Source organism: Congregibacter litoralis KT71 (assembly GCF_000153125.2).
Classification (GTDB): domain Bacteria; phylum Pseudomonadota; class Gammaproteobacteria; order Pseudomonadales; family Halieaceae; genus Congregibacter; species Congregibacter litoralis.
This window is the reverse complement of sequence record NZ_CM002299.1, coordinates 180,032-410,717: the sequence shown is the minus strand read 5'-3', so window position 1 is coordinate 410,717 and position 230,686 is coordinate 180,032. Positions and strand designations below refer to the sequence as shown.

At 57.8% G+C, this 230,686-nt stretch carries 217 protein-coding genes, 1 tRNA gene and 1 pseudogene (2 of these 219 cut by a window edge); 113 read left to right on the top strand and 106 right to left on the bottom strand.

Annotated elements, in window-relative coordinates; translation table 11 throughout:
* From argS to KT71_RS01930, 5 genes are all read left to right on the top strand, one after another.
* On the top strand, positions 1-1,177 hold the 3' portion of the coding sequence (argS, locus tag KT71_RS01950) for an arginine--tRNA ligase (protein WP_008293180.1). Its footprint begins 506 nt before the window's first position; 1,177 of the gene's 1,683 nt are visible here — the last part of the coding sequence; its start codon lies beyond the left edge, outside the window; the stop codon is at positions 1,175-1,177.
* 6 nt (positions 1,178-1,183) lie between these two features.
* A complete protein-coding gene (locus tag KT71_RS01945; RefSeq protein WP_023659809.1) occupies positions 1,184-1,720 on the top strand; it encodes an SPOR domain-containing protein in 537 nt (178 codons plus the stop codon).
* 105 nt (positions 1,721-1,825) lie between these two features.
* On the top strand, positions 1,826-2,365 hold the full coding sequence (hslV, locus tag KT71_RS01940) for an ATP-dependent protease subunit HslV (RefSeq protein WP_008293182.1): 540 nt from the start codon (positions 1,826-1,828) through the stop codon (positions 2,363-2,365).
* Positions 2,366-2,403: 38 nt separating this feature from the next.
* On the top strand, positions 2,404-3,732 hold the full coding sequence (hslU, locus tag KT71_RS01935; protein ID WP_008293184.1) for an ATP-dependent protease ATPase subunit HslU: 1,329 nt from the start codon (positions 2,404-2,406) through the stop codon (positions 3,730-3,732).
* Positions 3,733-3,742: 10 nt separating this feature from the next.
* Positions 3,743-4,129, top strand: coding sequence for a gamma-butyrobetaine hydroxylase family protein (locus KT71_RS01930; RefSeq protein ID WP_008293185.1), 387 nt, complete (start codon positions 3,743-3,745; stop codon positions 4,127-4,129).
* Positions 4,130-4,372: 243 nt separating this feature from the next.
* Here KT71_RS01930 and KT71_RS01925 read toward each other — a convergent pair whose 3' ends face one another.
* Both KT71_RS01925 and KT71_RS01920 read right to left on the bottom strand, forming a co-directional pair.
* Complete coding sequence (locus tag KT71_RS01925) at positions 4,373-4,858, bottom strand: GNAT family N-acetyltransferase (protein ID WP_008293186.1); 486 nt, start codon at positions 4,856-4,858, stop codon at positions 4,373-4,375.
* Positions 4,859-5,193: 335 nt separating this feature from the next.
* Complete coding sequence (locus tag KT71_RS01920; protein WP_008293187.1) at positions 5,194-6,000, bottom strand: SDR family oxidoreductase; 807 nt, start codon at positions 5,998-6,000, stop codon at positions 5,194-5,196.
* Between the two features lie 185 nt (positions 6,001-6,185).
* Here KT71_RS01920 and KT71_RS01915 point away from each other — a divergent pair, with 185 nt between their 5' ends.
* Positions 6,186-6,608 carry a hypothetical protein gene (locus KT71_RS01915; RefSeq protein ID WP_008293188.1) on the top strand — a complete coding sequence of 141 codons (423 nt, stop codon included), beginning with the start codon at positions 6,186-6,188 and terminating at the stop codon, positions 6,606-6,608.
* 238 nt (positions 6,609-6,846) lie between these two features.
* Here the strand turns inward: KT71_RS01915 and KT71_RS20820 are convergent, their stop codons facing one another.
* Positions 6,847-7,791, bottom strand: coding sequence for a hypothetical protein (locus KT71_RS20820; RefSeq protein ID WP_008293189.1), 945 nt, complete (start codon positions 7,789-7,791; stop codon positions 6,847-6,849).
* A gap of 188 nt (positions 7,792-7,979) precedes the next feature.
* On the opposite strand from KT71_RS20820, the gene KT71_RS01900 reads away from it, so the two are divergent.
* Positions 7,980-9,140, top strand: coding sequence for an IS30 family transposase (locus tag KT71_RS01900; protein ID WP_008293190.1), 1,161 nt, complete (start codon positions 7,980-7,982; stop codon positions 9,138-9,140).
* A gap of 204 nt (positions 9,141-9,344) precedes the next feature.
* Here KT71_RS01900 and KT71_RS01895 read toward each other — a convergent pair whose 3' ends face one another.
* The gene (locus tag KT71_RS01895; RefSeq protein ID WP_023659807.1) at positions 9,345-9,995 is read right to left on the bottom strand and encodes a sulfotransferase family protein; all 651 of its coding nucleotides are present in this window, start codon (positions 9,993-9,995) and stop codon (positions 9,345-9,347) included.
* Positions 9,996-10,130: 135 nt separating this feature from the next.
* Here KT71_RS01895 and ubiE point away from each other — a divergent pair, with 135 nt between their 5' ends.
* The 10 genes from ubiE to KT71_RS01845 all read left to right on the top strand — a co-directional run bounded on the left by ubiE (position 10,131) and on the right by KT71_RS01845 (position 19,146).
* On the top strand, positions 10,131-10,880 hold the full coding sequence (gene ubiE, locus KT71_RS01890) for a bifunctional demethylmenaquinone methyltransferase/2-methoxy-6-polyprenyl-1,4-benzoquinol methylase UbiE (protein ID WP_023659806.1): 750 nt from the start codon (positions 10,131-10,133) through the stop codon (positions 10,878-10,880).
* 2 nt (positions 10,881-10,882) lie between these two features.
* Positions 10,883-11,530, top strand: coding sequence for a ubiquinone biosynthesis accessory factor UbiJ (locus tag KT71_RS01885; protein WP_008293193.1), 648 nt, complete (start codon positions 10,883-10,885; stop codon positions 11,528-11,530).
* Positions 11,530-13,164, top strand: a complete 1,635-nt coding sequence (gene ubiB / locus KT71_RS01880; RefSeq protein WP_008293194.1) for a ubiquinone biosynthesis regulatory protein kinase UbiB — start codon at positions 11,530-11,532, stop codon at positions 13,162-13,164. Before KT71_RS01885 ends, ubiB begins: the two co-directional genes overlap by 1 nt.
* Positions 13,165-13,205: 41 nt before the next feature.
* A complete protein-coding gene (gene hisI, locus KT71_RS01875) occupies positions 13,206-13,613 on the top strand; it encodes a phosphoribosyl-AMP cyclohydrolase (RefSeq protein WP_008293195.1) in 408 nt (135 codons plus the stop codon).
* Entirely contained in the window at positions 13,597-13,938 is a 342-nt protein-coding gene (locus KT71_RS01870; RefSeq protein WP_008293196.1) for a phosphoribosyl-ATP diphosphatase, read from the top strand. Before hisI ends, KT71_RS01870 begins: the two co-directional genes overlap by 17 nt.
* Positions 13,939-14,024: 86 nt before the next feature.
* Complete coding sequence (gene tatA, locus KT71_RS01865) at positions 14,025-14,252, top strand: twin-arginine translocase TatA/TatE family subunit (RefSeq protein ID WP_008293197.1); 228 nt, start codon at positions 14,025-14,027, stop codon at positions 14,250-14,252.
* Between the two features lie 45 nt (positions 14,253-14,297).
* Positions 14,298-14,738: a Sec-independent protein translocase protein TatB gene (gene tatB, locus KT71_RS19965; protein WP_008293198.1), complete on the top strand. Its 441-nt coding sequence runs from the start codon at positions 14,298-14,300 to the stop codon at positions 14,736-14,738.
* On the top strand, positions 14,731-15,465 hold the full coding sequence (gene tatC, locus KT71_RS01855; protein WP_008293199.1) for a twin-arginine translocase subunit TatC: 735 nt from the start codon (positions 14,731-14,733) through the stop codon (positions 15,463-15,465). The genes tatB and tatC overlap by 8 nt, the downstream gene beginning before the upstream one ends.
* Positions 15,466-15,538: 73 nt before the next feature.
* Complete coding sequence (locus KT71_RS01850) at positions 15,539-17,383, top strand: mechanosensitive ion channel family protein (protein WP_023659805.1); 1,845 nt, start codon at positions 15,539-15,541, stop codon at positions 17,381-17,383.
* A 38-nt stretch (positions 17,384-17,421) separates the two neighbouring features.
* Entirely contained in the window at positions 17,422-19,146 is a 1,725-nt protein-coding gene (locus KT71_RS01845) for an ABC transporter transmembrane domain-containing protein (protein ID WP_084566942.1), read from the top strand.
* 10 nt (positions 19,147-19,156) lie between these two features.
* Here the strand turns inward: KT71_RS01845 and KT71_RS01840 are convergent, their stop codons facing one another.
* A complete protein-coding gene (locus KT71_RS01840; RefSeq protein ID WP_008293202.1) occupies positions 19,157-21,154 on the bottom strand; it encodes a BCCT family transporter in 1,998 nt (665 codons plus the stop codon).
* A gap of 225 nt (positions 21,155-21,379) precedes the next feature.
* On the opposite strand from KT71_RS01840, the gene KT71_RS01835 reads away from it, so the two are divergent.
* Genes KT71_RS01835 through KT71_RS01825 form a run of 3 tightly spaced genes read left to right on the top strand, consistent with a single transcriptional unit; the run spans position 21,380 to position 26,511 of the window.
* The gene (locus tag KT71_RS01835; protein ID WP_008293203.1) at positions 21,380-23,986 is read left to right on the top strand and encodes a TonB-dependent receptor; all 2,607 of its coding nucleotides are present in this window, start codon (positions 21,380-21,382) and stop codon (positions 23,984-23,986) included.
* Positions 23,979-26,000 carry a tetratricopeptide repeat-containing sulfotransferase family protein gene (locus KT71_RS01830; RefSeq protein ID WP_040362109.1) on the top strand — a complete coding sequence of 674 codons (2,022 nt, stop codon included), beginning with the start codon at positions 23,979-23,981 and terminating at the stop codon, positions 25,998-26,000. Before KT71_RS01835 ends, KT71_RS01830 begins: the two co-directional genes overlap by 8 nt.
* A 37-nt stretch (positions 26,001-26,037) precedes the next feature.
* Positions 26,038-26,511, top strand: a complete 474-nt coding sequence (locus KT71_RS01825; protein WP_008293205.1) for a MarR family winged helix-turn-helix transcriptional regulator — start codon at positions 26,038-26,040, stop codon at positions 26,509-26,511.
* Positions 26,512-26,539: 28 nt separating this feature from the next.
* Here KT71_RS01825 and KT71_RS01820 read toward each other — a convergent pair whose 3' ends face one another.
* From KT71_RS01820 to KT71_RS01795, 6 genes are all read right to left on the bottom strand, one after another.
* The gene (locus KT71_RS01820) at positions 26,540-27,526 is read right to left on the bottom strand and encodes a hemerythrin domain-containing protein (RefSeq protein WP_238549450.1); all 987 of its coding nucleotides are present in this window, start codon (positions 27,524-27,526) and stop codon (positions 26,540-26,542) included.
* A gap of 144 nt (positions 27,527-27,670) precedes the next feature.
* Positions 27,671-29,044, bottom strand: a complete 1,374-nt coding sequence (locus tag KT71_RS01815; protein ID WP_008293207.1) for an NAD(P)(+) transhydrogenase (Re/Si-specific) subunit beta — start codon at positions 29,042-29,044, stop codon at positions 27,671-27,673.
* Positions 29,041-29,322, bottom strand: a complete 282-nt coding sequence (locus tag KT71_RS01810) for an NAD(P) transhydrogenase subunit alpha part 2 (RefSeq protein ID WP_008293208.1) — start codon at positions 29,320-29,322, stop codon at positions 29,041-29,043. The genes KT71_RS01815 and KT71_RS01810 overlap by 4 nt, the downstream gene beginning before the upstream one ends.
* Positions 29,323-29,324: 2 nt before the next feature.
* Positions 29,325-30,467 carry a Re/Si-specific NAD(P)(+) transhydrogenase subunit alpha gene (locus KT71_RS01805; RefSeq protein ID WP_023659803.1) on the bottom strand — a complete coding sequence of 381 codons (1,143 nt, stop codon included), beginning with the start codon at positions 30,465-30,467 and terminating at the stop codon, positions 29,325-29,327.
* A gap of 211 nt (positions 30,468-30,678) precedes the next feature.
* Complete coding sequence (locus KT71_RS01800) at positions 30,679-31,335, bottom strand: ChrR family anti-sigma-E factor (protein WP_040362623.1); 657 nt, start codon at positions 31,333-31,335, stop codon at positions 30,679-30,681.
* A 33-nt stretch (positions 31,336-31,368) separates the two neighbouring features.
* Entirely contained in the window at positions 31,369-32,067 is a 699-nt protein-coding gene (locus KT71_RS01795) for a sigma-70 family RNA polymerase sigma factor (RefSeq protein ID WP_008293212.1), read from the bottom strand.
* A gap of 144 nt (positions 32,068-32,211) precedes the next feature.
* Between KT71_RS01795 and KT71_RS01790 the strand changes: the two genes are divergently transcribed.
* Genes KT71_RS01790 through KT71_RS01780 form a run of 3 tightly spaced genes read left to right on the top strand, consistent with a single transcriptional unit; the run spans position 32,212 to position 35,488 of the window.
* Positions 32,212-33,471, top strand: a complete 1,260-nt coding sequence (locus tag KT71_RS01790; protein WP_023659801.1) for an NAD(P)/FAD-dependent oxidoreductase — start codon at positions 32,212-32,214, stop codon at positions 33,469-33,471.
* Complete coding sequence (locus KT71_RS01785; protein ID WP_023659800.1) at positions 33,468-34,229, top strand: DUF1365 domain-containing protein; 762 nt, start codon at positions 33,468-33,470, stop codon at positions 34,227-34,229. Before KT71_RS01790 ends, KT71_RS01785 begins: the two co-directional genes overlap by 4 nt.
* Entirely contained in the window at positions 34,229-35,488 is a 1,260-nt protein-coding gene (locus KT71_RS01780; protein ID WP_008293215.1) for an SAM-dependent methyltransferase, read from the top strand. Before KT71_RS01785 ends, KT71_RS01780 begins: the two co-directional genes overlap by 1 nt.
* Before the next feature lie 18 nt (positions 35,489-35,506).
* On the opposite strand, the gene KT71_RS01775 is transcribed toward KT71_RS01780, so the two are convergent.
* Complete coding sequence (locus KT71_RS01775; RefSeq protein WP_008293216.1) at positions 35,507-36,397, bottom strand: DMT family transporter; 891 nt, start codon at positions 36,395-36,397, stop codon at positions 35,507-35,509.
* Between the two features lie 142 nt (positions 36,398-36,539).
* Between KT71_RS01775 and nhaC the strand changes: the two genes are divergently transcribed.
* Together nhaC and KT71_RS01765 are read left to right on the top strand one after the other, a co-directional pair.
* On the top strand, positions 36,540-38,018 hold the full coding sequence (gene nhaC / locus KT71_RS01770; RefSeq protein ID WP_008293217.1) for a Na+/H+ antiporter NhaC: 1,479 nt from the start codon (positions 36,540-36,542) through the stop codon (positions 38,016-38,018).
* A gap of 11 nt (positions 38,019-38,029) precedes the next feature.
* Positions 38,030-38,467: an acyl-CoA thioesterase gene (locus KT71_RS01765; protein ID WP_008293218.1), complete on the top strand. Its 438-nt coding sequence runs from the start codon at positions 38,030-38,032 to the stop codon at positions 38,465-38,467.
* Between the two features lie 4 nt (positions 38,468-38,471).
* Here the strand turns inward: KT71_RS01765 and epmA are convergent, their stop codons facing one another.
* Both epmA and efp read right to left on the bottom strand, forming a co-directional pair.
* Complete coding sequence (gene epmA, locus KT71_RS01760; RefSeq protein ID WP_008293219.1) at positions 38,472-39,428, bottom strand: EF-P lysine aminoacylase EpmA; 957 nt, start codon at positions 39,426-39,428, stop codon at positions 38,472-38,474.
* Between the two features lies 1 nt (position 39,429).
* A complete protein-coding gene (efp, locus tag KT71_RS01755) occupies positions 39,430-40,002 on the bottom strand; it encodes an elongation factor P (RefSeq protein ID WP_008293220.1) in 573 nt (190 codons plus the stop codon).
* A gap of 137 nt (positions 40,003-40,139) precedes the next feature.
* Here efp and KT71_RS01750 point away from each other — a divergent pair, with 137 nt between their 5' ends.
* The gene (locus tag KT71_RS01750; protein ID WP_008293221.1) at positions 40,140-41,975 is read left to right on the top strand and encodes a cyclic-di-GMP receptor FimW-related protein; all 1,836 of its coding nucleotides are present in this window, start codon (positions 40,140-40,142) and stop codon (positions 41,973-41,975) included.
* Positions 41,976-41,997: 22 nt separating this feature from the next.
* Here the strand turns inward: KT71_RS01750 and serB are convergent, their stop codons facing one another.
* Positions 41,998-43,140, bottom strand: coding sequence for a phosphoserine phosphatase SerB (gene serB / locus KT71_RS01745; protein ID WP_008293222.1), 1,143 nt, complete (start codon positions 43,138-43,140; stop codon positions 41,998-42,000).
* A 116-nt stretch (positions 43,141-43,256) separates the two neighbouring features.
* Between serB and KT71_RS01740 the strand changes: the two genes are divergently transcribed.
* Positions 43,257-44,522, top strand: coding sequence for a hypothetical protein (locus KT71_RS01740; protein WP_008293224.1), 1,266 nt, complete (start codon positions 43,257-43,259; stop codon positions 44,520-44,522).
* Between the two features lie 28 nt (positions 44,523-44,550).
* On the opposite strand, the gene parC is transcribed toward KT71_RS01740, so the two are convergent.
* Positions 44,551-46,800, bottom strand: a complete 2,250-nt coding sequence (gene parC, locus KT71_RS01735; RefSeq protein ID WP_008293225.1) for a DNA topoisomerase IV subunit A — start codon at positions 46,798-46,800, stop codon at positions 44,551-44,553.
* A gap of 110 nt (positions 46,801-46,910) precedes the next feature.
* Positions 46,911-47,792 (bottom strand): Crp/Fnr family transcriptional regulator, encoded by an 882-nt coding sequence (locus KT71_RS01730; RefSeq protein ID WP_008293226.1) that lies wholly within the window; start codon positions 47,790-47,792, stop codon positions 46,911-46,913.
* 213 nt (positions 47,793-48,005) lie between these two features.
* Between KT71_RS01730 and KT71_RS01725 the strand changes: the two genes are divergently transcribed.
* The 4 genes from KT71_RS01725 (at position 48,006) to KT71_RS01710 (ending at position 50,877) form a co-directional block, all read left to right on the top strand.
* Positions 48,006-48,404: a GNAT family N-acetyltransferase gene (locus tag KT71_RS01725; RefSeq protein ID WP_008293227.1), complete on the top strand. Its 399-nt coding sequence runs from the start codon at positions 48,006-48,008 to the stop codon at positions 48,402-48,404.
* A gap of 5 nt (positions 48,405-48,409) precedes the next feature.
* Complete coding sequence (locus KT71_RS01720; RefSeq protein ID WP_008293228.1) at positions 48,410-49,159, top strand: SGNH/GDSL hydrolase family protein; 750 nt, start codon at positions 48,410-48,412, stop codon at positions 49,157-49,159.
* Positions 49,160-49,255: 96 nt separating this feature from the next.
* On the top strand, positions 49,256-50,230 hold the full coding sequence (locus tag KT71_RS01715) for an amidoligase family protein (protein ID WP_008293229.1): 975 nt from the start codon (positions 49,256-49,258) through the stop codon (positions 50,228-50,230).
* Positions 50,203-50,877 carry a gamma-glutamyl-gamma-aminobutyrate hydrolase family protein gene (locus KT71_RS01710; RefSeq protein WP_008293230.1) on the top strand — a complete coding sequence of 225 codons (675 nt, stop codon included), beginning with the start codon at positions 50,203-50,205 and terminating at the stop codon, positions 50,875-50,877. The genes KT71_RS01715 and KT71_RS01710 overlap by 28 nt, the downstream gene beginning before the upstream one ends.
* Before the next feature lie 17 nt (positions 50,878-50,894).
* Here KT71_RS01710 and dtd read toward each other — a convergent pair whose 3' ends face one another.
* Together dtd and typA are read right to left on the bottom strand one after the other, a co-directional pair.
* Entirely contained in the window at positions 50,895-51,332 is a 438-nt protein-coding gene (gene dtd / locus KT71_RS01705; protein ID WP_008293231.1) for a D-aminoacyl-tRNA deacylase, read from the bottom strand.
* 5 nt (positions 51,333-51,337) lie between these two features.
* The gene (gene typA, locus KT71_RS01700) at positions 51,338-53,149 is read right to left on the bottom strand and encodes a translational GTPase TypA (RefSeq protein ID WP_008293232.1); all 1,812 of its coding nucleotides are present in this window, start codon (positions 53,147-53,149) and stop codon (positions 51,338-51,340) included.
* A gap of 377 nt (positions 53,150-53,526) precedes the next feature.
* Between typA and glnA the strand changes: the two genes are divergently transcribed.
* Positions 53,527-54,933, top strand: coding sequence for a glutamate--ammonia ligase (gene glnA, locus KT71_RS01695; protein WP_008293233.1), 1,407 nt, complete (start codon positions 53,527-53,529; stop codon positions 54,931-54,933).
* Between the two features lie 53 nt (positions 54,934-54,986).
* Here glnA and KT71_RS01690 read toward each other — a convergent pair whose 3' ends face one another.
* Positions 54,987-56,192 carry an ISL3 family transposase gene (locus KT71_RS01690; RefSeq protein ID WP_023659797.1) on the bottom strand — a complete coding sequence of 402 codons (1,206 nt, stop codon included), beginning with the start codon at positions 56,190-56,192 and terminating at the stop codon, positions 54,987-54,989.
* A 176-nt stretch (positions 56,193-56,368) separates the two neighbouring features.
* Between KT71_RS01690 and KT71_RS01685 the strand changes: the two genes are divergently transcribed.
* The 4 genes from KT71_RS01685 to trmL all read left to right on the top strand — a co-directional run bounded on the left by KT71_RS01685 (position 56,369) and on the right by trmL (position 60,126).
* Positions 56,369-56,965: an Ig-like domain-containing protein gene (locus tag KT71_RS01685; protein ID WP_008293235.1), complete on the top strand. Its 597-nt coding sequence runs from the start codon at positions 56,369-56,371 to the stop codon at positions 56,963-56,965.
* A 229-nt stretch (positions 56,966-57,194) separates the two neighbouring features.
* Positions 57,195-58,241, top strand: a complete 1,047-nt coding sequence (glnL, locus tag KT71_RS01680) for a nitrogen regulation protein NR(II) (protein WP_008293236.1) — start codon at positions 57,195-57,197, stop codon at positions 58,239-58,241.
* Position 58,242: 1 nt separating this feature from the next.
* Positions 58,243-59,661, top strand: a complete 1,419-nt coding sequence (ntrC, locus tag KT71_RS01675; protein ID WP_008293237.1) for a nitrogen regulation protein NR(I) — start codon at positions 58,243-58,245, stop codon at positions 59,659-59,661.
* The gene (gene trmL / locus KT71_RS01670) at positions 59,662-60,126 is read left to right on the top strand and encodes a tRNA (uridine(34)/cytosine(34)/5-carboxymethylaminomethyluridine(34)-2'-O)-methyltransferase TrmL (protein ID WP_008293238.1); all 465 of its coding nucleotides are present in this window, start codon (positions 59,662-59,664) and stop codon (positions 60,124-60,126) included.
* Between the two features lie 151 nt (positions 60,127-60,277).
* On the opposite strand, the gene secB is transcribed toward trmL, so the two are convergent.
* The 3 genes from secB to KT71_RS01655 form a co-directional block, all read right to left on the bottom strand.
* Complete coding sequence (secB, locus tag KT71_RS01665; protein ID WP_008293239.1) at positions 60,278-60,772, bottom strand: protein-export chaperone SecB; 495 nt, start codon at positions 60,770-60,772, stop codon at positions 60,278-60,280.
* Positions 60,773-60,835: 63 nt separating this feature from the next.
* A complete protein-coding gene (grxC, locus tag KT71_RS01660; RefSeq protein WP_008293240.1) occupies positions 60,836-61,087 on the bottom strand; it encodes a glutaredoxin 3 in 252 nt (83 codons plus the stop codon).
* 38 nt (positions 61,088-61,125) lie between these two features.
* Positions 61,126-61,542 carry a rhodanese-like domain-containing protein gene (locus KT71_RS01655; RefSeq protein ID WP_008293241.1) on the bottom strand — a complete coding sequence of 139 codons (417 nt, stop codon included), beginning with the start codon at positions 61,540-61,542 and terminating at the stop codon, positions 61,126-61,128.
* Between the two features lie 193 nt (positions 61,543-61,735).
* Here KT71_RS01655 and gpmI point away from each other — a divergent pair, with 193 nt between their 5' ends.
* From gpmI to KT71_RS01635, 4 genes are all read left to right on the top strand, one after another.
* A complete protein-coding gene (gene gpmI, locus KT71_RS01650; RefSeq protein ID WP_008293242.1) occupies positions 61,736-63,289 on the top strand; it encodes a 2,3-bisphosphoglycerate-independent phosphoglycerate mutase in 1,554 nt (517 codons plus the stop codon).
* A 60-nt stretch (positions 63,290-63,349) separates the two neighbouring features.
* On the top strand, positions 63,350-64,498 hold the full coding sequence (locus KT71_RS01645) for a murein hydrolase activator EnvC family protein (RefSeq protein WP_008293243.1): 1,149 nt from the start codon (positions 63,350-63,352) through the stop codon (positions 64,496-64,498).
* A gap of 92 nt (positions 64,499-64,590) precedes the next feature.
* On the top strand, positions 64,591-65,928 hold the full coding sequence (locus KT71_RS01640) for a S41 family peptidase (protein ID WP_008293244.1): 1,338 nt from the start codon (positions 64,591-64,593) through the stop codon (positions 65,926-65,928).
* A gap of 47 nt (positions 65,929-65,975) precedes the next feature.
* Positions 65,976-66,950 carry an alpha/beta hydrolase gene (locus KT71_RS01635; RefSeq protein WP_023659794.1) on the top strand — a complete coding sequence of 325 codons (975 nt, stop codon included), beginning with the start codon at positions 65,976-65,978 and terminating at the stop codon, positions 66,948-66,950.
* Positions 66,951-66,971: 21 nt separating this feature from the next.
* Here KT71_RS01635 and hisF read toward each other — a convergent pair whose 3' ends face one another.
* The 4 genes from hisF to hisB are packed head-to-tail and all read right to left on the bottom strand — an operon-like array spanning position 66,972 to position 69,751.
* Positions 66,972-67,745: an imidazole glycerol phosphate synthase subunit HisF gene (hisF, locus tag KT71_RS01630; RefSeq protein ID WP_008293246.1), complete on the bottom strand. Its 774-nt coding sequence runs from the start codon at positions 67,743-67,745 to the stop codon at positions 66,972-66,974.
* Complete coding sequence (hisA, locus tag KT71_RS01625; RefSeq protein ID WP_008293247.1) at positions 67,745-68,482, bottom strand: 1-(5-phosphoribosyl)-5-[(5-phosphoribosylamino)methylideneamino]imidazole-4-carboxamide isomerase; 738 nt, start codon at positions 68,480-68,482, stop codon at positions 67,745-67,747. Before hisA ends, hisF begins: the two co-directional genes overlap by 1 nt.
* Positions 68,476-69,141, bottom strand: a complete 666-nt coding sequence (hisH, locus tag KT71_RS01620; protein ID WP_008293248.1) for an imidazole glycerol phosphate synthase subunit HisH — start codon at positions 69,139-69,141, stop codon at positions 68,476-68,478. The genes hisA and hisH overlap by 7 nt, the downstream gene beginning before the upstream one ends.
* Before the next feature lie 16 nt (positions 69,142-69,157).
* Positions 69,158-69,751 (bottom strand): imidazoleglycerol-phosphate dehydratase HisB, encoded by a 594-nt coding sequence (hisB, locus tag KT71_RS01615; RefSeq protein ID WP_008293249.1) that lies wholly within the window; start codon positions 69,749-69,751, stop codon positions 69,158-69,160.
* Between the two features lie 193 nt (positions 69,752-69,944).
* Between hisB and mutY the strand changes: the two genes are divergently transcribed.
* Positions 69,945-71,021, top strand: a complete 1,077-nt coding sequence (mutY, locus tag KT71_RS01610) for an A/G-specific adenine glycosylase (protein WP_008293250.1) — start codon at positions 69,945-69,947, stop codon at positions 71,019-71,021.
* Positions 71,018-71,290 carry an oxidative damage protection protein gene (locus KT71_RS01605; RefSeq protein WP_008293251.1) on the top strand — a complete coding sequence of 91 codons (273 nt, stop codon included), beginning with the start codon at positions 71,018-71,020 and terminating at the stop codon, positions 71,288-71,290. Before mutY ends, KT71_RS01605 begins: the two co-directional genes overlap by 4 nt.
* Positions 71,291-71,325: 35 nt before the next feature.
* On the opposite strand, the gene KT71_RS01600 is transcribed toward KT71_RS01605, so the two are convergent.
* On the bottom strand, positions 71,326-72,192 hold the full coding sequence (locus tag KT71_RS01600) for an SDR family oxidoreductase (protein ID WP_008293252.1): 867 nt from the start codon (positions 72,190-72,192) through the stop codon (positions 71,326-71,328).
* A 136-nt stretch (positions 72,193-72,328) separates the two neighbouring features.
* Here KT71_RS01600 and KT71_RS01595 point away from each other — a divergent pair, with 136 nt between their 5' ends.
* The 3 genes from KT71_RS01595 to KT71_RS01585 all read left to right on the top strand — a co-directional run bounded on the left by KT71_RS01595 (position 72,329) and on the right by KT71_RS01585 (position 73,832).
* Positions 72,329-73,165, top strand: a complete 837-nt coding sequence (locus KT71_RS01595; RefSeq protein ID WP_008293254.1) for a DUF4198 domain-containing protein — start codon at positions 72,329-72,331, stop codon at positions 73,163-73,165.
* Positions 73,162-73,665, top strand: coding sequence for an LEA/WHy family protein (locus KT71_RS01590; protein WP_202962378.1), 504 nt, complete (start codon positions 73,162-73,164; stop codon positions 73,663-73,665). The genes KT71_RS01595 and KT71_RS01590 overlap by 4 nt, the downstream gene beginning before the upstream one ends.
* 91 nt (positions 73,666-73,756) lie before the next feature.
* Positions 73,757-73,832, top strand: a tRNA-Phe gene (locus KT71_RS01585).
* 71 nt (positions 73,833-73,903) lie between these two features.
* Here the strand turns inward: KT71_RS01585 and KT71_RS19570 are convergent.
* The 6 genes from KT71_RS19570 to speB form a co-directional block, all read right to left on the bottom strand.
* Complete coding sequence (locus tag KT71_RS19570) at positions 73,904-75,142, bottom strand: GGDEF domain-containing protein (RefSeq protein ID WP_023659793.1); 1,239 nt, start codon at positions 75,140-75,142, stop codon at positions 73,904-73,906.
* On the bottom strand, positions 75,120-75,584 hold the full coding sequence (locus tag KT71_RS01575) for a hypothetical protein (protein WP_023659792.1): 465 nt from the start codon (positions 75,582-75,584) through the stop codon (positions 75,120-75,122). Before KT71_RS01575 ends, KT71_RS19570 begins: the two co-directional genes overlap by 23 nt.
* Before the next feature lie 21 nt (positions 75,585-75,605).
* Positions 75,606-76,157, bottom strand: a complete 552-nt coding sequence (locus KT71_RS01570) for an NUDIX hydrolase (protein WP_008293258.1) — start codon at positions 76,155-76,157, stop codon at positions 75,606-75,608.
* Positions 76,158-76,296: 139 nt separating this feature from the next.
* Positions 76,297-76,608, bottom strand: a complete 312-nt coding sequence (locus KT71_RS01565; protein WP_008293259.1) for a TIGR03643 family protein — start codon at positions 76,606-76,608, stop codon at positions 76,297-76,299.
* Entirely contained in the window at positions 76,608-77,003 is a 396-nt protein-coding gene (locus KT71_RS01560; RefSeq protein ID WP_008293260.1) for a SpoIIAA family protein, read from the bottom strand. The genes KT71_RS01565 and KT71_RS01560 overlap by 1 nt, the downstream gene beginning before the upstream one ends.
* Complete coding sequence (speB, locus tag KT71_RS01555; RefSeq protein WP_008293261.1) at positions 77,003-77,947, bottom strand: agmatinase; 945 nt, start codon at positions 77,945-77,947, stop codon at positions 77,003-77,005. The genes KT71_RS01560 and speB overlap by 1 nt, the downstream gene beginning before the upstream one ends.
* 152 nt (positions 77,948-78,099) lie before the next feature.
* Between speB and KT71_RS01550 the strand changes: the two genes are divergently transcribed.
* Complete coding sequence (locus tag KT71_RS01550; RefSeq protein WP_008293262.1) at positions 78,100-78,525, top strand: ion channel; 426 nt, start codon at positions 78,100-78,102, stop codon at positions 78,523-78,525.
* A gap of 18 nt (positions 78,526-78,543) precedes the next feature.
* Positions 78,544-79,041: a GNAT family N-acetyltransferase gene (locus tag KT71_RS01545; RefSeq protein WP_008293263.1), complete on the top strand. Its 498-nt coding sequence runs from the start codon at positions 78,544-78,546 to the stop codon at positions 79,039-79,041.
* On the opposite strand, the gene KT71_RS01540 is transcribed toward KT71_RS01545, so the two are convergent.
* Together KT71_RS01540 and KT71_RS01535 are read right to left on the bottom strand one after the other, a co-directional pair.
* On the bottom strand, positions 79,038-79,277 hold the full coding sequence (locus KT71_RS01540) for a DUF1653 domain-containing protein (RefSeq protein ID WP_023659791.1): 240 nt from the start codon (positions 79,275-79,277) through the stop codon (positions 79,038-79,040). The genes KT71_RS01545 and KT71_RS01540 overlap by 4 nt on opposite strands.
* Entirely contained in the window at positions 79,277-79,498 is a 222-nt protein-coding gene (locus tag KT71_RS01535) for a hypervirulence associated TUDOR domain-containing protein (RefSeq protein ID WP_008293265.1), read from the bottom strand. Before KT71_RS01535 ends, KT71_RS01540 begins: the two co-directional genes overlap by 1 nt.
* A gap of 174 nt (positions 79,499-79,672) precedes the next feature.
* On the opposite strand from KT71_RS01535, the gene KT71_RS01530 reads away from it, so the two are divergent.
* The 4 genes from KT71_RS01530 to KT71_RS01515 all read left to right on the top strand — a co-directional run bounded on the left by KT71_RS01530 (position 79,673) and on the right by KT71_RS01515 (position 82,761).
* Complete coding sequence (locus KT71_RS01530; protein ID WP_152025157.1) at positions 79,673-79,960, top strand: hypothetical protein; 288 nt, start codon at positions 79,673-79,675, stop codon at positions 79,958-79,960.
* Positions 79,930-80,553 (top strand): DNA starvation/stationary phase protection protein Dps, encoded by a 624-nt coding sequence (gene dps, locus KT71_RS01525; RefSeq protein ID WP_333782700.1) that lies wholly within the window; start codon positions 79,930-79,932, stop codon positions 80,551-80,553. The genes KT71_RS01530 and dps overlap by 31 nt, the downstream gene beginning before the upstream one ends.
* 228 nt (positions 80,554-80,781) lie before the next feature.
* On the top strand, positions 80,782-81,870 hold the full coding sequence (locus KT71_RS01520; RefSeq protein WP_040362609.1) for a sensor histidine kinase: 1,089 nt from the start codon (positions 80,782-80,784) through the stop codon (positions 81,868-81,870).
* Between the two features lie 66 nt (positions 81,871-81,936).
* Entirely contained in the window at positions 81,937-82,761 is an 825-nt protein-coding gene (locus tag KT71_RS01515) for a LytR/AlgR family response regulator transcription factor (RefSeq protein ID WP_008293269.1), read from the top strand.
* On the opposite strand, the gene selD is transcribed toward KT71_RS01515, so the two are convergent.
* The 3 genes from selD to rdgC are packed head-to-tail and all read right to left on the bottom strand — an operon-like array spanning position 82,754 to position 86,982.
* On the bottom strand, positions 82,754-84,985 hold the full coding sequence (gene selD / locus KT71_RS01510) for a selenide, water dikinase SelD (RefSeq protein ID WP_008293270.1): 2,232 nt from the start codon (positions 84,983-84,985) through the stop codon (positions 82,754-82,756). The genes KT71_RS01515 and selD overlap by 8 nt on opposite strands.
* Positions 84,979-86,070 (bottom strand): tRNA 2-selenouridine(34) synthase MnmH, encoded by a 1,092-nt coding sequence (mnmH, locus tag KT71_RS01505; protein WP_008293271.1) that lies wholly within the window; start codon positions 86,068-86,070, stop codon positions 84,979-84,981. The genes selD and mnmH overlap by 7 nt, the downstream gene beginning before the upstream one ends.
* Positions 86,071-86,073: 3 nt before the next feature.
* Entirely contained in the window at positions 86,074-86,982 is a 909-nt protein-coding gene (rdgC, locus tag KT71_RS01500; RefSeq protein ID WP_008293272.1) for a recombination-associated protein RdgC, read from the bottom strand.
* A 167-nt stretch (positions 86,983-87,149) separates the two neighbouring features.
* Here rdgC and KT71_RS01495 point away from each other — a divergent pair, with 167 nt between their 5' ends.
* Genes KT71_RS01495 through KT71_RS01485 form a run of 3 tightly spaced genes read left to right on the top strand, consistent with a single transcriptional unit; the run spans position 87,150 to position 90,361 of the window.
* Positions 87,150-87,590, top strand: a complete 441-nt coding sequence (locus KT71_RS01495; protein ID WP_008293273.1) for a VOC family protein — start codon at positions 87,150-87,152, stop codon at positions 87,588-87,590.
* An 8-nt stretch (positions 87,591-87,598) separates the two neighbouring features.
* Positions 87,599-89,974, top strand: a complete 2,376-nt coding sequence (locus KT71_RS01490; protein WP_023659789.1) for a SpoIIE family protein phosphatase — start codon at positions 87,599-87,601, stop codon at positions 89,972-89,974.
* Between the two features lie 3 nt (positions 89,975-89,977).
* Complete coding sequence (locus tag KT71_RS01485) at positions 89,978-90,361, top strand: STAS domain-containing protein (RefSeq protein ID WP_008293275.1); 384 nt, start codon at positions 89,978-89,980, stop codon at positions 90,359-90,361.
* A 23-nt stretch (positions 90,362-90,384) separates the two neighbouring features.
* Here KT71_RS01485 and KT71_RS01480 read toward each other — a convergent pair whose 3' ends face one another.
* Complete coding sequence (locus tag KT71_RS01480; RefSeq protein WP_008293276.1) at positions 90,385-91,086, bottom strand: GMP synthase; 702 nt, start codon at positions 91,084-91,086, stop codon at positions 90,385-90,387.
* 244 nt (positions 91,087-91,330) lie between these two features.
* Between KT71_RS01480 and KT71_RS01475 the strand changes: the two genes are divergently transcribed.
* Positions 91,331-93,592, top strand: a complete 2,262-nt coding sequence (locus tag KT71_RS01475) for a tetratricopeptide repeat protein (RefSeq protein WP_040362098.1) — start codon at positions 91,331-91,333, stop codon at positions 93,590-93,592.
* Here KT71_RS01475 and KT71_RS01470 read toward each other — a convergent pair whose 3' ends face one another.
* Together KT71_RS01470 and rbsK are read right to left on the bottom strand one after the other, a co-directional pair.
* On the bottom strand, positions 93,593-94,192 hold the full coding sequence (locus KT71_RS01470; protein WP_008293278.1) for a YceI family protein: 600 nt from the start codon (positions 94,190-94,192) through the stop codon (positions 93,593-93,595). It lies immediately after the preceding gene.
* Positions 94,193-94,365: 173 nt separating this feature from the next.
* Entirely contained in the window at positions 94,366-95,286 is a 921-nt protein-coding gene (gene rbsK / locus KT71_RS01465; protein ID WP_008293279.1) for a ribokinase, read from the bottom strand.
* A 79-nt stretch (positions 95,287-95,365) separates the two neighbouring features.
* On the opposite strand from rbsK, the gene deoC reads away from it, so the two are divergent.
* Positions 95,366-96,046 carry a deoxyribose-phosphate aldolase gene (gene deoC / locus KT71_RS01460; protein WP_008293280.1) on the top strand — a complete coding sequence of 227 codons (681 nt, stop codon included), beginning with the start codon at positions 95,366-95,368 and terminating at the stop codon, positions 96,044-96,046.
* Positions 96,047-96,289: 243 nt separating this feature from the next.
* Here the strand turns inward: deoC and KT71_RS01455 are convergent, their stop codons facing one another.
* Positions 96,290-97,288 carry a multidrug DMT transporter permease gene (locus KT71_RS01455; RefSeq protein WP_008293281.1) on the bottom strand — a complete coding sequence of 333 codons (999 nt, stop codon included), beginning with the start codon at positions 97,286-97,288 and terminating at the stop codon, positions 96,290-96,292.
* Between the two features lie 59 nt (positions 97,289-97,347).
* Positions 97,348-97,773 (bottom strand): HIT family protein, encoded by a 426-nt coding sequence (locus KT71_RS01450; protein WP_023659786.1) that lies wholly within the window; start codon positions 97,771-97,773, stop codon positions 97,348-97,350.
* A gap of 228 nt (positions 97,774-98,001) precedes the next feature.
* Between KT71_RS01450 and KT71_RS01445 the strand changes: the two genes are divergently transcribed.
* On the top strand, positions 98,002-98,673 hold the full coding sequence (locus KT71_RS01445) for an MYXO-CTERM sorting domain-containing protein (RefSeq protein ID WP_023659785.1): 672 nt from the start codon (positions 98,002-98,004) through the stop codon (positions 98,671-98,673).
* Positions 98,674-98,698: 25 nt separating this feature from the next.
* On the opposite strand, the gene KT71_RS01440 is transcribed toward KT71_RS01445, so the two are convergent.
* On the bottom strand, positions 98,699-100,123 hold the full coding sequence (locus tag KT71_RS01440; protein ID WP_023659784.1) for a M20/M25/M40 family metallo-hydrolase: 1,425 nt from the start codon (positions 100,121-100,123) through the stop codon (positions 98,699-98,701).
* 135 nt (positions 100,124-100,258) lie between these two features.
* Positions 100,259-100,600 carry a hypothetical protein gene (locus KT71_RS01435; protein WP_008293285.1) on the bottom strand — a complete coding sequence of 114 codons (342 nt, stop codon included), beginning with the start codon at positions 100,598-100,600 and terminating at the stop codon, positions 100,259-100,261.
* Positions 100,601-100,700: 100 nt separating this feature from the next.
* On the opposite strand from KT71_RS01435, the gene KT71_RS01430 reads away from it, so the two are divergent.
* Positions 100,701-101,873 carry a DUF3047 domain-containing protein gene (locus KT71_RS01430; protein ID WP_008293286.1) on the top strand — a complete coding sequence of 391 codons (1,173 nt, stop codon included), beginning with the start codon at positions 100,701-100,703 and terminating at the stop codon, positions 101,871-101,873.
* Between the two features lie 304 nt (positions 101,874-102,177).
* Here KT71_RS01430 and KT71_RS01425 read toward each other — a convergent pair whose 3' ends face one another.
* The 5 genes from KT71_RS01425 to KT71_RS01405 all read right to left on the bottom strand — a co-directional run bounded on the left by KT71_RS01425 (position 102,178) and on the right by KT71_RS01405 (position 108,356).
* Positions 102,178-103,287 (bottom strand): Fic family protein, encoded by a 1,110-nt coding sequence (locus tag KT71_RS01425; protein WP_008293287.1) that lies wholly within the window; start codon positions 103,285-103,287, stop codon positions 102,178-102,180.
* 457 nt (positions 103,288-103,744) lie between these two features.
* Positions 103,745-105,631 carry a DNA topoisomerase IV subunit B gene (parE, locus tag KT71_RS01420; protein ID WP_008293288.1) on the bottom strand — a complete coding sequence of 629 codons (1,887 nt, stop codon included), beginning with the start codon at positions 105,629-105,631 and terminating at the stop codon, positions 103,745-103,747.
* 115 nt (positions 105,632-105,746) lie between these two features.
* Positions 105,747-106,844, bottom strand: a complete 1,098-nt coding sequence (locus tag KT71_RS01415) for a purine-nucleoside phosphorylase (protein WP_008293289.1) — start codon at positions 106,842-106,844, stop codon at positions 105,747-105,749.
* Positions 106,845-106,921: 77 nt separating this feature from the next.
* Complete coding sequence (cpdA, locus tag KT71_RS01410) at positions 106,922-107,758, bottom strand: 3',5'-cyclic-AMP phosphodiesterase (RefSeq protein ID WP_008293290.1); 837 nt, start codon at positions 107,756-107,758, stop codon at positions 106,922-106,924.
* A 13-nt stretch (positions 107,759-107,771) separates the two neighbouring features.
* The gene (locus KT71_RS01405; RefSeq protein ID WP_023659783.1) at positions 107,772-108,356 is read right to left on the bottom strand and encodes a DUF1249 domain-containing protein; all 585 of its coding nucleotides are present in this window, start codon (positions 108,354-108,356) and stop codon (positions 107,772-107,774) included.
* A 296-nt stretch (positions 108,357-108,652) separates the two neighbouring features.
* Between KT71_RS01405 and KT71_RS01400 the strand changes: the two genes are divergently transcribed.
* The gene (locus tag KT71_RS01400) at positions 108,653-110,089 is read left to right on the top strand and encodes a TolC family outer membrane protein (RefSeq protein WP_008293292.1); all 1,437 of its coding nucleotides are present in this window, start codon (positions 108,653-108,655) and stop codon (positions 110,087-110,089) included.
* Here the strand turns inward: KT71_RS01400 and waaA are convergent.
* Positions 110,069-111,349, bottom strand: a complete 1,281-nt coding sequence (gene waaA, locus KT71_RS01395; protein WP_008293293.1) for a lipid IV(A) 3-deoxy-D-manno-octulosonic acid transferase — start codon at positions 111,347-111,349, stop codon at positions 110,069-110,071. The genes KT71_RS01400 and waaA overlap by 21 nt on opposite strands.
* A 122-nt stretch (positions 111,350-111,471) precedes the next feature.
* Here waaA and KT71_RS01390 point away from each other — a divergent pair, with 122 nt between their 5' ends.
* A complete protein-coding gene (locus tag KT71_RS01390; RefSeq protein ID WP_008293294.1) occupies positions 111,472-112,098 on the top strand; it encodes a class I SAM-dependent methyltransferase in 627 nt (208 codons plus the stop codon).
* Positions 112,099-112,153: 55 nt separating this feature from the next.
* On the opposite strand, the gene KT71_RS01385 is transcribed toward KT71_RS01390, so the two are convergent.
* The 3 genes from KT71_RS01385 to KT71_RS01375 are packed head-to-tail and all read right to left on the bottom strand — an operon-like array spanning position 112,154 to position 115,174.
* Positions 112,154-113,224 carry a prenyltransferase/squalene oxidase repeat-containing protein gene (locus KT71_RS01385; RefSeq protein WP_008293295.1) on the bottom strand — a complete coding sequence of 357 codons (1,071 nt, stop codon included), beginning with the start codon at positions 113,222-113,224 and terminating at the stop codon, positions 112,154-112,156.
* On the bottom strand, positions 113,221-113,949 hold the full coding sequence (locus KT71_RS01380) for a class I SAM-dependent methyltransferase (RefSeq protein WP_008293296.1): 729 nt from the start codon (positions 113,947-113,949) through the stop codon (positions 113,221-113,223). The genes KT71_RS01385 and KT71_RS01380 overlap by 4 nt, the downstream gene beginning before the upstream one ends.
* A complete protein-coding gene (locus tag KT71_RS01375; protein ID WP_008293297.1) occupies positions 113,936-115,174 on the bottom strand; it encodes a glycosyltransferase family 4 protein in 1,239 nt (412 codons plus the stop codon). Before KT71_RS01375 ends, KT71_RS01380 begins: the two co-directional genes overlap by 14 nt.
* A gap of 177 nt (positions 115,175-115,351) precedes the next feature.
* Between KT71_RS01375 and rfbA the strand changes: the two genes are divergently transcribed.
* Both rfbA and rfbC read left to right on the top strand, forming a co-directional pair.
* Positions 115,352-116,257, top strand: a complete 906-nt coding sequence (gene rfbA / locus KT71_RS01370; protein ID WP_008293298.1) for a glucose-1-phosphate thymidylyltransferase RfbA — start codon at positions 115,352-115,354, stop codon at positions 116,255-116,257.
* Positions 116,247-116,795, top strand: coding sequence for a dTDP-4-dehydrorhamnose 3,5-epimerase (gene rfbC, locus KT71_RS01365; RefSeq protein ID WP_008293299.1), 549 nt, complete (start codon positions 116,247-116,249; stop codon positions 116,793-116,795). The genes rfbA and rfbC overlap by 11 nt, the downstream gene beginning before the upstream one ends.
* An 83-nt stretch (positions 116,796-116,878) precedes the next feature.
* Here the strand turns inward: rfbC and KT71_RS01360 are convergent, their stop codons facing one another.
* The 7 genes from KT71_RS01360 to tfpB all read right to left on the bottom strand — a co-directional run bounded on the left by KT71_RS01360 (position 116,879) and on the right by tfpB (position 126,372).
* Positions 116,879-117,793, bottom strand: coding sequence for an aldose 1-epimerase (locus KT71_RS01360; protein ID WP_008293300.1), 915 nt, complete (start codon positions 117,791-117,793; stop codon positions 116,879-116,881).
* Entirely contained in the window at positions 117,769-118,833 is a 1,065-nt protein-coding gene (gene rfbB, locus KT71_RS01355; RefSeq protein WP_008293301.1) for a dTDP-glucose 4,6-dehydratase, read from the bottom strand. The genes KT71_RS01360 and rfbB overlap by 25 nt, the downstream gene beginning before the upstream one ends.
* Complete coding sequence (rfbD, locus tag KT71_RS01350; RefSeq protein WP_008293302.1) at positions 118,826-119,719, bottom strand: dTDP-4-dehydrorhamnose reductase; 894 nt, start codon at positions 119,717-119,719, stop codon at positions 118,826-118,828. The genes rfbB and rfbD overlap by 8 nt, the downstream gene beginning before the upstream one ends.
* A gap of 34 nt (positions 119,720-119,753) precedes the next feature.
* Positions 119,754-120,608, bottom strand: a complete 855-nt coding sequence (locus KT71_RS01345) for an alpha/beta hydrolase (protein ID WP_008293303.1) — start codon at positions 120,606-120,608, stop codon at positions 119,754-119,756.
* Between the two features lie 80 nt (positions 120,609-120,688).
* Positions 120,689-121,615, bottom strand: a complete 927-nt coding sequence (locus tag KT71_RS01340; RefSeq protein WP_008293304.1) for a branched-chain amino acid transaminase — start codon at positions 121,613-121,615, stop codon at positions 120,689-120,691.
* 13 nt (positions 121,616-121,628) lie between these two features.
* The gene (gene glnE / locus KT71_RS01335) at positions 121,629-124,592 is read right to left on the bottom strand and encodes a bifunctional [glutamate--ammonia ligase]-adenylyl-L-tyrosine phosphorylase/[glutamate--ammonia-ligase] adenylyltransferase (protein WP_008293305.1); all 2,964 of its coding nucleotides are present in this window, start codon (positions 124,590-124,592) and stop codon (positions 121,629-121,631) included.
* 4 nt (positions 124,593-124,596) lie between these two features.
* Positions 124,597-126,372 carry a type IV pilus assembly ATPase TfpB gene (gene tfpB / locus KT71_RS01330; protein WP_008293306.1) on the bottom strand — a complete coding sequence of 592 codons (1,776 nt, stop codon included), beginning with the start codon at positions 126,370-126,372 and terminating at the stop codon, positions 124,597-124,599.
* A gap of 188 nt (positions 126,373-126,560) precedes the next feature.
* On the opposite strand from tfpB, the gene KT71_RS01325 reads away from it, so the two are divergent.
* The 3 genes from KT71_RS01325 to argA are packed head-to-tail and all read left to right on the top strand — an operon-like array spanning position 126,561 to position 129,924.
* Entirely contained in the window at positions 126,561-127,235 is a 675-nt protein-coding gene (locus KT71_RS01325) for a DUF47 family protein (protein ID WP_202962377.1), read from the top strand.
* Positions 127,236-127,263: 28 nt separating this feature from the next.
* Positions 127,264-128,541: an inorganic phosphate transporter gene (locus tag KT71_RS01320; protein WP_008293308.1), complete on the top strand. Its 1,278-nt coding sequence runs from the start codon at positions 127,264-127,266 to the stop codon at positions 128,539-128,541.
* A gap of 48 nt (positions 128,542-128,589) precedes the next feature.
* On the top strand, positions 128,590-129,924 hold the full coding sequence (argA, locus tag KT71_RS01315; protein WP_008293309.1) for an amino-acid N-acetyltransferase: 1,335 nt from the start codon (positions 128,590-128,592) through the stop codon (positions 129,922-129,924).
* 162 nt (positions 129,925-130,086) lie between these two features.
* On the opposite strand, the gene KT71_RS19565 is transcribed toward argA, so the two are convergent.
* Positions 130,087-133,137: an ExeM/NucH family extracellular endonuclease gene (locus tag KT71_RS19565; RefSeq protein WP_023659779.1), complete on the bottom strand. Its 3,051-nt coding sequence runs from the start codon at positions 133,135-133,137 to the stop codon at positions 130,087-130,089.
* Between the two features lie 559 nt (positions 133,138-133,696).
* Here KT71_RS19565 and KT71_RS01305 point away from each other — a divergent pair.
* Entirely contained in the window at positions 133,697-135,130 is a 1,434-nt protein-coding gene (locus KT71_RS01305; RefSeq protein ID WP_008295794.1) for an IS1182 family transposase, read from the top strand.
* Between the two features lie 406 nt (positions 135,131-135,536).
* Here KT71_RS01305 and KT71_RS01300 read toward each other — a convergent pair whose 3' ends face one another.
* The 3 genes from KT71_RS01300 to KT71_RS01290 form a co-directional block, all read right to left on the bottom strand.
* Positions 135,537-136,151, bottom strand: a complete 615-nt coding sequence (locus KT71_RS01300) for a DUF4082 domain-containing protein (RefSeq protein ID WP_008293314.1) — start codon at positions 136,149-136,151, stop codon at positions 135,537-135,539.
* 282 nt (positions 136,152-136,433) lie between these two features.
* On the bottom strand, positions 136,434-137,465 hold the full coding sequence (locus tag KT71_RS01295; protein WP_023659777.1) for a DUF6279 family lipoprotein: 1,032 nt from the start codon (positions 137,463-137,465) through the stop codon (positions 136,434-136,436).
* Positions 137,452-137,892 (bottom strand): VOC family protein, encoded by a 441-nt coding sequence (locus KT71_RS01290; protein ID WP_008293316.1) that lies wholly within the window; start codon positions 137,890-137,892, stop codon positions 137,452-137,454. The genes KT71_RS01295 and KT71_RS01290 overlap by 14 nt, the downstream gene beginning before the upstream one ends.
* A gap of 133 nt (positions 137,893-138,025) precedes the next feature.
* Here KT71_RS01290 and KT71_RS01285 point away from each other — a divergent pair, with 133 nt between their 5' ends.
* Positions 138,026-139,372: an alanine/glycine:cation symporter family protein gene (locus tag KT71_RS01285; RefSeq protein WP_008293317.1), complete on the top strand. Its 1,347-nt coding sequence runs from the start codon at positions 138,026-138,028 to the stop codon at positions 139,370-139,372.
* Between the two features lie 51 nt (positions 139,373-139,423).
* Here KT71_RS01285 and leuA read toward each other — a convergent pair whose 3' ends face one another.
* Positions 139,424-141,109, bottom strand: a complete 1,686-nt coding sequence (gene leuA, locus KT71_RS01280) for a 2-isopropylmalate synthase (protein WP_023659776.1) — start codon at positions 141,107-141,109, stop codon at positions 139,424-139,426.
* Positions 141,110-141,486: 377 nt separating this feature from the next.
* Between leuA and KT71_RS01275 the strand changes: the two genes are divergently transcribed.
* Complete coding sequence (locus KT71_RS01275; protein ID WP_008293320.1) at positions 141,487-141,978, top strand: Lrp/AsnC family transcriptional regulator; 492 nt, start codon at positions 141,487-141,489, stop codon at positions 141,976-141,978.
* Between the two features lie 35 nt (positions 141,979-142,013).
* Here KT71_RS01275 and KT71_RS01270 read toward each other — a convergent pair whose 3' ends face one another.
* Both KT71_RS01270 and KT71_RS19960 read right to left on the bottom strand, forming a co-directional pair.
* The gene (locus KT71_RS01270; RefSeq protein WP_008293321.1) at positions 142,014-142,196 is read right to left on the bottom strand and encodes a PLDc N-terminal domain-containing protein; all 183 of its coding nucleotides are present in this window, start codon (positions 142,194-142,196) and stop codon (positions 142,014-142,016) included.
* A gap of 179 nt (positions 142,197-142,375) precedes the next feature.
* The gene (locus KT71_RS19960; protein ID WP_023659775.1) at positions 142,376-142,762 is read right to left on the bottom strand and encodes a cupin domain-containing protein; all 387 of its coding nucleotides are present in this window, start codon (positions 142,760-142,762) and stop codon (positions 142,376-142,378) included.
* Positions 142,763-142,893: 131 nt separating this feature from the next.
* On the opposite strand from KT71_RS19960, the gene KT71_RS01260 reads away from it, so the two are divergent.
* From KT71_RS01260 to KT71_RS01250, 3 genes are read left to right on the top strand one after another with little or no spacing between them, the layout of a single operon-like run.
* Positions 142,894-143,931 (top strand): LLM class flavin-dependent oxidoreductase, encoded by a 1,038-nt coding sequence (locus KT71_RS01260; protein WP_008293324.1) that lies wholly within the window; start codon positions 142,894-142,896, stop codon positions 143,929-143,931.
* Positions 143,928-144,650: a hypothetical protein gene (locus KT71_RS01255; protein WP_008293325.1), complete on the top strand. Its 723-nt coding sequence runs from the start codon at positions 143,928-143,930 to the stop codon at positions 144,648-144,650. The genes KT71_RS01260 and KT71_RS01255 overlap by 4 nt, the downstream gene beginning before the upstream one ends.
* 14 nt (positions 144,651-144,664) lie before the next feature.
* Entirely contained in the window at positions 144,665-145,030 is a 366-nt protein-coding gene (locus tag KT71_RS01250) for a DUF1428 domain-containing protein (protein WP_008293326.1), read from the top strand.
* Between the two features lie 72 nt (positions 145,031-145,102).
* Here KT71_RS01250 and KT71_RS01245 read toward each other — a convergent pair whose 3' ends face one another.
* Entirely contained in the window at positions 145,103-146,926 is a 1,824-nt protein-coding gene (locus tag KT71_RS01245; protein ID WP_008293327.1) for a carboxylesterase/lipase family protein, read from the bottom strand.
* A gap of 64 nt (positions 146,927-146,990) precedes the next feature.
* On the opposite strand from KT71_RS01245, the gene KT71_RS01240 reads away from it, so the two are divergent.
* On the top strand, positions 146,991-148,289 hold the full coding sequence (locus KT71_RS01240; RefSeq protein ID WP_008293328.1) for a multidrug effflux MFS transporter: 1,299 nt from the start codon (positions 146,991-146,993) through the stop codon (positions 148,287-148,289).
* A complete protein-coding gene (locus tag KT71_RS01235) occupies positions 148,286-148,906 on the top strand; it encodes an NADPH-dependent FMN reductase (RefSeq protein ID WP_008293329.1) in 621 nt (206 codons plus the stop codon). The genes KT71_RS01240 and KT71_RS01235 overlap by 4 nt, the downstream gene beginning before the upstream one ends.
* A gap of 70 nt (positions 148,907-148,976) precedes the next feature.
* Here KT71_RS01235 and KT71_RS01230 read toward each other — a convergent pair whose 3' ends face one another.
* The 3 genes from KT71_RS01230 to KT71_RS01220 form a co-directional block, all read right to left on the bottom strand.
* The gene (locus tag KT71_RS01230; protein WP_040362094.1) at positions 148,977-149,633 is read right to left on the bottom strand and encodes a thiol:disulfide interchange protein DsbA/DsbL; all 657 of its coding nucleotides are present in this window, start codon (positions 149,631-149,633) and stop codon (positions 148,977-148,979) included.
* 168 nt (positions 149,634-149,801) lie between these two features.
* Positions 149,802-150,443: a c-type cytochrome gene (locus KT71_RS01225; protein ID WP_008293331.1), complete on the bottom strand. Its 642-nt coding sequence runs from the start codon at positions 150,441-150,443 to the stop codon at positions 149,802-149,804.
* A 34-nt stretch (positions 150,444-150,477) separates the two neighbouring features.
* Positions 150,478-150,774 (bottom strand): c-type cytochrome, encoded by a 297-nt coding sequence (locus KT71_RS01220; protein ID WP_008293332.1) that lies wholly within the window; start codon positions 150,772-150,774, stop codon positions 150,478-150,480.
* Between the two features lie 136 nt (positions 150,775-150,910).
* On the opposite strand from KT71_RS01220, the gene yihA reads away from it, so the two are divergent.
* Complete coding sequence (yihA, locus tag KT71_RS01215) at positions 150,911-151,603, top strand: ribosome biogenesis GTP-binding protein YihA/YsxC (RefSeq protein WP_008293333.1); 693 nt, start codon at positions 150,911-150,913, stop codon at positions 151,601-151,603.
* A gap of 550 nt (positions 151,604-152,153) precedes the next feature.
* On the opposite strand, the gene polA is transcribed toward yihA, so the two are convergent.
* From polA to KT71_RS01190, 5 genes are read right to left on the bottom strand one after another with little or no spacing between them, the layout of a single operon-like run.
* Positions 152,154-154,883: a DNA polymerase I gene (gene polA, locus KT71_RS01210; RefSeq protein WP_008293334.1), complete on the bottom strand. Its 2,730-nt coding sequence runs from the start codon at positions 154,881-154,883 to the stop codon at positions 152,154-152,156.
* Between the two features lie 42 nt (positions 154,884-154,925).
* A complete protein-coding gene (locus KT71_RS01205) occupies positions 154,926-155,588 on the bottom strand; it encodes an SCO family protein (protein ID WP_008293335.1) in 663 nt (220 codons plus the stop codon).
* Positions 155,585-156,508 (bottom strand): heme o synthase, encoded by a 924-nt coding sequence (gene cyoE, locus KT71_RS01200; RefSeq protein ID WP_008293336.1) that lies wholly within the window; start codon positions 156,506-156,508, stop codon positions 155,585-155,587. Before cyoE ends, KT71_RS01205 begins: the two co-directional genes overlap by 4 nt.
* The gene (locus tag KT71_RS01195; protein WP_008293337.1) at positions 156,501-157,184 is read right to left on the bottom strand and encodes a redox-active disulfide-containing membrane protein; all 684 of its coding nucleotides are present in this window, start codon (positions 157,182-157,184) and stop codon (positions 156,501-156,503) included. The genes cyoE and KT71_RS01195 overlap by 8 nt, the downstream gene beginning before the upstream one ends.
* Before the next feature lie 7 nt (positions 157,185-157,191).
* Positions 157,192-157,995: an SURF1 family protein gene (locus tag KT71_RS01190; RefSeq protein ID WP_023659773.1), complete on the bottom strand. Its 804-nt coding sequence runs from the start codon at positions 157,993-157,995 to the stop codon at positions 157,192-157,194.
* A gap of 75 nt (positions 157,996-158,070) precedes the next feature.
* Here KT71_RS01190 and KT71_RS01185 point away from each other — a divergent pair, with 75 nt between their 5' ends.
* Positions 158,071-158,343 (top strand): DUF2909 domain-containing protein, encoded by a 273-nt coding sequence (locus KT71_RS01185; protein WP_008293339.1) that lies wholly within the window; start codon positions 158,071-158,073, stop codon positions 158,341-158,343.
* A 5-nt stretch (positions 158,344-158,348) separates the two neighbouring features.
* Here KT71_RS01185 and KT71_RS01180 read toward each other — a convergent pair whose 3' ends face one another.
* From KT71_RS01180 to coxB, 4 genes are read right to left on the bottom strand one after another with little or no spacing between them, the layout of a single operon-like run.
* Positions 158,349-159,317: a cytochrome c oxidase subunit 3 gene (locus KT71_RS01180; RefSeq protein WP_008293340.1), complete on the bottom strand. Its 969-nt coding sequence runs from the start codon at positions 159,315-159,317 to the stop codon at positions 158,349-158,351.
* Between the two features lie 47 nt (positions 159,318-159,364).
* Positions 159,365-159,925, bottom strand: coding sequence for a cytochrome c oxidase assembly protein (locus tag KT71_RS01175; RefSeq protein ID WP_008293341.1), 561 nt, complete (start codon positions 159,923-159,925; stop codon positions 159,365-159,367).
* A 44-nt stretch (positions 159,926-159,969) separates the two neighbouring features.
* Positions 159,970-161,541 (bottom strand): cytochrome c oxidase subunit I, encoded by a 1,572-nt coding sequence (ctaD, locus tag KT71_RS01170; RefSeq protein ID WP_008293342.1) that lies wholly within the window; start codon positions 161,539-161,541, stop codon positions 159,970-159,972.
* Positions 161,542-161,555: 14 nt separating this feature from the next.
* Complete coding sequence (gene coxB, locus KT71_RS01165) at positions 161,556-162,746, bottom strand: cytochrome c oxidase subunit II (RefSeq protein ID WP_008293343.1); 1,191 nt, start codon at positions 162,744-162,746, stop codon at positions 161,556-161,558.
* A gap of 394 nt (positions 162,747-163,140) precedes the next feature.
* Here coxB and KT71_RS01160 point away from each other — a divergent pair, with 394 nt between their 5' ends.
* Positions 163,141-164,523 carry an MATE family efflux transporter gene (locus KT71_RS01160; RefSeq protein WP_008293344.1) on the top strand — a complete coding sequence of 461 codons (1,383 nt, stop codon included), beginning with the start codon at positions 163,141-163,143 and terminating at the stop codon, positions 164,521-164,523.
* Here KT71_RS01160 and KT71_RS01155 read toward each other — a convergent pair.
* Entirely contained in the window at positions 164,474-164,740 is a 267-nt protein-coding gene (locus KT71_RS01155) for a YheV family putative zinc ribbon protein (RefSeq protein ID WP_023659772.1), read from the bottom strand. The two genes, KT71_RS01160 and KT71_RS01155, sit on opposite strands and share 50 nt — an antisense overlap.
* A gap of 139 nt (positions 164,741-164,879) precedes the next feature.
* Here KT71_RS01155 and KT71_RS01150 point away from each other — a divergent pair, with 139 nt between their 5' ends.
* The gene (locus tag KT71_RS01150) at positions 164,880-165,458 is read left to right on the top strand and encodes a gamma carbonic anhydrase family protein (protein WP_008293346.1); all 579 of its coding nucleotides are present in this window, start codon (positions 164,880-164,882) and stop codon (positions 165,456-165,458) included.
* A 1-nt stretch (position 165,459) separates the two neighbouring features.
* On the opposite strand, the gene aroE is transcribed toward KT71_RS01150, so the two are convergent.
* From aroE to KT71_RS01125, 5 genes are read right to left on the bottom strand one after another with little or no spacing between them, the layout of a single operon-like run.
* The gene (aroE, locus tag KT71_RS01145) at positions 165,460-166,299 is read right to left on the bottom strand and encodes a shikimate dehydrogenase (RefSeq protein ID WP_008293347.1); all 840 of its coding nucleotides are present in this window, start codon (positions 166,297-166,299) and stop codon (positions 165,460-165,462) included.
* The gene (gene hemF / locus KT71_RS01140) at positions 166,296-167,228 is read right to left on the bottom strand and encodes an oxygen-dependent coproporphyrinogen oxidase (protein WP_008293348.1); all 933 of its coding nucleotides are present in this window, start codon (positions 167,226-167,228) and stop codon (positions 166,296-166,298) included. The genes aroE and hemF overlap by 4 nt, the downstream gene beginning before the upstream one ends.
* A 57-nt stretch (positions 167,229-167,285) precedes the next feature.
* Positions 167,286-167,849 (bottom strand): L-threonylcarbamoyladenylate synthase type 1 TsaC, encoded by a 564-nt coding sequence (gene tsaC / locus KT71_RS01135; RefSeq protein WP_040362092.1) that lies wholly within the window; start codon positions 167,847-167,849, stop codon positions 167,286-167,288.
* 36 nt (positions 167,850-167,885) lie between these two features.
* Positions 167,886-169,013, bottom strand: a complete 1,128-nt coding sequence (gene dprA, locus KT71_RS01130) for a DNA-processing protein DprA (RefSeq protein ID WP_008293350.1) — start codon at positions 169,011-169,013, stop codon at positions 167,886-167,888.
* A 15-nt stretch (positions 169,014-169,028) separates the two neighbouring features.
* A complete protein-coding gene (locus tag KT71_RS01125; protein WP_008293351.1) occupies positions 169,029-170,114 on the bottom strand; it encodes a LysM peptidoglycan-binding domain-containing protein in 1,086 nt (361 codons plus the stop codon).
* Between the two features lie 89 nt (positions 170,115-170,203).
* On the opposite strand from KT71_RS01125, the gene def reads away from it, so the two are divergent.
* The 5 genes from def (at position 170,204) to KT71_RS01100 (ending at position 175,918) form a co-directional block, all read left to right on the top strand.
* Positions 170,204-170,710 carry a peptide deformylase gene (def, locus tag KT71_RS01120; RefSeq protein ID WP_008293352.1) on the top strand — a complete coding sequence of 169 codons (507 nt, stop codon included), beginning with the start codon at positions 170,204-170,206 and terminating at the stop codon, positions 170,708-170,710.
* Positions 170,711-170,717: 7 nt separating this feature from the next.
* Positions 170,718-171,677 carry a methionyl-tRNA formyltransferase gene (gene fmt, locus KT71_RS01115; RefSeq protein WP_008293353.1) on the top strand — a complete coding sequence of 320 codons (960 nt, stop codon included), beginning with the start codon at positions 170,718-170,720 and terminating at the stop codon, positions 171,675-171,677.
* Complete coding sequence (rsmB, locus tag KT71_RS01110) at positions 171,674-172,978, top strand: 16S rRNA (cytosine(967)-C(5))-methyltransferase RsmB (protein WP_008293354.1); 1,305 nt, start codon at positions 171,674-171,676, stop codon at positions 172,976-172,978. The genes fmt and rsmB overlap by 4 nt, the downstream gene beginning before the upstream one ends.
* A 106-nt stretch (positions 172,979-173,084) precedes the next feature.
* Positions 173,085-174,461 carry a Trk system potassium transporter TrkA gene (trkA, locus tag KT71_RS01105; protein WP_008293355.1) on the top strand — a complete coding sequence of 459 codons (1,377 nt, stop codon included), beginning with the start codon at positions 173,085-173,087 and terminating at the stop codon, positions 174,459-174,461.
* Between the two features lie 8 nt (positions 174,462-174,469).
* Positions 174,470-175,918 carry a TrkH family potassium uptake protein gene (locus KT71_RS01100; protein ID WP_008293356.1) on the top strand — a complete coding sequence of 483 codons (1,449 nt, stop codon included), beginning with the start codon at positions 174,470-174,472 and terminating at the stop codon, positions 175,916-175,918.
* A 23-nt stretch (positions 175,919-175,941) separates the two neighbouring features.
* Here KT71_RS01100 and djlA read toward each other — a convergent pair whose 3' ends face one another.
* Positions 175,942-176,733 carry a co-chaperone DjlA gene (gene djlA / locus KT71_RS01095; RefSeq protein WP_008293357.1) on the bottom strand — a complete coding sequence of 264 codons (792 nt, stop codon included), beginning with the start codon at positions 176,731-176,733 and terminating at the stop codon, positions 175,942-175,944.
* Positions 176,734-176,770: 37 nt separating this feature from the next.
* Positions 176,771-177,673, bottom strand: a complete 903-nt coding sequence (locus tag KT71_RS01090) for a lysophospholipid acyltransferase family protein (protein ID WP_023659771.1) — start codon at positions 177,671-177,673, stop codon at positions 176,771-176,773.
* A 168-nt stretch (positions 177,674-177,841) separates the two neighbouring features.
* Between KT71_RS01090 and glyQ the strand changes: the two genes are divergently transcribed.
* The 4 genes from glyQ to KT71_RS01070 are packed head-to-tail and all read left to right on the top strand — an operon-like array spanning position 177,842 to position 183,302.
* On the top strand, positions 177,842-178,801 hold the full coding sequence (glyQ, locus tag KT71_RS01085; protein ID WP_008293359.1) for a glycine--tRNA ligase subunit alpha: 960 nt from the start codon (positions 177,842-177,844) through the stop codon (positions 178,799-178,801).
* Positions 178,798-180,879: a glycine--tRNA ligase subunit beta gene (gene glyS / locus KT71_RS01080; RefSeq protein WP_008293360.1), complete on the top strand. Its 2,082-nt coding sequence runs from the start codon at positions 178,798-178,800 to the stop codon at positions 180,877-180,879. The genes glyQ and glyS overlap by 4 nt, the downstream gene beginning before the upstream one ends.
* A 34-nt stretch (positions 180,880-180,913) precedes the next feature.
* Positions 180,914-182,347, top strand: coding sequence for a DNA recombination protein RmuC (locus tag KT71_RS01075; RefSeq protein ID WP_008293361.1), 1,434 nt, complete (start codon positions 180,914-180,916; stop codon positions 182,345-182,347).
* A 19-nt stretch (positions 182,348-182,366) separates the two neighbouring features.
* Positions 182,367-183,302 (top strand): hydrogen peroxide-inducible genes activator, encoded by a 936-nt coding sequence (locus KT71_RS01070; RefSeq protein ID WP_008293362.1) that lies wholly within the window; start codon positions 182,367-182,369, stop codon positions 183,300-183,302.
* A 36-nt stretch (positions 183,303-183,338) separates the two neighbouring features.
* Here the strand turns inward: KT71_RS01070 and KT71_RS01065 are convergent, their stop codons facing one another.
* Positions 183,339-183,761, bottom strand: a complete 423-nt coding sequence (locus KT71_RS01065) for a retropepsin-like aspartic protease (protein WP_008293363.1) — start codon at positions 183,759-183,761, stop codon at positions 183,339-183,341.
* A 498-nt stretch (positions 183,762-184,259) separates the two neighbouring features.
* Between KT71_RS01065 and KT71_RS01060 the strand changes: the two genes are divergently transcribed.
* The 3 genes from KT71_RS01060 (at position 184,260) to KT71_RS01050 (ending at position 187,120) form a co-directional block, all read left to right on the top strand.
* Positions 184,260-184,661 (top strand): hypothetical protein, encoded by a 402-nt coding sequence (locus KT71_RS01060; protein ID WP_008293364.1) that lies wholly within the window; start codon positions 184,260-184,262, stop codon positions 184,659-184,661.
* A 231-nt stretch (positions 184,662-184,892) separates the two neighbouring features.
* Positions 184,893-186,329 carry a DUF2867 domain-containing protein gene (locus KT71_RS01055; protein WP_008293365.1) on the top strand — a complete coding sequence of 479 codons (1,437 nt, stop codon included), beginning with the start codon at positions 184,893-184,895 and terminating at the stop codon, positions 186,327-186,329.
* A complete protein-coding gene (locus KT71_RS01050) occupies positions 186,329-187,120 on the top strand; it encodes a hypothetical protein (protein ID WP_008293366.1) in 792 nt (263 codons plus the stop codon). The genes KT71_RS01055 and KT71_RS01050 overlap by 1 nt, the downstream gene beginning before the upstream one ends.
* A 168-nt stretch (positions 187,121-187,288) precedes the next feature.
* Here the strand turns inward: KT71_RS01050 and KT71_RS01045 are convergent, their stop codons facing one another.
* Complete coding sequence (locus KT71_RS01045) at positions 187,289-189,634, bottom strand: arylsulfatase (RefSeq protein ID WP_008293368.1); 2,346 nt, start codon at positions 189,632-189,634, stop codon at positions 187,289-187,291.
* Between the two features lie 46 nt (positions 189,635-189,680).
* On the opposite strand from KT71_RS01045, the gene KT71_RS01040 reads away from it, so the two are divergent.
* The gene (locus KT71_RS01040; RefSeq protein ID WP_169729134.1) at positions 189,681-190,676 is read left to right on the top strand and encodes a LysR family transcriptional regulator; all 996 of its coding nucleotides are present in this window, start codon (positions 189,681-189,683) and stop codon (positions 190,674-190,676) included.
* Positions 190,677-191,115: 439 nt separating this feature from the next.
* On the opposite strand, the gene KT71_RS01035 is transcribed toward KT71_RS01040, so the two are convergent.
* From KT71_RS01035 to dnaA, 6 genes are all read right to left on the bottom strand, one after another.
* Entirely contained in the window at positions 191,116-191,946 is an 831-nt protein-coding gene (locus KT71_RS01035; protein ID WP_008293370.1) for a hypothetical protein, read from the bottom strand.
* On the bottom strand, positions 191,946-192,644 hold the full coding sequence (locus KT71_RS01030; protein WP_008293371.1) for a hypothetical protein: 699 nt from the start codon (positions 192,642-192,644) through the stop codon (positions 191,946-191,948). Before KT71_RS01030 ends, KT71_RS01035 begins: the two co-directional genes overlap by 1 nt.
* 678 nt (positions 192,645-193,322) lie before the next feature.
* Entirely contained in the window at positions 193,323-195,737 is a 2,415-nt protein-coding gene (gyrB, locus tag KT71_RS01025) for a DNA topoisomerase (ATP-hydrolyzing) subunit B (protein ID WP_008293372.1), read from the bottom strand.
* 27 nt (positions 195,738-195,764) lie between these two features.
* Positions 195,765-196,883: a DNA replication/repair protein RecF gene (gene recF / locus KT71_RS01020; RefSeq protein ID WP_040362088.1), complete on the bottom strand. Its 1,119-nt coding sequence runs from the start codon at positions 196,881-196,883 to the stop codon at positions 195,765-195,767.
* A 25-nt stretch (positions 196,884-196,908) separates the two neighbouring features.
* Positions 196,909-198,012, bottom strand: coding sequence for a DNA polymerase III subunit beta (gene dnaN / locus KT71_RS01015; RefSeq protein ID WP_008293374.1), 1,104 nt, complete (start codon positions 198,010-198,012; stop codon positions 196,909-196,911).
* 133 nt (positions 198,013-198,145) lie between these two features.
* Positions 198,146-199,702, bottom strand: a complete 1,557-nt coding sequence (gene dnaA, locus KT71_RS01010; protein WP_040362087.1) for a chromosomal replication initiator protein DnaA — start codon at positions 199,700-199,702, stop codon at positions 198,146-198,148.
* Positions 199,703-200,586: 884 nt separating this feature from the next.
* Between dnaA and rpmH the strand changes: the two genes are divergently transcribed.
* The 18 genes from rpmH to KT71_RS00920 all read left to right on the top strand — a co-directional run bounded on the left by rpmH (position 200,587) and on the right by KT71_RS00920 (position 216,728).
* Positions 200,587-200,721 (top strand): 50S ribosomal protein L34, encoded by a 135-nt coding sequence (gene rpmH / locus KT71_RS19955; protein WP_084566938.1) that lies wholly within the window; start codon positions 200,587-200,589, stop codon positions 200,719-200,721.
* Between the two features lie 50 nt (positions 200,722-200,771).
* Positions 200,772-201,122: a ribonuclease P protein component gene (gene rnpA, locus KT71_RS01000; protein WP_040362086.1), complete on the top strand. Its 351-nt coding sequence runs from the start codon at positions 200,772-200,774 to the stop codon at positions 201,120-201,122.
* Entirely contained in the window at positions 201,119-201,361 is a 243-nt protein-coding gene (gene yidD, locus KT71_RS19950; RefSeq protein WP_008293378.1) for a membrane protein insertion efficiency factor YidD, read from the top strand. Before rnpA ends, yidD begins: the two co-directional genes overlap by 4 nt.
* Positions 201,362-201,367: 6 nt before the next feature.
* Positions 201,368-203,110 carry a membrane protein insertase YidC gene (yidC, locus tag KT71_RS00990; protein WP_008293379.1) on the top strand — a complete coding sequence of 581 codons (1,743 nt, stop codon included), beginning with the start codon at positions 201,368-201,370 and terminating at the stop codon, positions 203,108-203,110.
* Positions 203,111-203,120: 10 nt separating this feature from the next.
* Positions 203,121-204,494 carry a tRNA uridine-5-carboxymethylaminomethyl(34) synthesis GTPase MnmE gene (gene mnmE / locus KT71_RS00985; RefSeq protein WP_008293380.1) on the top strand — a complete coding sequence of 458 codons (1,374 nt, stop codon included), beginning with the start codon at positions 203,121-203,123 and terminating at the stop codon, positions 204,492-204,494.
* Between the two features lie 529 nt (positions 204,495-205,023).
* A complete protein-coding gene (gene mnmG / locus KT71_RS00980) occupies positions 205,024-206,961 on the top strand; it encodes a tRNA uridine-5-carboxymethylaminomethyl(34) synthesis enzyme MnmG (protein ID WP_023659768.1) in 1,938 nt (645 codons plus the stop codon).
* A gap of 3 nt (positions 206,962-206,964) precedes the next feature.
* Positions 206,965-207,600, top strand: coding sequence for a 16S rRNA (guanine(527)-N(7))-methyltransferase RsmG (gene rsmG, locus KT71_RS00975; protein WP_008293382.1), 636 nt, complete (start codon positions 206,965-206,967; stop codon positions 207,598-207,600).
* Positions 207,601-207,613: 13 nt separating this feature from the next.
* Positions 207,614-208,411: a ParA family protein gene (locus KT71_RS00970; protein ID WP_008293383.1), complete on the top strand. Its 798-nt coding sequence runs from the start codon at positions 207,614-207,616 to the stop codon at positions 208,409-208,411.
* Between the two features lie 2 nt (positions 208,412-208,413).
* Positions 208,414-209,292, top strand: coding sequence for a ParB/RepB/Spo0J family partition protein (locus KT71_RS00965; protein ID WP_008293384.1), 879 nt, complete (start codon positions 208,414-208,416; stop codon positions 209,290-209,292).
* Between the two features lie 136 nt (positions 209,293-209,428).
* Positions 209,429-209,908 (top strand): ATP synthase subunit I, encoded by a 480-nt coding sequence (locus tag KT71_RS00960; RefSeq protein ID WP_008293385.1) that lies wholly within the window; start codon positions 209,429-209,431, stop codon positions 209,906-209,908.
* 189 nt (positions 209,909-210,097) lie between these two features.
* Entirely contained in the window at positions 210,098-210,976 is an 879-nt protein-coding gene (gene atpB, locus KT71_RS00955; protein WP_008293386.1) for a F0F1 ATP synthase subunit A, read from the top strand.
* Positions 210,977-211,059: 83 nt separating this feature from the next.
* Positions 211,060-211,299: a F0F1 ATP synthase subunit C gene (atpE, locus tag KT71_RS00950; protein WP_008293388.1), complete on the top strand. Its 240-nt coding sequence runs from the start codon at positions 211,060-211,062 to the stop codon at positions 211,297-211,299.
* Positions 211,300-211,362: 63 nt separating this feature from the next.
* Complete coding sequence (locus KT71_RS00945) at positions 211,363-211,833, top strand: F0F1 ATP synthase subunit B (protein ID WP_008293390.1); 471 nt, start codon at positions 211,363-211,365, stop codon at positions 211,831-211,833.
* Between the two features lie 9 nt (positions 211,834-211,842).
* Complete coding sequence (locus tag KT71_RS00940; RefSeq protein WP_008293391.1) at positions 211,843-212,379, top strand: F0F1 ATP synthase subunit delta; 537 nt, start codon at positions 211,843-211,845, stop codon at positions 212,377-212,379.
* Positions 212,380-212,396: 17 nt separating this feature from the next.
* The gene (gene atpA / locus KT71_RS00935) at positions 212,397-213,941 is read left to right on the top strand and encodes a F0F1 ATP synthase subunit alpha (RefSeq protein WP_008293392.1); all 1,545 of its coding nucleotides are present in this window, start codon (positions 212,397-212,399) and stop codon (positions 213,939-213,941) included.
* A gap of 16 nt (positions 213,942-213,957) precedes the next feature.
* Positions 213,958-214,821 carry a F0F1 ATP synthase subunit gamma gene (gene atpG, locus KT71_RS00930; protein ID WP_008293393.1) on the top strand — a complete coding sequence of 288 codons (864 nt, stop codon included), beginning with the start codon at positions 213,958-213,960 and terminating at the stop codon, positions 214,819-214,821.
* Between the two features lie 17 nt (positions 214,822-214,838).
* Positions 214,839-216,236, top strand: coding sequence for a F0F1 ATP synthase subunit beta (gene atpD, locus KT71_RS00925; protein ID WP_008293394.1), 1,398 nt, complete (start codon positions 214,839-214,841; stop codon positions 216,234-216,236).
* Positions 216,237-216,302: 66 nt separating this feature from the next.
* Positions 216,303-216,728, top strand: a complete 426-nt coding sequence (locus KT71_RS00920; protein ID WP_008293395.1) for a F0F1 ATP synthase subunit epsilon — start codon at positions 216,303-216,305, stop codon at positions 216,726-216,728.
* 74 nt (positions 216,729-216,802) lie between these two features.
* On the opposite strand, the gene rimK is transcribed toward KT71_RS00920, so the two are convergent.
* Entirely contained in the window at positions 216,803-218,191 is a 1,389-nt protein-coding gene (gene rimK / locus KT71_RS21465; RefSeq protein ID WP_008293396.1) for a 30S ribosomal protein S6--L-glutamate ligase, read from the bottom strand.
* 173 nt (positions 218,192-218,364) lie between these two features.
* Between rimK and glmU the strand changes: the two genes are divergently transcribed.
* Positions 218,365-219,744: a bifunctional UDP-N-acetylglucosamine diphosphorylase/glucosamine-1-phosphate N-acetyltransferase GlmU gene (glmU, locus tag KT71_RS00910; protein ID WP_008293397.1), complete on the top strand. Its 1,380-nt coding sequence runs from the start codon at positions 218,365-218,367 to the stop codon at positions 219,742-219,744.
* Positions 219,745-219,747: 3 nt separating this feature from the next.
* Positions 219,748-221,577, top strand: coding sequence for a glutamine--fructose-6-phosphate transaminase (isomerizing) (gene glmS, locus KT71_RS00905; RefSeq protein WP_023659766.1), 1,830 nt, complete (start codon positions 219,748-219,750; stop codon positions 221,575-221,577).
* 7 nt (positions 221,578-221,584) lie between these two features.
* Here the strand turns inward: glmS and KT71_RS00900 are convergent, their stop codons facing one another.
* The 5 genes and pseudogenes from KT71_RS00900 to KT71_RS21295 form a co-directional block, all read right to left on the bottom strand.
* Entirely contained in the window at positions 221,585-223,675 is a 2,091-nt protein-coding gene (locus KT71_RS00900; protein WP_008293399.1) for a TonB-dependent receptor, read from the bottom strand.
* Positions 223,676-223,818: 143 nt separating this feature from the next.
* Complete coding sequence (locus tag KT71_RS00895; protein WP_152025155.1) at positions 223,819-224,040, bottom strand: hypothetical protein; 222 nt, start codon at positions 224,038-224,040, stop codon at positions 223,819-223,821.
* Positions 224,041-224,294: 254 nt separating this feature from the next.
* Positions 224,295-225,020 carry an SIR2 family NAD-dependent protein deacylase gene (locus KT71_RS00890; protein ID WP_008293401.1) on the bottom strand — a complete coding sequence of 242 codons (726 nt, stop codon included), beginning with the start codon at positions 225,018-225,020 and terminating at the stop codon, positions 224,295-224,297.
* Positions 225,021-225,072: 52 nt separating this feature from the next.
* The gene (locus KT71_RS20985; protein WP_008293402.1) at positions 225,073-225,522 is read right to left on the bottom strand and encodes an MmyB family transcriptional regulator; all 450 of its coding nucleotides are present in this window, start codon (positions 225,520-225,522) and stop codon (positions 225,073-225,075) included.
* A 5-nt stretch (positions 225,523-225,527) separates the two neighbouring features.
* Positions 225,528-225,851 (bottom strand): annotated as a pseudogene (locus tag KT71_RS21295) (helix-turn-helix domain-containing protein); the annotation flags it as partial.
* Positions 225,852-226,048: 197 nt separating this feature from the next.
* Between KT71_RS21295 and KT71_RS00880 the strand changes: the two are divergent.
* Both KT71_RS00880 and KT71_RS00875 read left to right on the top strand, forming a co-directional pair.
* Positions 226,049-226,378 carry a hypothetical protein gene (locus tag KT71_RS00880; RefSeq protein WP_023659764.1) on the top strand — a complete coding sequence of 110 codons (330 nt, stop codon included), beginning with the start codon at positions 226,049-226,051 and terminating at the stop codon, positions 226,376-226,378.
* Between the two features lie 175 nt (positions 226,379-226,553).
* Positions 226,554-226,898, top strand: a complete 345-nt coding sequence (locus tag KT71_RS00875) for a DUF6874 family protein (RefSeq protein ID WP_008293405.1) — start codon at positions 226,554-226,556, stop codon at positions 226,896-226,898.
* A gap of 12 nt (positions 226,899-226,910) precedes the next feature.
* Here KT71_RS00875 and KT71_RS00870 read toward each other — a convergent pair whose 3' ends face one another.
* Together KT71_RS00870 and KT71_RS00865 are read right to left on the bottom strand one after the other, a co-directional pair.
* Entirely contained in the window at positions 226,911-227,330 is a 420-nt protein-coding gene (locus tag KT71_RS00870) for a hypothetical protein (RefSeq protein ID WP_023659763.1), read from the bottom strand.
* A gap of 42 nt (positions 227,331-227,372) precedes the next feature.
* Positions 227,373-229,094, bottom strand: coding sequence for an SPOR domain-containing protein (locus tag KT71_RS00865; RefSeq protein WP_008293407.1), 1,722 nt, complete (start codon positions 229,092-229,094; stop codon positions 227,373-227,375).
* Between the two features lie 112 nt (positions 229,095-229,206).
* Between KT71_RS00865 and uvrD the strand changes: the two genes are divergently transcribed.
* On the top strand, positions 229,207-230,686 hold the 5' portion of the coding sequence (gene uvrD / locus KT71_RS00860; protein ID WP_008293408.1) for a DNA helicase II. Its footprint extends 674 nt past the window's final position; only the first 1,480 of its 2,154 coding nucleotides appear in the window; the start codon lies at positions 229,207-229,209; its stop codon lies off the right edge, out of view.

The following is a 230,686-nucleotide window of genomic DNA, read 5'->3' as shown; positions in this document are numbered from 1 at the left end:
GCAGATTAACAACCTCGCTTTGTCTGTGCAGGCGCGCTGCAAGGGTCTGACTCCACAGGACGCGACCTGGCCCGAAGACAGCTATCGCGGCGACTACATTGCCGAGCTTGCGCAGGCTTACCTGGCGGGAGAGAGCGTAGAAGCCACTGACAAGTCTGTCACAGCGACCGGTGATGCGGAGGACCTCGACGCCATTCGTGAATTCGCGGTTGCCTGGCTTCGCAGGGAGCAGGACCTTGATCTGCAAAGCTTTGGCGTGGCTTTTGATGTGTTCTTCCTCGAGTCATCGCTCTACGAGTCGGGCGAGGTGGCCACCACCGTCGATCGTTTGGTGGAGAGTGGCAACACCTACAGCAACGACGACGCCCTGTGGCTGCGCACCACAGATTTCGGGGATGACAAAGATCGCGTCATGCGTAAAAAGGATGGCGGTTACACCTACTTCCTGCCGGACGTGGCCTATCACCTGAACAAATGGCGCCGGGGTTTTGAGCGCGTGATCAACGAGCAAGGCGCTGATCATCACAGCACTGTGACCCGGGTGCGCGCGGGGCTGCAGGCCTTGAAAGAAGGAATTCCTGAGGGCTGGCCCGAGTACGTACTCCACCAGATGGTCACGGTGATGCGTGACGGGCAGGAGGTCAAACTCTCCAAGCGCGCCGGCAGCTACCTCACCCTTCGCGACCTCATTAACGAAGTCGGCCGGGATGCCACCCGTTACTTCCTGGTGGCGCGCTCGCCCAACTCCCAACTGACCTTCGATATTGACCTGGCGTTGTCCCAGTCCAACGATAACCCGGTTTTTTATATCCAGTATGCCCACGCCCGGGTGTGCAGCGTCCGTCGCAAGTTTGTGGAAGCCGAGCTGTCCCTGGAACTGAACCCTGAAACCTTGTCTCTGGAGCGCCTTATTGAGCCGCAGGAAGTAGAGGTGCTCAAGCAGCTTGCCCGTTTTCCCGAAATTGTGACCCGGGCCGGAACCAGTGCCGAACCTCAACAGATCGCCAATTATCTTCGCGATCTGGCCGGGGAGTTCCACGCTTACTACAACGCCCATAAGGTACTCATCGACGACGCAGAGCTTCGAACTGCCCGCCTTGCGCTGACCACTGCCGTGGGGCAGGTTATTGCCAACGGTCTGGACCTGTTGGGCGTCTCAGCCCCCGAGAGCATGTAAGCACTCATGGCAAAAACCCCGAATAGAAGAAGCAGTCGCGGAGCGAGTCGTCACAACCAAACCACCGAGAATCACGGTGGTTTGCGCTGGTATGGGGCCGGCGTGGCGACCGGCCTGTTTCTCGCCTTTTTGCTGTATCTCGTTACTCTGCCACCGGAGGGCGGGGCCGAGCCCGAGCTTGCCGCCACTGCTCGGGCGAGCAATCCTGAGCCGGAGTACGAGTTTTTTGAGGTCCTTCCCAACCAGGAAATCACCGTCGACGTGGATCCGGCGGACCTCCCCAAGCCGCGAAGCGCGAGCACCGGGAAGCAATTTTTGCTCCAGGCCGGTTCCTTCCGCCAGGCTGCTGATGCCGACCGCCGTCGTGGTGAGCTGTTACTTTTGGGCCTCAATCCCAGGGTAGAAGATACCCAGGGCGATACCGGCCGCTGGTTTCGCGTGGTTCTGGGGCCCTTTGAAAGCCGCTCTGCCATGGCCAAAGCACGAAGTCTCACCGCCCAGCAGGATATCGATACCCTGCTTATCCAACGGGATCGAGGTTAAAAGAGACGCCTCCCCCTGGCTTTCTCCCCACGTACCCGCTGCCAGAGCGCTTGAACTTCCGGACCGCGCCCCCATAACGGTAGTTCGTAAGCGAAGGAAAACACCGTGGAACAATTCAGAGGTACCACCATCCTGTGTGTACGCCGGGGCAACAGCGTTGTGGTCGGCGGCGACGGCCAGGTCTCCATGGGCAACACCATTATGAAAGGCAACGCACGCAAAGTACGTCGTCTTTACAAGGATCAGGTGCTTGCGGGTTTTGCAGGGGGCACCGCCGACGCCTTTACCCTGTTTGAACTCTTTGAAGCACAACTTGAAAAACACAGCGGCCAGCTGGTCCGTGCGGCGGTAGAGCTTGCAAAAGCCTGGCGCACGGAACGCTCATTGAGGCAGCTTGAAGCCCTTTTGGCTGTCGCCGACAAAGAGACCTCCCTCGTTATCTCCGGAAACGGCGATGTTATTGAGCCCGAGAACAATCTCATTGCCATCGGGTCCGGAGGCTCTTTCGCCCAGGCAGCTGCCATGGCGCTGCTGGATAACACCGAACTCAGCGCCCGCGAAGTCGTGGAGAAAGGTCTCGGCATTGCTGCCGATATCTGTATCTACACCAACCAGCAGCGCACCATCGAACAGCTCGACTTCTGATCGTCGACTTATCATCGCATTCAAGCCGGACCCAAAACATGTCGAATATGACTCCCCGAGAGATTGTCCACGAGCTGGACAAGCACATCATTGGTCAGCAGGACGCCAAGCGCGCCGTCGCTAACGCCCTACGCAGCCGCTGGCGCCGCATGCAGGTGGAAGAGACCCTGCGCGCGGAAATTACCCCCAAGAACATATTGATGATCGGACCTACCGGCGTTGGTAAAACGGAAATCGCCCGGCGTCTGGCCAAGCTGGCCAACGCGCCCTTTGTCAAAGTGGAAGCGACCAAGTTTACCGAAGTAGGCTATGTTGGCCGCGATGTTGAATCCATCATCCGTGACCTTGTGGAGATGGCGGTGAAGATGCTCCGCGAGCAGGCCATGGAAAAAATGCGCTTTCGGGCTGAAGAGGCCGCCGAAGAGCGCATTCTGGATATCCTGCTCCCCGGTGCCCGCGATGCGAAGGGCGACGCCGCCAGCCAGGGTGACGGTACGCGCCAGCTGCTGCGCAAAAAGCTCCGCGAGGGCGACCTCGACGAAAAAGAGATCGATTTGGAAATCAGCACCCCCAGTAACGTGGAGATCAGCGCGCCGCCGGGCATGGAAGAGATGACCAACCAGCTTCAAAGCATGTTTTCGAACATGTCCCGTTCCCAACCCAAAAGCCGTCGCATGCCTATCAAGGCCGCCTTTGCCGCGCTCTGCGACGAAGAGGCCGCCAAGCTGGTCAACGAAGACGAGATCAAACAGCAGGCGGTGCAGGCGGCGGAACAAAACGGCATCGTCTTTATCGATGAACTGGACAAGGTCGCCAAGCGGGGCGAAACCGCGGGTGCCGATGTATCCCGGGAAGGGGTGCAGCGGGATCTTCTGCCGCTTATCGAAGGATGCACCGTGAGCACCAAGTACGGCATGCTCAAAACGGATCACATTCTGTTTATTGCCTCCGGCGCCTTTCACCTATCCAAGCCTTCGGACCTCATCCCCGAACTCCAGGGTCGCCTGCCAATCCGCGTGGAGCTTGCGGCGCTGTCCCCCGAAGACTTCAGACGCATACTCGTAGAGCCCGATGCGGCGCTCACCCGGCAATACAGTGCACTGTTGGGCACCGAGGGCATGTCTTTGGAGTTTACCGAAGACGGTATTGAGCGCATCGCAGAGCTGGCCTGGCAGCTTAACGAGAGTACCGAAAACATCGGTGCCCGACGTCTGCACACGGTCATGGAACGCTTGCTGGAAGACGCCTCCTTCAAGGCCGCCGACGATGGTCTCAGCGGTAGCGTGCTGGCCGTAGATGCTGCCTATGTAGATGCGCAGCTGTCCGATCTGGCGATGGATGAAGATCTGTCCAAGTTCATCCTGTAATCGAGAACCTATGAGCGACGCCCCCCGCCCCACGAACCTGCGCCTGCGAAAAAAATCGCGGGTGTTGGAGCTTGAGTACGCCGAAAAGCGCTACAGCCTGAGTTGGGAGTATCTGCGAGTCTACTCGCCTTCGGCAGAGGTGCGGGGGCATCACCCTTCCCAGGCTGTTCTGCAAACAGGCAAGCGTGACGTCGCGATCAATGACCTTAAGCCTGTAGGGCATTACGCCCTGCAGCTGATATTTGACGATGGCCACGACAGCGGCCTGTATACCTGGGATTATCTCTATCGCCTGTGCACCCAGGAATCAGCGCTTTGGCAGGCCTATCTTGATGATCTTACGGAGGCAGGCGCGTCCCGGGATCCGGATACTCAGGTCCTGCATTTCGAGCCCTGAAGGATATTGGTTCTCAGGCTATTTCGAAGAGTCTCACCACCTCTGAACCGGGCAACGGCTATTTCCAGATAGAGCGCCTCCATCAGCAGACAGTGCTATTCGAGAAACTACCGCTCGCATCTGCGAAAGCGATTCCTGCCGATATCACAGACCACCTCAAGGCGGACGGTCGAGAAGAGCAAAATCAGATCGTTTGTAGGGCCGCTATGAGCCAAGAGCTGACTTCAACCCACTCCTGAATAGCTACAGCTCGGCCATCTGGTACGAAACAACCTTGGCGGCCCCGGTCTCACTGCTGCGCCCGACTTCCCTGAAACCGAAGCGGGCATGGAATGCATGCGATGCGGGATTGGGCGGCGACACATTGATTTCACAACACAGAACGACGTCGCCTCGCCTCTTTGCGAAGTCGATGAGGTCACCGTAAAGCGCACTTCCAACGCCGCTTCCCGCGTGGGCCGGGTCGATCACGATACGATCTACGTAAAGGAAATTACTGTGCCGATCTACAAACCACCGAAAGTTGGCGCCGTCGTAATCTGACGCATCGCTCATCACAAGCAGGAACCCAATGACTTGATCTCCCACGACGGCAACTCTGTGATATTCAGACCAGGAATGCAGTTGGGTGATCCTCGCTATATCAATCCGGCTGGTCTTGTCTTCCTCGCTCGCGTTGATTCTCAGGATGCATTGAAAATCATTGATCTTTGCTTCTCGAATTAACAATTTGACGCGCCCGTGCCTGTGAAAAACTTGAAGTTTGCTCTACTAACTCCTGGTGAGCAAAGCACGAGACGGTTCGTTTTTGATCGAAAACGGCCGGTTTAGCACCCTGAGCGCAAATGACTGTTTTTGGGAGGTCTAAAAAGTCCTGACGCTTCGCTGTTGCTGACAGTCTCAGATGTCGAAAACGCTCATTCGCCCAAGAAGCTGTAAACCACCTAAATCAGGCGGAAGCGACCCTCCCTGCTACTTCCTTTAACATCTCAAAAGCGACGATGTTTGGTGGCGACGGGGACTGCCATTGAGGCCCGCTTTGAGGCCGCCGCTGCCGCTGAGGATCACTGACTGGGAGCCGCAGTAGCTCCGGCCAGTATCCCGCCATCAACGGTCAGTTCAATACCTGTCAGGTATTTTGCTTCATCACTGGCAAGGTATAACGCGGCGTATGCCACATCCATAACATCGCCCATTTTCTTCATAGGTATATCTGCTTCGACAGCTCGGATCGCCACCGCTCTTGCTTCGCCTTCACCCAGCATGGCATCCCACATGGGAGTCATAATTGCCGCTGGATGAATTGAATTACACCGGATGTTGTAAGCCTGTGAGGCGCAGTATAGAGCTACTGTCTTTGTATGGTTTCTTACCGCCGCTTTACTTGATGCGTATGCAGCCGCACCGGGGATACCAACAATTCCAGAACGAGAAGAAATGTTGACGATACTGGCCGCTCTGGATTTTTTGGCCATTTTTATCGCATATTTACACCCCAGTGCTACACCGTCGAGATTGGTGGCGTGCACCGTGTGCCAGCTTGCGAGGTCTAAATTCTCTGGGTCGTGTGGACCCACAGCTTCAAGGAACCCTGTAATGCCTGCGTTGTTCACGACAATGTCTACCTTACCGAACTTATCAAGCAATTCCTGCGCTATATGCGCCCACTGCTGTTCATCCGAGACATCGAGGTGACGATATAGACTGTCTCCTCCTAACTGCGACGTTTCCTTTTCACCCAATTCATCGTTGATATCGGACAGAATGACTGTGGCGCCTTCTTTAGCAAACAACTGCGCTACGGCCAGCCCAATACCTCGCGCAGCACCCGTTACAAGCGCCACCTTATCGGGAAGTCTTTTCACAATCATGAATCCTATGTTGGTTAGCGCAATGTACGCATGGGCGAACGGAAGCGGACGTTCGACATATTATCCCACGGGTCCCAAAGTAGGCGGGAGCGGTCTTTAGCAGAAGAATCCGACTTGACGCAGGGTCCAAAGTTGCACAGTCTCCCAAAACTTTAACTAAAGATGCTGTGGAGCGACGAAGGTTCATGACCGAGGGTTTGCAGGCCAACTACATGGTAGCGGTTGCGGAGCAGATATCCTTTGTTTCAGCGTTTCTTGGTGGCGTATCGGCCACTATTCTCTTCAGTGTGATCATTTTCACTTCGGACAAACGCGTAGTTGCATTTCTAATTGCAATTTCCGCATTTTCAGCATGCAGCCTCTTGGTTTCCGTAATTTCCGCCTGGAGACTGACAATTGGTCTGCACCCCGATCTTCCGTTTACCCCGGACCCCAAAAAAATCGAAGTGCTTTGGAGTTTCTTGATCGCTGGCTATGGACTGGGTGTTAACAGCCTGATCCTTGGTATTGGACTTTCTGGATGGGTCCGCTCGTATCGAACTGGAGCGATCACGTCAGCCATTGCAGGGCTGTCGATTCTGTTCTTTGCCACTACCAGCATTTACTAACGACCAAACGTAAACCCTAAGAACACGTTCCAATGACTATTACTAGATTCCCGAACGATGGCTCGCCGCCCAGCCTGAAGCGTTAACGGCCGGTAAGGGGACGGTCTTTAGCAATGGTCCAATACACCTCAAGGCGGCCGGTCGGCGAAGGTCAAATCACGTGGTTTTTAGTACTTCTTTCTGCCAGAAGCGTCGATGCGGACGCTTGAGTGTGTACAGAAATGAGAATGCTACATACTTACCTTAAGCGCACCACAGCTACTGGTTTGCCTATGCCTTCTACCAGCATCCTATGAGTGCCGGACGAGAAAAAGATAGTGACCTCAGCCATGTAAGAGTAGTGGTAGTGGTAAAGATACTCGGTCTGTTGCCACACCTGGCCATTGGAAAGCTTAACGATGGTGTCACCTTCAAACCCCTCGAACTCGCCGTCTATCGTACTTCTGATAATTGAGCTTGCTGAGCTTTCTTCGTTTATAGCTTCGCTTCCTTCAATAAATGCAGAGATACATCCTTCTATGAACGACTCTGATTTACCCCCGCACTGAGATGCAGATGAAAGTTTGTTTTTTAACGCCCACGTATAACCAGCTATGTGTCCGCTGCAGTCATCGGTGCATATGTATCCTCTGAAGAAATTAGTCTTACGGGAATCAGAAAGCGCTGATTTAGGAGGCGAGATACCGGACGCTATCAGTGCCAGTTGACCTTGGTCAGTAAGCGCCAAAACCGTTTCGCCACTCATATCTGCAACTGTGCCCGCAAAATCACCGCTTTCACTTAAAAATACAGCACTGCTTCCTGCTGGGGAGAAATACAGCCTTTCACCCTCGACAGAGAAAAAGTTCAGTACACCTGCATCTGAGAAAACATAATATCCGGCAAAGTAATTGACCTCACCGCGGGAAACGAGGAGTCGTTGGCTCCCGCTTTTTCCGTTGTCGTAATTGTTCTTGGAGTTGTCGTAGTTGTTCGGCGAATTGTCGTAGTTGCTGACGGAGTTGTCATAATTACTCACAGAGTTGTCATAGTTGCTAGGTGAGTTGTCGTAGTTTCTGGGGCTTAACTCGTATGGGAGTGAGGACTCTTCGACGAAATGGATACCCAAGTCTGCATTTGCGTTTGCCACCATCATCAGCCAGCTGACTAACAGTGTCCTAACTATCGCGATGATGTAATTCATGAGGATAGTCTGTTCCAGCCTAAGTTTTGCCGTGGATGACTTATGAAGTATACATAGTGCATGCAATGGCCGTTCTGGGTCGGAAGCAGTCAACGCGTTGGTCTGGACCTAACGTCTCAAAATAGGTGCGAATTCAATTGATCAGTGCAACACCCTGTTATTTTCACTAAAACTGGGAGTGTTGCGATATGCCTCGAAGGATCAATCGAAAGTACACCGATGAAGAGCGATCCAAAATCTGGGATCGATACAAAGTGGGTGATTCGGTTAAGTCGATTGCCCGGTCACATCATCGAACCTCATCGTCTATCCACGGATACCTTTCGCGTACTGGCGGAATTCGTCCACCGGTAAGAAAGCGACCTGATCAATCCCTGTCGCTGGGTGAACGGGAGGAAATCTCCAGAGGTATCGTTGCCGGCCTCCCCATTAGAACGATCGCCAAAGATCTAGGACGCGCCCCTTCAACAATTAGCCGAGAGATCAACAGGAATGGGGGCGCAGACGCGTATCGAGCCACTCTCGCCGACAAGAATGCGTGGGCTCGAGCGCTACGCCCCAAAGTCTGTAGACTGGTTTTGAACCGGCCGCTTTGTCAGCAAGTTGAGACCAAGCTTCGGATCAAGTGGTCACCTCAGCAGATAGCGGGATGGTTGAAGCGAGAGTATCCAGGAGACGAATGGAATCAGGTGTCGCACGAAACGATTTATCGCAGTCTCTTCATACAAGCCCGTGGAGCACTTAAAAAGGAGCTTCAGGAGTACCTTCGATCGAAGCGCCATATCCGTCGCGCACGAACCTCCACCCTCAAAGATGATGGCCTTGGCGGCATTGCAGGTGCTATCTCCATCAGCGAGAGGCCGGCCGCGGTGGAGGACCGCGCTGTCCCCGGACATTGGGAAGGCGATCTGATTGAGGGTTCAAACAAGACGTGTGTGGCTACGCTTGTTGAACGTCATACTCGCTATGTGATGTTGGCAAAGATCGATAAAAAGGATAGCGAGACCGTTGTTAATGCGCTGATTAAGCAATCAAGACAGCTACCGAGTGAGCTTTATCAGTCGTTGACGTGGGATCGCGGAACAGAAATGAGCAAGCATCACCGATTCACGCTGGAGACGGACATCAAGGTCTACTTCTGTGATCCCAAGAGTCCGTGGCAACGAGGATCAAACGAAAACACCAATCGTTTGCTGCGCGAATACCTGCCCAAATACACCGACCTATCGATTTACTCACAGTCTGAGTTGGACTGGGTAGCGAGGCAGCTAAACGAACGCCCAAGAAAAACGTTGGAGTATGAAACGCCGGCAGCTAGATTTAATGCGTGTGTTGCATCGACCGGTTGAATTCGCAGGCGAAAGCGGTCGTTATGACAGGATGGGGAAAGCATCGACAGACTTAATGATCGGCCTTAAGTCTTCGTTCGGTGCGATTCCGATACAGCACGGGTTTCTGTCGCCAAAACTTAAGAAAGCACGTTTTGACGCGACCACGGTGAGAACCTGATGTTGCGCGCTAAAGACTATTCATCTCGGGCTACTGGTTCCGGCCTACTCTTCCCAGCCAAAGGTTTTGGCAAAGCCGTCGTCCATCAGGGTCTGGATAATTTCTTTCGTTGCCTCGGCATCATTTATCCGTGGAAACGGCTCCCCGGGAACATCAACCTCGAGAAATGCGCACAGCGGCTCCCAGCCCTGAACAACCTCAAAGCACAGTAAACGCTCCTCAGGAATCAGGGCTTTTACGGCTTCCACATGCTCGTGATAACGGCGCAGAAGATGCTCTCTGTCATGCATGCGCCCATCAAAGTAATCATTGATGGTGGCCTTCATATAGCCCCCGGCCTCAGAAGCTGGCAACCAGTCTATCCAGGGTTTGGAGAAAATCGTCTCCTGGGTGGAATCGAACCAGCGATCCGGGTCGCGCATGTTCAAAAGAACCTTGGCGTCGGGAAAATGCCCGGCAATCGCTGCAAACTGCGTACAGGCAGGGAAATCCACCGTCGCCGCAAAGCCGTCAAAAATACGATCCCAGTCAGCATTACCGGCGGCGGCCTGTTCCCACAGGGACCAGTGTTCCGGCCCCCTGGGGAAGCACTCCACCATGTGATAGCAGGGGCCAAAACCCAGCATCTCCAAAGCTGCCTTTGTGGACATAGTACCCGTGCGGCCAAAGCCAGCGCCTATTACCTGTAGTGACATCTGTGGACCTCATTCTGACTCAGGAGATTTAATGCCGGAAGAGGCCCCTTCAGCTTCTGCCGACCACCGACGAACAAGCACTGCTTATCGCCACACTACAAGCTACAATGCGCCCTCGCAATTGGGATGCAGAGCATGAGCGAAGAAGACACAACACACTTTGGCTACCGGGACGTCAAGACCGAAGAGAAAGCGGGCTTGGTCCGCGGCGTCTTTGATTCCGTGGCCAGCCGCTACGACGTGATGAACGACCTCATGTCCGCCGGCGTTCACCGGATATGGAAACGCTTCACCATCGAACTCTCCGGCGTTCGCCGGGGTAATCGCGTGCTGGATATCGCAGGCGGCACAGGAGACCTGGCCGCCAAATTTGCGCCCATGGTGGGCGACGAGGGCGAGGTGGTGCTGGCCGATATCAACGCGAGCATGTTACGGGTGGGCCGTGACCGGCTGATTGATAACGGTATTCGCGGCAACCTTCACTACGTGCAGGCGGACGCCCAGTATCTGCCCTTCCCCGACAATCATTTCGACTGCATCACCATCGCCTTCGGTCTTCGCAACGTCACCGACAAAGACAAGGCCCTACGCTCCATGCTGCGAATTCTTAAACCCGGCGGTCGCCTGCTGGTGCTGGAGTTCTCCAAGCCCCGCAACCCGCTGCTTAGCCGCGCCTACGATGCCTACTCTTTTAGTGTTCTGCCCTTTATGGGCAAGCTGGTAGCCGGGGATTCCGAGAGCTATCAATACCTCGCCGAATCTATTCGCATGCACCCGGACCAGGAAACGCTCCGGCAGATGATGGAAGACGCAGGCTTTGCCCGCTGCGATTACCACGACATGACCGGCGGCGTGGTCGCCGTGCACCGCGGCGTTAAAGACTGACCATGAACGACATCCGCATGCCCACGATCCATACCGCTGGACTGGCCGCTACCGAAGCGGCCGCCAATGCGGCATTGCGTTTGTCACCCCACAGTGTCGAGGCACTTAAACCGATTGCCGGCCGCGTGCTGGCCCTGGAATGCACCAAGCCATCCATAACGCTCTACCTGCACAGCGAAAGCAACGGAGAGCTGCGCTTCCGGGGCGTACACGATGGCCCCGTGACCACCCGCGTTACAGGAACGGCCCAGGATTTTATCGCCCTGGCCCAGGCCGACGATCCCGCCGCCGCGCTCATCAACGGCGGCATACAGCTGGAGGGCAACAGCAGCACGCTCATCGACATGCAGCGTGTATTTAACGACCTGGATATCGACTGGGAAGCTCCCCTGGTAGCGGGGCTGGGAGATGTCGCCGGCCATCAACTGGCGAGCATGCTTAGCGCGGCGTTCCACTGGTCCCGGCAGTCCGGCGAGAACCTGAGACGCCAGCTAGAGGAGTTCGCCCTGGAGGAAGCGGGTATTGCCCCGCCAAAACTCGCCCTTGAGCATTTCTACGAGGATGTTCAGCAACTTCGGGAACGGAGCGAGCGCCTGGAGCAACGGGTTGAGCGCCTGCGATTGCGTTTAGAGCGGTTACGCCCCGCCTGATGTCCAGTCTCCTGCGCAGTATTGAAATTATCCGGGTAGTCGGTCGCTATCGGCTGGATGAACTGCTCCCGGAGCAGGCACGACACCCCGTACTCACGCCACTCCTCAGACTGAATCCCTGGCGCCTTCAGGGCAACACGGCAAAACGGGGCGAGCGCCTGCGTCGCGCCCTGGAAGATCTCGGCCCCGTATTTATCAAATTCGGACAAATGCTCTCGACGCGAAGGGATTTGCTCCCAGAGGACATTGCCGACGAGCTGGCGCTTCTTCAGGATCAGGTAAGCCCCTTTGATGCAGACATCGCCAGGAACATCATAGAGACCGCCCTTGGCGGCAGCGTAGACACCCTTTTTGAACGCTTCGATCGCGAACCTCTGGCATCTGCCTCCGTGGCTCAGGTGCACAGTGCGCGTACCCGGGAAGGACGGGAGGTGGTGGTTAAGGTCATCCGTCCGGACATTGAGCCCGTTATTCGCAAAGATATGGCTCTCCTGGCGCGTATTGCGCGATTCGTAGAGCGCTGGCTGAAAGAGGGCCGGCGCCTGCGTCCGGTAGATGTGGTCCGGGATTATCGGCAGACGATCCTCGACGAGCTGGATCTCGGTCGCGAGGCCGCCAATGCCTCACAGCTTCGGCGTAACTTCTCTGATGGCAGTCTTGTGTATGTGCCGGAAGTTTTCTGGGATTACACCCGGCGCAACGTCATGGTCATGGAGCGTATTTACGGCATCCCGGTCACCGATCTGGACACGCTCCGCGCAAAAAACGTGGATCTGAAAGTCCTCGGGGAGCGCGGCGTCGAGATTTTCTTTACCCAGGTGTTTCGCGACAGCTTTTTCCATGCGGATATGCATCCGGGCAATATTTTTGTCGACGCCTCCGATCCTGGGGATCCCCGCTACATCGCCATCGATTGCGCCATTATCGGCTCCCTCAGCGAAGACGATCAGTACTATCTTGCGCGCAATCTCCTGGCGATTTTCCGCCGGGACTATCACGAAGTTGCACAGCTCCACGTGGAATGCGGCTGGGTGCCTCCGAGTACACGGGTCCAGGACTTTGAATCCGCCATGCGCGCGGTCTGCGAGCCGGTGTTTGAACGTCCCATCGCAGAGATTTCCTTCGGGCAGCTGCTGGTCTACCTGTTTCAGACTGCCGCGCGCTTCGACATGGAGGTGCAGCCGTCCCTGGTGCTCCTGCAAAAGACCCTTCTCAATATCGAAGGGCTGGGAAGACAGCTGTATCCCCAGCTGAATCTCTGGGACACGGCCATGCCGTTCCTGGAAAAGTGGGTGGCGGAGCGCTACTCGCCCCAAAGCATGATCAAACGCCTGCAGCAGCACGCTCCCGGCTGGCTCGAGCAGCTTCCGCAGCTACCCGAGGCCGTCATGGAAGGCCTTCAGGGGCAGCGCGATACCCAGCGGCGGGCCGAGCAGCTCATCGCCGCGGAGCGCGAGCTTCGGCGAAAGGAGGATGCCCGGGCGCGTCGGCGCTACCTCGCGGCCATGGTCTGCATCATCGCCGCGGGCGCCGCACTTCCTCCCGTTCGCAGCATGCTGGAGCAGGCACCCCCCGTCAGCTGGGTGTTGCTCGCCGTGGCCGCCGGCCTCGCCTGGCCGGGCCAAAGCGTCTAAAACGCGGCAGAGAATCCCGGTTGTGCGATAATCTGCGCCCTATGGATCAGACAACAACAAGGCACTATCTGGAGGAGGTTCGCTGGAACGCGGATGGCCTCGTGCCCGCCATCGCCAGAGACTGGAACACGGGCAAGGTACTGATGATGGCGTGGATGAACGCCGATTCTCTTCGCTGTACCGTAGACGAGGGCCGCGCCGTGTACTGGTCCCGATCTCGCCAGGCCCTGTGGCGCAAAGGGGAAAGTTCCGGAAACACGCAGCAGGTCAAAAGCCTGCGCCTGGACTGCGATGGCGACACCCTGTTATTGGAGGTCGAACAAGTAGGCGGCATGGCCTGCCACACGGGCCGGGAGCACTGTTTTTATCGCGAGCTCATCGACGGCAAGTGGCAGACCGTAGAGGCGGTTCTCAAAGATCCTGAAGAAATTTATGCAACAAAACGCTGATACGGACGTATTACAAGCGCTGGATGCCGTTCTTCAGGCGCGCAAGGAAGCCACGGGAGACAGTTCCTACGTGGCCAGCCTTTATGAAAAGGGTCTGAACAAGATTCTTGAGAAAGTCGGAGAGGAAGCATCGGAAGTCATTATTGCAGCCAAAGACTGTGATGGTGAGCAGGGACAGGAAGCCCTCCTCGGCGAAATCGCCGACCTCTGGTTTCACAGCATGGTCCTGCTCGCCCAACAGGGGCTTTCATCGGGGCAGGTACTGGCAATTTTACAGGAGCGTTTTGGCCTCTCGGGTCACGAAGAGAAGGCTTCACGCAGTTAAACAGGCATTTCGCAGTCATGCAGACTGCGCAACACCGGAAACACAATCGCAGACGGCGGCAGCCGCAGCGATAAAAGGAGAGAGTCATGGGATTGGGTGGAATCAGCATTTGGCAGTTACTCATCATTCTGGCCATTGTGGTCATGCTGTTTGGTACCAAGCGTTTACGCAGCCTGGGATCAGATCTCGGCAGTGCGGTAAAAGGTTTCCGCAGCAGCATGCAGGACGAGGGCGAGAATGAGGGCGACAAGAAAACCGACGAAAGGGACGAGCCCGAGGTCAGTGATGCCGCCAAAAACAAGAGCGACGTCTAGGCACCGCACACCGCTCTCCCGCGCTTGCTAAAGCAGTAAACAGCTATGTTCGATATCGGTTTTGCCGAATTACTCATCATCGGCGTCGTCGCGCTCATCGTTGTGGGCCCGGAGCGGCTCCCCGATGCCGTGCGCACTGCAAGCGCCTGGCTCAATCGCCTGCGCCGGGGCTTTAACGACATCAAGCAGGAGGTCCAACAGGAGCTTCACAACGATGCGGTCATGAAAGACCTCAAGGCCCTGAAGGACAGCAGCGAAGAGCTGCGCCGGGAGACGCAGAGCCTCGGTTCAGACTTCAAGAGCAGCTTTAGCGCCTCAAAGAATGACAGCAGCGACCCGACGATCGCGGCACCTGCTGATACCAGCGGCGACAGCGGAAACACCCGGAACAAGCAAAGCAGCGCAGCCGAAGAAAGCGGTGCACCCGAATCAAGCGAAGGGGACGACCAAGCCTCTCCCATAATGGATCGCAAAGCCGGTGACTGATACGGATACACCCCTGCCGCTTATTGCCCATCTCACGGAGCTCAGGGACAGGCTGCTGCGCGCCATCCTCGCGGTGCTGCTGGTCTTCATTGTGCTCTTCCCCTTCGCCAATGAAATCTACGCCTTTGTGTCCCAGCCCCTGCGGGAGCTGTTGCCGGAAAACGCCAGCATGATCGCCACGGACGTGGCCTCACCGTTCCTCACCCCCTTCAAGCTGACGCTGTTCACTGCCCTGTTTATCGCCATTCCCTACGTGCTGTTTCAGATCTGGTCGTTTATTGCGCCGGGAATGTACAGCCAGGAGAAGCGCTTTGCTCTGCCCGTGCTCGCCAGTTCCGTGTTGCTGTTTTACTGCGGCGCGGCTTTTGCGTATTTCGTGGTCTTCCCGCTGATTTTTGCTTTCTTCACCAGCGTTGGACCCACAGATGTCGCCATCATGACGGACATCAACCGCTATTTGGATTTTGTTCTGAAGCTGTTCTTTGCCTTCGGTCTGGCCTTTGAGATACCCATCGCGGCACTCATCGCCATCTGGGCGGGGATCACCACACCGGAAGATCTGGGCCGTAAACGCCCCTACATCATTGTGGGCTGCTTCGTCTTCGGCATGCTCCTCACGCCCCCGGATGTGATCTCCCAGGCCCTCCTCGCGATCCCTATGTGGCTCCTCTTCGAAGCCGGCGTCATCGCAGGCCGTCTGCTCATCAAGCGCAAAGCTGAGTCCTGAGTACCCCCGCATCCCTTGAGAAGGCCCGCAGGGGCGATACACTGTCTCCGCTCTTAACTTTCGGATGATGACCATGCCCCGATATCTCCTGGCGCTGATCGCCTGTTGCTTTCTGTCCCTCTCCGTATCGAACCCCCTCTTTGCGCAGGACGACAGCGCTGAGAGCGAAGAGAGTAAAGCGGTGGTAGAGACCCCGGCGGAAGAGCCGGCGCCGGAAGCCGAGGCCGATGCGGGAACCATGCGGGAGATTCTGGAATCGGAAAAAAGGGCCGAAGAAGTCATCCGCGAGAAGGTGGCTGAGCTGGAGGGGAACGAGGAGCTGCCGCGCACTCCGCTTCAGCTGATTGTGCTCATGGCCGATGCCTCGGGGCGCAAAGACTGGGAGCAGGCAGCCAGCTATCTGGACATGCGCTACCTACCGGAGGACATGGCAGACTGGACCGCCCTGGATCTTATGGACGCTCTGCGGGTTTTATGGAACCAGCAGAACATCATCGACATCACCAGCATGAGCGATGAGCCCGAGGGCAAGCTCGATGATGGCCTCCCCCCCTATCGCGACCTCGTGGGCATGATCCGCAGGGATAATGGTGAAGAAGTGCCCATTTACCTGCAGCGTATCCCTGATGGTGCGGGGGGCAAAATCTGGAAAATCTCCAATGCCAGCGTCGCGGAGATTCCGTCCCTGTGGCAGGACCTTGGCTACGGCCCTGTCGCCGTGTGGCTGGAACGGCACCTGCCGGATTATCGCTTTGCAGGACTGGAAAGCTGGCAGCTGATCACGGGGATCGTCTTCCTGGTAGCAGCCTGGTACATCGCCATGCTCGCCAGCTACCTCCTGATGCGCATCGCGCTCCTGGTCCCCAACCGATTTCCCCTGGGCATTGAGAGCTTTTTTCAGGGCTCCCTGCGTTTCTTCCTGTTCCTGGTTATTTTCCGTCTTCTTATGGATCAACTGGCGCTGTCCCTGGCGGCGCGGGTCTATCTCAACTCCTCCGGTGTGGGTTACATCGCCTTTACGATTTTGCTCCTCGGGGTGATCTCCCTCATCCGGGATTACAACATCCGGCGCCTGGAGCGCGCGGGAAATCGCCAGTATGTGGCGCTGCTCAAACCCTTCACCACCATCGTCAAGATCGTTGCGATGCTCATCGTCGCCCTGGTGTGGGCAGAAAGGGCCGGCTACAACATGTCCACCATCATCGCGGGTCTCGGCGTAGGGTCCCTGGCCGTGGCCCTGGCGGCACAGAAGACCCTGGAAAACGTGATCGGAGCCATCACGCTTTACTCGGCGCGCCCTGTGAATCCCGGAGATCTCTGTCGCTTTGGCAACATCGTGGGTGTTGTAGAGGAAATCGGCCTTCGCTCCACCATGATTCGCACCCTGAACCGCACCATGCTGGCGGTGCCCAACGCGGTGTTTTCATCGGTAGAAGTTGAAAACTTCAGCCATCGGGATCGCATCCGCTACTACCAGCATATTGAGTTACAGATGACTACGGCGGATCAGCTCCGGGTAATTCTCGGTCGCCTCCGGGAGCTTTTCCTATCCCATGCTGATGCCATGCAGGAGACCGTCAGTGTGCGCCTGGAGAAAGTCGCCGCGGCGACGGCGGTGATCCGTATCGACGTCGGTATTCGAACAACAGACTATCAGCGCTTTTTAGCAGTCGCGGAGGATCTGAATCTGCGCATGATTGAACTGGTGCACGACGCGGGTGCCATTTTCAGTGGCCCGGGACAGGTCCTCCAGCTGCGGGATTTTTATCGCGCCTCGGACGACACGCTGGCAGACGTAAAGTCCCAACTTGAAAACTGGAAAGGGGAAGAAAAGCTTCCCTTCCCCGACTACACCGCCGCCGAGAAAGCGGCCCTGCAAGGCGCCATCGAGCTGCCAAACCGTGAGGACAAATCCTGAACACCGAAGGTTCCAAACCCAGGAACAGCCTCGACGCCCTGGGAGCCCTGGGCCGCCAGCTTGCGCCCTACCGTTGGCGTCTCATCGCTGCGGCCATCGCGCTGATCTTTACCGCCGGGGCTACCCTCACCCTGGGCAAGGGTCTGCAGGTGCTCATCGATCGTGGCTTTGCCGGCGATGACCCGGGGGCTCTGGGCGACGCGGTACGCATAGTCATGCTGATTACGACGGCCATCGCCGTGGGTACTTTTTTTCGCTTTTACCTCGTGTCCTGGCTGGGAGAGCGCATCAGTGCGGATCTTCGCAGCGCTGTCTTTCGCAATATTGTGAGGCTCCACCCAGGTTTTTTTGAGGAAAACCGCTCGGGAGAAATCATGTCCCGGCTCACGGCGGATACCACGGTGCTGCAGACGATCATCGGCTCCTCAATGAGTATGGCTCTGCGCAGCACCCTGACCCTCAGCGGCGCCGTGATCATGATGCTCGTCACCAACTTCAAGCTGACCCTGTTTATCGTCGCCACCGTTCCCCTGGTACTACTGCCCGTAATGATTTTTGGTCGCCGGGTGCGAAAACTCTCCAGCAGCAGTCAGGACAGCGTTGCGAGCGTGGGTTCCTACGCCGGCGAAATCATTCAGAATATCCGCACGGTGCAGGGCTTTAATCGCGAGGCAGCAGAATCCGAAGCCTTTGATGCCGAGGTCGAAAAGGCCTTTGTCATTGCCCGGTCCAGGGTCCGGCAGCGGGCTTTGCTCATCGCGTTTGCGATCATCATTCTTTCCGGTGGCATGATCGCCATGATGTATTCCGGCGGTCGGGATGTGATCAGTGGAGCCATGACCGGCGGAGAACTCGCCGCCTTCATGTTTTATGCCGTGATGGTGGGGACGGGCTTCGCCACCCTGTCCGAAGTCTGGGGGGACGTGCAACGCGCCGCAGGCGCCACGGAGCGCCTCCTGGAACTGGTGGAAACCGACAGCGCCCTGCCCGATACCGGCGACCGGGAATCCATCTCCCAGAATCCCAACCTGGAGCTTCGCAATGTCTCCTTCAGCTACCCATCGCGTCCCGATACCCTCGCCCTGAACAACATCAGCCTGCATATTGAGGCGGGTAAAAGTCTCGCCCTCGTGGGACCTTCCGGCGCGGGCAAAACCACCCTCTTCGAGCTGCTCCAGCGGTTCTACGATCCCCAATCCGGCGCTTTACTCCTGGATGGGATCGATCTTCGGGAAATGTCACTGGAGCAATTACGGACACATCTAGCCATCGTGCCGCAGCAGCCCACGCTTTTCAGCGCCGATGTCCGCTACAACATCGCCTACGGCAATCCCGATGCGAGTGACGCCGAGATACAAGCCGCGGCGCAACGGGCTCACGCCCATGAGTTTATCGAGGCTCTACCCGAGGGTTACAGCAGCTTTCTGGGGGAGCAGGGTGTACGACTGTCCGGCGGCCAGCGCCAACGCATCGCCCTGGCCCGGGCTATGCTCACGGATCCCAAGGTCCTGTTACTCGACGAAGCCACCAGCGCCCTGGATGCGGAGAGCGAATATCAGGTGCAGCAGGCCATCAGCGAGTTGATGCACGAACGCACCACGGTGATTATCGCCCACCGCCTGGCAACGATCCGTGATGCGGACTGCATCGCAGTGCTCGATGAGGGCAAAGTTGTCGCTACGGGGACCCACGATGAACTCCTGGGGAGCTCGGAGCTCTACGCCAGGCTGGCCAAGCTGCAGTTTCGCAACGAAGCCGCCTGAGCCGCCACAATCAGCGCATGGTGGTGAGAAAATGCAGGTGGTTTTCGTACTGGCTCAGCACATCATGGGCGATTTGCTCCCGCGTCCAACCCATAATGCAGTAATCCTGGCCGCCCTGGGCCAGATGCACCTCGGCGCGATAGTAGCGATCGCCCTCGGCCATAGATGAGATCGCCTCACCCGCCAGACGCTCATCGGGCATGGCATGGGCGCGGCTGCGCACCTCGTACACAAAGTCAATTTCACCGCCGTTGAGCACTTCCATGCGCACACAGGGTTTATCACGCAATTCCTCCGTGACCCGCGCGTCTACCTCGTGACTCTTAAGCTCCTCGGAGAATTCCCGGAGCGTCGGCGCGACGGATTCCTTCAGAAATTTGCGTACGCTGCGGTCCTCAGGAAACTCCAGAAGGTTCGACAGTCGGCTCCGCCAATCGCCATCAGCACCCGACGCCGGCGAAACACTTTGCGCACTGCGCTGGCTGGCGTCCAGGGACAGGGCCTTGGAGAACCCCCAGATAGCGCCAAGGAGAGCCAGGGAAAAAGGCAGGGCGCTGGCAATCGCCGCTGTCTGGAGCGATGACAGCCCCCCCGCAATCAACAGTACCGAGGCAATGGCAGCGATGACGGCGGCCCAGAACACCCTCTGGAGCACCGGCGTATCGTCGCGACCGTTGGCCGACAGCATATTCAATACCAGGGCGCCGCTGTCTGCCGAAGTCACAAAGAACACCACGATCATTGCCAGACTCACCGCGGATAAAAAGGTCGAGAAAGGCAGATACTCAAGAAAGCGAAACAGCGCCACGGCCTGATTGGCTGCAACGGCCTCACCGAGCTCTTTCGCCCCTTCATTGAGAATCAGGTCGATGGCGCTGTTGCCAAAGACGCCCATCCACAACAGGGTGAATCCGCAGGGCACCAGCATGGCACCGAGGGTAAATTCCCGAATCGTCCGTCCCCGGGAAATTCTCGCGATAAACAAACCGACGAAGGGTGACCAGCTCAACCACCAGCCCCAGTAAAAGATGGTCCAGCCGCCAAGCCAGTCCGTGGGGTCGTAGGCGTACAGGGTAAAGGTCTTGCTGATCAGTTCGCTGACGTAAATGCCCAGGCTTTCCAGGGTAGCCCCGAGGATGAGAATCGTCGGACCGGCGATGAGCACGCCAATAAGGAGCAGGATAGACAGGGCGATGTTGAGCTCCGACAGGCGCTTGATACCCGCATTAAGACCCATGGCGACGGAAATACTGGCCAGGATCATGGTCCCCACGATGAGCATGACCTGTACTCCGGGACTCACGGGAATGTCGAAGAGGTAAGCGAGGCCCGCATTGATCTGCAGAACGCCAAAACCGAGGCTTGTGGCAATACCGCAGGCCGTGCAGACAATGGCGAAGACGTCGATTGCAGCCCCCGCGGGACCGTAGATGCGCTCACCGATCAATGGATAGAAGGCCGACCGCACCGTGAGGGGCAATCCGTGACGATAGGAGAAGTAAGCCAGAAGCAGAGCGACGATGGCGTAAATCGCCCAGGCGTGGAGACCCCAGTGAAAATAGGTCAGGGTCATGGCATGGCCCGCGGCCTCGACGCTGCTGCCCTCACCATGGGGTGGCTGGAGAAAGTGCATTACCGGCTCGGCGACGCCAAAAAACATCAAACCGATGCCCATGCCCGCGGCAAATAGCATGGCAAACCAGCTTATGGCGCCATAATCAGGCTCCGAGTGGTCCGGACCCAGTTTGATGTCGCCAAAGCGGGAGAAGCTGAAAATCAGAATACTGAGGAGCACGACCGCGACGACGAGCACGTAGTACCAGCTGGCATAGGTCACGATGCCCGCCTGAACCTTCTGCAGCAGGGCGTTGCTCGCGTCGGGCGCGATGGCGGCGCCAAGCACCATCAACAGCAGTATCGCTGTAGATGGCAGAAACACGCCTCGATCGATACTGAAACCCAGGGCGCCCTCGCTCCCGGGCCCTTTCTCGTCCGTCGACCCTTTCATCAACACCTCTGTTCCTTTAAATAGAGGCGGAAGGGTACTCAGATTATGCTACGTCAGCAAAACATAAATACATCGTGTACGAATCTTTCTTTTCAGGCCTAAATGTAAAAAGTACCGGAAAATCAACAATTAGCGGCATTTGCCGGTATAATCTGCGCCCGTTTTACTTTCAGCACTAACTATCAGCACTTTTTTGTGCCCTATATTTTTTGTCAGGGAGACACCATGCTATCCAGAAACAAGTTGAACCTCGCGACCCGCGCGGCGGTACTTGCCAGTGTTGCCGGCGGCAGCCTGACCAGCGCCAGCGCCTACGCCCAGCTCGAAGAAGTGATCGTCACGGCCACCAAGCGCTCCGCGAGCACCCAGGACATCCCCGTCTCCGTACAGGCGCTGGGAGAGAACACCCTCAACGACATGGGTGTGACCAACTTCGAGGACTACCTCGTCCAGCTACCGGGGGTCACAGCGGGGGGTAGCGGTCCCGGACAGAACACCATTTACATCCGCGGTGTCGCGTCCACCACGCCCAACCTGACCACCGCCGGCGTTGCGGGCCTGTCGCCCAACGTCGCCCTGTATCTTGATGAGCAGCCCCTGGCACAACCCGGACGAAACCTCGACGTCTACGCAGCGGATATGAACCGCATCGAGGTGCTGGCGGGCCCCCAGGGCACGCTGTTCGGGGCAAGCTCCCAGGCGGGCACCGTGCGCTTGATCACCAACAAGCCTGACTTCAGCGGGACCTACGGAAAAATGAAGCTAGGCACGGCCTTCACCAAGGGCGGTGAAATGAGCAACAGCGTGGAAGGTATGCTCAACATGCCCGTCACGGAGAAGCTCGCATTGCGCGGCGTCGTCTACGTCGACCGCATGGGTGGCTATATCGACAACGTTGCCGGCACCCTCAACGCAAGAGAAAGCGCCCGCTTCCGCCCCGAAGGCACCATGCGGGCCAACGGTGTGCCCGTGAGCGCCCAGCGCGAGGGCTTCCAGGCCGGCGCAGACCTCTCGGATGTGACCTTCATCGACGCAGACAACAGCACCAAAACCGAAGACGACTTTAACGACACCACCTACTCCGGCTTCCGTCTTTCGGGTCTTTACACCATCAATGCCGACTGGGACCTCCAGGTGTCGCACATGCAGCAGCAGCTGGATTCTGACGGGGTTTTCTTCTCGGACCCGGAACTGGGCGATTACAACGTAACGCGCTTTCAGCCTGACAGCATCGATGACGAATTCAGCAATACCGCCTGGACTCTCACGGGACGCATTGGTGAGCTGGAAGTACTCTACTCCGGCGCCTTCACCGACCGTCAAACGGACCAACTCGTTGACTATGCGGACTATCTGTTCGTGGGACAGTATCTGCCCTACTACATCTGTGACAGCTCCGTCTCCTACCCCGGTGACGCGGCCCCCAGCGGCACCTGCCAGGCGCCGGACCTCTTTGTCGGCAGTACCACCAAGACCGAGGTGAGCACCCATGAGATTCGGCTGAACACGGCCGAAGACCGTCGCATTCGCGCCACCGTGGGTGCCTTTTACAGCGACCTGGAACTGAAGGAACGCAACGACTTTACCTATCCGGGCTCCACACAAATCGATGGCTACGGTGTACAGACCGGCTTCTCTCCCAACTTCCCGTTCACCACCGGGTATCGCTCCGATGAGGGTCCCTTCCCCGACGGCGTGATCTTCCGTAACGATGTGCGCCGCACCGACGAGCAGATGGGTGTGTTTGGTGAAGTCACCATGGACATCACCGACGACCTGGCCCTCACCCTGGGAGCCCGCTGGTACGATATCGAAGTAGGCCTCGAAGGCAGCGCCAACGCCTCCTTCTGTAACCTCTTCCAGCCGGATTCAAACTCCTTTGGTACGGACATCTCGGACCTGTATAACGGTGACGGACAGATCACCTTCCGGGGCACCTGTGATCCCGATGCTCAGATCACCTACACCCTCGACAACATCGAGGACGCTCCGGATCAGGTGGCTGCTGCTTTGCGCGAGGCTCCCACGTCGGCGCAAACCGACGGTGTTATCGGCAAGATAAGCCTGTCCTACACGCCTACCCAGGACCAGCTGTGGTTTGTCACGCTGTCCGAGGGTTTCCGTCCGGGACTCCTCAACCGACCCGGAGGCGCAGCAGGTCCTAACGGGTACCAGGTGCCCTTTGCCCTGGATACGGACGATGTAACGAACTATGAACTGGGCTGGAAGCTCGATCTCCTGGATCAGTCTCTGCGCTTTAACGGTTCCTTGTTCTTCGTGGACATTGAGCGTCTGCAAACCACGATTTTCGATCCCAGCATCACGAATCTGTTCTTCTCGGATAACGCGGCAAACGCCGAGGTTATGGGCCTTGAAGGCTCCCTGGACTGGGCGCCTGCGTCACTGCCAGGGCTGGTGGTTACGGGCTCTTTCTCCATGCTGGACACGGAGATCACCGAGGTCCTCACGCCGACGAACGATGTGCGCAAGGGCGATTCCCTGGCCTTTGCACCGGAGTTTCAGGCCACGGTGCGGGCGCGTTACAACTGGGATCTCAACAATGGTCTGCGCGCTCACGTCATGCCCCACCTGGCGTATTCCGATGAGTCTTTCAGCGACATTATTGCCATCAACCGTCAAACGGTGGACTCCTGGCTGATGCTGGGCTTTACTGCGGGTGTTTCCAACACGCAGTGGACCGCCGAAGTGTACGTGGACAACCTCACCAATGAAGCTGCGGAGCTGTCCAACAACTTCGTGAATGACCGAGACCGCGTCACGCTGGCACGCCCCATGACGGGCGGCGTGCGCTTCACCTGGAACTTTGAGTGAGGCTGAGCGCCCGGCATCCCCGGGCGCGACTCTTTCCCCAACGACAGCGGCAGGCTCCCTGAGCGCCGATGTTCAAGCGCTGATGCGCAAAGGCAATATTGCCGATGCGCTGGCGCTGCTCCAATCCCGATTACAGGATGCTCCGGAAGACGGAGAGGCGCTGTATTTTGCCGCCGTCTGCGCACGCATGAGTCAGTCCTTTGGGGCAGCACAGGGCTATCTCGACACCCTGCTGCACCTCGAGCCCGGTAATGGCCGGGGCCTGCAGGAACAGGCGCATCTTTATCGTGATACCCGGCAGTTCGATCGGGCCATCGACGCCTACGGTGAGGCCCTGAGGGCCAACCCGGCGCTACTGGCGAGCTATCGGCAACGCCTTGCACTCCTTCGCGACGCGGGTCGCGAGCAGGAAGCAAACGTCACCGCGGCACAGCTTCAGAAAGTCGAAGCTCTCCCCAAACCGCTGCTCGCAGTCACGGATCTCATTGCCCAGGGCCGGATTCTCAAAGCCGAGCAACTGTGCCGGCAATTTCTCATGCAGGCACCGAGTCACACCGAGGGAATGCGCCTGCTGGCCGATATCGGTTCCCGCCTTGGCGCCCTTGAGGAGGCAAATTTTCTGCTCGAAACTGCCTGTGAGCTGGACCCGGACAATGTTGCTCTGCGCATCGATTTTATTCGCGTCCTGAGCAAGCGCCAGCGCTTCGAGGCATCCCTGGAGCAGGCGGAGCGTCTTCTTCGCACAGCACCTCAGAATCTGCAGTTTCAATCCCTCAGAGCCATTGAGCTCTTGCAGCTGGGCCGGTACGAGGAGGCTATCGCGGGCTTCAACGGTATCCTGGAGCAACTGCCCGGGGACGCCATCACTCTGACCTCCAAAGGACATGCTCTGAAAACCCTGGGCGACAGCGGATCGGCTATCGGCGCCTATGAGACCGCAAGCAAGGCGAGCCTTGGCGGCGGTGAGGCCTGGTATGCCCTCGCCAATCTCAAAACCTATCAGTTCGATGACGGCCAGCTGGAGAACATGCAGGCTCAGCTCGCCGCCAATCCTCCCCTGGGGGACCGCATTTATCTCGCTTTTGCTCTGGGCAAGGCCTTTGAGGACCGCAGTAATTTTGAGCGCTCCTTTGAGAACTATGCCCTGGGCAACGATCTCAAGCGCGCGAGCCTCAACTACCAGAGCGCAGGGTTTGAGCGCGAGGTGGACGCGCAATGCGAGGGCTTTACGCGGGCACTGGCTGAGCGGCAGGGCAACCGGGGCTGCGAGGCGCCGGATCCCATTTTCATTGTAGGCATGCCCCGGGCGGGAAGTACCTTACTGGAGCAGATTCTGGCTACCCACAGTCAGATTGACGGCACACGGGAGCTCCCCAACATCCTGTCCCTCGCCCAGCGCCTCCGCCGACAGCGCAACAGCGCCGATGAGACACCAGGCTACCCCGGTATTCTCGCGGATATGCCCGCCGATGAACTGCAAAAGCTGGGGCAGGAGTTCATCGAGGAAACGCGCATACACCGCGGCGACGCCCCGTTTTTTATCGACAAAATGCCCAACAATTTTCGGCACATCGGTCTGATTAAGCTCATACTTCCCCGCGCCAGGATTATCGATGCCCGTCGCGAGCCCATGGCCTGCTGCTTCAGCAACTTCAAGCAGCTGTTTGCCGAGGGACAGGAGTTCAGCTACGACCTGGCTGATCTGGGACATTATTACCGGCAGTACGAGCGCCTGATGTCGCACTGGGATACGGTGCTGCCGGGGAGCGTACACCGCTTGCAGCACGAGGCTTTACTGGATGATTTTGAGGGAGAGCTCCGCCGTCTTCTTGATTTTCTGGAACTCCCCTTTGAGGAGCGTTGCCTGCGTTTTTATGAGACCGATCGTCCCGTGCGCACGCCCTCATCAGAACAGGTTCGCCAGCCGCTGTTTCGCGATGCCGTGGAGCAATGGCAGAATTATTCACCATGGTTAACGCCGCTCCGTGCCGCCCTGGAGGCCACCGGGGAATGAGCGTTCGGTCTTGGCAACACATTCGGGAACACCGCTGATGGCTGATTTACTTGATGATGTACTCGTATCCCTTCGCCGCATTCTGCGCGCGACGAGTATTCACTCGCGGAAGCTGGGCAAATCCGTGGGAATCACGGCGCCCCAACTCATGGTACTGCGGGCTGTGAACGCCAATGACGGGCTCACAGCCACGGAAGTCGCAAATGCCGTCAGCCTGAGTCAGGCGACAATAACCGCCATCGTCTCGAAGCTAGAAGCGCGGGAACTTCTCCACCGGGAGAGAAGCAGTGTGGACAAGCGCCGGGTCCATGTATCCCTCACCGAGGCCGGTCGCGAGGTATTGGTGGAGGCGCCCAAGCCGCTGCAGGAGAGCTTCTCGCGACGCTTCGAAGCGCTGCCCCGCTGGGAGCAGCACCAGCTGGTGTCGTCTCTGGAGCGCATTGCGCTGATGATGGATGCCGAGGATCTCGACGCGGCACCGCTGCTGACGGATCATCCCGAGATGCACTAGCGTAGGTAGGTGGGGGTATAGGCTAAGCCTAGCCCGGTCTGCCGGCTCTGCGCAGCAAGCGCATGCGATCCTTGCGCTCGCGGTTTACTCTCAGAAGGTCTGTCATCGCATCACGATAAACCCCCTGAATCTCGTCTAACCACTGCAGCGTCAGACGCGTGTTGTTCGCCGCACAGAGCAGCGGCGCCTTGAGGGGCTCGTCGAGCACAATATAGCTGGCCTCGCGCAGCCCCCTCTTCAGCTGATCCCGGGTGATGGCCCGGCCATTCTGGTTCGCCATGTTGACCACCTCATAGGCTTCAAACAGCGACTCCATGCTCACCCACTCCGCCACGGCCTGGCGTTCCACGCCCCGACGTAAACTGCGACGCAGCTTTCGAGCCATGTTGCGAAACTCTCTCTGCACACGACGCCCGAAAACCGGGTCGCCCACGGGCTTGAGCTGATCGTCCGCAGACAACTCCCGCCAATCGGCATGGGTGAGCACCGCGTCGATGGCGGGAAACACTTCCTGCTCCTCAAAGCTCATGTGTCCGTAGGAGGCCTGCACATATTCGCGACCCATGCGCACCACCTCAGCACCCCCCAGCTCACCCCGACGCCAGTCTTCCACCGCCTGGAGTAGATCCCGGCCATTACGCAGCATGTGGTCGTGGTCCCGCTCAAGACGGCGACGATCCTCGGCCAGTTTATGGTCAATATCCGCAGCATAGCCGTAGATGACGTCTTCCCGGGGGTGATGAAAGCGGTCGGGCCAGGTCACCATATAGTCCATGATCTCGTAGATCACGTGGGTGTCCACCAGCTCACTGCGCTCGATGGCGTTGAGATGGTCGGACAGCAGGGCGAGGACACTGGCAATATGCCGGTGCTCTGCGCGCAGGGCAGCCAGCATGGGGGCTTCGGACACGTCGCTCTCGTGCTGATCGGCAAAAGCCTGAAGATCCATGGGCTCGGAGCCTACGGGTCGCCGGGAAGATTTAGCTGATGTCGATCGCGACTGCGTGACCGCCATAGATTTCACCACTGGACGGAGATAGAGCCGGCAAGACTAACGGTGATGCGTAGCCCTAGCAAGCCAGGCCCCGGTGGAGATACCGGGGACTGACGGAAAGGAGGAGGAGAAAAAGGAGAAGGCGAGGGAGTAGCCGAAGGCGGCCTAGCTGTTGCCCAGTTCCCGGACGAGGCTGCCAATGGATTCCTTGGCGTCGCCAAACAACATCCGTGTGTTGTCCTTGTAAAAGAGAGGATTCTCGATACCGGCAAAGCCAGAAGCCATGGAGCGCTTGAGCACAAACACTGTGCGCGCCTGGTCGACATTGATCACCGGCATACCGTAAATGGGCGAGGACTCCACATCGCGGGCCGCCGGGTTCACGACATCATTGGCGCCGATCACAATCGCCACATCGACGGTCTCCATGCGCGGATTGATGTCATCCATTTCCAGCAACTGGTCATAGGGCACGTCCGCCTCAGCAAGGAGAACGTTCATGTGTCCCGGCATACGACCCGCAACGGGGTGAATACCAAAGTTCACCTCGGCACCGTTCTTCTCGAGGAGTTCCGTGAGCTCTTTCACCACGTGCTGCGCCTGCGCCACCGCCATGCCGTAGCCGGGGATGATCGCAACGCTCGTTGCAGCTTCGAGAATGTAGTAAGCGTCTTCGGCAGAGATAGGCTTGATTTCGCCTTCCACCACGGACTCTTCATCACTCACCGCCGCAAAACCACTGAACAGTACGTTGGACAGGGAGCGGTTCATCGCCTTACACATGATTTGCGTGAGGATGATGCCCGAGGCGCCCACGAGGGAGCCCGCGACGATCAGGATATTGTTGTTGATCGCGAAACCCGCGGCACAGGCAGCAAGCCCTGAATACGAGTTCAGCAGCGAGATCACCACTGGCATGTCGGCGCCACCGATGGGGATCACCGCCATGATGCCAAAGGCCAGGGACAGGGCAATCATCAGGATGAGCCAGAAAGGCGTCTCCGGATACAGGCAAAACAGCCAGCCACTGACGAAGATGGCAAAGATGATCACGCTGTTGACCATCTGCTGGCCACTGAACTGCACGGCAGCGCTGCTGATTTTCTCGCTCAGCTTGCCGTAGGCCACGAGCGACCCGGTGAACGTGACGCCACCGATGAGAATCGACAGCACGATGGTGACGAGGGTAAAGACGCCCGCATCGCCGCTGATCGCGGCCGCACCCACAAGTAAGCTGGCAAGTCCGCCAAAACCGTTGAACAGCGCCACCATCTCAGGCATGGCTGTCATCTGTACCAGACGCGAGGCCGATGCGCCGATGGCACCTCCGACGATAAAGCCGGCAAAGATCCACTGGTACTCGACGATGCCCTGATCCAGCAACGCAGCGACAATAGCCAGAAGCATGCCCGCTGCGGAAATAGTGTTACCCCGGCGAGCCGTGGCGGCGGAGCCAAGAAGCTTCAGGCCATAGATAAACAGCGCCGCAGAAACGACATAAGCCAGCTGAATTCCGAAAGGAGATACGCTCACAATCAACCCCCTCGCTTCTTGAACATGGCCAGCATTCGGTCAGTCACCATGTACCCACCGACCACGTTGATGGAGGCCAGCGCCACAGCACCCGCTCCCAGCCAGTTAGCCAGATCCTGCTGCCCGTTGCCCGCCAGGGCGATGGCACCCACAACGGTGATACCGGAAATCGCGTTGGCGCCGGACATCAGGGGTGTGTGCAGAGTCGCAGGCACCTTGGTGATCAGTTCGAAGCCGAGGAAGATCGACAACATAAGAATAAAGGTCAGAAAAATAGCATCCATGATCAGGCATCCCCCGCCAGAATGTTTTTGATAGTCTCGTTAACAACAGCACCATCATGCGTAATCACGCAGCCCGGCAGAATGTCATTTTCCATGTCCAGCACAAATTCGCTGGTTTCCTTGTCCCAGGTGTCTTCCACCAGGTTGAACAAGTTGTTTGCATACATCACGGATGCATCCCGGCACACGTAGTTGGGCAAGTTGCCAAGGCCCACCACCGACACACCGTTAATGTCCACGACTTCATTGGGAACCGAGCCCTCGACGTTGCCGCCGGTCTCTGCGGCCATATCCACGACCACGGCTCCGGGCTGCATACCCTCCACCATGGAACGGGGCACGATGACCGGCGGCTTGCGCCCGAACACCTGCGCCGTGGTAATAACGACGTCGGAATCAGCAATGACGGCCGCCTGGGCGTCCTGCTGCTTCTGAATCTGCTCCGGTGTCAGTTCCTTGGCATAGCCATCGGCAGTCTGACCCGTATCACCCAGATCGATATCCAAAAAGGTCGCCCCCAGGGACTGGACCTGCTCGGCCACGACGGGACGGGTATCAAAAGCGGTGACCTTTGCGCCCAGGCGTTTCGCCGTCGCGATGGCCTGGAGACCGGCAACACCGGCACCGATGATGAAAACCTTGGCCGGCTTGAGCGTGCCCGCGGGAGTCATCATCATGGGGAAAATGCGTGGCAGGCGGGTCGCGGCCTGCATCACCATGACATAGCCGGCAAGGTTTGCCTGGGAACTGAGGGCATCCATCTTCTGGCTGCGGGTGGAGCGCGGAATCATTTCCATACTGATGGCCGTGACGCCGGCATCGGCAAAGGCGCGCACCACCTCGTGCTCATTAAAGGGATCGAGATAGCTGATATGAATACAACCGCGCTTCATTTGGGCGATTTCATCAACCTCAGGCTTGCGGATGCGCAGGAGCATATCGGCGGAGCCGATGAGCGCCGCGCGGTCGCTGACAACCTCCGCACCAGCGTCCGTGTAGTCACTATCCTGAAATCCACTGCCAAGACCCACTCCCGACTCGACCTGTACCGTTGCGCCAAGGCGCACCAGTTTTTTGGCAGTGTCTGGGGTCATCGCCACCCGGTTTTCGCCCGGGTAGAGTTCCTTAGGGACAGCTAATTGCATGTTTTTTACCCTGTATCGGTCAGTTCCTGGTGCTCTATTACGCGACGTTCTTCAGCGCGACCAAAGCCCCTAGTTTTTAAGGGGGCAAGACTTTAGCACAGAGAATGTTGCCTACGAAGAGCACGATGATGATTCAGATGATCATCTTGTTTTTACTTTTTCAAACAAACGGGGGCCTGAAGGCCCCGTGGTTTTATCATCGCCCGGGGTGTTAGCCCGCCTGGAGACGGAGGAAAGGATTCATCCAGCGGTACTTCCAGCCGGTAAATCGCAGGGGTGCGTCGATGACCGCCAGACACAGGCAGTCTTCGTTCGCGAAGGCTCGCGGTGCGTGGACATCGCTGGCGCTGCGGTAAATGAAGTCGCCGGGGTGATAGCTGCCCTGATCATCGCTGAAACCACCCTGGAGCACGAGGGTCATCTCAGAGCCCCGGTGATCGTGATGGGGGATTTCGCCGCCTGCCTTGATATGCAGCAGGGAGAACTCAAACTGCGGATCGCCGGTACGGATCGGCGTAATGCGCAGGGCATCGGTTACCTTCTTCCACACCAGATCAGAGAAGTCGCCGGCCATCAGTCGGCTCAGTAGCGCAGGTGTGGCGTCCTGACCCTTGCGCTTTGCAGGCTGGTAGCACAGAGGCGCTTCCTCATCGAGGCGCGCAAGGACGCGGTCCAGCAAAGCGTCGCCCACGGGCTCCGGGTCCAGAGACTCGAACATTGCCGCCCCGATGGTCTGGAGGCGTGCCACTGTTCGCGAACAGCAGTCACAATAATTCAAATGTGCGGATATGCACGCGGCCTGGGCAAGAGAGAGGCTGCCCGCAGCATGCTCCGTGAGAAGTTCCAATTCAGGATGATGTTTTGCCATGGTTTTATCTACAACTCTGTTTTCGTGTCCCAATTAATTACCCTCCTGGGCAACGTCAAACTGCACCTGCATCTTCTGCACTGCCAGCCTGACCCGCGACTTCACGGTCCCGAGGGGTAAGTCCAGTTCGGAGGCCGCCTCTGCGTGCGATTTACCCTCCATGTAGACCTTGGCAATTATCTGCGTCTGGTCTGCGGGGAGATTCTTCATCGTCTCCCTGATTCGATCGGCGCTGCGTCGGTTTTGCAGCTGCATAAACGGCTCTTCATGTTCCTGGTCCGGACTGAAGTCCTCGGCTGCCAGAGGTGTGTCGAACTTCTGCAAGCGACGGAACATGTCTGTCCGACAGTTTCGGGCGATGGTATATACCCATGTACTCGCCGCAGCCTTTTCTGGATTGAAGGCGCCGGCTTTTTGCCAAATTTTTAACATAACTTCCTGCACAAGCTCGTCGGCATGGGTCGCCGACATGGCTGATCCTGCAAGCGCAAAGGCCTTAATAAGTGGTGCGAAGTGCCTGAACAGACGCGTGTAAGCGGCGCGATCCTGTTTCTCGGCGATCAGAACCAGACATTCACTCCACTCGTCCGTGCGACGGCCCGTCGGTATGGCTCGCACCTCACCGTCATTTCCCCGCGCCGTACTTTGCTTTTCGTCCACGTGCTGCCCCTTAAATCCAATGTGAATAATACGTTCACTATAGCCCGACTGGATGACCCCCTGGCCCCGCATAGGCAGCAGGCTGATCCACCACACCCCAAGGCGCGTAATTTTAACAGTAGAATCGCAGCCTTCCGGGACCGTATCCGGGACTCAGGTCGCCATCATCGACGAGGCCCTTCCGGTCCTTCAACAACGCACAGGAGTCACCCACAGGTGCACATAGCGGTAATTGGTTCAGGCATCTCGGGGTTAGCGTGCGCTCACTACCTCAGTGCCGGTCACACGGTCAGTGTTTTCGAGACCAATAAGCGACTTGGCGGCCACACGGCCACCATGGACGTGCAACTGGGTACCCGGCGCTTTGCTATCGATACCGGATTTATTGTTTTTAACGACTGGACCTACCCCAATTTCATCGCCCTGATGGATGAATTGGGCGTGGGGAGTCGGCCGACTTCCATGGGATTCAGCGTCCGCGACGAGGACACGGGGCTAGAGTACTCCGGCACCAATCTCGACTCCCTCTTCGCCCAGCGACGCAACCTCGTGTCCCCACGCTTCCTGCGCATGGTGCGAGACATACTGCGGTTTAATAAAGAAAGTCTGGCGGATCTCGAGCGCGGGGAACTCGCCGAGAATGAAAGTCTCGGCAGCTACCTGGAGCGTAAAAAATACAGTGAGGCTTTCAAGCGGGATTACCTCATTGCCATGGGGTCTGCCATCTGGTCCTCGGATTGCGCAAGCATGCTCGATTTTCCCGTGCAGTTTTTTGTGCGTTTTTTCAAAAACCATGGCTTGCTCTCCGTAAAGAACCGGCCCCAGTGGCGGGTGATTGAAGGGGGCTCCAGGGAATACATCGCGCCCCTGTGCCGCCGTTTTGAACAGCGCATCCACACGGGCACCGCCATCAGCAAAATTCGCCGCGAGGCATCGGGCGTCACTCTTGTGCTTGAGAACGGTACCGAGCAGCGCTTCGATCAGGTCGTGATTGCCACGCACTCCGATCAGGCTTTGGCGATGCTGGAAACACCCTCGGCAGCCGAGCGCGAGGTGCTCGGTGCCCTGCCCTATCAGTCCAACGATGTGGTGCTGCACACCGACAAACGCCTGCTCCCGGAGAATCGCAAGACCTGGTCGAGCTGGAACTACCGCCTCGGCGTCGATGAATCCCGGGCCGTACTCACCTACAATATGAATATTCTCCAGGGCATTCAGGCTTCGGAAACATTCTGCGTCACCCTCAATGACACGGCCGCTATCAACCCCCACAAGATCCTCGGACGTTTTACCTACGACCACCCGGTGTTCAGTCTCGAGGGCATGGCAGCCCAGGAGCGCTGGGGTGACATTAATGGAAAACAAAACACCTGGTTCTGCGGAGCCTACTGGCACAACGGTTTTCATGAGGACGGCGTGGTGAGTGCCCTGCGGGTCTCCCAGGCAGTGGCCGAGCAGACACGCAACGCGGCATGAAATCCCGGCTTTACATCGGCTCTTTGCGGCACCGACGCCATACACCCCGGGAACATGCCTTCAAGTACCGCGTTTTTATGCCCTACCTGCGCCTGGACGAGGTCGACGCGGTGCTGGGACTCAGCCGCCTGTGGTCCCGCTCACGCTTTGCTCCCGCAAGTTTTTGCCGGGACGATTTCCTTGGTGACCCGGCCAAGCCCCTGGACGCGGAAGTGCGCCGGCGCATTACCGAAGAGACCGGCGCGACGCCTGCGGGGCCCATCTACGTTCTCGCAAACCTGCGCTATTTCGGCATGGGCATGAATCCCATCATCTGCTATTACTGCTTCAGCGAGGACGAGTCCCGTCTTGAATATCTGGTGGCGGAAGTCACCAATACGCCCTGGGATGAACGCCATAGTTATGTGCTGTCCGCCGAGCCCGGGCAACGGGTTCTCCGTCAGGACTTTCCCAAAACATTCCATGTCTCACCGTTTAATCCCATGGACATGGAGTATTCCTGGCGGAGCAACGTACCGGGAGAACGCCTGGCAATTCATCTGGAAAACCACCGTGATGGCGAGCGTGTTTTCGATGCCACCCTGGCGCTGGAGGCCGAGCCCATCACAGCGGCCAGCCTACGCGGCATACTGTGGCGATTCCCCCTGATGACCGCTAAAGTAGCGGGAGCAATCTACTGGCAAGCCCTCAAGCTTTTCATCAAACGTATCCCTTACCACCCACACCCCGGGACCAGCCTTCAATCTGGAGCACCATAATGAACGAAGTCAGTGTGAGCAGGATTCCCCTTCTGCCCCAGGCAAAATCTTTTCGAAACCGCGCCGAGCTTGCGCGACACTTTCTGTTGCAGGTCCTGTCGCACATCAAGGTGGGTTACGTCACGATCCATGACGGCGAAGATACCCATCACTTTGGTGAGGCCAACCAGGCCGGCGAACCCCAGGCAGAGATCGTGGTCCACAACCGGGAAGCGTTCGGCAAAGTATTGATCGGCGGCACCGTAGCGGCGGGCGAAGCTTACATCGATGGAGACTGGTCAACGCCGGATCTTACGGAGGTGACCCGCCTGTTCAGTGCAAACATGCAGACCATGGAATCCATGGAGTCCAAGCAGCACTGGTACACCAAGCTTGCCCTGAAACTGGCCCACGCCATGAATCGCAATACCCACGAGGGCTCCAAGCGGAACATTGCGGCGCACTACGATCTGGGCAACGATTTTTTTCGCCTGTTCCTGGACCCCACGATGATGTATTCCTCAGCGGTCTTTGAGCGCCCGGAGAACACCCTGGAAAAAGCCGCCATCGATAAGCTCGATGAGCTCTGTCGCCAGCTTGAGCTCAAGCCCGAAGACCACCTTCTTGAGATCGGCACGGGATGGGGCGGCATGGCCATTCACGCAGCGACGCATTACGGCTGCAAGGTCACCACCACGACCATCTCCCAGGAACAGTTCGATTACGCCAGGGCCCGGGTTGCGGAGCTGGGGCTTGAGGACCGGATTACCCTGCTTTGCGAGGACTACCGCGCGCTCACGGGTGAATACGACAAGCTGGTCTCCGTGGAGATGATTGAGGCCGTCGGTCACGATTTTTACAGCAGCTACTTCCAGTGCTGCAGCAAGCTTCTGAAAGACAACGGGAAAATGGTTATTCAGGCGATCACCATCACCGATGATCGCTACGAGCAGGCACGACGCTCCGTGGACTACATCAAACGCTACATATTCCCCGGCGGGTGCCTCCCCTCTCTGGAGATCATCGCCAAGCACATCGCAAAGGACAGCAATTTGCAGATGGTGCACCTGCGGGACATCACCGCCGACTACGCCCTGACCCTGACCCATTGGCGCCAGCGCTTTATGGAGCGCCTTGATGAGGTGCGCTCCATGGGCTTTGACGATCGTTTTATCCGTATGTGGGAATTCTATCTTTGCTACTGCGAAGGTGGTTTCAGGGAACGCATCATTGGCACGGCGCAACTCGCCTTTGCCAAGCCGGGCTACCGCAGCGCCTGAGTGTAGAAGGCTGGCCCTTTACGGGGCTTCCAGTTTGGGACTGCGCTGCTGAAGAACAATGCCCGGCAGGATTAACGCCAGGCCCAGGAGCGTTGCGGGGTGAATTCTTTCTCCCAGAATCAGTGCGATAAACACCAGAGACAGCATCGGTGAGAGAAAAATGAGGTTGCCCACCCGGGACACATTGCTTGCAAGCCTGAGCGCCGTGGACCATAGCAGCCAGGTGAACCCCATTTCGAAAAGCCCCACATAAACCGCGCTGGCCAGGGCCCCTCCCGGAGGTGGCAGGCCCCCGCCCCAGATCATACAAAGCAGCAGTGATACGGGCGCCGCACACACAAAGTAAGCTGCCAGAGAAATCGCCGCATCGCCTTTACTCCGTGCACTCAGAAGCCAGAAAACCGCCCATATCACCGTGCTGCCCAAGGCCAGGAGAACGCCCACACCACTGGTAAACGTCAGGGAGAAGGGGTTTCCCTCGGTGGCAATGATGATAACGCCGAAGTAGCCCAGGCCAATGGCCAGCCAGTCGCGCAGACCCAGACGCTGGCCGAGTACGGGGATGGACAGCAATGCCAGGGTGATGGCCCAGGTGTAATTGATGGTTTGTGCCTGCTGGGCAGGCAGGAGATCGTAGGCAGCCAGCAAAACACAGTAGTAGAGCAGCGGGTTAAGAGCCGCCATAGCCAGAAAGCCGAGAGGCGCAGAGCGCAGCTCCTGCCACAGGAGGCCCAGGCGACCCTGCCACGCCAGGGTTCCCAGAAGAGCCGCCGCTGATACCCAGATGGCGACACAGAGGAGCTGCAGCACCGACAGCTCCCCGAGAGCCAGCTTGAAGGCGGTTGCTGCCGTGGACCACAGGAGCACCGCGAACAGACCCAGCAGCAACGCGCGTTGATCGTTTTTCACCGTAGTAAGGTCCTGGGTCGAACAACAAGGACCGGCAGTTTACGAAACAATGTCCGCCGAATCTGCGTTTTCGCAGCGCTCCCTGTACCCACGCAAATTTTTACGGCATCCTCCTAGGCTCTCTCTGGCAGGTAAAGCAGTCTTGAGCGCAAACAGACACAGCAATGAACGCCTCACACCCGCGTTGGCGGCGGCCCCCATCGTCATGCTCATCGCCATGCTGGCGCTCTCGGTATTTCTCTTTAGCTCCGACGCCTCCTATGGAGCCAACCAGATTGCCCTGGTGCTCGCTACGGGCATCGCAGCGCTCGTGGGACAGCGCACGGGCATTCCGTGGCGCGAAGCACAGGAGGGCATTATCGACGGCATCGGCGTGGGTCTGGGACCCACCCTGATACTGCTTGCTGTAGGGATGCTCATCGGTACCTGGATTCTCTCGGGCACCGTGCCAACGATGATTTACTACGGCGTTCAGATACTGAACCCGCAGATTTTTTACGCCGCCAGCGCGCTTATCTGCGCCATTGTGGCGATCAGCGTAGGCAGCTCGTGGACCGTAGCGGGCACCCTCGGTATCGGACTCATGGGCATTGCGGGAAGCTTCGACCTGTCCCCCGCCATCGCCGCAGGGGCAATCATTTCCGGCGCCTACTTTGGCGACAAGCTGTCACCCATGTCCGATACCACCAATCTGGCGTCCGCCGCTGCCGGCGTGGATCTCTTTGATCACATCCGCCACATGCTCTGGACCACGGTGCCAAGCTTTGCCCTGGCGCTCCTGGTGTTCTCCCTCATAGGAGGCGGCGATGCCAGCACGCCCCAGGAGATCGAGGCCCTGCAGCAGAGCCTCCAGATTGAATTCTCCATCGGCCTCCACCTTCTTCTGCCCCTGGCGCTCATGCTCTTCCTGGTTTACAAGCGCTTTCCGGCCTACCCGGCGATTCTCATCAGCGCCCTGGCGGGTGGTGTGTTCGCACTTATCTTTCAGCCGGAGGTGGTACAACGCATGGCGGGGGATGATTCACTGGGCAAAGGTCTTGCCATGGTGAAAGGCGTTTGGGTGGCCCTGTTTGCCGGCTATGAGGCAAACAGCGGCAACGAATTCCTCGATGCCCTCCTCAGTAAAGGTGGTATGAGCAGCATGCTGAACACCGTATGGCTCATAGTGGTTGCCCTGGGTTTCGGCGGCATTCTGGAACGCACGGGCATCCTCAACTACTGGCTGCGCCACGCCCTGCGCATGGTAAAAGGCACCGGCTCCCTGGTCGCGACAACGGTGGCGACCTGCGTGTCCACCAATATCCTGGCAGCGGATCAGTTCATGGCCGTGGCTTTGCCGGGGCGCATGTACCGGGATGCCTATAAGGAATACGGACTGTCGCCCCTGAATCTGTCACGCACCCTGGAGGACTCTGCGACCATTACCTCGGCGCTCATCCCCTGGAATACCTGCGGCGCCTATATGTCTGCCACCCTCGGCGTTGCGACGCTTACCTATGCGCCCTTTGCTATCTTCAATATTGCCTGTCCCCTGGTCGCCATCGCCTATGGCTTTGCGGGCCTTGCCCAGAAGCCCCTGGAGTCCCCAACCGACGGGGGCAACGCCCCGGCCGCCGCCTGAAGACCTGAGCAATGAGCGACTGGGATTACGAGGGACCCTTCCTGCGCCGCACCACGGTGCTTGGCAGCGACGTTGATGCCCTGAATCACACCAACAACACGGTGTACGTGCGCTGGTGTGAGGAATGTGCCTGGGAGCACTCGGCCAGCCTGGGAATGGATATTGATGCCTACCACCAGCTGGATCGGGCCATGGCGGTGGTGGAAGGCCGCTACCAGTACCTCAAGGCTTCTTATCGCGACGACGAAATTGACACGGCCACCTGGATCACCCACTGGGACAAACGCCTGACCATGACCCGGCAGTTTCAGATCCGCCGCGTCGCGGACGCGGTGACGCTGCTCCGGGCCGAGGTGCGCTTTGCCTGCATCGAGATCAGTACGGGAAAACCCCGAAGACTCCCCAGAGAGTTCCTCGCCGCCTACGAGCCTGCGATTCTGGGCAGCTAGTTCCTCAGGCGCGGCTCCAGTCGAAGGGCATCACCGCTGATAAGCGATCGACACCCAGCTGTGCCATGAGCAAACGATCCACGCCCAAGGCGACACCACTGCAGGGAGGCAAACCCTCCTTCATGGCAGCGACGAGCCGGGAATCCAGGGCGCGCTCCTCCTGACCGCCAGCGCGTCGCCTCTCATTGTCCTGCGCTGCCCGCTGTTCCAGTTCCCACACATCCAGCAGCTCCTGGTAGCCATTGGCCAGCTCGATGCCATCGACATACAACTCAAAGCGCTCGGCGACCCGTCGGCCATCCCGGTCCGTGCAGCCTGCCAAAGCGGCCTGAGACGGCGGGTAGTCACACACAAAGAGCAGGCCGCGGAGGGCAAGCGACGGCTCGATAACATGGCTCATGAGCAGATCGAGCCATCCATCGTAATCAAGGTCCAGGGTGCCTACATCCAGCTGCCCTGCAGCCACGGCTTTGAGCTCCGAAGCAGAAACGGCCCATGGATCCAGCCCCAGCACCTCCTCAAAGAGGGCGCCGTAGCTGACAACACTCCAGTCATCTCTATCCAGACACTCACACACCAGCTCTGCCACCTCGCGGATCAATTCCTTCGCAGGCAGTCCCGGCCGGTACCATTCCAGGAGGGTGAATTCGGGGTTGTGTCGGGCGCCCACTTCGCCATGGCGAAAGGCCTTGCCCAGCTGATAGATGGGTCCACTGCCGGCGGCCAGCAGGCGCTTCATGGCGAATTCGGGCGAGCTTTGCAGAAACATCGATGCGCCTTCAGGCGCGGACGCCACGCTGCGCAGGGGTTCGATGGCAGGATCCGTCACGCCAAAACGCGCGAGGATCGGTGTATCGACCTCAAGAACCTGACGCTGGGCAAAGAAAGCGCGGATGTTGCCCAACAGCCGACTGCGGGCCTGAAGAGCGGCGAGGCTTGCCCCCGACCGCCAGTCCGTCATTTCAGCTTTTGCTCGCGCGAGCGACGTACTCTCCGGAGCGGGTGTCCACGCGAATGACTTCACCCTGAGAAATGAACAGCGGTACGCGGACTACCGCACCCGTAGACAGGGTTGCGGGCTTGCTGCCACCCTGGGCGGTATCACCCTTGAGACCCGGATCCGTCTCGGTGATTTCAAGCTCTACAAAATTCGGGGGGCTGACGGACAGGGGCGTGCCGTTGTACAGCGTAACTTCGCAGGGCTCCTGTTCCTTGAGCCACTTGTGCGTATCGCCCACCGCGGCAGCATCCGCCTGATACTGCTCGTAGGTATTGGGCTCCATAAAGAACCAGAACTCGCCGTCCGTGTAGAGGTACTCCATGGTGGTATCCATGACGTCGGCACCTTCGAGGCTCTCACCGGATTTAAAGGTGCGATCCCAGACCCGACCGGTCTTGAGGTTACGCATGCGCACCCGGTTAAACGCCTGACCCTTTCCCGGCTTTACAAACTCGTTATCTAAAATGCTGCAGGGATCCCCATCCAGCATCACCTTGAGGCCCGAGCGAAACTCATTGGTTGAATAATTGGCCATAGCCGTGCATTCCTAAAACTGATGGCGCGCGATGATACCGTACCGGCCACGCAAAATCAGTCTTTGGAGTTAGCGCGAAACATGGAAATTACGCTATGCTCGGCACACTCCGCACCCGGCAATAAGGACTGGGCGCCATGACGCCGACAAAACTTTCAGGCCTGCGCCTTCCCCAGCAGGATCTCGATCAGTGCAGTGTTTTTGACTGCACGGTGGAGGCCGTTGGCAAGTGGGTCGAGGAGCTCCCTCTGGGCAATCCTCTTCGCGCAGGATCGAGTCTGCGCAGCGCGGTATCCGAACTCAATCGAGTCACCCTGGCCCCGGAATTACGCTTTGGGCTTCTGGAACAGCTGCGGGTCCCGGTGGATTCCGTGCTCACGACGCTGATCCGGGGCTCCCTCAAGCAATCGGTGATCCTGGACAACGACAAACAAATTCAAACTGACCTGATTACGGACCTCTGCTCCCTCGCCGCCGCCGGTTACACCCTGGCCGCGGTACACACGATCCAGGACAATAGCAGCGTCACGGGCGTTAACCCCGCCAAGCTGGCCTGCGAATCTCTACACCGCGCGGTGGTCCTATCCGGGCAGCGCATTCTCGTTGCCTACATTCTTTACAAGCCCGTAGACCTGAATGGCTGGGCGGGGCTCCATCAGCTGTATTCCCTCAGCGAACGACAGCAGCTCGCGAAGCTGCCCGTGGAGGACAGCCTCCGGGGAACGCGGAGCAATATCGCCCAGGAGTACTTAGCCCCGCTGCTCCTCGCCTGCGCAAAACCGAACCAACTGCGACAGCACGACATCGCCGGCGCCTATCGGGCGTTCCAGGAATGGCGGGACCTGGCAGAGCTTCAGGACCCGGAGCTTGGCGAGGGCCTTTTTGCCGTGGATATGCTGGGGGATCAGGCACCGGCTTTTGCAGAGCTCCTCGTGCGGCGGGGAAGCACCCAGTACCGTTACATCAATACCAAGGCCCTCATCAGCCATCTGGAAGAGCTCAAAAAGTCCCGGGGTACCCAGGGGCTGCGCGTAATCGAATTTGACCGGGAAACCCGCCTGGACACAAACCTGTTGGAGCACCTGATCAAAGCCCTGGGCGAAATCAGCCAGCGTAACTTCGCCCGACAGCCCTCCCGGAGCACCCTGGAAATCGCCACGGGTCTGAGCAATGTGCATTACTTTGTAGCGGGGGAGCGCAGCCTCGAAGAGATTTTTCAAGGTCTGGATTATGACGAGGTCGAGGCGGCTGCGGGCAGCCAGAACCCCTTCATCACCCCCGCAAGCCACGGCGATAAATGGCAACAGGCCAATGCTGAAGATGAGATCGAAGATCACGCCTCGGACGAGGAGAATGATCTGGGCGTGGACGTGGGCAAATTCTCCCGACTCGCGCAGGAGCAGGAAGCCCAGGCCCAAATGCAAAAACCCGTAAGGCACACGGTCTTCTCTGTAAAAACTACGAACACCAGCCCCGGGGGCTATTGCATTGAATGGCATGACCCGCCAGACAACCTGCACATCGGTGACATTGTCTGCGTACGGGAAGCCGGCATGGAGCAGGCAGACTGGACCATCGCAGTTATCCGCTGGGTCAGCCAGGTGAAACATGCACCGACCCTCGTAGGCCTGGAACTGATCAGTCCCCGGGGTGGCGCCTATGCCGCGCAGATCAAAATGCCCGATGGCGAATTCTCAAAACCCATTCGCGTGCTGCTGCTACCGGAGATCCCCCTTGTCGGGCAGGCCCACACGCTGGTGGTCCCACGCATGGTTTTTAAGGAAGGACAGCGGATCACCGTGACCCGCGATGAAGAATCCGCCCTGGTGAAGCTCAAGCGCCAGGTGGCCTCCACGGGCTACTTCGGTCAGATGGATTTTGATTACCTTCGCCAGCTTGACGAGGATATCGAGAGCTCCAAACGCGAGGATCTGCCCACCGCCGCCTTCGAGTCCATCTGGTCAGACCTTTAGGCCATTCCTCGAAAATCTTTGCTCAGCGCGGCACTCCCAGCACATAGAGTAAGGCTTCGAGGGAGCCGTGGTTGATGGCGCAAGGCGCAGACTCCCGGACCCGGGGCTTGGCATGAAAGGCCACACCCAAACCCGCCGTCGCAAGCATGGGTAAATCGTTTGCCCCATCGCCCACGGCAACGGTATCGGCCAAAGCGATACCCTCCCGCGCGGCAATCTCCCTGAGCAAGAGCACCTTGCGCTCGGCGTCCACAATCTCGCCCTCCACATCACCCGTAAGCTGCTCATCGATGATTTGCAGGTGGTTGGCGTGCACCTCGTTGACACCGATTTGTGACGTCAGTTTTTTTGCGAAGTAATCAAAACCGCCGGATAAAATCGCCGTGTGATGTCCCTGGGCCCGCAAAGTCCGCATCAAGGCCCGGGCACCCGGCATCAAGGGCAGATGATTGCCCACTGCCTCAATCTCCCGGGCATCGAGCCCCCGCAGCTTCGCCATGCGCTCGCGAAAACTCTGGCGAAAATCCAGCTCACCGCGCATGGCACGAGCGGTGACCCCAGCCACCTCATCCCCTACGCCGGCGCGCCGGGCAAGCTCATCGATGACCTCGCACTGAATCAGCGTGGAGTCCATGTCAAAGGCAATGAGCCGTCGCCGGGGGCGCTTGCTGTCACTGGGCGCCAGGGTCAGATCAAGCTCCCAGCGGTTAGCGAGGTTCTGAAGATCCGCGCGGAGATCGCCGCAGCGCGACCAGTCATCCAGATAAAACTCCACCGCCAGCTCGCCCTCTCCCCTGGGGTCCGCCGGTGACAGACGCCGCAGCGCTCGAAGTTCCACATTCCTCTGGGCAAGCACTGCGATGAGGTCCGATGGGAGCGGCACGGAAGGAGGAGCTATGAGGGTAAGCACCGCATCGGCACGCTGATAGAGCGGCAAGGTTTCGTCCACGGCCATCACCGGCAAGGCCCGGCTCTCCCAGGCAATGCCCAGTTGATCGAGCACGGCGGCGAGATGCTTTCGTGTGGCCTCACGGTCGCTGCGACATTCCAGGTCCTCGGCATCTGTGGGAAAACGCACCGAATCTGCGACCACCAGAGCTGGCAAAAGCCGCTGCAGCGCAGCGGGATTTAGCGGTGTGGACAGCGAGAAAGCCGTTGTTGTCACAATAAAGCCCTGTAGCCTGAAAATTCGCGGGCAATTCTAACTCAGTCCCCAAACAGGGAGACGCCGCGGAGCCCCCACGCTTATACTGCGCCCACAGCATCACCACGAATTCATTCATGCAACGCTTCAAATCCCTCAGCCTGAGTATGCAACTGCCGCTGCTGGCATCCGGCTGCGCGCTCCTCGTGGGTCTTTGTCTCCTCTGGCTGGCGGCGACCTCCAGCGAGTACCTCCAGAATGAACGAGAGAGACTCTACGGGGAGTCCCTTGCCCGGCAGGTTTCTGCCACCGTACGCGAAGCCCTCCAGCGCGGCGACCTCCTCAGCGCCCGCGCGTCCCTGCAGCGCTTTGTCGACAGTTCCCTTGCCGGCGGTATCACCATTCGCGATGTTGAGGGCATGGCTATGGGCACCGCGGGGGTCATCAGCGGCCCTTCCCTGACGCAGTACAGCGCGCCCATACGCATCGGAGAGGACACGGCGGGAGAAGTGTTGGTGGCCGTGGACAGCAGCGCAGGCCAGGAAAGCCGCTGGCGGTTTTTGTTCTCTCTCCTGGCCCTGGCGGCTGCCCTGAGTCTGCTGGTGTTTATGGGAACCCGGTTTCTGGCCCAGCGGCTCTCCGCCTCTCTGTTGATCCTCGACAGCCAGCTGGCTCTGCCGGGCAGCAACGCACCGGACCTCGAAAACGAAGTCAGCCGGCTGCAGCGCAGCGTCGAGGCGCTACCCCTGGACATGCTCCGCGGACACGCGCCCGTGCCCGCAGCGGCCTCGGAGTTTCAGCAGACGACAATTCTGTTTGTACATCTGGCGAGCCTGGCGCGCTACGTACACACCCTGGGAGAGTCCAACCTTCACCGCTACACGCGCCGCCTGCAGCAGATCGTACAGGCCGCGGCCCAGTGTTATCGCGGCGAGCTACTCGTCACCCGGCCCTTCGGCCTCATTGTGAGCTTCAGCCCCCAACCAAACGCTGGCAGCGAGGCTCTTCGCGCAGCGAGCTGCGCCCGCCTCATCGCCCTTATTTCTCTGGGACTGCAGGAGCGCACCAATTTGTCCCTGGAACTCGCCATGGCCCTGGGGCAATGCGAACAGGGTATGGATCAGGAAAAAGACATCTACCCGCAGCTCCATCTTCAAGGCGCCATCGACGAATTACGCGACGCCTGTTTGAATCACGACCGTTATCCCGCCATTCTCCTTGGTGAGACTGCCCTCGCCGATGAGCAGCTTCAGGCCGTCGCGGAACTGACGGAGGATGGTGAGGAAGACGCCATCGTGAGTGAGCTGCTGCGCCTGGCCGACGAGCAGGAAACGCTCATCGATCATCAGGCGCAGATCATCGTCGAAAGGATCAAACCCCGGCAGGGGTCAGGCGGCGCCTAGTCCTGCGCACCGACATCTCTGAGCTTTTCTAGGAAGCCACTTCCATGCGCTCCACCCGCTGGAATCCCCGGGGTAATTTATTGCCCCGGCGTCCCCGCTCGCCATGGTAATGCTCCAGCTCCGAACGCTTCAGAGTCAGGTGGCGTTTTCCGGCCCACACGGTCAGACCGTCGTTCTCCCTGAGCACCGCCGTAGCAATCATAAACTCCTCCCGGTCCCGGGCGCGGGGCCCGGGAATTGCAATAATCTTGTTGCCCTTACCCCGGGAGAGGCTGGGTAAATCCGCCAGGGGAAACAGCAGCAATCGACCCTCATTGCTCACCGCCGCCACCCATTGCGCGTCCTCGCCGATGGGCGCGGGACTCACGACCCGGGCACCTGCCGGCAGCGTCAGGGCCGCCTTGCCCGCGCGATTTTTTGTCTGGAGCTCCCCCAGGGTGGTGATAAAACCATAGCCCGCGTCGGAGGAGAGGAGGCAGCGCTGTCCGCTGTCACCCATCATCAGGCCATCGAAGCCCGCGCCCGAGGGCGGATTGATGCGACCGGTCAGCGGCTCGCCCTGGCCCCGGGCCGACGGTAGATTGTGCGTCGCGAGGGTGTAAGCGCGACCGGTGGAGTCAATAATCACCGCCGGCTGATTACTGCGCCCCCGCGCGGCGAGTTTGAAGCTGTCGCCGGACTTGTAGCTCAGGGACGCAGGATCCATGTCATGCCCCTTCGCCGCACGAATCCAACCCTTCTCCGACAAGACCACGGTGATGGGGTCCGCAGTCATAAGTTCGAGCTCACTGAAGGCCTGGGCCTCTTCGCGGCTTGCCAGGGGTGAACGCCGGTCATCGCCATACTTCTCGGCAATCGCCGTAAGCTCTTTTTTGATGAGGGTCTTGAGTCGTGCCTCGGAACCCAGGGTCTTTTCCAGCCAGTCCCGTTCCTTTTCCAGCTCGTCCTGCTCACCGCGGATTTTCATTTCCTCGAGCTTGGCAAGATTGCGCAGTTTCAGCTCGAGGATGGCTTCTGCCTGTATATCCGACAGCTCAAAGCGCGCTATGAGTGCCTGCTTGGGGTGTTCTTCCGTGCGGATGATGTGAATCACCTCATCAATATTCAGGTAAGCCGCGAGGTAGCCTTCCAGAATATGCAGGCGCCGTTGCACCCGCTCGAGGCGGTAATCCAGACGCCGTCGCACGGTCTCGCGACGGAATTTCAGCCACTGCTTGAGAATGCCATCGAGGCTGCGCACGCCGGGACGACCATCAATGCCAATCATGTTGAGATTGACGCGGTAAGTTCGCTCCAGGTCCGTGGTGGCGAAGAGGTGACTCATGAGTGCGTCACGATCGATGCGATTGGAGCGGGGCACAATCACCAGGCGAGTGGGGTTTTCGTGATCTGACTCATCCCGCAGATCGGCGACCATGGGCAGCTTCTTGGCCTGCATCTGCTGCGCGATCTGCTCTAGCACACGGGATCCCGAAGCCTGATGGGGCAAGGCCGTGACCACAATATCGCCGTGCTCCGTGTCCCAGACAGCGCGCATGCGCAGACCGCCACGACCGGTCGCGTAGATCTGGGCAATATCTTCCCTGGACGTGATGATTTCCGCCTCGGTGGGATAATCGGGACCCTGGATGATCTCGCAAAGCTCCGCGAGGGTGGTTTTTGGCGCGTCCAGCAAAGTCACCGCCGCCGTCACGACCTCGCGGAGGTTGTGGGGAGGAATATCCGTTGCCATTCCCACGGCAATACCCGTCGTGCCGTTAAGGAGCACATTGGGAACCTGGGCCGGGAGCAGCGAGGGCTCTTCCATGGTGCCGTCAAAATTCGGCACCCAGTCCACGGTCCCCTGTCCCAGTTCGCCCAGGAGTACATCGGCGTAGGCCGTGAGGCGCGATTCCGTGTAGCGCATGGCAGCAAAGGACTTGGGATCATCGGGAGAGCCCCAGTTGCCCTGACCATCGACCAGGGGATAGCGGTAGCTGAAGCTCTGTGCCATGAGCACCATGGCCTCGTAGGCAGCGCTGTCGCCATGGGGGTGAAACTTACCGATCACGTCGCCCACGGTGCGGGCGGACTTTTTGAACTTCGCGGTTGCCTTGAGCCCCAGTTCACTCATGGCATAGATGATGCGTCGCTGAACGGGCTTCAGCCCGTCGCCAATATGGGGCAGCGCACGATCGAGAATGACGTACATGGAATAGTCGAGATAGGCTTTCTCGGCATACTGTTTTAAGGAAATGCCCTCGATGCCATCGTCATCAATGGTATTGGTTTCTGTCATTTAGAGGTCTCTTGGAAAATCTGAGCCGGATAGGAAAACTTGCAGTTAACGCACGAAATTAAACCCTGAGGAGCCAGAAGCTCGGCAAATATCTGGGCATGAATGCCCCGTCAGGACTCACCACCACCCTGGGTATCGCTCCGGGTCTTCCCGCTTCCCCCACGCTGCTGTACCAGCTGCTCATTAAGACTGACGATGGAATTCGCCATATCTGTCAGGAGGGCGTGAATCGTTGCGGGGTTACTCTTGATCAGCTCCGTGAACTGACTGGTGGGTACCTTGACCACGCTGCAGCGGCTGCGGGCACGGACCGTCGCACTGCGATCGGCGTGGGTCAGGGCCGCCATGGCACCGAAAATCTCCCCGGGGCTGATAATGCCAACGGGCACATCGTCCACGAGCACATCTGCCAGTCCCGAGGTGAGGTTAAAGACATACTGGGCCCGCTCCCCCTGATTGATGATGATCTCGTCGGGCTCATAAAGCGCAAAGCCGGGGGTGGTGATCACATCCACCTGAGTTTGCATGGCGGTGAGACGCAGCATCATGCCGCTGTAGGTCACCAGCAGTCGGGTCCAGAGCTTGGTGGTACTGGGCCGCGCGAACACCTGTTGCATGAATTCCAGAGCGCTATAGCTGTTGAGACTGGCACCGGCCTCGCTGCCGTAAAACACCGCGGCTTCTACGTCCCGGCTCCCGGCAATATCCGGCAGAAGCACGTCACCTTCTTCCAGAAGGTACACGGCACGATCGGCATAGCGCACGGACACAGTGCCACTGGCAACGATGTAAAACTTTGCCGGGTCAAAACCTCGGAAATTGCCCGTCTGGGTAGGCGCCACTTCCACCCGGGTAGGCAGGAGGTCGATCTCCGCCAACAGCGCCTGTACCAAACCCCGGTATTGCTGGTTTAGAAGCTTGAAATCAGCGGGTAGTTCAACGCTCGCTAGCATGCTCGATTTGGATACCGTCTCACCGATGCGCTCATTCAAGCGCGGATGCCGCGATCATAGCAATTTCTCCCCCCAGCGAGAACAACCCAACTGGCAGGAAACAGGCCAAGTCGCTAGCATGTCCGCCTCTTGATTGGACAGGCACCCAGGATGTTCGACGACAGATGCGAAGACAGATGCGAAGACAGATGCGAAGACAATGGCTGGTCCTGTCAGCCCTTTTCAGCGCTGAGCGGGAATGATGTCTACGATATGCTGCAGCTTCGCTCGGCAATTTTTGTGGTGGAGCAGGATTGCGTCTACCTGGATCCCGACGGTATGGATAGCGCCGGCTGGCACCACGCTTACCGGGAAAACGGCAGGTTACTGGCCTATCAACGCTGTCTCCCCCCGGGCACGCCCTACGAGCACGAGAGTTCCATAGGTCGGATTATTGTGGATGCTTCCCAGCGGGGAAAGCAGCTCGGCCGGGATTTGGTTCAGCGGGGCATCGACTTCAACCTCAGCACCTGGCCGGACAGCCCCATCCTGATCGGCGCCCAGGCACAGCTCCAGCGCTTTTACGAATCCCTGGGTTTTACCGTGTGCTCCGAACCCTATCTTGAAGACGGCATCAAGCACATCCACATGCGCCATCCCGCGTCACGCTAGAGTCCATGCTTAAGTTCGAGTCAGCGCTGGCCCTGGCGGCACTCCTGCTGTGCGTTTACAACGTCGGCATGATAGCCATTGCCGTGACCCGCGGAAGCGACCTCGCTCGGGAAAGCACCGCTTTCACCCGGAAACTGCCCGACCCTGCGCGGAAAATTCTGGTCGTCGGCGACAGCACGGCGGTGGGTACAGGCGCTGCAGCGCCCGAGGACTCCATTGCCGGGCGTATCGCTGAGGACTTTTCCCGCACCGCGGTAATGAACTTTGCTGAGGATGGCGTGCTCACGCGGGCCGTGCCCGGCCAACTGCAGCAGGCGCCCCCGGGGTCCTACGATATGGTGTTGATTCAGGTAGGCGGCAACGATGCCCTGCGCTTTACAGGGAGCGAGACCCTTGAGGCAGCGATCGAGAAAAGCCTTGATGCCGCCGCGGCCCTGAGCCAGAACATTCTCCTGGTCAGTGTGGGCGATCTGGGTGAGGCACGGGCAGCACCCTGGCCCCTCTCCCTGCTCCTGTCCCATCGATCCCGCTTGGTGCGGGATGTGTTTGCCGACGCCGCCCGGCGGCGGGATGTGCGGTTTCTTGACCTTCTCGCACTCTCCGAGGAGGGCAGTCCCTTTGAAGATAACAGTGAAAAATATTACGCCCGGGACGGCCTCCACCCCTCCAGTGCCGGATATGAGGTCTGGTATGAAAATCTCCGGGCAAGCGTTCCTCTGGAAGCGTGGCTGAGCACCGCAGCACCACCGGAATGATCGCTACGGGCGCCTGTCGCGTAATATTCCATTCAACCTTCACTGTTAACCTTGCCGGGTAAGAGGCGAAGCTTTTAGCCAAGCGAGGAATCTATTGTGTCAGCATTTAAAGAACTACCCACAAGCTACACCGCCTCCGGGAAGCCTCGGCGTGCGGGCTTCGAACTTGAGTTTTCGGGGCTATCCCTGGACGCCGCGGTTAAAGCCGTTCAGGACATCCTCGGTGCGGATCCCGTCGAGGCGACGGCCGCTGAGTGCACCCTGCGCGCCGAGGGTCTCGGCGATTTCAAGGTGGAAATTGACTGGGCTTTCCTCAAGCGGGTTTCCAGGGAATACGCCGCTGACGAGGAGCAATACTGGGTCGAGCCCCTCAATGATCTGGCCAGCACCCTGGTCCCTATCGAGCTTGTGGCGCCGCCCATTGCGGTGCAGGAGCTGGATGTGCTCAAGGAAATCAGCGACGCCCTGCGCGCAGCGGGTGCCCAGGGAACAGAAGAGTCGCTGATTGCCGCCTATGGTGTGCACATCAATACGGAAATTCCCGCCCTGGATGCTGACACCCTGGGTCGTTATATTCAGGCATTCTGTCTTCTTCAGTGGTGGCTGGTGGATGCCCACGATGTGAACCCTGCCCGGAAGATCAGCCCCTATATCGACCTCTACCCCCAGAGCTACGTCGAGACCGTGCTCGCCAGAGAGTCCATGACCTTGGATGAAATTTTTGAGGACTATCTTGAGCACAACCCGACGCGTAACCGCGCCCTGGATCTTCTGCCCATTCTTGCGGAGATCGACAGCGAGCGCGTGCAGCGCACCGTAGATGATGATCGGGTTAATGCCCGGCCGGCGTTTCACTATCGCATGCCCAATTGCCACATCGAGCGTGACGACTGGGACCTCACGGCACCCTGGGATCTGTGGCTGACCGTAGAGCGCCTCGCAGACCGACCCGGCGATCTTCGAACGCTTGCAAAAGAGTATCTGGACGCGCGGCGGATGTTGCTGTCCGTGGATAGAAGCAAATGGGTTACCAGGATGGATGAATGGCTCAACGACCACGCATTGCTGTAACCGGTAACGGTCGACGCTGGGCACCGAGCTGGTGGTGTACCCGCCTGGCGCTGTTTCTCGTTGGCGCCCAGGCGGTGCGTATCTCCGTGCGCCATACGCCCCCCGATGAAGAGAACTTCGACGCCTTTATCATAGGTGGAGGGGACGATATCGGTCCGGAGCAGTATGGCGAACCCAGTAATCCCAAGATCCGTTCGGACCCCGCCCGGGACGCCCTTGAGGTCCGCTGGATAAAACAATGCCTCGCGGAAAAGATACCCGTGATGGGGATTTGCCGGGGCGCCCAGCTGATCAACGTCGTCCTTGAGGGCACGCTGCATCAGGATATCCGGGACATGCGCAAACACACGCGCAACAGGGCGAGCCTTGTCGCCACCAAGGAGGTAAAGCTTCTATCGGGCTCCCGCGCTGAGGGAATTTTTGCCACCGATCGCCTGAAGGTGAACAGCCTTCACCACCAGGCAATCAATAGCGTGAGCGATAGCCTCGCGATTGTCGGTCGGGACCGGGACAATATCTGTCAGATGGTCGAAGGCACGGGAGACAAGGCGATTATCGGCGTGCAGTGGCACCCGGAGTATCTCTTTTATCTACCCGTGCAGCTGCGGATATTTCGCTGGCTGGTGGCGCAGGCGAAGACAGCCTGAGGCCTGAGCGACAAACCTCAGCCGTTCAGCAGGAAGGTCACGGGGCCGTCGTTTACGAGGCTGACCGCCATATCGGCGCCAAAGCGACCACCGGCGAGGGGGGAGTACACGGATCCCATGTGCTCAAAAAGGGCCGTAAAAAGCGGCTCGGCTTCCGCCGGCGCCATGGCGGTGGAGAAACCCGGGCGGAGCCCGCGGGTGGTATCCGCAGCGAGAGTGAACTGAGACACCAGCAGGAGACCGCCGGACACATCGCCCAGGCTGCGGTTCATGCGACCCTGCTCATCAGCAAAAACCCGATACTTCACTATTCGTTCGAGGAGCTTTTCCCCCGCGGCGAAGCTATCCCCCGGCTCCAGTCCCAGAAAGACCAGGAGGCCTCTCTCAATGCTCCCTACGACCTCGCCGTCGATACTGACCGACGCGCTGTGCACACGCTGTAGGAGCGCGCGCACCGGTCTCAGGCGCGCGAGGCGCGTTTGCGCTCGTGCTCCAGGAGAAGCTTCTTGCGCAGGCGAATGCTGTCGGGTGTTACCTCTACGAGTTCATCGTCCTCGATAAATTCCAGGGCCTGTTCCAGGGTGTGGCGTGTCGGCGGCGTCAACACCAGCGCCTCATCGGTGCCCGAGGCCCGCACGTTGGTGAGCTGCTTTGCCTTAGTGGGATTTACCGTGAGGTCGTTGCCACGACTGTGGAGACCGATGATCTGTCCCTCGTAGACATCGATATTGGGATCCACAAACAAACGTCCACGATCCTGAAGATTGAACAGACCATAGGCCAGGGTCTTTCCCTTGACCATGGATACCAGCACACCGTTATTGCGATGGCTGATGGGCGCATCTTTTACCGGGCCGTAATGATCAAAGATGTGGGTGAGGGTCCCGCTGCCCGAGGTGAGGGTAAGGAACAGCGAGCGGAAACCAATGAGACCGCGCGCCGGCACAATAAACTCCAGACGCGTCCAGCCCTTGCCGTCGGGGCTCATGTTCTTGAGCTCAGCGCGACGTGCGCCCAGCTCTTCCATGAGCGCGCCCTGGTGCTGGTCTTCACAGTCGATGACCAGCTCCTCAAAAGGCTCGTGAATCACGCCATCCACTTCCTTACGGATCACTTCCGGACGGGACACACCCAGTTCGAAGCCTTCACGGCGCATGGTTTCAATCAACACCGAAAGATGCAGCTCACCGCGACCCGAGACCTTGAACTTGTCCGGGGTGTCACCAGGCTCGACGCGCAGGGCTACATTGTGAATAAGCTCCCGCTCGAGGCGCTCGGCAATATTACGGGAGGTAACGTACTTGCCTTCCTTGCCGGCAAAAGGCGAGTCATTGACCTGAAAGGTCATGCTCACGGTAGGCTCATCAACGCTCAGGGGAGGCAGGGCATCGGGGTTGGCAGGATCACAGAGCGTGTCCGATATGTTCAGCTCTTCGATCCCCGTTACGCAGACAATGTCGCCCGCAGAGGCTTCTGTCGTGTCGATACGCTCCAGGCCCATATAGCCCATGACCTTGAGAACCCGGCCGTTGCGCTTGGCACCTTCCCGATCGATGACAGCCACCTGGGTATTGGGTCGCAGCACCCCGCGGGTGATCCGGCCTACGCCGATAACACCGACGTAGCTGTTGTAGTCCAGGGCGCTCACCTGCAATTGCAGGGGGCCATCGACATCAACATCGGGCGCCGGCACATGCTCGAGGATCGTTTCGAACAGGGGCGTCATGTCCGTCGCCATATCCTCGTGATCGAGGCCTGAAATTCCCTCGAGGGCTGAGGCGTAGATGATCGGAAAGTCCAGCTGCTCCTCGCTGGCACCGAGGGCATCAAAGAGATCGAATACCTGATCGACCACCCAGTCCGGGCGCGCGCCCGGGCGGTCCACCTTGTTAATCACCACGATAGGCTGCAGACCCTGGGCAAAGGCCTTGGAGGTCACAAAGCGCGTCTGGGGCATGGGGCCGTCCACCGCATCTACCAGAAGGAGCACGGAATCCACCATGGACAGTACCCGCTCCACCTCACCACCGAAATCGGCGTGCCCCGGGGTATCAACGATGTTGATGCGGTGATCGCCATAGGTGATCGCCGTGTTCTTCGCCAGGATGGTGATACCGCGCTCCCGCTCCTGATCATTGGAATCCATAATGCGCTCGGCGTCCGCGTTGCGTCGGTCCAGGGTTCCCGACTGCCTGAGGAGGCAGTCGACCAGGGTGGTTTTGCCATGGTCTACGTGGGCAATAATGGCGATGTTGCGGAGTTTCTCGATCACAGCGATAGTCCGGCCCCGGCGCAGTAAGCGGTATCCGGCAGCTCTTTAAAAGAATTGGGGGGCTAAAAAAGGGCGCGATTATAGCCGCGGAATGCCAGCCTGCACAGCGCCGTTAGGTGGCACAATGCACACCTCCGGCAATGCCCGACGGCGCGGCGCGTCATTTTGGTGCAAAGGCGCACCATGAGGTGGCAAAATGACGCAAAGGTGGAGCGCTCTCGTACAAAACTTCATCTATATCAATCGCTTGGAAACAGCACCGCTGTGGCACAGGACTTGCTGTTTCCTAAGGCACTTTTACTGTTAAGGTGCATGTCCCCGAAGGCCTCGTGCCTCAGGCGTGAGTAGCACCTATTTTCCCCACTGGAGGACCCACAATGTCAGAGAAGACTCTGAACCTGATCAAAGAAAGCGAAGCCGGCTGGGTAGACCTGCGCTTCACGGATACCCGCGGAAAAGAGCAGCACGTCTCCATCCCGTCCAGCGAAGTCGACGAAGACTTTTTTGACGGCGGCAAGATGTTTGATGGCTCGTCTATCGCTGGCTGGAAAGGCATCAATGAGTCCGACATGATCCTCATGCCCGACGATAGCAGCAGCGTCCTGGACCCCTTTACGGACGACACCACCGTTATCCTCCGCTGCGACATCGTTGAGCCCATGACCATGCAGGGCTATGAGCGCGATCCACGCTCCGTTGCCCATCGCGCCGAGGAATACCTGAAGTCCACCGGTATCGGCGACACCGCTTACTTCGGTCCCGAGCCCGAGTTTTTTGTATTTGACGATGTGAAGTGGCACGCCGATATGTCCGGTGCCGGCTACTCCATCAACTCCGAGGAGGCCGCCTGGGCCTCCAACCACAGCTTTGACGACGGCAACATCGGCCACCGTCCCGGCGTGAAAGGGGGCTATTTCCCCGTACCGCCCGTCGATTCTCTCCACGACATTCGTGCCGCCATGTGTGCTGCCATGGATCAGATGGGACTGCCCATCGAAGTGCATCACCACGAAGTGGGCACCGCGGGCCAGTGCGAGATTGGTGTGAAGTTCAACACCCTGATCAAGAAAGCCGACGAAGTACAGATCCTCAAGTACTGCGTACACAATGTAGCCCATGCCTATGGCAAGACTGCGACCTTTATGCCCAAGCCCCTCGTTGGTGACAACGGATCGGGAATGCATGTGCACCAGTCCATCAGCAAAGACGGTGAGAACGTGTTCGCTGGTGACGGCTATGCAGGGCTGTCCGAGACGGCGCTCTATTACATCGGCGGCATCATCAAGCATGCCCGTGCCCTCAACGCCTTCACCAATGCGTCGACCAACAGCTACAAGCGCCTGGTGCCGGGTTTTGAAGCACCGGTCATGCTGGCCTACTCTGCACGTAACCGATCGGCGTCAATCCGCATCCCCTACGAGCCCAGCCCCAAGGGCAAGCGCGTGGAAGTGCGTTTCCCCGATCCCACAGCCAACCCCTACCTGGCTTTCGCAGCCATGCTGATGGCGGGCCTGGACGGTATCCAGAACAAGATCCACCCCGGCGATGCCGCGGACAAGGATCTTTACGATCTGCCCCCGGAAGAAGGCAAGGCCATCCCCACCGTGGCATCCAGCCTGAGCATGGCCATGGAAGCCCTGGATGCGGATCGCGCATTCCTTACGGCGGGGGGCGTGTTTACCGACGACATGATTGACGGTTACATCGCTCTCAAGTCTGAGGAGATCGAAACCCTCGATATGACCACGCACCCCGTGGAATTTGACATGTACTACTCCGTCTAAGCACCCACGGAAAGTACGCAGAAGCCCGCTTGGACAGCGGGCTTTTTTTTGGTTCATCGCGCCTTTCCGGGAAAAGCGGATTTAATCTTGAGGAAGAAGTAATCGCTATCACGATATCCGTAGGCCATTCGTTTGATGACCTTGATGCGGTTATTCACACCTTCCAGCACGCTCGTGTTTAGCGGGTAAACAGCACTGGCAATAATGCCCTCGGCATACGGTTTCAGGTTCTTTGCAAAGCGCCTGAGCGGCTCAATCCCACTTGCCAGAGCCTGGTTGTACCAATGCGTCCAACGCCATCGAGCGGCTCGTTCGTTCTTGGCATACCAAAGCTGCTTTAGCTGGCTCTTCATCAGATATGTGATCATCAAGGGTTGGTTGATCGCCAAGAGCTCGTTGAGATCCGCCGCCTGCCGTTCGTCTAGATTTTCCGGGTTGCGCAGTAGTAGCCATCTAGATTGCTTCACCGCTCGACGAGCCGGCCTGTCCTGCCGTAACGCATTCGCCTGATCGACTCGCACACGATCAATGACTTCACGGCCGAACTTGGCCATCACGTGGAAGAGATCGTAGACCACGCGCGCCTGTGGGCAGTGCGCCTGCACTTCCAGGTCCATAGCCGTGTTCTGATCCATTGCAACGGCTTCAATATGCTGGCAATGCTCACCCAGCCAGACAAAGAAGGGCCTGACCGCTTCGCGAGAACGGCCTTCGCCGACCCACAGTACTTGCCGCCGTTCGGCGTCCATCACAACACTGGCGTAACGATGCCCCTTGAATAACGCGAATTCATCCATCACCAGATAACGCACGCGGCTCAGGTCTAGGGGCGGCAGCTCGCGCCCCAATCGAGCCTTATCGATCGCCTTGAGCGTATGCCAGTGCAGGCCTGTCAGTTGGGCGACGTGTTTGATCGGCAGCAGTCGTAACAGCACCTCCGCGTGAAGACGCATGCGCTCCGTCATGCGAGCACGGGGCGCTAGCCAGGAGAGCCGTTCGCGGCCCACACCACAGCGCTGGCAGCGCACGCGCCTGACAGGCACATCTAACCATACGCGATAGTCGAACAGATCGCGGTCTCTCACCCGTCGATACTGCGTATCGTGAACCTTTGGACACAAGGCCCCGCACTGCGCGCACGCCGGAGCTTGCGCTGGATCGGGAGCGAGATGGATAACACAAGTGCTGGAGCCCAGAGTCTTCGAGGAGATAGGAACAAACCCTTCCCAGGCGAGGCCAGGAAACGTAGCATCAAGCATGGCGGCGGTCCTTCGGTCGGCTGTTTGGTTGCACTTACAACCTAAACCGATTGGCTGTCCGCCTCTACTACTTGCTATATCCCGCTAATACGCGATGAACCTTTTTTTTGCCCGGCGATCTGCTACTTTTTGCCCGACGATCTGCTACGGTAAGCGTTATCTTCTGGAGAATTGCTATGGTCGGTTCGCAAAAAACGCCCCTTTTTTCAGCGACTAACCGCGTAATCAGCGCGATAACCGTTGCCGTGGCTCTTGTGGCCATTGCGCCCGTGAGTTTTGCCTGGGGCCAGGTTTACAAAGTCATCGACGATGAAAACGGCGTTGTTTTCACCGATAGCCCCCAGACCATGGACACGACGGGTAAGCAAAGCGTCGAGAAGATAGAGATGCAGGAAATTAACACCGCCACCCCCGTGGAAATGCGTCCACCGGCGCCCGCGGCCCCGAGCGCCGACGCAGAATCAGCGGCCGACGCAGAACCAACAGTGACCATTGCCTCCCCTGCCGACGAAAGCACCATCGCCATGGGACCGGGCAATTTTTCTGTCAGCGCTACGGCAACTCCGCCCCTGTCCCGAGCCGAGAGGCTGGTGCTGCTCATTGATGGCAGCCCCCGGGGAGAGCCCCAGTCTTCGGGAAGCTGGTTTGTGGAGGGCGCTATGCGTGGCCCCCATGACCTGGTGGTCCAAAGGACAACGTCCCGAGGCAAAGTTATTGCCACCTCCGACTCCGTGCGTATCTACGTTTTACGCCCCTCGATCATCGGCCGCTAAGCGACCCCAAACATCCTGCACCGACTTGGTGCAATTGTCCGGATCTGATCATTGCTGCCCTGCACAACGAATGAACATTGTCTTTCTTACGTAAGCTTGTAAGCACTCACTATCAATAAAAGGCCTATATAACAGAAAGCCATGGCGCCTAACTGAAAACCAAGGACATGGCGCTATTTTTGCTTCATTATTAAGCACAGTGAGCCAAAGGGTTGCCCCACGGCGCCAGATGCTGCAACAGGACATCATCGATAACATCAACAGCGGCATCATCGGACTGGATGCCGACTATCGCGTGCGCCTGATAAATCCCGCGGCCGAGGCTCTCCTACAACTTTCCGAAGCGCGCATCCTCGGCGTCAAGATCTGCGAACTGGACACCCATGACGTGCCCTGGCGGGCCACCCTTGATCAGGCGGCAAGAGAGGGTCGGGCCATTGTCCGGCGAGGACTCTCCCTGGATACCCGGGATGGCAAACCTTCCTTCGCCGACATTGTGGTCTCCCCCATGAGGGAGGTCTCCCGCCTCGCCTTCCTCATCGAAATGCAGCCCGTGGACCGCCTTCTGCGCATCAGTCGAGAGGAGAATCTCATGAGCGCTCAGGAAACCACGCGTACCGTGGTCCGGGGTCTGGCCCATGAGGTCAAAAATCCCCTGGGAGGGATTCGCGGTGCCGCCCAGCTTCTCGAGCGGGAGCTGCCCAAGGGCTCCCTTCAGGAATACACAAACATCATCATTCAGGAAGCGGACCGCTTACGGGATCTCGTGGACCGCCTTCTGGGTCCCAACAAAGAGCCGGCCCTGGTGAGTCTGAATATTCACGAGGTACTGGAGCACGTGCTCCAGCTTGCTGTCGTAGAAGCGGGAGAGCGCCTGGCGGTGCTGCGGGACTACGACCCCAGCCTTCCCCCCGTCAAGGGCGATCGGGGCCTTCTGATCCAGGCCCTCCTCAACATTATCGGCAACGCGCTCCAGGCCACGGAAAACCAACCCCAGTGCGCTCTTACCCTGCGCAGCCGCTCCCAGCGGCAGTTCACCATTGGGGAGCGACGTCACCGTCTGGTATGCCAGATCGACATTATCGACAACGGCCCGGGCATTCCCGATGCACTCCGGGACACGCTTTTCGTGCCTATGGTCAGTGGCCGCGCCGAGGGCACGGGATTGGGCCTGTCGATTTCTCAATCCATCGTTCACCGGCACGGCGGTCTCCTCAGCTGCGAGAGTCATCCGGGAGAAACCTGTTTTACCATCCACCTACCCATGGAAAACTGACATGCAAAATTCTGGCGCCGTATGGATCGTCGATGACGATCAATCCATACGCTGGGTTCTGGAAAAAGCCCTGACCCAAGCGGATATTGCCCGGGAATGCTTCGCTGATGCGGAGTCCATGCTCCGTCGCATGGAAAACGAACTGCCCGACGTCGTTATCAGCGACATTCGCATGCCCGGCATAGACGGTTTCGAGCTGCTTCAGCGTATTCGGGAGAACCATCCCGATCTTCCGGTGATCATCACCACTGCGCACTCGGACCTCGACAGTGCCGTGGCGTCCTATCAGCAGGGCGCTTTTGAATATCTGCCAAAGCCCTTCGATATTGACGAAGTGGTGGCCGTCGCCGAGCGGGCCCTGGCCCAGGCACGGGAGCGTAACCGTTCCAAACCCAAAAGCGTCAGCAATACCACGCCCACACCGGAAATTATCGGCGAAGCGCCGGCCATGCAGGAGGTGTTCCGGGCCATTGGTCGCCTGGCGCATAGCAACATCACCGTATTGATCAACGGCGAATCCGGCACGGGCAAAGAGCTCGTAGCCCATGCGCTCCACCGTCACAGCCCCCGCGCCGACGCGCCCTTCATTGCTCTTAATATGGCGGCGATTCCCCGGGATCTCATGGAATCAGAGCTTTTTGGCCATGAAAAAGGCGCCTTCACGGGAGCAAACGCCCGCCGGGAGGGCCGCTTTGAGCAGGCCAACGGCGGCACGCTCTTTCTCGACGAGATCGGCGACATGCCCGCAGAAACGCAGACACGGCTGCTTCGCGTGCTTGCGGATGGCGAGTTTTACCGGGTCGGCGGCCATACCTCCCAGCGCACGGATGTGCGGATCATTGCGGCAACGCACCAGGACCTCGAGGGCCTGGTGCGCAAGGGCGATTTTCGCGAGGACCTGTTCCACCGCCTGAACGTCATCCGTATCCACATCCCCAAGCTCTCCGAGCGCCGCGAAGATATCCCGCGTCTCATGGAGTTTTTCTTTGATAAGGCGGCGAAGGAACTCGGGGGCGAGCCCAAGATTCTTCTGCCGGAGACGGAGCAGTTTCTCAGCTCATTACACTGGCCCGGCAATGTGCGACAGCTTGAGAATACCTGCCGATGGCTCACGGTGATGGCCTCGGGACGGGAAATTCACCTGTCGGATCTGCCGCCGGAACTGGGCCGTGACAGCGAGGAGACCGCGGGAGAGCAGGATCTGCAATGGCAGGAGCTCCTCTGCCAGTGGGCGCGCACGGAGTTGGTCAGTGGCAAGCAGGATATCCTCCGCGAGGCCATTCCGGCCTTTGAAAAAGCATTGATTGAAGTGGCCCTGGCTCACACCCGGGGTCGCAAGCGCGATGCCGCAGAGTTACTGGGCTGGGGCAGAAACACCCTGACGCGAAAAATGAAAGAACTGGAAGGCGGTGACGCCTAGATGCTCCACGTCGCCCTCTACGAGCCCGAGATACCCCCGAACACGGGGAACATCATGCGCCTCTGTGCCAATACGAGCTGCCCCCTGCATCTCATCAAGCCCTTGGGCTTTTCCCTGGAGGACAAACAACTGCGCCGCGCGGGCCTGGACTATCGCGAATTCGCTCACGTGCAGACCCACGACAGTCTCGATGCCCTGATACAGACGCTCCACAGACCGCGCATCTGGACCCTGAGCACCCGGGGAACCCGCAACTACACGGACGCAGACTTTCAGAAGGGGGATGTGCTGCTCTTCGGCCCGGAAACGCGCGGGCTGCCGGCAACGGTTCTGGATGAGCTGGGGGTACACCGCTGCCTTCGCGTGCCCATGTATCCGGACAGCAGAAGCCTGAACCTCAGTAACGCAGCGGCGCTTGTGCTCTACGAGGGCCTACGTCAACAGGGCTTCCCGGGCATGGCCTGAGGCCCGCACGGGAAGCTGGTTGAAACTACCGGAGCGAATAGAGCTCCCCGGGGAAAGAACCCCGGAGAGAGTCCCCGAGAGAGTCCCCGAGAGAGTCCCGTAGACCCGCAGAAAGAGCCCGCAAAGCAGGGAGCTCCTAAGGAAAACGCGCTTAGTGCGTAGAGGGCTCTGCCGCGGCAGCCTGCTGCTGAGCCTGTTGAGCCAGAGCCTGCTCAAAGAGCGCGTCGAAGCTGACGGGAGACAGCATCAGTGCGGGGAAGCCGCCCTTGACGACCAGATTGTCGATAGTCTCTCGCGCGTAGGGGAACAGAATGTTCGGCGCAGCGGTGCCCAGGACGCGACGAAGCTGATCGGGCTCAAAACCGGTAATAAAGAAGATACCAGCCTGTTGAACCTCAACGAGAAATGCCGTGTCTTCTTCCATTTTTGAAGTCACGGTGATGGTGAGGACCACTTCGAAGTTACCCTCTTCATCAATCGCATTGCTGCGCGTGTTCAGATCGACGTTGACCTTGGGCTGCCACTGCTTCTTAAAAATCTCGGGCGTAGCCGGGGACTCAAAAGACAGGTCCTTGTTGTAAATACGCTGCAGTACAAACTGCTGCTGTGCCGGTTCCTGTGTTCCTGCTGCCTGTTCTTCAGCCATTGCTGATACTCCTGTAAACAATCAATAAAAAAGTGGGTAGGAAATAGTGTTCTAACTCAGGTTCTAGCTCTGCGGGCCGCCGCTCAGGAGGCCATCGAGAAGCCCCCGCTGCTCAAGGGCCGCTAAATCTGTGTAGCCCCCCACGTGGCTCTCGCCAATCCAGATCTGAGGCACGGTTCGTTGCCCGGCGAGCTCAGTCATTTTTTTCCGCAGCTGCGCGTCGCCATCGACGGGAATATCTTCGTAGGACACGCCCTTGGCATCCAGCAGTCGCTTGGCCGCAACGCAATAGGGACAGAAGCGGGTGGTGTACATGGTCACTGTATTGGTCGATTTAGTGGACACGACGCTGGCTACTTGCTGACAGTGGGCAGCTGAAGGCTGGACCACTCCATCATGCCGCCGGTCATTTTATACACCTGATTAAAGCCTGCAGCGCGCAGTTGCTTACCGGCGGTGGATGCCTGCTGCCCCATCTTGCAGACGAGTACCACAGGCTTGTCCTTGAAGGACTCCAGCTCAGCGCTGCGTTCCTGTAGTTTGGTCATGGGAATATGTCGTGCTTCAACGATATGCCCCTGTTTAAAGGCGGCAGCATCTCGCAGATCCACAAATACGCCGTCTTCACGATTGACCAGATTAATCGCCTGCTGGGGACTGAGGCCGGGGCCGGACTTGCGTCCTTCGTGGGCCACAAGCATAGCAATGGCGGCCGCCAGGGCGCCCATGAGAATCCATTGCTGCGCTGCAAATTCTAAAAAAAGTTCCATGATCCCGTAGGTATACCGACAAGGCCTGAAGGCCGAAAAGGTCGCGAAGTATACAGTCTGGCCGGGAGTCGCTCCACCCCGAACAATGCGCCAGGAGCTGACAATCGGTAGAATTGTCCAACGCACACCGCAGGCGTGCTCAGCAGCGCGCGCCTGCCCTCACCATTGCCATAGCGAGCCGGACACACCAAGCATGCAGGAACAGCAAAAATCTCCCACGGCACTGATCATTCTTGATGGCTGGGGTCACCGGGAAGACAGCCGGGACAACGCCATTGCGAACGGCAATACCCCCAACTGGGATCGTCTGTGGAACACCGCCCCCCACACCCTCATGTCGGCGTCCGGCCTGGATGTAGGCCTCCCCGAGGGCCAGTTCGGCAACTCGGAGGTGGGACACATGAGCCTCGGCTCCGGCCGGGTCCTCTATCAGAGCATTTCCCGGATCGACAAGGCCATCAGCGACGGCTCCTTCGACAGCAATGAGCAATACTGCGCCGCTATTGATGGCGCCATTGCCTCAGGCGGCGCGGTACACGTCATGGGGCTCCTGTCCCCCGGCGGCGTCCACAGCCACGAACGGCAGATTCTCGCCGCCCTGCGCCTCGCTGCGAAGCGTGGCGCCACGCAGATTTACCTCCACGCCTTTCTCGATGGGCGGGACACGCCGCCGCGCAGCGCTGAAGCCTCGCTCCTCGCTGCCCAGGCCTGCTTTGAGGAATTAGGCGTCGGTCGCATCGCCACGATTACCGGACGCTACTACGCCATGGACCGGGACCAGCGCTGGGAGCGTGTTGAGCCCGCCTACCTCCTCCTGACCCAGGGCGAAGGAGTGCACAGCGCCGACTCTGCGGTGGAGGGACTCCAGGCCGCCTATGCCCGCGATGAAAACGATGAGTTTGTTGCTCCAACACGTATAGGGACGGCCGCTCCCATCAGCGATGGCGACGCCGTGCTGTTTATGAATTTCCGTGCGGACCGTGCCCGGGAGCTCACCCAGTGCTTTGTCGATGAAGACTTCAAGGAATTTGAGCGCGAGCAGCGGCCGGCTCTCGCCGCATTCGTGATGACCACGGAATATGAGGCGGGGATGAACGCCGCCTGCGCCTTCCCCCCGAGCAAGCTGAGCAATGTGCTGGGCGCCTGGGTCGCCGACAAGGGCTTGTCCCAGCTACGTATCGCCGAGACAGAAAAGTACGCCCACGTGACTTTCTTTTTCAGTGGCGGGCAGGAAGCCGAATTTCAGGGCGAAACCCGGATACTGGTGCCATCGCCGGATGTTGCCACCTATGACCTCCAGCCGGCGATGAGTGCCGTTGAGGTTACGGATCGTCTGGTGGCCGCGATTCGCGACCGGGAGTTTGATCTCATCGTCTGTAACTATGCCAACGGCGACATGGTGGGGCATACGGGGAACTATGCAGCCGCCGTGGAGGCCGTAGAGGTTTTGGACAGCTGTCTCGGTCGTATCGAGAGTGCCCTCAAGGAAGTGGGCGGTCAGGCCCTGATTACGGCGGATCATGGCAACTGCGAGCAGATGCAGGACTATGACTCGGGACAGCTTCATACCCAGCACACCACGGAGCACGTACCCCTGGTTTACATGGGCGACAAGAGCCTCACCCTGGACCCCGCGGGTGGGATTCTGGCTGACGTCGCGCCAACACTCCTTGGGCTCATGGCTCTGGATCCGCCCGGAGAGATGAGCGGTCGCAACCTGGCCACCCTGGCGGACGGGCAGTCCTGACCCAGCCCCGTGACCTGCGCGGCGCCCCATAGGCGCGATTCTCGCCAGTTTCTTTTCTGCATGGGCACCCTGCTCCTGGTGCTTGCCCTGCCTCTGGTCGCCTCAGGTCCGGCGGCACAAACCCTCAACGGCGCTGATGCCGAGGAGACCCGGGAGCGTCTCCAGCAGCTTGAAAAAGACATCGCTCGCATCACCGCGGCGCAGGCGAAGCGGGAGAAGCAACGAAGCTCACTCCAGGCTGAACTCCGGCGCAGCGAAACTGCCCTCGGCAAATTGCAGGAACGACAGCAGGCAACGCGATCCGCCATCAGGGACAATCAGAAAGAAATCCTGGGCCTGACGGAGAGACAGAGCCGTCTGCAGAGCGCCGCCGACAGCCAGCGGGAGGCCGTAGCCGCAGAGATCCGCCAGGCCTATAAAAGCGGCGGCAATAACCAGCTAAAGCTTCTCCTGAGCGAGGAAGATCCCCAACGCCTTGCGCGTATGCTGGCTTACTACCGCTACATTCTAAAAGCGCGCAGCGAACTTCTGGATGAGTTTCAAGACACCCTCGTGTCCCTTGGGGCCTTAAAGAACGACCTGAGGGAAAAGGAAACCCGCCTGAAGGAGCAGCGCGCGTCCCTCGCCGAGCAGCAGCAAGCCCTTGAAGCCCAGCGCCAGGAGCGCAAAACACTTCTGGCGCAGATTGATGCGTCCCTTGATAGCGATGCGGCGAACCTTGCAGCCCGGGAGCAGGACCGCGAACAGCTGGAAAGTCTCCTGGAAGAGATCGACGCTGCCCTGGCGCAACTAATTCCCGAGGATGATGTCGAACCGTTCAGTGCCGCCCGGGGCAGCATGAGCTGGCCCGTGGAGGGACGCATCAGCAATCGCTTTGGCCGCCCCCGAAACCAGGGCAAGATGCGCTGGCAGGGCGTCCGCATGAAAGCGGAGGCAGGTAGCACGGTCACTGCTATTCACCACGGACGGGTTGTCTATGCGGACTGGCTGCGAGGCTCGGGGTTGTTGCTGGTTCTCGATCACGGCGAAGGTTATCTGAGCCTCTATGCCCACAACGAGAGCCTGTTGCGGGAAGTGGGGGATTGGGTCAAAGCCGGGGCGCCTATCTCCACCGTAGGCGACAGTGGTGGCCAGAGTGAGGCCGGGCTTTACTTTGAAATCCGCAAAGACGGCAAACCCACGGACCCCCAGCAATGGTGCCGCGGCTGAAGGAGCCGGGCGGCTTACCCGGGCTCTCCCAAGGCCACGTCCCGATTAGGCTACACTGGGGTTTTCCACTACACACTATGCGTAACATGTCTATGATTCGAACACGTTTAAGCGCCCTGGCCATCACTGCAGCAGCGATGATGCTCAGTCATTCTTTTATTGCCCACTCCCAGGACGACACGGACGCCGGGGAACTACCCCTGGATGAACTGCGCACCTTTGCCGATGTGTTCAATCAGATTCGCGTGGGCTACGTGGAAGAAGTCGACGACAGCACCCTCCTTGAGTACGCCATCAAGGGCATGCTCACGGGTCTGGACCCCCACTCGGTGTATCTGGAGCGCGACGCCTACGAGGACCTGCAAAGCTCCACCAGCGGCGAATTTTCTGGTCTGGGACTGGAAGTGGGTATGGAGAACGGCTTTCTGAAAGTCGTTTCGCCCATTGACGGTTCACCGGCGACGGACGCGGGCATACTCGCCGGAGATGTCATTTTGAAGCTGGATGGCGTCGCCATCCGCGGCATGAACCTCAACGAAGCTGTGGAGAAAATGCGCGGTCCCAAGGGCAGCGAAATTACCGTGTCCATCGGTCGCCCCGGCGAGCAGGAGCCCTTTGATCTTACCCTGGTCCGGGACACCATCCGCGTAGCCAGCGTGCGCGAGCGATGGCTGGAACCCGGATTTGGCTATCTGCGCATCTCACAGTTTCAGCAAAAAACCGGTGACGACGTCAAAGCGTCCATCGAAAAACTTCTGGCGGAGCAGCCCCTCAAAGGACTCGTGCTCGATCTTCGCAACAACCCGGGGGGTGTCCTGGGCGCAAGTGTCGACGTGGCCGGACTGTTCATGGAGAGCGGTAACGTGGTGTACACCGAGGGTCGTCTCAGCAACGCCGCGCAGAATTATGGCGCGGCGCCCGGTGACATCACTGACGGCGCTCCGCTGGTAGTACTCATCAATCGCGGCTCGGCCAGTGCTTCAGAAATTGTGGCCGGCGCCCTCCAGGATCACGCCCGGGGTGTGGTCATGGGCACCCAGAGTTTTGGCAAAGGCTCCGTGCAAACGGTGCTGCCTATTTCTGAATCCCGCGCAGTCAAACTCACCACCGCCCGGTACTTCACCCCCAACGGACGATCCATTCAAGCGGAAGGCATCAAGCCGGATATTGTGGTGGAGCGCGCCAAGGTCGAGACCTTTGATGAGTCGGGCCGGGTGAGCGAGAAAGATCTTGCGGGGCACCTGGACAATACCAGCGACCAGGCCTCCGTGGAGGCCCTGGCAAGCAAGGGCCTTATTTCCCAGGATAATCAGCTCTATGAAGCGCTGATCCTCCTCAAGGGACTCAATATCATCAATCCCCGATCGCCCCGAGCCCTACCTGCGGAGCAGCAAACCGCTGCGGCGCCGGACCCCAACCGCGAATCCTGAGTACAGGGCAATGAGGGCGGGCGTCCGACGGAGCCGGGACTGATTTTATGGCGGGTAAGCGATTGCTGTTAACGGTCCTCGCTATGGCCGCGGTCGGCATTGCGGTGGGTGGCTGGGCTACGAAGCCGGCGCCCCTGTCGCCCGCCCCTCCTCAGCTTGTCATTCCTGCGGCCATTGATGATTACCTGCGCGAGAAAGAATCCGCCGAGCATGCCCTTGTTGGCGTTACCGAAGGCGCCGAAAAGCGCGTGGTCTGGGCGGGTGAGCCCGGGCAGCGCAGTGACTATGTACTGGTATATTTTCATGGCTTTTCCGCAACCCGCCAGGAAATAGCCCCGGTACCCGAACTGGTGGCGCAAGCCCTGGGAGCAAACCTTTTCGAGACCCGCCTTGCGGGGCACGGTCGAGAACGGGAGCAGCTTTCGGGAATCAGCGCCGAGGACTGGATGAACGACGGCGCCGAGGCTCTCGCCGTTGCCAAAGCCCTCGGAGAAAAAATCGTGCTCATGGGAACATCCACGGGCGCTACCCTGGCGCTGGCCATGGCTCGCCACCCGGACTTTGCGTCCGTGGACAGTCTTATTCTGGTTTCTCCCAATTTTGGACCTGCGGGGAAAGGCTCAGGCATCACCACGGGCCCCTTCGGTCCACAGCTGGCCCGGTTGATTCTTGGGGAACGGCGCTCCTGGGTCGCCGCCAATGATCTCCAGGAAAAGTATTGGTCGACGGATTACCCCACGGCGTCCATCGTTGAAATGATGCGCCTGGTCAATCTCTCCGTAGAACTGACTCCCGAGGCAAAAAGCAAGCGAGCCATGCTGGTGTATTCGCCCAAAGACGATGTGGTGTCCGTCAGCAAGTTACTGGCCGGTTTTGAACGGCTGCCCGCCGGGCAGAAGAAAGTGCACGCCGTCGATGAACCCCGAAGTCTCAGCCCTCATGTGCTCACGGGCGATATCCTGGCACCCGGCACCAGCGAGGAAACAGCGGCACTCATCAGTGCATTTATCGCCGGCGCCTAGGACAAACTCACTTCCGGGATCCTAGCGGCGTACTTCGATACCCGCCTCTGCCATAAAGTCCTTTGCCTGACCCACGGTGAACTCCCCGAAGTGAAAGATGCTCGCCGCGAGAACCGCATCAGCGCCTCCCTCGGTCACGCCATCCACCAGATGCTGGAGAGTCCCCACACCGCCCGAAGCAATCACCGGAATGTCCACGGCATCGGTAATAGCGCGGGTAACGCCGAGTTCAAAGCCGTCGCGGGTGCCATCGCGGTCCATGCTGGTCAGGAGTATTTCCCCCGCGCCCAGGGATGCCATACGCTGCGCCCACTCAACGGCGTTGATGCCCGTGGGCTTGCGCCCGCCGTGGGTAAAAATCTCGTAGCGGGGCGCTCCATCGACGTCGGCAACACGCTTGGCATCAATAGCCACGACAATACACTGGGCGCCGAAGCGCTGGGAGGCGCGGCGCACGAGTTCTGGATCGTGAATGGCCGCGGTGTTGATACTGACCTTGTCGGCTCCGGCGTTAAGCATGGTACGAATATCCTCAACGCTGCGAATACCGCCGCCTACGGTCAGGGGAATAAACACCTCCCGGGCGATGGCCTCCACCATGTGCACCGTGGTTTCCCGGTCTTCATGGCTCGCTGTTATGTCCAGGAAGGTGATTTCGTCGGCGCCCTGCTCGTTGTAGCGCGCGGCAATTTCCACGGGATCGCCTGCATCCCGGATATCCACAAAATTCACGCCCTTTACGACGCGACCGTTGTCGACATCCAGGCAGGGGATAATGCGTCGCGCCAGTCCCATCAGGCGGCGTTCTCATCGCAGAAGCGCTGAGCTTCGGCAAGATCCAGCGTGCCCTCGTAGATGGCGCGGCCCGTGATGGCGCCCATGATTCCCGCGCTGTGGAGCGCAGCCAGAGCCCGGACATCGCGCATGTTGGTGATGCCTCCCGATGCGATCACAGGAATACCCCCGGCCTGCGCAAGGTCCAGGGTCGCTTCCACGTTCACGCCCTCCATCATGCCGTCCCGAGCGATGTCGGTGTATACGATGGCACTCACGCCATCATCGGCAAAGCGCCGGGCCAGGTCCGTCGCCTGCAGGGCGGTCACCTCGGCCCAGCCATCGGTAGCTACCCGTCCCTCCCGCGCATCCAGACCCACGATAATCTTGCCGGGAAAGGCGGCGCAGGCCTCAGCCACGAAGGTGGGTTGCTTCACCGCCTGGGTACCGATGATGACGTAGCTGACCCCCGCGTTCAGATAAAACTCGATGGTCTCCAGGTTACGGATACCGCCACCGATCTGAATGGGTAGCTCCGGAAACTCCCGGGCGATCGCCGTTACAGCGTCACCGTTGACCGGAGTTCCTGCAAAAGCGCCGTTGAGATCCACGAGATGCAGACGCCGACAGCCGGCATCCACCCAACGCTGCGCCGTTGCCACCGGGTTATCAGAAAACACGGTGCTGTCATCCATCTCCCCCTGGCGAAGACGGACACACTCTCCGTCCTTGAGGTCAATCGCAGGAATTATCAGCATGTTCCATCCCAGTCCAGAAAGTTACTCAACAACTGCAGTCCCGCCCGATGGCTTTTCTCCGGGTGAAACTGCACGGCAAACAGATTGTCCCTTGCCAGGGCCGCATCGGCGGTAACCCCGTAGTCCACGCTACCCGCAACGAGGGAGCGATCTTTGGCATGCACGTAGTAGCTGTGTACAAAATAGAAGCGCTCGCCCTCTTCGATGTGCTCCCAGAGGGGATGAGGCAGCAGCTGCTGCACACGGTTCCAGCCCATGTGGGGAACCTTGAGACGACTACCATCGTGATCCCTGAGGGGAGCGCCAAAGTGGCGAACATCGCCCTCAAGTAAACCCAGACAATCAACGCCATCATTTTCTTCGGAGCGCCCCATGAGCGCCTGCATCCCCACACAGATTGCCAGCACCGGCTTGTGCTGTTCACGGAGGGCAGCATCGAGAAGATCATCGCAATGCAGGCGTCGGATTTCGGACATACAGTCCCGGATAGCCCCCACGCCGGGGAAGACCACACGATCTGCCTGACGGATCAGGTCCGCGTCGTGAGTCACGATCACCTCCCGGGCACCGGCGTGCAGGAGAGCGCTCTCCACGGAGTGAAGATTACCCATGCCGTAGTCAATAACGGCAACGCTGGTGTTTTTGCTAGAGCCGGTCACCGCAGCCTCCGGGGCCTTAAAGCACGCCCTTGGTGGACGGCGTTACGCCCGCCATGGCGGGATCGGCGCTTAGGGCCATGCGCAGGGCGCGACCAAAAGCTTTGAACACCGTCTCGATCTGGTGGTGGCTGTTTGCGCCGCGAAGGTTGTCGACGTGGAGCGTCACCAGGGCGTGATTCACGAAGCCCTGAAAAAACTCGTAGAACAGGTCGACATCGAAACCGCCCACGGCAGCGCGGGTAAAAGGCACGTGAAACTCCAGACCGGGGCGGCCGGAGAAATCGATCACCACCCGAGACAGCGCCTCGTCCAGGGGTACGTAGGCATGCCCGTAGCGCTGAATGCCTTTCCGTTCGCCCACGGCCTTGGTGAAGGCCTGGCCCAGGGTAATGCCTATGTCCTCCACGGTGTGGTGGGCATCGATGTGCAGGTCGCCGTTAGCCTTGATGCTGATGTCCATCATGCCGTGGCGGGCAATCTGGTCGAGCATGTGCTCGAGGAAGGGCAGCCCCGTATCAAATTCGGCCTTGCCGCTGCCGTCGAGATTCAGGGACACGGTGATCTGTGTTTCCAGCGTATCGCGGCTTACCGTTGCGCTACGTTCCGACATGTTGTTCTCCCAATTGCGATGGCTTTCGCGATGACCTTCTCGATGACCCCTGCGATGACTCAGGCGATGCCACCTGCGGTGGCTTTTTCGACGACAGGTGCGGCACCCACCGCGAAGGCGCGCCATTATAGGGGAGCGGAGCGATTGAATCATTGGCAATTCTGCCGCCGCAAGGATAGTCTCGCCAGCGCCTATGGATGACTTCGCAACACGCCTCTTAGCCTGGTACGACTTACACGGCCGCCACGACCTGCCCTGGCAGCGGGATGCGACGCCGTATCACGTATGGCTGTCGGAAATCATGCTTCAGCAGACCCAGGTCGCAACGGTGATTCCCTACTATGAACGCTTTACCTCGCGTTTTCCCGACATCCAGACTCTCGCTGCCGCCGAAGCCGATGATGTGCTCCATCACTGGAGCGGTCTGGGGTATTACGCCCGGGCCCGAAACCTCCACAAAGCCGCAAAGATGCTAGTGGCTGACTTCTCCGGAACATTCCCGGCGGACGTGGAGGCCCTGCAAAGCCTGCCCGGTATTGGACGCTCCACAGCCGGAGCCATTCTGTCTACGGCCCTTGGGGGACGCGCCGCTATTCTCGATGGCAATGTAAAGCGGGTCCTCGCCCGTTTTCATGCGGTGGAAGGCTGGCCGGGTAAAAACGCCGTGGCATCGCGCCTGTGGGAGCTGGCCGAAAGCCATACCCCGGATTGCCGCGTTGCTGACTACACCCAGGGAATCATGGATCTGGGTGCGACCCTGTGCACCCGCTCAAAACCCGATTGCCCTCGCTGTCCTATGGCAGATGACTGCGCTGCCCTGGCCCTGGGGCGGCAAGGGGAATTCCCGGGCAGAAAACCCCGGAAGGTGATTCCAACGCGCACAACAAGCTTTGTTATCGCCCACACCCCGAAGGGCGAGCTTCTCCTGGAGCGGCGCCAGCCCTCGGGCATCTGGGGCGGACTCTGGTGCTTCCCTGAAGTGGACGATGACGCGGGTGCCATCCGCTATTGCGAGGAAACCTTAGCTGTCGACGTAGCGCGCACAATGGCGCTGCCCACGCTCCGCCACAGCTTCAGTCACTATCATCTTGAGATCAGCCCTCTTCTGCTTACACTGTCGAAAACGCCCGCGCTGATACGCGAAGGTCAGGAGCTGCGGTGCTGGCCCGCCGAGAAAGCCCCCGCCGTGGGCCTCGCAGCCCCCGTGAAGCGCCTGTGGGAGCAAGCGGCAGAGGCAATACAAAATTCTGGAACAGGAGAAGACTTATGAGCCGACAGGTGTTTTGTCGCAAGCATCAAAAAGAGATGCCCGGCCTGGATGCGCCACCCTTTCCCGGCCCCAAAGGTCAGGATATCTATGAGAACGTCTGCAAGCAGGCGTGGGAGGAGTGGCAGGCGCATCAGACGATGCTGATTAACGAGAAACAGCTGAGCCTCATTGACCCCGAGGCCCGCAAATATCTTCAGCAGGAAATGAACAAGTTTTTTGCCGGCGAGGACTACGACAAGGCCGAGGGCTACGTGCCCCCGGAGTCATAAACGCCGCTTTTAATGAATACTCAACGGGTACCCGTCTAGTACATAGTGAGCGTTTTTGTCGGCAAGACGTCGATGACGTCGTCGGGGACAAAAAAGTCCCGGAAAAGGTCTTCGCCGGGGGCGACCGCATACTGATCAAAGTCTGTGACGCCGGCGTCACGAAGGAGCACCTCGTCGATAAAGAAGTTACCGGTGCACTCCGTTGATGGCCGGGTGAGTATTTCGTAAGCAGCATCCGCCATGATCGCAACGGTACGGCTGCCCTTGCTCATGGCGTCGCCGCCCAGAACATTACGCACGGCGGCGGTATCAATCGCGGTTAGGGGCCAGAGTGAGTTCACGGCGATGGCGTCCCCCGCAAGCTCCTTGCTCATACCCAGAGTGCAGAGACTCATCCCCATCTTGGCGATGGTGTAGGCCACATGGGGCGCAAACCACTTGGCATCCATATCCAGCGGTGGTGCCAGGTTCAGGATATGGCCGTTGTCGGACTTCTGAAGGTGGGGGATGCAGATTTTTGACGTCAGGAAGGTGCCCCGGGTGTTGATCTCGTTCATAAGATCGTAGCGCTTCATCTCCGTACCCAGGGTAGGCGTGGGGCTGATCGCACTGGCGTTATTGATACAGATATCGATACCGCCAAAGGTCTCCACGGTTTTATCTACCGCCGCCTGCACCTGATCCTCAAAGCGAATGTCACAAACCAGGGGCAGGGCTTTGCCGCCGGCCTCTTCGATTTCTTCCGCCGCGGTGTAGATCGTGCCCGGCAGTTTTGGATGGGGCTCCGTGGTTTTCGCCGCGATAGCGACGTTGGCGCCATCCGCTGCAGCGCGCTTGGCAATTGCAAGACCAATGCCGCGACTGGCACCGGTGATAAAAATGGTCTTATTGTTCAGGCTCATGGGAGCTCCCTGCTTGACTGGATTTGAATTTAGATTTGGATAAGGGATGGACACCCTATTGCAAAAGGACTGTCGATAAAAGACATTGTGGCGACGGTTTATCCCTGTCAAATTTCTGAAGGAACGAGAACTTTTGATGAACGTGTTTACCCATCCTCTTCGCAGGCTATCCACTGGCCTGGCTGTTTCCTGCCTGCTGTTGTCTCCGGGACTCTCTGCCCATGAAACCTGGCTGCTCCCGGAGACGTTTCAGCCCGAGGCAGATTCCCAGATAACGCTGTCCATGACCAGCGGCATGGCCTTTCCGACCCTCGGATCCGGCATCAGCGCCGCGCGCATCCGAGAGGCCGTGATCAGTCAAAATGGCCAGCGGGACCTCCTCATACCCATGGACACCCGCGGTGGTGCGTTGGAACTGATTGCGACGCCCGGTGCGGGGACCGCCTGTGCCTGGATTGCCCTTAACCCCCGGATTCTGGAAATCAAACCTGAGGCCGTTGCTCACTATCTTGAGGAAATTGGTGCCGACGACAGCGTGTGGGAAGCCTGGAACACCCAGCCTGAACCGCGCTTCTGGAAGGAGTCCTACTCGAAACTGGCACGAACCTATCTACGAAGCGCCTCGGACGATGCAGCGACGGAGGAGTCATCCTGCTGGTCTGATGAGAGCGCTTCCCGCTTTGAGATTCTCCCCCTGAACAATCCCACCTCCCTGGCGCCCGGCGAGACTTTAGAGCTACAGGTACTGTTTGATCGCGAGCCCCTGACGAACCAGGCCGTGGGCCTGTGGCAGGAGGGTGATGACGCCGGCGTCCTCCATCGCTCCGATGACGATGGCCAAGTGAGTCTTGAGTTCGCGGGCGACGGGCCACACATGATCTACGCCACCCATCTCCGTCCGCAGATGGGCGAGGGCTTTAACTGGGAGAGCGACTTCGTCACCCTCACAGTCATGGTCGACGAGGACTCATGAGCGCAACTTTGACAAAAGGGCGCGGATCCATGGTATGGCGCCAGGGGCTGGCGGCGCTTGTTCTAATGCTACTGGCTGGCTGTGCCAGCATAGGAGGGGCCCTGGATTTCGACGACCCCGAGATAGAGCTCCTTGCCCTGGAACCCCTCCCCAGCCAGGGACTGGAGGCGCGTTTCCTGGTGAAACTTAGGGTGCTCAATCCCAACCCGGTCCCCCTGGCCATAAGCGGTGTTGCCTACGATGTGTTTATTCGCGACGCAAAGATTCTCTCGGGAGTGAGTAACGAGGGGATTAACGTGGGCGCCTACAGTGAAAGCGTTGCGGAGCTTGAGGTTGCCGCAGGCATGCTCGGGTCTTTGACACTGCTTCGGGATCTTATGGCAAACCCCACGGACGGCGCGCTCCCGTACAAGCTGAATGCCAAGTTGTCCCTATCGGGGCTGAGCCGCGCCATTCGCATCAGTCGCGAGGGCAGCATAGATTTAAGCGGACGCCCTTGACTGTAAGCGGACCGATAGGTTTAATACGCGGCCCTTGCGTTGAGGATGCGGTCAGCAGACTCAAAATGACGCAAAGGCTGTAGGAATATGTGCCCGGATAGCTCAGTCGGTAGAGCAGGGGATTGAAAATCCCCGTGTCGGCAGTTCGATTCTGTCTCCGGGCACCATTTCTTTTATCGCACTCAACACAAAGCATTCGATACAAAGCACTCGATACAAAGCACTCAAATTTTAGAATTTAACTCTCCGCCGGCATTTCCGTCAGGACGTTGATTTCTGCCCGGTCCCGACCGCCTTCCTTGGCGCGGTAGAGAGCGCTGTCTGCAAACGCCACGAGCGTCGTAGCCACCATTGCAAGATCCGTAAGCACCGCCGCTGGCGCGCTGGCCGCGCCCACGCTAACGGTGATCTCTTGTTTCAGTCCTTCCAGCTTTGCCACAGCCTGTCGCACCCGCTCCGCCATTATCCCGGCGCCCTCTGCGTCCGTTGCCGGGAGGATTAAGGCAAACTCTTCACCGCCATAGCGGGACACGGAGTCATTGTCGCGGCAACAGGCTCTCAGGGCTTCCGAGGTTTTGCGCAGGGCCACATCCCCGGCGGGGTGGCCAAAGGCATCGTTGTAATGCTTGAAATGGTCCACATCCAGCATCAGCACGGAGAGGGGAGTTCCCGTGCGGGCGGCACCCGCGAGCTCAGCCTTGAGCCGGTCATTAAAACCTCGCCGGTTCAGTGCACCCGTCAAGGGGTCCGTGATCGATAGACTCAGTAACTGCTGATTCACCACCTCCAGTTCGCGCTGATCCCGCGCCACCCGCTCGCGGAGCTCTTCCACGTTACGAATGGAACTGCGCCGGGAACGGTAGATAAGCAGCACCACCATAACCACGATTACAGGGGTAACCAGGGAAGACAGTCCCTCTAGCCCCAGAAGCGAAATCTGCCCATACACATACAGGGATGCTGTTGTTCCGATCGCTAATACGGCTGCGACCGTTGGCATGATGAGCATGGCGCTGCCCACGGTGGTGACCGCAAGCATAACCAGGGTGGGCGCCTGCACAGGCTCATCGAAAGAAAGCTCATGAAGATAAAGGGACCAGAGCACCAACCACCAAAGCACCAGAAGGATAAGCTCGGGAAAACGAATCCGCGTCAGATAGCGGCGACTGAAAACCAGGGCGATGACACAAACCACCGCTGAAAGCAGTGGCTGAAGAAACATACGGGTATCCGCATCGCCCGCGTGGCTGGCCGCTTCGAGCAAAAAACCCCCGGTAAAAAATGGCACGGCGATGCCGACAATGCGTCGGGCATCGTCTCGATACGCTGCCGCCATGCGCTCGGGGCTGATCGAGATGGGGTCGGGGTCCGAAGAAATGAGCGTGCTCTCGTTAGTTTTCGCAGTGGAAGCAATATAGCTTGGACGGTGATCTCGCGCGACCTTCGAGCGCCAGTTAGCCGGGCTTAACGGGGGCATTCGCGAGATTCAGTCGGGCACGGATTTCGTGGAATTTAACCAGGCGACGGAGATCCGGACCGCCGCAGCCCTGATCTTCGACTAAGGCTTCTACTTCATCCCTGCGACGCTCAAGACGGTCCTGAATATCTGCCTCCGCCTGGGCGACAGTGAGGGGCGCAAGCGAAGCTTTGCTTTCTGAGGTCTGCGGTGCGGCTTCGGCCGAAGGGGTCAGGAGATGGTCAACCGCGCGGGAGCGCACGTAATCAAAGTTGTGAGTGAAACGGCGCCGCTCTTCTGCATCGGAGGAGCCACACACGGCAATCGCCGAATGCGCCGAGGCAAACTGATCAAAAATATAAAGAGGTTCCATCCGGTATTGGAGTCGATAAAGGTTTGAAACCTCGAAGCCAAAATACCCGACAACCAGTAGTACGGCAGCGATAGACGACAGACGCTTCATTCCAAATCCGCGGCGAAACGCCTAGCGCCAGGCAAACAGAGGCTGATCAAAATGCGCGACGCGGGTATGGCGACCGAACATAGCGACTTCCCGGAACTGATAGAGCATGGCTCCCGTGGGCGCATAGATGCGGTCGTCGTGAAAGTTCATCGACAGCACCTGACCATCGCTTTCTTTAATGCTCTGAAGATTGGGAGAGTCTTGCCGGGCCAACTCTTTAAAAGAAAAAGGCTTCACAAGCTCCACCTCATCGGGATTCGGTGTGAGCTCCCGCCAGTCCCTGTCGGTCCACACTACGACGGGGGTGATGACGTAACCGGATCGCGTCGCGTAATCATCCAGGGTGCCAAGGACGTCCGGGGGAGCGGCGGACAGACCCACCTCCTCCTGCAATTCCCGTAGCGCTCCTTCGATAGCAGATTCCCCCTGATCGCGACGCCCACCGGGGAGAGCCCACTGCCGGGAATGGGCCCGCAGGGAAGCACTACGCCTGGTCACCACGACAGCGCTGCGACCCTCATCCTGACACACGGTCAATGTGACCGCCGCAGCACGCCGTCGCTCCAAGGCCATAGGCCTCTGCTCAAAACTGCGAAGATGCTTCTCGAGATAGGGCTTCAGGCGCGCGCTGTGGGTAAATATATCCAGGGGAAATCCTTACGGTGCTATCTGCTATCGATTATCGGCTACCAGTCCTTTGGCTTTTTACAACCTAGGACTCGTCTGCCAGAAACTCATCAAATCGCCGCTTGTTGGGGGAGGAGACGCTTCGGTCTTCCATAAAACGTTGGCGGTGCTTGGTGACCTGGCCACTGGCACGCTTACGCCAGCGCCGAAAACTGGAGGGCTTCAGTTCTCTGCGCATGATGCGGATCACCGCCTGTTCATCAAGCCCCGTTCGCTCGCGGATTTCGTCGAAGCTGACGCGATCGGCCCAGGCCGCCCAGATTACCCAGTCACTGGAATCCGCCGGGGGCTCGGGCTTGCGGGTCCTGGTGTAGGGCCGGTCGCCGGAGCGTGACATCAGGCTGTCGCGGGCGAGGAGCCGGGATCATCGCCGTAGGCCAGAAAATTAAATGCCCGCTCCCGTTCCTCAACAGAAAACGCACGCATGTCTATATTGCGAAACACCCTGTCCTCCCAGCTGAGAACGCGCTGCACCCATCGCTTGTCCGTGACCACTGCAATTCTTGCAAACATGTTTAGGCCGAACTCCGATAGAAACTGCATTTTCTCCATGACCGCGTCGAGCTCGACACCGCCAAAGCTCTCGATTTCCTGGTAAACAGACACCTTGGCATGAGCATTTAGTTTTTCCCGCAGCGCATCCAGGGCCCGCTGCATATCCTCTTCGGTCACCTTGCCGGAAATTTTCCAGGCCACGGCATCGGCGACATCAAACTCGATCATCTCCAGCATCAGGCGCTCCTCTCGGAATAAATACACAGCATGTTCAGCGCCAGGGTCGCCCCTGCCAGCGCCGTCACCTCTGACACGTCATACGCGGGAGCCACCTCCACCAGATCCATCCCCACGATGTTCAGACCGCCTAGGCCGCGGAGGATACGCAGCGCCTGTTGCGTGGATAGTCCCCCCACCACCGGCGTGCCCGTCCCCGGCGCAAAGGAAGGGTCGAGGCAATCGATATCAAAGGTCAGGTAGCAGGGATTGTCGCCCACGGTTTCATGAATTTTTGCGATCGCCTCGGCGGCGCTATGGTCGTGCACCCAGTCGGCGTCATAGACGTTGTAACCATGAGTATCGGGATTATGGGTGCGCATGCCGAGCTGGATGGAACGCCCGGGATCCACGGTGCCATCCTGGGCAGCGTGCCAGAACATGGTGCCATGATCGATACGACCCACCTCGTCTTCCCAGGTGTCCGAATGCGCATCAAAGTGGATAAGTGACAGGGGGCCGTGTTTCTCGGCGCAAGCCTTGAGCAATGGATAGGTAATGAAGTGGTCACCACCCAGGGCCAGTATGGCGGTATCACTCTTGAGTATTTCCCGAGCCTGGGATTCCAGTACCGCAGGGATGTCGGCGGGCAACCCGGGATCAAAGCCAAAGTCGCCATAATCCACGACAGAGATGCGCTCGAAAGGATCGTAGCCCCAACCGTTGACGGCGGTCTCCCAGGAAAGATTGCTGGAGATACTGCGAATCGCCCGCGGCCCCAGGCGCGTGCCCGAGCGATTGGTAGTGGCAAGATCATAGGGAATGCCTACTACCGCCACATCGATGTTCTCAAGATTCCGGGTGTAGCGTCGGCGCATAAAACTTGTGGCGCCGCCGTAGGAAGGCTCAACTACAGTGCCGCGATCATTTTCCCGGGTAAAGGCCAAATCTGAGCTGAATTCCACTGCGTGCTCTCCAAAGGATTTTTTGTCAGGAGCTCAAAGCATAGCGCTGTCGCGGCAACAAAGGGAGCATCGAGCCTGCGGTTACCATCAACGCGTTTCGCTGTCTTTTTCCTCGGCGTAGAATGCGTGGACGTAAATGCAATGGGTGCCCAATGCTTAAGATTTACCTTCTTAACGGCGCTGTGATCGCCATCGCCGTGGTAATCCACTACGAGTTTCTCTATCAGTTCACTATGATCATGCCGCGGCTGCGTATTCGACACCGCTTTAGGATCTTGCTGGGCGTATTCGCGTCACTCACCGCGCATGCGATCGAGGTATGGCTTTTTGCCCTGGCCTATTACTTTATGGACAAATCCGAACTCTGGGGGGAGTTACTGGGCGATTACGACGGCTCCCTGCACAGCAGCGTGTACTTTTCTTTTACCGCCTTCACCACCCTCGGTCTTGGCGATATCACCCCTTCGGGCAATCTGCGCTTTCTCGTGGGATTGGAATCACTGACGGGATTTGTACTGATCACCTGGACGGCATCGTTTCTGTATCTGGAAATGACTCGCTACTGGGACCGGGATTAACAGGGAGAATAGGGCCAGGTGTTAAACATCCGAAAGATCACAACCGACGACAGCGGCATAATTCTTAAATTTATTACCGAACTGGCCGTCTATGAGCGGGAGCCTGACGCGGTTTTAGCCACGGAAGCGCATATTCAGAACACGCTGTTCTGTGGCGCACCCAAAGCCTTCGGGCTGATTTGTGAGCGGCAGGACGGCGCCACCCCCGTCGAGCCCATCGGTTTTGCGATTTACTTTTTTAACTACTCAACCTGGCTCGGTCAGCATGGCCTGTATCTCGAGGATCTTTACGTCACACCCGAGGCGCGGGGGCTGGGAGCGGGGAAGCTTCTCTTAAAAAGCCTCGCGCAGATTGCTCTGGATAAGGACTGTGGTCGCTACGAGTGGAACGTGCTGCGCTGGAACACCCCGGCCATTGAATTTTATGAAGCCTGTGGCGCTAAACCCCTCAGCGAATGGGTGGGTTATCGTATGGACCGCGCAGCCATGGAGGCCTTTGTCGACAGCGATGCCTAAGCATCGCCCGCATCGGTATCCGGGGGCCCGATCCATGCAAAGCGTGGACGGGGCTCACCATCGACCATGACATCCTCCCGGAACATCGCTACAGGTCTCACCCAAAGCTCCCGCTCACCATAGCGTGGCCGATACAGCACCAACCGCTCTTCGGTCTCTGAGTGCAACACCGATCCCAGAACGTCGTATTCGCCGCCCTTATAGTGACGGTATAGCCCTGGAGCGGGAGCTTCCATTACGTCTCTGCCTTTTCTAGCTCACTGGCAGACTTCAGGACCTCCTGCCCATCGTCCTGTTCTACAAGGTAAGCGGGATTCTCCTCATCAGCATCCCGCACCACTTCCGTGCCATCGATATCTCTCACGACGCGGTCCGTGAACTTTTCCCGGATATAGCCCGTGGCATGACCTTCACCCCAGTTCCAACGTACCTCGGTGTTTGTCGAGAAGTCCTTCACTGTGCTGCTCTCTCTCAGGCTAAAAGGCTGATTAATAGTAATTTCTTTGGCTCATGGCCGCACGTGGCATTCATCCACGATTCATGCAGTTCGCCTTAAAGAACACATCCAAAACAGGGTTTGAACAGCGACAAAAAATCCGAGGGAGAGTCCTGAACGACGGCCTCCCGCCCCTTGTCTATGTTTTGTCTGCTTGCCGGAGTTTTTATTTTTGCCTGGGCAAGGCTCTCTCAAAAAATGCATTTTTTTTGGATTTTTGCCCATATTTTGCGCTCTTTTATCGATTTTATGCCCATTTTTAACATCCTCACTCCTTTTTTAAAGCAATGGGCCATAGAGAATCCAGCAACAGAAATCAAGTCATCTGCCCTCGAAGCCAACCCCGTAGCAACATCGAAACATGAGCTGGCGGAAACAACGCTGACTCATCGCTGGCCCGCAGCCTTAAAACGGTCTACGTAGCCAGCATCCGACGAACACGTAGCAAGAGGAGCAAAAATATGAGTACCAATGCCAAATTTACCGTTCCCGGTTTGAACGAGAAAGAAGCGGACGCAGCAGTCCAGGCATTAGACGGTCGCATGGTAGCCCTCATTGATCTGGCTTTGACGTTGAAGCACATCCACTGGAACGTTGTGGGACCCAATTTCATTGGTGTTCATGAAATGTTGGACCCCCAGGTGGAGGCCGTGAACGGCATGGTCGACAACCTTGCGGAGCGAATAGCCACCCTGGGGGGCGTGCCCGTAGGGACGCCGGGGTCAATCGCCGAGCGAAGGAACTGGTCGGATTACTCCATCGGTAAAGGCCTCGTAACGGAGCATCTCGGCGCCCTCGACCTGGTCTATTCAGGCGTCAATGAGGGCCATCGCGATGCCATCGCCAAGGCGGCGAAGGTCGATCCGGTGTCCGAGGACATGCTCATCGCGCAACTCGCCGATCTGGAGTTATTCCAGTGGTTTGTGAGGGCGCACCTCGAGTCCTCCGATGGCAAATTGGCCACGGTAGGCGCATCGACGGAAGAAGAAGCAGCCAAAAAAGCGGCGAACCAGTAATTAGTAGAGAGTGAGTAATCGTTAGCGCTTTGGAGGGGTGGCCCTTGTGCCACCCCTTTTTTGTGCCTGGGCTCTCGCCAGAGTGCTACCCAACTGCTGCAACAGCCAGGCCTTTTATCCTCTCTGGTGCTTAACCAGCGCGTAACTTGCGTTGAACTGGCACATTCCTGCGGTAAACGTTGTCCATCGTGGGTTCCCGCGGTTTCAACACTACCTATAATGGTCGCCATGCCATTGGACCGCGTCATTGAAGATAAACAACGGCTGTTCTGGCTTCTGCAATTGGGGGGCTGGAGCAGCTGGGCGGCCACCTTTTATCTGGGCATCCTGGTTTGGGGCGAACCCCCGGACAATTACCTTCTTTATCTGCCCATCATCGCTGCCATGGGCATGGTAATAACCCTCGCCCTTCGTTGGATTTACCGCTCCACCTGGGAACGCAATCTAGGAACCCGCGCTTTCGCCATTCTTGGCGCTTCCTACTGCGCAGGCGTCGTATGGGTATTGTGCCGCTCGGTACTGTTTTACAACCTGTACCCCCAGGAACTGGATAAGTTTGAGCAACGGGGCGGTGACGGACTCGCCATGTATTTCAGCAACTCCATTTCGGGTGTCTGGGTGATGCTCGTGTGGAGTGCGCTGTACTTCGGCATCAAGTACTACCTCCTCAGCCAGGAAGAAAAACAACGCTATCTAAAGGCCATCTCCATGGCTCAGGAAGCACAGCTGAAAATGCTCAGGTATCAGCTCAACCCGCATTTTTTATTCAATACCCTCAACGCCATCTCCACGCTGATTCTGGATAAAGACACTGAACTTGCCAACGGCATGGTCATGAAGCTGTCGCGATTTTTGCGCTACTCCCTGGACAACGATCCCATGCAGCAGATCAGCGTCGCGGAGGAAGTAGAGTCTCTAAAGCTTTATCTCGATATTGAAGAGGTTCGCTTCGGTGAGCGTCTCACCCTGCACTTCGCCATCAGCGAGGCCGCAGAAAAAGCGCTGATGCCATCGCTGCTTTTACAGCCCCTCGTCGAGAACTCGATCAAGTACGCGGTTTCGCGGTCAATTAACGGCGGCTCCATCGCCGTCTCTGCAACGGTTGAAGACGGTTGCCTGCAGCTCGTCGTTGCCGACGACGGCCCCGGCCTGGATCTGCGCCAGGGCAGGTTGCCCAAAGGTGGCGGCGTGGGATTGGCCAATACCCGGGAACGACTTACACAGATCTATGGCGATAAGCAGAGCTTTCGTCTTAGCTCCACGGAGCCCCACGGACTTACCATCACCATCTTTATTCCCGTCAGCTATGCTGACTGAGATTGGCAGTGAGAGTTGCTGGAAGAGCTGCAGGAAGAGTGACTAAAAAATGTTGAGAGAGGACCTATGACAAGTTTATCCGCGATCATTGTTGACGATGAGCACCTCGCGCGCCGGGGACTGTCCATGCGTCTGCAGCAGCTACCGGAAGTGGATGTCATTGCCGAGTGCGGTAACGGACAGGAGGCCCTCCTGGCAGTAGCCCAGCACAGCCCTGACCTCCTCTTTCTGGATATTCAGATGCCCGGTATGGATGGCTTTGAGGTCGTGGAGAATCTCCAGGGCGACGATATGCCCATGGTGATTTTTGTGACCGCCTATAACGAATACGCCGTGGATGCCTTCAAGGTCCACGCCATCGATTATGTGCTCAAGCCTATTGAAGACGACCGACTCCACGAGGCGGTGCAGCGGGCGGTAGCACACCGTGATCAGGAGAACAGCACGTCGGGCAAAGAGAAGCTCATCAAACTGCTCATGAGCGTAACGGGAGAGAGCGCCGCCGGCATCGAAGCCATGGCCGAAGGAGTCTCCACCGAAGGAGCCAGCAGCCAGGATAGCTGGCCCGAGAAAATCACCGTCAAGGACGGCAATGATATTCAGTTTATCCGCGTCGCCGATATAGAGTGGGTCGACGCCGCCGGTGATTACATGTGTATCCACGCCACGGGCAAAACTCACATCATGCGCATCACCATGAAACAGCTCGAAGCTATGCTCAATCCCGCGCTGTTCTTGCGGGTTCACCGTTCCACCATCGTCAACAACCGCTGCGTCACGGGCGCTCAGACCCTCACGAATGGCGAGTACCTGCTGAATCTTGAAGGCGGGACCCAGTTAAAAGTCAGCCGCAGTTACAAGGACCGTATCCGGGAGTTTCTGGTCAGCTGATACGTAGTGCCGGAACACCGGGCCCCGCCGATCTCAGCGTGCCGATGAGCTCAGCCTCAACGGCCTGAGCATGGAGAGCCTCGCAAGCCTGGGCAGCCTTTTCCGGCGGCATAGCCATGAGCAAACCCCCGCTGGTTTGCGGATCAAAGAGTAGCTCCGCCAATAAAGGCAGATCCTCCGGCGGCGCCCAGCGGGCCACAATGGCCTGACGATTGGGCTCATGCAGGGTGCTAAACACACCCGCTGTCATGGCATCCAGAGCGCCGTCCGTGATCTTCAGCTTCCCAAGCTCGATGTCTGCAGCGAGGGTGTCGCCGAGCATTTCCAGCAAATGCCCTGCCAGACCAAAGCCCGTCACATCGGTTACGGCCCTGGCCTGGTAATCCCGGGCAATTTTTGCGGCCGCACCGTTACCTTGCTCCAAGGCGTGGAGGGCATCATCCACATGGCGACCGTCCGCCAGACCCTGCATATGGGCAGCAAACAACGCCCCACTACCCAGGGTTTTGCTCAGAAGCAGAGTATCGCCGGGCTGAGCACCCCGCTTGGGCAAGGGAGCATCGCCCGCTGCCAGGACACCATTGACGGCAAAACCCAGCTGCAACTCCGGCCCCTGCATGCTGTGCCCGCCATCGAGTGTGCACCCGACCTCATCAAATACCGATAGCGCACCCTGCAACACCATCAATAAATCCCGACGAAGAAGCGCCGGCGCCGCGAAGGGCAGGGTCACGAGGGCCTGGGCTGAATGGGGTTTTGCTCCCACGGCATAAAGATCTGATAGCGCGTGCTGCGCCGCGATGCGGCCCATGCGCCAGGGATCATCGACAAGCCCCCGGAGCGCATCAAGGGACTGAAGCAAGGGCCCATCACTGCGCACCGGCATCGCGTCGTCGAGGCAGCCCGCCGCCGGCAGCAGCTCTGGGTACATCGCCCGCAACTCTGCAAGAACCGCATGCAGGGCATCGCCGGACACCTTGGCTCCGCAACCGCCGCAGGGCGCCTGGGTTTTATCGTCAGAAGCAGTACGCGGCTTTGCGCTGTCCATCTGCCGCGGGGCAAGGTCCCTGAAACGCGCCATAAACTCTCGATCGATGCGGTCTTTCCAACGCCAAACCCAGGCGCCGCTGACGCTAAGCCCGTTGCGCTGGGCGACGGCGCGCTGAGGCCCCAGGGCCAACATGGATAAGAACTCAGACTGGGGTTTGTGCTCGCGAAGGCTTTCCCCGGCGTGATAAGCCAGGAGATTTTCTGCAAGCACGGGCCCCTGGCGCACGGCATACACACCCGCCTTGGGACGGGGATGCCGATACTGGGTCGCGATATCACCGGCGCCGAATACATTCTCATAACCGGTGCTTTGAAGCGTATCCTCCACTTGCATGAAGCCCCGCTCATCTACGGGCAGTCCGCTTTCCTTAATCCACGGCGCTGCCGCCGCACCGGTACACCAGATGAGGCTCTCGTAATCTGCGTTGTCAAAGTTCGCGTTATCAAAGTTAGCGTTGTCGGAGTCCGAACTGTCAGGAGACTCAAACTGCAGCTGGGATTCCGTGACACGACGAACCCGATGGCTGCAATGGAGGACGACCCCGAGCTTGTTCAGCTGCTCTACAACACGCTTACGCGCGCCTTTGCTGTAGCCCGGCAGGACCTCTTCGGACCCGCAGTACAGCGCCAGATCCGGCTGCTGCCTCCCGAGGTGATGAGCGATGGCCAGGGCGATTTCCACGCTCCCGGCACCACCCCCGACAATAGCAATCCGACGACCGGCCAGATTGTCCTGCCGCGACAGGGACTCCCATCGATTCCAGAGTTCCGCCACGGGTTTTACGGGGATGGCAAATTCCCGCGCTCCCGGCACCGAATCCAGTTCGGGGCTCGATCCAATATCAATCGACAGTAGATCGTAGCTCACCACGCCCCGGGAGCGGCAGTGCAGCGTGCGCGCATCGGGGTCGAGGGACTCCACCGTGTCCACCAGAAAGCGGATTCCCGCCCATTGGCAGAAGCGCATGAGGTCAATATGCGTTTCTTCAAAACTATAATGGCCGGCCAACAGGCCCGGGAGCATGCCGGAGTAGGGCGTAAACGCCGCGGGAGAAATCAGCGTCACGCGCAGGTCTGAAAGCGCAGACATTGCGAGCTTCTTCATGACCAGCACGTGACTGTGACCACCGCCCACCAGCACCAGATCCCGCGTTGGTGAAATAGGGTTCAACATCGGGCGTTCAAAAACTCTCTGACAAAGGCCCGATCACCACTACAGAGTCGCTGTCCCTCCCGTTTGGAGAGCTGATAGCGGTACATGGGATCGTAATAGTCCTTGAGCATGGGACGTATCCAGTCTCGATGGCTTTCGGCATCACCGGATTGCTCCTGACGTTCAAACGCAGCGCGCATGAGTGCGGCAATATCCTGATAGCGGGCACCGCCCAGGCGCTTGCGCGTTCGCTCAAGATCCCCGAGGAGCCGGTCACGGTGCATGGCAGCGCCGGCGTCACCGTAGGCTCGCTGGTAGCGCGCTCCCAGGTCCAGAATGTAGTCCTCTAAAACCACCTGTACGCGGTCTTCCAGACCGTACTCCAGAACCACGAGAGGGGCCTGGCTCATACGGGCTTTTAACGACGCCGGCAGCGATAAGCGTCCAATAAGCTGTCCCTCGTCTTCAAGGATCACCGGACCTTCACTCTGGGAAAGCTTCAACAGAGCAATGGAGAGCGCGTTTTCGAAGTTGATCTGCGTCGGCTGCTCGTCGATGAGGCGACCAAAGGCAGAGCCGCGATGATTGGCGAGTCCTTCCAGATCGATGGCGCGGGTCAGCTCCTGAATCAAACGGGTTTTGCCGGTGCCCGTGGCGCCGCCTACGAGGATGATCTCCACCTCTTTGGACAGCGCATCAAGACTGTCGATGAGAAAGCGACGCATGGCTTTGTAGCCGCCGCTGATGCGCGGATAGTCCACGCCGGCTTCTTTGAGCCACTCCTGCACCAACTGCGAGCGCAGCCCTCCGCGAAAGCAGTAGAGATAACCCTCGGGGTGATCCTCGGCAAACTGCTTCCAGCGTCGCATCCGCTCTTCGCGGACTTCACCCGCCACCAGCTGATGCCCCAGAGCAATGGCCGCTTCCTGTCCCTGTTGCTTGTAGCAGGTCCCCACGGCTGCGCGCTCCTCATCACTCATGAGGGGGAGGCTCTGTGCCATAGGAAAAGCACCGGCGGCGAACTCCACGGGTGCACGGGTATCAAGCAGAGGGCTGTCTGCGAGAAAGAGGCGGGCGTAATCCGATGTGTCGACCCGCGCTGTCATGGCCTAGGCGTTGTCTTCCCCGCCAAAGAGGCTGATAAGACGATCCTGGATAGTCGTCAGCGTGGGTGCCATGAGGGCAAAATCCGCGTCCAACCTCGCCAGGCGATCCTCGTCCATCAATTCATCATTCTCTTTGACAAGGGCGTCAGAAAACTTGATCCGGCGCAGACAGAGATCGTCGCCAAGGACAAACTGCAGCTGCTCCTGCCAACCCAGGGCAAGGCGCACTACCTGGGTCGTGCCCTGGAGATGCTGCCGCACCTCGTCGCTGTACAGATCCAGACCCTTGCAGCGTATCACCGCCGCCTGCTCCCCCATATCACGAAGCTCACATTCCTCCCGGGCCTGAAGATCTTCCGGGAGGCTGGAGTTAGCCAGCCAGCTGGTCATCGCCGCCGCGGGCGCATGCGCAGTCTGGGGCAACAGCACCGGAAAGCTGCCCACACACTCCCGCAAGAGATTAAGCGCCTCTTCGGCCCGGGAAGCGCTGGCGGAGTCCACCAATACCCAGCGCGCCTGGGGATCGATAATCAGACGCAGCTCCGCATGGCGGCTGAAAGCCCGGGGCATGCAGTCCTGGGTAACCTCGTCCTTGAGAGAGAGTTTTTCCTTGCGATAGACCTTGCGGCCCTGTTGCGCTTCGATGGCTTCGACCCGCTCTTTTACCAGGTCCCGCACCACCGAGGGCGGCAGAATTTTTTCTTCACGGCGAAGGCATAGCATCATGCGGCCGTCCGCGGCATGGACCAGCATCTCGGCACCTTCCCCCAGGGCCGGTACCCAGCCTACGGAAAGGGGCTGCGCCGGCGTGCAGGGTTTGAACCCGCGACCTGCAAGCTTGTCCTCCAACTGCTCCGCAGAGAACTCAAGACCGCGAGTCATGCGGTAGGCCCGCAGATTTTTGAACCACATAAATACGAATATCCGGCAAAAGGGCGGCACATTCTACACAAGCAAAGCGGCAATACCATCGCCGGGTCTGTCCGAAACCGCCGCCGGGAAGGCACGCGGCCGGGAGACTTGCCGCCGGGCGGGGAGCTGCCTAGTATCACTAGCTCGCTCTTAAACGGATGATCAGCATGCAGTACCTGCACACCATGGTTCGCGCCCGGGATTTAAAAGAAACCCTGGCCTTTTACTGCGACACGCTGGGACTTGTGGAGACCAGTCGCTACGACAGCGAAGAGGGGCGTTTTACCCTGGTTTTTCTCGCCGCCCCCGGCGATATAGAACAGGGTGGAGAGAAACGTGCCCCCAAGGTAGAAATCACCCACAACTGGGACCCCGAGGAATACGACGGCGGACGTAATTTTGGCCATCTCGCCTATCGGGTAGACGACATTTACGCGACCTGTCAGCGGCTGATGGATGCCGGCGTCACGATCAATCGCCCGCCCCGGGACGGCCATATGGCTTTTGTCCGCTCTCCCGATGGGATTTCCATCGAGCTACTCCAGGCAGGAGAATCCCTGGCGCCGCAGGAGCCCTGGGTCTCCATGGCCAACACCGGTAGTTGGTAGCCACGATCGTGGGCCGCTCATTCACGGCGCGGCTGGTTATTCCCGTAGCTCTGGTGGCCGCCGTCGTGATTGCGACGGGTCTGTTTATCGACTATCGAATATCCCGGGCGCAGATTGCCGCGGGCCTTGAAGCAAACGCCAGGAACTCCATAGCTGCTGCGGTGCTGCGCATTCAGGAACTTACCCGCGGTCTTGAGTCATCGCTTCGCTTTCTTGGAGAGGCGATGGAAGAAGTGCCCGATGAGGCGCGCATGGACAAGGTGCTGCGCAGTCTCCTCGACAGTAATCCCGAGGTATTTGCGGCGGCCATTGCCCTGGATCCGGCTTACAGCCCCTCGCCCTCGGGCCTCGCGCCCTATCGCTATCGCCGGGGCAGCGAGCTCATGAGCGCTGACCTCGCGAGCGCCGCGGCCCTCTATTGGGAAGAACCGTGGTTTGCCTCTATCCGGGATACCGGTGCTCCCGCCTGGGTCGAACCCTACTTCGAGTCCACGGGTGCGATGGTGGAGCTCGCAACTTTCTCTGTACCCCTGCATCGCAATACCCCGGACGGCGGACAAACATTTATAGGCGTCGCTACCATTGATATTCGACTCAGGGATCTTTACGAATACCTCGAGGATCTGCGCGTGGACGACCGGGGTTTTGGTTTCATGCTCACGTCCCGGGGGACCCTCATCGGAGCGCCCGACGGCAGGGTGATAAGTGCACCCCTGAGTGAGGTGCTCCACGGTGACGCCGTCAGCGACTGGCAGAGCTGGCTGCAAAGGACAAAGGCGAGCGGCGGACACACCACCGTCAGCTGCCCCGATGGCAATGAGATCTGCCAGCTGCGCATCGCCAATGTGGAGGGCGTTGCCTGGTCCGTGGGTATTGTCTACTCCGAAGCATCGCTGTTGCAGCCCCTGCACAGCTATCAGGTCCGGGTACTCATCGTGGGGGCGGGCATGCTACTCCTCGTGGCATTGGTGATCGGGATTGTCGCCCGGCGGCTCACCGCCCCGCTTCTCGAGCTTGCGGACGCCAGCAGGTCCATCGCCCGGGGTGAGCTGGACGTTGCCCTTCCCGAGGCCGATGGTGATGACGAAGTCAGCCAACTGGTGACTGCCTTTGACGGCATGCGTCAGGATCTCGGTCAGTACTTACGGGATCTTGAGGCCGCCGCGGTGCAGCGCAGCCGTATGGATGGCGAACTCGGTGCCGCCCGGGAAATTCAGATGGCCATGCTGCCCCAGGGTGGTCAGGCCGAATTCCATCATGAGGCGCTGACCTTATGGGCCCGCGTTCGCCCGGCAAAGGCCGTGGGCGGAGATCTCTACGCTTTCCAGCAGCTTGGTCAGTACTTACTGATCAGTATTGGCGATGTTTCTGACAAAGGGGTGCCCGCAGCGCTGTTTATGGCCCGGGCGATCAGTCTTATCCAGCAATGGGAAGTTCAGCCTGCTCCCGTGCCTCCGCACATCGCTCTTCAGCAGCTCAACGAAGCTCTCACCCGGGACAACGAGAGCTGCATGTTTCTGACGCTGTTTATTGCTGTGCTGGATCTTCAGAGTCTTGAACTGCTTTTTGCCAGTGGCGGACACACCGCACCGGTACTCCTCCGGGAGGGGCAAAGCCACGTCATCGCGCAGGAACGCGGTCCGGCCCTCGGACTCCAGGAAGGGCTGAGCTTTCCCGCCAACAGCATTCAGCTTCAAAGGGACGACCGTCTGGTGATCTACACCGATGGCTTTGATGAGGCCCAGGACATCCGTGATGAACTGCTGGGCGAAGACCGCCTCTACGAGATTCTGGCGCAGCCGGACAACCTGCCCCTGAATGAGGCCGGTGAGGCTATCTTTGCCGCCGTCGATACCTTTGTCGCCGGGGCGCCTCAGTTTGACGACATGTCGCTCATGCTCCTTGAGATACCCGGGGAGCGTCGCGCGCCCCTGCAGGCGGAGCGAAGCAGTCTCGGCATCGATGACAGTTTGCCGGGGGAGGCAGCGCGCTGGCTGGAGGAGCAATGGCAGGCCCAGGGACTTCCCGAGAGCAAGCTCCACGATATGCAGCTGGTTCTGGAAGAGGTGGTCTGCAATATCCGTGATCATGCTCAAACGGAAGCTAACGCCTCTCTGAGCCTCGGCCTCGAGCGTTTCGTGGACAGAGTAGAGCTGGAATGTGTCGATCCCGGACACGCTTACAACCCCCTCGCGGACGCTCAGCGCTCAACCCTGGGGCAGAACACCGAGGACGCGAGCATCGGCGGCCTCGGGCTGCACCTCATAACGCAACTGACCTCGCGCCAGTCCTATCACCGCGAAGAGGGGCGCAATATACTGCGCTTACGAATAGACCTGGCATCACCTGCTGAACACGACACGCCGGCCCCTACGGGAGATTGAATCATGAACCTTGATACCCAGCGACATGAAGACCCCGCCAAATCCCTCCTGCGGGTGAGCATGATCGGCGGCCTCAACACCGACACGGCACCCGGTTTTGAGGCAACGCTGAACGATGCCATTGCCGAAGACTGGCAGATGGTGCTGCTGGATATGCAGGCCCTGGATTACGTGAGCTCAGCGGGCTTGCGGGTAATCTTCAAGGCGGCCAAACAACTCAAGAGCGCCGGGCGCAGTCTCGCCGTGGCCAATCGCCAGCCGCAGATCGAGAAAGTTTTTCAGATTCTCCAGGCGCTCCCGGACATGGCGGTGTTTTCCAATGATGCCGAGTTGGACGAGTATCTCGACGCCATGCAGGCAAAGGTGCGACACCACGACAATCCCTGAAGCCGGGTTTCAGGGCAGGACTTCTAGCGTTTTAAAAAACGCAATATCCACTGAGCCATGCGCTCCGTAGCGGGCTGCTGCGCCAGGGATGCTATGCCGGATTGATAAACGGGCTCGGTGATGATTTCCCGGCGAAATTCCATGATCGCCCGGGAGTAATCGTTCACAAACTCCGGATGCCCCTGCAGGGTGAGAATATGCTCCCCGATCTGGCACACGGCGTTGGGGCAAAAATCACTGCTTGCGAGCACTTCTGCTCCCGGCGCATTGGCCGTGACCTGATCCTGATGAGTAACCAGAATAGGAAACTCCAGATCGCCGTCGTCAAACCAATCCGGGCGCACGGAGAAGCGATGGTAGTGCATCCCCACACCCCAGCCGGCCTCAGCTTTTTCCGTTTTACCGCCCAGAGCCTGGGCAATCAGCTGGTGGCCAAAACAAATGCCCACGAGCTTTTTACGACGGCCGTCGAGCTCCCGGACAAAATCCATGAGCGGTGCTATCCACGGTAGATCGTCGTAAACGCTGTGACGACTTCCGGTCATGAGGTAGGCATCGACCTCGTCAATATCCTCGGGATATTCGTTCAGTCGCACATCGTAGGTAACGAACTCCATTTCGGGATCCCGGGCACCCAGCAGCGCCGCGAACATATCCGGATACTCACCAAAGTCCGTGACCCACTCTTCGCGCACGGCATCCGTTTTTAAAATTCCCAGCTTCAAGGCAGGCTTCCCCAGAAAAAACGCAGAGCCGAGTCTACGAACCCGGGCAAGTCCCTGTCTATATCCCCCCAGAGGGAGACGCAGTTTGCGTTACCATGCGGATGCGCCAGTTTTCTGCATCCACGACCCCGGTAAGTGAGGCTCCAACAAACCCGCCATGGCTACACCCGTATCTGTTCACAGTCGTTATTCTCGCTACTCTCGCTACCCTCGATATTGTCGTGCGGTCCTCTGGGCGGTTGCTGTGGCATTTTCTTTGGGAAGCGCCGCAGGGGCTTTGGCGGAGTCGGCGACCGCAGACCAGCCGATCTTTATAGGCGCAGAGAAATGCGCCGGCTGCCACGACAGCGAACATAGCCAATGGAGTGGCTCGCACCATGACCTGGCCATGCAAAAGCCCACGCCGGATACGGTACTGGGGGACTTTGATAACGCCCGTTTTGAATACTTTGGCACGGAGACGCAGTTTCTTACCCGCGACGGCAACTACTTTGTGCGCACCGACGGACCTGACGGCATCATCACGGAATATCCCGTGGCCTGGGTGTTTGGCGTGGACCCGCTGCAACAGTATCTGTTACCCATGGAAGACGGCCGACTCCAGGCCCTGGCCGTGGCCTGGGACACGAGAGACGTCGAGGAAGGCGGCCAGCGCTGGTACCACCTCTTCCCCGACGAGGAGATTCGCTACGACGACCCCCTCCACTGGACCGGTCCCTATCTCAATTGGAACACCCGCTGTGCCGAGTGCCACAGCACCGATGTGCAAAAGAACTACAACGCCGACACCCGGCGTTTCGCCACGACGTTTTTTGAAGAGGACGTAGGCTGCGAGAGCTGCCATGGGCCCGGCAGCACGCACGTGTCGCTGGCGCAGTCCGGCGCTCTCGGCAGCAACAATGCCTCGGGGCTGCAGACCGACCTGAGCGCCCGGGGGCAGTGGTACTTTCCCGAGGGCAGCGCAATAGCGCGCCGCAGAAGCACCCTCAATGATCAACAGCAGGTGGACAACTGCGCCCGCTGCCACGCGAGACGCAGCACCCTGGGTCATTACGATTACGGAAAACCCCTGTCAGACACGCATCGCCTCTCCCTGCTGGGTGAACCCCTGTATCACCACGACGGCCAGATCCTCGACGAGGTCTACGTCTACGGGTCCTTTATGCAGAGCAAGATGTCTCAGGCGGGAGTGGTTTGCGCCAACTGCCATGAGCCCCATTCAAACAAGCTCCGAGCCGAGGGGAATGGGGTGTGCGCCCAGTGCCACAAATCCGAGGTTTTTGATTCTCCCGAACACCATCATCACCCCGCGACGAGCGCCGGGGCGCAGTGTGTGGATTGCCATATGCCGGCGAAAACCTATATGGGCGTGGACGCGCGGCGGGATCATTCCATGCGCATACCCCGCCCCGATCTGAGCGTGATGATCGACACCCCGAACGCCTGCACGGACTGCCACGCGGACCAGTCACCGCAGTGGGCCCTGGATGCCCTTCGGGACTGGGGTACGGACTTCGGCAACACCAGCCAACACCGGGCCGTGGCCATGGCCGCCCTCCAGCGGGGCGATCTTCGCGCTGCGCCAACACTCCTTGAAATCGCAAAAGACGGTAAGGAGTCGTCCATCTGGCGGGCCACTGCCCTGGAGCGGGCCTCTGCCAGCGGCGCCGAAGGGTCCCTGCAAATCGCCCAGAACCTGCTCATCGCCGATGACCCCCTGCTGCGTATTTCCGCCGTAAGAGCAATGCAGCAGCTGCCCGTGACGCGGCGCTATCTGGCGCTGGCGCCGCTGATTAAAGATCCCGTGACCGGGGTGCGTATGGAGGTGGCCATGAGTCTGGCGGCGGTGCCTCTGGATGAACTGAGCCCGGCGCGTCAGCAGTCACTGCTGACTCTGTTTGATGAATATAAAGCCGTGCAGCGCCAGCATCTGGATATGCCGGCTACCAGCATGCAGCTGGGTATCTTTAACGCCACGCGGGGCGATTTCCCCGCGGCTGAATCCGCCTATCGCGAAGCGCTGGCTCTGAATCCCCAGCTGATATCGGCCTATCTGAATCTTGCGGATCTTTTGCGCGGCCAGGGCCGGGAAGCCGAGGCTCGTGTACAGCTTGAGAAAGCGCTCGGGGTGAATCCTCAAAGTGGTGATGCCATGCACGCCCTCGGACTGCTGGAAGCCAGAGGAGGCAATCGGGATAGGGCGCTCGACTGGCTGGGCAAGGCAGCTGCGCTGGAAACCGCAGGATCACGCCACCGCTTTGTTTACGGTGTTGCCCAACACGACTTCGGTGATGCTCCCGGTGCGCTGACAACCCTTGGCAAGCTGCATAGTGCCTTGCCCGCGGACGAGCAGGTGCTTCTGGCCCTGGTTAACTACAGCGCAGAGCTTGGTAAAACCGACATGGCCCGGCGCTATGCCCGGAAGCTTCTAACCCTGGCCCCGCAAAACCCGAACTACCAGCGCCTGGCAGCGAGCCTTGGAGCCCGACCCCGCAACCCGGGCTGATCACTCCGAGTCGGGAACAAACACCAGCTGACCGGACACGGGGACGGCGGTGCTGATGCTTTGCAGTCCCGCGACTTCGCGGAGTACTTCAATACCATCGGCAAGACCGAAGTCTGCGGCTTTTACCAGAAGAGGCTCACTGATCACCACCTGCAGGCCACCGTCCTTTAGCCGCGTTACGAGGACCTCCGTGGTGTAGGACTGCTTGGCACCGTGGAGATCGACCTCCACCTCTATGGCGGTATCACGGGTCTCACCCACAGGAAGCTCGCTGAGGGACTTCGGCACCTCGGCGCGTAATATGGCCGCGGGAAACCGCACAGTCTCAAACAGCAGTTCGCGCATGCGCTGGTTGCGGATGGGCACCAGGGTTTCAACGCTGTCCAGATCCAGAGCAACCTGCGCTGCACCGGTATCGCTGATGCCCCCGGTGATGGATCGGAAGTGGTGCAGCTCAGCCACACTGGCGTTCTTCACGGACATAAACTGTACCGTCGAACGCTCTCCATCAAGTTCCCAATCGGCAAGGGAGCTCATGCTCATGCCGGTGAGGAAAAGGGAGGTGGTGAGGATTGAGGCGGTTTTTGTAAACAGAGTCATAAGTTTGATTCTCTTGCCGTTCTTTGGGCTTGCTCTTCGCTTGCTCTCAGCTGTCTCTTGGCATTCTATTGCCTGTCACAAATGATTTTCTGCGACATTTGCATCGGGGCTAGTGGTACTCCAATAGAGATACGATAACAAGCGCCCTCCGGTTCGTGTCTCCAACGAACCTGTTAACCGGCAGCGGTCTGCCACTGGCTGAATTCATCAGCTGTGGCGTAGGAGGTCTGGGTGCCCTTGCCCGTAACGCTGTGGGACGCGTAGCTCACGGCGCGGCCAATGGCGGCTTCCACCTCCGTACCGGCGGCAAGTTCCGCCGCAAAACAACCGATAAAGGCATCCCCGGCACCCGTGGTATCCACGGCGCCGACGGAGGGTGCGGTAATGTGCCTGCGCTCGCCCCCGTGCATCCACAGCGCGCCCTTGTCTCCCAGGGTCACAATCAGATTCTTGAGGCCCTTAGCCAGTAGAGAGCCTGCGGCCTGGGCAATCTGATCCTCGGTATCCACGGGCATGCCCGTCAAAATTTCCAGCTCGGTCTCGTTCGGGACGAAGTAATCGCAACGACAGGCGTAATCAATATTGAGTTCGGTACTCGCGGGCGCGGGATTCAGAAGTACGGGTATGCCATTGGCGTTACCAAATTCAATGGCGGCGTAGACCGTCTCCAGCGGTATCTCCAGCTGCAGAATAATCATGCTGCATTGCTTCAATTGATCCTTTGCCGCCGTAATATCAGCGGGGAGCAGATGCATGTTGGCGCCCGGAATAATCAGAATACGGTTCTGGGAGTCCGCGTCCACCCAGATCGGTGCGACACCACTGGAGACGCCCGGCACCTTGCTAACGTGCTCGGTGCTGACACCGTATTTTTCAAAATTAGCCAGAGTGTTGTCCGCAAACGCATCATCCCCCACGCGCCCCATCATGAGGACCTCAGCGCCGAGTTTTGAGGCCGCAACGGCCTGATTAGCGCCTTTACCCCCACAGCCCATGGCGAATTCCTTTGCAACGAGGGTTTCTCCCGCCTTGGGCACGGTGTCCGTATAGGCGATGAGATCAACCATGCAGGAGCCAATAACAGCGATTTTCATAGCAGTGCTTCCGTTCTTATTCGATGCGCGACAGTGTAGCCTAACCAACCCTGAATTCGCCTGCATTAGAGCCTGCTCCATGAATAGCTACGACAACGCCAGCATCGCCGCCGCCATCGATCACACCCTGCTAAAACCCGAAGCTCGCCGTGTAGATATCGATCGCATCTGCGAGGAGGCACTGGAACATCGCTTCGCTGCCGTGTGCGTCAACAGTCTCTGGGTGCCGCGGGTAAGCAGGCAGCTTGCGGGTAGCTCCGTAAAAACCTGCTCCGTCGTGGGGTTTCCCCTGGGAGCCTCCCTACCCGCCGCTACAGCGGCAGAAGCGCGCATGGCGATTGATGCCGGCGCCCAGGAAATAGACATGGTGCTGTCTGTGGGCGAGGCTCTTGCCGGTGACTGGGACGCTGTGCACCGCGGTATTGCGGAAGTGCTAGCCAGCTGTTCTGAGGTGCCCCTGAAAGTTATTCTCGAAACCTGCTTACTCACCGAGTCCCACAAGCGCCTGGCCTGCGAGATCTGCCGGGACCTCGGCGTCGCTTTTGTCAAAACCTCAACAGGCTTCAGCACCGGCGGCGCCACGGTGGAAGACGTCGCCCTTATGCGCAGCGTCGTGGGTCTGGACATCGGCGTGAAAGCCTCGGGCGGTATTCGTGACCGGGATACGGCCATCGCCATGCTGAACGCAGGCGCCAATCGCCTGGGTTGCAGTGCGGGAGTGGCGATTGTTACTGGTGGGGTGGGGACTGAGGCCTACTAAAGGCTTATGCACTCACGACTGTGACGCGGGGACGATACTTGTCGATGCGCTCGGGAGACGCAAAAAGCGCCATCCATGGCAGCTCGGCGGCGTCCATCCTTGGACGCCGACGCTCCCTCACTGCATCAACAAGCATAGTCCCCGCTCGCAAGCGTTAGGATCTCAGAGGAAGGCGCTCTCTACGCCTACCTCATGGCTTTAGTGGGCGCCGGCCTCGCTAACGTGCGAGCAATGCGAAGACAACTAGCGTGAGTAAACGATCAACCCCAGCCCCACGAAGAACAGCGCGAACATCGCAGCGATCATCATCGAGGTGCCCTCCGGGGCATCCTTGAACTCCTTCCAGATAAACACGCCCCAGAAGGCGGCGACCATGGTCGCGCCCTGACCGAGTCCGTAGGAAATAGCGGGTCCTGCTGCTCCGGAGGCGATGAAGCTGAAGGAGAAGCCCACGCACCAGATCGCACCGCCCAGAATACCCACGAGATGAAGACGCGGCGTGCCCTTGCTGAAGTACTCGCCGATGGGCGCTACTTCGCCGGAGATGGGCTTGTACATCAGGGGCACCAGCCAGATAACGTTGGACAGGAGAAGTCCCACGGCAAACACCACACCCGCGCTGTAGGGTGTCATAAGCCCGGCCTCGGGATTTGCAAAGTCCATGGAGATAGACGCCGCGACAAAACGATAGAAGAAGCCCATGGCGATACCGGCAATGACAGAGATGGCCAGACCTTTGCCTACGGAGCGGCCCTCGTCCTGGGGCAGCCGCGCGTAGATCAGAGCGCAAACAATGATCGCGGCGGTCACCAGGCCGACGCCGGTGAACAGAAACACCGGGTCCCCCACGGGAGCGGCCATGTAGTTGGTGACCACGCCGATCACCAGCGCAAGACCGATGGCCACGGGGAAGGCCACCGCCATCCCCGCAATATCGATGGCGACAACCAGAAGGATGTTGGCGAGATTGAAGACCACGCCGCCGATAAAGGCGGAGCGCACAGCCTCGGAGCCGGCCTGGGAGATGTCGGGCATAAAGGCCCGGCCTTCTTCGCCGGAGGAACCGATGGTAAAAGCAAACAGCAGGGTGAGCAGTAACACGCCGAGGGAATAGTCCCAGTAAAAAAGCTGGAACTGCCACTCGTTGCTCGCGAGCTTTTGCGTGTTCGCCCAGGACCCCCAACACAGCATGGTGATCAGGCACATCGCTACGGCGATGCTGTAAGACTCAACAATGAGCATGGCGGATTCTCGTTTATATTTTTACGGGACCGCCATGATCGGACCGCGGAAAGAAAGTTTCAAGCATTGCCTAAGCCGAGGGCGTTCATCGCCTTTGTCAGCTCATCAATCTGTGCGGATGTATAGCTGCTCCCGGCATCCAGATTTCCCCACACAGGCGCTGGCCAACAGGGATCTCCCTCCCGGCGACCAACAACATGCAAATGAAGTTGAGGCACCACCAAGCCCAGCGCCCCCACGTTGACCCGCGGGTAGTCCAGCGTCTGTTTCAGATAATCGCTCACCCCCCGTGCCTGGTTCAGCAGGGCTTCCCGCTCATGGTCCGGTAGATCGAGGAGGTCCAGAGCCGACGTGTGGGGTACAAGAATAAACCAGTGGAGGAGCGCATTGCGGTGGAGCAAAAGTTCGACGTCAGCGGTGCCACCCAGCACATGGCAATCCCTGGCCAGGGTTGGATGCAACTGCCATTGCTTACGTGTGGTCACCTGAGTCTCCGTGGGTTTGCGGAAAAAGCAGCTCCATTCTCTGGTGCAATGGCGCTCGGGTCAAAGCACAAGGGTTTGTATCAACGCCGGCGCCTCGTGACGCCCGTCACAGTTTTATCGCAAAGCGCGCAGAAAACGTGATGGATTTCGCAGAGAACAGCCCCGTGGGGTGCCTGGGAGCCCTGAATGGGGCCCAATGGCATCACATCCAGATAAAAGTACTGAATCATGCGTTACACACAACTAGTTGCCGGTCTGACCATCGCTGCTTTTTCAGGTCTTGCGAATGCGGGTCTTGTGATTGATTCCATCAATGTACAAATGGTCAGCACAGAGTACTCGGCGAGAGATCTTGGCGGCGACAACGGTGATCGCTACGACGCAGCCCTGGACGCTTTTAACTCAAGCGAGGGTGAGGTTTGTAGCAAGGATCTCGAGGCTTTTGAGGGCATCAGCTATCGTAAAACCTGTAACGGTACTCGCGAGGATTATGGTGCGCTCTACACAATTAACGGCAGCCTGTCGGGCTCCGTAGAGTTTGAGTTTGGTCTTGATTGGGGTCTGGGTGGCTTCATCCTCGCCGACTATGAGGACGCACCCATTGACTACTACAACACTGATATCTGGTGGAGCAAAAACTGGAACAATAGTGACGTTCTGAGCTACGAATTCTCCGATGTCGGAAGCTTCTCGCTCACGTTGCTGGGCTTTGAAGGATGCTGCGACGGAATCAACTCAGCTCGCTACCGGACCTTTGAAACCTCGCAGACAGCCAGGACTACCGGACAGACTTCCACTGAGTGGCAAACCTTGAGAGTAAACGCCGTCCCCGTACCCGGCTCCCTCCCCCTGATGGCTGTCGGCGCCCTGTTACTGCTGCGCCGGCGCCAGCAAAGCTAAGCATTCCGCACCAGAACGACAGACCTCAGTCGTAAACCACGGCTTCGATGATGGCCAGATGGTCATCTACTCCTCGACGAAAGGCAGCCTCGCTGATCCTTTCGTCGTTGCCGTGAATTCGCACCATCTCTTCTTCGGGTATCACCGTGGGCGTAAAGCCGTAGCTGGCGATGCCCGCATCCCGCGTAAAGTGGCTGTCCGTAAAACCCGCTGACACCGAGGGCATCACCCGCGATCCCGGATGCCGCTCCGCAGTGATATCGGTAATGGCAGAGTAAAGGCGCGAACCGGTATCGGTAATCGCCGGCGAGAACGCCATCAGCACTTCCACTTCCACGCCGCTGGGCGCCACCAGCTCTCGCAGCTCCTCTACAAATTCTTCCACGGGTTTGTCGGGAAGAATCCTGCAATCCAGCTCACCCCAGGACTCCGGGGGAACAACGTTGATCTTGTTGGACGCCGACATCCGGGTAATAGAGCAGGTATCCCGCGTGAGGGCGTGCATGGGTGGTGAAAAGCCCTGCAAACGCTCCAGAAACCCCGGCTCTTCGATCGCCTTGGCCATGTCTTCAAACGCAGGCACCCAATCGGGCTCTGCACTCTGAGCGATGCTGCGGAACATGGCATCCACGGGAGGAATGATCCGCGCGGGGAAGGGGTTTGTACGCACCAACTCCAAGGCCTGAACCACGCGGGTAACCGAGGACGTGGGGTAGGGCATGGAGCCATGCCCGGGCTTGTCGACGGCCGTAAGCCGCAACCATACGGGCACTTTCTGTGTCAGCTCCACCGAGAATATGGTTTCGCCCTTGGCAGTCAGACGGCCGCTACCACCCTCGTTAAGAAGCAGTCCCGCGCCCTCAAAAATCTCGGGATGATTTTTGAGCAGCCAGCCCGCGCCATAAAGCCCTCCGGCCTCTTCATCAGCGGTCGCCACAAACACCACGTCACGATTCAGGGGCTTGCCTGCACGGTGGAGACTCAAGAAGGTCGCAAGCTGGGTAATACCCGTTCCCTTCATATCGATGGCACCACGTCCCCAGATAAAGCCGTCGCTAATTTCCCCGGAGAGGGGATCCGTAGTCCAGTACTTGGGATCCGCGGGAACCACATCCGTGTGCTGCAGGAGAATCAAAGCGGGCTCATCACCGCCCTCAATGCGCGCCCAGATGTTGCCGCGACCGGGCGCACTCTCAGCAGAACTCCAGGCAATGCCCTCGGCATCAAGGATCTTGGAGTAGAAATCTACTGCTCGGGACTCGTTCCCCGGCGGATTTATAGTGTCGATTTTCAAAAACGCCTGGAGCCAGTCCACCGCCTCATCATCCAGGGTTTGGGCCGACGCCGGCAAAACACAGGCACACAGTGCTGCCATCAGTCCGGCCCTCAGGGGCCGTATCCACGCAGCCAGAGAAACCCCCGTCACTCTCGATTCATGATTTTTACTCAAAGAACTTCTCTCCTTGTGGATCTATTGCCGCAGCTGCTGCCTACGCGGCGAAGCTGCTTCCTTCGATGGTTTTTTAAATATGCTGAGTATTTCTCAGACTCGAAAGTAGCCTATTGCCGGCAATTAGGCGAACCCTCATCGATAGCGCAGCTGCCAGTTTCCCCCATGCTCCCGCTCGCAGGCCTCTTCCGAATCGCAGCGAATTTGAGGCGAGCCGGCACTGAGGCTAATGCCAACAGCGCGCAATTCCGCACTCACCAAGGCCGATAAACGTTCATCGACCTTTGAGGCGCGAGCCCTGCGCAACTGCTCGTCCCCTTTGAAAACACTGACGACCACCAGGGATTCGGGAAAACGCCCGTAGTCAACAAAATGCGTTATCCAGGCGAAGCCCGGGCTGGAGTCCAAAGCTTCATCGCAGACCCGGGTAAGGGCCGCGACAATATCTCTTTCACGCTTCTTATCAGTTTTTCTCAAAGGGTATTCCCCTGGGTAAAGCGGTGGCATCCCCAACAAGGCTACACTAGCGCACCGAACACAATCCTAAAAACACCGTAGCTGTGTTGAGGAGTGACCCATGCCAAGCCTGCTTACCGATCTCTCCGTTGCGTCTCAGCTGTTTCTACGGGCCACGGGCCGCCGTCTGAAAGGACAGCAGGCGCCTGCCCCGGACCTTGAAGCCTTTCGCGAAGCAATGGATCCTCTGCTCCAGGGGATTGCACCCGGGGTCATCAAACAGACCGCCTGGTTGGACATGCCGGCAAACCAACCGCCCTGGACCCACAGCGGTGTGACGGTCGATGAAGGCGATGACGTCAGCTACTTTCTGGCGGGGCAGGTTTTTGCCAGCAAGGCCCTGGATCTTCAGTTTCAACCGAGCCTGCAAGTCTGGTGTCGCGCTGGCGATACCGGTGAGATTTTTCGCGGCACCCGCGATAGCCACAGCTTTAAAGCCAGCCAAGGCGGCCCCCTGTACTTCGGTAACTATTTTCCCTCGACCTGGCAGACCCCTCAGGGTGAGCTCACTACCGACACTGATGTTTACAAGGGCAATCAGGGCCTGTTCCGCATCCTTGTGATTGTCTGGTCAGAGCGCGCTGCCGATGGGCTCCGCGCATTGCTGGGCACGGGGAAGGAGCCCAGGCTAGTCGACGAACTGGCGCGCCTCGAGCAGGGTGACACCGCGCCAGAAGGCTGGAAGTATCTTTGGCATGTCGGTCCCGCAGAAATATTCCGCGAGGGCCACAGTGGCGATGGTTCGACCCCCTGCATCCACTGTCGAACCCACAAAGATGTGGGGATTCTCCAGCATGATGTGGATCAGGCACTGACCCCGGAGAGCGAGATCCGCTGGCGCTGGTGTGTGAACAAGCTTCCCTCAACGCTGCGCGAAGACACCCTGCCGAGTCACGACTACCTCAGCATTGCCGTCGAGTTCGACAACGGCCGCGACATTACCTACTACTGGTCTGCCACCCTGCCCGAGGGATATGGCTATGACTGCCCCCTGCCAAACTGGAAGGGGATCGAATACCACGTCGTAGTGCGTAGCGGTAAGCAGGGCCTGGGGGAGTGGCTGGATGAACGTCGTAATCTGTATAAGGATTACAAAAAGTACATGGGCGAGCCGCCCCCGCGCATCACCCGGGTGTGGTTTATTGCGAACAGCATATTTCAACGCATCGAGGGGAGCTGCGATTACGCAGATATTCATCTTGAAGGAGCGAAGGGCAGCGTCCGCTTGCTCTGAAGAGTAACGATGAGCCGCGGGCATACTTCCCCGGCTCTCTTAGCGCAGCCACAAAGGCACTTGAAGAGACCAAATTGGTGCCTTTTTTAAACGGGGTCGTTTTCAGCGCCGCGCACGCACAAACTCTTTGTGACTCCATACTAGTCGCGAAACAAACCAAAGTGGAGCTGGATATGCGGGGCAAGACTTGTCAGGGCCGGAGTGCTCACTCTTGCAGAAAGCCTCCAGAGGCGGCTATCGATATCAAAGGCGGAAGCGCCGTCTGACTGGAAAGAAGCGCCTCAATAGCGATTTCGTGACAGCCCTACACGGGCACCAGCAGATAGCTGGTCGAGCGCCCGCCGGCGGAGTCATCCTTTACCAGCACTCCTTTGTTCACCAGGTCCTTGATGTCGCGCTGCGCGGTGTCGGCAGATTTTTTCACCAACGACGCATACTTCTTCGTCGTGAGCTTCCCCTCCCAAGGACCCTTGTCACCGAGCATGCGATTAAGCACCTTCGATTGACGCTCGTTCAGATCAATCGCTGCCCACGCCTGCCAGAAGCGATGTCGGTTCATCGTCGTCTCCAGTGCAGCCTCGCTGTTATGGACGGCGCGCTCAAAACACCCCAGAAACCATAGCACCCAGTCCGTTACGGAAATTTTGCAGCGCTGTGTGCTTTCCAGCATGTTGTAGTAATCATCCTTCTCCGCATGGATCTGAGCGGACATGCTGTAAAACCGTTGGCTTGATCCATCAAAGCGTGACAGCGCCATGTCCGCGATTGCGCGTGCCATGCGCCCATTGCCATCGGCAAAGGGGTGGAGTGTCACAAAATACAGGTGCGCTATCGCGACCTGCGCCAAGTCAGTGATGGGAGAGGTCTCAAACCAGTGAAAGAATGCGGACATTTCAGTCTCGAGGCGATTCGCAGGCGGGGCCTCGTAGTGCACCGTCTCGCGACCCATGGGGCCTGACAGCACCTGCATAGGCCCTTTGGCATCGTCTCGATAGGCGCCCACGATGATCTCCTGCATTCCACTGCGGCCCGTAGGGAACAGGGCGGCATGCCAGGCATATATTCGCTCGGCCGTCAGCGTCTCGCTGTAGTTGCGGGTGGCATCCACCATCATCTCCACGACGCCTTCAACGGAGCGGTTGACCGGTCGCAAGCCGCCAACATCCATACCCAGACGCCGCGCGATCGAGCTGCGCACGTCCTCAGGCGCCAGGCGCTCACCCTCAATGGCACTGCTTTGCACCACGTCTTGGATCAGGGTCTGCAGATACGCGTGGGACTGCAGGTCAAAGCCCAGACCCTCCATTACGCCCAGAAGGCGCTTCTCCGCCCCGTGAGCTTTGAGGAGCTGAGGCATCACCGCTTTAATGTCGTAGGTAAAGTCAGGCCACTCGGGCCGCTCCCAGATCCACATTGCTATTCACCGCAGCTTTTGCGGCTATTGTAGTCCGTATTCGCCGCATTTGTCTATTCGCCGCACTATTTGCGGTGTTTATTCGTCATATTCACCGCGAATAAGGCCGTGATTAATCCCCGTATTCGCCGCAACCGGCCAATAGGATCTGCAGGCAGTCGAACATTGCAGGGTCAGATGCGCGACCATGGTTACCGCATTGATCGTTGGATCTTCAATTACCACAAGACCTCATGCCGATCTTGTAACCGCTGCTTTGGAGATTGCGCTGACGGCGCGTAATCATCCCAAGAGGGTGATGTTTCATTCAGACCAAGGCGGATAGAACGATGCTGTATGAGCTATGACCGATGTAGAGGAGAAGAATGGCGGCCGTAAAACACCCGTTTTTGCGGCCTTTGCGTTCGTTTTTATAGAGATATGAGTTCAAATTAGTGAATTATGCGTACATTTACACTCACAAAACTTCCGCCAGGTCGCCCTTGGTCTCAAGCCAGGACTTGCGGTCTCCCGCGCGCTTTTTTGCCAGCAGCATATCCAGCACTTCGTTGGTTTCGTCACCGGCTTCCAGACGCAACTGCACCAGACGTCGCGTATCAGCGCTCATGGTTGTTTCGCGCAGCTGCAAGGGATTCATCTCGCCCAGACCCTTAAAACGCTGTACGTTCACCTTGCCGCGTTTTTTCTCGGCCTCGATACGATCAAGAATGCCCTGTTTCTCGCCCTCATCCAGCGCGTAGAAGACCTCTTTACCGATATCGATCCGGTACAGCGGCGGCATCGCCACATACACATGCCCTGCAGATACCAGGGCGCGGAAATGACGCACAAACAGCGCGCAGATCAGCGTCGCGATATGCAGGCCATCGGAATCCGCATCCGCGAGAATGCAGACCTTGCCGTAGCGCAGGCCCGTGAGATCGTCATCTGCCGGATCAATGCCCAGCGCTACGGAAATATTGTGTACTTCCTGGGAGGCGAGAATCTCCTGGGAGTCGACCTCCCAGGTGTTCAGAATCTTGCCGCGCAGGGGCAGAATCGCCTGGGTTTCGCGATCCCGGGCCTGCTTTGCACTACCTCCGGCAGAGTCACCTTCGACTAAAAACAGCTCCGTACGCGAGATATCTTCTCCGGAGCAGTCCGCGAGCTTGCCCGGGAGCGCAGGACCGGCACTAACCTTTTTGCGCACAACCTTTTTGGCACTGCGCAAACGGCGCTGAGCCGTATTGATACACAGCTCTGCCAATGCTTCCGCATCACCGGTATGCTGGTTGAGCCAGAGACTGAAAGCGTCTTTTGCCACACCGGATACAAAGGCAGCGGCTTCCCGGGAGCTGAGGCGCTCCTTGGTCTGCCCGGAGAATTGCGGATCCTCTAACTTGGAAGAGAGCACATAGCTGCAGCGCTCCCAGATGTCGTCAGGAGCAAGCTTGACGCCTCGCGGCAGCAGGGAGCGCAACTCACAAAACTCGCGCATGGCATCCAGCAAGCCCGTACGCAGCCCGTTTACGTGAGTGCCGCCCTGCGCCGTGGGAATAAGGTTTACGTAGGATTCGGTGATCAGCTCGCCGCCTTCGGGTAACCACTGCACGGCCCAGTCAACGGCCTCGGTACTGCCACTAAAGCTACCGGTAAAAGGCGCCGCGGGGACCGTAGGAAAGCCTTCCGTTGCAGACAGCAGATAGTCCGTAAGGCCGTCTTCGTAAAACCACTCTTCTTTCTCGTTTTTCTTTTCATCGAGAAAGGTGACGCGAAGTCCCGGGCACAACACCGCTTTTGCCCGCAGCACGTGCATCAGCCGGGGTACAGAAAAATTGATGGAGTCGAAATACTGGGGATCCGGTGTAAAGCGCACCATGGTGCCCGTGTTCCGCTTACCACAGCTATCGATAACCTTGAGTTCCGATGTTTTCTCGCCGCCGGCAAAGCTCATCTCATGCACCTGGCCGTCGCGACGGATGGTGACCGTGAGCTGTTTTGAGAGGGCGTTGACCACCGAGACTCCCACACCGTGGAGTCCGCCGCTGAACTGGTAGTTCTTGCTGGAGAACTTACCGCCGGCGTGCAGGGTGCTGAGAATCACCTCGACCCCGGGTTTTTTCTGCTCAGGGTGCATGTCCACAGGCATGCCACGACCATCATCACAGGCGGAAAGAGAGCCATCAGTATGAAGAATCACGTCTATCTGCCGGGCGAAACCCGCCAGGGCTTCATCGACACTGTTGTCGATAATCTCCTGGGCAAGATGGTTGGGGCGCGTGGTGTCGGTATACATTCCCGGTCGCTTGCGCACCGGTTCCAGGCCCGTGAGGACCTCGATGGAGTCAGAAGAGTAATCGCTCACTGCGGTAATAATCGCCTGATGAAAAAGATCGCGGCATTGTACACGGCAAGATCACAAACACCGAGGTTTAAGGGGTCGGATGCGTCATTCGACCTTTTACCCTCGTGCTCCTGCCTCAATTGCCCGGCGGCGTGGTGCGGTATTGCTCCCAATCTGCGATCAGTGTTCCTGCGACCTTACTGCCGACCCGCCAGAGGTTTTCCACCGCGGGCAGCATGCCGCCGAACCCCTCGGTCTCCCGTGTGAGACTTTCCACGGCCGTCATGCCGGGCGGCTGCATGGAGAAATTACTCGCCGTGCGCAACAGCATGATCCGGTCAAAGTCCACACGCCCGCCACCATCCAGAAAGCGCAGGGCTTCGAGAATGCCGCTGTCCTCAACGGCGGTGGTCACGAACTCACCGTCACCCTCGGTCCAGTAGGCGACCCAGTCGTTGGCCCATTCGTTGAGATAACGCCCGTGCCAGAAGGTACTGGCAGAGAGATTGTCACCACGCATGATCTTCGGTGGGGCAAGGGCCTGCGGAAAGCCCTGATACTCGTCGCGCAAGGCCTTCGCCGCGGCGTTGTCAAAGAGCTTGACGCCGACGCTCTCCTCATAGGCCCATGCGGCGAGCTTTTGGTTCAGCGCAAAAACCTTACCCGTGTCATCGGCGCGGGGCTGGGGGTAGGGCTCGCCGGTCATAAAGGGGAAATAGCCGGTCTTCCAGTCCTCAGGCATCTCCCGGGCATCAATCTCGTGGGCCCAGTCGCCATTCACCACGTAGTTACCCCACACGGCGGATCCCAAGGTGCCATCGCCGGGGTCGATACCGGCGATACCGCCAATGATCCAGTAGCTATGGGAAAAGTCGAAGCGCTCATCCAAACCCAGGGCCATGACGCTGGCCGCGGCCCGATCCTGAGTAAGGCCGGTAAAGGTGACTAACAGGCCGCTCTCGCGATCTACGCAGGCTTCGTGGGTACTGAAAGGCAGGTCAAAACATTCGTCCAGAGGCTGATTGTCCAGCCCGCGCTCACGCCAAGCCTGGAATTCACCAGGGGCATCACCCCGATCGTCTCCGACCTCGAAATTCACCAGGACCGCGACGCGTATTTCGATGGGCGCTTTACCTGCATCAGCTGCATCGGCGGAAGAAATGATCGATGCAACACCCAGCGCTAAAAAGCCCGTAAGGGCGCATCGGAATTGACGAAAAGCTACCGTGGCCATGCGGGCGACCTCTTTGAATTTTTCCGTGAGCGTTGGGGTTCTGTCGCCCAGGTACAGATCGAGGCTCCGATCACGGATTACAGATAACCGGACGCTTCTTTATCGACGGGGAAGATCTGCGACTCCGCACGGGAAACATCGGTACGGATAGTGCCGTCGGGCTCCAACTCCAGCCAGCGGTATCCCGGTGCCCGGCTATCGACGGCGAAATCCGTTTGCTTTGGGAGAAACTGAACGCAGGTTGAGGGTGTGCACAGGAGTCGGAGATCTTCACAGCGCTGATCAAGGGCTTGGTGCACATGACCCCATAAGACCCCCCGCACCTGGGGATAGCGACCCAGAATTTCGAAAAAGGAGTCCGCGTCGGACACCATTTGCTCGTCCAGCCAGTCGCAACCCACGGGGACCGGCTGATGGTGCATGCAAATCAGCGTATACAAACCTGCCTCGGCGCTCGCCGCGAGACATTCCTCAAGGCGCTGCAATTCTCCGCGACCGAGGTGCCCGCCGACTTCACCGGGCAGTTGGGAGTCGAGCATGACGATCTGCCAGGCTCCCACGCGTATCTCTCCCGGGAGACGTCGGGCGCCACCCACATCGGCCATCACCTCGCGCAGATCGTGATTGCCTGGCAGCCAGAAATGCTCGGTACTCACCTGATCGAAGTAGCCGATGAGCCGATTGTAGGCATCACCGGCGCCGGAATCCGCGAGATCGCCGGTACCGAGAACAAAATCAGGATCAGGGTATTCGCTGTTAACGAGGTCGATCACGGCCTGGAGGGAGTAATCGGTGTCCAGACCCAACAGTTTGCCCCCATCGTGGGCCTTGAGATGCGTGTCCGTGAGCTGAACCACCCGGACGGTCTCGCTGCGCACACTCAGTTGACGAACACTGTTGGGGTTATCACTCATTAAAGCTTGGCCCCTAGGCGTGTTCCGTCCCGGGTTTTAACAACCCGGCGACATCAGCCTGACCATAATGGAGGCAGTGGGACAGCCAGTCGGCAAGAAATCTGTTTTGTTGGTTCTTTTCATCCTGCTGATGCATGGACGGGTTGGGGTAGGCATAGCGGCCCTGGGTTTTGCCGCCTGACTGAAAACGCACGACTTCGATCATTCCCGCATCGTGGTATGCCCGGGCTTCCATAATGAGAGGGGTCAGCCAATTCAGCGCGGGTTCCTGCTCAGTCGCTTCAACGCGGTCTTTGGCGCCCTCGCCAGCCCCTTTTTGGGCGCTTTCCCGATTACTTTCAAGGCTACTCTCCCGATCACTTTCCCGCTCGTTTCCCCGCGCAGTCTCCGGGGCATTACTGCGGAAGCTTTTGAGGCAGAAAAGCGTGGTGTAACGGCTCCGCTCAAGCACCTCGATGTGTACCTGGGCACCGTCTACGGAAAAACGCTTGCTGTTGCAGCTCTCGTAGTCGGAGAAAAGACGCAGCAAACGCGCATAATTGGCCTCGCACAGGGCATGCAATGCGCGTAAATCGACTTTGTAAGAGCCTTTAATCACTGCCTGTCTCATTCCCCTGTAGTGAGGCAAGTCTAAACAATTACCACCACCCCCTGAACCAATCCCTGAGGATTGCACGTATTTGTTACCTGTGCGTCGCCTGCTGATGAGTAAAATCGATCAAATGCATCTAAATTGCGACAGGCCGCGCCTGGGTCACTGGCATTGAAATCAGTGTACCACCTAAGATTGGAGCCCTGGCTAGCTTCGCTTTCGTCACTATTCAGCACTGCGAAGCAGTCGACATTACTGGTAAGATTTGCCCGGCTTTAACCCGCATACCCAAGGATTTCATTATGAATGTCCCCGGCAAGGTTTTCCTCGCCTCTCTGACTCTGGCTGCGACCGTCGTGGCGTCGGCCTCTGCAAGCGCCGAGTCATTGCGTGATATCTACGAACTGGCATTGGAAAACGATGCGACCCTCAAGGCCCAGCAAGCACAATACATGGCGGGCCTGGAGGATGAAAACGCAGCCCTGTCCGTCCTGTTGCCCCAGGTCACTGCGAGCGCCCGGACCCAGAATTCGGATACGGATACCACCAGCCCGGGTATTATCGGTTTTGACCCCTCGGGCGCGCCTGTTATCGGCGACACCTTCGATAACACAGATATCGACACGGACACCTACCAGGTGTCGCTCCAGCAGGCCATTTTCGATCTGCCGGCGTGGTTCTCATTCCAAAGAGGCAAAGAGCTGTCAAAACAGGTGGAGGCGACCTTTGCCGCAAATCAGCAGAACCTGATTGTGCGCGTGGTGCAGGCTTATCTCGCGGTCCTGCGAGCCCAGGACAATCTTCGCGCCTCCGTCGCCAGAGAAGAAGCCTTTGGTCGTCAGCTGGAGCAGAACCAGCAACGCTTCGAAGTGGGTCTTATTGCAATCACGGACGTTTATGAATCTCAGGCGGCCTACGATCTTTCCCAGGTCGATCGCATCTCCGATGAGAACGCCGTTGCGGTCGCACTGGAAAACCTCAGTGTCCTCACGGGCAAGCGCCACGACACTCTGGACGTGCTGGTAGAGTCCTTCGAAGTGAACAAACCCGAGCCGGCGGACCGCAGCGCCTGGGTGGAGTTTGCCCTTGCAAACAACTTCAACCTCAAGGCCTCACAATACGCCGAAGAGGCGGCCCGTCAGAATGCCAAGGCCCGACGACTGGCCCACGCACCGACGATCAGCGGTAATGCCCAGTATCTGGAATCCAACACCGACGGTACGCGTTTTCAGGATCCTGCGGGTATTTTTAACTTCCCGCCCAACTCCGAACGCGAGCAGGCAATCTTGGGCATTGAGCTCTCCATGCCCCTGTACACCGGCGGCGCCATCAGCGCCGAGCGTCGCAGGGCCGCGCAGCTTTTCAACCAGGCCCGGGAGCAGCGTATCAACCTCACCCGGCAAACCGTCACCGATGCTCGGTCGCTTCATATGACCGTGGTCAACGATGTAGCACGCGTTGCGGCCCGCAAGCAAAGCATTCTCTCGTCAAAGAGCGCCCTCGATGCGACTCAGGCCGGTTATGAAGTGGGAACACGGAACATCGTGGATGTGCTGAATGCGCAAAACACGCTGTTTGGCGCACTGCGCGACTACGCCAACAGCCGCTACGACTACATCATCAATACCCTGCTGCTGAAAGAGCAGGCAGGTCTTCTCAGCCCCGAGGACATCATCACTCTGGACAGCTTCCTGGAAGAGGCCGCAGCGCCCACCAGTTCAGGGATGGCGCCCAAGTAACTCCGTCAGTCCGTCACACAGGGCGTCCAGGGCGCCCCGATTATTCTCCAGCACTTCAAGCGCCGCCGCCCCCCGGCGGCGTTTTTCCCTGGCATCCGAGGCCAGTAACTCGAACTGCCTGAGGAGCTCATGCTCATCCGCACAGCGCTGCAGAGCACCCGCCGTCGAAAGTCGGACGGTGATGTCCTCAAAGTTAAACATCGACGGCCCGCAGAGCACGGGAATACCCCAGGCCGCTGCCTCCAGGGGATTGTGACCGCCACGATCGATAAAGCTCCCCCCGATGACCGCAAGGTCTGCCACACCAAAGAGCGCTGACAGCTCACCCAGGGAGTCCAGGAGGAGGAGATCGGTGCTGCCATCCACCGGGTCGGTCTGTGATCGACGGGCGACCTCAAAAGAGTTTCGGGTACACAGCTCGTACACGGACTGAAACCGCTCCGGGTGGCGCGGTGCGAGGAGTAAAAGCGCATTTTTATGCTGCTGGCGGAAGGCCGTATAGACAGAGAGCGCCACCTCGTCTTCGCCCTCGTGGGTACTCGCAAAGATGATCACAAAGCGCTCCCCGAGCGCCCACTGCTGGGAGAGCTCCCCAATGGAACAACGCGTTGCATCATCAACGGCGACATCAAATTTCACGCTACCCGTCACCCTGAGACGCCGGGGGTCCAGACCCAGCTGCAAAAACCGTTCACCGTCCGTCGCGTTTTGCACCCCAACCCAGTCAAGGGCAGCAAGCATTTCCCGCGTCAGTCGCTCCACCCTGGCATAGCCCGCGGCGGAACGCGCCGACAGACGGGCATTTGCGAGGAGTACCTGACAGCCTGAGCGCTGGGCGTAATAAAGAAGGTTAGGCCACAGCTCCGTCTCCATAAGGATCAGCAATCGGGGCCTGGCGCGTTTGAGAAAACGCTTCACCGCACCGGGCGTATCCCAGGGTGCGTAGACATGAAACACCCGCTCCCCGAACAAACGCTTCACCTGGGCAGATCCCGTGGGCGTGGTGGTGGTCACTATCACCCGGTGATCGGGGTGTTCTTTGAGTATTCTCTCCACCAGGGGCCCCGCCGCCAGCGTCTCACCGAGAGAGACCGCATGGATCCAGATGCAGGGGCGCGTATCGTCGGGTGCATCAAAGAAGCCGAAGCGCTCTCCCAGGCGCTGCCGGTAGGCCGGCGCCCGGCGCGAACGCAACAGCATGCGCAGCACGATGAACGGCTGCAACACGGTAAACAGCATGCTGTAGGCAAAACGAACCACAACTGACGCCCGAACCCGGAAGAGGTCTGCAGCATAACGGTGAAAAACGGTGCCGACCACAGCTTGCCAGCGGCAACGGCCATCGGTAGTGTCAGCGCCCCGGCAAACTTGAGAAAAACACCGTGCCCGATCAGTCCCAGGTCTCCATGCCTATCGATATCAACAGCGTCAAAGGCTTTCTCTCCCCGGCGGAGGGCAACACGCTTTTTGAGTGTGCGAGGGAGATGCCTCGGGGGTCCGTGGCCCTGGAGATCGGTAGCTACTGCGGTAAGTCAACGGTGTATCTGGGCCTTGGCTGCAAGAAAGCGCAGAGCACGCTTTTTGCCGTGGACCACCATCGCGGATCGGAAGAACATCAGGCGGGCGAACTGTTCCATGATCCGGAGCTTGTGGATGAGACAGGCGCCTTCAGCACCCTGGCCAACTTCAGAAGCACGATACGTTCCGCAGGACTTGATGACACGGTGATCCCCGTCCTCAGCAGCTCTGCACAGTTCGCCCGGGTCTGGCAGGGTTCCCTGAGCCTTGTCTTTATTGACGGTGGCCACAGCCTCGACGCGGCTTTGTTGGATTACCGGAGCTGGGTCGGGTTTATCCCTGGAAACGGTCGTCTGGCGATTCACGATGTGTATCCCGACTCGGAAACGGGTGGGCAGGCGCCGATCACAATCTATCGCCTTGCTCTGGCCTCGGGCCTGTTTCGGGAAGTCGCCGCGGTAGACAGTCTCAGAGTGCTGGAGCGGCTTTAGGGCTGATGGGTTCCAAGGAGCGGCAGCTTCAGAAGCAAGCCTAAAGGTCTGAGATTCAGGTCGCGCGGCGGGACAACGGCACAGCGGCGGTATCGAGAAGCTCAACGCGGGTGAAAATCTGTGCTGCAGCCGTATGCTGGGTCAACGCATCCGCAGCCAGTAAGATCGCGCCGGCGGTCCAGGTAGGCCGCTCGTCGGGCCACAGGAGATCCTCGGCAAACTGGTAGCCCGTCCAATAATCACCTTCATCACTGCGCCACTGATGGAGCCAGCTGTAGAGCTCCACCGCTCGCGCCCGATCTCCCGCCGCCAACAGGGCCATCACCAGCTCGCAGGATTCGGCGACGGTCACCCAGGGCTCTTCAACAACGCAGCGACAGCCCATGCCTGTCTCCACGAACTCATCCCAGCGGGAGGCCAGGCGGGCCCGGGCCGCAGGGCCTGTCACCACGCCCGTGAGCACGGGATAAAACCAGTCCATGGAATAGCGGGACTTGCTCTCCCAGGTGCGATCGAAACGCTGGGGGCGATGACGCAGGGCCTCGCCGAGGGCGTTACGGCTGCGTAGAAATTCCGGACGTTCTTCCTTGAGCGTCACGGCAATATTGTGCGCGCACTCAAGACTTTTATAGATGGAGCTGCAACCGGTTACGAGGGCATCCGGCCGGGGAGTCCCGTCTTCGTCGACGGCCCAATCGATATCGCCATGCTCTGACTGCAAGGCCATCACAAAGCTCATGGCGCCATCAACGACGGGCCATAGCTCGGCAAGAAAATCGCCATCATTGCTGATGAGATAGTGGTGCCAGACGCCCGTGGCAACGTAGGCAACGAAATTGGTCTCCCGCCGCTCGCGGTTGTCCGGTTCGCCGTTTCGGTAGGCCGCCCACCAGCTCCCGTCACTCAGCTGCTGCTCCGCCAGCCAGCGGTAGGCTCGCTTTGCCGCCTCCCACTCACCGCCAATGGAAAGCCCCATGGCAGCTTCCACATGATCCCAGGGATCTGCGTAGTTACCCGGTGACCAGGGGATTTCGCCATTCGACAGCTGGGCATCGCGGATCGATGCGATGGTCGGCGCGAGAAAGTCCCGGGGAAATAATCCGGTGGTGAAGTAGGGGCCGCTCACTCGCTGCCCTTGCGAAAATACATGACGACGCTTTTACCGAGAACGGGGTTGAGTGCGCGCTCAAGCACACGTGTAAATGCTGGTTGGCTCATCATATCCCAGACCAGCAAACGATGATATTGGCGCACCAGCCAGTTGCGCTCCCGGGATTTCCAGAACAGACACTGCAACCACCAGTAAACACTGTGCAGGGCGTGGGCGCCATGCTCGTAGTAGGCGGTAAAGCCATGCTTCTCGATCTCTGTGCGCAGGCGCTGCGTGTCAAAGATGCGCAGGTGTCCGCCCATTACCTGATGATAGTCCCGGGACAGCGCCCAGCAGATTCGCTCGCACCAGGCGCGGGGCACGCTGGCGCACAAACGGCCGCCGGGTTTCAGCACCCGGGAAATCTCAGCGAGGGCACTGCGGTAGTCGGGAATATGTTCCAGCACTTCGCTGCAGATCACCGTATCAAAGCTGGCATCAGCAAAGGGGAGCTTCAGGGCATCGCCAGCGAGGAGCAGAAACCCCGCCGAGTCCCCGGGACCGCCGCCACCCTCAAGGCCACGAAACTCCCGCATGCGCTCCCGAGCCGTGGCCAGATCGTCGAGAGACAGATCCACGCCCACCGCATCCACGCCATCAAGGGCCCAGGCGGCAATGACATGACGACCCTCGCCACAACCCAGATCCAGCACGCGCTGGCCCGGCTGCAGGGGCAGGTAGCTGCGATCAACGGTCTGCATCGGCGATCACCTCCCGGTAGTAGCGCACCATCTGCTCACCACAGACGGTCCAGCTGAAGGTATTCAGAATCCGCTCGCGACCCGCTCGAGCCAGGCGCTCCCGCTCCGAGGGGTCCTCGAGAAGTGCCCCTATAGCCCCTGCCAGGGCCTCAGCGTTGGCGCTGGGAACAATGACCCCCGCGTCGGCAACGATCTCGGGGAGCGCCCCACCGTCCGTAGACACCACGGGCACGGCGCAGGCCATGGCTTCTCCTGCGGGCAAACCGAAGCCTTCGTAAATCGATGGTATGACCGCCACGGTGGCCTCGGCGTAATGACGCACCATCTCGCCCGTGCTGATGCCGGAGATAAACCGCACGCGGTCGCGAAGCGCCAGGCGATCCAGCAATTGCTCGGTTTTGCCACCGGGTTGCGGCCTGCCCACCACCAGGAGCTCGAGGTCGGGATAGCGAGGAAGAAGAGAGGCATAGGCTTTGAGGAGATACCGCAGTCCCTTGAGGGGCGCGTCGGCGGAAGCGGTGGCCATCAAGAGGTTCTCTCGCCGCCTTATCTCGCTATGCGGGCGAAAAACCGCCGTATCGATACCGTTGTACACCAGGTCAATGCTGTCCACAGGCAGACCAAAATCCGTGGCGATATCCTGTCGTGACTGCTCCGACACGGTGATTACATGGCGCAGCTGACGAATCACCTTCCCCTGCATGGTGAGAAAGGAGTGCCAGCGCCGCACGAGCAGGCGCTCGTACCAGCTCCGCGCGGCGCGCAGGGCAATGCGCAGATCATGGGTGATGGGATGGTGCACCGTGGTCACCACGGAAAAGCCCTCATGCTGCAGCTTCATCACGCCGTAGCTCAGGCTTTGGTTGTCGTGGATAAGATCGTAGTGACGCCCTTCCCGGTGAAGGTACTTCCTCACTCGTCGCCCGAAGGTATAGGGCTCGGCAAAGCCCCCGGTGAGCTTGCTGCACCACTCGATCATGTCGCTGAGAGATAAAAGGTGACGGGGACGCAAGGAACCCAGACCGTGGGTAAACAAATCCAGACTTGGAATATGTATGAGTCGTACCCGGGGGTCGAGCTCCGGATAAGGGGGTCCGGAAATGACATCCACCTTGTGTCCCGCTTCCACCAAGGCTTTGCTCAGGTAATGCAGATAGATACCCTGGCCCCCGCCATGGGGCTGGCTGCGATAGCCGAGCAGGGCAATGTGCAAAGGACCCGACATGGTGCTCCGAGGGGATGATGTTAAAGAGAGCCGCGCATTGTATACACCGCGGGCGGGGGCACAAGTTGTGATCCTCGTCCCAAGCTGCGGGAAAACTGCCGACGGCAGCGGGTCGTGGCGGGACAGGCTCCGGAGACGCCCGATATACTAGGCCTCTTTTATTACGGACGTAAGGCAATGAGCAACAAGGCCTACAAGGGCATCATCCTCGCCGGCGGCTCGGGCACCCGACTTCACCCCCTCACGAGCACCGTGAGCAAGCAGCTCATGCCGGTCTATGACAAACCAATGATCTATTACCCCCTGGCAACCCTCATGGAGGCGGGTATTCGTGACGTACTGATTATCACGACCCCCCGGGACCAGAAAGCCTTTGCCGACTTACTCGGCGGTGGTGAGCAGTGGGGTGTGAATATCACCTATGCCGTCCAGCCCAGTCCTGATGGCCTGGCTCAGGCGTTTATCCTCGGCGCCGACTTTGTGGGCGACAGCCCTGTCAGCCTGGTGCTGGGGGACAATATCTTTTACGGAGACGGCTTTTCAAAAAGCCTGCGCCACGCAGCCGAGCGCAAAAGCGGCGCATCGGTCTTCGCCTATTACGTCAACGATCCCGAACGCTACGGTGTCGTGGACTTTGACAGTGACGGGGTGGCCAGCAATATCGAAGAAAAACCCGCCAACCCCCGGTCTCACTATGCGGTCACGGGGCTCTACTTTTACGACAACGATGTTGTGGATATCGCCAGAAGTATTCGCCCATCGCCCCGGGGTGAACTGGAAATTACCGACGTAAACCTTGCCTACCTAAAACGCGGTGATCTCCACGTGGAAGTCATGAGTCGCGGCACGGCCTGGCTGGATACGGGCACCCATAATTCGCTGCTCGACGCGGCGAACTTTATTCGCGTCGTAGAGGAGCGGCAGGGCCTCAAGATTGCCTGTCCTGAGGAAGTGGCTTATCGCATGGGTTACATAAACGCGGCGGATCTTCAGGCGCTGGCGGCACCGCTTATCAAGAGCGGGTACGGCGAATATCTGATGGGACTGCTTCGCGAGGAAGGAGCCGTCCGCAATGCAATTTGAAGCCACCCCTCTGCCCGGCGTTTACCTTCTCACGCCCCAGGTGTTCGGCGATGAGCGCGGATTCTTTGTGGAAAGCTGGAACGCTGAGGCCTTTAAAGAGGCGGGCTTTGATCTTCACTTTGTGCAGGACAATCACAGTCGCTCTGCCCAGGGCATTCTCCGGGGACTTCACTACCAAACCGCCCATACCCAGGGAAAACTCGTTCGAGTAACGGCCGGAAGCGTCTACGACGTGGCCGTGGATCTCCGCCGGGATTCACCCACTCTGGGCCAATGGTATGGCGTCACTCTGGATGCAAAGACCCAGCAGATGCTGTGGGTACCCCCGGGCTTTGCCCATGGTTTTTATGTGACATCGGAGTACGCGGACTTTCAGTACAAATGCACTGACAAGTACGATCCCGGCAGTGAAGTCAGCATTGCCTGGGATGACCCGGAGCTTGCCATTGACTGGCCCCTGGTGGACGGCAAGGAGCCCGCACTCTCTGCGAAAGACCAGACGGGCCTGGCGTTTCGCGACGCACCGCGCCTGGCCTGAACCAAAACGACAGCCGCAAGCCGCCGCGGAAGCTCAGGTTCATTGCTACCCAAAAGTTAAGCCAAAGAGTTTAAACAGAAGGATTAAGAAAAGTCCTCCAGGTGAAACCGGATGCTGCCTTCCAGCGTCTCACCGCTACCCAGCATCTGCGGCGACGGGATAGACGGCAAGCGCTCCCGGGCCATGGCTCCCGTGAGATGGCTTACGGGCTCCAGGCATAGCAGCGCTTTGTCTCCGGGTCGAAATACATGCAGGGCACTAAACACCGGATCCGCAGACAAGCTTAAGGCGCGGTCACGCCAAAGCAGGGTCGCTTTGTGCTTCCAATCCACGAAATCACTATCCACACCCCGCGCGGGTACACGGCCCTCAGCGAGGTCTGCGCATTCCTGCGCATCCCTGTGGATTGCCGACGGAAGGCCATCGTCATCAACGGCTAAAAATGCTGCGCAATCTGCCTGCACGGACAGCAAGCCTTCGCTGGGAAATGCAGGATGCAGTCCCAGGCCCGCGGGCATCTCGCCGACGCCTCGATGAGAGAGTTTTAAGGTGATGCGAAGTTCCCCCGGTGCCAGGGCGAAGACCATGGACGCACGATACTGGCAGGGCCAGGGATCATCACTGCCGTCATAGCTGAGCTGCAGCGCATCGTCTTTCTGCCAGTCCAGGTCCCAGGGCGCCTGCCATGCATAGCCATGAATCGGATGCGCCGACAAATCCGGGCGATTTGCCGCAAGGCGCTGAGGGGAAAACTCAAGCTCACCATGGGCAATGCGATTGGCAAAGGGTATCAGGGGGAAACAGGCGGGAGTGCCTGTGGAGGAGGCCAGCTCCCTGTCTACGAGCCAATCACACCAGCGATCTCCACGACGGGACTGCAGCGCCACGAGGGCTGCACCCTCCCGGGGCGAAATCTCCAGGCGCAGGCCGTGACACTCCAGGTGCATCAGGGCCTGACTATTCCCCGACTTGCTCAGGCCTGTACCAGGGGGCGCCACCAGGCTTCATGGGCAAGATACCAATCGATGGTCCGTTCAATACCCGTTTCAAAGGTCTCTGCGGGCGCGTAGCCGAGCTCATTCATGATCCGGCTCGCATCAATGGCATAGCGCCAGTCGTGTCCCGCCCGGTCGGTGACAAAGCGCACCAGGCTATCGGCGGATTCGCCCTGGCTCTGGGGTGCGTCGGGATAACTTTCCCGCAATTCTGGATCCGCCGCAAACCTCGCATCCAGGCGTTCGCAGAGGAGCTTCACAATCGCCAGGTTGTTCCACTCATTATTGCCACCGATGTTGTAGCACTCACCCACCTCACCCTTGTTGAGTACAAGCTCGATGCCACGGCAGTGATCCTCGACATACAGCCAGTCGCGGATATTGCTGCCATCGCCGTACACCGGCAGCTCCCTGCCGCGCAGAATATTGGTCAGACAGAGGGGAATCAGCTTCTCGGGAAAGTGAAAGGGCCCGTAATTGTTCGAGCAGTTACTTGTGCTCACCTGTAAACCGTAGGTGTGGTGATAGGCCCGCACGAGGTGATCCGACGCGGCTTTACTGGCGGAATAGGGCGAATTGGGCTGGTATTGCTGAGCCTCAAAGAATCCCGGCGCATCGGGTGCCAGGGAGCCGTACACCTCGTCGGTGGAGACATGATGAAAACGGTGGGGCTTGCCGTCCCCGTCCAACCAGACACTTCGCGCCGCTTTTAACAGGCTGTGGGTGCCGATGACATTAGTCTCAATAAAGGCATCAGGCCCGCTGATGGACCGGTCGACATGGCTTTCCGCGGCAAAGTGCACCACGGTATCTACGGACTCATCGCGCATGAGCTGTGTCACGCCCGCCTCATCGCAGATATCCGCCTGCACGAAGCTGAAGTTAGCGTTGTCTTCTACGGAGGCCAGATTCTCCCGGTTACCGGCGTAGGTGAGGGCGTCGTAGGCAATCACACGGTCCTCCGGGTGGGTGCCCAGCCAGTAGTGCACAAAATTGGAACCAATAAATCCTGCACCGCCGGTCACCAATAGGGTCTTAGCCATGAGCTGTCTCCTTAAGCCTTGTCAGAACAGCGCGTAGTTGACTGCGCCAGTGCGTGGGTGGCATCTCGAAATCCCGCCAACTTAAGCTTTTGTCCAGCACGCTGTAGGCAGGACGTCGCGCTGGCGTCGGATAATCCTCGGTGCGGATGGGCTTCACCCTGGCGACCGCCTGCAGCAGGCCCAGAGCGTGAGCCTCTTCACCGATGGCCTGCGCAAAGTCGTACCAACTGCACACCCCCGCATCACTCCAGTGATAAATCCCCCCCAAGGCCGGCCGCGCGGCGGCGGCCCACAGGGCATAAGCGAGGGAGTAAGCATCCGTGGGCGTGCCTACCTGATCCGACACCACGCTGATTTCCTCATGGGAGCCGTGGAGTCTCAGCATGGTGCGCAGGAAGTTCTGGCCACTGTGGGAATACACCCAACCCGTTCGCACAAGAAGGGCATCGGCGCCGGAATCGAGCACTGCACGCTCGCCCGCTTCCTTGCTGCGGCCATAGACGCCCAGGGGCGCCGTGGGCGCATCTACAGGGTAAGGAGAGCTGCGCGTGCCGTCGAAAACAAAATCCGTGGAGACATGAATAAGCCGGATGCCCCGTCGAGCGCAGGCCTCCCCAAGCACCCCGGGGGCCTCTCCATTGGCCGCGAAGGCCGCATCGGCGTCCTCCTCGGCACGATCCACGGCGGTATAGGCCGCCGCATTGATCAGAAGCTGAGGCTCTTCCGCATCCAGAGCCGCATCTACGGCCGCGGGATTACTGATATCGCAGTCAGCACGGCCTAAGGCCCGAAGGCTGATAGACGGCGGCACCGTCGCCGCCAGGGCAGAGCCCAGCTGACCTCCGCCACCGGTCACCAGTACCCTGGAAAGGGACGCCTCAGCCACAGCGTATGCCACAAACAGTATCGACGCTCATCTCTCAGTCCGGAATGTGAGCATCCAGCCAGTCACCCAGTTCACCCAGCACCTGATCCTTCTCCGGCTCGTTAAAAATCTCATGGTAGAGCCCGGGATACAGGCGCAGGGTCTTATCCGTGCTGCCCACTGCGTCAAAGAAATGCTGAGAGCCCCTGACCGCCGCCATCACATCCCCTTCTCCATGCATGACCAGCACCGGGAGGCTGATGTCGCCACGACGCTGCTCAAGCATATCCATGGCAGCAAAGAGCTCCACCAGCAGGCGCGCCGTGATTTTCCCGCTGTGTACCAGGGGGTCCTCCTGATAACGGCGAACAACCTCCGCATCGCGGCTCACCTCGCTGGCGTCAAGCTGCAAGGCACCCAGCTTCGGCACAATGGACGCCAAAAGCTTGTTGAGAAAAATGGCAAAACCACTGGGGGGCTCGGGCACCTCAAAAGCAGCGCCGGAAAAAGCAGCTCCGGCGAACCGGGATTGCCGATCCAGAAGATAGTTACCGATGATCAGGCCACCCATGCTGTGCCCGATGATGAAACAGGGAACTTCCGCATAGTCCGAGGCGATCTGTTCTCGCAGGGCATCCAGTGCAGGATAGAAATCCTCAAACTTGTTGATAAAGCAGCGATGACCCGGCGTGTGACCGTGACCCGGATGATCCGGCGCAAAGCTTGCGATATTGCGCGCCGCCAGGGCCTCAGCCACATGCTGATAACGACCGCTGTGTTCGCCGAGACCATGGACAATGAGCGCTACCCCCCGGGGCGACTCCACATCCCAGCGCCGATAGAACACGCCGCGGGCGTCTCCGTTCTCAAGCGTTAATTCCTGTGCGATCAGCGCTGCGTTGTCACTCATGGTTGTTTCTCTTATCTTTGATGAGCCGGAACGTGAAAAGCGGCGCGGGAGCTGACGCCCCCCGGGATCCCTTTATGCAACTATGCAACGGGAGTCAGCCACTCCGCATTCTGGGGTCGGTTGCCACGCACGGCATCAAAATACATGGACTGCATCTGTTCGGTGATAGGCCCCCGGCTACCGCTGCCGATTTCTCTGCCGTCGAGCATCCGGATAGGCACGACCTCTGCCGCGGTGCCCGTAAAGAAGGCCTCATCCGCGACATACACCTCGTCGCGGGTAATACGGCGCTCAATAATCTCCAGCCCCAGTTCCTCGGCAAAGGCAAAAACCGTTGCCCGGGTGATGCCATCGAGGCAGGAGGTCAGTTCCGGCGTATGTATCTTGCCCCGGCGCACGATAAAGACGTTCTCGCCGCTGCCCTCGGCAACGTAGCCTTCATTGTCCAGAAGGAGCGCCTCTTCGGCACCGGACTCCAGAGCCTCGCGAAGGGCCAGCATGGAATTGATGTAGTTGCCGTTGGCCTTGGCTTTGCACATGGTGATATTTACGTGATGCCGGGTATAGGACGAGGTGCGTACTTTGATACCCCGGGCAACAGCTTCAGGGTCCATGTAGGACGGCCACTCCCAGGCGGCGACCATGACGTGGGTTTTCAGACCGTCGGCCCGCAGTCCCATGCCTTCGGAGCCATAAAAACACATGGGCCGCAGATAGGCTTCTTCGAGTTCGTTGGCTTTGACCACAGCGCGCTGGGCTTCAATAAGCGTTTCGCGGTCATAGGGCATATCCATGGTAAGTATCTTCGCGGAGTTAAAAAGACGCTCCGTATGCTCCTTGAGCTTGAAGATGCAGGTACCGCGATCGGGAGTTTTGTAGGCACGAACACCCTCAAATACGCCCAGACCGTAATGCAGGGTATGCGTTAGCACGTGCACCTTGGCCTCACCCCAGGGAACCATTTCCCCGTCGAGCCAGATGGTGCCTTCGCGTTCCGCAAAATTCATGTTCTTCTCCTGCTTATTCTTTGTTGTGATGGTCTGATCTGAAGGTGGTCTCAGCTTCCGTTGGTACTGCTTTCCCGCCTGCTCCGTCTGTCCCGTCCGCCTCAGGGGTCCCGGCCGCGGTAACCTCCGCAAACAGCGACTCCCAAACGAGCTGCACCGTACTCCTCTCCGTCGCAAATTGCTTTGCCGGCAGTTTCGGCGGTTGCTGCTGCAGAGCCAGCTGGTGCGTTACGCTGCGCAATTCCAGGTAGGCCTGGATCAAAGCCCGACATTGTTCCTTCGGCAGGTATCCGCTGTCGGCCAGGGCTTCGAGAATCCGGACGTTGTCCGACCAGTCGGCCAGGGAAGGTTCCTGCGACGCCCAGGCGAGGACGGCGTATTGCACCACAAATTCGATATCCACGATACCGCCGAAACCCTGCTTGAGGTCCATTTCAGCGTCTTCACGGCGTACTTTGGCGTGGCTGCGCATCTTTTCGCGCATGGTGACGACTTCCTCGCCAAGCGTGCCCACGTCCCGGGCCTGGCAGAGAATATTCCGGCGCAGGGCTTCGACCTTTTGGGCAAGGACCTCGTCCCCGGCAACGGGCCGGGCGCGGACAAAGGCCTGATGTTCCCAGGTCCAGGCTTCGTTGCGCTGATACTGTTCAAAAGCGCTGAGGGTGGACACCAGCATCCCCGAATCGCCCGAAGGGCGCAGACGCATGTCAATCTCGTAGAGCTGGCCGAGGCCCATTCGGGTCTCGAGGATATGAATCATCTTCTGCCCGAGGCGCATGTAAAACGTGGCGTTATCGATGGAACGGTCACCATCGGTGTAACCGCCTTTTTTCGCGTCGAAGATAAAGACCAGATCCAGATCCGAGGCATAACTCAGTTCAATGCCGCCCAACTTGCCGTAGGCGAGAACCACAAACCCGCTTCCCGTGCCTTCTCTCGCGGGTTCGCCATAGCGAAGCGCCAGCTGTGCCCAGGCAAGCGCCAGTACCTGCTCCAGACAGACTTCGGCAATAAAGCTGAGCTTGTCGCTGACCTTCATCAGGGGAAGACGTCCCGACAGCTCACTCGCCGCTACACGTAGCACCTGGGAGGCTTTGAAGTAGCGCAGCGCATCCATGTGCCCCTCAAGGTCATCGACGGTGAGGCGTGCCGTCTGCTGACGGAGTTCCGACTGCAGCGCCTCGCGCTCCGGCGCGGTATACAGACTGGCACGGTCCAGAAGCTCGTCCAGCAAGGCGGGGCGGGTGGCCAGCTGCTCCGCAATCCACGGACTGGCACCACAAAGCGCTGCAAGATCTGCCAGAGCCGGTGGGTTTTCAATGAGCAGAAGCAGATAGGCGCTGCGTCGCGCTACAGCGCTCACTAAAGGAAGCGACCGTTCCAAAGCCAGATCCGGGTGTTCCGATTCAGCGCAGGCCTCCAACAGCAGGGGCATAAAGCGGTCAAGGCGCTCACGGCCCTCGGCCTGGAGGCACTGGATACGCCGGGAGTCGAAGAGAGCGCAGAGGCGCCGGGCATGTCCCGCGGCATCGCTGAAACCCAGATCTGCCAGTTGCTGTGGATCACAGTCAGCACTCCACAGATCGGCACTCTCGGGCGCCGGAGTGGAGTTCTCATCTTCGGCGATGAGCGCAGCAAAGTGCCTTGCGACGGCATCACGATGCCCTGCCAGGGCCTCGGAGAAAGCGTCGTAGTCTCCAAAGCCCATGCAATGAGCGAGGGCCGCCTGGGCGATGGGGTCCGTGGGCAGCTCCTGGGTCTGGCGGTCCTCCCAGGCCTGAATAGCATGCTCCCCATCGCGCAGAAACAGATAGGCTACCTGAAGCTCCTGCACCACAGACTCGGGAAGACAACCCAGGCTTGCGCACTCAGCCAGCACGGCACAGAGTTCCCGGCGCTGCAATGACACATCCCTGCCGCCACGGATAAGCTGAAAACACTGGGCTATAAACTCAATCTCGCGAATACCACCGCTGCCAAGTTTTACGTTTCCCTGCAAACCCCGGCGCCGTACCTCTGCCACGATCAGCTGCTTCATGGAACGCAGGCTCTCTATGGCGCTGTAGTCCACATAGCGGCGATAGACGAAGGGTTGGAGACACTGCAGAAGCTCGCGGCGATGTCGCAGACTGCCGGTCACGGGCCGCGCCTTAATCAGCGCGTAGCGCTCCCAGTCCCGTCCCTGTTCCTGATAGTAGGCCTCGAGAGCCGCAAAGCTCTGCACCAGGGCGCCACTTTCCCCATAGGGTCGCAGGCGCATGTCCACGCGAAACACAAAACCCTCGGCGGTAACGGGATCAAGGAGCGCGATCAGGGCGCGGCCCACGCGGGTAAAAAACTCCTCATTACTTACAGAGCGCCGGGCGCCCTCGGTGCTGCCGCTCTCGGGATAGGTGAATATCAGGTCGATATCCGAGGAGAGGTTGAGCTCATGGGCGCCGAGCTTACCCATTGCCACGACAATCAGTTCCTGGGCCTCGCCGCTTCGTTGGCCCCGGGGTTGTCCGTATTTTGCTTCAAGCTCGGCCATGCACCGCTCAAGGCCAAGGGAGATGCAGGCATCGGCCAGCCAGGAGACGTCCCGGGTGGTTTCGAGGGTCGGCGCCAGTCGATTAAGGTCCCGCCAGATGATTCGCAGCATGTGGCGCTGCCGGAAGCGTCGGAGCACGACCCCGGGATCGTCATCACTGCGCGCCAGCAACTCCGCCAACTCCGCCTCAAGAGCACCTTCTCTCAAGGGCGCTTCCAGATGACCCGCCGTCGCCAACTGCACGAGGAGCCAGGGCCTGCGCCTCAGGGTCTCCCCGACGTATCGCGAGCCGGCGAGGACCGTGGCCAGTTGCTGCGCAAAACCGCTGCGCTCAAGGAGCCCCTCAAGGGCGGGGGCCTCCGTGGGGCCTGCGGCCTCAAGTATGGCCGCCCATGCCCGGGACGCCGGCTCCCTGAGAGTTTCCGGTAGATTATCCTGCAGGTTCATAGCCTTACTGAGTGATGGCGGGAGCGACCCGCAACACCTCTTCCACGGTGGTCTCACCGCGGGCAACGCGAGCGGCGCCACTGACCCGAAGGGACTGCATTCCCTCACTGAAGGCAATGCTTCGCAGCCGCGCGGTGTTGATGTCCGTGACGATCTCTTCCTGCACCGCCGGGCTGTTCACGAGCACCTCATAGATGCCCCGCCGGCCGCGGTACCCCGTATCGCGACAGGTTTTGCAGCCCACGGCATCGTAGATGTGCTCCGGCGCGGGAATATCAAAGGGTTGCACCAGCTCCCGCCAACCATCCAGGTCCGCCGGCTTGGGACGCTTACAGTCATCACACAGGATCCGCACCAGGCGCTGGGACATAATCCCACGCAGGGTGGCCTTTACCAGGTAGGCGGGAGCACCCAGCTCCAGAAGACGGGACACGGAGCTTGGCGAATCGTTGGTGTGCAGGGTTGAAAGCACGAGGTGGCCCGTAAGCGCTGCCTGGATGGCCATGTTGGCGGTTTCAAGGTCCCGTATCTCACCGATCATGATGATGTCGGGATCCTGGCGCATGAGGGTTCGCACCCCTGAGGAAAAATCCAGATCAATGCCATGGTTGACCTGCATCTGGTTAAAGGCGCCTTCGACCATCTCGATGGGGTCTTCGATGGTGCAGACGTTCACGGAAGACGTGGCGAGCTGGCGCAGGGTGGAATAGAGGGTGGTGGTCTTGCCCGACCCCGTCGGTCCCGTGACCAGCACGATACCGTTACCCGTGCCGGTCATGGCGTGCCAACGGACGAGGTCCTCATCCGCAAGCCCCAGGGCTTCAAAGCTTTTTTGCAGCACTTCGGGATCAAAAATCCTCATGACCAGTTTTTCGCCAAAGGCCGTGGGCAGCGTGGAGAGACGCAGCTCCACCTCGGCACCACCGGGGCTGCGGGTCTTCAATCGGCCGTCCTGGGGTCGCCGTTTTTCAGCGACATCCATGCGACCGAGAATCTTGATGCGGCTGGTGACGGCGGCGCAGACCTGTTCCGGTAGTTCGTACACCGTATTCAGGACGCCGTCGATACGGAAGCGCACATTGCCCACGTTGCGCCGGGGCTCGATGTGGATATCACTGGCGCGCTGCTCAAACGCGTATTGCAACAACCAGTCCACGATGCTGACGATATGCTGATCATTGGCATCGGGCTCCCGCATAGAGCCCAGCTCCAGCATCTGCTCCAGGTTGCCGATGTTCCCCGCGGTGCTGCCTTTACCCGCAGCCCGGGCACCCCGTACGGATCCTGCCATGGTGTAAAACTCGGCGGTGTACCGTACGAGATCCCGCGGGTCGGCAAGAACCCGGCGAATCTGCTTGCGCAGCACCTGCTCAAGGTTGCCCTGCCAGGCGCGCTGATAGGGTTCAGCGCTGGCAATTACTACCTCTTCATCGGTGACGTCCACGGCGAGAATTCGATGGCGCTCCGCAAAAGCCCGTGACATGACCTCTGAGACTTCCGAGACATTCACCTTTAAAGGATCAATCTCTACCACCGTCTGGCCACAACGATGGCTCAACCAGTCCAGGAGCGCTGTCATATCGAGGGTCTGGCCGGGATTTTCGAGGTCCTGGAGCTTCTGCTCAGCAAGAAAAACCAGCGGGTGAATCGCGCCGGGAGAGAGGCCCTGCAAGCGACGAAGATCACCCGCAGCAATACGGCCGTCCCTAAGCAATCCTTCGAGTAAAGCCTTCAGTGTCAGCTTGCCTTCCGCAGGCTCGCTGTTTTGCGGCTTAAGCATGGGAAAAACCCCTGTTTTCACGGCTATTGGCGCTACCGCATGCTATCACAGCAGAACGCCTTCACCCTCGACTTCGACCGCATAAAGCCTTAAAAGGAGTGTGGTTATATTTCATAATTCGAGACAAGACAGATGGCGCAATCAGGCTCTATACTCCGCGACTTCCCGAGACTAGAGATGGCGCTTGCATGACAAGTCCTTTGGGCAAGCTATTTGGTCGGTCTCCGATCCGGCCAATTCAGGAGCATATGCAGCTCGCGCAGGAGACCGTGCAGCTCCTTTGTGAGCTCCTCGCGGCAAGCGCGGACCAGGACTGGACCCGCGTTGCGGAGATTCACAGCGTCATTGACAGCACCACCGCGGACGCGCGCAAACTCCGACGGGAAATCCGCCAGCACCTCCCCCGGGGATTGCTTCTGGCCATGCCCCGTCCGGACCTCCTTGAGCTCCTTGATATACAAAACCGCATCACCGTGTGTGTCCGGGAGATAGCAAGGCCCGTGGCTTTACGCGGCATGCGCTTTCCTGCGCCGCTACAAACAATTCTTGATAAGCACTGCAGCCTCCTTGCGGCAACCGTGGGCGAAGCGCTTACCGCGATCCGGGAGCTCGATGAGCTCGTTACCGAGGGCTTTGGCAAGCGGGAACGCAAGATCATGGAGAAGATGCTGACGTCCCTTGAGCGGCAGGTACGACGCTGTGACGCGCAGCAGCAGCGCCTGGTTCGCCAGCTGGGTAAGAGCGAAGACAGCTTTCCCGTTCTCGATGCGGTGTTCTACTACCAGATTGCCACCGCCCTCGCCCAGTTAGCCGATGCCTGTGGCGAAGTGGGCGAACAGCTTGAACTGCTTTTAGCTCGCTAATCTGAATTAAGCCAACGGATAATAGATCTTGGAAATTATTGCTGCTTTCGGCCCCCAATTCCTGGGTCTTGCCTGCATAGCCGGGTTCTTTATGGCCTGGGGAATTGGTGCCAACGATGTAGCCAATGCCATGGGCACCTCCGTTGGCTCCGGCGCCCTCACTATCCGTCAGGCGATTATGATCGCCATCATCTTCGAGTTCCTCGGCGCCTATCTCGCCGGTGGCGAAGTCACGGAAACCATCCGCAAGGGCATTATCGACCCGGGACTTCTTGAAGGATCTCCTGAGCTTCTGGTCTACGGCATGATGTCAGCCCTTTTTGCTGCGGGCACCTGGCTGCTCATTGCCAGCGTGCGAGGCTGGCCCGTCTCCACCACGCACTCCATCGTGGGCGCTATTGTGGGTTTTGCCGCCGTGGGTATCTCCGTGGAGTCCGTCAACTGGAGCCAGGTGGGCACCATCGCCATGAGCTGGGTGATATCGCCGGTGCTGGCGGGCAGCATCTCCTTCGCACTGTTTATGAGTGTCAAAATCCTGATTCTCGATAACGACGATCCCTTCCTGCGCGCCAAACGGCTCATTCCCGTCTACATGTGGATCGTGGGCTTTATGATCACCATGGTGACGCTGCTCAAGGGCCTGAAACACCTGGGCCTGGAGCTGGACTTCGGTCTGGGATCGAAGTTTGCCAACGCCGTGCCCCTGTCCTTTGGCATTGGCCTCATTGTGGCCATGTTTGGGGCCATGCTCATGCGACGCATTCACTTTGAAGCCGATGAGGACAACCGCTTCGCCAGTGTGGAGCGCGTCTTTGGTGTTCTCATGATGTTCACGGCCTGCGCCATGGCCTTTGCCCACGGCTCCAACGATGTAGCAAACGCCATCGGGCCTCTGGCCGCCGTCACCAGCATCGTTCAGTCCGGAGGCGCCGTAAACGCCACCTCTGTGATGCCCGGCTGGATTCTCCTTATTGGTGCCCTGGGTATCGTGGCGGGCCTGACGACCTACGGTTGGAAAGTCATCGCCACCGTCGGCAATAAAATCACCGAACTGACGCCCTCGAGGGGTTTTGCCGCAACCCTCGCAGCTGCTTCGACGGTGGTTTTTGCCTCCGCGACCGGCCTGCCCATCTCCACAACGCACACCCTCGTAGGCGCAGTGCTGGGTGTGGGCCTGGCGCGGGGCATAGCGGCGATTGACCTGCGGGTTATCGGCTCGATCTTCCTGAGTTGGCTTATCACCCTTCCTGCCGGCGCTATACTGGCGATTATCTTTTTCTTCACTCTTCGCGGCATATTTGGCTGAGCCTCACTCCGCTACACCTCCGGCGCTCCGGCGCTGTAAGCTATCGCCATGACCGACTCAATCAACTCACACAGCTCGCCCAGCTCGCCAATTTCCTGGTTTCGCAATACCGCGCCGTATATTAACCGGCACCGCGGTTCGACCTTTGTCATTGTGATTCCGGGTGCGGTGCAGGAGAGCGGCGCCTTGCCCCGCATCCTCCACGACCTGGCGCTGCTGAGCAGCCTGGGTGTGCGCCTCGTACTGGTGTTTGGCAGCCGCCCCCAGATTGATCGCCGGCTCAAAGAACGCGGCATAGAAACCCGTCTGCACCGCGGTCAGCGCATCACGGACACCGACACCTTGCCCCATGTGCTCCAGGTCGTCGGTGCCCAGCGCATTGAGCTCGAGGCCCTCCTGTCCCTCAGTCTGCCCAACTCACCCATGCAGGACGCAAAGCTTCGGGCCGTATCGGGCAACTTTGTGATGGCACAGCCCCTGGGCGTGGTCGATGGCGTGGATCATCACCTGACGGGGCGGGTGCGACGGGTGGATACCGACGGCATACAGTCGCTGCTGCAAAACGGCAGTCTGGTATTGCTGTCTTCTGTGGGCTACTCGCCCACGGGAGAGGCCTTCAACCTGTCCCTGGGTGATGTCGCCATCAGCACAGCCCGGGATCTGAGCGCCGACAAACTCATCATTCTGGGTAGCACCGCGGGCGTGCACGACAGCGACGGCGCACTCATCAAACAAATTGCCGTGGATCAGCAGTCGGTGGCCGCACCCGACCATGAGGAAGAAGCGCGACTTTTGCACATTGCCTGCGACGCCTGTCGTGCCGGTGTTCCCCGAAGCCATATTGTGAGCTTTCAGGACCCGGATGCCTTACTGGGTGAGCTGTTTACCACGGACGGCAGCGGTACCCTCGTCGCCCGCCGTCCCTATGAGCAGTCACGCTGGGCCAGCATTCGGGATGTCGGCGGTGTACTGGATCTTATTACCCCGCTGGAAGCCTCCGGCGTACTCCTCAAGCGCTCCCGGGATCTTCTTGAGGCAGAGATCGGACGCTTTCGCATCCTCGAGCGCGATGGTCGCACCATTGCCTGTGCAGCGCTCTACCCCTTTGAAGAACGAAAGAGTGCCGAACTGGCCTGCATCGTCGCTCACCCCGACTATCGCGGTGAGCAGCGGGCGCGGCGGCTGTTGCAGGAGCTGGAGCATGAAGCGTTAGCTCAGGGACTCCGGGAAGTGTTTGTTCTGACTACCCAGACCGCCCACTGGTTTTTAGAGCAGGGCTTTGAGGAGGGATCCCTGGAGAAGCTGCCGCCCACGCGAAAAGCTCTTTACAATCTGCAGCGCAACTCCAAGGTATTTTTCAAGACGCTGGCGCAGAACAGCTAGAGTCTGCGAAGCCTGTTCCTTCGGCCGCATACTGGGCAATCATTTGTACATTAGCGATCTGGCATCGCACCCCTGAACAAGCCCGTGAAGAGCTACCGCTCGGAACTCGCTCGACTAAACCCCGGAGACGAGCGGCAACCCGGCTGTTCCTTATCGTTTTGCTTACTTACCCTTATCTCTAGGCTTCTTTTTGCCCTTGGCGTCTTTCCCGGACGCGACGTAGCTTACGCACGACCCCTGGTTCTTAAAAGATTCGCCTTCGGCGGTGACGAAGGTTTTCCATCCGCCTTTCTTGCAGTCATCTCTGACTTCCGGGCTTCCCAGAAGATTCAGGCCTACCAAGACCGGGTCGTGGTCGGACGAGCGAAAGGCGTCACCGGCAAACCACGCTTGGGGGTTGAAACGTGTGTCGTAATCGATGGCATCCGGCTCGTCAGCATTGATGTGCCATTCGGTCACGCCGGCGACCTGCGCCAGCAGCGCCGGGTTTGCCATTGCGTAATCCAGGGTGCCCCATCGGCCACTAAACACATAGCCATACGCGCTATCGCCAAGGAAATACGCTGCGAGATCCGTGTAGCCAGCGTTGACCAGCAATGTGATGGGATCCTCCTTGGCGTAGCTGTTTAAGTCGCCCAGGATCAGCATGTCGTCGTCACCACTGCCGGTTGGATCTGAGTCGAGCCAGGCGGCGAGGGCTCCGGCTGCGGCCGTCCGCGTTGCATTACAGCTACCTTGCACGGGGTCGTCGTCGCCGTCACCACATCCGGAGCCCTTTGATTTGAAGTGGTTCACGGCCACGGTCACGATACCGTTGCCAGCGGCCTCTCGGAACGTCTGGGCTAGAGCCGCGCGGTTCAGATCGCGTCCAATACCCAGTGGGTCGAGGAAGCCCTCCTCCAGCACCGCGAAGCCGCCAACAAGCTGAACAGTTGCGGTGTCGTAAATGAAAGCGACCTTGATGGCATCGGTACCCACGGTGCCCGTCTGAACCGCGGCGTAGCTGCGCCCGGATACTGCGCTCAACGCACTGGCGAGCGTGGCTTCGGCTGAGACACCATCAGTGTTTTCTATCTCTATCAGTCCGACGATATCGGCGTCCAGATCGGCCAGCGCAGCGACAATTTTTTCCTGCTGGCGGGCCAGTTCGTCGGCAGAGTCAGCACCGCGGCACTCGAGATTCTTGGACGGCCCACAGGTGTCCTGCCCGAGGTCGAGCGTGGTGAAATAGTTCAGGACATTGAAGGATGCCACCTTCAATGAGCCGCCGACCGCCTCTGGCGCAGTCTGGCGCTGATTGGTATTCACGATCTGGACATCAAAAGCGTCGCCGTCGATCGCCGTTCCCGCCGAGGGGTCGCTGACGTAGAGACGATAGCTACCGAATGCTTCACCCATCACGCCTTCGATGCCTGTTACCAGGTCGCCGCCCCGGAAGCCGGCGTAGCCGTCGAGGCTGGCAGAGGGAACATAGCTGGCATCGCCGAAGACCGGCTCACCGAGATCGTTGACCGGAAACAGCTTGCCGACGTTCTGGCCTCCGCGGCTGTCATCCACCACCAGGGACTGCCGCGCGAACTCTTCGTCGACATCGTCCCGATTCACCACAGACGGGTCCATGATCTGCGACGCCTGATAGGGGCGCTCCGCTCCGGTGCCGTCCGTCCAGAGCACTAGGTCGCCAAAGCGGTCAAAATTGAAGTACTCCGTCACCCGCATGTCACTCGCTACAGTGACGAGCATGTCCTCCACCGATTCGAGATCAAAGTCTGGCGCTAGCGGGTAGTTCAGCGACGCCGCGACGGGCGCTCCGAGTCCTGCCGGGGCGTCAGTCACGACCACGCTCAGATTGCCATCGTCGTTGTCAATCTGGGTCTGGCCGGAGAAACTTCCAACTTTACCCTGAACGGTCACCGTATCGCCGACAGCCACGTTACATGTCACGCCGCCACAGAAGACGAAGATACCCTCTGAGGTGGCGGGGTCCCCGTCCTCGTCGGCGGCTTCTTCCTGCACGAAGAAGCCGCCGATTTCACCCGGTTCCTCGAGATCTGCCGTTACGACAGCGGTGATACGTACAAACTGCCCGTTCAAGGGGCTGGAGTCTGTCACGCCCTGAATCTCGCTAATACGGACGTCAATGGGTTCCGGAGGCACGTCCGGGCAGGTGTTCTCCGTGCCGAAGGTAGAGAGCTGCGGGGCCCTCCAGTCGGTCTCGCCACAGCGCTGCAGCGACTGGCCTATTGCGGTGCCGGAATCTTCGCTAACACCGATGTCTGTGCTAGGCAGGCCGTCGGCAGGTCCGCCCTCGGCAGTAAACGATCCCTCGTAACTCAGAAACTCGACCGTATTGCCGCCGGCATCCACCAGCGCGAGGCCGTCCGGCGAACCGTTCTGTATCCCGCTGATCCGCAGCACGTAAAAATCCCTGTCCGCGGAGCTGCCTTCGAACGCCGTTGCTAGCGGGGGGACGGCTCCGTAAGAGGCGCCGCCATTACCGTTGTAGAGAACCACGGACCACCCTGACAGGTCGGCCCCGGCAGTGGCCGCGATCTCCACGGCCTCTCCTGCATCCCCACCATTGTTGTCATAGTGAATCTCATTGATCGTCACCACCACGTCCTGGTCGTCGCACTCGATGGTCGAGGCAAAGGTGGCCAGGGGGAAGGCGGTTGTCGCCGCGCCGTTGGTCGTTGCTCCATCCAGGGCGTTGGTGCCGCGAAACTGCCAGGCACCTAAGTCGAAGGGCCCGGCGCAGGCCGGGTTGTTGGTTCGGTACGCCCAGCCGTCGGTGTATTCCCAATCTTTCCCCGTGCCGTCCTCGCCCACGACACCGAACTCGTCGATTTTCGACCCGCTTTTATACAAAATGATCGCGTCATCACCGTTGATCGACAGCGCGCCTCCGGTAAAGTCAGGGGCAAAGCCGAAAAATTCCGTAAATCCGTCGGATTCGCTGGCAGCATAAATGAACCCACCCGCTAGCACCGACCCCGTGAGAGTCGTCAGTTCAGGCCCCTGCGCATCGGCGCCATTGTTGGCCGATTCAATGCCGTAGATGCTCAGATCAGCGATGTCTTCCGTGGCATACAGCTCCACCGCCTTCGGCACGCCTCCACTTCTGGGGCCGTCGATAACGCCGGTGATCAGCAATTGTGCGTTGGCGTTTATCGCCAAGGCGGAAACCGCCAGCGTAAGTACTAATTTCTTCATTCGAAAAGGTCCTGTGAGATCAAGAGCGTGAGGCAGCTTGTTGGGCAAACGATACCCATTCATCAGATTCAACCAGAGACCCGTTACAAGCTGGTTACGGAAAAGTTACCGTTGCTCCGGGGATAGGTCAGGCACTCGCTCTTGATATACAGCGTCGCAGGATTGGACACACTCACCGGTAAGTTAACAACCACCCTACCAGCGGCCGCCGCTCTTTCGAATTCGACTCAAATTGAGCATCGACTGATGCGATGCTGATGCCATCCTTGGCGCTGGGATGCCAACATACGCAAGACCATCCCGGATCCAACAAAAATTGAGTGAGGTATAGGCAGACCTACAGGAAATGATTGTCGCTCGCTAACTTCGGAGGCGCATGGGACGGGGGCGCTCGGTATCAGTCGCCACGAATGGGGCGCTTGCTGCAGTTGGCCAAAATCATGTGTGCAAGTCGATTTTCAGGTTTGAACAGATTGCAGCAATGGCTCAAAACACCTCAGACTGTGTGAAAACTTCTCACCGAGATATGATTCAACTTTCTCGCTGAAGAGTTGCTGCCATGAGTGGATTCATCGAGGGCGAAAGCCGATCACAGGCCACGCTGTTTCCTGAACGCATTGACGATTACATCGCAGAAGAGAACGCGGTTCGCGTCATCGACGTGTTCGTCGATGAGCTGGACCTCTCCGGTTTGGGTTTCAAAACAATTCCCGCCGTCACGGGTCGACCCGCCTATAACCCGGCGATGATGCTGAAGCTCTATATCTACGGTTACCTCAATCGCATCCAATCGTCTCGCCGGTTAGAGCGCGAGGCCGGGCGCAATGTCGAGTTGATGTGGTTAACGGGCAGACTGACGCCGGACTTCAAAACCATCGCTGACTTTCGCAAGAACAACGGTGAAGCCATTCGCCTGGTGTGTCGAGAGTTCGTCATGTTGTGCCGCAAGCTCAATTTATTCAGCGATGCCTTTGTGGCGATTGATGGCAGCAAGTTCAAAGCGGTGAACAACCGCAATCGCAACTTCAGCAAAGCCAAGATCAAGAGACGCCTGGAGCAGATCGACGACAGCATCGCCCGCTATCTGGATCAGATCGCCAGCGCCGACCGGCGCGACAGTGAGGCCAGTCACACCAAGACCGATCGACTGGAAAGTAAAATCGCGGCGCTCAAGGAGGAGATTCAGGCACTAAAAAAGCTGGAGGTCCGGATGCTGGCAACACCGGACCAACAGATATCCCTGACTGATCCTGACGCCCGCGTAATGTCCACCGCAGCGCGCAGCAAAGCGATTGTCGGCTACAACGTACAGGCCGCTGTGGATACAGAGCACCATTTAATCGTAGCCCACGAAGTCACCAACATCGGTCACGACCGTTCGCAATTGGCCAACATGGCGCTCCAAGCCAAAGAAGCGACCGACCGCGAGGACCTGTCGGTACTGGCGGACCGCGGTTACTTTAGTGGGGCCGAGATATTGGCCTGCGAGAACGCTGGCATTACGACCTACGTGCCCAAGACTCAAACCTCGAACAACCAGGCCAAAGGACTGTTTGCTCGAGCAGACTTTGTCTACCAGCCGGAAGACGACGAATACGAATGTCCTGCCGGCGAGCGATTGATCTATCGGTTCACAGATAACTCAAAAGAGCATTCGATGCGTCGTTACTGGTCGTCGGCCTGCCCGCAGTGCGAGCTAAAGCCAAAATGCACGACGGGCAAGGAACGCCGTATGGGTCGCTGGGAACATGAAGAGATACTGGAGGCGATGGAGGATCGGGTGGACCGTCTGTCGAACTGCATGCGCATTCGCGGCAGCACGGTGGAACACCCGTTTGGCACGATCAAGTCCTGGTTGGGGCCGACGCACTTCCAGATGAAGACGCTCAAACACGTCAGCACGGAGATGAGCCTGCATGTCCTGTCCTACAACCCCAAACGGATGTTGCAGATGTTTGGTGTTGTGCCGCTGATGGCGGCGATAAGGGGCTAAGCAGCCTCATTTTGCGCCTAGAAATCTATAATCTGAGGCCGCGTGTGCGCGATTCTGAGCGACGCGCTTTGAAAACCGAATAACTGCCAAGGAAATCTGCGACGCCGCAAGGGCCTCTCAGTGAGTCGAGCGGATCTGCTGTGCGCAGCAAATCGGTGCGAGAAGTACCGAGGCGAGTTTTGACACAGTCTGACCTCATAGCGGCCGGTCGATGGAGAGTAAACAAAATGGTTTTTAGGACCGCCATAGGCCAACAGTGCAAGTTTGATGCGCACCGGTTCTGCGGCAGTTTCCCCCTCATAGCAGACGTCGCAGACTCCTAGGTTGGGGCGAGCCTGTCGTTGGTGATCGTCCAGAGCCTGACAGTAGAAGGGGCCCGCGATAGCGGGCCATGTCAGGTTTGGTCTTAAGCCTCGCGACGAAGCCCCATGACGAGAAGTCCTAAGCCTACAAGGGCGAGGCTGCCCGGGCCAGGCACGGACGATGCCTCTTCGAAGCGGAAATTAGCGCCAAGCCACACACCGCCAGTATTGTCTGTTTGCGTCGGAAAGCCGAAGGTGGAATCGAAAGGGGAATAACGATCATTGAATACGCTAACCTGCGGATCAATCGCACACGCACCCCCTTGGCCCGTGTCACACGAAGACGCGATACCGGCACCACCAAGATACGCGCCAACTACGTACGTTTGCCCCGCACTCAACAGATATGGGCTGATTGACTCAAACCGGAACAATCCGTCGAGCTCTCCAGCGGTGCCCGCAGGAACAAGTGTCGACGTTAACAAGTCTCCAGCGTTCGACCACAAACCTACTTGAGCGCTCTCTTCCAGGCCATCAGCGCCTGAGTCGTAAACTCCGAGAGAAGTCACAGAGATTGCGCTGCTTACTGCGAACTCAAACCCCAACGTATAACTCGACGAGCCAAACTCTGCTCCTGGTGTGGTGAGGTCTATGATCGGGCCAGCAGCGACGATTGTAGACGTTAGGCCAAAAAGTAACCCTGCTAAGTAACGCATCATCCTTATCAACTCCTATTCTCTAACAAATGGAGTAAACAATGCATGATCCATGCCCATCACTGGATAACCTATATCAGTCAGTTTTTTACCGGCGAAGCTCTGACGTGGCCCTCTACTTTTATGACCCACCTGTTAAATTTCCCGACACTGAGTAGCCCGGCAACTTCGGATATGTGGCGTAAACGGCCATATTCGCCGCCTAATAGCGAATGACCGATATTGGAGGTGCAAAGAAACCTGACACCTCTTCCAGCCTAACCGGCAGAAGTGGGTCAGAAGCGGTCATCCACTCCCAGGGGCTGTGAACGACTCAAAATAGGCGGAAGCGGACGTCAACGCCTTTGTTTTAATCATCCCAAAAAGCTCTTGTCTGGGGATCCACAGCGGTCTGAGCAGAGCATCGTTGCGGAGCAATTCTTGTCCCTGCTCCGAAGCTTTCGCCTGACTAATGAGCAGTTCAAAGTCTTCTTTAAAATCAGCAATCTTCTTGCGCAAACGCTCATCCTGTTTTTCGCTTCGAGTGTTAACCACATCGACGATGGCCCACAGCACAATGCTTCTGTTGCGGTCGTAGAGCGCCTGAACATCGGGATCCAGATTGTCTTCCCAGTCACGGACAATCGTCGTTACGCGCTGCTGCCACCCCGGCTCCCGCTCAAGCTCCCTATCCAGAGCTGCCATCCAGGCCCTGCGCTCACCCAGCCAGACCTCATCGGAGCGCAGAAGCTCATCGGCGGCAACCCGGAGCCGGTCGGATTGCGCATCATTTAATCGACCGAGGTAATCTTCGAGCGTCTCTTCGAGATTTTCAAAAGCATCATCGCGCATCTCCTCATCATCACGATCGAGGTATTTGCGCTCATATTTGCGCTGCTTTTTTTCCATCACCTTCATGAAGTCGCGGATTTGTTTGTCACTGAGGCTCGCGCCCAGCTCCAAAAGTTGTTCAAGCCCCGGATCCCGAATTCGAAACCACGCCTCCTCGGCGCGGTCCGCGTAACTTTCCAGGGTTGCCACGGTGAAGGGTGACTCCAGATCCTGTTCAACGCTGTCCAGAAAATCTACATAGCGCGGCAGCTCCTCCCGCCGATGCCAGTCGAGAATAACCTCGAGCCCCACATCAAATGCCCGGGACTGACTACGCGTGAGATCCACATAGCGCCCGAGGTACCAGGGCAAAATAGTGTCGAGACGGTTGTAGACCAGAGTGGTACTGCTACAGGCTGTAACCAGGAGCAGACAGGCTCCCAGCAGACCCCCGCGCCAGGAGAACAGTCGTGCTCCCCGGGATATGCCGTGCCTACTCGTAGTCAAAGCCTTCCGTAGCAAAAAGCATCTCGGGATTGCGAAAGCATTTGAACTCCAGATGATTACCGGCGGGATCGCGTACAAAGCAGGTCCGCTGCTCCCCCTGGCGCCCGGCAAAACGGGTGGTGGGCGCAATGGCGTAATCCACGCCGGCTGATTTCAGGCGGCTTTGGAGGGCATCCCAGTCATCCCAGTCCAGGACCACGCCGAAGTGGCTCGCCGGCACAGCCTCACCGTCGACGGGATTGCGCGCCACCGCCGGCATATCATCCTTCGCTACCTTGTGGACCACGAGCTGATGACCGTAAAAATCGTAGTCGATCCAGCGAGGCGAGGAACGGCCCCGGGGGCAACTCAAAATGCCGCCATAGAAAGTTTCGGCAGCCTCAAGGTCGTCCACGGGAAGCGCCAAATGGAATGCTGTACTTGGCATGGGATCTCCGGATATTTAGCGGTAGTTGAAAGCGTGTAGCAGACGGAATCATAGCGAACCTTTTGCCAAGGGGAAGCGGCAACTCTCATTTAGCCTGTGCTAATGTGCTGCGTTTGCTGACTTTGGCCGTAACATGCCCACGCTAGAAGAATTCTCCCAACGGTTTGTCGACGCGGTTTGGGGTACCCCCCTCGTCGCATTGCTCCTCGGGGGCGGCATTTTCTTTCTGTTTTACTCCCGGGCACTGCCCTATAGACATTTCGGCCATGCCGTCGGCATCATGCTCGGTCGCCACGATACGCCGGGCGAGGCTGGTGAACTCTCCCACGGCCAGGCACTGGCCGCAGCTTTGTCCGGCACCATGGGCCTCGGCAATATTGCCGGCGTATCCCTCGCCATCGTGGCAGGGGGCCCCGGCGCCGTATTCTGGATGTGGATTTCGGCGCTCGTGGGCGTGGCCACCAAGTTTTTTACCTGCTCCCTGGGTGTGATGTACCGCGGAGAGGACAGCATGGGCAAGCTTCAGGGCGGGCCCATGTACATTATTCGTGAAGCCCTGCCCAGGCAGTTCTATCCCCTCGCGATTTTATTTGCCGTGGCGGGGCTCGTGGGCACGCTGCCGCTTTTTCAAGCCAACCAGCTCACGGCACTGATCGGTGACACGGTGTTCAACGGCAATATGCCTGGCTGGGGTGGTCCCACCATCGGTATCTGCATCGCCTGTTTGGTGGCCGGCGTTATTTTTGGGGGGCTTCCTCGTGTGGCCAAGGTCGCCGTCGCCGTGCTTCCCAGCATGGTGGTGGTCTACATGTTGATGACGCTCTACGTGATCATCAGCAACGCTGCACTGGTACCCGCGGTATTTGCCAGCATTGTCACCGAAGCGTTTACACCGCAGGCGGCGGGAGGCGGCTTTATCGGCACCCTGTTGATCGGTATCAGTCGGGGCGCATTCTCCAACGAAGCGGGGGTGGGCACCGAAGTGATGGCCCACGGCGCGGCCCGCACGAACGAACCCATCCGCGAAGGCCTGGTAGCGATGCTCGGGCCGGTCATCGACACGCTCCTGGTGTGCACCTGCACTGCGCTGGTCATTCTTCTCACGGGGCAGTGGCAGGTTCCGGGGGAGCTCTCCGGTATCACCTTGACGGCCAACGCCTTTGTGGGCGAGATGGGGCATTTTGGCCTGATACCCCTGGCGTTTGTCACGCTGATTCTCAGCACCACGACAATGTTCACGGGTTGGTACTACGGCGCGAAGTGCTTCGGGTTCTTATTTGGCGCGGAGGTGCAGCACCATTTTCGCTGGGTCTTTGTGGGCACCGTGATCGTCGGCGCCAGCGTCAGCATTGACATGGTGTTTAATATTATTTCCGGTGCCTACGGACTGATGGCAATACCCACCATGGTAAGCACCCTGGTGCTGGCACCCAAGGTCATGGCGGCAGCCCGGGAGTACTTCGCTCGCCACCCCTACTAAAGTAATCGCTTACTTACGCCTTAAAGCTTTTGGATGCAGGCATCATCTCGCTTAAGCGGCGGCGCTGCTGGTATCTGCCAGCGCCGGAGAACGACTAAGGGCGCCCAGAATCGCTAGGAGGGAGGCCTGGACGATATCGTGGCTACGTCCCACGCCGCAGCTGCGATCTCCCTCAATATTGAGCTGGATATAGCACACGGCTTCGGCATCGGCACTCTGGGACAGAGCGTGCTCGCTGTACTCCACCAGCACAATGGATTTGCCCACAAAGCGCTCCAGGGCATCCACAAAGGCCGCCACCACGCCGTTACCGGTGCCGCTCAACTGACGGGATTGGGAGCCGTCCTGGATGGTGAGCTCCAGATTATCGACACCCCCTGCACGACGCAGTTGGTAATCATTGAGACGCCAGCGCGGTGAATCGGGAAGATAGGTTTCCTGAAACAAACTGTAGATGGCCTCAGAGCCCACCTCACCCTCAGTATCTTCTGCATAGGCCTGCACCGTGGCGCTGAAGTCGATCTGTAGCCATCGCGGCATGTCGTAGCCGTGATCCGCGTGCATAACGTAAGCAACACCACCCTTACCGGACTGGCTGTTGATGCGGATAACTTCCTGATAAGAGCGGCCAATGTCCGCGGGATCGATGGGCAGGTAAGCCACTTCCCACGGCCGGGTCTCATCACCTTCCCGCCGCGCGAGGCACTTTTTGATGGCGTCCTGGTGACTGCCGGAGAAGGCGGTAAACACCAGCTCTCCTGCGTAGGGGTGGCGGGGATGCACGGGCAACTGTGTGCAGGCTTTCACGGTCTCAATAATCTCATCCATGCCCGCGAGGTTCAGCTCGGGGTCGACGCCCTGGCTGTAAAGATTCATGGCCATGGTGATGATGTCCATGTTGCCCGTGCGCTCGCCGTTACCCATGAGCGTGCCCTCGATGCGGTCCGCGCCGGCCATGACACCCAGTTCGGCCGCGGCTACGGCGCAGCCCCTGTCGTTGTGCGTGTGCAAAGACAGAACAATGCTGTCCCGCCGCGCGACATGGTCACAGAACCATTCGATCTGATCCGCGTAGACATTGGGGGTGCTCATCTCCACCGTCGCCGGCAGGTTGATGATGCATTTCTTTTCCGGGGTGGGCTGCCAGACGCTGGTGACCGCATCGCAAACCTCCACGGCGTAATCCAGCTCCGTACCGGTGAAGCTCTCCGGGGAGTACTCGAAGGTCCAATCGGTATTCGGGTAACGACCCGCGTAGTCTTTTACCAGGCGGGCACCGTTTTCGGCGATGGCTTTAATGCCCTCTCGGTCCAGACCAAAAACCTGCTCACGCTGCACCGTAGACGTGGAGTTATATACGTGAACGATGGCCCGGGGCACGCCCTCAAGGGACTCAAAGGTCCGGGCAATCAATTCCTCACGGGCCTGGGTAAGGACCTGAATCGTGACGTCGGCAGGGATACGCTTGTTTTCGATGAGATTGCGCACAAAGGCGAAGTCGTGGCCGGAGGCCGAGGGAAAGCCAACCTCAATCTCTTTGAAGCCCAGTTTTACCAGGAGCTCCCACATACGCAGTTTCTGCGCCGCCGTCATGGGCTCAATAAGCGCCTGATTACCATCGCGCAGATCCACACTGCACCAGTTGGGCGCGCGTCGAATCTGCCGGTCGGGCCAACGACGGGACGTCATCGGCACCGGGGCAAAAGTGGGGTATCGGCGGTGATCAAAGCGGCTCATGGCGAATTCCGTGCTGATGTGAAGCTGAGGTCGGTATTTTAACAGCGCGGAGCGGGTAAGCGCCGACGCTGTGCCGACCGAATGGCCAGAGGCCCGAAACGTTTTTTTTAACCACAGGACTCACGGGTAATGCCTGAGGTGGAGGCTGGCGACGTTGCCCGGCAGGCGTACCTTGTGAGCATTGCCGACGCTGACCGAGGGGTAGCTCGCAAGCGGCGGGGCAACGTTTGCACCAGAGCCCACAGTATAGGCGGGGTCGCGTAGGGAATTACTGCAAACTACGGTGTAATCTGCCCTATATAGAGAGATTATCACTTCAAAATGGCCTTTTATTAGCTATAGTAGCTATCATCAAACAAATCACTGGAGATTTTATAGTGCCCGCGCCTGAGCTCGACCGTCTGGATCGACGGATTCTCCAGCACCTCCAGGCCGATGCGCGCATCAGCAACCTGGACCTGGCGGCTGCCATCGGCCTGTCTCCGACCCCCTGTGCCCGACGGGTGAAACGCCTGGAGGAGTCGGGACTCATCCGGGGCCATGTCACGCTCCTTGATCAACAGCAGCTTGGACTCACCCTGACGGCGTTTATCAGTATCAGCATGGACCGGCATACCCCGGACCGTTTCGACGCCTTTGAGGAGGCGGTCAGGGATTATCCGGAGGTGATCGAGTGCAATGTGGTAACCGGCCAGAATTCGGACTATCTGGTGCAAGCGGTGGTGCCCGACATGACGTACTACGAGCGATTTTTGCTGGGCAAGCTTACGCGTATTCCCGGTGTGACCGGCGTCCACTCCAGCTTCGTGTTACGCCGCGTGGTTCAGCGCACGGCACTACCCCTGGAGCATACTGCCCGGGAGACTTAGGCGGCCCAGGAAGCCCTTGACGGCGTTATGAAAGGTCAGCGGGCCCGCGGACCGGCGAAAAACCAAATCAAAACGCCAATAACGGGGAGCAACAGAATCACAAGGGTCCATAGGAGCTTCGACCCCATGGAGTTTGGCGCCTGCAAAACGTTGATAATCGCCCACACGTCGGCGATGAGAACGAGGAGTCCGAAAATACCGCTGACTTCTATACCCACTTACATCTACTCCTTATCTGTTTGTTTGTTTGTTTGCTTGACTGACGGATTTCCATCGCCTGGCCAAGAACTGATCTTGGTAATCCAGACATTCGCAATGCACAAATTATACGCCACGCGCTCCCAGGATTCTCCGCAACCCGTTCCGGTGCGCCCGCTGTCAAAGTATTCTCCGGGCGTTATTGCTTAGCTGCCTGCTTGGGCTCAATCATCAAATAGGTCGACTCCTGCTCTCCCACGTTAAGTGCCTCGTGCCAGGGAATCCCATCAGGGTTGGAGAACATATACGCGTCGGGAATTTCCATCGTACGCGTGCCGTCGGCATCCGTTATCTCCATGATTCCGCCGCTAATCACATAACCCACATGAGGAGGGTGATAGTGGCGTTCGTGGCCTACCCCTGGAGGAAAGCTGCAGCGCAAAACCCGGAGATTGTCATCTTCGTGGAGCTTCTCGCAAACCGGCTCGCCATCCCAACCGGCCTCGAGGGGACCGGGAAGATCTCCGGCACTCACACCGACGCAATTCACGGCGGCCGCCAGCGCTAAGATTGCGGATCGCCGCATGTACTTTTCTCCCAAGAGTGATTCGACGGTTCATTGTAACCATTGCATTGCGTCATCAAATCAAATCGCTCTACGTTTGAACCTGCGTCGACGCATTTGTGTGTAGGGTGTCGCGAGCCTAGACTCCCCCCATGACTAAACTCTCCGTACTCGATCTTGCCAATATCGGCGAGGGCTTTACCCCCGCAGATGCCCTCGCCAATGCTCTCGACCTCGCACAGCATGCGGAAGCTGCGGGCTATCATCGCTTCTGGCTGGCCGAGCATCACAACTTTGATGGTATCGCCAGCGCCGCCACCGCGGTGTGCATCGCCCACGTTGCCGGCGGCACGAGGAGCATACGGGTGGGTGCTGGCGGCGTGATGCTGCCCAACCATTCTCCCCTGGTGATTGCAGAGCAGTTCGGCACCCTGGCCACGTTGTACCCGGACCGCATCGATCTTGGTCTTGGCCGCGCTCCGGGCACGGACCAGAACACCCTGCGTGCAATGCGCCGCAGTGCCGACGCTTCAGAGCACTTCCCCCAGGACGTTGTAGAGTTACAGGCGCTATTGGGGCCGCGCCAGGACGGTCAGTCCCTCCGTGCAATCCCCGGCGAGGACACAAACGTACCCCTTTGGATACTCGGGTCGAGCCTCTTCGGCGCCCAGCTCGCTGCCATGCTGGGACTGCCCTATGCTTTTGCATCGCATTTCGCGCCCCAGGCCCTGCATCAGGCTATCAACATCTACCGCGAGCGCTTCGAGCCATCGGCGCAGCTTGCCAGCCCCCGGGTGATGGTGAGTTGCAACGCAATCGTTGCCGACACCGAAGACGAAGCAAGGCGCCTCTTTACCTCATCACAGCAGACCTTCACCCGCATGGTGCGCGGCGGCCGGGGCAAGCTGCCACCGCCCATCGACGACATCGAAACCTTCTGGTCGCCTGCGGAAAAAGCCCAGGTATCGTCCATGCTCGCCTGCTCGTTTTATGGATCGCCGGAAACCATTCGCGAGAAGATCCAAACCTTGATCGACGCAACGGCTGCTGACGAGCTCATGGTCTCGGCGGCCATCTGGGATCACAAGGCACGTGTGCGTTCCTTCGAGCTGCTGGCTGAGGCCATGGGGCAGAATACCGAAAAGAGTACCCAGCAGAGCACCGAAGAAGCGGTGCTGACGTCGGCGTGACTAAGCCGGATTCCATCAAGTGGCCAAAACTCTTTGCGGAGTCCATCGCAATTGTTGCGAGCATTCTTCTGGCGTTTGCTATCGATGCCTGGTGGGACGAACAGAAAGAGCGCCGCTACGAGAAAGACAGCTTGCTGGGGTTCAACGCGGAGTATGACGAACACTTCAAAGATATTAGTCGGCAGATCGACTTTCATGAACAGCTTCTTCGCGGTATCGCTACGCTTCTCGAAGCCTGCGCAGTGGGCAGCTACGAAGAAAACAGTGTCAGTATCGATGACGCAGTATGGGCATCGCTTGTCCCGGTAACGACAGATCTTGGATCCAGCGTTCGCGATTCCCTCATTAACGCTGGGCGGATCGAAATCATCAGCGATATTGAACTGCGTAAAAAGCTCGCCGATTGGGATCGGTATCTTGATGAGCTGACCGACACGCAACTGGCCAGCGCTGATCTCGTAAGGGAGCAACTTCTGCCCTTCTACTCCAAACACGGAATAGGGCTGGCTCACGGAAACAACGGTAAGGACGGCACGCCCTGGCCACGGGCAACAAAACCCTCAAACCCGGATTCCGAGGCTTTCACTCAGTTGTTCAAAGATCGGGCCTACTGCACGACCCTTGAGTATCGCTACGCCAACATGAACCATACCTTGGATGAGTATCGCTACGTTTTAGAGGCCATCGAAGAAATACAAAGGTTGCTCGAAAAGCCCTGACTACGGAGAAGCAAATGAGCTACATCGACGGTTATTTGATTGCCGTGCCGACGGCGAATGAACAAAAGTACATCGACTACGCACAGTCCAGCGACAGCATCTTCATCGAGATGGGCGCAACGAGAGTAGTCCAGTGCTGGGGTGACGATGTTCCCGAAGGAAGCACCACGGATATGCGCAAAGCCGTACAGGCGACAGCCGACGAATCCATTGTGTTCGCATGGGTCGAGTGGCCAGACAAAGACACCCGCGAAGCCGCAATGGCGACGATGATGTCCGACACCTTTGAGGATGATCGACTAAACACCCAGAAGAATCCGATGCCCTTTGATGGCAGCCGTCTTATCTATGGCGGCTTTAAACGCATCGTCGAACTTTAGGGCCCCTGCTTTCGACCAGGACCGACGACGGGACAGTAATAACTCTGAGTAAAAGCTAAGGCGCCCTCTCTCCTAGCGCGACAATCCCGACAGGGGCCACGAGGGAATCTCGCCGCAACCCAAATCCTGATACTCACGAGAAACGAACTGTTCACTCAGACCGTTGTTGTCCAGGAACAGGTCGACGTAGAGGGCGCAGCGTAAACGCTCGGGCAGCGACTCTTCTTTAGCAAGGCGCTGCTTTACATCCTCCACGGTCACACTGATGCGCCGGGAGCGCACACCCCCATCCTCCGCAGCGTCCAACAGCATGAGGTTGGGCTCCTCCGCACTCCAGGAGGGCCAGGCGGCTTGCGCCGAGCTTCGGCCGCTGCCCGGACGACCGCTGTAGGCAAAGCCCGCCCAGTAATCCCGCATGGCACGTCCAAGTGCCTCGCGCTCCTCATAGTTACCGGCATAGAAAACCCCGGGTGCGACGCGACTGATCAGGGGACCAAACAGAAAATCCAGCTCCAGGGCATGAGAGGCCCCGAGGAGCTCAGGCAAATCTACAAACCAGTTTTTCTGCATGCTATCCCAGTCAAAGCGGTAGGCGTACAGAGGCGTATCGGGACTGCTCTCGCTGATGAGCGACAGCGGGAGATCCACGCCCGTCGCCTTCCAGGCATCGCTGTGATAGCGGTTTAGGCGCTCATAGCGCTCGGGGTCATCCACCCGCGGTAGCACGCCCAGCAAATTTGAGGTGTAGCGCCCGGAAAGCAACAGGAACAGCTTCATCTCGTCGCGATTTCCCCCAATCATCAGGGGCATCTGGTTCCAACGCGCGGGGTCGTTGAATATCTCCGTGAGGGGTTCCTCGGGCAATACCACGCCATCGCGGAACAATGCCGGCGCACGGTATAGGCCGCCGGGCGTGAAGAGGGGCGTCATGATGTCCTCAACACTGAGTCGTCGAAAATAGCGGGCGAGCTCAGCTGCCGGCATCTGGTCTATCGGAGCTGATGCCTCGGGACCGTCGTCTTGCTGAAGCCAGGCTCGGGCTAAAGCGTAGGAGCCGTTGGGATGACCTGGCTGGGGATCGTCCGGAGGATTTTCCGCGCGGCTGCGCGTAAAGGTCCCGGGGAAGCCACTCTGGATAATTGCCCCGTGAAACAGGCCTTTGGCCAGGGGGGATGCCAGTAAGCCAAAGATATTGCGACCGCCGGCGGACTCGCCAAACACGGTGACCCGCTCAGGATCGCCGCCAAAATTTTCGATGTTGTCCCGCACCCACTTGAGCGCCGCAATCATATCCAGGAGGGCGTAGTTTCCCGAGGCGTCCTCCGCCGAGACGCCGTCGCGCAGTGCGGCATGGCTAAACCAGCCAAGAAGCCCGAGGCGGTAGTTCAGGGTCACCATCAGCACGCCCTGCTCCTGAACAAAAGCAGAGCTCTCGTAGGGGACGGCCGAGCCGATGGTGTTTCCACCACCGTGAATGAACACCATCACGGGCAAGCCGGCTTTCTCGTCTATACCGCCGGGAGCAAAGACATTGAGGGACAGGCAGTCCTCGCTGCCGATAAGGGTGCCGGGATCTGCCGTGGAGGCAGACAGGCGACTGGCAAACTGCGGGCATACATCGCCAAAGGCGAGACTCTCCCGGGGGCGTGCCCAGGGCTGTACAGGTTCCGGAGCGCGCCAACGGCGCTCACCCACCGGGGCAGCAGCGTAGGGAATGCCGAGCCAGAGCTGTGCTCCCGGCGCACTGATGCCACCCAGCACCGGCCCGGACTGCGTGTCCCGCAGTGTGCTGTTATCTGCCATTAGCGTAAGCGGGCCATCGACCGTCTCTTGTCGGTCGATATACAGCCCACCAACAATGAGCGCCAAACCCGTGATCAGTACTAGCCAACGCATTTGCGGTTCCTCCTGCGCGCTACTTTAACGTCAGCGGGGCCGACGGAGAACATCCCCCGGGAAAATGCATCCTGTGGCGAGGGAGCACAACGCCCTGGTGTACCATTGCGCGCCCATGGCATACACCCCCGAAAACTCGCGTCTTGATCCCGGCTCCAAAGCAACGCTGATGTTTCTTGCAGCGCTGGTCGCCCTGGGCCCGCTTAGCGTTGATATGTACCTGCCGGCAATGCCGGCCATGCAACAGGCCTTCAACACTGACATCGTGCATATGCACTTTACCCTTAGCGCCTATCTCTGGGGCTTTGCGGTCTTTCATCTCGCCTGCGGTCCCCTCGCGGATCGTTTTGGACGGAAACCGGTACTTCTTGGGGGCACAGGACTGTTTGTTCTGGCCTCCGCAGGCTGCGCTCTGGCGAACAGCGTAGAGGAGCTGACCACCTATCGGTTTATGCAGGGGGTCGGTGCCTGCGTAGGACCCACCCTGGCCCGCACCATCACGCGAGACATCTTTGGACCGAAGGGTGCCGCCCGGGCGTTATCACTGATTGCCATGCTTATGGCACTTGCACCTGCCGTGGCCCCGGGGCTTGGAGGGCTTATGCTGCGCTACGTGGAATGGCCAGCGGTCTTCGTTTTTCTCAGTGTTTATGGGTCGATTGTCATGGTAATCATCGGCTTTCGCATACCGGAGACCCTGGCTGAGCCACAAAGTCTGCGCCCCGGAAACATCGCTGCCAATTACCTTGTGCTGTTGAGGGATCCGGTGTTTTTACCCATCGCCGCAGCCAGCGCGCTGGTCTATGCGGGACTGATGGCCTACCTTGCCTGTTCCGGCTTCGTCTTTATCGACATGCTGGGCGTACCCGTGGAGTATTTCGGCTTTATCTTTCTGAGTTCGGTGTTTGGCTACATGGGAGGCAGCGCCGTGAGCGCGCGCCTCGCTGTCCGATACGCCACATCTGAGTTGTTACTCCTCGGTGGGGTGATCGCTACGGTCGCGGTGCTGTCCATGCTCCCTCTGCACCTCCTGGCACCCACCTCAATACTGGCACTGATTCTACCCATGAGCTTTTACTCCGCCGCCCTGGGCCTGGTGCTGCCTCAGGCCATGGCCATGGCCATGGAACACTTCCCTAGAATCGCCGCCACCAATTCATCGCTGTTTGGTTTTTTACAGATGGGACTGTCAGCGGTGATCACGGTCGCGGTGGGAAGCGTATTAGTGTCATCACCGCTGCCCATGATCATCACCATGGCAGTGACTCAGGTGCTTGCACTGCTTTTAATGGTTTACGGCAGGGCGCAGAGCAAAAAACATTACCCTATTCACCCTTTATCTACGGAGCCCGACTCACCATGAAGATTGGCATTATCAGCGGTAGTCATCGCAACGATTCTCAAAGCGAAAAGATAGCGCGCTACGCACTGGGGAAGCTCGAAAAGCACGGCCTTTGCTACGAAACCTACTTGTTTTCCCTGGCCGACAACCCCCTGCCATTCTGGGACGAGGGGCTTTGGAATGGCGATCCGAAATGGGAAGAAGCCATTGGTGAGCTCCGCGATGAGCTCAACAGCTGCGATGGTTTTATTGTCGTGACGCCGGAGTGGCACGGCATGGTGCCTTCAGGACTCAAAAACCTCTTTCTGCTGTTTCCCGGTTCTGGTGAGCTGGCTCACAAGCCCGCCCTCATCGTGGCGGTATCCGGCGGTGCCGGAGGTGGAGCCTATCCCGTTGCGGAGCTGCGCATGAGTAGCTACAAAAACAGCCGGATCTGCTATCTGCCGGAACATCTCATCGTGCGTAATGCAGGCATGGTATTTAACGAAGACAGCGCCGAAAACGACGACAAGCAGCATGACTACCTGGATGCGCGGCTCACGTACTGTCTGGAGATGCTCGGTGAATACACCAAAGCGTTTCAGCAAATCAGAGCGAGCGGTAAAACCTCGCTGGAGGAGTACACCAACGGCATGTGATTAAACCAGGGAGGGTCTTACCAGCGGCAAGAACGCCCCGCCGCTATGGGCGGCGGGGCGGTTTATTAGATTAGGACTTGGAGTCTGCCATCTGCATGGCGCGTTCTTTCTCAATGAGAAAATCCGCAATCTTGAGCATATTTGCCTGACCACCGGCCTTGCGTGTGCTGATGCGATACTTCCCCGCCACCATCAGTTCCGGCGTACCGGTGATTTTAGCGGCACGGGCCCGTGCGTTTGCCTGTCGGGCCTGGCTGCCAACGCCGAAGGAGTTAAACGCCTTGGAAAAGTCCTCCCGGGAAACGCCATTAGCGGCAAACAGGTCCGCCAGCTCGTCCTCATTAGCCAGGCGCTTGCGATCTACATTGAGGGCCTGAAACAGCGGCATGTGCATTTTATCCAACACGCCCAGCGCCTCTGCGGCATAAAAAGCTTTTGCGTGGATTTCCATCGGTCCGTTCCACATGGCGGGTGAGCCCTTCACAACCACGTCGTCCGCCAGACCTTTTTTCCATTGCGTCAGCTGAGGCTCGAAGGTGTAGCAGTGGCCACAGCCGTACCAGAAAAACTCCGTGACCTCGATTTTGTCAGAGCTTCCACGGATGGCCGGGGAGATAACATCGTAGTGCTCTCCCGCCACGTAGTTTTCGTCTTGGGCCTGAGCGGACAGCGCCGCCAGCTGCAGGGCGAGCATCGCGAAGGCAGCGAGGCAAATACGCTTAAGCATAATCTTCTCCAGAAACATCTTGGGGTTAACTACTCGGACAGGCATCGTAACGAAAAGTTCGTCTTTTGGGCACCGCCATGGATCCCGGTCGTTATTCAAATCCGTCTATCAAAAAAAACGGCCCGCAAGGCGAGCCGTTTATCGAACTACTGCGTTCAGAAATGCTGGCTAGTTGAGGCCCGACACATAGGCCGCCACCGCTTCGATTTCCATATCAGAAAGGCCGAAAGCGTTGCTGCGCATGATTTTGGTCTCACCGCCGGTAACGCGACCCGTGGGATCCTCGTAACCTTTGCGATAAGCCTTGAGCTGCGATGCTACGTAGTCTGCATGCTGACCGCCGAGGGCAGGAAAGCCCGCTGGTGCGTTTCCGGCACCCCGGGCGCCGTGACAGGCGATGCAGGCAGCCACATTGCGTTCTGCGACACCGGCGCGATAAACCTTTTCGCCCAGGGCAACGAGCTCCGGATCGGCTTTCTCAACCCCGCGAGGCTGGCTGTCAAAATAGGCGGCGATATCCGCAAGATCCTGATCGGACATGTTGTCAACCTGACCAGCCATCTGCGCTACCGGGCGCACGCCATCGCGGATGTACTGGGTCTGCTTGAGCAGGTACTTTTCGCCCAGTCCCGCAAGCTTGGGGAACATTGCAACGGCACTGTTTCCATCAGCACCATGGCAGGCACCGCAGGCAACGGCCTTTTGCTCACCGGCGACGGGGTCACCCTTGAGTATCTCAGCAGCCTGCACACTCGCGGTGCTAACAACTGCGCCTACAATGAACGCTCTGAGAACAAGCAGCTTTTTCATAATTTCAGAATCCCTACGCTTTTTTTCCGGCTGCTTATTCAGCCGGTGTAGACATGTACTTGATCAGTTCCATGTACTCTTCATCCGAACAGTCAAAGCACATGCCCATGGGCGGCATTGCATTGAGACCGTTCTTCACAGACGCCATCAATGCGTCCATGCCCTTGGCCAGCCGAGGCTCCCAGGCTGACGCATCGCCCGTCTTGGGGGCACCGGCGACACCGGCAGCGTGACAGACGGCACAGCTTTTACCGTACTTCTCCATATTCGGCTCTGCATGAGCAGCCATAGCAAGTACCGCTACCGCAGCGGCCAAAATGACTTTCTTCACGGTAAATTCCTCCTAACGGTCAAGGTTGGCGTCCTCACAAGGTCTCAACATGTGCTCAAGACCTCTGGTAATTCGATGCGAGAAACACCCCACAATTCACGCCCCTCTATTTGAAGGGCGCGCTATTATACTCAAGATGGATACCCCAACAAATCACCCGAAGGGCGCCGCCCTGGCCGAGCCCGTCAGCAAACCGGCCTATCGCAAAGCCGCGTTCCTCACCAGCGCCGCCAAAGTCAGCCAATGCCCTGAGGATATTGGCTGGGAAGTGGCCTTCGCAGGACGCTCAAACGCCGGAAAAAGCAGTGCTATCAACAGCCTGACGCAAAACCACAAACTCGCGCGCACCTCCAAAACCCCGGGGCGAACGCAGCTCATCAACTTTTTCACCGTCGGTGAGCAGCAGCGCATCGTCGACCTGCCGGGCTACGGGTATGCCAAAGTACCGCAAAAACTCAAGCAGGACTGGACTAAACAGATGGAGGCCTATCTCCAGGAGCGACAGAGCCTGCGGGGTCTTATCCTGTTATCGGACTGTCGCCACCCCCTCCAGCCCTTTGACCAGCAGATGCTCACCTGGGCCGCAGAAGCGGATATGCCGGTGCACATGCTCCTCACCAAATGCGACAAGCTGTCCAAGGGCGCCGGCAAACAGACCCTTCTCAAGGTCAGAAACAGCGTCGCCCCTCTCGGTGAACTGGTCACCTGCCAGCTGTTCTCGGCACTTAAGCACACAGGGCATGGCGAGTTGATCGCGACCCTTGATCAGTGGCTTACGGATACGTCAGTATTTGACGATGACTCCGAAGAGGCCGACCTCGCCCCCTAAACACCCCCTGCGCAAGCATTCCGCAAACCAGCAGATGACAAGGTTCACTCCCCGAAAAAGACTTGGGGGATCGGTACGTGAACCTTGTCATCTACCGATTCGCTCGCATCGTGCCCAGCGAGCAAGCGCGGGAGTGTTTCGCGAAGCGTAAAAGCGACAGCAGCGAGCGGGGCACTGCCGTGATTGCTCGCGGTTCGTGGCGTAGGAGTCTACGGAAACCACACGCCGGTTCGCTGACATTGTGCTCAGCGAGCAAGCGCGGAAGTGTTTCGCGAAGCGTAAAAGCGACAGCAGCGAGCGGGGCACTGCGGTGATTGCTCGCGTTACAAAGCCAATAAAAATGAAATTTTTCAGCGGTTTATGAGAATTGCGGGCAAAAAAAGGCCCGGTTGCAAAACGAGGAGAAAAGCAACCGGGCAGTCAGGGTCTCTAGGGGTTCGAACGCTGGAAACCATGCTAACCAGCGTTCCGGAACAATGCACTTCACTTCATTGTCACGATAAGTTTGAGGGCGCTTTAGAAAAGAAGTTCCAAAGGAGATGAAAAAAATTTAGTGGGCTTCGTCCCAATTCGCGCCGCGCCCCACCTCGACGAGCAAAGGCACGGCGAGTTCAGCGGCCGCCGACATCTGCTTACACAGCTCATCACAGACAGGATCGAGCTGATCCTCTGCGACTTCCAGCACCAATTCGTCGTGAACTTGCATGATCATCTTCGCATCGACGCTATCGTCGGCGATCCAGCGATCTACGGTGATCATGGCTCTTTTGATGATATCTGCCGCGGTACCCTGCATAGGCGCATTGATGGCGGTTCTTTCCGCCGCCTGCTGGCGATTTTTGTTCCGGACATTGATTTCCGGCAGATACAGACGTCGGCCGAAGAGCGTTTCGACGTAGCCCTGCTCATGGGCAAGGGCCCGGGTGTTGTCCATATACTCCCGCACCCCGGGATAGCGCTCAAAGTACACGTCGATGTAACGCTGGGCCTCGCCGCGATCAAGACGCAATTGCCGGGCAAGACCGAAGGCCGACATGCCATAGATCAAACCAAAGTTAATCGCCTTGGCTTTGCGGCGCTGTTCACCGGACACCGCATCCAGGGACACGCCAAAGACCTCTGCGGCCGTGGCGCTGTGCACATCAAGATTCTCTCTGAAGGCTTCGAGAAGCCCCGCATCCTTCGAGAGATGCGCCATGATGCGCAGCTCAATCTGCGAATAGTCCGCCGCCACCACCTGGTAACCCTCGGCGGCGATAAATGCCTGGCGAATACGCCGACCCTCTTCCGTGCGGATGGGTATGTTTTGTAAATTCGGATCCGATGACGACAAACGGCCCGTGGCCGTCACCGCCTGGTGGTAAGAGGTATGAATTCGCCCCGTGCGCGGGTTGATCATGCCCGGCAGCTTGTCCGTGTAGGTGGACTTGAGCTTGGATAGGCCCCGGTGCTCGATAAGCAGCTTGGGCAGAGGGTAATCCAGCGCAAGTTCCTGCAGGACCTCTTCTGCGGTAGAGGGCGCACCCTTGGGTGTTTTTTTGATGACGGGAAGCTCGAGTTTTTCGAAGAGTATCTGCCCCAGCTGTTTCGGGGAGCCGAGATTAAACACCTGGCCCGCCAGATTGTGAGCCTCCTCTTCCAGAGCCTGTAACCGACCCCCCAGCTCGCGGCTCTGCTCCCAAAGCCGCTCTTCATCCAGCAGTGCACCGGTTCGCTCCATGCGGGAGAGCACCGGTACCAGGGGCAGCTCAATATCAGAAAAGACGCTGGCGAGGCCCGCAGACTCCTGAAGCTTTGGCCAGAGGGTCTCATGGAGCGCGAGGGTGACCTCGGCATCTTCCGCAGCGTAGGGCCCCGCCTGCTCTATGCCCACCTGATCGAAGGTAATCTGCTTGGCGCCTTTGCCTGCTACATCCTCAAAATGAGTGGTACTGCGACCGAGATACTTCAGCGCAAGGCTATCCATGTCGTGGCGCGTGCCCGTGGAATCCAATACATAGGACTCCAGCATGGTGTCAAAGGCGATGCCCTGCATGTGAATGTCGTAGCGCGCCAGCACGCTGGCGTCATACTTGAGATTCTGCCCGAGCTTGGGTTTTGCAGGGTCCTCCAGCAGCGGTTTCAGTGCCGCCAGAATGGCATCGCGGTCTAGCTGCGCCGGCGCCCCGGGATAGCTGTGAGCAAGGGGTACATAGGCTGCCTCACCGCGCTCCACCGCAAAGGACAGGCCCACGATATCCGCTTCCATATAGTTAAGGCTGGTGGTTTCCGTATCAAACGCAAACAACGGGGCCTCGGACAGGCGCGATAACCAGTCATCAAAAGTGGCCTGGTCCAAAACCGTTACATAGTTTTGCTCGCGGGTGTCCGCTTCCACCGTGGCATCGCTGCTATCACCGGATGCCTCGTTCTCCAGCTCGTCTATCCAGCTCTTGAATTCCAGCTCCCGGAACAACGCCAGGAGCGCTGCCTTATCCGGCACGCCATTCGCAAGATCCGCATACACCAGGGGAAGTTTCAGGTCCGTGGCGATGGTCGCAAGCTCGTAGGATAGATAGGCGTTATCCCGCTCCTTCTCCAGCTTCGCCGCCATGGTTTTGGCCCCGCGAAAAGACAGGTTCTGCACTTCATCGAGGGACGCATAAATCTGATCAAGACCGCCAAGGCCCTGGAGGAGACCCAGCGCGGTTTTCTCTCCTACTCCCGGCACCCCGGGGATGTTGTCCACCTTGTCACCCATGAGCGCCAGAAGATCAATGATCAGCTCCGGGGGAATGCCAAATTTATCCACCACGCCCTGGGGATCCATGAGCGTGTCGTTCATGGTGTTCACCAACGTGACCCGATCGTTGACCAGCTGCGCCATATCTTTATCGCCGGTGGATACGATAACGGAGCAGCCCGCCTCACTCGCCTCTTTAGCGAGGGTTCCGATAACGTCATCCGCCTCAACGCCCGGCTCGCAGAGCAGGGGCAGACCCATGCCCCGCACAATGCTGTGAATGGGTTCAATCTGCTCCCGAAGGTCATCGGGCATGGGCGGCCGGTTGGCCTTGTACTCGGGATAAATATCGTCGCGGAAGGTTTTGCCCTTGGCATCAAAGACCACGGCAATGGTGCTCTCGGGGTAATCCTTCTGGAGGCGGCGAATCATGTTGATAACGCCTTTGACCGCGCCCGTGGCCGCACCCTTGGAGTTCGTGAGCGGCGGGAGGGCGTGATAGGCACGATAGAGATAAGAAGACCCGTCCACCAGGATCAAAGGCTGCTTGTCGCTCATGGGGTTTTCAGACTCCTGTCATCCTATCGTTCTATCGCTTTATCAATGGTCCCAGATGTAGCGCGCTGCCCGATAGGTGACTTTCATTTTTGCAAGATCCAGGGGGGCTTTAAAAAACCCATGATAGTGCCCGCGGGGATTAATCAGTACCACGTTTGCACTGTGATCTACCTGATAGTCCTCGCCCTGACCCGGCACCTTCCTGAACGGGGTGTTGAGGGCCGTGGCAAAACGGAACAGATCCAGGAATTCACCCGTGACACCGGTAAAGTCTTCGTTGAAGTAGGGCACATAAGTCGCCAGTTTCTCCACGGTATCCCGGGCGGGATCCACACTGATCATCACCACCTCGGTGTCCTTTGCTTCGGTACCTTCAAGCTGACCCACAAACTGGTCAAGAAACGCCATGGTGGTGGGACAGACATCGGGACAGTGGGTGAAACCAAAAAACACCAGGGTCCACTGGCCCTCGAAAGACGCAGGCGTAAAGGGCTCACCGCGATGATCCGTCAGGGCGAAATCACCAAAGTCCCGCGGCGGGTCCATGAGATATAGCCCGTTAGCCTGCAGCTCGCCATCGGACATAAGGCGCGGCTGACCGATGCGGTGAATAAAGCCCGCCACCACAATCAGCATAAACACCAGTACGGCCGCAATGGTCATGACCACACCGCGGCGCTGGCTCTTTTCCCGGGTAGTCGTCATACGGGATAAGCCGGCAAGGGAACAAGATAGTGATCGAGCAACATAATCAGAAACAGCAACATGAGATAGGTAATGGAATATTTAAAGGCATAGATAGGAGCCTTGGGGTTTTTTTCCCGCCATATTTCGATGGACCAGTAGAAAAAACGCAACCCCAGCACCACGGCGCCCGCCAGGTACAGCCAACTGCTCAAACGGGTGACAAAGGGCATCAGGGTGATCAAAAACATGATGATGGTGTAGAGAATGATGTGCAGCTGCGTAAATCGCACACCGTGGGTAACCGGGAGCATAGGGATGTCTACCAGGGCGTACTCTTCACGGCGGTGGATCGCCAGGGCCCAGAAGTGCGGTGGCGTCCAGGCAAAGATAATCAACACGAGCAGCAGTGCATGCCCATGTACCTCGCCGGTAACCGCGGTCCAACCCAGCAGTGGCGGCGCGGCGCCCGCAAGACCGCCGATCACAATGTTCTGAGGCGTCGCCCGCTTCAGAAACAGCGTGTAGATAAAGGCATAGCCCACGAGGGATGCAAAGGTGAGCCAGGCGGTCAGCGCATTAATCCAGACAAGAAGAATGGCCATGCCGGCAACGCCGAGGGCCAGAGCAAAAATGATGGCGTTTTGATTGCTCACGCGCCCCTTGGCCAGAGGCCTGTTCCGGGTTCGCGCCATGCGCTGGTCGATTCTCTGATCAACAACATGATTGACCGCCGCTGCTGCCGCCGCGCACAAAGCGATACCCAGGTTGCCCAGTATGAGAACGTCCAGGGGAACCCAGCCCGGCACGGCCATGCACATACCGATCACCGACGTGAGGATCAGCAATGCCACCACACCCGGTTTGGTTAGTTCCTTATAGTCACGCCAGGTGGCACGGGAGTCCGACGCCTCGCTGGGAACACTCACTGACTCAGCCATTGGAATTCTTCATGAGAAATTTAAGATCCGAGATAACATCCTTATAGCTTACGGACTGGTCGTAGCGCATCATCACCCAACCCGCAGGATCCATGAGGTACCAGCTATCGGGGTGCTCGACATACTCCGGGAACATCGTCGCAAAACCATCAGTTCCGCTATGCCAGAGACTCATGCCGCGCTGCTCTCTCTCAACGTAAGTGGCAAAATCATCGGGGAGAGGGCGCTGATCACTCAATGCCTCGACGTTCAGGGTGAGGTCCTCCAGGGCAGCATCGGTGACCAGGAGGCGTTGGGCGCGGCCCAACTCCTTGCCCAATGCCATATGAATCTGTCGCACTTCATAGAGGCGCCGTTCGCAGGCGGTTTCACAGTTTGCCCCGCGCTGGGGAATCACCAGGGACCATTTCGCTGAACTTCCCATGGCGAATTGCTCACCCGCGGCGTCAGACCAACCCGCTTCCGTAGCCTGGCGAGGGGGTTGAACCAGCTGTCCCCTGTTTGAGGTGCCCAGGGCGCCCACCAGGTCGAGCTGGCCCTTGGCCACGAAGTACCACATCCAGCTCGCCGCGAGGATAACAATCACGGGGATGCCGGCGATAAGCAACAATGTCATGCGACCGCTGCCGGGCTCCGGCACGGCCCGGGCCGAATTTTGATTGTTTACGCCGTCCACGCGATCCCTACTCCTTTTTTTCCGGGGACTTATGGGCCTGGGTCTCGATCACGCCATCTGTAGAACCGCTCGACCGCCCAAGACTCAAAATATTAGTGCTGCGAAGGATGAAGAACACCGCCAAAGCGGCCGCCATGGTAAACCATTGAAGCGCATAACCCTGGTGCTTTTCCGGGGAAACGTTGACCACGGGCCAGTCGCGACGAAAGCCCGTGGGCTCTCCGGGCAAGAGACGTAATTCCGTGGCAAGAAGATTTTCACCCACTTCCCTGTGCAGCAGTTCCCGGAGTGCTGCGGAGCTCACCGTTTGCACCAGCATCGGCCACTCCAGCGATGAAAACTGCTCCTCCGCGAGCAAATAGGGGTCCCCCGGCGGCACGTAGGCAGTGGCGGTCAGGGTGAGATCACCGGCAGGCACCTCGACATCAGGCACGCTGCGACGCGAGGAATCCCCGGGCACCCAGCCGCGATTCAATAAGAGGTACTGGCCACTGGCTTGGTCAAAAAACAGTCCCAGAGCATCATGGCCATAGCGACCATCACGAATCTGATTGTCGACGAGTACCACCGCATCGCTGAGATAGTGCCCCTGTAGCATGACCTTACGATAAGCCCGCTCCGCCCTGGGCATCGATCTGAGTACTGCCACGCTCACCGCCGCGGCCTGGGCCCGATCATTTTCCCGCTGGGCAATCTCGGCTTTTTCCTGGGCCCGATCCAGCTGCCAGAAACCCAGAGCAATGAGTCCGGGAAACAACAGCAGGGTCATTAGCGTGGTTCGCCACTCCAGATCGAGCTTTAACGCAGACAAGACAAACTCCCAGGCAAAACCGTTCCCGGCGACGCTTCGCTATACTGTGGGTTTGGTTTAAACAAGGTCCCCGCTGTGCTGAAATTTCTGATCGTGCTTTTCATGGTGATGCTGGTGGGCAGCCTCGTCAGTGGTGCGTACTTCCTGATGGTTGATCAGGGAGACAAAACAAAACGCCGCACACTCAATTCTCTGGGTGTACGGCTCGGGCTGGCGATAGGTTTAATGAGCTTGATTATCTTCGGTGTTGCGACGGGACAGCTCGGTCATCGCAATCCCTGGGACAACGGCCCCCAGGGGGCCGCCTCTTCAAATCCTGTTAAAGAAGGTCCCGTCAGGGACCAGTAAACAATTCAAAGAATATAAACAAAGAGAAACAGGAAGACCCAGACCACGTCGACGAAGTGCCAGTACCAGCTCGACGCCTCGAAACCAAAGTGATCTGCCGCAGTAAAGTGGCCTCCTCGCAGGGACCGCATCAGCTGGATTGCCAGCATGGTCATACCCATGAACACGTGGAATCCGTGGAATCCGGTGAGCATGAAGAAGGTGGATCCATAGATACCGGAGTTCAGGGTGAGGCCGAAGTGCGCATAAGCCTCGTAATACTCCGCGATCTGCAGGATCACGAACAAGACGCCCAGGGCGACCGTGGCAGACAGCCACAGGTTGAACTTCTTCTTGTCGTCATTCAGGAGACCTGTGTGAGCGATATGCACCGTGACGGACGAAGACAGCAGAATGATGGTGTTCCAGAGGGGCAACCAGGCATACCAGTGATGCGCTTCAGCAAAGGACATGCTCTGCTTGGCGCTGGCAAAGGAGCCGTTGTTCGCGATGAGCTGATCCGCTGCACCGCCTACCGCTTCCTGAGGTGTCTGCATCATGGGCCAGCTAAACTGAAAGCCCTCCCAGAGCAGATAATTCATACGTCCGCCTTCACCTTCGGCAGCCAACCAGGGTCCTGCGAGGTTACGAACGTAAAACAGCACGCCGAAGAAGGCTGCGAAGAACATCACTTCGGAGAAGATGAACCAGTACATGCCCAGTACATAGGACTTCTTGAGCTGGCCGCTTGCCATGCCCGCAATGTTTTCGCGGATGGTGGTACGGAACCACACGAACAGCGTTGCCGCGAACACAAAAAGACCACAGTAAAGAATGGTCGGGGACGCTTCACCCGCCTCTCCGAAGGTCAGCTGATTAATAAAATTAGCGGCGCCGAATACGCTGAGCACCAGGCCGATGGTTGCCATGACGGCAAGAGAGCTTTTTTCTGGTACGTAATACTTTTCGTATTCCGTGGAGGTCTGGCTTGTCATTGAATTTTCTCTCCAGTTAAACCGTCGGTCCCCCTGACCGACAGCCGTTAGCGTGCAGCAACGGCGCCCTGCGCCATATCTGTCACATCAAACAAGGTATAGGACAATGTAATTGTCTTGATATCCCGCGGAAGCTCGCGATCAATAATGAATTGCAGCGGCATCTCCGCGGAACTGCGTCCATCCAGCGGCTGCTGGTTGAAGCAAAAACATTCGGTCTTGTGAAAATACTCGGCAGCGCGCGACGGTGACACGCTGGGAATTGCCTGGGCAACCATCGCCTGGGGCATTGGATTGCGCGCAAGAAACACCGTGTCGTTCGACGCGCCGGGATTGACGCGCATCATGGTGTTGGAAGGCCGAAACTCCCAGGGCATCCCATCGTTGTTCGTCGCAACGAACTGAATGGTAATTTCCCGGCTTTCGTCCACACCCGCCTGCGCGGCGGTATACACCTCACCCGAGGTTTTTCCGTTGATACCGAGGGCATCACACAGCACGTTGTACAGGGGCACCATGACCACGAACACAAAAGCGAACATCGCTACCGCTACCGTCACCAGTTTGATGACGGTATCGATAGACGGATTGTTGCTGACGCGGATCATGATGCTTTTCGGCTGCTCAAGTATCTTCCCGAGTTAATGAAGGCTTAGGAGTGCGCGTGCTCAGGATCAATCGTCGGCGGCACTTCAAAGGTGTGGTAAGGCGCTGGCGTAGCCACGGTCCACTCGAGTCCCTCGGCACCGTCCCACACTTTCTCGTCGCTCACAGGCTTGCCCGCTACGATGGTCGCAACCACGTTGTAGAGGAAGAGGATCTGCGAACCGCCGTAAATGAACGCACCGATAGAGGACATCATGTTGAAATCCGCAAACTGCAGGGCGTAGTCAGGAATACGGCGGGGCATGCCGGCCAGTCCCACAAAGTGCTGCGGGAAGAAGGTGATGTTGAAGCCAACGAAAGAGATCCAGAAGTGGGTCTTACCCATGGTTTCGTTGTACATCTTGCCGCACCACTTGGGCAGCCAGTAATAGACGGCTGCTGACATGGAGAACACCGCACCGGCAACCATCACATAGTGGAAGTGCGCCACGACGAAGTAGCTATCGTGATACTGGAAGTCCGCTGGTGCGATGGACAACATCAGACCCGTGAATCCACCGATGGTGAAGAGCACAAGGAAGCCGAGGCAGAACAGCATGGGTGTCTCAAAAGACAGCGCGCCGCGCCACATGGTGCTGACCCAGTTGAACACTTTGACGCCCGTGGGGACCGCGATGAGCATCGTTGCGTACATGAAGAACAGCTCGCCGGCGACAGGCATACCCACGGTATACATGTGGTGCGCCCAGACGATGAACGACAGGAAGGCAATAGCAGCCGTTGCATAGACCATGGAGTCGTAACCGAACAGCGGCTTGCGGCTGAATGCCGGAATGATCTGAGAGACCACACCGAAGGCCGGCAGGATGATGATATACACCTCAGGGTGTCCGAAGAACCAGAAGATGTGCTGGAACAGTACGGGGTCACCTCCACCGGCCGCCGAGAAGAAGCTGGTGCCAAAGTGGATATCCATGAGCATCATGGTCACCGCTCCCGCCAATACGGGCATAACAGCCACGAGCAGGAAGGCGGTAATCAACCAGGTCCATACGAACAGGGGCATTTTCATGTAGCTCATACCCGGTGCACGCATGTTCATTACCGTCGCGATAATGTTGATCGAGCCCATGATGGACGACAGACCAAGAATGTGGATCGCGAAGATAAAGAAAGTGACCGATGGAGCGGCGTAGGTGGTTGAGAGAGGCGCATAAAAAGTCCAACCAAAGGCCGGAGCGCCACCTTCCATGAACAGCGTTGATGCAAGCATCAGGAACGCGGGCGGAAGGATCCAGAAGCTCCAGTTGTTCATGCGCGGCAATGCCATATCCGGCGCGCCAATCATCATGGGTATCAGCCAGTTCGCCAATCCCACGAAGGAGGGCATGATCGCCCCGAACACCATGACGAGTCCGTGAAGCGTCGTCATCTGGTTAAAAAATGCAGGCTCCACAAGCTGCATGCCGGGTTGAAACAGCTCTGCGCGAATGATCATCGCGAAAGCGCCACCCAGAATGAACATTGCGAAGGAGAACCACAGGTACATCGTGCCGATGTCCTTGTGGTTCGTGGTAAACAGCCAGCGGCTGATGCCTTTAGCGGGTCCGTGTGCCATCGTTAATACTCCCCTCAACCCTTCTTGTAATTAAATACATCGATGGGCTGAACCATGTCGCCCATGTTGTTGCCGAATGCGTTGCGCTGATAGGTGATAACTGCTGCCATCTCCACATCGTTGATCTGGCCACCAAAGGCCTGCATTGCTGATCCGGCTACACCATTGATACCAATGTTCAGATGCTGCCCCAGCTCACCGGTGGCGACCGCAGAGCCTGCGATGGCATTACCGACGCCGCCCTCACCGTTAGCACCATGACAGGCAAGGCAGGCACGGTCGTAAACTTCCTTACCGCGCGCCATGAGCTCGTCCATGGTGAAGGTCTGAGCCATGAGCTCACGGACCTGCGCCGCTTCTTCCTGCTTGTCGCCCAGCCAGTCGGCATATTCTTCCTGGCTCACGACTTTGACCACGATGGGCATAAAGCCATGGTCCTTGCCGCAGAGCTCCGCGCACTGGCCGCGGTAAATGCCTTCTTCCTCGGCCAGGGTCCAGGTCTCGTTGATGAAGCCGGGAACCGCATCTTTTTTCACGGCGAGCTCAGGAACCCACCAGGCGTGGATAACGTCGTTCGCCGTCACCAGGAAACGTACCTTGGTGTTGACGGGGATAACAACGGGCTCGTCTACCTCAAGGAGGTAGTTCTCGTTTTTGTCCGCCGAGTTGTAAATCTCTGACTGGGGCGTCTGCAAGTTGCTGAAGAAGGTGACGTTATCACCGTCCTCATTGAGATACTCGTATTTCCACTTCCATTGATAGCCCGTCACCAGAATATCCATTTCCGCGTCTTCGAAGTCGTAGATCTCGAGCAGCGTGGATGTTGCAGGCACGGCCATGCCGATAAGAATGAGGAAAGGAACCACGGTCCAGGCGATCTCCACCTTGGTGCTCTCATGAAACTGCGCGGGCACCACACCCCGGGATTTCCGGTGGTAGATGATGGAGTAGAACATCACGGCAAAAACTGCAACGCCGATGACCACGCAAATCCAGAGAATGATCATGTGAAGATCGAAGATTGACTGGCCTACGGCAGTCACACCGGGGCTCATGTTCACTGAGCTGGTGTCATTGCCTGCGCTGTGCGCAGATCCCGCGAAGACTGCCATTGCCGTGAAGATCGCGGCCGTGAGCTTACTGAGAGCGGCTGTGCCTTGCTGCTTTGTGATCGGCGCCAGTGCTCGGTTGATTGTTCCCTGCATTACCGGGTCTCCATCGAACTATCTTTATCGTCGCGCCCCAAAAACGGCTTTCCAGCTTTTGCTTGCTGCCAATTTCGGGACTCCAAAACTGTTTCCAGCGAATTCGGGTCTACTTCGCTGGCACACCGACAGGTCCGAGAAACCCATCTGAAAAAAGAGGGGCGCCTAGGAACATATCCCGCACGAAATAACGCGCAGAAACGGCTTCGGTGTGTGTTTTTTCGCCAGCTGTAAACCGTGTTTCCCCCGGGCTTACATCACTGACGGCGACAGGCTATTTAATGTTGTAATAGTTGCGGCACGAAAGCCGCTTCCCCCTGAGGCGTGGCGATTATAGCGAAAGCCAACCCATAAACCTACTAACGCGCTGATTTACAAGCATTTTGATGCACGCTTGAGGGAGACAGTTCTGCAACGGGAAAAACCCCAAGATGTAGCGATCGGAGCCAGTCTGGATGCCAAGATATGGGCTATCGCCTGGCCGGCGATCATTGCAAACATCTCAATTCCTTTGCTGGGCCTTGTCGATGCAAGTCTTCTCGGGCACCTGGACAGCCCTCTTCACCTCGCCGCCGTGGCAGTCGGTAGCGCCGTTTTATCGTTTCTTTACTGGGGCTTCAGTTTTCTGCGCATGGGCACCACCGGCGAAGTCGCCAGGGCAAATGGCGCGGGGGACTCCCACCGGGCGCTATTGGTGTTAGCTCGCTCCAGCGTCATCGCCCTGGCCATCGCCGCTCTACTACTGATTTTCCAGCGTCCCCTGCTGAACCTGGGCTTCGCCATCATGGGCACGGGAGAAGAGATTCGGGAAACCGCCTATGACTACGCCTCCCTGCGTCTCTTGAGCGCTCCGGCGGTATTGCTGACTTACACGGCATTCGGTTGGTTCATCGGGCATCAGGACACCCGGTGGCCCATGCGAATTCTGATCATTACCAATTTGAGCAATATCGCCCTTGATGCGTTTTTTATCCTGGGGCTGGGACTTGCCAGCCGCGGCGCAGCAATCGCAACGGTGATTGCAGAGTACCTGGGCCTTCTGATTGTGCTGGTGGGACTGAGAAAACAGCTGGGATCGCTGTTGAGCCGGGCGTTGTGGACCCAACTGCGCGTACCGGGCCCCTACCGGCGACTTCTGCGGAGCAACCTCAATCTTTTTTTTCGCACCCTGAGCCTGCTTTTCGCCTTTGCCTTTTTCACTGCGGCCGGCGAGAACCTGGGCCCGCAGGTGGTCGCTGCCAACGCCGTCATGATGCAGTTTCTGCTTTTTGCCGCTTTTGCCATGGACGGCTTCGCTTACGCTGCTGAAGGTTTGGCAGGGGAGGCCCTTGGTGGCGGTGATCTGGCGAGATTTTTTCGAATAAGCCGACGTTGTGCATGGTGGACAGGGGTGTCGGCGCTGCTTATCAGTGCTCTGATCCTTCTGGGGAAACCCTGGCTGTTTCCTCTCCTCACGAGCCTGCCCGAGGTCCTGGCCATCATGAACGCCCATGGTCTCTGGCTCGTGGCCCTGCCCCTGCTGGCAGCACCGAGTTACCTCCTTGATGGCCTGTTTATTGGTGCCGGTGCGACGCGGGCCATGATGCTGGGCATGCTGTTCAGCGCCTTTTTGATCTATTTACCCTGCTGGTATGCAAGCACAGGCCTTGAAAATCATGGCCTGTGGATGTCCTTTGCAGCATTCAACGCCAGCCGTGGTATCACCCTGGCGTTGAGCTTCTGGTACTTCACTCGTCATCATCGCTGGCTTGAGGGGCACCCGGGTCCAGCAGTCTGACGACCTCTGCGGGAGTCTCCACGCGCCTTGCCGATGGCCGATTGACGCGGGTCTTTACTTCTTCCGGTGCGGTTTCCGCCGGCCGCCCCTCGCGAAAACCACAGGCGACGCACTCCCGCTCATCGCTCTCAAGATCCACAACAATCTTGTCCATTTCGGCGCAGCGCGGGCAGACAGCCCCGGCAATAAAGCGCCTTTGCGTTTGAAAACCACTCATATGTATTTCCTACCGTTTAAGAGCAGACATCCCTGATGCAGCCGGGCTGAGGTCGCATTTGACGCCGCAATTTTGCCAACCCAATAATGGGGGACTTTCACCAGCGCTTTCCACCATCAATAAAGAGGCACCAACCACGATGCACACGCATTACACCAAGACAAGTCTACGCAGCTTTGGAGGTCATACGCCGATCCTGGGCAATCGGGTTCTTATCGATCCCGGCGCCGTCGTGTCCGGGGATGTCGTGCTCGGTGATGACGTCTCCGTATGGCCCGGCGCTATTATCCGTGGCGATATGCACTCGATCCGCGTGGGTGCTCGAACCAGTGTGCAGGATGGGAGTGTGTTACACATAACCCACGCCAGCGATTTCAACCCCGCGGGCTGGCCTCTGACCATTGGCGAGGAGGTCACCATCGGCCATAACGCAACGCTCCACGGTTGTACCCTGGGCAATCGCATCCTCGTCGGCATGGCTGCGGTGGTAATGGATGGAGCCGTCGTTGAAGACGACGTGGTCATTGCTGCCGGAGCCCTTGTGACGCCCAAAAAACGCCTCGAAAGTGGTTACCTCTATGCCGGCTCACCGGCCAGGCAGATGCGCAAACTCAGTGACAAGGAGATGGCTTTTTTCAGTTATAGCGCGGGGAACTACTGCCGCCTCAAAGACCAGCACATCGAAGAACTGGACCGATTGATCGGGAACGACGACTGATTCAGGCGGCCGCGGCCAGCACACCCCGAAGCTGCTGAATTACGGGCTGGGTTTCCGGACGGCTGCGGTGCCACACGTAAAAAGCTTCCGCAGCCTGCTCCACCAGCATCCCCAGTCCATCGCTCACGGCCCAGGCGGCATTCTGCGCTGCCCAGCGCATAAACGCCGTGGGTTCAGCGCCGTAGAGCAGGTCGTAGCAACAGCTCCGTTCACCCAGAATACCCGGGGGCAGGGCAGGCATCTCACCACTGAGACCCGCGCTGTTCGCGTTGATCACCAGGTCATACTGATCCGCCGCCAGGTCACCGTAGCCACTGGCGGTGATCTTTCCGAGCACAGCGAATTCCGACGCCAGAGTTTCCGCGCGCTCCACCGTGCGATTCACGATGTGTACGGACGTGGGTAGCTCACGCATCAAAGGCTCGAGGACACCACGTACGGCGCCTCCGGCGCCAACAATCAGCACCCGCTGACCCTGAATACGCCAACCGAGGTTGGCCACCATATCCCGCACCAGACCCACGCCGTCCGTGGTATCACCGCGCAACACCCCGGCATCATCACGCCACAGGGTGTTCACGGCGGTTGCCCGCGCTGCGCGGCCTGTGAGCTCCATCGCCATTGCCGCCGCCTCTTCCTTGAAGGGCACGGTGATGTTGAGGCCACTGCCACCCGCGTCAAAGAAGGCCGTAACAGCGCGCTGAAAATCGTTCAACTCCACGCGCACGGCACGGTATTCCAGCTTCACATCGCACTGCCCGGCAAACGCCGCGTGAATCATCGGCGAGCGGCTGTGTTTGATGGGGTTGCCGAACACCGCAAATCGCATGTTCTCACTCATGAGGCAGTCCCGGTGTCGCCTATACGGAGCCAGTCCCGTCCCGTGAGGAAATAATCCGTCAGTCGGGCCTCTTCCGTGCCGGGCTCGGGCTTGAACGCATACTCCCAACGAACCAGAGGCGGCAGAGACATCAATATGGCTTCCGTGCGCCCATTGGACTGGAGGCCAAACAGCGTGCCGCGATCGAAAACGAGATTGAATTCCACGTAACGACCGCGACGGTACAGCTGGAATTGTCGCTCACGATCATCATAGGGTGTGTCTTTACGACGCTCGAGGATGGGACGGTACGCCGCCAGATAGGAATCACCAATAGCACGCATAAAGGCGAAGCAGGTGTCGAAGTCCCAGGTGTTCAGGTCGTCGTAAAACAGACCACCGATCCCTCGGGGCTCGTTCCGGTGTTTGAGATAAAAGTACTCATCGCACCACTTCTTGTACTTCGGGTAGACCTCGTCACCAAAGGGAGCACAGGCATCGGCGGCGGTTTTGTGCCAGTGCACGCAGTCTTCCTCAAAGCCGTAATAGGGCGTGAGGTCATAGCCACCGCCAAACCACCACACGGGCTCTTCCCCGGGCTTTTCTGCAATAAACAAGCGCACGTTGGCATGAGAGGTAGGCGCATAGGGATTACGCGGATGGATTACCAGGGAGACACCCATCGCCTGGTAACTCCGTCCCGCAAGCTCCGGACGCGCCGCCGTAGCCGAGCCGGGTAACTGATCGCCCATGACGTGAGAAAAATTGACGCCGGCCTTTTCCAGCACAGCACCGTCGCTGAGAACGCGGCTTCGCCCACCACCCCCTTCGGGACGGTCCCACTCTTCTATGGTGAACTCAGCACCACCATCCACCTGCGCAAGGCTTTCGCAGATACTGTCCTGGAGACCCAGGAGATACTCCTTAATGGGTTCGATCATCTCGCTCATAGCGCAGATCCTTTTATTGTGTAGTGTCGAGGGCGCACCGCGCACCCCGGGTTAAACCTAGGCACGAAACACCTCGTCAGTGAAAACATCACGAATCACCGAGGGGCGATCGGCACTGCCCACCTGTCCCGGAAGTACAGCATCAAGGCCTGTTCCAAAGTAATTGCGCACTGCCAGCAGGGTTTTGGGCGCCGGGCTGCCCGCCACGTTGGCCGAGCTCGATACCAGGGGACCTCCGTGGACCCGGCACAGGGCCCGCACATCAGGATGTCCGCTCACCCGCACCGCGACACTCTCAAAACGACCGTGGACCAGGGGTGAAACGCGTCCGCGGTGGGGTACCAGCCAGGTGTTCGGCCCCGGCCAGGACACGCGAATCTTCTGGCGCAGAGATTCAGGCAGGCCCTCAAGGAGGAAATCCAGCTGGGCCTCGTCAGCGGCCACCAGTATCAGTCCTTTGTGCGCGGGTCGTTGCTTTAAATCCAGCAGACGCTGTACCGCCACCTCGCTGAAGGGGTCGCAGCTCAAGCCCCATACGGCCTCCGTGGGACAGGCAATCACACCGTCCGCGGCCAGAGCATTGGCACAGAGGCGCATACGGAAAGATGGAACTCGCGACATGAAATTCAGAAGAGGATCGCTGGACGGGCGCCGATTCTAGCAACTGGTCTGACGCTGACAAGGCTTGCAGTCGTTCCGACAATAGCGTCCATCGATGCTAGAAAGCCAACCCTGCACTTCGAGATCGCTGAGAAGGGCAAGGAGATCCGGAACAGACATATCCATGGCATCGTGCAGGGCGCGCAGGGAAAGACCATCGTCACCCAAAAGTCGCAGGATGCGAGCAGCAGGCCCCGTCGGGGCAATTTCCTCTGGCGCTGCCACGGGCGCCACGCCCGGAAACAGGGCAGAGAGATCATCCATGGCGGTGATGGGTGTCGCACCATCCCTTATCAGCCGCCGGCATCCCGCACCCTGCTCATGAAAAATCGACCACGGCAATGTGTACACCTCGCGCCCCTGTTCCAGGGCCGCCGCGGCGGTGTGCAGGGATCCACTGGGCAGCGCCGCCTCAACGATGATGGTCGCCTGCGTCAATCCGCTGATAATACGATTGCGCCGGGGAAACTGGTGTTTGGACGGAGGGACGGGCCCGGGGAGTTCGCTGACAACGCAGCCCGAAGCCGCTATTTCTGCGGCCAGAGCGCGATGGCGCAGGGGCGAAGCCTGTTCCAGACCCGACGCCAGTACCGCGACAGTGCGACCGGTCTCCAATGCGCCCCGGTGGGCGGCTGCATCAATACCCAGGGCAAGACCGGAGGAAATCGTATATCCCGCCGCCGCGAGCCGTCCGGCAATCTCCCGAGCGGCCCGCAAACCACCATGACTGGCCCGACGACTGCCCACGATAGCGACGGCCGGCTGCGCCAGACAGGCGGGGTCACCCTGACAAAAAAGCCACGGCGGTGGATCAGGAATAGCATAGAGCGCGTCGGGATATTCCTCGGCACCCAACGGTATGAAAGCCTGAGAACCCCCGGGGTCGCTGCCGCTGGAATAGCCCCGGGGGTTCCGCCGGGGCCAGTTTTTTCGGGCCCTGAGGAGCATGCTTTGCGTGGCGTTGGGGAGCGTCGAGAGCTGTTCTTTTACCGGCTCACTCTGCCAGTCGGCAGAAAAAAGTAGGTCCGGCGAGGAGTATTCGCGAAGCAGCCCGCCGAGGCCCTGGATCCGGGCACCCGACCAGCTTAGGAGTATCTGAAATTGTTCCCGGGTCATGTCATCCATGACCCGGAGCTTACGTCAGGGGTTTTTAACTTTGTCCATCACTTTCAGCGGACGGTTGGATTTGAGGACCAGCGCGTAACTCGCCTTTTCCGCTACCTCAAACACCATAGTAAGCCCCGCCCGAACATCGGGAAGACTCACATTGGTTTGCGCCACTTCGTCAAACACGACCTCGCCGGTCTGGTAGATGGCAAGAACGTGCCCCACTTCCAGGCCTTCCCGGGCGCCCTTGTTCAGCACCACAATATCCCAGGTGCCGATCTGCGTGACACCGCCATCGACGGCAATCATGAAGGCGTCTTCAATATCTACACCCGGGGCACGGGGCTGAAAGGTGGCATCAAGAATGCGTTCGTCCAGCGGCAGGAGGCGATCGGTAATGCGGACTTCCTCGGTCACCCGCGTCACTTCCAGCTCTACAACGGGATCCGAGAGGCTGCTCTTGGCCTGGGCATTACCAATATCCTGCGCCTGGTAACCCAGAACCTCCAAAGTCAGGGGGTCGCGATACACATCGCCGGCGCGATAGATACCATAGGCGCGCTCGTCTTCAGGAAAATAGCCACGGCCATAAATCGTATCGCCATTGGCGGTAATCAAATGCTCCTGTCCACCGGCAACGACATAGGAAGAGGTTTCCAGCTCCTCGGGGCCAATGATCCGGTGGCGCATGAGAAAGGCATCAATGTCATCCAGAGGAATCACCGGTATTGCCAGATCCAGAGGAGTCACGCGCATGTTGGGCGTCAGCTTTACATCGCGACCGCGGGACAGGGAGAGGCGAGGGCGACCATCGACATAGCTCAGATAGAGCGTGTCGCCGGGAAAAATCAGGTGAGGATTATCAATCTGCGGATTCACATCCCAGACTTCGGGCCACAGCCAGGGCTCTTCCAGAAACATATCGGCGATGCCCCACAGAGTGTCGCCCTTCTTTACCAGGTAACTCTCGGGGGCGTCGGACCGCACGGAGGCATCCTGTGCGGGGCTCAGTCCCGGCAAAAGCAAGGCGAATACAAAAAACACACTCTGCCACCAGCAGCGAAGGGCGGGGCCGCGCTTAAATAGCGCTGAGGGGGTGTCAATCAGCCGTTCTGTCATCGGTCGTTCTCCCGGGCACGGAGCTTGCGCAGTGTTCGCGCATAAATGTCCACGTTATACTATCGCAGTCTACGGCAGAAGTTAGATTCATGGCAGTCCTCGACATTTTAGAATTTCCAGACCCGCGTCTACGCACGGTGGCAAAACCCGTGGAATCCGTAGATGACGACCTGCGGGCGCTCATCGATAACATGATAGAGACCATGTACGAAGCTTCGGGCATTGGCCTCGCGGCGACCCAGGTCAATGTACACAAACGGCTCCTGGTCCTCGACATATCAGAGAACCGCGACCAGCCCATGGTGTTTATCAACCCGGAAGTCACGGTTCTTGACGACACCCTGGGAAGCTATGACGAAGGCTGTCTATCCGTACCCGGCTTTTATGAGGAAGTTAACCGTCCCCGGAAGGTTCGCGTAGAGGCCTTGGGCCGCGATGGCGAATCCTTCAGCCAGGAACTCGACGGCCTGGCGGCTATTTGCCTCCAACACGAGATTGATCACCTGGACGGAAAACTCTTTGTCGACTACATCTCGCCGCTAAAGCGCAACCGCATCCGCAGCAAGCTCGAAAAAGCTCACCGGCTGCGAGCCTGAGGCCGCGGTGTCCACTCTGCGCCTCGCGTTTGCGGGCACTCCTGATTTTGCGGCCCGGCATCTCGACGCGCTGATTCACTCGCCTCATGACCTCCAGGCGGTGCTGACCCAACCGGACCGTCCCGCCGGGCGGGGCAAAAAAGACCGGGCAAGCCCGGTAAAAGTATTGGCCGAAACTCATGACTTACCGCTGCTGCAGCCGGCAAGTCTTCGTGACCCGGAAGCCGTAGCCGAGATACAAGAACTAAACCTCGACGCGCTTATCGTGGTGGCTTACGGCTTAATCCTCCCCCAGAGCGTTCTTGACTTACCGCGCTGCGGTTGTCTGAACGTACACGGCTCGCTCCTTCCCCGGTGGCGTGGTGCCGCACCCATTCAACGGGCCATTGAAGCGGGCGATGCCGAAAGCGGCGTCACCATAATGCTGATGGATGCGGGGCTGGACACGGGACCCATGCTGGCCAAAGGCCTCTGCCCCATCACCGCCCACACCAGCAGTGCGGATCTTTATGAAGAGCTGGCGACCATCGGTCCTTCCTTGCTGTTAGAGGTATTGGACGATCTCCCCGCGCTGCTATCTGCAGCCACCGTGCAAGAAGATGACGAGGCCTGCTACGCGGCAAAGATCAGCAAAGACGAGGCACTTATCGACTGGACGCAGCCCGCCGCTGTCGTTGCACGGCGTATCCGTGCTTTTAATCCCGCACCGGGCTGCTACAGCTTTCTCGATGGCCAACGCGTAAAAGTCTGGGCGGCACAATCCGCAACAAGTCCGTCCACGGTGCCCCCCGGCACGATTCTGAAAAGTTCAGAGCATGGCATTGCCGTGCGCTGCGGCGACGGCGCGGTTATTCTCGAACGCCTGCAAATGGCGGGATCAAAAGCCATGGATGCCCGGGATTTGCTCAGGGGTCACGGTGCACTTTTTGCCGCGGGCAATCACTTCAGCGCCGAAGCTCCCGCATGAAACCCGGCGCGGCGGTGCGCGCCTGCGCTGCGCGCATCATTGCGGCGGTGGTAGGTGGCGAATCCCTGGATCGCAGCTTTAACGCCCAGATAGAAAAGCTCCCGGAGCGGGACCGGGCACTGTGCCGCGAAATCTCCTACGGCACCCTGCGCCAGTTTCACCGCCTGGATGCCTTGCTCGCTCAGCTCCTGCAAAAACCTCTGCGCGCCAAGGATCGTGACGTGCATGCTCTCGCCCTTGCCGGTCTGTATCAGCTCACGGAAATGCGCGTACCCGCCCACGCGGCCGTCAGTGCCACCGTGGATGCCGCCTCGGTGTTGAAAAAACGCCAGCTAACAGGATTACTCAATGCCGTGCTGCGCCGTTTTCAGCGCGATGAAGCAACACTCACCGAAAAACTCACCGCGGCCCAGAATGCCGCGCACCCGGACTGGCTCTGGGCCGCCCTGGGGGAGCATTGGCCGGATTATCGCGAGGAGATCGCCGCCGCCAATAACAGCCACCCCCCCATGACACTCCGGGTGAATCTGTCCCGGGGAGGGCGTGATGAATACCGCGAAATGCTGGACCAGGCCGGCATAGCATCGCAGGCAGGACAGCTCAGTCCTGCGGCGCTGACCCTTGATCAAGCGGTGGATGTCACCTCCTTACCGGGTTTTGAAGCGGGGCTGTGCAGCGTGCAGGACGAAGCCGCGCAAATGGCAGCGCAACTGCTGGCACCCCGGGCGGGGGAGCGCATTCTGGACGCCTGCGCCGCGCCCGGCGGCAAAACCGGCCATCTTCTCGAGCTTCAGCGATCAGGTATGCAGCTCACGGCCATGGATATCAGCGAAGAGCGTTTACACCGCGTCCGGGAAAACCTCGATCGCCTGGGCCTTGAGGCATCCCTCCTTGTCGGCGATGGCGCCCGGCCCTCAGCCGAACTGAAGGCACAGGCACCCTTCGATGCCATGCTGCTGGATGTTCCCTGCTCCGCAAGCGGTGTAATCCGCCGACATCCCGACGTGAAAATTCTCCGCCGCCCCGAAGACACGGCAGGCTTCGCCCGCCAGCAAAACGCCATCCTCGATGGGCTCTGGCCGCTCCTCGCGCCGGGAGGGCGTCTTCTCTATGTAAGCTGCTCGATTATGCCCGGGGAGAACAGCGAGGTTGTGGCGGCGTTTGTCTCGCGACACGCCGATGCCCGGGAGGAACCCCTGGCGATGGCCGCGTCGCAACCCTGCGCCCATGGACGCCAGCTACTTCCCCGGCCAAACGGCAGCGACGGGCTCTACTTTGCGATGCTTTACAAGTCGGACTGATGTTCGGAGCCCCGTGTAGAGAGCGCAAGATTTCCACTATGAGGTCTGTATTGCGACCCTTGATTGCAGTACTGTGCAGCCACTGCAGCGGCAGGGTCTTTGCGGCGTGAAAATCATTATCCTGGGTGCCGGACAGGTGGGCGGAACGCTCGCGGAACATCTGGCGAATGAAAAAAACGACATCACCATTGTCGATACCGACAGTGATCGTCTGCGTGCCTTAAAGGATAGTCTGGATATTGGCACCGTGACGGGCAGCGCTTCCCATCCCGATACCCTCCGAGAAGCCGGCGCAAAAGACACAGAAATGCTCATCGCGGTCACCAACAGTGACGAGATCAATATGATGGCCTGTCAGGTGGCCCATACCTTTTTTCGCACGCCGCAGAAAATCTCCCGGGTGCGTTCTCAGGCATACCTCAATCATCAGGAACAGCTCTTTTCACCGGAAAACATCCCGGTGGACGTCATTATCGGCCCGGAACAGCTCATCACCTCCGCCATCAAGCAGCTCATCGTCAATCCCGGCGCCCTCCAGGTCCTGGATTTTGCGGAGGGGCGGGTACAGCTGGTGGCAGTGCGCGCAGTACACGGCGGTCCCATCGTCGGCAAGGAACTCAGCACCATTCGCGAGCACATGCCGAAGGTCGACACCCGCGTAGCGGCTATTTTTCGGCAAAACCGTGCGATTATCCCCAAGGGCGATACGGTGGTGGAAGCCGACGACGAGGTCTTCTTTATCGCAGCGAGCCAACATATACGCCAGGTCACGTCGGAGCTCCGGCGCGTCGACAAACCCTACAAGCGCATCATGATTGCCGGCGGCGGAAACATTGGTGCCCGCCTTGCCCAGTCTCTGGAAACGGACTTTTCTGTCAGGGTCATCGAGTTCAGCCGTGACCGCTGCCGCATGCTCTCAGAACAGCTTAAGCACACCCTCGTGATTGTCGGCAGTGCAGCGGAGCCGGCGCTTCTCGCCGAGGAAAACATCGAGCGTACTGATGTCTTTTGCGCTCTCACCAATAATGATGAGTCCAACATCATGATGTCCATGCTGGCAAAACGCATGGGTGCGAAAAAAGTTATCACCTTGATCACGAACCCGGCCTATGCGGAGCTTGTGGGTGACGAAATCGACATCGCGATTTCACCGCAGGAAATCACCATTGGCAGCCTCCTCACCTATGTCCGCAAGGGCGACATCAGCGCCGTCCATGCCCTGCGCCGCGGTGCAGCCGAAGCCATTGAACTGGTAGCGCGGGGCGACGCCTACTCCTCCAAGGTCGTAGGCCGGCGCATCGAAGAGATCCCTCTGCCCGATAGCGTGACCATTGGTGCCATTGTCCGCGGTGAACAGGTGCTCATTGCTCACCATGACCTTTTGGTAGAAACCGATGACCACGTCATCCTGTTTCTCGTGGACAAAAACAAAATCAATGCGGTGGAGAAGCTTTTCGCCGTGGGTTTTGGCTTCTTCTCCTAGGCTCGTTAATGCATTTCTCCGTCAGTCTACGCATCCTCGGGCTTCTGCTCGCGCTGTTCAGTGTGACGATGCTGCCGCCGCTGCTCATCGCGGTGCTCAATGACGACGATACGGTAACGGGTTTTATATCGGCCTTTTCCATTACGCTGTTGTCCGGTGCCACCCTGTGGCTGCCCCTGCGCGGGGTCAAACGTGATCTTCAAATCCGCGATGGGTTTTTGGTCACCGCCTTGTTCTGGACGGTTCTCGGTCTCTTCGGTGCCCTACCTTTCGGGCTTACGGCATCTCTGAACATGAGCGTTACCGACGCGATTTTCGAATCCGTATCCGGTCTCACTACCACAGGTGCTACGGTATTAACGGGGCTGGATAACATGCCCGCGTCGATTCTTCTCTACCGGCAAATGCTTCAATGGCTGGGGGGCATCGGCATCATCGTGGTAGCCGTTGCCGTACTGCCCATGCTCGGTATCGGTGGTATGCAGCTGTATCGGGCGGAGACTCCCGGACCGAGCAAAGACAGCAAGCTGACCCCGCGTATCACCGAGACCGCCAAGGCCCTGTTCACTGTCTATCTTGCTCTGACGGTGTTGTGCGCAGGAGCTTACGGGCTCGCCGGCATGTCGGGTTTTGACGCGGTATGTCACGCCTTTGCCACCGTTGCCATCGGTGGCTTCAGTACCCATGACGCCAGCATGGGTTACTTTGAAAGTGATGCCATTTATTTGATCAGCTCACTGTTCATGCTGATTTCGGCACTCAATATCGGTCTTCACTTCACTGCCTTTCGCCGGCGCAGTGTCCTGGGTTACTGGGAGGATTCCGAGGCGCGATTTTTCTTGAGCGCCATGGCGGTATGCGTAGCCATCACCTGCGCCTACCTGGTGTTCTCTCAAACCCTGGATCTCGAGGAGAGCGTTGTTCACGGCCTTTTTCAGGCGGTCTCCATCACCACCACAACAGGCTTTGCGACGCAGAATTTCGCGGTGTGGCCAGGCTTTCTCCCCATGATGCTGCTGATGTTTTCCTTCATGGGGGGCTGTGTGGGGTCTACCGGCGGTGGCATCAAGGCCATGCGTCTGATGCTGATTTACAAACAGGGAATCAGGGAGCTCAAACAGCTGGTGCACCCCCATGCGATTATCCCCCTGAAGGTAGGGAACCGCCGCGTAGAGGCGACCGTGGTCAGTGCCGTATGGAGTTTTTTTGCGGTGTACACCTTTGCATTTATCGTGATCATGCTGGTGCTTATGGCCACGGGCCTCGATTTTATGACGGCATTTTCTGCGGTAGCCGCGGCGCTGAACAATCTGGGTCCCGGCCTCGGCTCCGTGGCGGCCAACTATGGCGAGGTGAGTGATTTTGCCAAGTCAGTGCTGTGCTTCGCGATGCTCCTGGGACGTCTTGAGGTCTTCACGCTGCTGGTGCTGTTCACGCCCATGTTCTGGCGGAACTAGAAAAAGCCCGGCGTCTTTTCCGACTACCCACTCTTCCCCGTGCCCCGGGACTTTCGGATCAACTCATAGGCCGCCTGGATCTCCTGGGACTTCTCCGTTGCAATCTTCAGCATATCCTCAGGCACGCCCCGGGCTGACAGTTTGTCCGGATGATGCTGACTCATGAGCTTTCGATACGCGCGCTTTACCTCTTTATCAGGAGCCTCCTCACTCACCCCCAGAGCGGCGTAGGCATCGGAGAGGGTGGGCGCCGATGAATCACCTCCCTGTTGATGAAAGTGTTCCTGCGCAGTGGCCATGCGCAAAAACTCCTCAACCACCTCCCCGCTGTACCCCAGGAGCTTACCAATCTGCAGCAGGGCTGCGCGCTCACCGCTGTGAAGTTCATGATCGGCGAGGGCCAGGGTCACGAGAAACATCATCAGGGTTTGCTTAAGGGCGGGATGCACACCGCCCGCAAGGAGGTAATTCTGAACCGTGGACTCCAGGGAAAACGCGTCGTCGCCGCCCTCCTTGAACAACAGAATGGCTTCGTGGCGCTGATCATCCGACAGACCCAGCTGACGGAAGATAGCCTCGGTATGGGCCACCTCATCCTCGGAAATGCGCCCATCGGCTTTGGCAACATAGCCCATGAGGAGAAACGTAGTGCGAAAGAACTGCTGGCGAATCTTCTCCAGGTCACCGGATCCCATACCCAGAACGCCGGCCAGCCCCCGATCAAAGAGGTGCCCGATAACCACGCCAAAAATGAGACCGGGGAAACCCGCAACGAGTACACCGAGAACGCCCGCAAGCAACTTGCCCAAAAACATTGTTAACTCCGATAAAGGGGGATAGAGAGTTTAGAGGTCAGGAAGACTCGGGCCGCCAGTCCGGCGCGTAATAGTCCACGGGACCCCGGGGTCGTACCCTAAAGCGTTTGTACTCCCACTGATACTGCGCCGGTGCCATTCGCACGCATTTCTCAACACCGTCATTGAGAGCTTTGAGGGAGAGCTGCATATCCCCACTGTAAATACCCTCATCCGCAGGGAGGTAATGGAGACGAAAGCCTCCGGGAATACGCTCGGCAAAACCGAAAAATGCCCGGGCACCGCTTTTGCTCAGGAGCTTGCTTGCGAGGGTCATGGTAAAAGTGGGCACTCCCATAAACAGGCTGTTTTCTCCCGACTCTTCTACCGGGGGTACCTGGTCAGGCAGGATGCCCGCAATACCCCCTTTTTTCAGAGACTTCACCAACCTGGCAAGTCCTCGGGCATCCGTGGGCACCAGGATAGAGCCCGAGCGCTGCCGGGCGGTACGCACCATATTGTCGAGCTGCTGCATATGCGGCGGCTCATAGAGGGCCACGGACTCGCCGAGCTCGGCAATATGCAGACCGACGATTTCCCAGTTACCCAGGTGGGGTCCCAGCATCATGACGCCCTGACCCTCGGCAAGAGCTTCCCGCACCGCTTCCTCACCGACTATTTCGAGGATATGAGCCCGCACCTGATGCCAGGGTCGATTCCAGACAAAACCCATTTCCACGGCAAGCTCACCCGTTGCTTCCAGGGACTGCCGGGCGAGTTTCTCCTGCTCAGCAGCAGAGAGCTCCGGGAAGGCCAGACCGATGTTTCGTTCCGTTACCCGTCGGGGGGTTCCCCCCACGCGCCAGGCCCCACGTCCAAGGCCTCTGCCAAGGGCACGACCAACGCTCAAGGGGAGCAGGGACGAGGTCCAGAGTAAAAATGCAATCAGTCGGCTTTTCACGAATTCTGCTTTGACGTTTTTGTGAACACTTTGCTTGCTTCCGTACCCTGTTACTCAAAAGGAGCAGTAAAGGGTGGAATTACTATGTACTCAATGTAAGGACTGCATATTGTGCCGCTCTTACTGACGGTATACTACGGGCCTTTTGCACCTCGCACAGGATTTCGCGTGAGCCAGTATTCCGATCCCGCCGCTGACCCCATTAGTTTTCAGGAACTTATCCTCAAATTGCAGCAGTTTTGGGGAGAACAGGGCTGCCTGATTCTTCAACCCCTGGATATGGAAGTGGGGGCCGGTACCTTTCACCCCGCTACCTTTCTCCGTTCTCTTGGGCCAGAGAACTGGAACGCCGCCTATGTTCAGCCCAGTCGGCGTCCAACGGATGGCCGCTATGGTGAGAACCCCAACCGCCTGCAGCATTACTACCAGTTCCAAGTTGCCATGAAGCCCTCGCCACCGGAGTTTCAGGAGTTGTATATCCAGTCTCTGGAAGCTTTGGGGATCAACACCCTCATCCACGATGTCCGTTTTGTAGAGGACAACTGGGAGTCGCCGACACTGGGGGCCTGGGGTCTGGGTTGGGAAGTATGGCTTAACGGTATGGAAGTCTCTCAGTTCACCTACTTCCAGCAGGCCGGTGGTATGGAGTGTTATCCCGTCACGGGTGAGATTACCTACGGTCTTGAACGCATCGCCATGTACCTCCAGGGCGTCGACAGTGTCTATGATCTTCTCTGGACCCGCAGTCCCCAGGGCCCGGTGCTGTATGGCGACGTGTTCCACCAGAATGAAGTAGAGATGTCCCGCTATAACTACGAGGAAGCGGATGTTGACTTCCTGTTTTTGCAATTTGATCACTGCGAAAGAGAGGCGGCGCGCCTAACGGAAATGGCCCTTCCCTTACCCGCCTATGAAATGGTCATGAAGGCGTCCCACACCTTCAACCTCCTGGATGCACGCCATGCAATCTCCGTGACGGAGCGACAGCGCTACATCCTGCGGGTACGTACTTTGGCGCGAAACGTTGCCCAGGCCTACTTTGATGCCCGCGCGGCGCTGGGCTTTCCCATGGCGGAGCCCGCCATCCGCGACGAAGTCCTGGCCCAGCTCAAGGAGGCCGCAGCATGAGTCAGCCATTGCTTCTGGAAGTAGGCTGTGAGGAGTTGCCCTCAAGCAGTCTTGAGCAGCTTGGAATTGCGCTTCGCGAGCAACTCCTGCGTCACCTCGCCGATAAAGGGCTCTCCCACGGTGCCAGCCACTGGTTTGCCGCGCCGCGGCGTCTTGGGGTCCTGGTGGAGGATCTTGTAGAACAGGCCGACGACGAGACCCGGGAAGCTCTGGGCCCGCCCCTGGCCCAGGCAAAAGATGAGGAGGGCAACTGGTCCCGCGCCGCCCAGGGCTTTGCCGCCAAGCAGGGATGCACGGCGGATGAACTTGAGATCATTGACACCCCCAAAGGTCAGCGTCTGGGACTGAAGCAGGTGGTCACCGGGGCTAAAACCAGCGAGTGCCTCGACACGATTGCCAATAGCGCCATCGCCGACTTGCCCATGCCCAAACGCATGCGCTGGGGAGCGTCACGCAGGGAATTTGTGCGGCCCGTCCACTGGATCGTGTTGATGTACGGAGACAAAAGCGGATTCGGCGAAGTCCTGGGTATCACCAGCGGGAATACATCTAAGGGTCACCGTTTTCATGCACCCCAGAGCGTGACGTTTGCATCCGCGGCGAATTACCGGGAGACCCTGCGCAAGGCCCGGGTCATTGCGGATTTTCAGGAGCGATGCGACCTTATTCGAGAGCAGGTGGAGAAAGCCGCTACGGCATTGGGGGGACAGGCGCTCATCGATGAGGACCTCCTGGGCGAAGTCGCCAGTCTCGTAGAGTGGCCCGTGGCTCTGGCCGGCAGTTTTGATACAGCGTTTCTGGAGGTTCCCGCAGAAGCGTTGATCTCTTCCATGCAGAGTCACCAGAAGTATTTTCCCGTGGTGGATGCAGACAACAAACTGATGCCGAACTTCGTTACCGTCAGCAACATCGAGAGCCAGGATCCCGGCCAGGTGATCGCGGGTAATGAGCGCGTCATTCGACCGCGCCTGGCGGATGCGGCCTTCTTTTTTGAACAGGACCGACAAAGCACTCTGGCTTCCCGCGTTCCCCGTCTCGGCGCCGTGGTCTTCCAGAAAAAACTTGGCTCCCTCCTTGAGAAAACCCAGCGCATCCAGCGCCTGGCGGGCAAGCTAGCCGCACTCATCGGTGCGAATCAGACAGATACCGAGCGGGCAGCGGAGCTGTGTAAAGCAGATCTCGTATCAGACATGGTGCTGGAATTTGGCGATCTGCAGGGCATTGCCGGTGCCTATTACGCTCGCAATGACGGCGAGAATGATGCGGTCGCCGACGCTATTGCACAGCATTACTGGCCTACGCAGGCGGGCAGCGATCTGCCCGTGGGTGATGTCGCGGTTGCCGTTGCCCTTGCGGATCGTCTGGATACGCTCATGGGTATTTTTGGTATCGGCCAACCCCCGACGGGATCGAAGGACCCCTTCGCCCTGCGTCGGGCATCCATCGCTGTGCTCAGAATCATCATTGAAAAGGGGCTTGCCCTTGATTTGCGTGAATGCCTGGAGCTAGCGGGTGAGGGCTTTCCTGCGGAGGTCATCGCCGAAAACGCAGGTGACGCTGTTTTTGATTACATGCTCGACCGGCTGCCGGCGCTTTACGAGAACGACGCCATTGCCATCGAAGTGTTTCGCGCGGTGCGTGGTAGCGGCAGCTCAAAACCCGCGGACTTTGATCGCCGCGTACGGGCCGTTCACGCCTTTGGAGAACGCCCCGAAGCCGAGGCACTGGCGGCAGCTAATAAGCGCGTGAGCAATATTCTCGCGAAGGCTGAAGATCGCGACGACGATGCAAGAGTAAGTGCTGACTTACTTTCAGAGGCCAATGAAATAGCCCTTTATGAGGCAATCACCGCAGCAGAAAGAGATAACGTTAATGCCTTGGCGAAGGCTGATTACTCCACCGCGTTGGGGCGTCTAGCAACCCTTCGGGCGCCCGTGGATGCCTTCTTTGACGAGGTTATGGTGAATGCCGAAGACCCGGCGCTCAAGGCAAACCGCCTTGCCCTGCTGGCAAGCCTTCGTGGGCAGTTCATGGCGATAGCCGATATCTCCCAATTAGCCGGTAGCAAAAGCGAATGAGCTTTAAACGCGTCATTACAATAATGTTTGGTCAGTGATAGAAACCGCGCTTAACGACCCCTCCCTCGTTTACGCCATAGCCGGTTTGATCTTTGGCGCCATCATCGCCTGGCTCTGGCGAGGTGCAGAGCTTTCGAAAACCCGCGGTGATCTTGATGCGCAGCGGGAGCGGCTGCAGGAACTGGAGATCGCCCATGCCAGCCTTTTAAGCGAAAGGGAAGTTCTCGCGGAGCAATTCCAGAGCATGAACGAGCGGGTCACTGAGTTACAGCTCGAACGCAACTCCCTGGCCACCACCAACGCGGGTCTGAGCGCCCGTCAAACCGCCGATCAGGAAAAGCACAAAGAGCAACTGGCGCTTCTCGAGCGCAGTAAGCAGCAGCTTGCCATTGAGTTTGAGAATCTCGCCAACCGCATCTTCGAAGAGCGAGGCAAAAAATTCAGCCAGGACAATCAACAGTCCATGGAATCCCTTCTGAAACCCTTTGGCGAGCAGATTCATCGCTTTCAATCCCGCATCAATGAAGTCCATGCCCAGTCAATTCGCGGCAATGAAAGCCTTGCCGGGGAGCTGCGCACCATGATGGGTGTAGGTCTGAAAATGAGTGACCAGGCGGAAAATCTTGCCAAGGCTCTCAAAGGCGATAAAAAGACCACGGGTAACTGGGGCGAAGTGCAGCTGGAACGCACCCTGCAACTGGCGGGGCTGGAACCGGGAAGCCACTACGAAGCCCAGAGTAGTTTTCGCGATAGCGAGGGAAGACTCCGTATCCCGGACTTTGTGATCAAACTCCCTGACGGCAAGCATCTTATTATCGACAGCAAGGTCTCCCTGGTGGACTATGACCGGGCCGTTGCCGCCGAAAGTGATGAAGAACGCAACGAGGCTTTAAAAGCCCACGGCGCTGCCCTCAAACGTCACATTGATGACCTTTCCTCAAAAGACTATTCCGCTCTGAGTGGTATGAACAGTCCCGAGCTCGTATTCATGTTTATGCCCATTGAGGCCGCTTACATTGAGGCGCTCAAGTTCAATCGAGAGCTTTTCAATGACGGCTACCAGAAAAACGTGATTATGGTGTCGCACACCACCTTGCTGCCTATGCTGCGTACCGTCGCCAGCCTGTGGATAGCGTTTCGCAGCAACGAAGAGGCGCGGGAAATCAGCGGGATGGCAGGGGACATTTACAACAAGGTGTGCCTCGTGGGAAATCGCCTGGAGGACATGGGCAAGACCCTGAGCACGGCCACGGACAAATACAATAAGACTGTCACCGCCTTGGTAGGGAAACAGGGCCTCTACGGAAAAGTAGAACGGTTCAAGAGCACCGCTGCCAATGCAAAGGGCGAGCTGCCGAAACCCGCGACACAGCATCCCAATATTGAACATGATCGCCTCAAGATACTCACGGAAGATACTCCACCGCAGCTGACCGCTGCCGACGCAGATAAAGAACCCCTGGATTAAGGGCCGCGATGCCTGATAGATGAATCAACCGTCGCTGAAACAACTGGAATACATCCTGGCGGTCGCTAAAAGCGGCAGCTTTCGGGGTGCCGCAGATGAGTTGGGTATCAGCCAGCCCACACTGACCGCACAGATCGCCCGCGCCGAAGAAGCCCTCGGCGAAAAACTACTGGAGCGCTCGCGAAGCGGCGCTTATCTCACTCCCGCAGGACGGCTGTTTGAGCCCCAGGCACGGCGCGTGTTAGAGGCCATGGAGGAGCTGGGGCAAGTGATGGGTGATACCGCCATCAACGAAAAAGCCACCTACCGCCTCGGGGTAAAAGGCACTCTGGGGCCCTACCTGTTGCCGCAGATTCTCCCGGCGCTCAAGGACGCACACCCAAAGCTGCGGTTCTACGTGCGGGAGGATTCTCCCCTGGGACTCGAGGAAGGGATCGCGCGGGGTGACTACGATCTGATCATCACCGCGCTGCCCATTAACTCCCGAGACCTCGTGCAAGAGCCCCTCCTACGCGAAAAGATACTGCTCGCGGCTCCTGCCGATCACCCTTTATCAAAAGTTAAAACCTGGCGAGGTCAGTATCTTGAAGGTGAGCAAGTGCTTACTACAGAAAACGGTCACCAATTTTCCCGTCAGGTGGAGACCGTATGTCAACGACTGGGGGCGCAGGTGCGCCGGGACTATGAGGGAAGCAGCCTCGACGCCCTAAGGCTCATGGTGGTCATGGGCATGGGCCTGACCTTCCTGCCCGCGCTTTACGTCGAATCAGAGATCAAGGCAGACAGCGGAATCAGGGTGGGTGAGTTAGCGGATGAGAGCATCGCCAGACTCCATGTCCTGGCCTGGCGCCCGAGTAGCCCCGCGCGCAACTTTTACAAGGTTCTCGCAGAGGACTTACGGAAAATCATCGCCGCCCGTCTGGGGCATGCGGTGGATGTCATCAATAGCCTCTAAGCAGAAACGCCCCTGGGCGTGTCTTCGCAAGGACCGTCATGGAGCAACGGCAGCGATCGCTCCCTCCATCGATCCATGGTTGGGAGTTGGCAGTGCGCAATTGCTCAGACCAAGGGCCGGTGGGTTCATGGATAAGGTCAGGGGTGCAAAATGTGAGAGCACATTAAGCCCCAGAAGGTTACGGCCCGATCCCGGAACCACGATTACCTCGGTGGGACCGATGTCGCAGCCGCCCACCAGATGCAGTGCTTCGATTTCGTAAACATTCAATCTTCGCGTTCGGCCATCGGCCATCTTGGCGGCGACTTCACGGGTTTTTCGCACATTCCCCCGATCCCTAATGGACTTAAACACCGCGCTATTGATCGTCGCCATAGCAGCGCCCGTGTCCAGCAGAAAGGTGACGGGCTGACCGCCAACGCTCATGGCCACCTCCAGCGCACCACCTGACCCGGTCATTAACGGAAGCTCCACGGTTTGTTGTGCCCACGCCGGGCCCGCTAAAAGCTGACATAACAGAATCACAATGGGTAAATGGCGCGCGGTCATGCAAGGCTGTTTGCAATAGTCGCGCCACTCGCCAGAAAAGCGAGTGCTTACAGAGGTGCCGCTCGTTTTGCATTGCTAACCCCCTCCAAAAACGCTCTGTGAGGGCGCATAAAGTGCATTAACAGGGTGCGCAGTTGGTCTAAGTCGGCATGTAAAACGAGTTATTGTGTATTTTCAAATTCTTAAACCCTCATGCGATAGATAAAATCTATCGGTAATTCTCAGCACTTTGTTCAGCTACACGGCGGTTTTCGTCTAGTATTGCCACCTGTTCAGCGGTCTTCGCTCACTTGCCTGGCAACAGGGTCTGATGAAGATCAGATCCATAAGGCGGAATGTTCATTACATGGACGGTTCATGAGAGGGAAGACCCATGAGATGTGAGAAAAACAGGAGAGGTATTACGCTATGAATGCGAGTAACAAAGCACAGCCTGCAAAGTACTTCAGTACGGCAATCGCAGCCGCAATCGCGACAGCCGCCATGTCCTTTTCCGGCGTTGCCGTGTCAGATACCACAAATTCAGCAACGGAATACCGCTGGGAAGTCGATATGCGCGGCAAGCCGCCCTTTAAGCGCGAGCGCGTCGCTGTGGAGTCTGTCGATATCGCTTCCATGGAAATCAGCGATGTTAATGTTAGTGATGTGGCGACGGAAACAGTCTGGGAGCGGGAGTTTACAGGCCGTCCGCCCTTCAACCGACGCCAGGTTGAGCTACCGGTAGTTGATGCCGCCTCCATGGAAATCGTCGAAGAAGCACCCAAGTCCACAACTTTCCGCGGTCGTCCGCCCTTCAAACGACACCGCTAACGAGCAACCCTCCCTGATGCGCCGAACCCTTGGGAACGGCGCTTTTTTTTGCCTCGATTTTCAATTCAACTTTCTCTGCGGTCATTTCGCTGGTCGCGACGAGGAATTGGGACACCCTTACCAATGAATTCCCACGGTACAACGGGCTGATCAAGAAGTGGTAGCGCTGTCTATAGTAGGCTTAGCCGCTCTGTTTTCAGGCAGGCTCTTCGAGTATGGCGACATAACATCGTGGCAACACGCTATCTTGTATTCGGCGCGTCGGGCTATATCGGCGGCAACCTCGTTCCCTTTTTAATTGATCGTGGCGCGACGGTTCGTGCCGTCGCCCGCGATCGCGAAGTTCTGGAAGCTCGGCACTGGGCCGGCGTCGAACTTGTAGAAGCTGATGCTCTGGAACCCGGGTCCCTGATACCAGCACTCGCCGAATCAGACATTGTGTTTTACCTGGTGCACTCCATGGCCGCAGGAAAAGATTTTGGTGCGCTCGATCTGGTCGCCGCGGAAAACTTTGCGCGCGCTGCGGCAGATGCAGGCGTTCAACGGATTATCTATCTCGGCGGATTGATACCTGATTCATCTTCTTTAGGTGAACACATTAGCTCCAGAAGGGATACCGGCGAGGTGCTTCGTGAAGGCCCCGTGCCTGTTACGGAAATTCGGGCGGGAATCATCATTGGTCCAGGGTCAGCCGCATTTGAAGTCATGCGGGATCTGGCACTGAATCTTCCGGTGATGATTACACCCCGTTGGGTGCGGGCCACTTCACCGCCCATTGCCCTTTCAAACCTCCTTGAGTATCTCTGGAAAATCGCGCATAGCGACGAAGCTGCGGGGCAGGTTTATGATGCGGCGGGACCTGAGGAAGTAGATTACACAAGTATGATGCGCGCTATTGCGCGTCAAGCCGGGAAAAGTCCACCGCTGATCATTCCGGTGCCTGTACTGACACCGACGCTGTCTTCCTACTGGCTTGGGTTGGTCACGGCCGTGCCAGCTCCCATCGCTCGCGCACTGATCACCGGGCTTAAGCACTCATTTTCCGCTGATGATGGTCCTTTGCGAAAAGCAGCACCGCAGCATCTGCTGACTATGGACGACGCCGTTGCCATGGCGCTTCGCCAGGAAAGACAGCACCAAACCCTGGCCCGCTGGACTGACGGCAACTTTCAGCTTCGCGGTCATCGTCATGACAACGCCTATTATTCCAAGCACGCAGGTAGTAGCACGATCACCCGCGCGAAGCCCGCCGCTCTCTGGGGATTAATCACCGGCCTTGGTGGACCGCAGCGCTATCACTACATGAATGGCCTATGGCTCATTCGCGAAATCATGGACTGGATTGCCGGGGGACCGGGGCTGAGTCGTGGCCGACGAAGCTTTGCCGAGCTACGTCTTGGTGATCGCATTGACTATTGGACCGTCCTCGCTCTCCAGGAGGAACGAAGTCTCACCCTGGAATTCGGACTTAAGGCACCGGGATCTGGCGCACTGGAGTTCCAGATCAAACCGCTGGACCACGGACTTACGGAGCTGCGGATCACGGCGCACTGGCATCCCAGAGGGGTTTGGGGCTTGCTCTACTGGTGGGCGATGTTTCCCGCGCACCTTTTCCTGTTTCGTGGATGGACAAAAAAATTGGCCAGGCTCGCGGAGACCGATAGTTAATGAACAAAAATGCTCAGGACCAGAAACTTCCGGAAAAACTGCTGGGCGTTTTACCCCGGGATTTACGCCAGCTATTGGGGTTTGTACCCGGGCACGGCTGGGATGCCATCGAATGGCGCCCGCTACTCAAGCAAATGCGCCGCATGGCTTGGCAGGTGACCTCCGGGGCAGGAGTCTCGTTGTTGGTCCGCAGCATACCGCCAATCCCCGGATTACAGATAAAAAAAGCATCCGGAGTAGCACTATCGGAACTCACCAAGGCACAGCGAAAAGCCACAGGGGACACCATACTGTATTTCTACTTCAGGCAGTTCCTCAACCCTCAAGGCATGTTCCTCGATCTGCGCTATTCACGATTTGTGAAGAACCGTGCACAACTTCACTTCCTGCCCAACGGCCTCCATGCGCAACTGGACAGTAAATTCCGCCTCGGCATGATTGATCTTTATCGCGGTTTCTACTCACCGGACCCGGAGCTTCTAGATCGGGCCCTGTATGACATGGGCTTTCTGAGGAAAGATCTTGGCCCTGAGGAAACGGAGGAACTGCGGGGCTTACTACAGGCGCATTTTGGCAGTCAGCAGCGTTCCCAACGTTTTTCTATCGAAGTTTTCAAAGAATCTTTCAATGCTCTTTTCGATTTTTTCATTGAGCATGACTACCAGCTACGCAGTGACTTTGTCATGGTCGGTCTATATCTGATCACGCTATATCTGGTACTCGAAGATTTAGGACAGTCCCATGACGTAAAGGCCATCTGCGAAAGAGCGCTCCTTCATCCCCGTGACTGACTCCACTCACCCCCTGACAACCAGGCAGCACCTGGTAACATCGGACTCACCTGTAGTCAGGTAACTCACGTCGAAAGTACCGCCGAGGTGATACTTGTCTCATCGCGATGATTCGAAAAGCTTATATTTTTTAGACACCTGGTGGTAACCCCTTCAATGCAAGGTCGTTTACTCCACATCGATGGTGACTTTGATCACTTTGCCCGAGAATCGCCCATCCACCGAACCATAATTCTCTACTACCGGAGTCGCGCCATCGACACCAACATCCGCCGTCTCATCCATAGAGAAAACAAGTGCTTCTGTCCGGTCTATGCGCGCGCTATCAACTGCTTTTTCATTGACAAATAAAGTCCCTGTCGCTCCCATCCCAGCGCCACCGCCGTCATAGTCAAAATCCAGTCGAATCATCGATTTACCAGCGGGTAATTCGTCCGACGCGGCAATCGTTGTGCGCTGCTGGTTAAGGTAGTTGTAGGTATAACTGGGTTTGCCATCCTTAATGTAAAGACTCCAGCCACCAAAGCGACCACCTTGCGCCAGAATCACACCATTGCCACCATCGGTAGGCACGTCAACTTCCGCGGTAATCGTGTGCGACTTGTTCTTTACATTGATGAAAGCGTTTTCACCCATGTCGCGCATCCCGTCACTTAGGGTAAGCGACGTTCGTCCCGCCATAAGGTCGGGTCGACCAGCGATATCAGCATTCATTCTCTCGAAACTGCGATCATCAATCGGCAGGGCGTGGTTTACGGACGCTACCTCCATGAACAAGGCCTGCAATTCTGCGAGTCTTTGGGGTTCCTCGGAAGCCAGGTCGTTGGTCAAGCTGAAGTCAGAGTCTGTATCGAATAGTTCCCAGATGTCGTTCTCGAGGGTCGCGATCGGTTCGCGAGCCCACGGCTCCTTGTGGATCGTGCGTGCCAACCAGCCTTCATGATAAATCGCACGGTTACCGAAAAGTTCAAAGTACTGCGTCCTATGACCCGTTTCCGCAGTAGCATCGTCAAAGGTACTGATCAGGCTTTTGCCCTGAATCGGAACCTGAGGGATACCGTTGACCATGGTCGGCTCAGGTATCCTGGTCGCCTCAAGGATTGTAGGCACGATGTCAGTAACATGCGCGAACTGGCTACGTACCTCGCCGCTACCTTCAAAATTTTCTGGCCAATGAATCACCATTCCGTTTCGGGTGCCACCAAAGTCAGAAGCCACCTGCTTGGCCCAGGTAAAGGGCGTATCACTGGCAATAGCCCAGCCGATGGCCATGTGCGGGTAGGTCATTGGGCCTCCCCAATCATCATAGTGCTCAAGCATTGCTTCGGTCGTCTCGGGCACACCGTTAATTGATGTGTACTCGTTGGAAACACCGAGCGCGCCGCCTTCAGCGCTGGTGCCATTATCACCGGCGATGTAAAACACCAGTGTGTTGTCGAGTTCGCCCATCTCTCTAAGAGAGTCGACTAAGCGGCCGATTTCCGTATCGGCGTACTCTGCGAACGCGGCAAAGACTTCCATCTGTCGAGCGAGTAGACGCTTCTCATCGACTGTGTGATCGTCCCAATCCTTGATTCCTGGCGGTTTCGGGGCCAGCTGTGTACCTTCCGGCACCACGCCAAGGGCAATCTGCCGTGCCAGCGTCTCTTCCCGAAGTTTGTCCCATCCCTGATCAAACTGTCCTTTATATCTGGCAATCCAGTCCGCCGGTACATGGTGAGGTGCGTGAGTGGCACCGGGAGCGAAGTACAAGAAAAAAGGCTTTTCGGGGGTCAGGGCCTGTTGGAAACTTACCCATTCGATCGCCTCGTCCGTCATGTCCGTCATAAAGTTGTAGTCAGGGTCGTCGGGCAGCTCAACGGGGGTCATTCCATCGTAGATTAATGGCGCCCATTGGTTTGTCTCACCGCCAAAAAACCCATAAAACTTGTCAAACCCTTTGCGCGTGGGCCAGCGATCAGTCGCCCCGGATGGACTGACTTCCCATGCAGCTGTCTCATGATTTTTACCGAACTGTGCAGTGCTGTAACCATTAAGTCGCAGCACGTTAGAGATCGGAGAAATGTTAAGGGGAATCACGCCGGTATTCCCGGGAAACGCCGTCGCCGTTTCGGTGATCGAGCCCATATTGTTCATATGGTGATTTCGACCGCTGAGCAGTGCTGCACGAGTAGGGGCGCACATGGCTGTGGTGTGGAATCGATTGTAGCGGAGGCCTGAATCCGCAAGCTCATCGAGAGTCGGCATACGGGCAGGTCCGCCAAAGGTACTTGAGACGCCGAAGCCCATATCATCGATCATTATCAATAATACGTTTGGCGCCCCCTGGGGAGCCGTGACCTGAAATCGCTCGGGCGGTTCAGCGTTGCGAGCATCAAGCTCTGTGTAGAGGGCGACCTCCGGCGGATGAATCGGCAATACCGTGCGATCGAGATTCTGGGCCGAGGCGTCTTGCCCATGAGAGAGAAGGCCGAGGGTTACCGCCAGAGGCGCAACTAGTAGTTTGAGGTTCATAACGATCCTTTAGGTCACGACCTCGCCATTTGACCACGCCATGGTATTGACCTCTAATGCATTAATTGAATCAATTTGCTGCGAAAAACTCATAGTGATTACGTATCGTCAGTTACAACACGCCCTCAGTCTCTTCAAGAACGGGAACTTCACCCGGGCAGCCAACCAGGCGAATATCTCGCAATCAGCCTTTTCCCGAAGTATCGGAAATCTTGAGGCAGACCTCGGTGTCACACTGTTTGATCGCGAACACCAGACGGTAACGCCAACTCGCTATGGCGAAGCGTTCATTCGCCGTGCAGCGGACATCGTTAACAACACAGAGGAACTCCGGCGCGAAATTGACCTGATGCGCGGCCTGAACGTTGGGGAGTTTTGTGTGGCGTTGGGCATGTATCCCGCGCAAGTATCCGGTAACGCAGCGCTCGGAAAGATGATCAGAGACTTTCCGAACCTCCGATATCGAGCGCACACCGGAAACTGGCAAACGGTGAACGAATATGTTCTCAATCGGACCGTAGACCTGGGATTCGCCGCAATTGAAGCTGCCACCCTTGAAGATGGCTTATCGATAGAAAAGGTAAGCGAGCATCAAATGGTGGTTTTTTGTAGAAAAGAGCATCCCCTCGCCACGAACAGGAAGCCAAGCAGGGCGGAATTAGATCAATTTCCGCTGGTTTCAATTCGTGTACCCGCGGGCCTGGCCGAGGCGATACCGGGCCAATCGGACATTGATGTTGAAAGTGGCCATCTAGTGCCATCCGTAGAAATAGACGATTTCTCCACCGCGCGAATGCTCGTCTCGCAAAGCAACGCAATTGGCGCCGCTATACCCTCACAGATTGAATCCGAACTTGAATCGGGCGAACTTATTCTGCTCAACTTTCAGAACCCTTGGATAGCGCCAGTGCACGGATTCATATTTCTAAAGAACCGGACCATTAGTCCGGCTGCAGAGGTCTTTATGGAAACTGTTTTGAAGTTTGAGCAAACAGCCAGAGAGAAGAACAAATCGCTGATAGAAAAATACTTGAAGTCGTGACAGAGACTAAAAATCTAAGCCATTCATTGCAACGGTAATAAGCCAATTTTTTTGGTTCACTTAGGACGATTAATTTTTCAAATAATGTGAAAACCCACAACTCTCTGTGTTACCCCATAAAGCGCCGAGAGGAAACTCGTACCTAACTGATTTTCCTTACATTCCGCAAATTACTAGAACGCTATGCTTTAACAAATAATCACGTAGATGCGTCACTAGCACTAAAGTTATCTCATAATATGCGCAACCTTATCCAATTCAATAAGTTACGACCACTCAAACTTGTACTTGCTTGATCCAGTTTCTCAAAATGTTATCGCCAAGAGCGAACTGACCGCACACATCAAGGAATTTAAAACCTGGATCCAAACACTAGGCTGACAGCTTCTCGCCAGAGGCCATTTGCAAAAGGGGCGACGGCCTGCCCCCACGCATTGAGCTAAGAGCCCTCAGAAGGAAAGCGAGGCGACTTCAGCTCACGTTTAATTTCGTTCAGAACGGCACAGGAAAGCAGTCGGTATCCATCTGGGCGTTTGCCATAGACTTGCACCAGACTAGTTTCATACACCCGCCTCATCATCTGGCAGTCGATAGGCCCACTCGATTGGGTCAACGCTTCCGAGGAAAGCAAGCATTGTCTCGCGTGTGTGTTGATTTCAGACGCCTTAAAGCCGGCGCAAGGCACGTCATCAATAGCGGTCTCAACACGCTGAAGCTGGGCAAGAAACTCGTCGCACTCTACTTTTGCATAATCGCCGGGTAGTGCAGGATTAGTTCCATCACCGTTGAGACTCATCAACAGAGTCTCATAATAAGTGTAAGCGATCGTGCAGTTAGCCAAAATTTGTTTACTCGCGTTGTTTCCCGCGCTTTGGCTTATGCCCAAAAGGCAGCTGCTCATATGGGCCGCAGTGCCGTCGTAGTCCAAACAAGCCTGCCAGAAGGGGGGGGCTCCGTTCAACTCTACCAACACTTTGGCAAAAGTCTTACATTCAGGGAGTTTCTCTGGAAGGTCTTCGCGACTTACACCCTGTTGCTGTAGCACTCTCATATATATCATCTGAAGCTGCGAGCACTGTGCACGTTGAGTGTTGCTAAACGGATTGACGTTGCTGTACTGATTAAGGGTGGCCGTCGCTACGCATTCAAAAACATCTTTTACTAAGGTCGGATTCGCGCTAGCACAAGCACCACTGGAATTTGCGTTCACGCCATTCAAGCCCAAGAGTAAAAGTGCAATACATTGTAAAGCTCGGTGAATAATCGCCATCAGAAACCCGAGTCATCGAGGTATTCCACCAAGGCTTTTTTGACTTCGACTACGATCGCGCCCTCTAACAATGCATCCTTCTGCTCCAAAAACTCGCTCTTTGAATCGAACACCTGCTCGTGGCTAATGGTTCGAGTGATTTCTACGCCTGATTCTTCATCGGTCAACAAGACCCTCGACAGCATCGACACCATGACTTGCTCATCATCGCCCCAATTATCAAGAATCGCATTGTTTTGGTTCAATCGCGCATTCACCTCAGTGGCTTTGCTCGCTTCTTTCCCAAATCCGAAAATACTGCCTACGTCCGATACCAAGCTAAGCCCGGCAGTGGCCATTTCTTTGGTGCTCATGCCCTCTTTATGAGGCTCGAAGCTGAACGCGGGAGGCTCTACCTCGATCACAAGGCCCGATGAATTTCGTTTGTGAGGCCGAGCAATAAACTCACCACTTTTTGAAACAGCGCGTGCAGTGGCTTTGGTAACTTCGCGCAAATAATTACTTTCCTCATCGCGAATCTTCTTGAGGTAGACAACCACTTCCTCGTCATCAAACCCTTCCTGCGCATAGGCCCCAACCGAAATTAGCGTGGTGAAAAATAGCGCTGGAAAGATACCAAAGGTGATACTGCGAAAAAATAACGACATGGCGAAACTGCTTTTTATTAAAGAGAGAAGGAGTACCGCAGATAATGCCATAAAGATACCTCCAACTGGCTGGAATAAACAAAACTATTACTTTATCACGATTGTTTGCAGTGAAACCTCGACAGACTTACGCAGTTCTAGAGATCGACGGCCCAAATTAGTTAACCACTACAGCCAACCCTAGGTACAGAGCGAAGTAGAGCCCATAAGATTTATCGATTTTGTTGTGCTTGATGATGACCTATCCCCCAAGTTAAAACCATGGCTTGGATGTGGACTCATCGTGCTCATGGCGTTAATACCGGGGGATAATAGGTCAGGGCTCATCCACCTGCTTAAGCCTCCGTCTACTACACCGCCTCGGACAAACTATGCGGTCATCGGCCAACTTATGGGGTAACACAGACCAACTAGAACTTCGCCGAGACCACCTGGACGCAGGGCCTGCCGGACTGGATCGGCTGCTCCCACGTCCGCGCCTTCCGTTTCCTGGTCGGTGTGCCGGAACTGGTGGTGCCGGAAGCCACGATTGGGGGGTGATTGTGGTGCCCACCCCACGCAGCATGCGATTTTACCCCGCCAGATTGGGTCGGTTTTTCATCGAAACCCCCTATCAGCGACCAGCCAAAAAACCTAACTGACTGATAATAAACAAAATGTTGTGGAAAATTTACTTCATTTATCGTGACATTTTCTCAAATAGCGTGACACCCAACAGAACTCCTGCGCTTACACATCCAGGTTAGAAACGTACAACGCATTCTCTTCAATGAACTCCCGGCGAGGCTCCACCTGATCGCCCATCAGCGTGGTGAAAATTTCGTCGGCGCGCATGGCGTCGTCAACGGTGACCTGCAGCATGCGCCGACTTTCCGGATCCATGGTGGTTTCCCACAGTTGCTCGGGGTTCATCTCACCCAAACCTTTGTAGCGTTGGATATAGTAGCCACGGCGCGCTTCCGCCATTAGCCACTCCAGACCCGTCACGAAGTTCTGCGTCTGGTGGGTTTTTTCGCCTCGCTGAAAATAACCGGTCTCGTCGATGAGATCTTCGAGGGTGTCGCCCAAAGCCACCATCGCCGCATAGTCTTTGGATCGGAAGAATTCCGGCTTAAGCTGAATAGGTCGCTCAACGCCATGGGCAATCATACGTACGAGGGGGTACCAGTTTTCCTCATCATCGGTTTTGGGCTCAACAGAGTAGCTGGTTCCCTTGGTTTTTAGAGTTAGTAAGCGCTCACTCATAGCCTGGCAGTATTGTTCCACGGCAGCCTTGTCTGTGAGATCGGCCTCAGCCAGATGAGGGCCAAACACCAACTCCCACACCAGTTCCTCGGGGTAGTGGCGGCTGCGACGTTTCACAATCGCCTCAACGGAATGGTACTGCCTGATCAGGTCTGCAAGGGACTCACCGCTGATGGGTGGCGCATCAGCATTGACGTACAAGGCTGCGCCCTCAAGAGCTGATGACGTCAAAAATTCAGCCAGGGCGGCGTCATCTTTGAGGTACTGGTGCTGCTTGCCTTTACCCACCTTATAAAGCGGTGGCTGGGCAATAAACACATGGCCACGATCAATCAACTCACGCATCTGACGGAAGAAAAAGGTAAGTAGCAGCGTGCGAATATGGGATCCATCAACGTCAGCGTCGGTCATAATGATGATGCTGTGGTAACGCAGCTTGTCGGGATCGAACTCTTCCTTACCAATACCACAACCCAGCGCCGTCACCAGGGTACCTACTTCTACGGAGCTCAGCATTTTATCGAAACGCGCTTTCTCGACGTTCAGGATCTTGCCTTTGAGGGGCAGGATTGCCTGAAAACGGCGATTTCGGCCCTGCTTTGCAGAACCGCCGGCGGAGTCACCCTCCACCAGGTAAATCTCTGAAAGGGATGCATCTTTCTCCTGACAATCCGCCAGCTTGCCCGGTAAGCCGGCAATATCCAGCGCGCCTTTGCGGCGAGTCATCTCTCGCGCTTTACGGGCCGCTTCCCTCGCCCGTGCTGCATCCAGCATCTTGGTCACAATCGCCTTGGCTTCCCCGGGGCTCTCCAGGAGATATTCGCTAAAGCGGTTGTTCATGGCCTGTTCTACCGCCGATTTCACCTCGGAAGAAACCAGCTTGTCCTTGGTTTGCGATGAAAACTTGGGATCCGGCACCTTCACAGAAACAATTGCCGTCAATCCCTCTCGGGCATCGTCTCCCGTGGTGTTCACCTTGGCTTTTTTGGCCAGACCTTCGCGTTCGATGTAGCCGTTCAGCGTTCGCGTCAACGCCGAGCGAAAACCCGCAAGGTGTGTTCCACCGTCGCGCTGAGGGATGTTGTTGGTGTAGCAGAAGATATTTTCCTGGTAGGAGTCATTCCACTGGAGGGCGACCTCCACCGACATACCGTCATCTCCTTCGCTTTGGAAGTGAAACGCCTTATGCATGGGGGTTTTATTGCGATTCAGATAATCAACAAAGGCGTTTAGGCCGCCTTCATAAAAATAACGGTCCTCTTTACCCGAACGTTCGTCGTTCAGCAGAATTTCTATCCCGGAGTTAAGAAAAGCCAGCTCTCGCAAACGCTTGGCAAGCACATCAAACTCAAATTCGATATTGGTAAAGGTTTCTGCCGAAGGCTTGAAGCGAATCAAAGTACCTGTTTGGTTGGCTTCCCCGACATCCTGAAGAGCACCTTGGGGTACGCCGTGGGCGTAACGCTGCTCAAAGCGCCGTCCACCGCGCCAGATTGTGAGCCACAGCTCCTCCGACAACGCGTTTACGACAGAAACACCGACACCATGGAGCCCGCCAGAGACCTTGTAAGTGTTGTCATCAAACTTACCGCCTGCGTGAAGTACGGTGAGAATCACTTCTGCCGCCGAGACGCCCTCGTCGTGCATTTCTGTGGGTATACCGCGGCCGTCATCCTGCACGGACACGGATTCGTCCGGGTGAATCGTGATCAGAATTTTCGCGCAGTGTCCCGCCAGGGCCTCGTCGATGGAGTTATCGACGACCTCAAAGACCATGTGGTGCAGGCCCGTGCCGTCATCGGTGTCGCCGATATACATACCCGGGCGCTTTCGAACAGCGTCAAGACCCTTCAGAACCTTAATTTTCGACCCATCATAGTTCTCAGATGCATCGCTCATTGCACGTACTCCAGTGTTTTAGCGGCGTTACGCCGTTTTTCCGTTATCAATCGCTGAGGAAGCAAGGTCAACCTGGCCTTGTTTCACGTGAAACATCGCCACGTCGCTTTCAGATCCCAACCACGAAGCCGGTATCGCAGAGCGGGTGACGCAGGTAATTAGTGTTTGCACCTGCATGGCAGCCAAGGTCCTGCATACACGCTCACAGCGCTCAGCGTCTAATTCAGACGGCAAATCATCGATCAGATACAACACATTGCCTTGCTCACTCGCAAGAATTTGCCCCTGCGCGAGCTTCAGCGCACAAACAAGAAGCTTTTGTTGTCCCCGCGATAAGGTTTCTGCCGCGGAGTATCCCCCTACGGTTACGCGAATGTCTGCGCGCTGCGGCCCTGTTTGGGTAAACCCCTGCTCCTGATCAGACGTCAGGCTTCGCTGCAGCACCTCTTCGTAAGAGCTACTTGCATCCCAACCGCGACGATAAACCAGGGCTACCGGCCCAATCTCCGGTGCGAGCTCAGCAATTAATGGCTCAAACACCTCTCGGAGACTCTCTAAAAACCGCTCCCTTCCGGACGATACCCGCTCAGCATGAACCGCTAAATCCCGTGTCCATACCTGTAACTCTGAGGGGTCGAGTTTAGCACGACGAAGAAGATGATTCCTTTGTGTTAAAGCCCTTTGAAATCGCTGGCGACTGTCTCTCAGCTCATGTTCCACGTGAAACACCCCCCAGTCCAAAAACCGCCTCCGATTCGCCGGCTCGCCCACCAGAAGGTCGAAACTATCAGAGTTAATCAACAACAGCGGCAATTCATCAGCCAGGCGTGACACGGACCGGGACGGCTCTCCGGCCAGACGGAGGCTTATAGCGCCCGCTTTTTCCCGCTGGACGCCAATAGCCATGGAGCCCCCCGTAGGGGAGCGCCTTTCCCCCCGCACGACGTAACTCTCTTCGCCATGGCTTATAAGAGATTTTGCGCCACCCGAACGAAAGGAACGCGCGGTTCCCAATATATGAGCAGCCTCAAGAAGACTGGTCTTGCCGCTACCGTTAACGCCGTAAATGACATTGTGGAGCGCCAAAGGCCCGAGTTTGGCTTCCCGTAGGTTGCGTAAATGGTGAATATGAAGCGAGGCTAACAGGGGCGCACCCCTCCGCCCTTGCGGCTCAAAGCCGCATAGGCATTACAACGTACAGAGAGTCTCCGCCGTCGGTTTCTTCTAAAAGGGCGCTGCTATTGGGATCCGACAGCGAAAAGCGTATTTTCTCGCCACTCAGAACACCCAGGACATCCAGCAGGTAACCGACATTAAAGCCGATCTCCAGGGCGTCGCCGGAGTAATCAACCGGTAGGCTCTCTTCCGCCTGTTCCTGCTCCGGATTATTTGCAACTATTTCCAGGCTGCCCTCGGAAAGTTTGAGACGCACACCGCGGTATTTCTCGTTAGACAGAATAGCGGTACGGGTAAAGGCCTGGCGTAACTCCGTTCGTGAGCTTTGGACGATTTTGTCGGCTGCGCGGGGAAGCACCCGCTCATAATCCGGGAACTTCCCGTCGACAAGCTTCGAGGTAAAGGTGAATTCTGCAGTGGTGGCCCGCAGATGATTACTGCCGAGGATAATCGTGACGTCCTCATCATCACTTTGCATCAGGCGGGAAAGCTCAAGCACCCCTTTGCGCGGCAGGATCACCTGCGTATCTTCCAGGTCCTTGAGCGTTCCGGGAAAGGTACAAATCGCCAGCCGATGGCCGTCGGTAGCGACAGCGCGCAAACGACCCGCGCGCAGCTCCCAGTACATGCCGTTCAAATAGTAGCGAACATCTTGCTGGGCCATGGCAAAACCGGTGCGCTCGATAAGACGTCGAAGCTGGCCCTGCTTCAGCGTAAACTGATGGGTACCGATGCTGTCCTCGATGTTGGGGAATTCCCGCGCGGGAAGCGTGGCCAGGGTAAATCGGCTTCTACCGCTGCGGACCGTGGCCTTACCGTCCGCTACGGCAATTTCCAGATCTGCGCCGTCAGGCAGGCTCTTACAGATATCTGCCAGCTTTCGTGCAGGAACCGTGATCTCTCCAGCTTCACCAGCAGTCTCCAGATTAACGCGGCCGACTAGTTCAACCTCGAGATCCGTTCCGGTGATGGAGAGACGGTCTCCATCTAAATTCAACAAAACATTAGAAAGCACGGGTAACGTCTGTCGACGCTCCACAACTCCGGCCACCAGATTCAGTGGTTTGAGTAAGGCGTCACGAGAAACTCGGAATTTCATTAAATGTCCTTAAACCGGCAGCATTCGAGATAAAAAACACCCTAGTTTAGCGCATCATGCCCATGACCGGGCTATGAAAAAAACCAAATATTCCACCCTGGCTTCGGTCCGCAAACAAGGGCCTTTACCTTGATCAGGTCGTTAGAAGACGCAGGAGGTTTTTATAGTCTTCGTGGATATCTGAATTTGTTTCTCTAAGTTCGCGAATCTTTCGACAGGCATGGAGAACGGTCGTATGGTCGCGCCCTCCAAAGCTGTCGCCGATCTCAGGCAAACTGTAGTTCGTCAACTCTTTCGCTAATGCCATTGCCACCTGTCGCGGCCTTGCTACGGAGCGATTGCGTCGACGGGAATTCAAGTCCGCCACCTTGATCTTGAAGTACTCGGCAACCGTCCGTTGAATATTGTCGAGGCTGACCTGCTTGTCCTGGAGGGCAAGGAGGTCTTTAAGGCTCTCTTTTACCAGTTCGACATCGATCGGCCTGCGCGTGAAGTTAGCGCTCGCTATCACTCGCTTCAAGGCGCCCTCTAGCTCTCTCACATTAGAGCGAATTCTCTGCGCAATAAAAAAGGCCGCATCCGGGGGTAGGTTGAGCCGGGCCTGGGTCGCCTTATTCATCAAAATAGCAACGCGGGTTTCCAGGTCCGGCGGTTCCACGGCCACCGTGAGCCCCCAGCCAAAGCGGGATTTGAGCCGCTCCTCAAGACCGTCGATCTCCTTCGGATACCGATCGCAGGTAAGAATCATTTGCTGGCCACCTTCAAGCAATGCATTGAAGGTGTGGAAGAACTCTTCCTGGGAACGATCTTTTTTAGCAAAAAACTGGATGTCATCGATTAACAGTGCATCTACAGAGCGATAATAGCGCTTGAAGTCCGCAATAGCATTCAGCTGTAAGGCCTTAACCATATCGGCCACAAACCGCTCTGAATGGAGATACACGATCCGCGCATCGGGCTTGTTGAGTTTCAGGGCATTACCAACGGCATGCATGAGATGGGTTTTACCCAGACCGACACCGCCGTATAAAAAAAGTGGGTTATAGGCACCGCCGGGGTTTTCCGAAACCTGATTCGCGGCAGCAAGGGCAAGTTGATTGGATTTTCCCTCTACAAAGGTGCTGAAAGTGTAATTGCTCACCAGGTTGTGCTGGTGCTGTAGCGCCTCGTGAACTTCCGATTTACTGGCTTGACCGTAGTGGAGCGTTGTTTCTACCAGTGAGGGTGCCTGTCGCGGCTTTGCCGTGGGGTTTTCTGCGGAGGTACCTGCATTTGCCTCGACCTCTGTTGCCGCCGTACCACCAACCACAGCCAGGGCAGGACCCCGAGAAACAGGAGGTATCGCTGTTTGCACTGTTGCGGACATTGCTGTGTTTGGCGCTGTAGTCGGTGATGAAGCGGGGGCTGTCGCTAATGGGCGCGCGGACGTCACTCCCCCTGTCCCTGATGCACCCGCTGCAATCTCCAACCCCAACTCAGCGTCACCGGATTGGACCTCACGCAACAGCTGCGCAATCAGCTCCCCGTACTTATCACTGACGAAATCGCAGATAAAACGATTCGGCGCCAGCAACTGCAAAGCCTCGCCCGTATACGTAGCCTGAAGCGGTCTTATCCAAGTATTAAATTGTTGCGACGGTAATTCATCCTGCAAACGTGTTTTGCAGTGTGCCCATATGCTTTCTGACAAAGTTCACTCTCTCTTGTCGTCTGATCTTTAACATGCCTGTCAGACAATCAATTCTCATGGTTTTTTCTGATATTCAGCCATTTGTTAGCTTATAACTCTTGTCTTCTTACTTCTGACTTCTGACTTCTAAGTGCTAACAGCCAGCCGCCAACTTACTGCTGACACCAAACAATCACTTTTAACGCGATTTTCTGCCTGATGCGGCTTATTGCAGCGTTTTGCAGCCTTTTATGCCGAAACGTAACGACTTACCCTGCTCTCTCTTTACGCTTTACTCAGTATTTCCTTGCTAAGTTCAATTCTTCACTCTTAACCACTTTGAGCACCGCATTCTTTTATGCAAACGAGCGAGAACATGCCGGAGAAAGCGGCCCCAAGGGTATCTGTTGATATCCTTGCGACCGGCACCGTCGACGGGGCCATCATAGCGCCCCAATTCAGACTTATCCACAAACCTGGCAAAAAAATAACTACTATAAAAACTATAAATATCAATCACTTAATAAAAAATTGGGTATTCGTGTTAATTTATTTTGGGCAAACCGTTTAGCTAAAGATTTGTGAGTAAGTTGTGTATATCTTCGGGGGAAAGTGTTCATAAGCAGCCCCAGGCCACGCCAGTGCTGAATTTCGCCGCCTGTGTAAAACCTCAGATTTGTCGGGTGTTTGCGTCAGCAAAATTTGCGGCAAATTACTCAAGGCATCAGGGTGCTGGTCCATTGAATAAGCAGCGCCCAAGCACTACAATGCGCGGCCCAAATTTGCCAGCTCCTTAAAAAGAGTGACACTGGCACGTTTTAATCGACGAACCTACCGTGTTCAAACAGGTCGCATACCTGCACAGTAAACGGTGGGCTCGTAAAGAGACTTAAGCGAGTAGGAACATGAAGAGAACTTTTCAGCCCAGCGTGCTAAAGCGCAAGCGTACTCACGGTTTCCGTAGCCGCATGGCCACTAAAAGCGGACGCGCCGTTATCTCACGTCGTCGTGCGAAAGGTCGTAAGCGCCTCGCCGCCTGATACGCGTCATCTGACCCGAGAAGTGATAGGAGGCCGTTTCTGTGGCTGCGATGTTTCGCCCCAGCCAACGGCTTCTTACCGCTGACGATTACCGGCAGGTGTTTAAAGCCCCGGATCATAAAGCCGGGCAAAAAGAGTTGCTGTTATTGGCACGTCAGAATGATCTGACATGTCACCGACTTGGACTCGCAGTCGCAAAAAAACACGTCCCCACGGCAGTGAAACGAAACGTCATTAAGCGGCTGACGCGAGAGCATTTTCGCGCACTCTCTCCATCGACCCCTTCCTTTGATATTGTTGTCCTGACTCGGCCTGGTGCTCGAGACGCAACGGCAACACGTATAAAGGACGCACTGGTCAAACAGTTTACTCGCCTTGGCCTGACGGTCGCGCCTCAGTGAACGCTGTATTCACATCACTACTACGGGCGTTGATTCGCGGATACCAGCTATTTATCAGTCCTCTGTTGGGACATCACTGCCGGTACTACCCCAGTTGCTCCAGCTATGCTGTCGAGGCCATTGAAGAACACGGCGCCTGGAAAGGCTGCGGTCTTGCCGTCCGCCGTGTTCTCCGTTGCCATCCTTGGCATGAAGGGGGCGCAGACCCCGTTCCACCAGCCTGTCAACACCAGGATTAATTGATCATGGATATTCAACGCACGCTGCTTATCGGCGCGATCATGCTCCTATCGTTTATGTTGCTCACGGAGTGGGTGAACTTTAAGGCGGTTAAAGATGATGTCATCAGCACTGAAACGCGATTGACCGCAGGTCCCGACACACAAAGCAGTAATAAGCCAATTACGGGCATGACCGATACGGGCGATTTACCATCGGCCGCCGCTGCACCGGCAGTCGCCGAGCCCACAATCGGTATCGAGGATATCCCCGCCGTGGGCGCCGCAGTGGATACCAGCACCGAAGACACCGGTTCCGGTTCGGGTAACAACGGCAATATCATTCAGGTGTATACCGATAGTCTGCAGCTCGCTATCGATCTTAAGGGGGGGGACATTGTCGAAGTAGCCCTTCCGAAATTCCTCGCCGATATCGACGATCCTGACACCCCCTTTGTACTCCTTGAAAACAATTCCCGCCGGGTATACGTCGCTCAGAGCGGACTCATCGGCAAAAATGGTATCGATAGCAAGGCCAGGGCAAACTACCAGAGCACCGCAAGCCGCTATGAGATGGGGGCTGCTGATACGCTGGAAGTTGATCTGACATGGTCAAACGACGCGGGAATCGAGGTGACCAAACGCTTTCGCTTCCTTCGGGACAGTTATGTCGTTGACGTTGATTTCATCATCAACAACCAGAGTAGCGAGGCCTGGCAAGGCAACCTGTTTGGTCAGATTAAAAGAGACAGCAGCGCCGCGGATTCCGGCGGCGGCGGAAGCATGGGCATGCAGCCCTTTTTGGGCGCTGCAACCACAATGCCTGATGACCGCTTTAAAAAGTTCAGCTTTGAAGACATGCAGGACGACCCCTTCCGTGAGCAGAACATTGGCGGCTGGATCGCCATGATCCAGCACTATTTTCTGAGCGCATGGATTCCCAATCCTGAAAAAACCCACACCTACAGCACCCGTGTTACCAACAGCGGTTTTAACATCGCGGGATTTACCAGCCCGGCAGTTGTCGTTGCACCAGGCGCTCAACAGGAAGTAAGCGCTCGCTTTTACGCAGGACCCAAAGACCAGTACAGCCTCCAGGAGATCTCCCCCTTCCTGGAACTCAGCGTGGATTACGGTTGGCTGTGGTGGGTTGCACAACCGCTGTTCTGGTTGCTCACGAAGATATTCGCCGTGGTGGGTAACTGGGGTGTCGCCATCATCCTTCTGACGGTCCTGATCAAGGCCGTGTTCTTTAAGTTGTCTGCCACCAGCTATAAGTCCATGGCCAACATGCGACGGGTTCAGCCAAAAATGGCCGACATCCGCGAGCAATATGCCGACGATAAACAGAAGCAATCCCAGGCGATGATGGAGCTGTATAAGAAGGAAAAGATAAACCCCATGGGTGGGTGTTTACCGATTCTGGTACAGATGCCCGTATTTATTGCCCTGTACTGGATGCTCATGGAGAGCGTGGAGCTTCGCCACGCGCCCTTTATGTTGTGGATTGATGACCTCTCTGTCATGGATCCGTATTTTGTGCTGCCGCTAATGATGGGCGCGAGCATGTTTTTCATGCAGAAGCTCAACCCGCCGCCGCCCGATCCCATGCAGGCAAAAATCATGCAGTGGTTACCGGTCATCTTCACCTTCTTCTTCCTGTGGTTCCCCGCAGGACTGGTGCTCTATTGGGTGGTTAATAACCTCTTGTCCATGGCGCAGCAATACGTGATCACCCGGCAGATAGAGAACGCCGGCGCCAAAGCCTGATTCAATTGCTATGAATCTTATGGTGGGTGACAGCGATACTATCGTCGCTATTGCCACCGGCTCCGGTGCTGGCGGTGTAGGCATTATCAGGCTCTCCGGCCCTGACGCCTTTACCATCGCCCGTAAGATGACGGCCACTGACGCCAAAGCTCGCCAGGCGCATTTTGTTTCGATCGTCGACGGGCAAAACGCCGTCCTGGACCAGGGCCTTCTCCTCCAATTTCCCGGCCCCCATTCCTTCACCGGTGAAGATGTTGCTGAACTCCATTGTCACGGTGGGCCGGTGCTCCTGCGCACCGTGCTCCGGGAATGCATTTACCACGGAGCCCGACAGGCAACGCCCGGAGAATTCAGTCAGCGCGCTTTTCTCAATAACAAGATTGATTTGGTTCAAGCCGAGGCTATTGCTGATCTCATCAGCAGCAGCACGGAAGCGGCCGCCCGGAGCGCCAGTCGCTCCCTCACGGGCAGTTTTTCCGTGCAGGTTGACGCCCTGTTGGAGCAGCTCATCCGTTTGCGCGTATTCATCGAAGCCGCCATTGATTTTCCCGAGGAAGAAATTGATTTCATCGCGGAAAGCGACGTTCTTGAACGTCTGGAGACACTGGCGTCGTCTATCAATGCCTTATTGAAAAGCGCCCGACGGGGCAGAACGCTGCGTGATGGTTTAAAACTCGTCATCGCTGGCGCACCTAATGCGGGTAAATCCAGTCTGCTCAACCAGCTCGCTGAGCAAGACTCGGCTATTGTCACGGACATACCGGGAACAACCCGGGATCTCCTTCGCGAACACATTCAAATCGATGGTTTGCCACTACACATTGTCGATACCGCGGGGCTCCGAGATTCGGGAGACGCCATCGAGCAGGAAGGTATTCGACGGGCCCGCAGCGAGATGCAGAGCGCAGATCATATTCTGTTGGTTGTCGATAACAGCGGGGAATCAGCGCTTCTGGACGCCGCTACCCTGGTCAGCCACTACGAGGGCGACTTACCCGAGGCGGTACCCATCACTCTTATTCGCAACAAGTGTGATATCCAAAATATCCCAGCCACCTTTACTACCGGTGACATTAACGAAATCTGCCTCAGTGCCCTGCGCGGCGATGGGATCGACCTCCTTCGCCGTCATCTTCTGACAACCGCGGGCATCGCTGACACAGAAAGCTCCGATTTCAGTGCCCGGGAACGCCACGTCCTCGCCCTGGAGGAATGTGCCGGGCACCTTGCCCAGGGCTTGCTGCAACTAAAGGATCACGGGGCCGCTGAGCTCATCGCCGAAGACCTGCGCTACGCCCAGGATAGTCTTGGCAGTATTACCGGGTCGTTTAGCAGCGATGAGTTGCTCGGCGAGATTTTTGGCAGCTTTTGCATCGGTAAATAATGTAACCGGACTATCTGAGCAAACCAGGCTAACCGGTTCGGTAGGCGATCAATCCAAAGCGTTTCCCCAGCTTATCCACGTAAGTAATAAGTCCCGGTAAAAAAACGGTATGAAAAAAGTCTTAGCAGGGGACAAAGCCAGCGCTGTCAGCAAGTCTCGACTTATCCCAAATCCATGCGTCGCCCTTACAGGCTTCTTACAGACTCTGTTGACAGCCTTGTCATTGAGATAACGTATTGAATTTACTGGCGAAAACCGACTTATACGTAAAAAAAGGCTCCTTAATAACAACATCAATAAATAAACATACCTATATAAAGGTACTTAATTAATTATTTATAAACATAAACAAACCGCGTCTTGCAGGATTTTATGGCCGGCCTATAATCCGCGGCCCTTGCAATATCCGCAGACCGATTTTGCAAGGTACGAAGAATGACGCGAAAGACATTTTGACAACGACCAACATCAAAAAACACACCAGGAGAAACTTCTCTGGATAACCGGCCAGAGCAGCTACAATCGATCCATGGATTACCCATCACAATTTGATGTCATCGTTATCGGTGGCGGACATGCCGGCACTGAAGCTGCTCTAGCCTCAGCACGGATGGGCTGTGCGACGCTACTTCTGACCCATTCCGTTGATACTCTCGGGCAAATGTCCTGTAACCCGGCCATCGGTGGGATCGGTAAGAGTCACCTGGTTCGGGAAATCGATGCCCTTGGCGGCGCCATGGCAAAAGCCACGGACCAGGCGGGCATTCAATTTCGCGTTTTGAACAATCGTAAAGGTCCAGCCGTGCGTGCTACCCGCGCCCAGGCAGATCGTGTGCTGTACCGCAATGCAATTCGCGCAATCATTGAGGCCCAGGTGGGCTTGCAGGTGTTTCAGCAGGCTGTCGATGATCTGATTATTGAAAACGACACAGTGCAAGGTGTGGTGACGCAAACCGGGCTGCGTTTTAAGGCGCCGCGCGTCATTTTGACCACGGGCACTTTCCTTGGCGGAAAGATGCATATTGGCCTGACGCGCTCCGCAGGTGGACGGGCGGGTGATCCGCCATCCAACACCCTGGCGGAGCGGTTGCGGGAACTTCCCTTCCGTGTCGAGCGCCTGAAAACCGGTACGCCGCCCCGCCTGGATGCTCGCAGCATCGATCTCGACAGTCTGGAAAAACAGTGGGGCGACACCCCGCGACCCGTTATGTCGTTTTTAGGTGACCGCAGAGAACACCCGGAGCAGCGCTGCTGCTGGGTGGCTTACACCAACGAGCGCACCCACGAGATTATCCGTGCCGGGCTTGATCGCAGCCCTCTTTACACGGGCGTGATTGAGGGCGAGGGGCCCCGCTATTGCCCCAGCGTTGAAGACAAGGTTCAGCGCTTTGCCGACAAGGCCTCGCACCAGGTGTTTGTTGAGCCCGAGGGTCTGACGACCAACGAACTGTATCCCAACGGCATATCGACAAGCCTTTCCTTTGATGTGCAGATGGAATTGGTCCGCAGCATCAAAGGTTTTGAGAATGCGCATATCACCCGTCCCGGTTATGCCATCGAATACGACTTTTTTGATCCCCGGGATCTTTTGTCATCCCTGGAGACCCGCTCCGTCGCGGGTTTGTATTTTGCCGGTCAGATTAACGGCACAACGGGCTACGAAGAGGCCGCGGCTCAGGGATTACTGGCTGGCATCAATGCAGCCCTCGCAATTCGTGAAGAGGCGCCCTGGTGCCCTCGACGGGATGAGGCCTACCTCGGAGTGCTGGTGGACGACCTCATCACCATGGGTACGAAAGAGCCTTACCGCATGTTCACGTCCCGCGCCGAACATCGATTACTTCTGCGCGAAGACAATGCCGATCTGCGGCTAACGGAACAGGGGCGAAAGCTCGGTCTCGTGAACGACGAGCGCTGGGAGCAGTTCAGCCGTAAGCGAGACATCATCGTCTCGGAACAGCAGCGCCTGTCGCGGACCTTTGTGCAACCGGGAAGCACTGCCGCGCGGAGCCTCATCGGTAAACTTGGCAAGCCCCTGTCCCGGGAATACAGCTATGCCGAGTTACTCAAGCGTCCGGAGCTCGATTACTCAGATATCGCTGCCCTTGATTCCGATGCTGTGGATCATGAGCAGGCGGCCCTGCAGGTGAGTATCCAGGCTAAATATGCGGGCTATATAGATCGGCAGCGGGATGAAATCGATCGCGTGCGACGTTACGAGGGATTATCCCTGCCGGTGGATATGGATTATCTGCAGGTCTCCGGGTTATCCAATGAGGTTCGAGACAAGCTCATCGCGCAGAAACCCGAAACCCTGGGACGGGCATCCAGAATACCGGGGGTTACGCCGGCGGCCATATCCCTGCTGCTGGTGCACATGAAGCGCAAAAAAAGTACCGTCGATGCGGGTTCCCAAAGGGATGCGGCCTCAGGGTCTCCCCGGGGCGCCCGACAACAGACTCACTGATCAGTGGAAAAAGCTTTACGTCTGGGGCTCGAGGATCTCGGCCTGGATCTCAGCGAAGAGCAACAGGAGTTGCTGCTCCAGTACCTCAAATTACTGTCCCGGTGGAATAAGGCCTACAACCTCACCGCCATCCGTGACGAAGCGGTCATGGTGACTAAACATCTTCTGGATAGTCTTGCGGTGCTACCGCATCTGCGGGGACAGCGGTTTATCGATGTGGGCACGGGAGCCGGTTTGCCCGGCATTCCACTGGCGATCGCCCTTCCGGATAAACACTTTTCCCTCCTGGACAGTAACGGTAAGAAAACCCGGTTTCTGACTCATGCCGCTAACGAACTGTCCCTTGATAACGTTGAGATCGTAAAGTCCCGGGTAGCTGATTTTGTCCCCGGGGAGCGCTACGACGCGGTCCTGTCCCGCGCCTTTGCATCCCTCGATGCTATGATATCCGGCTGCGAGCACCTGTTGCTGCCGTCGGGAGAGTTTCTTGCCATGAAAGGGCAACGCCCTGATGATGAGTTGGAGCGCATTGATTGCAAATCATTGCCCGTTTCAATCACTGATTTAGACGTACCGGGGCTGCCTGAGTACCGCTGCTTGCTGCGGATCGGACCCAAGGTTAATTTGGACCTGCAATGAAGCGAATAAGCTAGTGGCACGCATAATAGCTATTGCCAACCAGAAGGGCGGTGTCGGAAAAACCACTACCTGCGTCAATCTCGCAGCCTCCCTGGCCGCTATGAGAAAGCGAGTCCTTCTGGTAGATCTCGATCCCCAGGGCAACGCCAGCATGGGGAGCGGTGTGGATAAGTACTCCCTGAAACGCAGCGTTTACGATGTTCTTGTCGAAGCCTGTGGTGTAGCCGATGCTGTTCAGGATGCAGCCGAAGGGGGGTTCATGGTCCTGCCGGCTAACGGCGATGTAACCGCGGCAGAGGTAGAGTTGATTCAGGTCGACGGCCGGGAAAGGCGCCTCCGAGCGGCTCTCGGGCAAGTGCAATCCAGCTACGATTACATCCTCATTGATTGCCCGCCGTCACTTAACCTGCTGACTTTAAATGGTTTGGTTGCTGCCGACGGGGTGATCATCGCAATGCAGTGCGAGTATTTTGCCCTCGAAGGTCTGTCGGCTCTCCTCGATACCATTGAGCAGGTTCGCTCCAGTGTTAACGTCGGCTTGGAGGTCGAAGGCATTTTGCGAACCATGTACGATCCCCGCAACAGTCTCACCAATGCGGTCTCATCCCAGTTACATGAACATTTTGGTGAAAAGGTCTATCGAACAGTCATCCCCAGAAATGTTCGTCTGGCAGAGGCGCCGAGTCATGGTGTTCCGGCCATGCATTACGACAAGTATTCCCGCGGGTCCCGAGCCTATATGGCTCTTGCTGGTGAAATGATCCGGCGTGAAGAGCGCCTCCTCTCATCAAACCGCGGGGTTGGAGTATAGCCATGGCCACTAAGCGTCGTAGCCTCGGTAAGGGTCTTGATGCACTCCTCGCAGGGAGTCAGCGCTCTGAGGAGCCATCATCAGCTCCCGAGGAAAGCAGCTCGGACAAAGGCCTGCTCCAGGAGCTTCCCGTGGACCTGATTCAGCGCGGGCAATACCAACCCCGACGGGACTTTGATCCCTTTGCCCTGCAGGAGCTGGCGGACAGCATCAAGGCCCAGGGGGTTATGCAGCCAATTGTCGTCAGACCCATCGCCAAAGAGCGTTTTGAAATCATTGCGGGAGAGCGGCGCTGGCGCGCAGTACAGCAGGCCGGGCTCGATACCATTCCTGCGCTGATTCGGAATGTCTCCGACGAATCGGCAATTGCCATGTCCCTCATCGAGAATATTCAGCGGGAGGACCTGAATCCTATCGAAGAGGCCTATGCTCTGGAGCGTCTGCAAAACGAGTTCGAGATGACCCAGCAGCAGGTTGCGGATGCCGTAGGTAAATCGCGGTCAGCGGTTGCCAATCTTTTACGTCTCATTGCCCTGGCACCAGATGTGCGAACTATGCTGGAGCACGGGGATCTGGATATGGGCCATGCCCGTTGCCTCCTGACCCTGGATGCCGAGCAGCAGGTGCAACTGGCACGACGTGTGGTCGCCAAAGGTCTGTCTGTCAGGCAGACGGAAGCTTTGGTGCGGCAACAGCAGTCTGAGAAACCGGCGGCTCAGCCAAAAACTCTCGATCCCAATATTCGAAGCCTTCAGGACGAGTTGTCACAAAAACTCGGCAGCGCCGTGCATATTCAACACAGTGCCAGCGGCAAGGGGAAGCTGATTCTCAACTACGGCAGTCTGGATGAGCTCGACGGTATCCTGAGCCACTTGAAGTAATTGGCGCTTAAAGTGCGTAAAAGCTACCAGATGTGGCTGTTATGAGCGTTCTTTCGCCTACATCTAGTACTTACCCGGATAGCAGGCTTAGTCCTTGTATTTCTTTAGCTTTTTATTCCCGTAACACCTCATCCCTTTGCTTGAACGCGGTAGGTATACCTCCTATAATGCGCCCGCCCAAATCAGGACGTACGAGTTAGTGGCGCAAGAAGGGGTGGGGGAAAAGGCTGTTCAGGCCGCGCACAAGACGCCCCCAAGGCCGCGGTATCTGCGGACCACCCTTATCCAGATGATGTTGCTGTTGTTGGTGGCTCCAAGTGTTTATTTGGTGGCCGGTTTAGCCAACGCGGTATCTCTGGTGTGTGGAGCGATGTGCGCTATCGTGCCTCAGGCTTATTTCGCGGTGCGAATCACCGCGGCGGCCCGGCAAAGCGCGCAACAGGCGGCGCGTCTCGGTTTGGGCGCAGAAGGCGGAAAATTTGTACTCAGTGCGGTGGCGTTTGCACTGACCTTTGCAGTTTTGCAGCCCGCGAGCCCCGGTTGGGTGTTTGCAGGCTTTGGCGTGTTTTGGGTGATACAGATAGTCGATGGTATCCGGCTGTTGCGCTCAAAGTAAGCACGTAAGCACGTAAGCACGTGATTACGTGGGTAATGTGCGGCATGTACGCTACCTACTCGTTAGTCATACGCTATGTAGGTCGCGTGTGTAGGGTTAGAAACGTTTATTGCGTTTAAAGCCTCAGCAATAACAGTCATGAATTGACCGTAGAGCTGAAGGGAAAAGGGTAAAAGGGCGAGAGCACAGATGGCAGGCGAATCTCAGACAATTTCAGACTATATCGTCCATCACCTGACGAACCTTACCTATGGAAAACTGCCCGGCGGTTATCATCGGCACGATGGCAGTACGGTCCAGGAAGGCGGCGTATGGACCATGGCTCACGGTGGCGAAGAAGCTGCCGCTATGGGCTTTAATGCCATACATATTGATTCCATGATCTGGTCTATCGGTCTCGGTATTATTTTCTGCTGGCTATTCCGAAGCATCGCCAAAAAGGCGTCCTCCGGTGTACCCACGGGCATGACGAACGCTATAGAGATGGTTGTGGGCTTCGTCGACAATACGGTGAAAGACACTTTTCACGGTCGGAATCCTGTCATAGCGCCTCTGGCACTCACGATTTTCGTCTGGGTGTTTCTTATGAACCTTATGGACCTTATCCCCGTCGATCTTATTCCTCACACCCTCATGCTGGTGGGGGTCGAATATCAGAAAATTGTGCCGTCCACAGACCCCAACATCACCATGGGCATGGCGGTGGGCGTTTTCGTACTCATGCTTTATTACTCCATCAAGGTAAAGGGTTTCGGCTTCGTCAAGGAACTCACGATGAACCCATTTAACCACCCGCTATTCATTCCCGTGAACCTGTTTATGGAAGTGGTAGGTCTTCTGGCCAAGCCTTTTTCCCTGGGGCTGCGTTTGTTCGGCAACATGTATGCGGGAGAGATGATTTTCATTCTGATCGCTGCATTGTTCAGCGCTGGCATCATGTGGATGTTACCTGCCGCCCTCATGCAGATAGGTTGGGCAATCTTCCATATTCTGGTGATCACTCTGCAGGCCTTCATTTTTATGGTCCTGACCATCGTGTACCTCAGCATGGCCCATGAAGACCATTAACAGAACCAACGATTTACGACCGATACACTGATTTACAAACGCACCTTTTAACTTTCAACACTGTGAGACTTTAGGAGAAAACAATGGAACTGATCTACGTTGCTGCTGCAATTATGATGGGCCTCGGTGGTCTTGGCGCCGCCATTGGCGTAGGCCTTCTCGGCGGTAAGCTGATCGAAGGTTCTGCCCGTCAGCCGGAGCTGGCACCCAAGCTGCAAACAACCTTCTTCCTGGGCGCTGGCCTGGTAGATGCCATCCCCATTATTGGTGTTGGTATCGCTATGTTCCTGATCTTCGTTGTTGCACCTGGTGCAGCGGCTTAATACGCCGGATTACTTATCCCATGACGGCGATTGTCGTCTGCGTGTTTTCGCAAGGAGCAGGTAGTGAATATTAACCTTACCCTCATCGGGCAAATGTTGGCGTTTGTAGCCTTCGTTGTCTTCTGCATGAAGTACGTGTGGCCACCTATTCTGGCCGCCATGCAGGAACGTGAGCAGAAGATCTCTGAAGGCCTCGCGGCTGCCGACCAGGCCAGCCACGATCTTGAACTGGCGAAAGAGAAAGCTGTTGAGCGTTTAAAAGAAGCCAAGGAAGAAGCAGCGGGCATCGTTGATGCCGCGAACCGCCGGGCTGCCCAGATTGTTGACGAAGCCAAAGAAGCGGCAGTAGCTGAAGCCGACCGCGTGAAAGCTGCGGCTCAGGCAGAGATAGAGCAGGAAAGCAACCGGGCGCGGGAACAGCTCCGCGGCCAGGTTGCCATGCTGTCTCTGGCCGGTGCTGAGAAGGTTCTGGGTGCGAGTATCGACGCTTCAGCTCACGCTGAACTTGTCGACAAGCTTGCCGCAGAGCTGTAGGCCGCACTGATGGCAGAACTCAGTACACTCGCACGACCCTATGCTCGGGCCGCTTTTGAATATGCCGACTCAGAAAATGCCCTGAGTGAGTGGTTGAGCGAGCTTCAGCTCATCGCGGCGGTAGTATCCGATGAAGCGGTGCAAAATCTTCTTGGCGATCCCTCGCTTACCACTGAGAAACAGGCGGAAACTTTTGTCAGTCTCATGGGTGATGAGCTCGGTGAAAGCCGCAAGCGTTTTCTCCACGTGTTGGCTGAGAACCGTCGCTTAGGCCTGGTACCGAATATTCTCGAGCTGTTTGCCCAGTTAAAGGCACAGCGCGAGCAGAGCGTCGATGTAGAAATGGTATCGCCTTTCGAAGTACCCGATACGGTCAGGGATCGCATCGCTCAGGCCCTTGGCAAACGCCTCGAGCGTGAGGTTGTTGTCAGCACCAGTATCGACAGCAGCCTGTTAGGCGGGGTACTGATTCGCGCAGGCGACCTGGTTATCGATGGCAGTGTTCGCGGGCGGCTGAACAAGCTTGCCGAAGCACTGACAAACTAGTTTTTGAGGAACAGATCATGCAGCAACTGAATCCATCTGAAATAAGCGATCTGATTCGCCAGCGAATCGATCAGCTGGACGTCAGCAGCGAAGCACGTAATGTCGGAACCATTGTTTCCGTTACCGACGGTATTATTCGCATCCACGGTCTCACCGAAGTTATGTACGGCGAGATGATCGAGTTTGACGGCGGCGTTTATGGAATGGCGCTTAACCTTGAGCGTGACTCTGTGGGTGCGGTTGTTCTTGGTGATTACAAAGGTCTGGCGGAAGGTCAGTCCTGCCGCTGCACCGGTCGAATTCTTGAAGTTCCCGTGGGTCCTGAGCTTCAGGGTCGCGTGGTCGACGCCCTGGGCTCGCCTATCGATGGCAAGGGTCCCGTGAATGCGGCGATGACCGATGCTCTTGAAAAGGTTGCTCCCGGTGTTATCGCCCGTCAATCCGTAGACCAGCCCGTGCAAATTGGCCTGAAAGCTATTGATGCCATGGTCCCCATCGGTCGTGGTCAGCGAGAGCTGATCATTGGTGACCGCCAGATTGGTAAGACGGCAATTGCTGTCGACGCGATCATCAACCAGAAGGGCACGGGCATTAAATGTGTCTACGTTGCCGTTGGTCAGAAGACATCTTCAGTAGCGGCCGTTGTGCGAAAACTCGAAGAACACGGCGCCATGGATCACACCATTGTTGTGGCTGCCAACGCTTCGGACCCTGCAGCCATGCAGTACCTGGCGCCTTTTGCCGGTTGCACCATGGGTGAGTATTACCGTGACCGCGGTGAAGATGCACTGATCATTTACGATGACCTCAGTAAGCAGGCTGTCGCCTACCGTCAGATTTCACTGTTGCTCCGTCGTCCTCCGGGTCGTGAAGCTTATCCCGGTGACGTTTTCTATTTGCACTCGCGTCTTCTGGAGCGAGCGGCACGGGTTAACGCGGACTACGTTGAAAAGTTCACGGATGGGGCTGTTAAGGGCAAGACCGGGTCCCTGACCGCCTTGCCGGTTATTGAAACCCAGGCCGGTGACGTCTCTGCCTTTGTACCGACCAACGTGATTTCCATCACCGACGGCCAGATTTTCCTTGAGACCGATATGTTCAACTCCGGTATACGTCCGGCGATGAATGCCGGTATCTCTGTATCGCGGGTCGGTGGTGCAGCACAGACCAAGGTGATCAAGAAGCTCTCCGGTGGTATCCGGACCGCACTGGCCCAGTATCGTGAACTCGCGGCTTTTTCTCAGTTCGCCTCGGATCTCGATGAAGCCACGAAGGCCCAGCTTGATCACGGCGAGCGCGTTACGGAACTTATGAAGCAGAAGCAGTACTCTCCGCAGAGCATCGCGGAAATGGGTCTCATGCTCTATGCGGCTAACGAGGGCCACCTGAAGGATGTAGAGGTCGAGAAGATCGGTGATTTCGAATCTGCTCTGCTGTCTTATGCCCATGCTGAGCATGGCGACTTCATGCAGAAGATCGTTGAATCCGGTGATTACAGTGACGAGATTTCGAGCACCTTCGAATCGCTGATTCAGAACTTCAAGTCCACACAGACTTACTGAGTCCGGAGACGCACTAATGGCAGCCGGTAAGGAAGTTCGCACAAAGATCACGAGCATCCAGAGCACTCAGAAAATCACGAGTGCGATGGAGATGGTCGCCGCGAGTAAGATGCGCAAGGCCCAAGACCGCATGGAAGTCGGCAAGCCCTATGCCCGACGTATTCGCTCGGTTGTTGGTCACATCGCCAACTCGGCACCGGAATACCGTCACGTCTATATGGAAGAGCGTGAAGTCAAGCGCGTGGGCTTCATCATCGTGTCTACGGATCGCGGTTTATGCGGCGGTCTGAACATGAACCTCTTCAAGGCCACGATACGCGCCATGAAAGAGTGGGCTGATCAGGATATCGAGATCGACCTGTCTCTCATCGGCAGTAAAGCCATTGCCTTCTTTAACAGCTATGGCGGCAACGTTATTGCGGTGGCCCGGGATATCGGTGAAGAGCCTTCTCTCGAGGATCTTATCGGTGGTGTAAAAACCATGCTCGACGCTTACGAAGACGGCAGGATCGATCGTCTGTTCCTTGTGAGCAACGAGTTTGTGAACACCATGACGCAAACGCCGACGGTAGAGCAGGTGCTTCCGCTGCAGGCAGAAGACAGTGAAGAAATGGCCCATCACTGGGACTACATCTACGAGCCCGAAGCCCGCGACCTTCTCGAAGGGTTGTTAAGGCGGTACATCGAGTCCCAGGTTTATCAGGCGGTGATTGAAAACGCGGCTTGTGAACAGGCTGCACGAATGCTGGCGATGAAGAACGCAACAGACAACGCTGGCGATCTCATCGATGAACTTCAGTTGATTTACAACAAGGCCCGTCAGGCTGCGATTACTCAAGAGCTTTCTGAGATCGTAAGCGGCGCGGCTGCTATCAGTTAAAGAGAAGAGGAACACACATGAGTAGCGGACGAGTCGTACAGATCATCGGCGCGGTAATCGACGTGGAATTTCCCCGTGATTCTGTGCCGCGGGTTTATGACGCGCTGAAAATTACAGAGAAGGACATCACTCTGGAAGTTCAGCAGCAGCTTGGCGATGGCGTGGTACGTACCATTGCCATGGGTTCCTCCGAGGGCCTGTCCCGCGGACTGGGCGTCGATAACACCGGCGCTCCCATTGCGGTTCCCGTGGGTGGCGAAACCCTGGGTCGCATCATGGATGTGCTGGGTAATCCTATCGATGAGCGTGGCCCCATCGGTGAAAAAGAACGCGCGTCAATTCACCGCGCCGCACCGACCTATGAAGAACTGTCTGCATCTGACGATCTTCTGGAAACCGGTATCAAGGTTATTGATCTGGTCTGCCCCTTCGCAAAAGGCGGTAAGGTCGGACTGTTTGGTGGTGCCGGTGTTGGTAAAACCGTCAACATGATGGAGCTGATTAACAATATTGCATTGCAACATTCCGGCTTGTCCGTATTCGCCGGTGTGGGTGAGCGAACCCGGGAAGGTAACGACTTCTACTACGAAATGCAGGAGTCCAAGGTTGTTGATATTGAGAACCCCTCAAACTCGAAAGTAGCCATGGTGTACGGCCAGATGAATGAGCCGCCCGGAAACCGCCTCCGGGTTGCCCTCACCGGTTTGACCATGGCTGAGAAGTTCCGTGACGAAGGTCGTGACGTGTTGCTGTTTGTTGACAACATCTATCGTTACACCCTCGCGGGAACCGAAGTATCGGCACTGCTGGGTCGTATGCCATCAGCGGTGGGCTACCAGCCTACCCTGGCTGAGGAAATGGGTGCATTGCAGGAGCGTATTACCTCTACGAAGACGGGCTCTATTACGTCTATCCAGGCGGTATACGTACCTGCGGATGACCTGACGGATCCCTCGCCTGCTACGACCTTCGCGCACCTGGACTCCACAGTTGTACTGTCACGGGATATTGCTGCAAAAGGTATTTACCCGGCGGTAGATCCTCTGGACTCTACGTCCCGTCAGCTTGATCCCCTGCTCATCGGTAACGAGCATTACGAAGCGGCTCGCGGTGTACAGAACGTGCTTCAGCGTTACAAAGAGCTCAAGGACATCATCGCCATTCTCGGCATGGACGAGCTGTCGGAAGAAGACAAGCAGACCGTTGATCGCGCTCGTAAGATCGAGCGTTTTCTGTCTCAGCCCTTCCACGTGGCGGAAATCTTCACCGGTGCACCTGGTAAGTACGTGTCTCTCAAGGACACTATCGCCGGCTTTAACGCTATTCTGGCTGGTGAATACGATCACCTGCCCGAGCAGGCCTTCTACATGGTGGGCAGCATTGATGAGGCCGTCGAAAAAGCCAAGAATCTGTAAATCGTAGTTTAAAAGCAGCGAGCTTTACAGGTAGAGGCAGAGAGGACGGGGCAAAAAGGACAGAGTATGGCCATGACTATTCATTGCGACATCGTCAGTGCTGAGGAGGAGATTTTCTCAGGACTGGTGGAATCGCTGATTGCGACCGGTGAGATGGGGGAACTGGGTGTGAACTACGGTCACGCGCCCCTGTTGTCTTCATTGATTCCCGGGCCCGTGCGTATCACCCTGCAGAACGGTGAAGAGCAGGTGTACTACGTGTCCGGTGGTTATCTCGAAGTGCAACCCGGTGTGGTCTCTATCCTCGCGGACACGGCTATGCGCGCCGCTGATGTTGATGAAGCAGCAGCTGAGGAAGCGCGGCGGGATGCCGAACAGGCGCTGGCCAATCAGACCGGTGATTTTGATTACGGTCGGGCGTCTTCTCAGCTTGCGGAGGCGGCAGCCCAGCTGGCGACTCTTCGGAAGATGCGGAATCGCGCGGGACGCTGAGACGTCTTCGTGGCAACACAAAAACCCCGGCAATGACCGGGGTTTTTTATGCCTGCTATTTGAGTCGATCTATTTCAAGTCTTTGCTGCGGGCTTCCAATTCAGGGCGCGCTCAATGGAGGCAATCATGTCGCCGGCAATGTCCTTACCGGTGGCTGTCTCGATACCCTCAAGGCCCGGCGATGAATTCACTTCCAGTAGCAGAGGGCCTTTTGCCGAGCGAATGATATCCACACCGGCCACCTGCAGCCCCAGAGCTTTAGTAGCCTTGATTGCGAGTCGACGCTCTTCCGGGGTGATGCGAACCAGTGCCGCGGACCCGCCCTGATGCAGGTTTGCCCGGAACTCTCCCGGTGCGGCCCGGCGCTCGATGGAAGCGATGACCTTCCCGTCGATGACGAAACAACGGAGATCCCGGCCTTGCGCTTCCTTGATGAACTCCTGCACCAGCAAGTTGGCGTTGAGGGACTTGATGGCATTGATAACGCTTTCACCGGCTTTGCGGGTTTCGGCAAGAACCACCCCTCGACCCTGGGTGCCCTGCAAGAGCTTCACGATGAGAGGCGCTCCTCCCACCATATCGATAAGCTCTGCCGTATCCATGGGAGAGTTGGCAAAGCCCGTAGTGGGTATCTCCAGACCCTTGCGTTGAAGCAACTGCAGGCTGTACAGCTTGTCCCTTGAGTAACTGATGGATGAAGCATTGTTGAGAGGATAAACGTCGATGCTCTCGAAATGGCGTGTCAGGGCGCAGCCATAGAAGGTCAGCTGCGGCCGTATGCGCGGTATCACCGCATCAATATCATTGAGAATCCATCCGCCGCGATAGTGAATTTCCGGGGTTTCCGCATCGAGTTTCATGTAGCACAGCTTGATGTCCAGAAACACCATTTCGTGACCGCGGTTTGCGCCTGCCTCCATGAGGCGTTTGTTGCTATAAAGCTCGGGATTGGATGCAAGGACGCCTATTTTCAGTCCCGAGGATGGTTCCGTGGCGACGCCATACATCTGCGAAAGCTGGGTGGGCGTAAGGTCCCCCACGCTGAAGCTCGCCGCAGGGTCTACGAGCATACGACCGCTCATGGCCTCGCGTCCCAGAAGCATGCGATACCCCATGGTGTCGCGATTGCTGAGGGTAAGCTCGATATCGAAACTCGATCCGCCTATGTGTACCGAGCTGTTGATGACATAGCGTTTTTCCCGGTCACCGCTGGAGCTTTTTACAAAGCGACGGTCGATAACCGGTGATTCGCAGCGCACGGTGGTTTTGCGGTTGCGCTGAATGGGGTGGACTTCAAAACTGATCCACTTTTCGCCGTTGCGGTTAAAGGGATGAATATTGAACGCGTGAAGCGATGAGGTCTTGGCGCCGCTGTCTACCCGGGCTTTTACCGCGGGTATGCCGAGGGCTGGAAAGGAACACCACTCTTCGCTGCCTACAATGAGCTTCTGATCCTGATTCACTCTCAAGTCCGTTTATGTCTCATGAATATCGGAGGCTATCAGTGATTGATGGTCTTTGTCTGCCAGTCTTTCAGCCTGTGAACCAGTCGGTATTAGTCGCGTTGTAAACCCCGGAACAGTCAGTACTATCGGGTATCGGATTTTTCAAAGGGCCGGACCACCGGGCTATTTTTATGAAGCTTGAAGTCGTCATTCTCGCCGCAGGCCAGGGAACGCGTATGCGTTCTGATCTACCCAAAGTTTTGCACCCTCTGGCGAACAAGCCCCTTCTTGCGCACGTGCTTGCCAGCGCCCGGATGCTGATGCCGGTGCGCATTCACGTGGTCATAGGCCACGGCTCCGAGCTGGTTCGCGAAGCCTTGGACGCCGAGGATCTGGTCTGGGTCATGCAAGAAGAACAGCTGGGTACCGCCCACGCGGTACTCCAGGCCATGCCGGGAATCGACGGTGACTCCACGGTGTTGATTTTGTACGGTGATGTGCCGCTGTTGCGTGCTAGCACGTTGGAAGGTCTCATCGACAACGCACCGGCATTGTTGACGGCGGTGCTTGATGACCCCGAAGGTTATGGTCGGGTACTGCGCGATAGCGGCGATCAGCTCGAAGGCGTGGTGGAGCATAAAGATGCCACGGAGGAGCAGCGGCGGATTTCTGAAATCAACACAGGTGTTCTCGCCTACCCTGCTTCGCTCCTCGCGGACTACCTACCGCGGGTGGGCAATGCCAATGCTCAAGGGGAGTTCTATCTCCCCGATGTACTGTCCATGGCCGTGAAAGACGGCCATTGCGTCGCCGCCCTTCGCGCGGACGAGGCCTCGGAGGTTATGGGTATCAATGACCGAATCCAGCTTGCCGAGGCCGAGACCGTTCATCGCGAGCGCGCCGCCGTCGCATTGATGACCGCCGGTGTGTCTCTCGCAGATCCCGCGCGCATCGACGTTCGGGGAAGTCTGCATTGTGGACGGGACGTGTTTATTGACGTGAATTGCGTGTTTGAAGGTGAAGTCACTATTGGCGAGGGCGTCCACATTGGTCCCAACTGCGTTTTGAAAAACTGCACCGTGGGCGTCGATACACAAATACACGCAATGAGCCATATCGATGACAGTCAGGTGGGTGGCAGTTGTTCCGTGGGGCCCTATGCCCGTTTGCGACCGGGAACAGTCCTCGCTGACGGCGCGCGTATTGGCAACTTTGTAGAAACCAAGAAAGCGACGATTGGGCCGGGCAGCAAGGTGAATCATCTGAGCTATGTCGGGGACGCCGAGTTGGGCGGTGGTGTCAATATTGGCGCAGGCACCATTACCTGCAATTACGATGGCGTGAACAAACATAAAACGTCCCTGGGAGACGATGTTTTTATCGGCTCCAACAGCACCCTGGTGGCACCGCTGGACGTTGGCGAGGGCGGATTTGTTGCAGCGGGATCAACGGTTACCCGGGATGTGCCCGAAAGCTCCCTGGGTGTTTCCCGTGCAAAGCAGCGCAATATCGCAGAGTGGCAGACGCCTAAACAGCGGGCCGAAAACGACGAAACTCAGAGCGGAGACTGATCCATGTGTGGAATTGTGGCTGCGACGGCGCGGCGCGAAGTATCAGAGATTCTCCTTGAAGGCTTGCGACGACTGGAGTATCGCGGCTATGACTCAGCGGGTATGGCGCTCATCGACAACGAGCAGCGTCTTCAACTGCACAAATACCAGGGGAAGGTGGCTGCTTTGGAAGAGGCGCAGACCCTTAACCCGATTCTCGGTTGCACGGGCATTGCCCACACGCGCTGGGCCACCCACGGGCAGCCCTCTGCAGCCAATGCTCACCCGCATATTTCGGGGCAGCGTATTGCCGTGGTGCACAACGGCATCATCGAAAATCACAAGGCCCTACGCGAAGAGCTGAGCGATGCCGGTTACGACTTTGTCTCTGCCACGGATACCGAAGTGATCGTTCACTTACTTCATAAATCAGTAAGCGAAGGCAATACCTTATTGGAGGCTATGCGCTCCACCGTATCCCTTCTTGAAGGAGCCTATGCCCTGGCGGCAATAGATACCCACAGTCCTGAGGAAGTCGTAGCAGCACGATCGGGGAGTCCCCTGGTGGTGGGCGTGGGCATTGGCGAGCATTTTCTGGCCTCGGACACCATGGCCCTCAGGCAGGTAACCGATCGGTTTATCTACCTCGACGAAGGAGATGTGGTGGTGTGCAGCGCCGCGGGCCTGGCGATCTATGATGACGCGGGTGAGCCCGTTCAGCGGGAAATGAAGAAAATTTCCGGCGATGTTGAGGATGCGGATCTGGGTGATTTCGAGCATTACATGCTCAAGGAGATTTACGAGCAGCCTCACGCACTGGCGGCGACCTTTGCAAAAGCGCTCGACCAAAAAGTCGACGACAGTGTGTTTGGCGACGCCGCGGCGGAGGTGTTTGCGAAAACCCGGGCTGTGCAGATCGTCGCCTGCGGCACCAGCTATCATGCAGGCCTTGTGGCCCGCTATTGGCTTGAGGACATAGCAGGGATTCCCTGTCAGGTGGAGGTAGCCTCTGAGTTTCGCTACCGAAAGCGGGTTGCGCACCCCGGCACCCTGCTCGTGACGATTTCTCAAAGTGGTGAGACCGCGGACACCCTGGCGGCTCTTCGTCATGCAGAGCCCGGGGAGTTTGTTGCCAGCCTCGTCATCGCCAACGTCGATAACAGCTCCCTGGTGCGGGAGAGCGACATGGCGTTTCTGACCCGTGCGGGCATCGAGATCGGCGTGGCGTCCACCAAGGCGTTTACCACGCAATTGGTGGCGTTCCTGATGCTGGCCCTGGTTCTTGGCCGTCACCGGGGCCTGAGTCCAGAGCGGGAACAGCTGCTCCTGGATGGCCTGGCGCAATTGCCTGAACTCGTGAAGCAGACCCTGAAAATCGATCCACAGATTGAGGCCATGTCCGCCGCTTTTATCCAGAAGCATCACGCCTTGTTTCTCGGACGGGGTATTCAGTACCCCATTGCCATGGAGGGCGCTCTTAAGCTCAAGGAGATTTCCTATATTCATGCTGAGGCTTACCCGGCTGGTGAGCTCAAGCATGGACCCCTCGCCCTGGTGGATGCGGACATGCCGATTGTCGCCGTTGCGCCAAACGACGATCTCCTGGATAAACTCAAGTCCAACCTTGAAGAGGTGCGCTCTCGCGGTGGAGAGCTGTATGTCTTTGCCGATGGGTCTGCGGGTTTTAAAGATGAGCCGGGCGTGCACGTGCTGGCCATGCCTCACACGCCCGAGATTCTGCAGCCGGTGATTTATACCGTGGCCTTACAGTTGCTGGCGTATCACGTGGCTCTGCAAAAGGGGACCGACGTGGACAAGCCTCGAAACCTGGCCAAGTCAGTCACCGTCGAGTAAGCCCTGTCTAAAAGGTATAGACCATCCGCCCGAAGAGATTCGTTCCCATCGCAGGTAAACGCTCTCCCGTCGCGATGTCCGGGTTTCTTACCCGGTTGTAGCCGCTAAGGTGGGGCGCATATTCCCGGTCGAAAACGTTATCGATACCGATAGCCAGCTGCAGCGATGGTGATACCTGCCAGGTACCTCTCAAATTAACGATGGCATACCCGGAAGACTCAAGCTCCCTGTTCGTGGCGCTGACATTGTTCTGGGCGCTGTAACCCACGGTTTCTAACATTGTGCTCCAGTTGTCTCCCGCATAGCTGAGCCGTAGAGATGCGTTCGGCGGTGCGATGCGATAGAGATTGTCATCAATGTCTTTGCGCTCCCCGCGGACATAATTAACAAGCCCCGACAGCTCCATGCGCTCAGACAGGCGCCAGGCCCAATCCATGTCAAAACCATAGAGCGCAGCATCGACATTACTGAACTGCAGTGGATCGGCACGGTTGGTGCCATTCATGTTGTTCATCATGCGCACCATCATGGTTGCAGGATGGGTACCTTCCAAGGCCGTGCCCTGGATATAGTCATTAATCCGGTAATAAAACACCCGGGGATGCATGGTTATCCGGTCCCCGGCGAAGTCCAGGCCGAACTCGAGGTTATGGGCCTCTTCGGAATCGAGGTTGATATCACCGATATACAGTTGTCCATCGGCAAGTCCGCCCGTGGCTTCAAGAGGCAGCCATAGATACCGTTCCTGATAGCTCGGTGCGCGCTGCTTTTGAGCAAGTCCCATATAGAGAGACAGCGCATCGTTGACTGCGTAATTGAGCTTTGCAACGAGATCAACATTGTTATCAGTCTGGTCGCGATCCGCAGCATTAAACGCGTCGCGTAAAGCCTGCGCAGGAGGCATCATCATTGCCGGTGTGCCGTTTACTTCTCCGGCATTGCTGCGAACGCGATTTGCGCGGACGCCTAGCTCCACCCTGATGTGCTCGCTGATGTTTTGCTCGCGCTCCAGGTATCCGCCAACAAGACTCCGCTCTGCCCCATTAAAGTTCACCACGAAAAACATCGGATTGTTGGGGTTGTCGATGTTCGAGTTGTGATTCTCGTCGAAGCCGTCAATACCAGCGCGCCAGCCCCCGGTGTCATCTGCCAGAGATGCCTCCAGCTTGAACCCGCTGTTTCTGGTATCGGCGATGTTGCGACGCCAGGATTCCGGGGACACCGGTGATGGGCGAAGCGCATAGTTACTCATGCCATGGTCCAGTTCGCTGGCGTAGATAGAAGCCGATAGCTGCGCGCCTTGCTTGGGCTCAAAACGGTAAGCCAATTTGTAGAGATCGCCCTCAAAGTAATCGATGTCCATGGGCAGGGCCGGGGTTCCCGAGCTACCGGTATCGTTGTATCCATAATCAAGCTGAATATTGTGATCCCCCCAGCGGAAGCCGTAGCCAAGGTCGTAGCGCTGGCGCTCATAGCGGCTGGGAAGAATAGTGCCACCGGGAAACTCTGCGTCGTCGCCATCCTGCAGCATTGCCGCCACCTTGACCCGATGCTGGTCATTCGCTGCCTGGAGGTCGGCATCAATCTGATACCCGGTGTTGACGGATTGGGCACTGCCGACAAGTCGACCCTCCGTGCGGATTTGGTCGTCAGCGCTAAACGCCATACGTCGGGTGCGGGCGTCGATGGCGCCGCCCACGGATTCCTGGGCAACACTCACCGGTGCAATACCCCGATAGACCTCTAGTGCTTCAAGCTGGGCTGTTACCGCATAGGACAAAGGCGGATCCATCCAGTTAGGCCCCGCTGGGGCAAGAAGGCTGCCATCGAGGGATACGGAGATACGCGGCCCAAAGAGTCCTCGATATTGAGGAATGCCGGTAATCGGTCCGTTGGTGGCAACGTTTGCGCCCGGGGCATCTCGAAGTAGTTCAGCCGCGTCCGGCGAGATGCTCAGTGCTTCACTGACATCAATGGTGCGGGTGTCATGCCGAGCGGTGATAATAAGTTCTTCCAGGTCCAGCGCAGAGGCGGTATTAGTCGCAGCAACTGCGATGAGAGCAGCGCACAGGCTGCTCCGTCCGTGATGTATGTACATGTCAATCTCCCTGATGCGCAGGCGCGCACAGCAAAAGGGCCCCGTCGACAGCTGAGCGACGAGGTTTAGGTGTTTTGTTGCAGCCAGGGTGTCTGGCGGGAAGATTTAAACCGGAGGAGAGCGCACAGGTGGCCGCAGCCAGGCTATTCTTTGATGGGACCTACGCGGTGCAGGCTTGTATACAGACCCACGGGGAGCCAGGGCATCGCCGTCGCTGCCTGAGCTACTGGCAACAGCGCTGCCTGCTCCGGCAAAAATACATCCGCTATCTGCCGAGATTTCGCTGATATTGCTACCGTGGCCGTCACCATGATCCATCGTTCGATCTGGTTGATGATGCCCGCTGTGGTGCTGCTGCTTGTCACTGCTGTGAGAAACGCCGGACAGTGCATCGATGATGAGCGAACTACGAGCGTCTCCGGGGCATAGATGAAAGGCCGTTCCGGAACCCAGAGGCGCCGCCATATGCCCCGCAGGCACGATGCCCGCGGTGAGGATATAGCAAATCGTCGCGAGCACCGCGAACAAGGTGTTTCGCTTGTTTTTTATGGACTGCCGGGTGGTTTGGAGCAAAAAGAAATTCGCGTATCAGCGCATCTGGACTGGCATTATAGGGTCTTTATGCAGCTATTTCCTCAATATAACGCAGGGCTGTCATGGCGTGATAGGTCGTGTTTTCGTAGGGCACGGTCACTGGCTCCGGGTCTACTATCTCTATCGGTGTTTCATTGGCCATGGCGATTTCCAAAGCCATCATGGTGATATTCACGCTAAACGACGTTCCCATAAACACCATGCGTTCAGCACCTATCATCCGCGATCGCGCCTCGGATATACGGTAAAGCTCCGTGTAGTATTCATCAAACAGTAAAACAAAGGGTTTGTAGGACTCACCTATCCTAGGTCGGTCCCTTATACGAAACACGGAGCGCAGGCTGTCATCCAGTCTGTTTTCCTCGACTTCATCCCAGGGTGTATACAGGGCCGTAACCTGGTCGGCGAGATTCTGATCATGAAAAATCGTCATCTGGTCGAGGCGACCGTGGATGGCGATGTAGTCTTTGTTGCCGGCTTTGCCGTCCAGGCCGTCAATGTTCTGGGTAATCAGGTTTTTATCTGCCAGCCACCGATGCACGGCATTCGGGCCATGATGCCGGTAGCTTGCAAAGCGCTGGTAGTACCAACGAAGAAACTGCAAAGGGTCGTTCTCGTACATGGCGCGGGTCGCCATTTCCTGAGGCGTGTAGTTTCGGCTACCTATGGTCCAGAAACCGTCCTCGCCCCGAAAGGTAGGAATACCACTTTCCGCGCTAACGCCGGCGCCGGTGATGTATAGCGTTGTCATAGAACCCTCGGCAATCAGCTATAGAAATATGCGATGAAAAACACGTTCGAGTTCATGGGCCTCTCCCCTGAAAGAATCTACGGGTGGCATCATCTGCAGGATAAAACGCTTCTACGCGTAGCTCATCGGTGGTGATGTCCTGAGGTGTCCCGAACGTTGACATCACCGTAAACAGCGAAAGGTGTAAACCGTCGATATCAAGTTCCAGGGGCATGACCGGTAATAGCGGTTCCGGTGTCGTGTGAGCTACGGGTATGTCGCCGGCACTGCGAATGAGCGCCTCCACATGGGCGATGACGGCGTGTTGGCCCGAGGCCAGTGCCTCGCTGCGCAGTCGTTGGATAAACAGGGGGAGTGCCTCTTTCCAGTTGGAAAGATAGCGTCGCAAACCGTCGGGAGAGAGCGTCGCGGCGGCGAGATTGAAAGTACCGCTCTCGCCTTGCCTGCCCGTGCCGGTATCAACATCATATCCGCAGCCTCGTTCGCCATGATCCGGTCCCAACGTCGATTCACGACAACCGCCGGGAATGGCATGTGATGGTCGAGTACGGCATTGAGTGCTTCGCTGACCGGTGCCATATGCGGCTCTTCGAGGCCCGATTCAAGGTAGTGCGGTGCGAAGCCGGCGGCATGGAGCAGCGTGTTGCGTTCCCGCAGGGGTACTTCCATGGCATCGGCCAGTTTGAGCACCATGTCCCGGCTGGGCTGGCTGCGCCCTGTTTCAAGCCAACTCAGATGCCGCTGGGAAATGTCCGCCGTTTCTGCCAGGTGCAGCTGCGATAAGTTGCGACGCTGCCGCCATTGCTTACACAGCGCAGGGAAGGTGCTCATAGCGGTGTTCATATCCAGCTCCCGGGTGTCAGCAGCGCGCAGCGATGACGCCGGCGCCAAACCTTAGACGACCCAGTGTGCCGGCGGTGGGTGAATCAATTCAATAACCTCCCGGGTCATTGAGTCAACGCCAGGCCGACAGCATGCTGACCCTGCATACGAAAAACCCCTGCCGCACACTTATTGGAGCTGTTTTTATGAATCGACGCATTTTTTCTCTGATTATTCTTGTTCCCTTTGCCATCCTCACGGGGTGGTCTCTCATGAACGGTGGAATCTCCGGTATTCTGGCAACACATAAAACGCCGGGTGGTCTGCAGGTTTTCGTGGACCTGGTGATTGCATTGATACTGCTTCTGAGCTTTCTTGTGCCTCATGCGCGTGCCCGGGGCCGCAACCCCTGGATCTGGGTCGCGCTCACCCTGGTTCTGGGGTCTTTTGGTCCACTTCTCTACCTCGCCACGGTAAAGAGCCCAAAAGAGCCCAGATGTATAGACCCACACTCTGCAAGCGCTTCTTTAAAATGAGTCACCTGAGGCCAGCTGTTCTCCTGTAAACGGGTTTTTATGCGACCTGACCCGCAAATTACCAATGGGACTCTGGCTCCTTACTTCCTTATTCCCTAGGCTATCTCCGAGGCTTTGATTTGTCGGCGTTTTTAAAACCCGGTGATGGCATGTAGCCCGAAGGGAGGCAAGCATCATGGTTGTACATGGAGACTTTGTGAAACATACGGAAGCAAACAGTTCTGCAACTATCGGCGGAGATCAGCCGCTGAGCAAGCGGGAACAGGCAACCGTGTCTGCCATTTGCAGTCGGGTTGTGCGCGTCCTCGGTCTTCAGGATCGGGACGGACTTCAGCGGGACCTCGCCATTGTGCAGGCAAACTGCCCTATCGATCTGGAAGCACTGGCCGCTGCCTCCGAGCTCGTTTTTATGGAAGAGCTTTTGTCTATCGTCGACGCTACGGACCGCACTACGGGGTCTTTAAAAGGAAACTTCAACTCACGCTTTATGCTTGATGCTCCGGGCCTCAAACTCGTTTGAGTTTTTCTCGCTTTACTTGTTCGCTGCTTTGAAGGCGCGCAAAGCGACGTTGAACTTCTCTGCTACCGCCTCCTCGGCAGACACCGCCGCGTTATAGGCATCAATAGACCTGGCGTAGTCAGCCTGTGCCAGGGCCTTGCTATCTTCATCGGTTGCGCTTCTGGCATCGGCTTCGGCAGCCGAATACCTGGCCTCCAGGCACTGCATGTATTCCATATTGCTTGCCTGGAACGCTTTAACGGCTTTCTGGCCGGCGAGCATCGCCTCCATCGTCGCCTCGGAGCCATCGGGCACCAGCGGTTGACCGGGCTTCTGGCACTGATCGTCAGCCTGGGCCGTGCTTGCCAGGGCCCCGCCAAGGGAGAGGGCCAATGCGGCGATGGTGAGCATGGAAAAAGGAATACGGCTGGATTGTGTTGGACTGTGTTTCACCTGCTTACACCTCTCTTAACAATAGTCAGTGATCGTCGATAGTCAGTTTTTTCCGACCCACAACCTCGGCAGCTGGTACTGCCGCTCGAGGGCGGTTGCGACGCGCTCCGCGGAATCCTGATCGGCAAGACCGATGACCCGAACGCGATACAGTGTTTTGCCTGCCGCCGTGGCGGTTTGCACCGTGACTTCGCCACTTTCAACGCTAAGCTTGTTGGCCCAGCGATCAGCGATGTTGCGGTCTGCATAGGATCCAAAGTTTACAAACCAGGGGCCTTTAACTGCTGCCACGGTGCTTTGGGCTGCGGTCGTAGGGGCCTTCGAGGCCCTCGCCGCTGCAGCGGCCTCCGCAGCCCTTCGCTGTGCAGCCGCTTCTGCGGCGGCCTCTTCCTGGGCGCGTTTTTCTGCGGCGGCGCGGGTCTGAGCGGCTTCCAGTGCCTCCAGCTCTGCCAATCGCTCCGCCAGCGCGTCGTTTTCGGCGGTCAGGGCCTCCAGCTCTGTGCTCAGAGATTCATTTTGTAGTTGGACCTGCCGCTGTCGCTCCCGTTCCATCTCGGCTTCTTCGGGGCTGACGGTGGTTGCCAGCTTTGCCTGCAGGTCCCGGATCTCCGCCTGCATGTCGCTCCGCTGCTGCATCACGCCAAAGCCACCGACGGCGAGGAGCAGAAGCGCTACCACTACGACGGCAATCATCCCCAGGGGAAAGGTTCGGCCCTCCTCCATCGATGCCGCGGTTACGGGAGGCCTTGCGACCACGGGGTCTTCGTCTTCAGCCTTGCTCATGCTCTCGGTCTCAAAGGGTGCGGCTTTCTCCACACTGCTTGCCGCAGCTGGGGAAAGGGTTGCCAGGGGCGGGTCGAGATCCTCTTCGTAATCCTCTACCGCGGGAAGCTCTTCGTCTTCCGGTGGGTCGAGATCATTCAAAAAGTCATCGACAAACTCTTCTTCAAAGTTTTCCTGATCTTCGCTAAAAGCTTCCCGTTGGCCCATATCCTCCTCGGATTTCCCTCCATCACTGCTCGCCATGCTTTCCTCGACCTCTGCTTCAGCAAAGGGGTCATCGATATGGTCATCTTCGTCGTCAGTAAAAACACCCAGCTCCGGATAATCCGAGGCTTCGGACGACCGTTTGAGCGCGGCCTCGTCGGTCGTTACAGGTTCGGGATCTTCTTCAGGAATGGGCTCCGGTACTCCGTAGTCTTCCACGTCAGCCAGAGGGTCATCCTGTTCGTCAGCCGCGCTCAGGTGATCACTGTCCGACAGGTCGGGGCTATTGCTGTCGCTGCTTTCTTCCCCTGAGTCATCAAACAACAGCTCCTCATCATCAAGGCTGGACCCCGGGAGCTCTTCGGCGCTCACTGTATCTGGAATGCCCATGGTCTCTGGAGTGCCCACGGAAACGGGTGAGTCACTCGGAAAGCTGTCATCGGGAGTGTCATTCTGTTGCCTAACTTCAGGCAGCTCGCTCAAAGGCACCTCGGGAGCTGGCCAGTCGGCCAGAGGATCATCAAGTTCGCTGGCAAAGGCGGCGTAGCCCGGGTCCACGTTCTGGTAATCGTCATCGGCGCCGGGAATAGCGCTGTCATCGTCGCGATCAACAAAGCCCGGATCGCTATCGTCATCCCGATCAACAAAGAAATCGCGGTAGTCTTCGTCTTTGGTCCCCGGGTCGCTGTCCCGACCAATGTCATCATCCGCAGTGAAGGATGGGCTGTTCTCCCCCGCAGAGGCTCCGATTTCCGGATCTTCGTCTTCTCTTGCCATTTGGTTTAGCTACCGGCTATGGGCCCTCAAGGATATTAGCAGAGCGATAGCAGCGACGCTCGCCATTGGCATTTTCCGTGAGTGATGCCGGCGATGCGGTTAGAATGGGGCAATGGATGTAAGTGATATTTTGACGGGCTTAAACGACGCCCAGCGCGATGCCGTCGCTGCTGAAAGTGGGAACATGCTGGTGCTTGCAGGCGCGGGATCCGGCAAGACCCGTGTGCTGGTGCATCGCATTGCCTGGCTGATCCGTGCCGAGGGTTTATCGCCCCACGCGGTGTTGGCGGTTACCTTTACCAACAAGGCGGCGCGGGAGATGCGGGGACGCATCGAGCACATGCTACAGATACCCACCCATAGCATGTGGGTGGGGACCTTTCACGGTCTGGCACACCGGCTCCTTAAGACGCACTGGAAAGAAGCGCGCCTTCCCCAGAACTTCCAGATACTCGATAGCGACGATCAGCTACGTCTGGTGAAACGCGTGTGTCGGGAGTTGCAGCTGGATGAGTCCCGCTGGCCGCCAAAGCAGGCGCAGTGGTACATCAACGCACAAAAAGACGAGGGGCTCCGGGCGGCGCATATCGAACCACCCCTGGGTGATCTCTACATCAAGACCATGTTGCAGGTCTATGCCGCCTATGAGGAGGCCTGCGAACGCGGGGGCATGGTGGATTTTGCGGAGCTGTTACTGCGCGCCCACGAGCTCTGGCTGCACGCGCCCGAAGTGCTGGCTCATTATCAGGGGCGCTTCCGGCAGATCCTGGTGGACGAATTTCAGGACACCAACACCATTCAGTACGCCTGGCTCCGCGTGTTGGCGGGGGACCGAATACCGGTCGTTGCCGTCGGTGATGACGACCAGTCCATCTATGGCTGGCGCGGCGCGAAAATCGAAAATATTCAGCGTTTTGGTGAGGACTTCGGGGGGGCCAAGGTCGTACGCCTGGAGCAGAACTATCGCTCTACCCAGACAATACTTCAGGCTGCGAACGGGGTTATTGGCAATAACAGTGGTCGCCTGGGTAAGGAGCTCTGGAGCTCCGGCGAGACCGGTGAACCCCTGCAGCTCTATGCCGGCTTTAATGAGCAGGATGAAGCCCGTTTTATCGTTGAGCAGATCGAAAACTGGGTAAGCAATGGTCAGGCGCGACGGTCCGTAGCGATACTCTACCGCTCAAACGCACAATCCCGGGTATTGGAGGAGGCGCTCCTTCGCAGCGGTCTGCCCTATCGTATCTATGGTGGTCAGCGCTTCTATGAACGCCTGGAGATTCGCAATGCCATGGCCTATCTCCGCCTGCTGGTCAGCCGGGGAGATGATGCGGCCTTTGAGCGGGTCATCAACACGCCACCCCGAGGCATAGGCAGTAAGACCCTGGACGTGTTGCGGGCAACGGCTCGAGAGCAGCAGTGCTCCCTATGGCATGCAATACAGGCCTGCCAGGAGCACAAGTTACTGCCTGCCAGGGCGCTGACAGCCATGGATGGATTTCGGGTGCTGGTGGACGAACTGGACACGCTCACCGATCCCATGACCCTCGAGGAACTGGTGGATCAGGCGATACGCCGGTCCGGTTTGATTGCCT

Bases quoted from the DNA above. Each gene is read 5' to 3' on its own strand.
- KT71_RS01305 (WP_008295794.1), top strand. From the start codon at position 133,697: ATGAGTGGATTCATCGAGGGCGAAAGCCGATCACAGGCCACGCTGTTT.
- KT71_RS01175 (WP_008293341.1), bottom strand. From the start codon at position 159,925: ATGATCCGCGTCAGCAACAATCCGTCTATCGATACCGTCATCAAACTG.
- mutY (WP_008293250.1), top strand. From the start codon at position 69,945: ATGGATGACTTCGCAACACGCCTCTTAGCCTGGTACGACTTACACGGC.
- KT71_RS01570 (WP_008293258.1), bottom strand. From the start codon at position 76,157: ATGGCCTTGGAGCGACGGCGTGCTGCGGCGGTCACATTGACCGTGTGT.
- selD (WP_008293270.1), bottom strand. From the start codon at position 84,985: ATGTTGAACCCTATTTCACCAACGCGGGATCTGGTGCTGGTGGGCGGT.
- KT71_RS01070 (WP_008293362.1), top strand. From the start codon at position 182,367: ATGAATCAACCGTCGCTGAAACAACTGGAATACATCCTGGCGGTCGCT.
- ubiB (WP_008293194.1), top strand. From the start codon at position 11,530: ATGTCCAGTCTCCTGCGCAGTATTGAAATTATCCGGGTAGTCGGTCGC.
- aroE (WP_008293347.1), bottom strand. From the start codon at position 166,299: ATGAGTGAGAACATGCGATTTGCGGTGTTCGGCAACCCCATCAAACAC.
- KT71_RS01300 (WP_008293314.1), bottom strand. From the start codon at position 136,151: ATGATGCGTTACTTAGCAGGGTTACTTTTTGGCCTAACGTCTACAATC.
- KT71_RS01720 (WP_008293228.1), top strand. From the start codon at position 48,410: ATGCTTAAGTTCGAGTCAGCGCTGGCCCTGGCGGCACTCCTGCTGTGC.
- KT71_RS19570 (WP_023659793.1), bottom strand. From the start codon at position 75,142: ATGCCCCCGTTAAGCCCGGCTAACTGGCGCTCGAAGGTCGCGCGAGAT.
- KT71_RS01805 (WP_023659803.1), bottom strand. From the start codon at position 30,467: ATGCAATTAGCTGTCCCTAAGGAACTCTACCCGGGCGAAAACCGGGTG.
- KT71_RS01290 (WP_008293316.1), bottom strand. From the start codon at position 137,892: ATGCCAAGTACAGCATTCCATTTGGCGCTTCCCGTGGACGACCTTGAG.
- KT71_RS01710 (WP_008293230.1), top strand. From the start codon at position 50,203: ATGGCTCAACGACCACGCATTGCTGTAACCGGTAACGGTCGACGCTGG.
- KT71_RS01605 (WP_008293251.1), top strand. From the start codon at position 71,018: ATGAGCCGACAGGTGTTTTGTCGCAAGCATCAAAAAGAGATGCCCGGC.
- KT71_RS01035 (WP_008293370.1), bottom strand. From the start codon at position 191,946: ATGGCGATTATTCACCGAGCTTTACAATGTATTGCACTTTTACTCTTG.
- rsmB (WP_008293354.1), top strand. From the start codon at position 171,674: ATGAAACCCGGCGCGGCGGTGCGCGCCTGCGCTGCGCGCATCATTGCG.
- KT71_RS01375 (WP_008293297.1), bottom strand. From the start codon at position 115,174: ATGTCGGGTCCTTTGCACATTGCCCTGCTCGGCTATCGCAGCCAGCCC.
- KT71_RS01575 (WP_023659792.1), bottom strand. From the start codon at position 75,584: ATGAAGCGTCTGTCGTCTATCGCTGCCGTACTACTGGTTGTCGGGTAT.
- KT71_RS01840 (WP_008293202.1), bottom strand. From the start codon at position 21,154: ATGAAAGGGTCGACGGACGAGAAAGGGCCCGGGAGCGAGGGCGCCCTG.
- KT71_RS01750 (WP_008293221.1), top strand. From the start codon at position 40,140: ATGACGCCGACAAAACTTTCAGGCCTGCGCCTTCCCCAGCAGGATCTC.
- tfpB (WP_008293306.1), bottom strand. From the start codon at position 126,372: ATGCTTAAGCCGCAAAACAGCGAGCCTGCGGAAGGCAAGCTGACACTG.
- KT71_RS01825 (WP_008293205.1), top strand. From the start codon at position 26,038: ATGGCTGATTTACTTGATGATGTACTCGTATCCCTTCGCCGCATTCTG.
- KT71_RS01885 (WP_008293193.1), top strand. From the start codon at position 10,883: ATGAACGACATCCGCATGCCCACGATCCATACCGCTGGACTGGCCGCT.
- KT71_RS01685 (WP_008293235.1), top strand. From the start codon at position 56,369: ATGGTCGGTTCGCAAAAAACGCCCCTTTTTTCAGCGACTAACCGCGTA.
- KT71_RS01920 (WP_008293187.1), bottom strand. From the start codon at position 6,000: ATGATTGTGAAAAGACTTCCCGATAAGGTGGCGCTTGTAACGGGTGCT.
- KT71_RS01795 (WP_008293212.1), bottom strand. From the start codon at position 32,067: ATGCGGGGCCAGGGGGTCATCCAGTCGGGCTATAGTGAACGTATTATT.
- tatB (WP_008293198.1), top strand. From the start codon at position 14,298: ATGTTCGATATCGGTTTTGCCGAATTACTCATCATCGGCGTCGTCGCG.
- djlA (WP_008293357.1), bottom strand. From the start codon at position 176,733: ATGTTTTTGGGCAAGTTGCTTGCGGGCGTTCTCGGTGTACTCGTTGCG.
- KT71_RS00890 (WP_008293401.1), bottom strand. From the start codon at position 225,020: ATGACAACGCTATACATCACCGGCGCCGGCGTTAGCGCGGAAAGTGGT.
- KT71_RS01655 (WP_008293241.1), bottom strand. From the start codon at position 61,542: ATGGAACTTTTTTTAGAATTTGCAGCGCAGCAATGGATTCTCATGGGC.
- KT71_RS00965 (WP_008293384.1), top strand. From the start codon at position 208,414: ATGGCCACTAAGCGTCGTAGCCTCGGTAAGGGTCTTGATGCACTCCTC.
- KT71_RS01445 (WP_023659785.1), top strand. From the start codon at position 98,002: ATGCGTTACACACAACTAGTTGCCGGTCTGACCATCGCTGCTTTTTCA.
- KT71_RS01725 (WP_008293227.1), top strand. From the start codon at position 48,006: ATGCTGCAGCTTCGCTCGGCAATTTTTGTGGTGGAGCAGGATTGCGTC.
- KT71_RS01870 (WP_008293196.1), top strand. From the start codon at position 13,597: ATGCAACAAAACGCTGATACGGACGTATTACAAGCGCTGGATGCCGTT.
- KT71_RS01245 (WP_008293327.1), bottom strand. From the start codon at position 146,926: ATGCGTTGGCTAGTACTGATCACGGGTTTGGCGCTCATTGTTGGTGGG.
- KT71_RS01645 (WP_008293243.1), top strand. From the start codon at position 63,350: ATGGGCACCCTGCTCCTGGTGCTTGCCCTGCCTCTGGTCGCCTCAGGT.
- hemF (WP_008293348.1), bottom strand. From the start codon at position 167,228: ATGAGCGAGATGATCGAACCCATTAAGGAGTATCTCCTGGGTCTCCAG.
- KT71_RS01565 (WP_008293259.1), bottom strand. From the start codon at position 76,608: ATGTCACGCTCCGGCGACCGGCCCTACACCAGGACCCGCAAGCCCGAG.
- yihA (WP_008293333.1), top strand. From the start codon at position 150,911: ATGGATACCCCAACAAATCACCCGAAGGGCGCCGCCCTGGCCGAGCCC.
- hslU (WP_008293184.1), top strand. From the start codon at position 2,404: ATGTCGAATATGACTCCCCGAGAGATTGTCCACGAGCTGGACAAGCAC.
- atpE (WP_008293388.1), top strand. From the start codon at position 211,060: ATGGAACTGATCTACGTTGCTGCTGCAATTATGATGGGCCTCGGTGGT.
- KT71_RS01590 (WP_202962378.1), top strand. From the start codon at position 73,162: ATGAGCGCAACTTTGACAAAAGGGCGCGGATCCATGGTATGGCGCCAG.
- KT71_RS01540 (WP_023659791.1), bottom strand. From the start codon at position 79,277: ATGGAAGCTCCCGCTCCAGGGCTATACCGTCACTATAAGGGCGGCGAA.
- KT71_RS00880 (WP_023659764.1), top strand. From the start codon at position 226,049: ATGAATCGACGCATTTTTTCTCTGATTATTCTTGTTCCCTTTGCCATC.
- KT71_RS01820 (WP_238549450.1), bottom strand. From the start codon at position 27,526: ATGGCGGTCACGCAGTCGCGATCGACATCAGCTAAATCTTCCCGGCGA.
- KT71_RS01180 (WP_008293340.1), bottom strand. From the start codon at position 159,317: ATGACAAGCCAGACCTCCACGGAATACGAAAAGTATTACGTACCAGAA.
- efp (WP_008293220.1), bottom strand. From the start codon at position 40,002: ATGGCCAATTATTCAACCAATGAGTTTCGCTCGGGCCTCAAGGTGATG.
- KT71_RS01470 (WP_008293278.1), bottom strand. From the start codon at position 94,192: ATGACTCTGTTTACAAAAACCGCCTCAATCCTCACCACCTCCCTTTTC.
- KT71_RS01785 (WP_023659800.1), top strand. From the start codon at position 33,468: ATGAAATCCCGGCTTTACATCGGCTCTTTGCGGCACCGACGCCATACA.
- hisF (WP_008293246.1), bottom strand. From the start codon at position 67,745: ATGGGACTGGCGCGACGCATTATCCCCTGCCTGGATGTCGACAACGGT.
- glyS (WP_008293360.1), top strand. From the start codon at position 178,798: ATGAGTCAGCCATTGCTTCTGGAAGTAGGCTGTGAGGAGTTGCCCTCA.
- hisA (WP_008293247.1), bottom strand. From the start codon at position 68,482: ATGCTGATAATTCCTGCGATTGACCTCAAGGACGGAGAGTGTGTCCGT.
- KT71_RS01690 (WP_023659797.1), bottom strand. From the start codon at position 56,192: ATGCTTGATGCTACGTTTCCTGGCCTCGCCTGGGAAGGGTTTGTTCCT.
- KT71_RS01945 (WP_023659809.1), top strand. From the start codon at position 1,184: ATGGCAAAAACCCCGAATAGAAGAAGCAGTCGCGGAGCGAGTCGTCAC.
- KT71_RS00865 (WP_008293407.1), bottom strand. From the start codon at position 229,094: ATGGCAAGAGAAGACGAAGATCCGGAAATCGGAGCCTCTGCGGGGGAG.
- KT71_RS01125 (WP_008293351.1), bottom strand. From the start codon at position 170,114: ATGACAGAACGGCTGATTGACACCCCCTCAGCGCTATTTAAGCGCGGC.
- KT71_RS01850 (WP_023659805.1), top strand. From the start codon at position 15,539: ATGCCCCGATATCTCCTGGCGCTGATCGCCTGTTGCTTTCTGTCCCTC.
- leuA (WP_023659776.1), bottom strand. From the start codon at position 141,109: ATGAGCCGCTTTGATCACCGCCGATACCCCACTTTTGCCCCGGTGCCG.
- KT71_RS01285 (WP_008293317.1), top strand. From the start codon at position 138,026: ATGCCCACGCTAGAAGAATTCTCCCAACGGTTTGTCGACGCGGTTTGG.
- KT71_RS01065 (WP_008293363.1), bottom strand. From the start codon at position 183,761: ATGACCGGGTCAGGTGGTGCGCTGGAGGTGGCCATGAGCGTTGGCGGT.
- atpB (WP_008293386.1), top strand. From the start codon at position 210,098: ATGGCAGGCGAATCTCAGACAATTTCAGACTATATCGTCCATCACCTG.
- atpA (WP_008293392.1), top strand. From the start codon at position 212,397: ATGCAGCAACTGAATCCATCTGAAATAAGCGATCTGATTCGCCAGCGA.
- KT71_RS00940 (WP_008293391.1), top strand. From the start codon at position 211,843: ATGGCAGAACTCAGTACACTCGCACGACCCTATGCTCGGGCCGCTTTT.
- KT71_RS01550 (WP_008293262.1), top strand. From the start codon at position 78,100: ATGCTTAAGATTTACCTTCTTAACGGCGCTGTGATCGCCATCGCCGTG.
- dprA (WP_008293350.1), bottom strand. From the start codon at position 169,013: ATGGATGACATGACCCGGGAACAATTTCAGATACTCCTAAGCTGGTCG.
- parC (WP_008293225.1), bottom strand. From the start codon at position 46,800: ATGACAGAAACCAATACCATTGATGACGATGGCATCGAGGGCATTTCC.
- KT71_RS01560 (WP_008293260.1), bottom strand. From the start codon at position 77,003: ATGCTGGAGATGATCGAGTTTGATGTCGCCGATGCCGTGGCCTGGAAA.
- KT71_RS01230 (WP_040362094.1), bottom strand. From the start codon at position 149,633: ATGCTTAAGCGTATTTGCCTCGCTGCCTTCGCGATGCTCGCCCTGCAG.
- KT71_RS01250 (WP_008293326.1), top strand. From the start codon at position 144,665: ATGAGCTACATCGACGGTTATTTGATTGCCGTGCCGACGGCGAATGAA.
- argA (WP_008293309.1), top strand. From the start codon at position 128,590: ATGACCGACTCAATCAACTCACACAGCTCGCCCAGCTCGCCAATTTCC.
- rbsK (WP_008293279.1), bottom strand. From the start codon at position 95,286: ATGAAAATCGCTGTTATTGGCTCCTGCATGGTTGATCTCATCGCCTAT.
- KT71_RS01150 (WP_008293346.1), top strand. From the start codon at position 164,880: ATGCACACGCATTACACCAAGACAAGTCTACGCAGCTTTGGAGGTCAT.
- ctaD (WP_008293342.1), bottom strand. From the start codon at position 161,541: ATGGCACACGGACCCGCTAAAGGCATCAGCCGCTGGCTGTTTACCACG.
- secB (WP_008293239.1), bottom strand. From the start codon at position 60,772: ATGGCTGAAGAACAGGCAGCAGGAACACAGGAACCGGCACAGCAGCAG.
- dnaN (WP_008293374.1), bottom strand. From the start codon at position 198,012: ATGAAATTCCGAGTTTCTCGTGACGCCTTACTCAAACCACTGAATCTG.
- gyrB (WP_008293372.1), bottom strand. From the start codon at position 195,737: ATGAGCGATGCATCTGAGAACTATGATGGGTCGAAAATTAAGGTTCTG.
- ubiE (WP_023659806.1), top strand. From the start codon at position 10,131: ATGAGCGAAGAAGACACAACACACTTTGGCTACCGGGACGTCAAGACC.
- mnmG (WP_023659768.1), top strand. From the start codon at position 205,024: ATGGATTACCCATCACAATTTGATGTCATCGTTATCGGTGGCGGACAT.
- hisI (WP_008293195.1), top strand. From the start codon at position 13,206: ATGGATCAGACAACAACAAGGCACTATCTGGAGGAGGTTCGCTGGAAC.
- KT71_RS01425 (WP_008293287.1), bottom strand. From the start codon at position 103,287: ATGTGGATCTGGGAGCGGCCCGAGTGGCCTGACTTTACCTACGACATT.
- KT71_RS01455 (WP_008293281.1), bottom strand. From the start codon at position 97,288: ATGCTCATTGTTGAGTCTTACAGCATCGCCGTAGCGATGTGCCTGATC.
- yidC (WP_008293379.1), top strand. From the start codon at position 201,368: ATGGATATTCAACGCACGCTGCTTATCGGCGCGATCATGCTCCTATCG.
- KT71_RS01155 (WP_023659772.1), bottom strand. From the start codon at position 164,740: ATGAGTGGTTTTCAAACGCAAAGGCGCTTTATTGCCGGGGCTGTCTGC.
- KT71_RS19565 (WP_023659779.1), bottom strand. From the start codon at position 133,137: ATGAAGAAATTAGTACTTACGCTGGCGGTTTCCGCCTTGGCGATAAAC.
- deoC (WP_008293280.1), top strand. From the start codon at position 95,366: ATGAATAGCTACGACAACGCCAGCATCGCCGCCGCCATCGATCACACC.
- tsaC (WP_040362092.1), bottom strand. From the start codon at position 167,849: ATGTCGCGAGTTCCATCTTTCCGTATGCGCCTCTGTGCCAATGCTCTG.
- KT71_RS00920 (WP_008293395.1), top strand. From the start codon at position 216,303: ATGGCCATGACTATTCATTGCGACATCGTCAGTGCTGAGGAGGAGATT.
- KT71_RS01810 (WP_008293208.1), bottom strand. From the start codon at position 29,322: ATGGATGCTATTTTTCTGACCTTTATTCTTATGTTGTCGATCTTCCTC.
- tatA (WP_008293197.1), top strand. From the start codon at position 14,025: ATGGGATTGGGTGGAATCAGCATTTGGCAGTTACTCATCATTCTGGCC.
- KT71_RS01520 (WP_040362609.1), top strand. From the start codon at position 80,782: ATGCCATTGGACCGCGTCATTGAAGATAAACAACGGCTGTTCTGGCTT.
- KT71_RS01515 (WP_008293269.1), top strand. From the start codon at position 81,937: ATGACAAGTTTATCCGCGATCATTGTTGACGATGAGCACCTCGCGCGC.
- glmU (WP_008293397.1), top strand. From the start codon at position 218,365: ATGAAGCTTGAAGTCGTCATTCTCGCCGCAGGCCAGGGAACGCGTATG.
- KT71_RS00900 (WP_008293399.1), bottom strand. From the start codon at position 223,675: ATGTACATACATCACGGACGGAGCAGCCTGTGCGCTGCTCTCATCGCA.
- KT71_RS01900 (WP_008293190.1), top strand. From the start codon at position 7,980: ATGCCTCGAAGGATCAATCGAAAGTACACCGATGAAGAGCGATCCAAA.
- rnpA (WP_040362086.1), top strand. From the start codon at position 200,772: ATGTTTCGCCCCAGCCAACGGCTTCTTACCGCTGACGATTACCGGCAG.
- glnL (WP_008293236.1), top strand. From the start codon at position 57,195: ATGCTGCAACAGGACATCATCGATAACATCAACAGCGGCATCATCGGA.
- epmA (WP_008293219.1), bottom strand. From the start codon at position 39,428: ATGACGGACTGGCGGTCGGGGGCAAGCCTCGCCGCTCTTCAGGCCCGC.
- KT71_RS01800 (WP_040362623.1), bottom strand. From the start codon at position 31,335: ATGGCAAAACATCATCCTGAATTGGAACTTCTCACGGAGCATGCTGCG.
- KT71_RS01205 (WP_008293335.1), bottom strand. From the start codon at position 155,588: ATGACGACTACCCGGGAAAAGAGCCAGCGCCGCGGTGTGGTCATGACC.
- cyoE (WP_008293336.1), bottom strand. From the start codon at position 156,508: ATGGCTGAGTCAGTGAGTGTTCCCAGCGAGGCGTCGGACTCCCGTGCC.
- KT71_RS01495 (WP_008293273.1), top strand. From the start codon at position 87,150: ATGCAGTACCTGCACACCATGGTTCGCGCCCGGGATTTAAAAGAAACC.
- KT71_RS01415 (WP_008293289.1), bottom strand. From the start codon at position 106,844: ATGGCCACGGTAGCTTTTCGTCAATTCCGATGCGCCCTTACGGGCTTT.
- polA (WP_008293334.1), bottom strand. From the start codon at position 154,883: ATGAGCGACAAGCAGCCTTTGATCCTGGTGGACGGGTCTTCTTATCTC.
- def (WP_008293352.1), top strand. From the start codon at position 170,204: ATGGCAGTCCTCGACATTTTAGAATTTCCAGACCCGCGTCTACGCACG.
- KT71_RS01595 (WP_008293254.1), top strand. From the start codon at position 72,329: ATGAACGTGTTTACCCATCCTCTTCGCAGGCTATCCACTGGCCTGGCT.
- rfbC (WP_008293299.1), top strand. From the start codon at position 116,247: ATGCAATTTGAAGCCACCCCTCTGCCCGGCGTTTACCTTCTCACGCCC.
- rdgC (WP_008293272.1), bottom strand. From the start codon at position 86,982: ATGTGGTTCAAAAATCTGCGGGCCTACCGCATGACTCGCGGTCTTGAG.
- gpmI (WP_008293242.1), top strand. From the start codon at position 61,736: ATGCAGGAACAGCAAAAATCTCCCACGGCACTGATCATTCTTGATGGC.
- KT71_RS01030 (WP_008293371.1), bottom strand. From the start codon at position 192,644: ATGGCATTATCTGCGGTACTCCTTCTCTCTTTAATAAAAAGCAGTTTC.
- KT71_RS20820 (WP_008293189.1), bottom strand. From the start codon at position 7,791: ATGAATTACATCATCGCGATAGTTAGGACACTGTTAGTCAGCTGGCTG.
- coxB (WP_008293343.1), bottom strand. From the start codon at position 162,746: ATGCAGGGAACAATCAACCGAGCACTGGCGCCGATCACAAAGCAGCAA.
- KT71_RS19960 (WP_023659775.1), bottom strand. From the start codon at position 142,762: ATGCGGCGATCCGCAATCTTAGCGCTGGCGGCCGCCGTGAATTGCGTC.
- rpmH (WP_084566938.1), top strand. From the start codon at position 200,587: ATGAAGAGAACTTTTCAGCCCAGCGTGCTAAAGCGCAAGCGTACTCAC.
- KT71_RS01235 (WP_008293329.1), top strand. From the start codon at position 148,286: ATGAAGATTGGCATTATCAGCGGTAGTCATCGCAACGATTCTCAAAGC.
- KT71_RS01340 (WP_008293304.1), bottom strand. From the start codon at position 121,615: ATGAATTTTGCGGAACGCGAAGGCACCATCTGGCTCGACGGGGAAATG.
- KT71_RS00875 (WP_008293405.1), top strand. From the start codon at position 226,554: ATGGTTGTACATGGAGACTTTGTGAAACATACGGAAGCAAACAGTTCT.
- grxC (WP_008293240.1), bottom strand. From the start codon at position 61,087: ATGTACACCACCCGCTTCTGTCCCTATTGCGTTGCGGCCAAGCGACTG.
- KT71_RS01600 (WP_008293252.1), bottom strand. From the start codon at position 72,192: ATGAGCCTGAACAATAAGACCATTTTTATCACCGGTGCCAGTCGCGGC.
- KT71_RS01635 (WP_023659794.1), top strand. From the start codon at position 65,976: ATGGCGGGTAAGCGATTGCTGTTAACGGTCCTCGCTATGGCCGCGGTC.
- KT71_RS01780 (WP_008293215.1), top strand. From the start codon at position 34,229: ATGAACGAAGTCAGTGTGAGCAGGATTCCCCTTCTGCCCCAGGCAAAA.
- KT71_RS01835 (WP_008293203.1), top strand. From the start codon at position 21,380: ATGCTATCCAGAAACAAGTTGAACCTCGCGACCCGCGCGGCGGTACTT.
- KT71_RS01380 (WP_008293296.1), bottom strand. From the start codon at position 113,949: ATGCAGACCGTTGATCGCAGCTACCTGCCCCTGCAGCCGGGCCAGCGC.
- KT71_RS01100 (WP_008293356.1), top strand. From the start codon at position 174,470: ATGCATTTCTCCGTCAGTCTACGCATCCTCGGGCTTCTGCTCGCGCTG.
- atpG (WP_008293393.1), top strand. From the start codon at position 213,958: ATGGCAGCCGGTAAGGAAGTTCGCACAAAGATCACGAGCATCCAGAGC.
- KT71_RS01225 (WP_008293331.1), bottom strand. From the start codon at position 150,443: ATGAAAAAGCTGCTTGTTCTCAGAGCGTTCATTGTAGGCGCAGTTGTT.
- glmS (WP_023659766.1), top strand. From the start codon at position 219,748: ATGTGTGGAATTGTGGCTGCGACGGCGCGGCGCGAAGTATCAGAGATT.
- hisB (WP_008293249.1), bottom strand. From the start codon at position 69,751: ATGTCGGAACGTAGCGCAACGGTAAGCCGCGATACGCTGGAAACACAG.
- KT71_RS01325 (WP_202962377.1), top strand. From the start codon at position 126,561: ATGACAAGTCCTTTGGGCAAGCTATTTGGTCGGTCTCCGATCCGGCCA.
- KT71_RS01240 (WP_008293328.1), top strand. From the start codon at position 146,991: ATGCATCCTGTGGCGAGGGAGCACAACGCCCTGGTGTACCATTGCGCG.
- mnmE (WP_008293380.1), top strand. From the start codon at position 203,121: ATGAATCTTATGGTGGGTGACAGCGATACTATCGTCGCTATTGCCACC.
- KT71_RS01060 (WP_008293364.1), top strand. From the start codon at position 184,260: ATGAATGCGAGTAACAAAGCACAGCCTGCAAAGTACTTCAGTACGGCA.
- mnmH (WP_008293271.1), bottom strand. From the start codon at position 86,070: ATGACAGCGCGGGTCGACACATCGGATTACGCCCGCCTCTTTCTCGCA.
- KT71_RS01400 (WP_008293292.1), top strand. From the start codon at position 108,653: ATGAATGTCCCCGGCAAGGTTTTCCTCGCCTCTCTGACTCTGGCTGCG.
- KT71_RS01765 (WP_008293218.1), top strand. From the start codon at position 38,030: ATGAGCGACTGGGATTACGAGGGACCCTTCCTGCGCCGCACCACGGTG.
- KT71_RS01640 (WP_008293244.1), top strand. From the start codon at position 64,591: ATGATTCGAACACGTTTAAGCGCCCTGGCCATCACTGCAGCAGCGATG.
- KT71_RS01260 (WP_008293324.1), top strand. From the start codon at position 142,894: ATGACTAAACTCTCCGTACTCGATCTTGCCAATATCGGCGAGGGCTTT.
- KT71_RS01345 (WP_008293303.1), bottom strand. From the start codon at position 120,608: ATGAGTGACAACGCAGCGCTGATCGCACAGGAATTAACGCTTGAGAAC.
- KT71_RS01430 (WP_008293286.1), top strand. From the start codon at position 100,701: ATGCCAAGCCTGCTTACCGATCTCTCCGTTGCGTCTCAGCTGTTTCTA.
- KT71_RS01740 (WP_008293224.1), top strand. From the start codon at position 43,257: ATGCAACGCTTCAAATCCCTCAGCCTGAGTATGCAACTGCCGCTGCTG.
- ntrC (WP_008293237.1), top strand. From the start codon at position 58,243: ATGCAAAATTCTGGCGCCGTATGGATCGTCGATGACGATCAATCCATA.
- atpD (WP_008293394.1), top strand. From the start codon at position 214,839: ATGAGTAGCGGACGAGTCGTACAGATCATCGGCGCGGTAATCGACGTG.
- KT71_RS01485 (WP_008293275.1), top strand. From the start codon at position 89,978: ATGAACCTTGATACCCAGCGACATGAAGACCCCGCCAAATCCCTCCTG.
- rfbB (WP_008293301.1), bottom strand. From the start codon at position 118,833: ATGGCTAAGACCCTATTGGTGACCGGCGGTGCAGGATTTATTGGTTCC.
- KT71_RS01050 (WP_008293366.1), top strand. From the start codon at position 186,329: ATGAACAAAAATGCTCAGGACCAGAAACTTCCGGAAAAACTGCTGGGC.
- KT71_RS01045 (WP_008293368.1), bottom strand. From the start codon at position 189,634: ATGAACCTCAAACTACTAGTTGCGCCTCTGGCGGTAACCCTCGGCCTT.
- cpdA (WP_008293290.1), bottom strand. From the start codon at position 107,758: ATGAGTGATAACCCCAACAGTGTTCGTCAACTGAGTGTGCGCAGCGAG.
- KT71_RS01915 (WP_008293188.1), top strand. From the start codon at position 6,186: ATGACCGAGGGTTTGCAGGCCAACTACATGGTAGCGGTTGCGGAGCAG.
- KT71_RS01930 (WP_008293185.1), top strand. From the start codon at position 3,743: ATGAGCGACGCCCCCCGCCCCACGAACCTGCGCCTGCGAAAAAAATCG.
- glnE (WP_008293305.1), bottom strand. From the start codon at position 124,592: ATGAACCTGCAGGATAATCTACCGGAAACTCTCAGGGAGCCGGCGTCC.
- KT71_RS01895 (WP_023659807.1), bottom strand. From the start codon at position 9,995: ATGTCACTACAGGTAATAGGCGCTGGCTTTGGCCGCACGGGTACTATG.
- trmL (WP_008293238.1), top strand. From the start codon at position 59,662: ATGCTCCACGTCGCCCTCTACGAGCCCGAGATACCCCCGAACACGGGG.
- rfbA (WP_008293298.1), top strand. From the start codon at position 115,352: ATGAGCAACAAGGCCTACAAGGGCATCATCCTCGCCGGCGGCTCGGGC.
- glnA (WP_008293233.1), top strand. From the start codon at position 53,527: ATGTCAGAGAAGACTCTGAACCTGATCAAAGAAAGCGAAGCCGGCTGG.